Source organism: Halomonas qaidamensis (genome assembly GCF_025917315.1).
In the GTDB taxonomy this organism is placed as follows: domain Bacteria; phylum Pseudomonadota; class Gammaproteobacteria; order Pseudomonadales; family Halomonadaceae; genus Vreelandella; species Vreelandella qaidamensis.
This window is the reverse complement of record NZ_CP080627.1, coordinates 403,700-634,385: the sequence shown is the minus strand read 5'-3', so window position 1 is coordinate 634,385 and position 230,686 is coordinate 403,700. Positions and strand designations below refer to the sequence as shown.

The 230,686-nt window shown below is 52.6% G+C and carries 208 protein-coding genes, 4 tRNA genes, 3 rRNA genes and 2 CRISPR repeat arrays (2 of these 217 cut by a window edge); of the genes, 96 read left to right on the top strand and 119 right to left on the bottom strand.

The window, feature by feature from the left end:
• The 5 genes from aceK to K1Y77_RS02995 form a co-directional block, all read right to left on the bottom strand.
• Positions 1-567, bottom strand: partial view of a bifunctional isocitrate dehydrogenase kinase/phosphatase gene (gene aceK / locus K1Y77_RS03015; RefSeq protein ID WP_030074864.1) — the 5' portion only. 1,200 nt of this gene lie to the left of the window's left edge; only the first 567 of its 1,767 coding nucleotides appear in the window; it begins with the start codon at positions 565-567; its stop codon lies beyond the left edge, outside the window.
• 43 nt (positions 568-610) lie between these two features.
• Positions 611-1,129, bottom strand: a complete 519-nt coding sequence (locus tag K1Y77_RS03010; protein WP_264430258.1) for a CIA30 family protein — start codon at positions 1,127-1,129, stop codon at positions 611-613.
• 119 nt (positions 1,130-1,248) lie between these two features.
• Positions 1,249-2,682 carry an ethanolamine permease gene (gene eat, locus K1Y77_RS03005; RefSeq protein WP_264430255.1) on the bottom strand — a complete coding sequence of 478 codons (1,434 nt, stop codon included), beginning with the start codon at positions 2,680-2,682 and terminating at the stop codon, positions 1,249-1,251.
• A gap of 147 nt (positions 2,683-2,829) precedes the next feature.
• A complete protein-coding gene (eutC, locus tag K1Y77_RS03000; protein ID WP_030074861.1) occupies positions 2,830-3,672 on the bottom strand; it encodes an ethanolamine ammonia-lyase subunit EutC in 843 nt (280 codons plus the stop codon).
• Positions 3,665-5,080 carry an ethanolamine ammonia-lyase subunit EutB gene (locus K1Y77_RS02995; RefSeq protein WP_264430252.1) on the bottom strand — a complete coding sequence of 472 codons (1,416 nt, stop codon included), beginning with the start codon at positions 5,078-5,080 and terminating at the stop codon, positions 3,665-3,667. Before K1Y77_RS02995 ends, eutC begins: the two co-directional genes overlap by 8 nt.
• 200 nt (positions 5,081-5,280) lie before the next feature.
• Here K1Y77_RS02995 and K1Y77_RS02990 point away from each other — a divergent pair, with 200 nt between their 5' ends.
• The 4 genes from K1Y77_RS02990 (at position 5,281) to zigA (ending at position 8,640) form a co-directional block, all read left to right on the top strand.
• Entirely contained in the window at positions 5,281-6,225 is a 945-nt protein-coding gene (locus K1Y77_RS02990; RefSeq protein WP_264430250.1) for a helix-turn-helix domain-containing protein, read from the top strand.
• 51 nt (positions 6,226-6,276) lie between these two features.
• Positions 6,277-6,891 carry a class I SAM-dependent methyltransferase gene (locus tag K1Y77_RS02985; RefSeq protein WP_030074858.1) on the top strand — a complete coding sequence of 205 codons (615 nt, stop codon included), beginning with the start codon at positions 6,277-6,279 and terminating at the stop codon, positions 6,889-6,891.
• Between the two features lie 135 nt (positions 6,892-7,026).
• Positions 7,027-7,302 carry a TIGR03643 family protein gene (locus tag K1Y77_RS02980; protein WP_030074857.1) on the top strand — a complete coding sequence of 92 codons (276 nt, stop codon included), beginning with the start codon at positions 7,027-7,029 and terminating at the stop codon, positions 7,300-7,302.
• 111 nt (positions 7,303-7,413) lie between these two features.
• Entirely contained in the window at positions 7,414-8,640 is a 1,227-nt protein-coding gene (gene zigA / locus K1Y77_RS02975) for a zinc metallochaperone GTPase ZigA (protein ID WP_030074856.1), read from the top strand.
• 3 nt (positions 8,641-8,643) lie between these two features.
• Here zigA and K1Y77_RS02970 read toward each other — a convergent pair whose 3' ends face one another.
• The 6 genes from K1Y77_RS02970 to K1Y77_RS02945 form a co-directional block, all read right to left on the bottom strand.
• Positions 8,644-10,665 (bottom strand): RecQ family ATP-dependent DNA helicase, encoded by a 2,022-nt coding sequence (locus K1Y77_RS02970; RefSeq protein ID WP_264430247.1) that lies wholly within the window; start codon positions 10,663-10,665, stop codon positions 8,644-8,646.
• Between the two features lie 111 nt (positions 10,666-10,776).
• Positions 10,777-12,516 carry a SulP family inorganic anion transporter gene (locus tag K1Y77_RS02965; RefSeq protein WP_264430246.1) on the bottom strand — a complete coding sequence of 580 codons (1,740 nt, stop codon included), beginning with the start codon at positions 12,514-12,516 and terminating at the stop codon, positions 10,777-10,779.
• 89 nt (positions 12,517-12,605) lie between these two features.
• On the bottom strand, positions 12,606-13,034 hold the full coding sequence (locus tag K1Y77_RS02960; protein WP_264430244.1) for a TIGR01244 family sulfur transferase: 429 nt from the start codon (positions 13,032-13,034) through the stop codon (positions 12,606-12,608).
• Positions 13,035-13,219: 185 nt separating this feature from the next.
• A complete protein-coding gene (locus K1Y77_RS02955) occupies positions 13,220-13,456 on the bottom strand; it encodes a DUF1653 domain-containing protein (RefSeq protein ID WP_030074849.1) in 237 nt (78 codons plus the stop codon).
• The gene (tcdA, locus tag K1Y77_RS02950; protein WP_264018834.1) at positions 13,453-14,277 is read right to left on the bottom strand and encodes a tRNA cyclic N6-threonylcarbamoyladenosine(37) synthase TcdA; all 825 of its coding nucleotides are present in this window, start codon (positions 14,275-14,277) and stop codon (positions 13,453-13,455) included. Before tcdA ends, K1Y77_RS02955 begins: the two co-directional genes overlap by 4 nt.
• Positions 14,278-14,342: 65 nt before the next feature.
• The gene (locus tag K1Y77_RS02945) at positions 14,343-15,116 is read right to left on the bottom strand and encodes a pseudouridine synthase (protein WP_264018835.1); all 774 of its coding nucleotides are present in this window, start codon (positions 15,114-15,116) and stop codon (positions 14,343-14,345) included.
• Between the two features lie 202 nt (positions 15,117-15,318).
• Here K1Y77_RS02945 and sodC point away from each other — a divergent pair, with 202 nt between their 5' ends.
• Positions 15,319-15,852 (top strand): superoxide dismutase [Cu-Zn] SodC, encoded by a 534-nt coding sequence (gene sodC / locus K1Y77_RS02940; protein ID WP_264430241.1) that lies wholly within the window; start codon positions 15,319-15,321, stop codon positions 15,850-15,852.
• Positions 15,853-16,003: 151 nt separating this feature from the next.
• On the opposite strand, the gene bfr is transcribed toward sodC, so the two are convergent.
• The 5 genes from bfr to lptF form a co-directional block, all read right to left on the bottom strand.
• Positions 16,004-16,489 (bottom strand): bacterioferritin, encoded by a 486-nt coding sequence (bfr, locus tag K1Y77_RS02935; protein ID WP_030074841.1) that lies wholly within the window; start codon positions 16,487-16,489, stop codon positions 16,004-16,006.
• Positions 16,490-16,643: 154 nt separating this feature from the next.
• Positions 16,644-16,850 carry a (2Fe-2S)-binding protein gene (locus K1Y77_RS02930; protein WP_083001105.1) on the bottom strand — a complete coding sequence of 69 codons (207 nt, stop codon included), beginning with the start codon at positions 16,848-16,850 and terminating at the stop codon, positions 16,644-16,646.
• 158 nt (positions 16,851-17,008) lie between these two features.
• Positions 17,009-17,485: an RDD family protein gene (locus K1Y77_RS02925; protein WP_030074839.1), complete on the bottom strand. Its 477-nt coding sequence runs from the start codon at positions 17,483-17,485 to the stop codon at positions 17,009-17,011.
• Between the two features lie 46 nt (positions 17,486-17,531).
• A complete protein-coding gene (lptG, locus tag K1Y77_RS02920; RefSeq protein WP_264430238.1) occupies positions 17,532-18,596 on the bottom strand; it encodes an LPS export ABC transporter permease LptG in 1,065 nt (354 codons plus the stop codon).
• Positions 18,597-18,611: 15 nt separating this feature from the next.
• On the bottom strand, positions 18,612-19,691 hold the full coding sequence (lptF, locus tag K1Y77_RS02915) for an LPS export ABC transporter permease LptF (RefSeq protein WP_030074835.1): 1,080 nt from the start codon (positions 19,689-19,691) through the stop codon (positions 18,612-18,614).
• Positions 19,692-19,841: 150 nt separating this feature from the next.
• On the opposite strand from lptF, the gene K1Y77_RS02910 reads away from it, so the two are divergent.
• From K1Y77_RS02910 to K1Y77_RS02870, 9 genes are all read left to right on the top strand, one after another.
• Complete coding sequence (locus K1Y77_RS02910; protein WP_264430236.1) at positions 19,842-21,362, top strand: leucyl aminopeptidase; 1,521 nt, start codon at positions 19,842-19,844, stop codon at positions 21,360-21,362.
• A 152-nt stretch (positions 21,363-21,514) separates the two neighbouring features.
• Positions 21,515-22,636 (top strand): branched-chain amino acid aminotransferase, encoded by a 1,122-nt coding sequence (locus K1Y77_RS02905; RefSeq protein ID WP_264430235.1) that lies wholly within the window; start codon positions 21,515-21,517, stop codon positions 22,634-22,636.
• 102 nt (positions 22,637-22,738) lie between these two features.
• Positions 22,739-23,170, top strand: coding sequence for a DNA polymerase III subunit chi (locus K1Y77_RS02900; protein ID WP_264018837.1), 432 nt, complete (start codon positions 22,739-22,741; stop codon positions 23,168-23,170).
• 81 nt (positions 23,171-23,251) lie between these two features.
• Positions 23,252-24,463 carry an MFS transporter gene (locus K1Y77_RS02895; protein WP_264430234.1) on the top strand — a complete coding sequence of 404 codons (1,212 nt, stop codon included), beginning with the start codon at positions 23,252-23,254 and terminating at the stop codon, positions 24,461-24,463.
• Positions 24,464-24,521: 58 nt separating this feature from the next.
• Positions 24,522-25,301 carry a SapC family protein gene (locus K1Y77_RS02890; RefSeq protein ID WP_030074824.1) on the top strand — a complete coding sequence of 260 codons (780 nt, stop codon included), beginning with the start codon at positions 24,522-24,524 and terminating at the stop codon, positions 25,299-25,301.
• 36 nt (positions 25,302-25,337) lie between these two features.
• The gene (locus K1Y77_RS02885; protein ID WP_264430231.1) at positions 25,338-26,792 is read left to right on the top strand and encodes a TolC family protein; all 1,455 of its coding nucleotides are present in this window, start codon (positions 25,338-25,340) and stop codon (positions 26,790-26,792) included.
• Positions 26,779-28,917 carry a type I secretion system permease/ATPase gene (locus K1Y77_RS02880; RefSeq protein WP_264430228.1) on the top strand — a complete coding sequence of 713 codons (2,139 nt, stop codon included), beginning with the start codon at positions 26,779-26,781 and terminating at the stop codon, positions 28,915-28,917. Before K1Y77_RS02885 ends, K1Y77_RS02880 begins: the two co-directional genes overlap by 14 nt.
• Positions 28,914-30,230 (top strand): HlyD family type I secretion periplasmic adaptor subunit, encoded by a 1,317-nt coding sequence (locus K1Y77_RS02875; protein ID WP_264430227.1) that lies wholly within the window; start codon positions 28,914-28,916, stop codon positions 30,228-30,230. The genes K1Y77_RS02880 and K1Y77_RS02875 overlap by 4 nt, the downstream gene beginning before the upstream one ends.
• Before the next feature lie 94 nt (positions 30,231-30,324).
• Positions 30,325-33,171, top strand: a complete 2,847-nt coding sequence (locus K1Y77_RS02870) for a valine--tRNA ligase (RefSeq protein ID WP_264430224.1) — start codon at positions 30,325-30,327, stop codon at positions 33,169-33,171.
• Between the two features lie 358 nt (positions 33,172-33,529).
• Here K1Y77_RS02870 and rpmE read toward each other — a convergent pair whose 3' ends face one another.
• Positions 33,530-33,745, bottom strand: a complete 216-nt coding sequence (gene rpmE, locus K1Y77_RS02865) for a 50S ribosomal protein L31 (RefSeq protein WP_009724828.1) — start codon at positions 33,743-33,745, stop codon at positions 33,530-33,532.
• A 19-nt stretch (positions 33,746-33,764) separates the two neighbouring features.
• Here rpmE and K1Y77_RS02860 point away from each other — a divergent pair, with 19 nt between their 5' ends.
• The 13 genes from K1Y77_RS02860 (at position 33,765) to tatC (ending at position 46,836) form a co-directional block, all read left to right on the top strand.
• Complete coding sequence (locus K1Y77_RS02860; protein WP_264430220.1) at positions 33,765-36,149, top strand: primosomal protein N'; 2,385 nt, start codon at positions 33,765-33,767, stop codon at positions 36,147-36,149.
• Between the two features lie 144 nt (positions 36,150-36,293).
• Complete coding sequence (gene argS, locus K1Y77_RS02855; protein ID WP_264018846.1) at positions 36,294-37,979, top strand: arginine--tRNA ligase; 1,686 nt, start codon at positions 36,294-36,296, stop codon at positions 37,977-37,979.
• A gap of 3 nt (positions 37,980-37,982) precedes the next feature.
• Positions 37,983-38,762 (top strand): SPOR domain-containing protein, encoded by a 780-nt coding sequence (locus K1Y77_RS02850; protein WP_264430218.1) that lies wholly within the window; start codon positions 37,983-37,985, stop codon positions 38,760-38,762.
• 267 nt (positions 38,763-39,029) lie between these two features.
• On the top strand, positions 39,030-39,563 hold the full coding sequence (hslV, locus tag K1Y77_RS02845; protein ID WP_030074808.1) for an ATP-dependent protease subunit HslV: 534 nt from the start codon (positions 39,030-39,032) through the stop codon (positions 39,561-39,563).
• An 11-nt stretch (positions 39,564-39,574) separates the two neighbouring features.
• A complete protein-coding gene (gene hslU, locus K1Y77_RS02840) occupies positions 39,575-40,897 on the top strand; it encodes an ATP-dependent protease ATPase subunit HslU (protein ID WP_030074806.1) in 1,323 nt (440 codons plus the stop codon).
• A gap of 237 nt (positions 40,898-41,134) precedes the next feature.
• Complete coding sequence (locus K1Y77_RS02835) at positions 41,135-41,536, top strand: gamma-butyrobetaine hydroxylase-like domain-containing protein (protein WP_030074804.1); 402 nt, start codon at positions 41,135-41,137, stop codon at positions 41,534-41,536.
• Positions 41,537-41,657: 121 nt separating this feature from the next.
• Positions 41,658-42,413, top strand: a complete 756-nt coding sequence (ubiE, locus tag K1Y77_RS02830) for a bifunctional demethylmenaquinone methyltransferase/2-methoxy-6-polyprenyl-1,4-benzoquinol methylase UbiE (RefSeq protein ID WP_030074801.1) — start codon at positions 41,658-41,660, stop codon at positions 42,411-42,413.
• Between the two features lie 22 nt (positions 42,414-42,435).
• A complete protein-coding gene (locus K1Y77_RS02825) occupies positions 42,436-43,113 on the top strand; it encodes a ubiquinone biosynthesis accessory factor UbiJ (RefSeq protein ID WP_030074799.1) in 678 nt (225 codons plus the stop codon).
• A complete protein-coding gene (ubiB, locus tag K1Y77_RS02820; RefSeq protein ID WP_030074797.1) occupies positions 43,113-44,735 on the top strand; it encodes a ubiquinone biosynthesis regulatory protein kinase UbiB in 1,623 nt (540 codons plus the stop codon). The genes K1Y77_RS02825 and ubiB overlap by 1 nt, the downstream gene beginning before the upstream one ends.
• 69 nt (positions 44,736-44,804) lie before the next feature.
• Complete coding sequence (locus K1Y77_RS02815; RefSeq protein ID WP_030074795.1) at positions 44,805-45,161, top strand: phosphoribosyl-ATP diphosphatase; 357 nt, start codon at positions 44,805-44,807, stop codon at positions 45,159-45,161.
• Positions 45,162-45,184: 23 nt separating this feature from the next.
• Positions 45,185-45,469: a Sec-independent protein translocase subunit TatA gene (tatA, locus tag K1Y77_RS02810; protein ID WP_030074794.1), complete on the top strand. Its 285-nt coding sequence runs from the start codon at positions 45,185-45,187 to the stop codon at positions 45,467-45,469.
• A 3-nt stretch (positions 45,470-45,472) separates the two neighbouring features.
• A complete protein-coding gene (gene tatB, locus K1Y77_RS02805) occupies positions 45,473-46,057 on the top strand; it encodes a Sec-independent protein translocase protein TatB (RefSeq protein WP_030074791.1) in 585 nt (194 codons plus the stop codon).
• Positions 46,054-46,836 (top strand): twin-arginine translocase subunit TatC, encoded by a 783-nt coding sequence (gene tatC / locus K1Y77_RS02800; RefSeq protein ID WP_030074790.1) that lies wholly within the window; start codon positions 46,054-46,056, stop codon positions 46,834-46,836. The genes tatB and tatC overlap by 4 nt, the downstream gene beginning before the upstream one ends.
• Before the next feature lie 124 nt (positions 46,837-46,960).
• Here the strand turns inward: tatC and elbB are convergent, their stop codons facing one another.
• On the bottom strand, positions 46,961-47,620 hold the full coding sequence (elbB, locus tag K1Y77_RS02795; RefSeq protein ID WP_030074788.1) for an isoprenoid biosynthesis glyoxalase ElbB: 660 nt from the start codon (positions 47,618-47,620) through the stop codon (positions 46,961-46,963).
• A gap of 196 nt (positions 47,621-47,816) precedes the next feature.
• On the opposite strand from elbB, the gene hemB reads away from it, so the two are divergent.
• Together hemB and ppk1 are read left to right on the top strand one after the other, a co-directional pair.
• The gene (hemB, locus tag K1Y77_RS02790) at positions 47,817-48,824 is read left to right on the top strand and encodes a porphobilinogen synthase (protein ID WP_030074786.1); all 1,008 of its coding nucleotides are present in this window, start codon (positions 47,817-47,819) and stop codon (positions 48,822-48,824) included.
• A gap of 149 nt (positions 48,825-48,973) precedes the next feature.
• Positions 48,974-51,166 (top strand): polyphosphate kinase 1, encoded by a 2,193-nt coding sequence (ppk1, locus tag K1Y77_RS02785; RefSeq protein ID WP_264018848.1) that lies wholly within the window; start codon positions 48,974-48,976, stop codon positions 51,164-51,166.
• Between the two features lie 156 nt (positions 51,167-51,322).
• Here the strand turns inward: ppk1 and metE are convergent, their stop codons facing one another.
• Positions 51,323-53,620 (bottom strand): 5-methyltetrahydropteroyltriglutamate--homocysteine S-methyltransferase, encoded by a 2,298-nt coding sequence (gene metE / locus K1Y77_RS02780; protein ID WP_264430212.1) that lies wholly within the window; start codon positions 53,618-53,620, stop codon positions 51,323-51,325.
• A gap of 99 nt (positions 53,621-53,719) precedes the next feature.
• On the opposite strand from metE, the gene K1Y77_RS02775 reads away from it, so the two are divergent.
• Positions 53,720-54,658, top strand: a complete 939-nt coding sequence (locus K1Y77_RS02775) for a LysR family transcriptional regulator (protein ID WP_030074781.1) — start codon at positions 53,720-53,722, stop codon at positions 54,656-54,658.
• Here K1Y77_RS02775 and K1Y77_RS02770 read toward each other — a convergent pair.
• The gene (locus K1Y77_RS02770; RefSeq protein ID WP_030074779.1) at positions 54,621-56,216 is read right to left on the bottom strand and encodes an ATP-binding protein; all 1,596 of its coding nucleotides are present in this window, start codon (positions 56,214-56,216) and stop codon (positions 54,621-54,623) included. The genes K1Y77_RS02775 and K1Y77_RS02770 overlap by 38 nt on opposite strands.
• A gap of 22 nt (positions 56,217-56,238) precedes the next feature.
• Complete coding sequence (locus tag K1Y77_RS02765; protein ID WP_264018850.1) at positions 56,239-56,997, bottom strand: winged helix-turn-helix domain-containing protein; 759 nt, start codon at positions 56,995-56,997, stop codon at positions 56,239-56,241.
• 228 nt (positions 56,998-57,225) lie between these two features.
• Here K1Y77_RS02765 and K1Y77_RS02760 point away from each other — a divergent pair, with 228 nt between their 5' ends.
• Positions 57,226-57,348: a hypothetical protein gene (locus K1Y77_RS02760; RefSeq protein WP_264018851.1), complete on the top strand. Its 123-nt coding sequence runs from the start codon at positions 57,226-57,228 to the stop codon at positions 57,346-57,348.
• Between the two features lie 118 nt (positions 57,349-57,466).
• Here K1Y77_RS02760 and K1Y77_RS02755 read toward each other — a convergent pair whose 3' ends face one another.
• The 4 genes from K1Y77_RS02755 to K1Y77_RS02740 all read right to left on the bottom strand — a co-directional run bounded on the left by K1Y77_RS02755 (position 57,467) and on the right by K1Y77_RS02740 (position 61,607).
• On the bottom strand, positions 57,467-57,646 hold the full coding sequence (locus tag K1Y77_RS02755; RefSeq protein ID WP_030074777.1) for a PLDc N-terminal domain-containing protein: 180 nt from the start codon (positions 57,644-57,646) through the stop codon (positions 57,467-57,469).
• Between the two features lie 72 nt (positions 57,647-57,718).
• Positions 57,719-58,234: a retropepsin-like aspartic protease family protein gene (locus K1Y77_RS02750; RefSeq protein ID WP_030074775.1), complete on the bottom strand. Its 516-nt coding sequence runs from the start codon at positions 58,232-58,234 to the stop codon at positions 57,719-57,721.
• A gap of 14 nt (positions 58,235-58,248) precedes the next feature.
• Positions 58,249-59,598 (bottom strand): MFS transporter, encoded by a 1,350-nt coding sequence (locus K1Y77_RS02745; RefSeq protein ID WP_264430209.1) that lies wholly within the window; start codon positions 59,596-59,598, stop codon positions 58,249-58,251.
• A 383-nt stretch (positions 59,599-59,981) separates the two neighbouring features.
• A complete protein-coding gene (locus tag K1Y77_RS02740; protein ID WP_264018852.1) occupies positions 59,982-61,607 on the bottom strand; it encodes a BCCT family transporter in 1,626 nt (541 codons plus the stop codon).
• Between the two features lie 240 nt (positions 61,608-61,847).
• Between K1Y77_RS02740 and K1Y77_RS02735 the strand changes: the two genes are divergently transcribed.
• Positions 61,848-62,204, top strand: a complete 357-nt coding sequence (locus K1Y77_RS02735) for a hypothetical protein (protein WP_030074770.1) — start codon at positions 61,848-61,850, stop codon at positions 62,202-62,204.
• 23 nt (positions 62,205-62,227) lie between these two features.
• Here K1Y77_RS02735 and K1Y77_RS02730 read toward each other — a convergent pair whose 3' ends face one another.
• The 6 genes from K1Y77_RS02730 to trmB all read right to left on the bottom strand — a co-directional run bounded on the left by K1Y77_RS02730 (position 62,228) and on the right by trmB (position 69,239).
• Positions 62,228-63,121, bottom strand: a complete 894-nt coding sequence (locus K1Y77_RS02730; protein WP_030074768.1) for an AEC family transporter — start codon at positions 63,119-63,121, stop codon at positions 62,228-62,230.
• A 118-nt stretch (positions 63,122-63,239) separates the two neighbouring features.
• Positions 63,240-66,239: a bifunctional [glutamate--ammonia ligase]-adenylyl-L-tyrosine phosphorylase/[glutamate--ammonia-ligase] adenylyltransferase gene (glnE, locus tag K1Y77_RS02725; protein ID WP_264430205.1), complete on the bottom strand. Its 3,000-nt coding sequence runs from the start codon at positions 66,237-66,239 to the stop codon at positions 63,240-63,242.
• 73 nt (positions 66,240-66,312) lie between these two features.
• Entirely contained in the window at positions 66,313-66,684 is a 372-nt protein-coding gene (locus K1Y77_RS02720; RefSeq protein WP_030074764.1) for a diacylglycerol kinase, read from the bottom strand.
• A gap of 28 nt (positions 66,685-66,712) precedes the next feature.
• Positions 66,713-68,206: a D-alanyl-D-alanine carboxypeptidase/D-alanyl-D-alanine endopeptidase gene (gene dacB / locus K1Y77_RS02715; protein ID WP_264430203.1), complete on the bottom strand. Its 1,494-nt coding sequence runs from the start codon at positions 68,204-68,206 to the stop codon at positions 66,713-66,715.
• Between the two features lie 41 nt (positions 68,207-68,247).
• Positions 68,248-68,577, bottom strand: a complete 330-nt coding sequence (locus K1Y77_RS02710) for a DMT family transporter (protein ID WP_030074760.1) — start codon at positions 68,575-68,577, stop codon at positions 68,248-68,250.
• Complete coding sequence (trmB, locus tag K1Y77_RS02705; RefSeq protein WP_030074758.1) at positions 68,574-69,239, bottom strand: tRNA (guanine(46)-N(7))-methyltransferase TrmB; 666 nt, start codon at positions 69,237-69,239, stop codon at positions 68,574-68,576. Before trmB ends, K1Y77_RS02710 begins: the two co-directional genes overlap by 4 nt.
• Positions 69,240-69,448: 209 nt before the next feature.
• Here trmB and K1Y77_RS02700 point away from each other — a divergent pair, with 209 nt between their 5' ends.
• From K1Y77_RS02700 to K1Y77_RS02670, 7 genes are all read left to right on the top strand, one after another.
• A complete protein-coding gene (locus K1Y77_RS02700; RefSeq protein WP_035537023.1) occupies positions 69,449-71,335 on the top strand; it encodes a beta-ketoacyl synthase in 1,887 nt (628 codons plus the stop codon).
• Positions 71,332-71,826 carry a pantetheine-phosphate adenylyltransferase gene (gene coaD, locus K1Y77_RS02695; RefSeq protein WP_030074754.1) on the top strand — a complete coding sequence of 165 codons (495 nt, stop codon included), beginning with the start codon at positions 71,332-71,334 and terminating at the stop codon, positions 71,824-71,826. Before K1Y77_RS02700 ends, coaD begins: the two co-directional genes overlap by 4 nt.
• 72 nt (positions 71,827-71,898) lie before the next feature.
• Positions 71,899-72,147, top strand: coding sequence for a YfhL family 4Fe-4S dicluster ferredoxin (locus K1Y77_RS02690; protein WP_030074752.1), 249 nt, complete (start codon positions 71,899-71,901; stop codon positions 72,145-72,147).
• A gap of 11 nt (positions 72,148-72,158) precedes the next feature.
• Positions 72,159-73,457: an MATE family efflux transporter gene (locus K1Y77_RS02685; RefSeq protein WP_030074750.1), complete on the top strand. Its 1,299-nt coding sequence runs from the start codon at positions 72,159-72,161 to the stop codon at positions 73,455-73,457.
• A gap of 230 nt (positions 73,458-73,687) precedes the next feature.
• A complete protein-coding gene (locus K1Y77_RS02680; RefSeq protein WP_030074748.1) occupies positions 73,688-74,998 on the top strand; it encodes a short-chain fatty acid transporter in 1,311 nt (436 codons plus the stop codon).
• 101 nt (positions 74,999-75,099) lie between these two features.
• Complete coding sequence (locus K1Y77_RS02675) at positions 75,100-75,624, top strand: acyl-CoA thioesterase (protein WP_264018856.1); 525 nt, start codon at positions 75,100-75,102, stop codon at positions 75,622-75,624.
• A gap of 32 nt (positions 75,625-75,656) precedes the next feature.
• On the top strand, positions 75,657-76,661 hold the full coding sequence (locus K1Y77_RS02670) for a hypothetical protein (RefSeq protein ID WP_030074745.1): 1,005 nt from the start codon (positions 75,657-75,659) through the stop codon (positions 76,659-76,661).
• 49 nt (positions 76,662-76,710) lie between these two features.
• Here K1Y77_RS02670 and K1Y77_RS02665 read toward each other — a convergent pair whose 3' ends face one another.
• The gene (locus K1Y77_RS02665) at positions 76,711-78,105 is read right to left on the bottom strand and encodes an aminotransferase-like domain-containing protein (protein WP_264430196.1); all 1,395 of its coding nucleotides are present in this window, start codon (positions 78,103-78,105) and stop codon (positions 76,711-76,713) included.
• 95 nt (positions 78,106-78,200) lie between these two features.
• On the opposite strand from K1Y77_RS02665, the gene K1Y77_RS02660 reads away from it, so the two are divergent.
• On the top strand, positions 78,201-78,806 hold the full coding sequence (locus K1Y77_RS02660) for a LysE family translocator (RefSeq protein ID WP_264430194.1): 606 nt from the start codon (positions 78,201-78,203) through the stop codon (positions 78,804-78,806).
• Here K1Y77_RS02660 and K1Y77_RS02655 read toward each other — a convergent pair.
• Both K1Y77_RS02655 and K1Y77_RS02650 read right to left on the bottom strand, forming a co-directional pair.
• Positions 78,803-79,171, bottom strand: a complete 369-nt coding sequence (locus tag K1Y77_RS02655) for an I78 family peptidase inhibitor (RefSeq protein ID WP_030074740.1) — start codon at positions 79,169-79,171, stop codon at positions 78,803-78,805. The genes K1Y77_RS02660 and K1Y77_RS02655 overlap by 4 nt on opposite strands.
• A 106-nt stretch (positions 79,172-79,277) precedes the next feature.
• Positions 79,278-79,409: an entericidin A/B family lipoprotein gene (locus K1Y77_RS02650; RefSeq protein ID WP_030074738.1), complete on the bottom strand. Its 132-nt coding sequence runs from the start codon at positions 79,407-79,409 to the stop codon at positions 79,278-79,280.
• 190 nt (positions 79,410-79,599) lie between these two features.
• Here K1Y77_RS02650 and K1Y77_RS02645 point away from each other — a divergent pair, with 190 nt between their 5' ends.
• Complete coding sequence (locus K1Y77_RS02645) at positions 79,600-80,019, top strand: HIT family protein (protein ID WP_030074736.1); 420 nt, start codon at positions 79,600-79,602, stop codon at positions 80,017-80,019.
• 15 nt (positions 80,020-80,034) lie between these two features.
• On the opposite strand, the gene K1Y77_RS02640 is transcribed toward K1Y77_RS02645, so the two are convergent.
• The 4 genes from K1Y77_RS02640 to K1Y77_RS02625 form a co-directional block, all read right to left on the bottom strand.
• Entirely contained in the window at positions 80,035-81,021 is a 987-nt protein-coding gene (locus K1Y77_RS02640; RefSeq protein WP_264430191.1) for a nickel/cobalt transporter, read from the bottom strand.
• A gap of 75 nt (positions 81,022-81,096) precedes the next feature.
• Positions 81,097-81,732 carry a DUF1007 family protein gene (locus K1Y77_RS02635; RefSeq protein WP_264431409.1) on the bottom strand — a complete coding sequence of 212 codons (636 nt, stop codon included), beginning with the start codon at positions 81,730-81,732 and terminating at the stop codon, positions 81,097-81,099.
• 56 nt (positions 81,733-81,788) lie between these two features.
• The gene (locus K1Y77_RS02630) at positions 81,789-82,166 is read right to left on the bottom strand and encodes a hypothetical protein (protein WP_030074730.1); all 378 of its coding nucleotides are present in this window, start codon (positions 82,164-82,166) and stop codon (positions 81,789-81,791) included.
• Positions 82,163-82,741, bottom strand: coding sequence for a hypothetical protein (locus tag K1Y77_RS02625; protein WP_030074728.1), 579 nt, complete (start codon positions 82,739-82,741; stop codon positions 82,163-82,165). Before K1Y77_RS02625 ends, K1Y77_RS02630 begins: the two co-directional genes overlap by 4 nt.
• A gap of 130 nt (positions 82,742-82,871) precedes the next feature.
• Here K1Y77_RS02625 and K1Y77_RS02620 point away from each other — a divergent pair, with 130 nt between their 5' ends.
• Positions 82,872-84,002, top strand: coding sequence for a glycerate kinase (locus K1Y77_RS02620; protein WP_264430189.1), 1,131 nt, complete (start codon positions 82,872-82,874; stop codon positions 84,000-84,002).
• A 276-nt stretch (positions 84,003-84,278) separates the two neighbouring features.
• On the top strand, positions 84,279-84,755 hold the full coding sequence (locus K1Y77_RS02615; RefSeq protein ID WP_009724882.1) for a Dps family protein: 477 nt from the start codon (positions 84,279-84,281) through the stop codon (positions 84,753-84,755).
• 95 nt (positions 84,756-84,850) lie between these two features.
• On the opposite strand, the gene K1Y77_RS02610 is transcribed toward K1Y77_RS02615, so the two are convergent.
• Positions 84,851-86,314: an aminoacyl-histidine dipeptidase gene (locus K1Y77_RS02610; protein WP_264018867.1), complete on the bottom strand. Its 1,464-nt coding sequence runs from the start codon at positions 86,312-86,314 to the stop codon at positions 84,851-84,853.
• Between the two features lie 32 nt (positions 86,315-86,346).
• On the bottom strand, positions 86,347-88,548 hold the full coding sequence (locus K1Y77_RS02605) for a tRNA(Met) cytidine acetyltransferase TmcA (protein ID WP_264430187.1): 2,202 nt from the start codon (positions 88,546-88,548) through the stop codon (positions 86,347-86,349).
• A gap of 332 nt (positions 88,549-88,880) precedes the next feature.
• On the opposite strand from K1Y77_RS02605, the gene dctP reads away from it, so the two are divergent.
• The 4 genes from dctP (at position 88,881) to K1Y77_RS02585 (ending at position 93,744) form a co-directional block, all read left to right on the top strand.
• Entirely contained in the window at positions 88,881-89,984 is a 1,104-nt protein-coding gene (gene dctP, locus K1Y77_RS02600; protein ID WP_030074720.1) for a TRAP transporter substrate-binding protein DctP, read from the top strand.
• A 61-nt stretch (positions 89,985-90,045) separates the two neighbouring features.
• Positions 90,046-90,549, top strand: a complete 504-nt coding sequence (locus K1Y77_RS02595; protein WP_009724886.1) for a TRAP transporter small permease subunit — start codon at positions 90,046-90,048, stop codon at positions 90,547-90,549.
• Entirely contained in the window at positions 90,546-91,877 is a 1,332-nt protein-coding gene (locus tag K1Y77_RS02590; RefSeq protein ID WP_198023743.1) for a TRAP transporter large permease, read from the top strand. Before K1Y77_RS02595 ends, K1Y77_RS02590 begins: the two co-directional genes overlap by 4 nt.
• Before the next feature lie 166 nt (positions 91,878-92,043).
• On the top strand, positions 92,044-93,744 hold the full coding sequence (locus K1Y77_RS02585) for an ABC transporter permease (protein ID WP_030074716.1): 1,701 nt from the start codon (positions 92,044-92,046) through the stop codon (positions 93,742-93,744).
• 46 nt (positions 93,745-93,790) lie between these two features.
• Here the strand turns inward: K1Y77_RS02585 and K1Y77_RS02580 are convergent, their stop codons facing one another.
• Positions 93,791-94,888: an ABC transporter ATP-binding protein gene (locus K1Y77_RS02580; RefSeq protein WP_264430183.1), complete on the bottom strand. Its 1,098-nt coding sequence runs from the start codon at positions 94,886-94,888 to the stop codon at positions 93,791-93,793.
• A 224-nt stretch (positions 94,889-95,112) separates the two neighbouring features.
• On the opposite strand from K1Y77_RS02580, the gene K1Y77_RS02575 reads away from it, so the two are divergent.
• Positions 95,113-96,138 carry a Fe(3+) ABC transporter substrate-binding protein gene (locus K1Y77_RS02575; protein WP_030074712.1) on the top strand — a complete coding sequence of 342 codons (1,026 nt, stop codon included), beginning with the start codon at positions 95,113-95,115 and terminating at the stop codon, positions 96,136-96,138.
• Positions 96,139-96,267: 129 nt separating this feature from the next.
• Here the strand turns inward: K1Y77_RS02575 and polA are convergent, their stop codons facing one another.
• Entirely contained in the window at positions 96,268-99,042 is a 2,775-nt protein-coding gene (polA, locus tag K1Y77_RS02570) for a DNA polymerase I (protein ID WP_264430182.1), read from the bottom strand.
• 174 nt (positions 99,043-99,216) lie between these two features.
• On the opposite strand from polA, the gene K1Y77_RS02565 reads away from it, so the two are divergent.
• On the top strand, positions 99,217-100,173 hold the full coding sequence (locus K1Y77_RS02565; protein ID WP_030074708.1) for a homoserine kinase: 957 nt from the start codon (positions 99,217-99,219) through the stop codon (positions 100,171-100,173).
• On the top strand, positions 100,173-102,092 hold the full coding sequence (gene speA / locus K1Y77_RS02560) for a biosynthetic arginine decarboxylase (RefSeq protein ID WP_264430181.1): 1,920 nt from the start codon (positions 100,173-100,175) through the stop codon (positions 102,090-102,092). The genes K1Y77_RS02565 and speA overlap by 1 nt, the downstream gene beginning before the upstream one ends.
• 114 nt (positions 102,093-102,206) lie before the next feature.
• Here the strand turns inward: speA and K1Y77_RS02555 are convergent, their stop codons facing one another.
• From K1Y77_RS02555 to K1Y77_RS02535, 5 genes are all read right to left on the bottom strand, one after another.
• Positions 102,207-102,872, bottom strand: a complete 666-nt coding sequence (locus K1Y77_RS02555; protein WP_030074704.1) for a fumarylacetoacetate hydrolase family protein — start codon at positions 102,870-102,872, stop codon at positions 102,207-102,209.
• Positions 102,873-103,001: 129 nt separating this feature from the next.
• Complete coding sequence (thpD, locus tag K1Y77_RS02550) at positions 103,002-103,985, bottom strand: ectoine hydroxylase (protein WP_264430180.1); 984 nt, start codon at positions 103,983-103,985, stop codon at positions 103,002-103,004.
• A 209-nt stretch (positions 103,986-104,194) separates the two neighbouring features.
• On the bottom strand, positions 104,195-104,992 hold the full coding sequence (locus K1Y77_RS02545; RefSeq protein WP_264430178.1) for a Crp/Fnr family transcriptional regulator: 798 nt from the start codon (positions 104,990-104,992) through the stop codon (positions 104,195-104,197).
• A gap of 1,208 nt (positions 104,993-106,200) precedes the next feature.
• A complete protein-coding gene (locus tag K1Y77_RS02540; protein ID WP_264430176.1) occupies positions 106,201-106,635 on the bottom strand; it encodes a ferritin-like domain-containing protein in 435 nt (144 codons plus the stop codon).
• A 37-nt stretch (positions 106,636-106,672) separates the two neighbouring features.
• The gene (locus tag K1Y77_RS02535) at positions 106,673-107,509 is read right to left on the bottom strand and encodes a manganese catalase family protein (RefSeq protein ID WP_030074698.1); all 837 of its coding nucleotides are present in this window, start codon (positions 107,507-107,509) and stop codon (positions 106,673-106,675) included.
• A 340-nt stretch (positions 107,510-107,849) separates the two neighbouring features.
• Here K1Y77_RS02535 and K1Y77_RS02530 point away from each other — a divergent pair, with 340 nt between their 5' ends.
• On the top strand, positions 107,850-108,299 hold the full coding sequence (locus tag K1Y77_RS02530) for an META domain-containing protein (protein ID WP_051690214.1): 450 nt from the start codon (positions 107,850-107,852) through the stop codon (positions 108,297-108,299).
• 124 nt (positions 108,300-108,423) lie between these two features.
• Here the strand turns inward: K1Y77_RS02530 and K1Y77_RS02525 are convergent.
• The 7 genes from K1Y77_RS02525 to K1Y77_RS02495 form a co-directional block, all read right to left on the bottom strand.
• Positions 108,424-108,499, bottom strand: a tRNA-Thr gene (locus K1Y77_RS02525).
• Between the two features lie 72 nt (positions 108,500-108,571).
• Positions 108,572-108,646 (bottom strand) — tRNA-Gln (locus K1Y77_RS02520).
• Positions 108,647-108,651: 5 nt separating this feature from the next.
• Positions 108,652-108,727: transfer RNA gene (locus K1Y77_RS02515), tRNA-Phe, on the bottom strand.
• A 174-nt stretch (positions 108,728-108,901) separates the two neighbouring features.
• The gene (locus tag K1Y77_RS02510; protein ID WP_264430172.1) at positions 108,902-109,177 is read right to left on the bottom strand and encodes an oxidative damage protection protein; all 276 of its coding nucleotides are present in this window, start codon (positions 109,175-109,177) and stop codon (positions 108,902-108,904) included.
• Positions 109,178-109,232: 55 nt separating this feature from the next.
• Positions 109,233-110,330, bottom strand: coding sequence for an A/G-specific adenine glycosylase (mutY, locus tag K1Y77_RS02505; RefSeq protein ID WP_264430171.1), 1,098 nt, complete (start codon positions 110,328-110,330; stop codon positions 109,233-109,235).
• Positions 110,331-110,472: 142 nt separating this feature from the next.
• Positions 110,473-112,806 carry an AsmA family protein gene (locus tag K1Y77_RS02500; protein WP_264430169.1) on the bottom strand — a complete coding sequence of 778 codons (2,334 nt, stop codon included), beginning with the start codon at positions 112,804-112,806 and terminating at the stop codon, positions 110,473-110,475.
• Positions 112,806-113,288, bottom strand: a complete 483-nt coding sequence (locus K1Y77_RS02495) for a GNAT family N-acetyltransferase (RefSeq protein WP_264018884.1) — start codon at positions 113,286-113,288, stop codon at positions 112,806-112,808. The genes K1Y77_RS02500 and K1Y77_RS02495 overlap by 1 nt, the downstream gene beginning before the upstream one ends.
• Positions 113,289-113,493: 205 nt before the next feature.
• On the opposite strand from K1Y77_RS02495, the gene hisB reads away from it, so the two are divergent.
• From hisB to K1Y77_RS02470, 5 genes are read left to right on the top strand one after another with little or no spacing between them, the layout of a single operon-like run.
• Complete coding sequence (hisB, locus tag K1Y77_RS02490; RefSeq protein ID WP_030074661.1) at positions 113,494-114,087, top strand: imidazoleglycerol-phosphate dehydratase HisB; 594 nt, start codon at positions 113,494-113,496, stop codon at positions 114,085-114,087.
• Positions 114,088-114,139: 52 nt separating this feature from the next.
• Positions 114,140-114,781, top strand: coding sequence for an imidazole glycerol phosphate synthase subunit HisH (gene hisH / locus K1Y77_RS02485; RefSeq protein ID WP_030074659.1), 642 nt, complete (start codon positions 114,140-114,142; stop codon positions 114,779-114,781).
• A gap of 11 nt (positions 114,782-114,792) precedes the next feature.
• A complete protein-coding gene (gene hisA, locus K1Y77_RS02480; RefSeq protein ID WP_030074657.1) occupies positions 114,793-115,539 on the top strand; it encodes a 1-(5-phosphoribosyl)-5-[(5-phosphoribosylamino)methylideneamino]imidazole-4-carboxamide isomerase in 747 nt (248 codons plus the stop codon).
• Entirely contained in the window at positions 115,536-116,309 is a 774-nt protein-coding gene (hisF, locus tag K1Y77_RS02475) for an imidazole glycerol phosphate synthase subunit HisF (protein WP_030074655.1), read from the top strand. The genes hisA and hisF overlap by 4 nt, the downstream gene beginning before the upstream one ends.
• A gap of 40 nt (positions 116,310-116,349) precedes the next feature.
• Positions 116,350-116,856: a hypothetical protein gene (locus tag K1Y77_RS02470; protein WP_264018885.1), complete on the top strand. Its 507-nt coding sequence runs from the start codon at positions 116,350-116,352 to the stop codon at positions 116,854-116,856.
• Between the two features lie 13 nt (positions 116,857-116,869).
• Here the strand turns inward: K1Y77_RS02470 and K1Y77_RS02465 are convergent, their stop codons facing one another.
• Positions 116,870-117,472, bottom strand: coding sequence for a YjaG family protein (locus K1Y77_RS02465; RefSeq protein ID WP_264018886.1), 603 nt, complete (start codon positions 117,470-117,472; stop codon positions 116,870-116,872).
• 112 nt (positions 117,473-117,584) lie between these two features.
• Between K1Y77_RS02465 and K1Y77_RS02460 the strand changes: the two genes are divergently transcribed.
• A complete protein-coding gene (locus K1Y77_RS02460) occupies positions 117,585-118,277 on the top strand; it encodes a type 1 glutamine amidotransferase (RefSeq protein WP_030074652.1) in 693 nt (230 codons plus the stop codon).
• A 39-nt stretch (positions 118,278-118,316) separates the two neighbouring features.
• Here the strand turns inward: K1Y77_RS02460 and mnmH are convergent, their stop codons facing one another.
• From mnmH to K1Y77_RS02440, 4 genes are all read right to left on the bottom strand, one after another.
• Positions 118,317-119,405 (bottom strand): tRNA 2-selenouridine(34) synthase MnmH, encoded by a 1,089-nt coding sequence (gene mnmH, locus K1Y77_RS02455; protein WP_264430166.1) that lies wholly within the window; start codon positions 119,403-119,405, stop codon positions 118,317-118,319.
• Positions 119,402-120,439 (bottom strand): selenide, water dikinase SelD, encoded by a 1,038-nt coding sequence (selD, locus tag K1Y77_RS02450; RefSeq protein ID WP_030074650.1) that lies wholly within the window; start codon positions 120,437-120,439, stop codon positions 119,402-119,404. Before selD ends, mnmH begins: the two co-directional genes overlap by 4 nt.
• A 45-nt stretch (positions 120,440-120,484) precedes the next feature.
• A complete protein-coding gene (gene radA, locus K1Y77_RS02445) occupies positions 120,485-121,855 on the bottom strand; it encodes a DNA repair protein RadA (RefSeq protein ID WP_030074648.1) in 1,371 nt (456 codons plus the stop codon).
• 113 nt (positions 121,856-121,968) lie between these two features.
• Positions 121,969-122,418 (bottom strand): copper resistance protein NlpE N-terminal domain-containing protein, encoded by a 450-nt coding sequence (locus K1Y77_RS02440; protein WP_030074646.1) that lies wholly within the window; start codon positions 122,416-122,418, stop codon positions 121,969-121,971.
• 173 nt (positions 122,419-122,591) lie between these two features.
• Between K1Y77_RS02440 and hisC the strand changes: the two genes are divergently transcribed.
• Complete coding sequence (gene hisC / locus K1Y77_RS02435; RefSeq protein ID WP_030074643.1) at positions 122,592-123,653, top strand: histidinol-phosphate transaminase; 1,062 nt, start codon at positions 122,592-122,594, stop codon at positions 123,651-123,653.
• 301 nt (positions 123,654-123,954) lie between these two features.
• On the opposite strand, the gene rrf is transcribed toward hisC, so the two are convergent.
• From rrf to ilvC, 5 genes are all read right to left on the bottom strand, one after another.
• Positions 123,955-124,070: ribosomal RNA gene (gene rrf, locus K1Y77_RS02430) — 5S ribosomal RNA — on the bottom strand.
• A 157-nt stretch (positions 124,071-124,227) separates the two neighbouring features.
• A 23S ribosomal RNA gene (locus tag K1Y77_RS02425) occupies positions 124,228-127,120 on the bottom strand.
• Between the two features lie 349 nt (positions 127,121-127,469).
• Positions 127,470-129,002 (bottom strand): 16S ribosomal RNA (locus K1Y77_RS02420).
• The 16S, 23S and 5S rRNA genes sit together here, the layout of an rRNA operon.
• Positions 129,003-129,498: 496 nt before the next feature.
• On the bottom strand, positions 129,499-130,431 hold the full coding sequence (pssA, locus tag K1Y77_RS02415; protein WP_030074337.1) for a CDP-diacylglycerol--serine O-phosphatidyltransferase: 933 nt from the start codon (positions 130,429-130,431) through the stop codon (positions 129,499-129,501).
• Positions 130,432-130,594: 163 nt separating this feature from the next.
• On the bottom strand, positions 130,595-131,611 hold the full coding sequence (gene ilvC, locus K1Y77_RS02410) for a ketol-acid reductoisomerase (RefSeq protein WP_016916053.1): 1,017 nt from the start codon (positions 131,609-131,611) through the stop codon (positions 130,595-130,597).
• 217 nt (positions 131,612-131,828) lie between these two features.
• On the opposite strand from ilvC, the gene ilvY reads away from it, so the two are divergent.
• Complete coding sequence (ilvY, locus tag K1Y77_RS02405) at positions 131,829-132,716, top strand: HTH-type transcriptional activator IlvY (RefSeq protein ID WP_030074338.1); 888 nt, start codon at positions 131,829-131,831, stop codon at positions 132,714-132,716.
• A gap of 94 nt (positions 132,717-132,810) precedes the next feature.
• Here the strand turns inward: ilvY and ilvN are convergent, their stop codons facing one another.
• The 5 genes from ilvN to rluD all read right to left on the bottom strand — a co-directional run bounded on the left by ilvN (position 132,811) and on the right by rluD (position 139,988).
• Positions 132,811-133,302 carry an acetolactate synthase small subunit gene (gene ilvN / locus K1Y77_RS02400; RefSeq protein ID WP_030074339.1) on the bottom strand — a complete coding sequence of 164 codons (492 nt, stop codon included), beginning with the start codon at positions 133,300-133,302 and terminating at the stop codon, positions 132,811-132,813.
• Positions 133,302-135,026, bottom strand: a complete 1,725-nt coding sequence (locus K1Y77_RS02395) for an acetolactate synthase 3 large subunit (RefSeq protein ID WP_030074340.1) — start codon at positions 135,024-135,026, stop codon at positions 133,302-133,304. Before K1Y77_RS02395 ends, ilvN begins: the two co-directional genes overlap by 1 nt.
• A 515-nt stretch (positions 135,027-135,541) precedes the next feature.
• Entirely contained in the window at positions 135,542-138,121 is a 2,580-nt protein-coding gene (clpB, locus tag K1Y77_RS02390; protein ID WP_030074341.1) for an ATP-dependent chaperone ClpB, read from the bottom strand.
• Between the two features lie 155 nt (positions 138,122-138,276).
• Positions 138,277-139,032, bottom strand: coding sequence for a peptidoglycan editing factor PgeF (gene pgeF / locus K1Y77_RS02385; RefSeq protein ID WP_030074342.1), 756 nt, complete (start codon positions 139,030-139,032; stop codon positions 138,277-138,279).
• Positions 139,029-139,988, bottom strand: a complete 960-nt coding sequence (rluD, locus tag K1Y77_RS02380) for a 23S rRNA pseudouridine(1911/1915/1917) synthase RluD (RefSeq protein ID WP_030074343.1) — start codon at positions 139,986-139,988, stop codon at positions 139,029-139,031. Before rluD ends, pgeF begins: the two co-directional genes overlap by 4 nt.
• A 217-nt stretch (positions 139,989-140,205) precedes the next feature.
• Here rluD and K1Y77_RS02375 point away from each other — a divergent pair, with 217 nt between their 5' ends.
• Positions 140,206-141,021, top strand: coding sequence for an outer membrane protein assembly factor BamD (locus K1Y77_RS02375; RefSeq protein ID WP_030074344.1), 816 nt, complete (start codon positions 140,206-140,208; stop codon positions 141,019-141,021).
• Positions 141,022-141,237: 216 nt separating this feature from the next.
• Positions 141,238-142,947 (top strand): methyl-accepting chemotaxis protein, encoded by a 1,710-nt coding sequence (locus K1Y77_RS02370; RefSeq protein WP_264430155.1) that lies wholly within the window; start codon positions 141,238-141,240, stop codon positions 142,945-142,947.
• Positions 142,948-142,971: 24 nt separating this feature from the next.
• On the opposite strand, the gene K1Y77_RS02365 is transcribed toward K1Y77_RS02370, so the two are convergent.
• On the bottom strand, positions 142,972-144,606 hold the full coding sequence (locus K1Y77_RS02365) for an NAD+ synthase (RefSeq protein WP_030074346.1): 1,635 nt from the start codon (positions 144,604-144,606) through the stop codon (positions 142,972-142,974).
• A gap of 145 nt (positions 144,607-144,751) precedes the next feature.
• Here K1Y77_RS02365 and K1Y77_RS02360 point away from each other — a divergent pair, with 145 nt between their 5' ends.
• Positions 144,752-145,027, top strand: a complete 276-nt coding sequence (locus tag K1Y77_RS02360; RefSeq protein ID WP_264018892.1) for a PP0621 family protein — start codon at positions 144,752-144,754, stop codon at positions 145,025-145,027.
• A 28-nt stretch (positions 145,028-145,055) separates the two neighbouring features.
• Here K1Y77_RS02360 and thiO read toward each other — a convergent pair whose 3' ends face one another.
• A complete protein-coding gene (gene thiO / locus K1Y77_RS02355; RefSeq protein ID WP_264430151.1) occupies positions 145,056-146,159 on the bottom strand; it encodes a glycine oxidase ThiO in 1,104 nt (367 codons plus the stop codon).
• A gap of 76 nt (positions 146,160-146,235) precedes the next feature.
• Here thiO and K1Y77_RS02350 point away from each other — a divergent pair, with 76 nt between their 5' ends.
• The gene (locus tag K1Y77_RS02350; RefSeq protein ID WP_030074349.1) at positions 146,236-146,760 is read left to right on the top strand and encodes a GspH/FimT family pseudopilin; all 525 of its coding nucleotides are present in this window, start codon (positions 146,236-146,238) and stop codon (positions 146,758-146,760) included.
• A gap of 89 nt (positions 146,761-146,849) precedes the next feature.
• Here the strand turns inward: K1Y77_RS02350 and trxB are convergent, their stop codons facing one another.
• Entirely contained in the window at positions 146,850-147,800 is a 951-nt protein-coding gene (gene trxB, locus K1Y77_RS02345; protein WP_264430150.1) for a thioredoxin-disulfide reductase, read from the bottom strand.
• A 273-nt stretch (positions 147,801-148,073) separates the two neighbouring features.
• Here trxB and acnA point away from each other — a divergent pair, with 273 nt between their 5' ends.
• Entirely contained in the window at positions 148,074-150,806 is a 2,733-nt protein-coding gene (acnA, locus tag K1Y77_RS02340; RefSeq protein ID WP_264430148.1) for an aconitate hydratase AcnA, read from the top strand.
• A 79-nt stretch (positions 150,807-150,885) separates the two neighbouring features.
• Here the strand turns inward: acnA and K1Y77_RS02335 are convergent, their stop codons facing one another.
• The gene (locus K1Y77_RS02335) at positions 150,886-152,565 is read right to left on the bottom strand and encodes an NAD-dependent malic enzyme (RefSeq protein WP_264018894.1); all 1,680 of its coding nucleotides are present in this window, start codon (positions 152,563-152,565) and stop codon (positions 150,886-150,888) included.
• A gap of 179 nt (positions 152,566-152,744) precedes the next feature.
• Positions 152,745-153,956 carry a YeeE/YedE family protein gene (locus K1Y77_RS02330; protein WP_264430147.1) on the bottom strand — a complete coding sequence of 404 codons (1,212 nt, stop codon included), beginning with the start codon at positions 153,954-153,956 and terminating at the stop codon, positions 152,745-152,747.
• A 269-nt stretch (positions 153,957-154,225) separates the two neighbouring features.
• Between K1Y77_RS02330 and K1Y77_RS02325 the strand changes: the two genes are divergently transcribed.
• Positions 154,226-154,654, top strand: a complete 429-nt coding sequence (locus tag K1Y77_RS02325; RefSeq protein ID WP_264430146.1) for a hypothetical protein — start codon at positions 154,226-154,228, stop codon at positions 154,652-154,654.
• Here the strand turns inward: K1Y77_RS02325 and K1Y77_RS02320 are convergent.
• From K1Y77_RS02320 to radC, 6 genes are all read right to left on the bottom strand, one after another.
• On the bottom strand, positions 154,627-155,061 hold the full coding sequence (locus K1Y77_RS02320) for an acyl-CoA thioesterase (RefSeq protein WP_030074355.1): 435 nt from the start codon (positions 155,059-155,061) through the stop codon (positions 154,627-154,629). The genes K1Y77_RS02325 and K1Y77_RS02320 overlap by 28 nt on opposite strands.
• 73 nt (positions 155,062-155,134) lie before the next feature.
• Positions 155,135-156,325, bottom strand: a complete 1,191-nt coding sequence (locus K1Y77_RS02315; protein WP_030074356.1) for a class I SAM-dependent rRNA methyltransferase — start codon at positions 156,323-156,325, stop codon at positions 155,135-155,137.
• Between the two features lie 98 nt (positions 156,326-156,423).
• On the bottom strand, positions 156,424-157,251 hold the full coding sequence (gene mutM, locus K1Y77_RS02310) for a bifunctional DNA-formamidopyrimidine glycosylase/DNA-(apurinic or apyrimidinic site) lyase (RefSeq protein WP_030074357.1): 828 nt from the start codon (positions 157,249-157,251) through the stop codon (positions 156,424-156,426).
• Between the two features lie 187 nt (positions 157,252-157,438).
• Complete coding sequence (gene rpmG / locus K1Y77_RS02305; RefSeq protein ID WP_009098622.1) at positions 157,439-157,594, bottom strand: 50S ribosomal protein L33; 156 nt, start codon at positions 157,592-157,594, stop codon at positions 157,439-157,441.
• 25 nt (positions 157,595-157,619) lie between these two features.
• Positions 157,620-157,856, bottom strand: a complete 237-nt coding sequence (rpmB, locus tag K1Y77_RS02300) for a 50S ribosomal protein L28 (protein ID WP_009724126.1) — start codon at positions 157,854-157,856, stop codon at positions 157,620-157,622.
• Between the two features lie 250 nt (positions 157,857-158,106).
• A complete protein-coding gene (radC, locus tag K1Y77_RS02295) occupies positions 158,107-158,781 on the bottom strand; it encodes a RadC family protein (RefSeq protein WP_030074358.1) in 675 nt (224 codons plus the stop codon).
• 150 nt (positions 158,782-158,931) lie between these two features.
• Here radC and coaBC point away from each other — a divergent pair, with 150 nt between their 5' ends.
• The 5 genes from coaBC to slmA all read left to right on the top strand — a co-directional run bounded on the left by coaBC (position 158,932) and on the right by slmA (position 163,840).
• Positions 158,932-160,272: a bifunctional phosphopantothenoylcysteine decarboxylase/phosphopantothenate--cysteine ligase CoaBC gene (gene coaBC, locus K1Y77_RS02290; RefSeq protein WP_264018900.1), complete on the top strand. Its 1,341-nt coding sequence runs from the start codon at positions 158,932-158,934 to the stop codon at positions 160,270-160,272.
• On the top strand, positions 160,269-160,730 hold the full coding sequence (gene dut / locus K1Y77_RS02285; protein WP_030074362.1) for a dUTP diphosphatase: 462 nt from the start codon (positions 160,269-160,271) through the stop codon (positions 160,728-160,730). Before coaBC ends, dut begins: the two co-directional genes overlap by 4 nt.
• A gap of 35 nt (positions 160,731-160,765) precedes the next feature.
• Positions 160,766-162,154, top strand: a complete 1,389-nt coding sequence (locus tag K1Y77_RS02280; RefSeq protein ID WP_264430136.1) for a phosphomannomutase/phosphoglucomutase — start codon at positions 160,766-160,768, stop codon at positions 162,152-162,154.
• Positions 162,155-162,310: 156 nt separating this feature from the next.
• Complete coding sequence (gene argB / locus K1Y77_RS02275; RefSeq protein ID WP_030074366.1) at positions 162,311-163,210, top strand: acetylglutamate kinase; 900 nt, start codon at positions 162,311-162,313, stop codon at positions 163,208-163,210.
• Positions 163,211-163,231: 21 nt separating this feature from the next.
• Positions 163,232-163,840, top strand: coding sequence for a nucleoid occlusion factor SlmA (gene slmA / locus K1Y77_RS02270; protein ID WP_264430133.1), 609 nt, complete (start codon positions 163,232-163,234; stop codon positions 163,838-163,840).
• 106 nt (positions 163,841-163,946) lie between these two features.
• On the opposite strand, the gene rpoH is transcribed toward slmA, so the two are convergent.
• From rpoH to ftsY, 4 genes are all read right to left on the bottom strand, one after another.
• On the bottom strand, positions 163,947-164,813 hold the full coding sequence (gene rpoH, locus K1Y77_RS02265; protein ID WP_030074371.1) for an RNA polymerase sigma factor RpoH: 867 nt from the start codon (positions 164,811-164,813) through the stop codon (positions 163,947-163,949).
• Positions 164,814-164,966: 153 nt separating this feature from the next.
• Complete coding sequence (gene ftsX, locus K1Y77_RS02260) at positions 164,967-166,007, bottom strand: permease-like cell division protein FtsX (protein ID WP_264018903.1); 1,041 nt, start codon at positions 166,005-166,007, stop codon at positions 164,967-164,969.
• Entirely contained in the window at positions 166,004-166,672 is a 669-nt protein-coding gene (gene ftsE / locus K1Y77_RS02255) for a cell division ATP-binding protein FtsE (RefSeq protein WP_009724117.1), read from the bottom strand. Before ftsE ends, ftsX begins: the two co-directional genes overlap by 4 nt.
• Positions 166,669-168,003, bottom strand: coding sequence for a signal recognition particle-docking protein FtsY (gene ftsY, locus K1Y77_RS02250; protein WP_264430130.1), 1,335 nt, complete (start codon positions 168,001-168,003; stop codon positions 166,669-166,671). The genes ftsE and ftsY overlap by 4 nt, the downstream gene beginning before the upstream one ends.
• Positions 168,004-168,093: 90 nt before the next feature.
• Here ftsY and rsmD point away from each other — a divergent pair, with 90 nt between their 5' ends.
• Positions 168,094-168,735, top strand: coding sequence for a 16S rRNA (guanine(966)-N(2))-methyltransferase RsmD (rsmD, locus tag K1Y77_RS02245; protein ID WP_264430127.1), 642 nt, complete (start codon positions 168,094-168,096; stop codon positions 168,733-168,735).
• A gap of 107 nt (positions 168,736-168,842) precedes the next feature.
• Positions 168,843-169,037, top strand: a complete 195-nt coding sequence (gene zapB / locus K1Y77_RS02240) for a cell division protein ZapB (RefSeq protein WP_264018906.1) — start codon at positions 168,843-168,845, stop codon at positions 169,035-169,037.
• Here zapB and rimI read toward each other — a convergent pair.
• The 5 genes from rimI to K1Y77_RS02215 all read right to left on the bottom strand — a co-directional run bounded on the left by rimI (position 169,034) and on the right by K1Y77_RS02215 (position 172,657).
• Positions 169,034-169,477, bottom strand: a complete 444-nt coding sequence (gene rimI, locus K1Y77_RS02235; protein ID WP_030074381.1) for a ribosomal protein S18-alanine N-acetyltransferase — start codon at positions 169,475-169,477, stop codon at positions 169,034-169,036. The genes zapB and rimI overlap by 4 nt on opposite strands.
• Positions 169,477-170,391, bottom strand: a complete 915-nt coding sequence (locus tag K1Y77_RS02230) for a hypothetical protein (protein WP_264430123.1) — start codon at positions 170,389-170,391, stop codon at positions 169,477-169,479. The genes rimI and K1Y77_RS02230 overlap by 1 nt, the downstream gene beginning before the upstream one ends.
• 35 nt (positions 170,392-170,426) lie before the next feature.
• Positions 170,427-170,735, bottom strand: a complete 309-nt coding sequence (locus K1Y77_RS02225; RefSeq protein WP_030074384.1) for a BolA family protein — start codon at positions 170,733-170,735, stop codon at positions 170,427-170,429.
• Positions 170,736-170,778: 43 nt separating this feature from the next.
• Positions 170,779-172,182 (bottom strand): MFS transporter, encoded by a 1,404-nt coding sequence (locus tag K1Y77_RS02220; RefSeq protein ID WP_264430122.1) that lies wholly within the window; start codon positions 172,180-172,182, stop codon positions 170,779-170,781.
• 88 nt (positions 172,183-172,270) lie between these two features.
• Positions 172,271-172,657 carry a hypothetical protein gene (locus tag K1Y77_RS02215; protein WP_030074387.1) on the bottom strand — a complete coding sequence of 129 codons (387 nt, stop codon included), beginning with the start codon at positions 172,655-172,657 and terminating at the stop codon, positions 172,271-172,273.
• Positions 172,658-172,841: 184 nt separating this feature from the next.
• On the opposite strand from K1Y77_RS02215, the gene K1Y77_RS02210 reads away from it, so the two are divergent.
• The 7 genes from K1Y77_RS02210 (at position 172,842) to K1Y77_RS02180 (ending at position 178,241) form a co-directional block, all read left to right on the top strand.
• On the top strand, positions 172,842-173,249 hold the full coding sequence (locus K1Y77_RS02210; protein WP_030074389.1) for a DUF2170 family protein: 408 nt from the start codon (positions 172,842-172,844) through the stop codon (positions 173,247-173,249).
• 79 nt (positions 173,250-173,328) lie between these two features.
• Positions 173,329-174,024: a PspA/IM30 family protein gene (locus K1Y77_RS02205; RefSeq protein ID WP_030074391.1), complete on the top strand. Its 696-nt coding sequence runs from the start codon at positions 173,329-173,331 to the stop codon at positions 174,022-174,024.
• A gap of 46 nt (positions 174,025-174,070) precedes the next feature.
• Entirely contained in the window at positions 174,071-175,117 is a 1,047-nt protein-coding gene (locus K1Y77_RS02200; RefSeq protein ID WP_030074392.1) for an ion channel, read from the top strand.
• Between the two features lie 30 nt (positions 175,118-175,147).
• Positions 175,148-175,891, top strand: coding sequence for a YjfK family protein (locus K1Y77_RS02195; RefSeq protein WP_264430120.1), 744 nt, complete (start codon positions 175,148-175,150; stop codon positions 175,889-175,891).
• 59 nt (positions 175,892-175,950) lie between these two features.
• Positions 175,951-176,373: a DUF350 domain-containing protein gene (locus K1Y77_RS02190; RefSeq protein ID WP_030074396.1), complete on the top strand. Its 423-nt coding sequence runs from the start codon at positions 175,951-175,953 to the stop codon at positions 176,371-176,373.
• 12 nt (positions 176,374-176,385) lie between these two features.
• Positions 176,386-176,991 (top strand): DUF1190 domain-containing protein, encoded by a 606-nt coding sequence (locus tag K1Y77_RS02185; RefSeq protein ID WP_030074397.1) that lies wholly within the window; start codon positions 176,386-176,388, stop codon positions 176,989-176,991.
• A gap of 62 nt (positions 176,992-177,053) precedes the next feature.
• Positions 177,054-178,241 (top strand): glutathionylspermidine synthase family protein, encoded by a 1,188-nt coding sequence (locus K1Y77_RS02180; RefSeq protein ID WP_030074399.1) that lies wholly within the window; start codon positions 177,054-177,056, stop codon positions 178,239-178,241.
• Between the two features lie 28 nt (positions 178,242-178,269).
• Here K1Y77_RS02180 and lysS read toward each other — a convergent pair whose 3' ends face one another.
• The 3 genes from lysS to K1Y77_RS02165 form a co-directional block, all read right to left on the bottom strand.
• The gene (lysS, locus tag K1Y77_RS02175) at positions 178,270-179,784 is read right to left on the bottom strand and encodes a lysine--tRNA ligase (protein WP_264430116.1); all 1,515 of its coding nucleotides are present in this window, start codon (positions 179,782-179,784) and stop codon (positions 178,270-178,272) included.
• A gap of 178 nt (positions 179,785-179,962) precedes the next feature.
• Positions 179,963-181,061, bottom strand: a protein-coding gene (gene prfB / locus K1Y77_RS02170) for a peptide chain release factor 2 (RefSeq protein WP_406567248.1) whose coding sequence is annotated in 2 segments (ribosomal slippage) — positions 179,963-180,985 and positions 180,987-181,061 — 1,098 coding nt in all. Because the reading frame shifts where the segments join, the coding sequence is not laid out codon by codon here.
• Between the two features lie 243 nt (positions 181,062-181,304).
• Positions 181,305-182,651, bottom strand: coding sequence for an OmpP1/FadL family transporter (locus K1Y77_RS02165; RefSeq protein ID WP_264430114.1), 1,347 nt, complete (start codon positions 182,649-182,651; stop codon positions 181,305-181,307).
• Positions 182,652-182,925: 274 nt separating this feature from the next.
• Here K1Y77_RS02165 and K1Y77_RS02160 point away from each other — a divergent pair, with 274 nt between their 5' ends.
• Positions 182,926-183,369 (top strand): MerR family transcriptional regulator, encoded by a 444-nt coding sequence (locus tag K1Y77_RS02160; RefSeq protein ID WP_030074406.1) that lies wholly within the window; start codon positions 182,926-182,928, stop codon positions 183,367-183,369.
• The gene (locus K1Y77_RS02155; protein WP_264430110.1) at positions 183,336-185,954 is read left to right on the top strand and encodes a heavy metal translocating P-type ATPase; all 2,619 of its coding nucleotides are present in this window, start codon (positions 183,336-183,338) and stop codon (positions 185,952-185,954) included. The genes K1Y77_RS02160 and K1Y77_RS02155 overlap by 34 nt, the downstream gene beginning before the upstream one ends.
• Before the next feature lie 80 nt (positions 185,955-186,034).
• On the opposite strand, the gene K1Y77_RS02150 is transcribed toward K1Y77_RS02155, so the two are convergent.
• The 13 genes from K1Y77_RS02150 to ffh form a co-directional block, all read right to left on the bottom strand.
• Positions 186,035-187,501: a cytochrome P450 gene (locus K1Y77_RS02150; protein ID WP_264430107.1), complete on the bottom strand. Its 1,467-nt coding sequence runs from the start codon at positions 187,499-187,501 to the stop codon at positions 186,035-186,037.
• Positions 187,502-187,673: 172 nt separating this feature from the next.
• Positions 187,674-188,288 (bottom strand): YitT family protein, encoded by a 615-nt coding sequence (locus K1Y77_RS02145; protein ID WP_264018912.1) that lies wholly within the window; start codon positions 188,286-188,288, stop codon positions 187,674-187,676.
• Between the two features lie 123 nt (positions 188,289-188,411).
• Positions 188,412-189,644 carry a glycosyltransferase gene (locus K1Y77_RS02140; protein WP_264430105.1) on the bottom strand — a complete coding sequence of 411 codons (1,233 nt, stop codon included), beginning with the start codon at positions 189,642-189,644 and terminating at the stop codon, positions 188,412-188,414.
• A gap of 73 nt (positions 189,645-189,717) precedes the next feature.
• Positions 189,718-191,517 carry a single-stranded-DNA-specific exonuclease RecJ gene (locus K1Y77_RS02135; RefSeq protein ID WP_264430103.1) on the bottom strand — a complete coding sequence of 600 codons (1,800 nt, stop codon included), beginning with the start codon at positions 191,515-191,517 and terminating at the stop codon, positions 189,718-189,720.
• Between the two features lie 6 nt (positions 191,518-191,523).
• Complete coding sequence (gene thrC / locus K1Y77_RS02130) at positions 191,524-192,912, bottom strand: threonine synthase (protein WP_030074418.1); 1,389 nt, start codon at positions 192,910-192,912, stop codon at positions 191,524-191,526.
• Positions 192,913-192,915: 3 nt separating this feature from the next.
• Complete coding sequence (locus K1Y77_RS02125) at positions 192,916-194,232, bottom strand: homoserine dehydrogenase (RefSeq protein WP_030074419.1); 1,317 nt, start codon at positions 194,230-194,232, stop codon at positions 192,916-192,918.
• A gap of 84 nt (positions 194,233-194,316) precedes the next feature.
• Positions 194,317-195,108 (bottom strand): DsbC family protein, encoded by a 792-nt coding sequence (locus K1Y77_RS02120; RefSeq protein WP_264430101.1) that lies wholly within the window; start codon positions 195,106-195,108, stop codon positions 194,317-194,319.
• A complete protein-coding gene (gene xerD, locus K1Y77_RS02115; RefSeq protein ID WP_030074423.1) occupies positions 195,083-195,964 on the bottom strand; it encodes a site-specific tyrosine recombinase XerD in 882 nt (293 codons plus the stop codon). Before xerD ends, K1Y77_RS02120 begins: the two co-directional genes overlap by 26 nt.
• Before the next feature lie 126 nt (positions 195,965-196,090).
• Positions 196,091-196,447 (bottom strand): 50S ribosomal protein L19, encoded by a 357-nt coding sequence (gene rplS / locus K1Y77_RS02110; RefSeq protein ID WP_009724084.1) that lies wholly within the window; start codon positions 196,445-196,447, stop codon positions 196,091-196,093.
• Between the two features lie 194 nt (positions 196,448-196,641).
• Positions 196,642-197,403, bottom strand: coding sequence for a tRNA (guanosine(37)-N1)-methyltransferase TrmD (gene trmD, locus K1Y77_RS02105; protein ID WP_030074425.1), 762 nt, complete (start codon positions 197,401-197,403; stop codon positions 196,642-196,644).
• Between the two features lie 101 nt (positions 197,404-197,504).
• The gene (gene rimM, locus K1Y77_RS02100; RefSeq protein ID WP_030074426.1) at positions 197,505-198,050 is read right to left on the bottom strand and encodes a ribosome maturation factor RimM; all 546 of its coding nucleotides are present in this window, start codon (positions 198,048-198,050) and stop codon (positions 197,505-197,507) included.
• Between the two features lie 73 nt (positions 198,051-198,123).
• Positions 198,124-198,372: a 30S ribosomal protein S16 gene (gene rpsP, locus K1Y77_RS02095; RefSeq protein ID WP_009724081.1), complete on the bottom strand. Its 249-nt coding sequence runs from the start codon at positions 198,370-198,372 to the stop codon at positions 198,124-198,126.
• 290 nt (positions 198,373-198,662) lie between these two features.
• Positions 198,663-200,081 carry a signal recognition particle protein gene (gene ffh / locus K1Y77_RS02090; protein ID WP_030074429.1) on the bottom strand — a complete coding sequence of 473 codons (1,419 nt, stop codon included), beginning with the start codon at positions 200,079-200,081 and terminating at the stop codon, positions 198,663-198,665.
• Positions 200,082-200,342: 261 nt separating this feature from the next.
• On the opposite strand from ffh, the gene K1Y77_RS02085 reads away from it, so the two are divergent.
• Both K1Y77_RS02085 and K1Y77_RS02080 read left to right on the top strand, forming a co-directional pair.
• Positions 200,343-201,140: a cytochrome C assembly family protein gene (locus K1Y77_RS02085; RefSeq protein WP_030074430.1), complete on the top strand. Its 798-nt coding sequence runs from the start codon at positions 200,343-200,345 to the stop codon at positions 201,138-201,140.
• A 118-nt stretch (positions 201,141-201,258) separates the two neighbouring features.
• Positions 201,259-202,533, top strand: a complete 1,275-nt coding sequence (locus tag K1Y77_RS02080; protein ID WP_030074432.1) for an HlyC/CorC family transporter — start codon at positions 201,259-201,261, stop codon at positions 202,531-202,533.
• A gap of 63 nt (positions 202,534-202,596) precedes the next feature.
• Here the strand turns inward: K1Y77_RS02080 and K1Y77_RS02075 are convergent, their stop codons facing one another.
• On the bottom strand, positions 202,597-203,241 hold the full coding sequence (locus K1Y77_RS02075) for a 1-acyl-sn-glycerol-3-phosphate acyltransferase (protein ID WP_406567281.1): 645 nt from the start codon (positions 203,239-203,241) through the stop codon (positions 202,597-202,599).
• 14 nt (positions 203,242-203,255) lie between these two features.
• Positions 203,256-203,870 (bottom strand): TetR/AcrR family transcriptional regulator, encoded by a 615-nt coding sequence (locus tag K1Y77_RS02070; RefSeq protein ID WP_030074436.1) that lies wholly within the window; start codon positions 203,868-203,870, stop codon positions 203,256-203,258.
• Between the two features lie 186 nt (positions 203,871-204,056).
• Here K1Y77_RS02070 and K1Y77_RS02065 point away from each other — a divergent pair, with 186 nt between their 5' ends.
• Positions 204,057-204,734 carry an SOS response-associated peptidase gene (locus K1Y77_RS02065; protein ID WP_030074438.1) on the top strand — a complete coding sequence of 226 codons (678 nt, stop codon included), beginning with the start codon at positions 204,057-204,059 and terminating at the stop codon, positions 204,732-204,734.
• A gap of 8 nt (positions 204,735-204,742) precedes the next feature.
• Entirely contained in the window at positions 204,743-207,607 is a 2,865-nt protein-coding gene (locus K1Y77_RS02060) for an insulinase family protein (protein WP_264430097.1), read from the top strand.
• Between the two features lie 31 nt (positions 207,608-207,638).
• On the opposite strand, the gene sbcB is transcribed toward K1Y77_RS02060, so the two are convergent.
• From sbcB to minC, 4 genes are all read right to left on the bottom strand, one after another.
• Entirely contained in the window at positions 207,639-209,132 is a 1,494-nt protein-coding gene (gene sbcB, locus K1Y77_RS02055; protein ID WP_264430095.1) for an exodeoxyribonuclease I, read from the bottom strand.
• A 153-nt stretch (positions 209,133-209,285) separates the two neighbouring features.
• Positions 209,286-209,537, bottom strand: coding sequence for a cell division topological specificity factor MinE (minE, locus tag K1Y77_RS02050; protein ID WP_016915987.1), 252 nt, complete (start codon positions 209,535-209,537; stop codon positions 209,286-209,288).
• The gene (minD, locus tag K1Y77_RS02045) at positions 209,534-210,352 is read right to left on the bottom strand and encodes a septum site-determining protein MinD (protein WP_030074442.1); all 819 of its coding nucleotides are present in this window, start codon (positions 210,350-210,352) and stop codon (positions 209,534-209,536) included. The genes minE and minD overlap by 4 nt, the downstream gene beginning before the upstream one ends.
• A 155-nt stretch (positions 210,353-210,507) precedes the next feature.
• On the bottom strand, positions 210,508-211,263 hold the full coding sequence (minC, locus tag K1Y77_RS02040; protein WP_030074444.1) for a septum site-determining protein MinC: 756 nt from the start codon (positions 211,261-211,263) through the stop codon (positions 210,508-210,510).
• A gap of 182 nt (positions 211,264-211,445) precedes the next feature.
• On the opposite strand from minC, the gene K1Y77_RS02035 reads away from it, so the two are divergent.
• Entirely contained in the window at positions 211,446-214,253 is a 2,808-nt protein-coding gene (locus K1Y77_RS02035; RefSeq protein WP_264430086.1) for a DUF349 domain-containing protein, read from the top strand.
• A 93-nt stretch (positions 214,254-214,346) separates the two neighbouring features.
• Here K1Y77_RS02035 and phbB read toward each other — a convergent pair whose 3' ends face one another.
• Entirely contained in the window at positions 214,347-215,093 is a 747-nt protein-coding gene (gene phbB, locus K1Y77_RS02030) for an acetoacetyl-CoA reductase (protein ID WP_030074446.1), read from the bottom strand.
• Between the two features lie 276 nt (positions 215,094-215,369).
• Here phbB and K1Y77_RS02025 point away from each other — a divergent pair.
• Positions 215,370-215,446, top strand: a tRNA-Met gene (locus tag K1Y77_RS02025).
• Positions 215,447-216,004: 558 nt separating this feature from the next.
• On the top strand, positions 216,005-216,295 hold the full coding sequence (locus K1Y77_RS02020; RefSeq protein WP_264430084.1) for a lysozyme inhibitor LprI family protein: 291 nt from the start codon (positions 216,005-216,007) through the stop codon (positions 216,293-216,295).
• 89 nt (positions 216,296-216,384) lie between these two features.
• Here K1Y77_RS02020 and csm6 read toward each other — a convergent pair whose 3' ends face one another.
• Positions 216,385-217,602: a CRISPR-associated ring nuclease Csm6 gene (csm6, locus tag K1Y77_RS02015; protein WP_264430083.1), complete on the bottom strand. Its 1,218-nt coding sequence runs from the start codon at positions 217,600-217,602 to the stop codon at positions 216,385-216,387.
• A gap of 205 nt (positions 217,603-217,807) precedes the next feature.
• Between csm6 and cas1 the strand changes: the two genes are divergently transcribed.
• Together cas1 and cas2 are read left to right on the top strand one after the other, a co-directional pair.
• Positions 217,808-218,602 carry a CRISPR-associated endonuclease Cas1 gene (cas1, locus tag K1Y77_RS02010; RefSeq protein ID WP_264430082.1) on the top strand — a complete coding sequence of 265 codons (795 nt, stop codon included), beginning with the start codon at positions 217,808-217,810 and terminating at the stop codon, positions 218,600-218,602.
• Positions 218,599-218,931 (top strand): CRISPR-associated endonuclease Cas2, encoded by a 333-nt coding sequence (cas2, locus tag K1Y77_RS02005; RefSeq protein WP_264430080.1) that lies wholly within the window; start codon positions 218,599-218,601, stop codon positions 218,929-218,931. Before cas1 ends, cas2 begins: the two co-directional genes overlap by 4 nt.
• 109 nt (positions 218,932-219,040) lie before the next feature.
• A CRISPR array of direct repeats spans positions 219,041-219,759; the repeat unit is 36 nt; unit sequence GTCCGAACACTTCCCTGACTTCCAAGGGATTAAGAC.
• Positions 219,760-219,961: 202 nt separating this feature from the next.
• Here cas2 and K1Y77_RS02000 read toward each other — a convergent pair.
• The 5 genes from K1Y77_RS02000 to K1Y77_RS01980 all read right to left on the bottom strand — a co-directional run bounded on the left by K1Y77_RS02000 (position 219,962) and on the right by K1Y77_RS01980 (position 223,002).
• Positions 219,962-220,855, bottom strand: coding sequence for a hypothetical protein (locus tag K1Y77_RS02000; protein WP_264430078.1), 894 nt, complete (start codon positions 220,853-220,855; stop codon positions 219,962-219,964).
• Between the two features lie 197 nt (positions 220,856-221,052).
• Complete coding sequence (locus K1Y77_RS01995) at positions 221,053-221,766, bottom strand: macro domain-containing protein (protein ID WP_264430075.1); 714 nt, start codon at positions 221,764-221,766, stop codon at positions 221,053-221,055.
• Positions 221,767-221,778: 12 nt separating this feature from the next.
• On the bottom strand, positions 221,779-222,402 hold the full coding sequence (locus K1Y77_RS01990; RefSeq protein WP_264430073.1) for a DUF4433 domain-containing protein: 624 nt from the start codon (positions 222,400-222,402) through the stop codon (positions 221,779-221,781).
• An 89-nt stretch (positions 222,403-222,491) separates the two neighbouring features.
• On the bottom strand, positions 222,492-222,854 hold the full coding sequence (cas6, locus tag K1Y77_RS01985; RefSeq protein WP_264430072.1) for a CRISPR system precrRNA processing endoribonuclease RAMP protein Cas6: 363 nt from the start codon (positions 222,852-222,854) through the stop codon (positions 222,492-222,494).
• Positions 222,829-223,002 (bottom strand): hypothetical protein, encoded by a 174-nt coding sequence (locus K1Y77_RS01980; protein ID WP_264430071.1) that lies wholly within the window; start codon positions 223,000-223,002, stop codon positions 222,829-222,831. Before K1Y77_RS01980 ends, cas6 (K1Y77_RS01985) begins: the two co-directional genes overlap by 26 nt.
• 165 nt (positions 223,003-223,167) lie before the next feature.
• Between K1Y77_RS01980 and K1Y77_RS01975 the strand changes: the two genes are divergently transcribed.
• The 6 genes from K1Y77_RS01975 to K1Y77_RS01950 all read left to right on the top strand — a co-directional run bounded on the left by K1Y77_RS01975 (position 223,168) and on the right by K1Y77_RS01950 (position 229,485).
• Positions 223,168-224,139, top strand: a complete 972-nt coding sequence (locus tag K1Y77_RS01975; protein ID WP_264430070.1) for a hypothetical protein — start codon at positions 223,168-223,170, stop codon at positions 224,137-224,139.
• 773 nt (positions 224,140-224,912) lie between these two features.
• The gene (gene csx16 / locus K1Y77_RS01970; RefSeq protein WP_264430068.1) at positions 224,913-225,203 is read left to right on the top strand and encodes a CRISPR-associated protein Csx16; all 291 of its coding nucleotides are present in this window, start codon (positions 224,913-224,915) and stop codon (positions 225,201-225,203) included.
• A gap of 89 nt (positions 225,204-225,292) precedes the next feature.
• A complete protein-coding gene (locus K1Y77_RS01965) occupies positions 225,293-226,549 on the top strand; it encodes a Card1-like endonuclease domain-containing protein (protein WP_264430066.1) in 1,257 nt (418 codons plus the stop codon).
• Positions 226,550-226,609: 60 nt separating this feature from the next.
• Positions 226,610-227,761 carry a hypothetical protein gene (locus K1Y77_RS01960; protein ID WP_264430064.1) on the top strand — a complete coding sequence of 384 codons (1,152 nt, stop codon included), beginning with the start codon at positions 226,610-226,612 and terminating at the stop codon, positions 227,759-227,761.
• Between the two features lie 36 nt (positions 227,762-227,797).
• Positions 227,798-228,523 (top strand): SDR family NAD(P)-dependent oxidoreductase, encoded by a 726-nt coding sequence (locus K1Y77_RS01955; RefSeq protein ID WP_264430063.1) that lies wholly within the window; start codon positions 227,798-227,800, stop codon positions 228,521-228,523.
• A complete protein-coding gene (locus K1Y77_RS01950; RefSeq protein WP_264430062.1) occupies positions 228,523-229,485 on the top strand; it encodes a Gfo/Idh/MocA family protein in 963 nt (320 codons plus the stop codon). Before K1Y77_RS01955 ends, K1Y77_RS01950 begins: the two co-directional genes overlap by 1 nt.
• Positions 229,486-229,717: 232 nt before the next feature.
• Positions 229,718-230,028: a CRISPR direct-repeat array (repeat unit 36 nt; unit sequence GTCCGAACGCTTCCCTGACTTCCAAGGGATTAAGAC).
• A 193-nt stretch (positions 230,029-230,221) separates the two neighbouring features.
• Here K1Y77_RS01950 and cas6 (K1Y77_RS01945) read toward each other — a convergent pair.
• Positions 230,222-230,686, bottom strand: partial view of a CRISPR system precrRNA processing endoribonuclease RAMP protein Cas6 gene (cas6, locus tag K1Y77_RS01945; RefSeq protein WP_264430061.1) — the 3' end only. Its footprint extends 507 nt past the window's final position; only the last 465 of its 972 coding nucleotides appear in the window; its start codon lies beyond the right edge, outside the window; it ends in the stop codon at positions 230,222-230,224.

Genomic DNA, 230,686 nt, shown 5'->3' with positions numbered 1-230,686 from the left:
CAAAATGGCCGCTGGCAGTTGAGTTTCCAGCAAGCCTGCGCCTAACCTAATATCGCGCTCCAGGTCAGCAAAGGCGTTATCAAAAGGCGCTTCTTCAAGCGCCCAAGCAAGCGCTTGGGGCCAGTTACCATTAACGCAATGCCGACGACACAGCTCAATGCCCGAATGATGCGCAGCATCTTCCCGGGAGCTGTATACAAACATCCAGTCGTTGCGGATATGACGGTGGTGAAAAACTGAGCAGAACAGTGAGTTAAAAAACGTCTCGGCCAACTCGTAATCCAACCGCTGGCTAATCAGCTGTGCATAATGCTCACGCGCTTCCCGCCACGTTTCACAGTACGTTAGTGCTTCATGGGCAAACGTACGCTGCAAACGCGCCAGCGTATCGTTTACTTTCTCTTCGTAAAGATTGATCCGCGCGGCTGAAGCTTGCTGGGCCTCCCGCCAGGCTGCCTCTCGAAAACGACGGCTGGCATCAAAGGTTATCTGCTTAAAGCGAGCACGATAGCCATCAAACCCATGCAGTATAGTGGCCGCTAAGCGATACGCTGGAGAGTGCTTCATGGCGGTGTGCTCTTATTGGAAAATTACTTTGCAAAATAGGCCACTAAAGCGCTGCAATGGATGCAATGTCGAGTCGAAATGGCCCAGCGGTTCGGTCAGCAATTAAAAAACCAAGTTGATAAATACTATCAGCGGTAAGTGGCGGCGCATCGTTAAGAAGTGTGCCACGCCGCACAGCTTCAAACCTATCCCAAGTAAACGTCATCGTTTCCCATTGGCCTTGTGGCGGTGTGAACGTTACTCGATAGGCGCTGGCATCGTCTAACGCTGTACTTTTCAAACGCAATTGATAAGCACGGCCGTCGCCCCGTACGCACAGCGTAACGCCGTTACTTTTAGCAAGCGATTGCTCAAAGTGGTCTGGCTCACGGCGTATCGAGGCAAAGCCACCACCATTATCGAGTGAAAGCTCACCAATAAAACAGCCCTCCCCCGCTTCAATACGAAATGTGCTGTGAGACACGCCACCCATCACACCGTCATTCACTGCAAACCAGCGCTGCGCTTCGCGCTGTTGATCGAAATTGGGGGCGTTCGCACTGGGCACAAAGGTTAATGTCATGTTGGCTCCTGTCGTAGTGACGTTTTGCTACTTATCGCTAAAGATACTAAAAAAGCCTCTGGGCCGTTGGGCACAGAGGCTTCATCTGCCTAGTCAGCCTAGGCGATGGGCAGCAAACATTACAGCTTGGCAGCAACAGGTATCGGCTCGCTAGTATCGACCTCTTCTGGTGCAGCCGTCACCAGTGCAAACTCCTCTTCTGCGGTCTTCGCCACCAGCCTTTTCTTGCTGTAGAAGAAGTAGTACGCCGCACCGGCAATGAACAGCACAATAGTGTAATTAAACGCACGCGGGTCGAAGGCATAAACGCCCGTCAGCGCCACGAGTGCCAACACCAGCGCAATCGATGAAGTCACAATGCCGCCTGGGGTTTTATAAGGACGTGGCAAGTCGGGTTGCTGTACGCGTAGTAGAATATGGCTCAGTGCCATCAGTGCATACGAGATCGTTGCGCCGACGACCGCCATTGCTAACATCAGATCACCTTCACCGCTTAATGAGGCCAGAAAGCCAAAAACGCCCGGTACAATCAGCACGAGATAAGGCACTTTTCGCTCGCTGGTCAGCGATAGTTGCTTGGGCAGATAGCCCGCCCGCGAGAGCGCAAAGATCAACCGACTATAGCCATAAATAATAGAGAAAAAAGAAGCAATGAGTCCTGCCAAGCCCAACACATTAACCAAGGTCGCCAAGGTTGGGTTGCCCGTCGCATTCAACGCATCCACCAGCGGCACACCGCTTTGACCAATCATTTCAGCGCCCGCCGCACCTGCCAGTAACACCACAACCAATAAGGCGGTAAACAGCAGAAATAGCATCGCACCAATAATCCCTTTAGGCATATCTCGCGCGGGGTCTTTGGCCTCTTCTGCGGCTAGCGGCACACCCTCAACCGCTAAAAATAGCCACATACCAAACGGCAGCGCGGCCCAAATACCGTACCAGCCATAGGGCATAAAGGTGCTCGCACCGGCGGCATCAGTGGGCGCAATATCAAATAGGTTCGCTGAGTCGAAATTGCCAATCAGCGCCACTGCCGTTGCCAAAATCGCAAACACCGCCAGGCCGCTAATCACCATCATGACTTTTAGCGCTTCACCCACGCCTGCTAAGTGAATACCGATAAACACCGCGTAGAACAGCAGGTAAACCAACGGTCCATTAATGCCCAACAGCGCTTCAACTGCCGAGCCGATAAAAATCACAATCGCGGCTGGCGCAAGGGCATACTCAATCAACACCGCGAGTCCCGTTAGGTAGCCCCCCGTTGGCCCCATTGCTTGGCGGGCAAAGCTATAGCCTCCACCCGCGGCTGGAATCGCCGCCGACATTTCCGCCAGTGACAGCACCAGCGCAAGATACATCAGCGCCATTAGGCAGGCAGCAATGGCAAAGCCGCCCCAGCCCGCCTCGGCAATACCGAAGTTCCAGCCAGCAAAATCACCGGAAATAACATAGGAAACCCCAAGCCCTGCCAGTAATAGCCAGCCAGCGGTTCCTTTTCTAAGCTGGCGCTTGGCCAGATACGCTTGATCAACAGAAGGTTGTGTCATGGTCTTGCCCTTTTTGGTGTGGAACGCAATCGTTGTCAGCGGCGTGCTGAATCAGAGTGTTGGTTCCCTATTGTTGTTAGGAGCGTTGTTAGGAGTATTGCTATTAGGGTTGTTATTGATGGGTTGCTCGTAGCGCGTAAGCCCTCGTTAATCGGCCACCAGGAAGTTTTGAGTTGTCTCACCTGTTGTGCCTTCTAATACGTTGTCCTCGCTACGATCTTTCAGTTGAACACCAGACAGCTTCCGCTGGCGGGCCTCGGTCAATAGCAGCAGCAGTCGCCGCGCAGCCTCTTCCGGTTTCAGCCCTGCTGGGCGAACGTTTGAAATACAGTTTCGGCGGTCATCTTTTAAGCCAACTTCGGGTGCCCAGGTCATATACAGCCCGAGGCTATCGGGGGAGCTTAAGCCTGGGCGTTCGCCAATCATCACTAGCACGGCATCGGCATTAAGCAGCGCGCCGACTTCATCGCCAATCGCCACGCGGCCCTGCTCTACAAGGGTTAAGGGGGCGAGCTGCCACGCTTGCTGATCACTCTCAAAAGCGCGATACAGCGCCGTAAGAAACGGCACGCTGTTCTGCTGCACCGCCAGTGCGGAAAGTCCATCGACAATTACCACCGCCAAATCGAAGCGCTGCCCACCTTGCCCCGCTTGCTGCAGCGTCTCTCGCGAAGCGTCGTTCAGACGCCTGCCATAATCTGGACGCTGCAGATACATGGCACGATCTACGGCGTGGCTATGCACATGAATAGGCGTCTGGCTCAGGCCCAGCGCTGCGGTTAACTCGCTGGCCAGCGTGTCGCACTCGAGAGCGCAGTGAACGGCATCCTGGGCCTGGGCATGAGCCAGCTGAAACGCCAATAGTTGATGCGTGGGCAGGCTGATACCCGCACGGCCAAGCCCAATGCGCGCATCGGTAAATGCTCTTAACCGCTCCCATGGGTTCGCGATCACAATCGGCGGCGCTTCTTTCGGTTGATGATCAGACATCGCGGGCAGCCTCGTTTGGCAGGTGGCGTAGGCTATTGGCGAACGCGGCCGGTAGTTGATCGTTGAGCCGGTAGGAAGACACGTCTTGGAAGATATGCATCTTCGCCAGCCACTGCTCGAACTCCGGTGCTGCCTTCAACCCAAGCACTCGCCGTGCGTAAAGGGCATCGTGAAAGGAAGTAGTTTGGTAGTTGAGCATGATGTCGTCAGAGCCGGGGATGCCCATCACAAAATTACAGCCCGCCACGCCTAACAGCGTCAGCAGGTTGTCCATATCGTTTTGATCAGCTTCAGCGTGGTTGGTGTAGCACACGTCACAGCCCATGGGCACGCCTAACAACTTGCCACAGAAGTGATCTTCCAGCCCCGCGCGCGTAATCTCTTTGCCGTCGTACAGGTATTCAGGGCCGATAAACCCCACCACCGTATTCACCAGCAACGGGTTGAACTTACGTGCCACCGCGTAGGCGCGGGCTTCACAGGTTTGCTGATCCAAACCATGATGAGCGTCTGCGGAAAGCGAACTGCCCTGGCCAGTTTCGAAATACATCACATTGCGCCCGACCGTACCGCGGTTCAGGGTCTGAGCGGCTGCCTCAGCTTCCGCCAGCGTACTCAAATCAAAGCCAAAGCTGCGGTTGGTGGCTTCGGTACCGCCAATGGATTGAAAGACAAGATCCACCGGCGCGCCCTGCTCAATCGCTTCGAGCGTGTTGGTCACATGGGTTAGCACGCAGGATTGGGTGGGGATTTCGTACTTCTGAATGACGTCATCCATCAGGCGCATTAGCTTGATGCTCTGGGCAACGTTATCAGTAGCAGGATTGATACCAATGACCGCATCGCCACTGCCATATAACAGGCCATCCAGAATACTGGCGGCAATCCCGGTCACGTCATCAGTAGGATGGTTGGGCTGCAAACGCGTGGATAACCGTCCCGGCAAACCAATCGTATTGCGAAACGCGGTCGTCACTTGGCACTTCTTGGCAACCAGCATCAAGTCTTGATTGCGCATCAACTTGCTAACAGCCGCGGCCATTTCAGGGGTAATGCCAGGGCGAGCCGCGGCTAACACATCGCTGGTGGCATGGTCGGACAGCAGCCAATTGCGAAAATCACCCACGGTTAAATGCGTCAGCGGCGCAAACGCAGCGGCATCGTGCTCATCGATGATTAATCGAGTAATTTCATCGTGCTCATAAGGGATCAGCACCTCATTCAAAAACGTGGTCAGCGGCAGTTCTGCCAGTACCATTTGCGCCACTACCCGCTCTTCTGCTGATTCTGCAATAACACCTGCTAAGCGGTCACCGGAGCGTGGTGGCGTGGCCTTGGCCATTAATTCCGCCAGGCCATTAAAGCGATAGCGGCGGCTTCCGACAGTGGTGTGATAGGTCTGCGCCATAGGACCTTCCTTTTTTATAGTTAAACGACAACGACACCGTATACGCGTTTGGGAACAGAATTTGCTTGTTTCCACAATAGCGCTATCACTTAATGGAGAGTATCGAGTTTTGGCAAACATGCCCTACTGATAAGAAAACAAAATAAATACAATGAATTAGCGACGTGATAGCGCTTTTATTGCGTTCAAAGGAGTTGCAAGTGACCTTGACAAGCCAAGGCGTCGCACCAAAAAAGTGCATACAAGAAGCGTTTGATGCCGACGAACATGCCCAGAATTTGACCCGCTGGCAGCAGCAATACGACCAACTAAGTCCTGGTCGCTTTTATGGTCGGCTGGATGAAATTGAGCTATCCGCCATGCAGGTATTCAAAGAACATACAGGGCAAGCCCTACGCCAAGACTGCCGCGTGTGGGCTGACTCGCTATGGCTAGGCATACCCACGCGGGCGACAGGTTCACGAATCAACGGGCAGATGTTGGAAAAGCATGAAGTGATGTGCCACCCCGGCGGTCACGATTTTGAACTGGTGACGCCAGAAGCATTTGATATTTATGGACTGGTGATACGCATGCCGATCTTACAGGCTGCCGCCCATCGGCAAGGCGTGATACTCGATAATGAGTGGCAAGGGTCTCCACGCCGCCGGGTTGCACCCGACACGCTGCACGCGGTGTCGTTTTTACTTGAACGCTTACTCTCACATCAGCAGGGCACCATCGCTGAAAATGTGCATCAAGATATTTTACTAACGGGGCTACTGGAAGTACTGCAAGCCAATCCAGTAAGCCATGAACTGCCACCCAGCTACGCCCACAGAAAAGCCGTAGTTGACCGGGTCAAGTACTATGTTGATGAACACTTAGAAGGTCCAGTGACCATGGATACGCTATGCGAGCTAACCCATGTCAGCCGGCGTACGCTGCAATACAGTTTTACGTCTATCCTAGGTATTAGCCCGCTGCAGTTTTTACGTTTAACGCGGCTTAACAGAGTGCGACGCGCCCTGCGTAAGGCAGCGCCTCACCAAACGGTAACTGACATTGCCACCCACTGGGGCTTTTGGCATTTGGGACAATTCTCTCATGACTATAAGCAGCAATTTGGTGAAAGCCCTTCGCAGACGTTGAACAAGATTGACTGAGTGCGCGGCAGCCCTTTCGGGGTGGCAATCCTATGAAGAGGTAGTAACCCTATGGTGAACACCACCGCATGGAACCGCTTGCGTTACAGCCTTTACGCGCCAATCTACGACCTAGTAGCGACTAAAACGTTTTGCAAACCACGTAGAAACGCACTTGGCCAAGTGGATTGGGAACCCGGCATGCGCGTGCTATTGGTGGGAGCAGGCACCGGATTAGACCTGCCATATTTACCTCGCGAGTTGGAGATTCATTTAACCGACCTTACCCCCGCTATGGTAACGCGCGCACGTGAACGCGCCGAACACGCTCAGCGTGATGTGGAGTGTCGTGTGATGGATGCCGCAGCGCTAGACTACCCAGATGAGCACTTTGATGTGGTTGTCATGCATTTGATTTTGGCGGTGATGCCCAAACCAGAACAGGGACTAACCGAAGCCTACCGGGTACTGAAAAACGATGGTCAACTATGTGTCATGGATAAATTCCAACCCGACTCCCATGCTGCCGGACCAAGCCGGCGAGCGTTGAACGCCATCACTTCATTGATTGCGACCGACATTACCCGCCAAGCAACACCACTGTTGCAACAGGCAGGCTTTACTATTCGCCGTGATGAGCCGGTGTTAATGAATGGCCTTTTTCGCGCACTGTTAGCGATAAAGTAATTGACTCGGCCTGTTCCCTTTTTCACACATTATTGCAAAATAAATCTACAGAAACGACACTGCCGTCTAATATCAGTATAATTAAAAGCCGTATCGTTAATGCTTACTCGCCTCATCCATACTGTAAGGTGCCTAATGCCTAAAGCTGCCGTAAAGCGCTTTCGTCGCTTGCCTGAAGAGGAACAGTCCCGTGTCATTGAAATGGCCTGGGAGGACCGCACCCCGTTTGAAGCGATCGATACCCTGTTTGGCCTAGGGGAGCCGGACGTCATCGAGGTAATGCGCCACCAGCTTAAGCCAGCCTCGTTCCGGCTATGGCGCAAGCGAGTTACTGGCCGTACCACGAAACATACTGCTTTGCGATCGCCGGATGTTTTACGCGGCTATTGCCCAACCCAATATAAGCGTTAATTCACTTATCCAACGATAATAGAACACCGCCATTTTCAAAACGGATCTTTCTAGCCGCCGCCTTTATGTTATATTATCACATAACATGAAACCCGTTTAGAGGTGCTCGCAATGACCGCGTTCTCTCCCCTGCCCGTGACCGTGCTCTCGGGCTTTCTTGGTGCCGGTAAAACGACCGTACTCAACCATATTCTTGCTAACCGTGAGGGCCGTCGCGTTGCGGTGATTGTCAATGACATGAGCGAGGTCAATATTGACGGTGCCTTAGTGCGTGGCGGCCCAGGCGAGTCCACGCTGGATGGCGAGGTGGCGCTGAACCGCTCTGAAGAGCGCTTGGTAGAAATGAGCAACGGCTGCATTTGCTGCACGCTGCGTGAAGACTTGCTGGAAGAAGTTAGCCAACTGGCCAGGGAAGGTAAATTCGATTATCTGGTGATTGAGTCTACGGGTATTTCCGAGCCGCTACCGGTGGCGGAAACCTTCACTTTTGAAGATGAAAGTGGCCAAAGCCTTTCCCACGTTGCGCGACTGGATACGCTGGTCACGGTTGTTGATGGGGCTAACTTCCTAGCCCAGTATCGCGAAGCGCAAAGCCTCGCGGAAGCGGGCGAAAGCTTGGGTGAAGACGACGAACGTAATGTCGCCGACCTGCTGGTCGACCAAATCGAGTTTTGTGATGTGCTGTTGATCAGCAAAACCGATCTGATCAATAAAAAAGAGCTTGATGCGCTAAAGGCGATACTGCGCTCACTGAACCCTGATGCGGAGCTGGTGCCCATCACCCAAGGCAGCGTGCCGCTAGAAAAAGTGCTTAATACCGGCAAGTTCAACTTTGAGCGCGCCCAGCAAGCACCCGGCTGGCTAAAAGAGATGCGTGGCGAGCATGTGCCGGAAACCGAAGAGTACGGTATCGGCAGCTTTGCCTACCACGCCCGCCGCCCCTTCCACCCGCAGAAATTCCACGACCTATTGAATCAGGAGTGGTTTGGTGAGGGGCTGCTGCGCTCGAAAGGCTTTTTCTGGCTTGCCACACGGCCACGCTATGCAGGCCAATGGAGCCAAGCAGGCGGCATTGCCCACCACGGCCCGGCGGGGGTGTTCTGGAAAGCGATCCCCGAAGCTAACTGGCCGGAAGATCCTGAAACTCGCCAGTTCATCATGGAAAAGTGGCAGGAGCCGTTTGGTGATATGCGCCAAGAGCTGGTGTTTATCGGCCAGAACTTGGACCAAGCCAAGATGCGTGACGCCCTAGACGCCTGCCTGCTAAGCGAAGCTGAGCTATTACAAGGTATGGAAGCTTGGAAGCAGCTACCCGATCCTTTCCCTGTCTGGGAATAGCGATTAGCTGCCTGAGCTAGCTAAACACCGCTCTGCCCATTGCCTCACGTCAGGGTAGGCACGCTGCTCAAAGACCGCGAAGCCGTTAAGGCCCCGGGCTTTGAGTGGGATAAAGATCGGCATGGTTAAGCCACACAGAAAATGCGCCAGTCGCTGGGCACTGGGTGGCTGACCAAATATTTCGGTGTGGCGTTTAATCAGTGGCGTGGCATAACGGGCAAACTCATTTTCAGTCAGCGAGGGTAGCGGCGGCGCTGTCGGCAACTGAACCGGATTGCCATAACAAACCGAGCAGTGCCCACAGCGGCCCTGCTCGGTTTGAGGTAATGCATCGTTTGGCCCATCGAACGTAGTATCCCCAAAATACTCGGCTAACCGACGTGTTAAGCAGCTTTTTGACTCAAACAGCGCCAGCATAGAATGCAGCCGCTCAATTTCGATTTGCTCCCGCTTCAGACACTCATTAAACAACTCGCTCGCAAGCTGCTCGATCAAAAAATCTGGCTGGCAAACGTCATACACGTCGGTCATGCGTTTACCTTCCAGGGTCAGCCAGCCTTTATCCTGGAAGTACTCAAGCGCGGTAATCACGCGGGCACGAGACGCATCAATTTGCTGCGCCTGACCAGCGTGATGCAGTCGCTCAAAATCTACTGTTCCCCAGGTGCGAGCAATAGCAATATTGTCGATCAACAAACGTACAAAGGCCGCCCGCTCTCCTTCAAAACGCCCCACCAAGGTAGTAGGCTCAATGTGGTAGCGCAAACGATACTCGGCTAAGAACGCAAAGCGCGGCGCAATAATGCCGTGCATTTCTAACCGCACCAGCAGCGTTTTGAGCGGCAGCAAGCGGATATTGGTATCTCGGGAAAGCGTAGTAAGCAGCACTTCCCACTGGCGATCTGGCGCCTGACCAGCTGATGAGATTTCTTCCAGTAAGCGCAAAATCCCCGCGTATTCAGGTGTGTCGCCGTAAACGAAGTTCTCCAGCACCCGCAGCCCATCGCGTCCGGCAATTGTTAAACAGGTGGAAGGCAACCCGTCGCGCCCCGCTCGGCCAATTTCCTGGCTGTAGTTCTCAATCGATTTAGGCAGATCAACGTGCACAACGTTACGGATATTGCCTTTATCAATGCCCATGCCAAAGGCAATGGTAGCCACAATGCAGGGGGATTCGCCGCTCATGAATTGGCGCTGAATGTTGTCACGGCGGGCTGAATCTAAACCCGCGTGGTACGCCTGGGCGGCAATTCCCTGGGCTGCCAACGCACTTGCCACCTGCTCGGCAGTTTGCTGCAAAGTGACATAAATAATCGTCGGGGCTTCGTTGCCAGGCGGCATTTGTGGTTTAAGCCAATCAATCAACTGCTGCTGGCGATTTTCCATCGCGGGCGCTACCAGCAGTTCCAAATTGGGGCGGTAAAAACCGGTGGTAACGACATTTTCCGGCGCAATGGCAAACTTCTCGCGCATATCAGCGATAACGGCGGGCGTGGCCGTGGCTGTCAGTAGCAACACCTGGGGAATAGCGAAATCGCGCTGATAGTCGGGTAGCTTGAGGTAATCGGGGCGGAAGTTATGTCCCCACTCAGAAAGACAGTGTGCTTCATCAACTACCAGCAGCGATATTTGTACTTGGCGTAGAAAGTGCCGAAAACGCTCGTTCTTCAGCCGCTCCACCGACACCATGAGGATTTTTAGCTCACCGCTTTTGGCCCGCTCCATCACATCACGGGTCGTATCACGGTCTTGGGTCGAATCAATACTGGCCGCTGGAACACCATGGCGCGCCAAAAAAGCAAGTTGATCCTGCATCAGCGCCAGCAGCGGCGAGACCACCAACGTTAGGTGAGGAAGATGCAGTGCAGGCAGCTGATAACAGAGCGACTTTCCCGCGCCGGTAGCAAATATCGCCGCGCTAGAATGCCCGGCTAATACTCTGGACACCACCGCTTGTTGGCCGCCGCGAAATTCATCGAATCCAAATACTGCCTTCAGCGTTTGCTGCGGTGATAGCGAGGTCATAGCCGTTCCTTGGAAAGTCATCAATACGAAAGGGCTAAGCTAACGCGTTCACATCGTTTTCACCAATGCGTCATTTTCACCCGTTGGTCGCTTTTTCAATTAACGGCACCATTAAGTGCAGGGCTGCGGCTTTTCGTTCTGGCTGGGAAGCGCCAGCGCCTGCCAGGCATCAAAGGTGGTAAAAAACACCTGCCCCGTTAGCTCGCGGTAAAGCGCGGTGTTCGTTAATCGGTCCATCACGGGCCCTTTCACTTCAGCCAAATGCAGCGCTGCGCCCGCATCTTTTAGCCGCCCGTTAATGGCTTCTAAGCTTTCAAGAGCAGATGCATCAATCACATTCACCGCTTGGCAGGTGAGGACAATATGTTTTAACGAAGGCGAACGAGCAGCTAGCGCCATCACGGTATCTTCTAGGTAGCGAGCGTTAGCAAAGTAAAGGCTTTCATCAATGCGTAGCATGGCAACGTGCTCATCAGTTTCAACCTCATGGCGCTTCACATTACGGAAATGTTCGGTGCCCGGCACACGCCCCACCACCGCACTGTGAGGCTGACTGGTACGGTAAAGATGCAGCCCCAGCGAGAGCACCACGCCGCTGATAATGCCAACTTCTACGCTGTGTAGCAGGGTCAGCAGCAAGGTCGCCACCATCGCCACGCCGTCGCTGCGGGAGTATTGCCAAGTACGTTTTACTGCGGGCAGGTCAATCAGCGTTCCTACGGCCACAATAATCGTCGCGGCCAGCGTTGCTGTGGGTAGAAATGCCAGTAGATCAGTGAGCAACAACGTGGCAAGCACGATACCTAAAGCGGTAAATGCACCAGCCAACGGCGTTGCCGCGCCCGCTTCAAAATTGACGACCGAGCGTGAAAAGCCACCTGAAACCGGTGACCCACCACTGACCCCAGCCCCTAAATTGGCCATTCCTAAAGCAATTAGCTCTTGGTTAGGGTCGATACGCTGACGGCGCTTAGCGGCCAGCGTTTGTGCCACGGAGACTGACTCCACAAAGCCTACTAAGCTTATTAGTAACGCCGCAGGCAGCAGGCCAAACCACAACGACTGGTCTAGGCTAGGCAGCGCAATGGCGGGCAAGCCACTAGGCACAAAGCCGACCAAATCCACACCGCGCTGATCCAAATTAAGCTGCCAGGCCAGTAGCGTGGTGACAATCACTGCCGAAATCGGTGCGGCTTTAACCATTAAGCCAGCAACGCTAGCCGAGATACCCATGGCCGTCAGCCAGGTGTTCAAGCGTTTGCGACACACTAGCAGATAACCCCATACCCCCAAGCCAATCATCAATGTAATGAGGTTAACCTGCTGCCACTGACTGAACAGTGCACTCAGCAGGTCAAAAACATTATGCCCAGCAGCCTCAACGCCCAGAATATGTTTGAGCTGGCTAATGGCGATCAAAATACCCGAGGCAGTGATAAATCCTGAAATCACTGGATGGCTTAAAAAATTAACCAAGAAACCCAACCGTAGAACGCCCATGGCAATCAATATCAACCCTGAAAGCGCCGCCAACACAAGAGCAGCGCCAATGTATTCAGGGCTGCCGGGGGTAGCAAAGCTGCTTAACGCAGAGGCTGTCATTAGCGCTGCTACGGCTACCGGCCCCACTGCCAAGCTGGCACTGGTACCAAAAATGGCATAAAGCACCAGCGGTAGCATGCTTGCATAAAGCCCCATCTCTGGCGGCAACCCCGCCAGTAAGGCATAGGCCAGCGCCTGGGGCACCAGCATTAGCGTCACAATGACTGCTGCCAGCGCATCCCGTGAGAATAGCGCGCGGTTATAGCTTTTTAGCCACCCCACTAGCGGCACCCAACGCTCAATCATCATTCGGACTACTCGCTATCACAGTGAAACTAAACACGTTCGGTCACAGCTCATTTCGTCTGCGGCCATCAATAGCGACGCAATAGTGACGGTTATACGCTTTGATTTTCGAGCCCCTGGCGGTGCTCTTCCAAATCGAAACCGGCTGCTTTTGCGGCGCAAAACAGTTCCGCCAAATCGCACTTTTCAGTGTGGCGCTTGGCGTAGGCCCAAAGGTGGGTAGCGCGCTTACCCGACCGGCAAAATGCCAATATTGGCCGAGGTAACTGCTGCAACGCTTCAGCAAAAGCAGCCACATCCGCTTGGCTATACTCGCCAGGCGTTACTGGAATGTGTACCCAATGAAGCCCAATTTCTTCTGCTTTACGGCGGTACGCACTTTCACCTGGAAACTCGGTGCTTTCGCCGGGCTTGCAGTTACAGATCACCGTGTTAAAGCCCTGTGCTTTTACTTGCTCAAGCTCCTCGACTGTAAGCTGTGAGGTGATCTCGACGCCCTTTTCTAACGGCTGTGTTTGCATATTTTCTCCTCGCCCAAGCTCGTTAACATTAATTGTTATAAGAATAGCTTATTGTGGAATATAAACAATAGCGCACTAAAAAAACACCCGAGCCCTGAGCAAGAAAAGGCCCGAATGGAGCATAAAGAGTGAAGGAAAAAAGCGGGGCGAAGAGGAAAACGTAATGCTACTGAGCGCTGTCGCCACTAGGACAGACTTGGCTCACTAAACGCCTTCTCTAAAGCAAAGCGCGGCTGTGGCTGGCCGTCTTTGGTAACGCTTTCGGTGAACATCTCAAGCGGGCGCACCCACAGGCCGTAGTCGCCGTAAAGCGCACGATAAACCACTAGCGCTTCTTCACTTTCACTATGCTGAGCAGTGCCCAGCACTTCGTAAAGACTGCCTTTATAGTGACGATAAATACCAGGAATAGGCGCGGTCATTCACTTTCCTCTTGTTTAGTCGTTAATGGCATGGACTTAGCGGCTTTTTTAGCCAGTCGTTCGAGCACTTTTGAGGCAGCGACAAAACCAAATGCACCGGTGACAAAAGTGGCTGCGCCAAAGCCTGAAGCGCAGTCTAGACGGGTAGCGTCACCGTTGCCGGGTTTTTGCAGGCAAACTTCGCCGTCAGCGCTGGGATACACTAATTGCTCATCAGAATAGACGCACTCAACGGAAAAGCGCCGCTTTGGATTACGCGAAAAACCATAATCCCTGCGCAGTCGTGAACGCACTTTAGAAAGCAGAGGGTCGTGTTCAGTGCGCGTTAAATCCGCCACCTGAATACGCGTGGGGTCTGTCTGACCGCCTGCGGCTCCCGTCACGGTAATCGGCAGTTTATGCCGTTTGCACCAAGCGATTAGCGCCGCCTTAGCGATCACACTATCAATAGCGTCCACTACATGGTCGGCATCATCAGGAATACGTTCAGCGAGGTTGGTTGGCGTAACAAACGCACTATCAGCTACGACCTCTATTTCAGGGGCAATTAGGCGGCAGCGCTCGGCCAGCACCTCAACCTTGGGAGCGCCAATCGTACCGTCTAGCGCATGAAGCTGACGGTTCACATTGGATACGCAGACATCATCCAGGTCGATCAGCGTAAGCTTGCCGATTCCCGAGCGCGCCAGAGCTTCTACCGTCCAACTGCCAACGCCGCCTACGCCAACAACGACCACGTGGGCATGGCGAAATGCCTCAGCGGCACGCTGACCATACAAACGGCTAATACCGCCAAAGCGAACGTCATAATCCGAAGACATGGCAGGCTCTCTCTAATAAAAACATGATGCGCTTTCCAGCGGTGCTACATTGGCGCTATAAAGCGCTATCTTTCCTGAAGCGCGGCTGGCGTGGCAGTGGGCGGGGTACGCACGCTATCGAGCGGTAAGTGGCCACTCCATCCGAACTGCTCGAACACGCGTTTCATGGTCTCATCGAGAGCGCAGCCTAATTGAATGCGCTTTTCGATGAAGGGGTGATTAAAGGCTAAATAGGTAGCCGCCAGTAGTAAACGGGGAGCATCCAACTGATCCGCAAAAAAGCGGTTGTGAATACTTTTACCATGCTTGGCATCGCCAATAATGGGGTAACCACGCCGTGAAAGGTGGCGGCGAATCTGATGCCGCCGGCCAGTGAGGGGCTGCGCTTCCACCAACGAATAGCGTGCCACCGGATAGCGGTCTACCTGTATCGGCAGCTCAACACTGTCCAGGCGACGAATATCAGTCATCGCGGGCATAGCAGGCATCTCCGCTTTGGGCCGTGTGCCATCCTCTTCCCGAAGCGGGTAGTCCAAACGTTCGCTCTCAGGCGCTTTACCGCGCACCACCGCTAGGTAACGCTTTTCCACCTGCCGTTCGCTGAAGGCTTCACTCAATAAAGCCGCCATCTCAGATGACAAACCAAACACCATCACGCCGGAAGTGGGCCTGTCTAAGCGATGCACTGGATAAACCCGCTTGCCAATTTGGTCACGCAGGCGTTGAAGCAAAAATTCTGTTTCGCCACGCGCCAACGCCGAGCGATGCACTAAAAGCCCTGACGGCTTATGCACTGCAACGAGATACTCATCCTGATAGAGGATGTTGAGTGGCGTCATAACGCTCCCCAGTAAAAAACTAACCAACGAAACAGGGAGCTATTGTCGCGGCTTGACAGCGAGATGTCATCCATTGCTAACGTTATCCAGTAGGCAAACCTCACCTTTACGCAATCCATTGGCGGAGTTATCTAGGGGCAGCTACCTTGAAGTAGCAACTCGTTATACGAGCTTCCATGGATAAGGACAGGAGAATTGCACTATGCGTTACTCACTACCGTTAACAGGCATGGCCGTGGGTTTGTTGCTGGCATCCACCGTTCAGGCCAATGAAACGCTCGACGTTGACATGCACAAGGTCAGCGCTGAAGGAACTGAAGAGTCTATAGGGACTATCGCTATTGAGCACACTGAGCACGGCGTGTTGCTTACGCCGTCGTTGACTGACCTAGAACCTGGCGTATACGGTTTTCATGTCCACCAAAATGCCAGCTGCGAGCCTGCCGAGAACGATAGCGGCGAAATGAGAGCAGCGCTGTCTGCAGGAGGTCATTACGACCCTGAAGAAACTGGCACCCACCAAGGTCCCTACGGCGATGGCCATCTAGGCGACCTACCAGTTCTCACGGTGAATGAAGACGGCGAGGCCAACTTGCCGGTGCTGGCACCACGCTTGAGCATGGAAGATATGCCGGGACGCAGCCTGATGATTCATGCTGGCGGCGATACGTACTCGGATGAACCTCACCTAGGCGGTGGCGGTGCACGCATGGCCTGTGGCGTGGTTGAATCGTAATGCTGTAAAGCTAAAAAAAGCTGAAGCAAAACGACATCTTATTATGATTGGTAACGAAAAACGGGCAGCCATAGGGCTGCCCGGTGCTGCTTTGATTAAACCCCAGTGCTGCTTTAATTAAACAGTATCGCTTTAATTAAATAACCAGAAGTTACTCTTCGTCAGTCGCCAACTGCATATGTTTTTGCAGGTAGTTTTGGATACCAACCTTATCGATCAAGCCAAGCTGCGTTTCAATGTGGTCAATATGACCCTCTTCATCGGCAAGCAGATCACGCAGTAGATCACGGGTTACGTAATCTTTGACGCTTTCACAGTAGGTGATTGCTTCAATATAGTCTTTACGACCGTCGTGCTCGATTTTTAGATCACTTTCGAGCATTTCTTTAACGTTTTCGCCGATATGCAGCTTGCCTAGATCCTGAAGGTTAGGAATACCTTCAAGGAACAGAATACGTTCAATCAGCTTGTCGGCGTGCTGCATCTCTTCGATGGATTCATCGTATTCCCACTTGGCAAGCTCTTTAAAGCCCCAATCCTTATACATTTTGGCATGCAAAAAATACTGGTTGATCGCTACCAGTTCGTTGCCGAGGGCGATATTGAGATGCTGAATGACCTTGGGATCACCTTTCATGACGTCACCTTTCTTAGTGTGCAATTACGCTAACTAGAGAGTATAGGCCATAAACAGGCTTACTCCCAACGATGTTGGGAGTATATAGGAAGTAACTAAAAACTCAAAAAAATCATATGTTTGCTAACGAAAACCCTAACAATAGTGATTCGCGTCATACAGCGTAAGCGAGACTCATATCCGCCTCGCAGCGCGCCTCTTGGACCGCCTCGCGGGTAAGCGATTTAGCAAAACAGGCGCATTTACCACACTGGGTTCCACAGCCTGTAGCTTCACGTACTTCTCGCCAGCTGCGCGCTCCGTCGCTGACGTGCTGGCGAATCTGATGGTCGGTTACTCCCTTGCACACGCAAACGTACATGGCGACACCTCATAAAAGTCATGAGATGAATGTAAATGATTCGCATACATCTTTTCAAGTAGAAATGGATGCTTTTTGGTAGCCATTCGTCTTAATAAAAATGAGCTATAGGATAACGCCTTGTCACAGCACAATTTTCGCCAAAACAGGCGATGATATTATTTTTTTGGTAGCACCACGGTTTGCGTATTAGAGGCGATATCTGGCCAGCTTCTGCGCTGCGGATCAAACAGTACCCACCAGTACCCAATACCAAGTGCTGCCAAGGAAAGCCAAGCTGTCACACAACGAATCAAACTTTGCTTGAGTGTAATCGCATGTCCATCGATGGTTTGCACCCGCAGTCGCCAAGCCTGCATACCTAATGTCATACCCCCACGCCGCCAGGAATAGACAAAAAATAGCGTGACAAAGAACAACAGCATTAATCTCAGGCTCCAAATATCGAAAGGGGTCGTACCAATCTCTTCAGCCTGCTGCCCTAACACAAACCGAAAAAAAGCCAGATGCGCCACCGTCACTGCGATCCAAATGGCTGTCACTAAAAATCCGTCATACAGCATTGCGCCCAAGCGGCGACCTAAACCCGCAGGCCATACGCTATCTAATTGGGTAAAGCGTCGGGATTTGGTCATATTGCTCGTCACCTGGCTAATCCTCTTTTAAGTACCAAAGCCCCAACTAGCCGTTGCGGCGCAAGAAATAAATACCTACCACCGCACAAGCCAAGGTTGGCACTAATACCGCCCACACTGGTGAAAAACCAAAAATAGTGGATGCAGGTGCCAGCAGATCTTGTACATATTTAAAGATGAGGCCGGTCACCACGCCATAAAACACGCGCGTACCTGCAGCCACCGTACGCAATGGACCAAACACAAAGGAAGCAGCGATTAATACCAGCGACCCCATTGTTAGCGGCATCAATACCTTTTGCCAGAAGTAGAGCAGCGGCTGATCCTCTTGGAGGTTTTGGCTTTTCAAAAAATTGGCGTACGCCCACAGTTCACTAGGCGCCTGGCTCTCGATATCACGCAGCAAACGTTCCAATTGGGTGGGCGTTAACGCCGTCTCCCAAGCTGCATGTTGCTGATACTCCGATTCAGTATGGTCATCAAAAATACGCGTCGTGGTCACTCCCTCAAGCTGCCACGCGCCCTCTTCCCAGCGCGCACGGTTAGCGTGGGTGGCCTCAATTAGCCGACGCTCATCAAAACGATAGCGTGTTAAATCCAGCACCACGTTATCCGCACGAATAGCACCAAAGCGATAGACACTCTCTCCTTCGAACTGCCAGCCACTCCGGCTAGTTAGCTGCGCCCCTTCTCCTTGACGCTGTTCTAAACGCCATGCCTCGGCAAACTGCTCAGTGCGCGGAGATACAAATTCAGCAACCAGCAGTACCACAACCACCACTAACAACACCGGTTTCATGACGCCCCAGACAATCCGTGCAAGGGACCGGCCGGCAGCGCGCATGACGGTTAATTCATTGCTGGACGCCATGCTCCCTAGGCCAATTAGCGCACCAATCAATACCGCCACCGGGGCATATTGATAAAATCGCCAAGGCAGTCGCATCCCCAGATAAATCAACACATCTAACGCGGTATAGTTGCCCTGGGTGTCGCCTAAATCACCGATATAGGCAATGGTAATATCCAGGCCAAGTAAAACGAACTGAACAACAATGATGGCCGCCAATACGTTGCGGGCAATATAGCGGTCAAGACGATCAGCAAGCATGAGTTAGCCCCTTCATTAGCGCATTCCTTTACGTTGCGAGTGCCATAGCAGCAGGCAGCCAAGCGCCAAAAACAGCCCGTGTACCGGCCAAACCCCAAGCGCAACTGCCAGCGCGCCGCTGCCAATGGCATCCACCGCCGCCAATAGCAGGCTTAAATAAGCGACATAAAGAAAAACAGCAGGCAACAGTTTTGCAAACCGACCCTGGCGAGGGTTTACTCTGGAAAGCGGCTGAGCTAGCAATGCCAATATAAACACCATTAGCGGCAAACCTACACGCCACTGAAACTGCGCTTGGGCACGAGGAGTGGGGTCGTTCCATAGCTCAGCCGTGGTCGCGTACTCTAATGAATCCAGCTCTTGTCTATTTCGGCTTAAGCCCAGGCGCAGCGTGTAACGTTCAAAGGTTAACCGCTCGGCAGCCTGCTTTCCCGGTGTTACGCCATAGCGCTCGCCATCCTCCAGCACTAGAAAACGGCTACCAGTTTCCACGCTGGTTTCCTGATAGCCAGAGCCTGCACGGGTCACATAGCTATGGGTCTTTTCCGCACCAGAAACAGGCTGCTCATGAACCAGCACCTCCTGCATTTCAGTGCCATCACTGCTGAAATCGCTGATGTAAGCGGTACGCCCTCCACCGAAATCTTGGAAACGCCCTGGCGCCAGTACTGACACATCCAATCGGCTGCGCTGCTCTTCAAGCGCGGCCTCAGTTTGTAGTGCACCCGCAGGTGTTAGCCACAAACTACACAGTCCTACCAGCACCGCCACGACCGAAGCAGGTAATAGTGTTACTCGCAACAACCGCATAGGACTCATACCACAAGCCACCATCACGGTAATTTCGCTGTTCATATATAGCTGACCATAGGCCAGCAATATTCCCAGGAAAAAAGATAGCGGTAAAATCAGCTCCATAAATCCAGGCAGGTGAAAAACCATGAGGCTGCCTAAGATAGTGACCGGAATGTCGCCCTCTGCCGCATCAGAAAAATAGCGAATAAAGCGGCTGCCCATGATCACCAGTAATAAAATGCCAGCCACCGCCGACATCGTCAGTAACACTTCGCGAGTTAAGTACCGAAATAAAATCAACGCACTCTCCGGCTAGTAGCGCAGGTTGCAATGCAATGCGCCCATGGCTTGGGTACACTAATCAAACTGTTATTAAAAAACCTGTTATCAAAAACCTAGGTAACGGGGCATTATCCCGAATCACTCGATGCTTGTCTTGTTGGAGACGTCATGGAATTTTCCGTTCAGACCGCAAACCCAGCCAAAGCCGAAACGGCTTGCCTCGTTTTGCCTGTCTTTAAAGGTAGCGACTTACTGCCCGCCGTCGCCAAGTTAGATGACGCAAGCGAGCGGCTCATTGGTCAGTTACTTGATCGTGGCGACTTTGATGCCGCGCTGGGCAATGTACAGATTGTCCCCTTCGCACCGGGCTTGGGCGCTGAACGTTTGTTGCTCGTTGGCCTAGGCGAACGGGCCAAATGTCAGGAAGCAGCATTTATTAAAGCCTTAGATGCTGCCATGGCAGCGTTGACCAAGCTGCCAATTGATGAAGCTAGCGCTACGTTTACCGACGTTCCCCTCGAAGATCGCGATACTGCTTGGAAAGCTCGTAAAACACTCGAAGCAGCTGAACGCGCTATTTACCGCTTTGACCAGTTCAAATCATCTCCCGCAAAAGCCCCTAGCCTAACCAAGCTGAGCCTTATTGTCAGCGATGCCGACGAGGCCCCCATGGCCAAGCAGGGCGCTGCATTGGGTGTCGCCATTGGCCAGGGCATTAACCTTACCCGCACGCTGGGCAACCTTCCCGGCAATGTTTGTACGCCCCGCTACCTTGCAGGGCAAGCCGAGCAGCTTGGGCGCGATTCCCAAGGCGCGCTTGAGGTTGATATTTTAGATGAGGAGGCGCTGGAAGCGTTGGGAGCAGGCTCACTGCTTTCTGTTGGACGCGGCAGTCAAGAACCGACACGCCTTATCGTGATGAAGTACCAGGGTGCGGAAAATCCTGAAGAAGCGCCCCATGTGCTCGTGGGCAAAGGCATCACCTTCGACACCGGTGGTATTTCGCTGAAGCCCGGCGAAGGCATGGATGAAATGAAGTTCGACATGGGCGGTGCGGCTAGCGTATTCGGCACCGTCAAAGCAGTGCTCGCCATTAAGCCCAAGCTAAACGTGGTGTTTATTGTTGCCGCCGCTGAAAACATGCCTGACGGTGCGGCCACTAAACCCGGCGATATTATCAAAACCCTGAAAGGGTTGACGGTTGAAGTACTGAACACCGATGCCGAAGGCCGCTTGGTACTGTGCGATGCGCTGACCTACGCTGAGCGTTTTACCCCGGCCAGCGTGATTGATATTGCCACCCTGACCGGTGCTGTCATTATTGGCCTTGGCCACCACGCAACGGGCCTGCTTTCCAACGACGATGACCTGGCGCTCGATTTGCTCGACGCTGGCGAAGCAGCCTGGGATCGCGCTTGGCATCTGCCGCTATGGGATGAGTATCAGGAACAACTAGAGTCCAATTTCGCCGACTTAGCCAATATTGGTGGCCGCCCGGCCGGTACCATTACAGCAGCGTGTTTCCTATCGCGCTTTGCCGATCACTTCCCATGGGCGCATCTGGATATCGCCGGCACCGCTTGGCACTCCGGCAAACAAAAAGGCGCCACTGGCCGCCCAGTAGGGCTATTAACCCAGTATTTGCTTGATCGTGAGACCGATGCCCAAGTAGAAAATAGCGACAGCTAACATCACAATCAGGCGATCAACGGTTGCCATTGGTTGACGTAAACGTTACATCTAAGGGCATTAGCGTGCGTGCTGTTCTCAGAGCGCACGCTACACCAAATAAACACTAACACTTGCCCTTCGGGGCCAGGCTATAGCGGAGAGAATACGCCGTGCCCACAGCTTCAGATACCCAGCTTGAGTCTCATTTTGAAACGCTGCCGTCTAATCAACCGATGGCTGATGAGATTCGTGACAACATTCTGCAAAACCCAGGTTTTGGCAAGCACTTCACTGACCATATGGCCCACGTCCGCTGGACAGTCGACGCCGACTGGCACGGCCATCAAGTGCGCCTCTATGGCCCACTAATCCTCGACCCAGCGGCCTCTGTGCTGCACTACGGTCAGGAAATTTTTGAAGGCATTAAAGCGTATCGCCATGCCGATGGCTCTATCTGGACATTCCGCCCAGAGAAAAACGCCGAGCGTTTTCGCCGCAGCGCCCGCCGTTTAGCGTTGCCGGAGCTTTCCGATGAAGATTTCATCGGTTCACTGAAAGCGCTGCTGGCCCAAGACCACACCTGGGTACCTACACCTTCCAGCGATGCCGACGAGTGCAGCCTCTACCTGCGTCCGTTTATGATCGCCTCCGAAGCCTTCCTAGGCGTACGTCCGGCTCATGAAGTCGACTACTACGTGATTGCCTCACCGGCGGCGGCTTACTTCAAGGGCGGCATAGAGCCGGTGTCTATCTGGCTCTCTTCCCACTACAAGCGCGCAGCCCCTGGCGGCACCGGCTTTGCCAAGTGTGGCGGTAACTATGCAGCCTCCCTGGCAGCCCAGAAAGAAGCCGCCGCAAACGGCTGCAGCCAAGTAGCGTTCTTAGACGCCGCTGAAAACAAGTGGATTGAAGAACTAGGCGGTATGAACCTGTTCTTCGTTTATAAAGATGGTCGTTTAGTGACGCCCCGCCTCACCGACACCATCCTGGAGGGCGTTACCCGCAACTCCGTGCTTACCCTGGCAAAAGATGCGGGCCTCACACCGGAAGAGCGTCCCATCAGCATCGATGAATGGCGCGAAGGCGCTGCGTCTGGCGAGATTACCGAAGTGTTCGCCTGCGGCACAGCAGCGGTAATTACCCCGGTCGGCGAACTGGTCACTGAAAACGAGCGTATTCGTTTACAAGGCAATGGCAACAACGAAATTGCCAAGCGCATCCGTAAAACGCTGCTCGACCTACAATATGGCCGCAGTGAAGATAAATACGGCTGGCTCACCCGATTGGTATAAATCAGTTGGTATAAATCAACGGGTATAAACCGACACCCTACCGCCGCTAGCCGCGGTGGTAGGGACGGGTTTTGAAAAAAGCGGGAACCGCTGGAGCCTTTGATGGCACGTATCGATTTTTATATCCTTCCTGACACCACCCTGGAAGCGCGCCTGCAGTTTGCTTGCAAGCTAGCAGAAACCATCCACCGCAAAGGCTATCGATTGCACCTGCACTGCGAAGATAAAGCCCTGGCCGAACAGGCTGACGAGGCCCTTTGGCAGTTCCGTGAAGATGCCTACCTCCCCCACGCGCTGGAAGACAGCGACATGGCCGCCAGCGTGCCGATAACGCTAGGCTGGCAGCAACTCCCGGTGCCAACGCAAGAAACCGCTCTACTGAACTTACACCCCGACATTCCCGAAGGCGTGGAACGCTACGTCCGCATTGCCGAAATTATCAACCAGCACCAGCAAGTTCTGGTCGCCAAACGCGCCTGCTGGCAGCGCTATAAAGAAATGGGCCATGAAGTGGTGCCGCATAAGTTGGGGTAACCTTTCTACCATCTGGCCACGGATGCATAACCACTTACACTAGCGCCATACATAACAATAACTCAGAGGAAGAGTCACTCAATGCGCTTTTATACTCGGCTTGCATCCACCCTGCCTTCCCATGCTTTTTTAGCGCGCGCCCCGCTCGCCACGATTGTCATTGCCCAGCTGTTTGGCACTTCACTGTGGTTCAGCGTTAACGGCGTAGGGCTTGCGCTTCAACAGGCCGTTGGTTTGAGTGAAAGCGACCTGGGGCTGCTCACCATTGCGGTGCAAGCAGGTTTTATTACCGGTACGCTGCTCATTGCTACCACCGGCCTTGCCGATCGCGTACGCGCCAGCCACTTGTTTGCTATCTCAGCAGTAGCAGGCGCGCTGATTAATGCCGCGTTTATTGGCGTCGCCGACAGCGTCAGCTTAGCGGTAGCAGCACGCTTTTTGGTCGGGCTGTGTCTTGCAGGTATTTATCCACTCGGTATGAAATTGGTAGTGAGCTGGACACCCAGCAACGCAGGCTCGGCACTGGGCTGGTTGGTCGGCATGCTGACTCTGGGCATTGCCTCGCCCCACTTACTGCGCGGGCTAACGCTGCACTTGCCATGGCAGTGGCCGCTGTTGCTGGCTTCTGCCCTGGCACTGCTCGCCGCACTAATGATTTTTAAACTAGGCGTGGGGCCACACCTGCCCGCCAAAGCCAGCGGCGGACGCCCCTGGGCGGGGCTGTCTGCCTTCAGGCAAAAGCACTTCCGCGCCGCGGCACTTGGCTACTTTGGCCACTGCTGGGAGCTATACGCCCTGTGGGCGCTGGTGCCCTTTTTAGTTACTAGAGAGCTGGAACGTCTAAGCGCAGCGCCGGGCCTTCAGCCATGGCTAAGTTTTGCGGTGATTGCGTTGGGCCTACCTGGCTGCGTTTGGGCTGGCCGCTGGAGCCGCCGTGTGGGCAGCGCGCGAGTGGCCGTTGTGGCGCTAGCAACCTCCGGCATGCTTTGTTTGCTCTATCCACTGTTAGGTGGCACATCGCCCTGGCTACTGCTAACTCTGCTAGGGATTTGGGGCGTTAGCGTAATTGCCGATTCCGCGCAATTTTCCGCGCTGGCGGCAGCCACCGCGCCACCTGAGCGCCTCGGCGCAGCGCTGGCGATGATGAATGCCATTGGCTTTGGGCTAACGATTCCGTCTATCGCCCTAGTCACTGCCCTATGGGTAAGCCAAGGCCCCTGGGTGATATGGTGGCTACTACCTGGCCCAGTGCTTGGATTAATCGCCATGCGTGGGCTCTCTTCAAGTAAATGATTAGCGCGTGTTCTTGGTAAGGTAGCCGCCTTATTATCACCACCACAAAGGTTTTCCTATGGCCCACGCTGCCCACTGGGTGCCGCTTGACGTTAAGCGCCACAGCGGTTTGATGTGGCAACGTTTTACTGCCTACCATTTTGCTCAGCACATTACCCAGGCAAGCCTAGCAGAGGCCGAATTACGCCATGCGGCCGCTAGTTTTCCAATTGGGTTCACCCAGACAGCACTAGGCTGGCAGGCCGTCGCACTGCTGGGGCTGCGCGATGAACAAAATCTCATCGTCGATAGCCAAGGGCGCTGGCGCGCGGCGTATGTGCCCGCCGCCCTGCGCAGCCACCCCTTCGGACTGCATGCTGAATATCCTGAAAAGCTATGCATCGACCAGCACTCACCCTTTGTGGTGGCGCACCTGGATGCCGAACCTTTCTTTAATCAACACGGCGAGCTAGCCAGCTTCCCCCAACACGTACTGGCTTTTCTCCAACAGCGGGAAGCGGGTTGCCAGCGAGTTGCACAGCAGCTTGATGCATTGGCCAATGCCAAGCTGCTCACGCCTTGGCAGCCAGAAGGCTATCAAGGCAGCACGCCGTTATATCAAATTGATGAACCCGCCTGGAAGGCACTATCCGCTGAACAAATGGGGCTTTTCTGGCAATTGGGTGCCGTCCCTTTAGTGTACGCTCAGCTCATATCCCAACAGCAGCTTGGCGTTCTTCGCAGCCTCCTTCAACGGCCAACGACACCGCTGCCAGAAGCAAGCGCTTCCCGCCCCCTTTCCGAGTGGCAAGAAGCGTTCAGCAGCGAAGAGCGCTATCAATGGCCGGATCCCTCTTAATTGGGTGCCAAGCACCGACGTTATTCAGGAACGTGAATGTCTTTTAATGTTGATACGCGGACACGCAAACGGCTATTACTGAGCAGCGTGGCCGCTGCGCTTTTGCTGGTAAACCCACTGTTGGCGGCTCAAACGGCGTTTGATGAACCGATTCCCGAGGCTACGCCTTTACCCGCTTCATCGCTGGAGGGCCCGGCATTTTCACCGGAACTGACGCAACTGCTAACGCGCTTTCGCTGGCAAGCAGGTCAACCAATGGAAGCCTCTCCTGCGCTAGAGGCGCTACGCCAAAAAATCCAGCACGCCTTAGAGCAACAGCCTCGCATTCTGGCCCAGCGCTCTCTTGAGCGTGAGTCGGTGCTGCAAATTGATGAAGTGCGCGCCGTGCGTCGCCCTCAGGTGAACGCTGGGCTTGAGTACCGTAACGACTTGCAGCGCACTGAATCTCTGCCTGACCGCGGCTCACGCGTTGACGCGGTCGTTACGCTCAGCCAGCTGTTGGTGGATTTTGGCGCCAGCGGTGAGCGCATACGCGCGGCCGATCTTAGCGCTGAAGCGGCGTACTGGCAGTCCCAGGCAAGTGTCGAAGAAGAAGTTCTCTACGCCCTGAATGCCTACCTGGATGTTGCCCGTGTTACCGCTCAGCGCCACCTAGCTGAGCACAATCTGCAGCAGCATCAGCGCATTTTTGAAGACGTTCAACTTCGCCGCGAGGCAGGCGCCGGTTCGCGAGCCGATGTACTGCGTGCCCAGAGCCGCTTAAGCGACGCCAACTCACGGCTAATCTCCTTAGAGGGTGAGTTAGCCCGGGCGATTAACGTCTATCAAGAAGCGTTCTTTACCCCGCCCGACGTGCTGGCCTTGCCTCAAGGCGGAGCGTTGCTAAGCGAGACCAGCGCCGACCAACTGCTGGATAACGCCCTTGCCCGTAACGCCTCGCTGCGTAGCCAAACCCTTACCAGTGAGGCCAGCGAAGCCGAAGCGCAAGCTACTCGTAACGCCCGCTTGCCTAGCCTGAGCGTGGCCGTGGAAGGTCGCCAATTCGATGTAAATGAGTTCAACGAATCGGATAATGACGTGGCACTGCTGTTTAACCTTGATTACACGCCCTATAGCGGCGGCGCAACCTCATCGCGCATTGCCCAGGCGGTTGAACGTCAGCAGCAGAGTCAATTTGAACGCCAAGCCTTGCATCGCGAGCTGGAGCGGGAAGTGCGCTCTGCCTATACCGATACACGCACCCGCCTAGCGGAGCTTGAAGCGCAAACCGCCACGCTTGCCGCTGAAGAAGAAGCGCTACTGGCCTACCGCGATCAGTTCGCCGTAGGGAGAAGCAATATTAACGATTTGCTGGACGCCCAGCGGGATCTGTTCCAAACCGCGCTAGAGCTAATCAATCGCCGTGTGCGCTGGGAGCAAGCTAGCTTTCAGCAACTTGCGGTAACCGGGCAGCTACTCGATGTGATGGAGATTCACCTTGAACGCCGCTAATCCGCCCACAGATGCCCTTGAGCAATGCCTGACCTTTGTGGCGGCTCGGCTTGAACTACCGGTCTCAGAAGCGGCTGTGCGCGCCCAACGGGTAGGCGCACACACCCCGCTCACTCCCGACGGCTTTATTGATGCTGCCGAGCGTCACGGCATGGTCGCTGCGCTGGGCGAACATGCCCTGGCAACTCTGGGGAACTCGCTGCTGCCAGCGGTCGCGCTGCTAAAAAACGGGCGCGCCGTGGTCATCATTGAGCGCATTGATGATGAGCGTTTTGCACTGTTTGACCCGGCATTAGGCAAACAGCCGGTCGAAACCGCGTTAAGTGCCCTGCAAGCAGAGTACATTGGCCACCTGATTGCAGTGCGCGCCCGCTACCGGCCGGTAGCCCTGAATAGCGAGCCAGCCATACAAGGCGGCCACTGGTTTTGGAGCGCCCTCTCGTCTAATCGTTGGGTGTACACCCAAGTGGTGATTGCCGCTGCGCTAACCAACTTCCTTGGGCTAGCCACCTCACTGTTTATTATGGTGGTTTACGACCGCGTATTGCCCAACGAGGCCATTGAATCGCTCGTCGCGCTAACCGTGGGTGTGAGTATCGCATTGCTGTTTGATTTTGCGGTAAAAACGTTGCGCCAACTGTTTATTGAACGGGCGGGACAAGAAGCTGACCTGCGCATGGGCAGGCGCATTTTTGACCATGTGCTCAACCTACAAATGAGTGCCAAGCGGGGCTCTACCGGTGGGTTTGCCAACACCCTGCGGGAATTTGAGTCGCTGCGCGATTTCTTCGCCTCAGCATCGCTGGTAGCCCTCGTCGATTTGCCGTTTATCTTCCTGTTTATCGGCGTGATTTATCTGATTGGGGGGCCGCTTTTTATGGTGCCGCTGATTGCCGTGCCGTTGGTACTGCTGATTGGCCTGGCGGTGCAGCCCTTTCTTAAACGCCTGTCCGGCCAAGCGTTTGAAGAGAGCCGTTCCAAGCAGGGCGTGCTGATTGAAGCGGTAGCAGGGCTGGAAACCATTAAAGCCAGTGGCGCTGCGCCAATGATTCGCCAACGCTGGGAAGAGAGCGTTCAGCAGCAATCTAACGTGGGTCGTAAAGGCCGCGCAATTCAACAGTTTGCTCTGAATGCCACCGCGTTCGCCCAGCAAGCCGCTCAGGTGAGCATTGTGGTGTATGGGGTGTTTTTAGTCGGTGACGGGGTGATTTCCATGGGTGCAATGATTGCCTGTGTGATTCTCACCGGTCGTGCACTCGCGCCGCTGGCGCAGCTGGCTCAAACCATGACCCGCATTAACCAAGCCCGCACCTCTTACCGCGCGCTTGACCAGCTAATGAATATGCCTTCCGAGCGCCCCGCTGGCCGTCACTACTTAAGCCGCCCTTCTCTGGAAGGCAAAATCAGCCTGCAAGATGTGAGCTTCCGCTACCCAGAGCAAACCACTGCAGCATTGGCCAATATCAATCTGACGATCGAGCCTGGAGAAAAGGTTGCGCTACTGGGCCGCGTGGGTTCCGGTAAAAGTACCCTGGCGCGGCTACTGCTCGGCATTTACCCGCCCGAAAAAGGCGCGGTACTAGTAGACGACACCGATATTCGCCAAATTGACCCTGCGGATTTACGTCACAACATTGGTAGCGTGTTGCAGGAAGCGTGGCTGTTTTCTGGCACTGTTCGCCAGAATATTGCGATTGGTGCCCACCACCCTACCGATGAACAAATTCTCCAGGCCGCCAAACTGGCCGGTGCCCACGACTTTATCGCCCGCCACCCCCAGGGCTACGACATGCCCATTGGTGAGCGCGGCGAAGGGCTTTCCGGTGGCCAGCGGCAGCTCATCTGCCTTGCCCGCGCGCTGCTGGGAGCCCCACCGATGTTGCTGATGGATGAGCCAACCAGTGCAATGGATATTCAAACCGAAAAAGAGGTGATCTCACGGCTAAAAGCCGCTAGCCAGTCGCAAACCCTGGTCGTCGTGACGCACCGCACCAGTCTGTTAGCGCTGGTTGATCGGGTGATTATTGTTGATCAAGGCCAGATTATTGCCGATGGCCCCAAGGCCCAGGTGATGCGCCCCGTTGAAGCAGCGCCCCACCGCACGCGTGAAGGAACAGCATTGTGAGCCGCCCGACGTCCCAGCTTGATTTTGAACACTTTGTACGCCATGGCCGCAACAAGCGGCCAATTGCTAGCAGCCTACTCCTGCTCACCATTATTGGCTTTTTACTGATTGGCTTCTTGTGGGCTTATCTCACGGAGGTGGACGAAGTGACCCGAGGGCAAGGCAAAGTCGTGCCCTCGCGCAGCCTGCAAGTAGTAGAAAGCCTGGAAGGCGGCGTGGTAACCGAGATTAACGTACGCCGTGGGGATACGGTCGAACAAGGCGACACGCTGATGGTGCTTAGTGGCGGCACGCTGGAAGGCGACTACGAAGAGAGCCTACAGCGCCTACGTTCCCTGCAACTACGCTTGCAACGCCTGGAAGCCGAAATCAACCAAACGCCGCTGGCACTCGATGATGCACTCAGCCAAAGCGCACCTAGTGTGGCTGCGAGCGAAACCCGCCTGTTTCATGGGCGGCAGTTGGAGCTAAGCGCCGAACTTCAAGTATTAGAACAGCAGGGCTATCAGCGCCGTCAGGAAAAAGCGGAGCTCGAAGCCGCGTTAAGCACCGCCCGTTCCGGCGTGCAGCTGGCCGAACGAGAGCTGGCCATCATTCAGCCACTGGCTCAGCGCGGCATTGAGCCAGAGACCTCGCTGCTGCGAGTACGTCAATCGCTCAACGAACTGCGCGGCGAGGTAGCCCGCCAACAAAGTGCTGTTGCCCGCGCAGAATCTTCCATCGCTGAAATTGAAGACCGCAAAGCAGCCGCTCGCAATGCTTTTGAAGCCGATGCGCTCGCCCAACTGGCCGAAGCGACCTCACAGGCCGCAGAGCTACAAAAGACGCTTCCCGGCCGAGCGGATCAGGTGGCACGCACCACCATCCGCTCGCCAGTCGCAGGGGTCGTGAATCAAGTGCATATTAGCACCGTAGGTGGCGTAGCAGGCTCTGGTGAGCCGCTCGTGGAGGTCGTCCCAGCCGATGACGCCTTGGTCGTAGAAGCGCATATTCGCCCCTCGGATATCGCCTTCCTCTACCCCGGCCAGCCGGTGAAGGTAAAACTAACGGCCTACGACTTTGCCCGTTACGGCGGCCTGGATGGCGAGCTGGTCACTATTGCCGCCGACGCCGTTCAAATGCCAGAAAGCGGTGAGTTGATGTACCCCGTTGAGGTGCGCACCGACGGCTATCTCTTCGACGCTGACAATGAACCGCTGACCATTATTCCTGGCATGGTGGCGGAAATCGATATTCTCAACGGTAAGCGCAGCGTACTGGACTACCTCATGGAACCCGTGGTGAAAGTACGCGACCGCGCCCTACGCGATTAACCGCTGTGCGGTTTCATCAACGCCCCTGACGCCAGGGGGTCGTTCGCGGTATACTTGCCACCATTTTTTTTTGCAAGCCGTGAGCCGACTCCCCATGGAAAAGACCTACCAACCCGAACAGATCGAAACCCGCTGGTACGAACGCTGGGAAGCCGACAACCGCTTCGCCCCAACAGGCCGCGGTAAGCCGTTTTCGATCATGATTCCACCGCCTAACGTGACCGGCAGCCTGCACATGGGCCACGCGTTCCAGGACACCATTATGGATACCCTGACGCGTTGGAAGCGGATGCAGGGCAACAACACCCTGTGGCAGGTAGGCACCGACCACGCCGGAATCGCCACGCAAATGCTGGTTGAGCGTAAAATTGCCGCGGAAGAAGGCAAAACCCGCCACGACCTGGGCCGCGATGCGTTTATCGACAAGGTATGGGAGTGGAAAGAGGAGTCCGGCGGCCACATCACCCGCCAGCTGCGCCGCATGGGCGCCAGCGTTGATTGGTCCCGCGAGCGCTTCACGATGGATGACGGCTTCTATAAAGCCGTGCAAGAAGTGTTCGTGCGCTTGCACGAAGAAAAGTTGATCTACCGTGGCAAACGCCTGGTTAACTGGGACCCTACCCTACACACCGCGATTTCCGACCTGGAAGTGGAAAACAAAGAGCAGCAGGGCAGCTTCTGGCACTTCCGCTACCCGCTGGCCGATGGCGTCAAAACCACCGATGGTAACGATTACCTGGTCGTGGCAACCACTCGCCCTGAAACCTTGCTAGGCGATACGGGTGTCGCGGTTAACCCCGATGATGCTCGCTATGCTTCGCTGGTCGGCAAATTTATCGAATTGCCGCTGGTCGGCCGCCGCATTCCTATCGTTGCCGACGAGCACGCCGATATGGAAAAAGGCTCCGGCTGCGTAAAGATCACCCCGGCCCACGACTTCAATGACTACGAAGTCGGCAAGCGCCAGAACCACCTGCTGATCAATGTGTTCACCAAGGATGCCACCATCCTTGAGCGCGCTGAAATCTTCGACCTAAAAGGCACTCCCCAGCCCGACGAAGACGCCACCCTGCCCGCCAAATACGCAGGGTTGGACCGTTTTGAAGCGCGTAAGCAAATTGTTGCCGATATGGACGCTCTGGGCCTTTTGGAACAGGTAGAAGCCGTCAACAACACCCTGCCCTATGGCGACCGTTCCGGCGATGTGATCGAACCGCTGCTCACTGATCAATGGTTTGTTGCGGTAGAAACGTTGGCCAAGCCCGCCATTGAAGCGGTAGAAAACGGCGACATCCAGTTCGTACCGAAGAACTACGAAAACATGTACTTCGCTTGGATGCGCGACCTGCAAGACTGGTGTATCTCCCGCCAGCTGTGGTGGGGCCACCGCATTCCTGCCTGGTACGACGCGGAAGGCAATGTCTACGTTGCCCGTAGCGAAGAGGAAGCCCGCGAGAAGCACGGCCTTTCGGCAGACGTCACCCTGACCCAAGACGAAGACGTCCTCGACACCTGGTTCAGCTCGGGCCTGTGGACGTTTGGCACCCTAGGCTGGCCAGAAAAAACCCCAGAACTGGAAACCTTCCACCCCTCCAGCGTGCTGGTGACCGGTTTTGACATTATCTTCTTCTGGGTCGCCCGGATGATCATGATGACCCTCAAGTTCACTGGCGAAGTCCCGTTCAAAACCGTTTATGTGCACGGTTTGGTACGCGACGGTCAGGGTCAGAAAATGTCCAAATCCAAAGGCAACGTACTGGACCCCATCGACCTGATTGACGGCATCACGCTAGATGCGCTGCTGGAAAAGCGCACCGGCAATATGATGCAGCCGAGACAGGCCAAGGCCATCGCCAAAGCAACCAAGGACGAATTTAAAGACGGCATTGAAGCCCACGGCACCGATGCCCTGCGCTTTACGTTCCTTTCCCAGGCAACCACCGGGCGCGATATTAAGTTTGATATGAACCGCCTGGATGGCTATCGCAACTTCTGCAACAAGCTGTGGAACGCTTCACGCTACGTGCTTATGAATGCCGAAGGTGAAGATTGCGGAACAGAGGGTGGCGACGTTGAGCTTTCACTGGCCGACCGCTGGATTATTTCCCAGCTGCAGAAAACCGAAACCCAGGTCACCAAAGCGATGGACGAGTACCGCTTTGACCACGCTTCCCAAGCGCTGTATGAGTTTGTCTGGAACGAGTACTGCGACTGGTACTTGGAGCTTTCCAAGCCTGTTTTATGGGACGAAAACGCCAGTGCGGAAGCCAAACGTGGCACCCGCCGTACGCTGGTCCGCGTACTGGAAACTATTCTGCGCCTCGCTCACCCGATGATGCCCTATATCTCAGAAGAGATCTGGCAGCGCGTTGCACCACTGGCCGGCACCTTCGTCGGTGATGGCGCGTCGATCATGCTCCAAGCCTGGCCGGAAGCCGACGAAAGCAAAATCGACGAACAGGCCACTCGGGATATCGAATGGTTGAAAGGCGTGATTATCGCAGTGCGTAACATCCGCGCCGAGATGAACATTGCCCCTGGCAAACCGCTGGACGTACTGCTCACCAAAGGCAAGCCGGAAGACGCCCAGCGCTTGGAAAGCAACCGCCACTTCCTAGCCAAGCTGGCCAAGCTAGAAAGCGCCACCTGGCTGTCCAACCCAGACGACGCACCGCTCTGCGCAACGCAGCTAGTGGGCGATATGGAAGTGCTGGTGCCGATGGCGGATCTCATCGACAAAGACGCCGAACTCAAACGCCTGGCTAAAGAAATTGACAAGCAGGACAAGTTGATCGGCGGTATCGAGAAGAAGCTCGGCAACGAAGGCTTTATCGCCAAAGCCCCAGAAGCCGTGGTGGAAAAAGAGCGTGGCAAACTCGCTGAATTCCAAGCTGCCAAAAAGCTGCTGGAAGAGCAACAAGTGAAGATCGCGGCGCTGTAGAGTGAACGATTAGCTAGACTGATTAGCTAGACTGATTAGCTAGACTAAAGGCGACACCTCGAGGTGGAATGCTTGTCAGTTAAGCTTGCGATAAGTGGGCTTAGAAGGAGACCGTATCGGATACCGACCCGGTCTCCTTTTTACTGAAGTCATCCGAGGTGAAATCCTGAAGAGCTTCCAGTGCCTGGCTTAAGAACATAAAAAAACCCGTAGTCAGTAAACCTGACTATGGGTTTTGAAGGCTCCGAAAAAATCGGTCAGCCGATCATATTAATTTTCTTAACTGATCGGCATTACGCCATGGCGTGATTTTTTGCAAAACACATTGTGTGTATGCAATAGCGCAAATCCGTTAGGATTAGCCGCGCTTAACAGCAGCGCCAAAACGCTTGTTAAAGCGTTCTACACGGCCACCAGTGGTCGCTTGCTTCTGCTTACCAGTGTAGAACGGGTGGCAGTTGGAGCACACGTCCAGAGAGAAGTCCTGACCAGAGGTAGAACCAACCTGGAAGCTTGCACCGCAAGAACAGCTAGCGGTGACCGTGTTGTAATTCGGGTGGATACCTTGTTTCATCTTGAGCCTCATGAGCTGTATGCCGCCACCTGATCCGTTGCCAGGCACCGCATACGGGTTTGAAAAAACTGCTAACCGGTTAACCGCTCCATCCTATAGATTCAGAGCGGCCGCGCATTCTAGCAAACTAAACGCCGGAGGCCAATTGTCCGACTCTGTTTCTACCCAGGCACGCCCTCAAGACGCGACGTCATCACCTTTTCAAGTATTAAAGGTCGCACTGCCATCGCCGCTGCGACGATTATTTGACTATTTGCCAACACGCCAGCCTCCCGCGTGCGGCTGGGTGGTGGGTCTTAGAGTGCGCGTACCCTTTGGCCGCAGAGAAGTAGTCGGCGTGGTGGCAGAGCTTGCCAACGGCAGTGAATTGCCTCGCACAAAGCTACGTGCTATCAGCGAGGTGCTAGACGACGCCCCACTGCCCAACGACTGGCAGTGGCTATGCCATTTTGCCGCCCGCTATTACCAGCACAGTTTAGGCGACACGATGCAGCTAGCCATGCCCGCCCGGTTGCGCCAGGGCCATCCCATGGGGGGAAGAATGCAGACGCTGTGGCTCCCGCTGTCACGGGGTGATGAACTATCGCTTCAGCGAGCACCCAAGCAAGCCGAGCTGTATGCCCTGCTGTGCCAGCACCCACACGGGCTGGCTAGCCGGGCAGTCACTGCCCATGGTTTTACCCGAGAGCAACTTCTAGCTTTGCAGAAAAAGGGCTTCGCCCAACCCCAAGAAACCACATTAGCCGCAACACCGCCCGCTGGCGGCAACTTGCTGGCCTCGCCATCGCTTCCGCTGAATAGAGAACAAGCCTCGGCACTTGCTGTATTGCATGAAAAACTCGAAAACTACCATCCTTGCTTACTTGAAGGCGTGACTGGAAGCGGTAAAACTGAAATTTACCTTCAGCTAATTGAAGCCCTCGCCGCTAAGGGCAAACAGTCACTGGTACTGGTGCCTGAAATAGGCCTCACGCCGCAAACCCTAGCGCGTTTCAAGAGCCGCTTTAGGGTACCGGTCATGGCGCTGCATTCTGGGCTTACCGACTTGGAGCGACTGGATGTATGGGAAGCCGCTGCCAATGGCCGCGCACTCGTCATTATTGGCACCCGCTCAGCTATTTTTACTCCGCTCAAAAACCCAGGCGCCATTATCGTTGACGAAGAGCATGATGGCTCTTATAAACAGCACGATGGGCTTCGCTACAACGCTCGAGATTTAGCCGTTGCCAGGGCTCACTACCACAATATTCCCCTGCTATTAGGCAGTGCCACGCCCTCCTTCGAAAGCTTGCAGCAGGCGCTTTCAGGAACGTATCGTCATCTGCGGCTTACCCAGCGCCCTAGCCGTCACCCGCCTGCCAAGCTTGAATTGATTGACCTACGCCACCAGCGGCGCCAAGGCGGGCTTCTGCCTGGCGCTATCACCGCCATCAAAAACACCTTAAAGGCAGGCAAGCAGGCACTGGTGTTTATCAACCGGCGGGGGTTTGCACCAACGCTTGCCTGCCATAGCTGTGGCTGGATAGCCGAGTGCGGGCAATGCGATTCACGCATGACGCTGCACCGGCAGCCGCCACTTCTAGCCTGCCACCATTGTGATAGTCGGCGCGCGCTGCCAGACGCTTGCCCCGAGTGTGGCAGCGGTGACCTGCGCGCTCTGGGCAGCGGCACCGAACGCACCGAAGAAACGCTTCAAGGCTTGTTCCCAAACGTTACTGTGCACCGTATTGACCGCGACAGTACACGTAAAAAAGAGAGTTTTGAGCAGATACTCAAGGAGATTCAGCGGGGCGAGCCTTGCTTGCTTGTTGGCACCCAAATGCTCGCTAAAGGCCACCACCTGCCCCATGTCACGCTGGTGGTGGTGGTCAATGCCGATGGCGGCCTCTATGCTGCTGACTTTCGCGCCATGGAACACAGCGCGCAGTTGCTCGAACAAGTCGCCGGACGCGCTGGGCGCGCAGCTCATCCAGGACGGGTTTTGGTACAAACCCTACACCCCGATGACCCGCACCTGGGCCAGCTTGCTGAGCATGGTTATGGCGCACTCGCACGCAGCTTATTAGAAGAGCGCCGTATCGCAAAACTGCCGCCTTTTTGCTTTATGGCCCTGCTACGCTTTGAAAGCCCTAACGAAGAAGCTGCTATCTCTTTGGCTCAGCAAGCTGCTCTGGCTCTAAGGGAATGGTTAACAATGGTAAATCTAGCGGTTCGCTGCTTAGGCCCTGTTCCTGCACCCATGGAGCGCCGCCAAAACCGTTATCATATACACATCATGCTGGCAGCGGATAAACGTAGCCAGCGTCACACGGCAGCTAACTGGCTGGTACAGTGGTTAGAGGCAAACCGAGACGCTCGCAAAGTACGTTGGTCTATCGATATTGACCCGCAAACTCTTGCATAAAGATAGGCGTATTAGAGGCAACCAGCTCACCCTGTAACGGAATACGGCTTTGAAACTGCGCGCCAATTGCCGATAATGACCACTTTGCCGCTACTTGATATGAGCGCACGCACACGCCGCCACCGACGACATCCGGATATTTAAATGAAAGACACCATTATTACTTTGCTAGAAGGCGCAATTGACGCGCTTAAGCACCAAGGCGTGCTGCCCGACGATCTACAGCCGACGATTAAAGTTGATCCGACCAAAGATAAAGCCCACGGCGACTACGCCACCAACCTAGCCCTTATGCTGGCAAAGCCTGCAGCAAAGAAACCTCGCGAGCTTGCCGACCTATTGGTTGCCGCCCTACCCGCCAGCGATGCCATTCAAAAAACCGAGATTGCAGGCCCTGGTTTTATTAATTTTTTTGCCGCTACTGATGCAGCCGCGCAAATTGTTGCTCAAGTGCTCGATAGCGGCGATGCCTTTGGACGCAGCCTGATTGGCAAAGGTGAGAAGGTTCAGGTGGAGTTTGTTTCTGCCAACCCGACAGGGCCACTGCACGTTGGTCATGGTCGAGGCGCAGCAATAGGCGACTGTATTTGCCGCCTATTGGAAGCCACGGGCTACGATGTGACTCGCGAATTTTATTACAACGATGCCGGCGCTCAGATCAAAAACCTAGCGCTGTCTGTCCAGGCTCGCGCCAAGGGCCTTGGGCCCGATGACCCAAGCTGGCCAGCAGACGGCTATCGTGGTGAGTACATTGTTGATGTGGCTAATGATTATATGGCTGGCAAAATGGTGACAGCCGATGATCGTGAAGTCACTGCGAAAGCAGATGCTAATGACCTTGATGCCATTCAAGCCTTTGCTGTGGCTTGGCTGCGCCGTGAACAAGACTTAGACCTGAAAGCATTTGGCGTTGAATTTGATGTCTACTTCCTTGAGTCATCGTTGTATCAAGATGGCAAAGTCGAAGCGACCGTCGAAAAGCTCGTTGCTAATGGCCATACCTACGAAGAAGATGGCGCTATGTGGCTGCGCACGACTGCCTTTGGCGATGACAAAGACCGAGTAATGCGTAAACGGGAAGGAGGCTATACCTATTTCTTGCCGGATGTGGCCTACCACCTGAATAAGTGGCAGCGCGGCTTTAAAACCGTGATTAATGAGCAGGGAGCTGACCACCACTCCACGGTTACTCGTGTTCGTGCAGGCTTGCAGGCACTGGAAGTTGGCATTCCAAAAGGCTGGCCCGACTATGTCCTCCACCAAATGGTCATGGTGACCCGCTCAGGCGTAGAGGTAAAACTGTCCAAACGTGCTGGCAGCTATGTCACCGTGCGCGACCTGATTGATGAAGTTGGCCGTGATGCTACCCGCTTCTTCCTGGCGGCCCGCCGAGCGGATTCACAGCTCACGTTTGATATTGACCTGGCTCGCTCGCAATCGAACGATAACCCGGTTTACTACATCCAATACGCCCATGCACGGGTATCTAGCATGCTGCGTAAAGCCGAAGATGCAGGCCAGCCCTTCAACCACGGTGTTGCTCTAGCTAATCTTGCGTTGCTTGATAGCGACCAGGAAAAGGCCGTGCTTAACCGCTTGGCACGCTACCCAGAAGTGGTTGAGAATGCTGCCAAAAATCGCGAACCGCAGCAGGTTGCTCAGTACTTATTGGATCTTTCAGGGGATTTCCACACCTGCTACAACGCCGTTAAGGTCATGGTCGAAGATGACACTCTGCGCAACACACGCTTAGCCCTTGGTTTAGCAACCAAGCAGGTGCTACGCAATGGGCTGGACCTTATGGGGGTTAGCGCCCCAGAGGAGATGTAAGCGATGGCGAGCCCTAAAGAAAAGCCTACCCGCCGAGGTGCAACCACTCAGCGTAAAGCCAGCAAACGCTCAGGGGGTGGCGGTTTCAAAATTCCCGGCTGGCTTTGGGGGATAGCAGGCGTAGCAGCAGGCTTTTTTCTGGCACAGCATCAACATGGCACGGCCCCCTGGCAAGCGCAGGAAGACACACCCCAAGCAACGGTGTTACCCAAGCCTGCCGATAGCGATGAACGTAGTGCAGCGCGCCAAACAGAGAGCGTTACCGAACCGGCTATGCCCACGTTTGAGTTTTACACGCTGCTGCCAGATACGGAGGTTATTGCTCCAGGTGTGTCGCTACCATCAACTGTAAACCGTCCTGAAGCGGCAGCACAGCAGGCTCAAACGGCCTCAAGTAATGACGACACGGCAACCAGCGAAACAACGACTAGCAACGCCAGCGCGCGTCAAAACGATGATCCTATCGCACAGGTTATTGCCGCTAACATGCGCCCTGAAGAGCAAGTGGCTGCGGCTCAGCAAGCAACGGCCAGCCCCTCTAGCACACCTAACCGCTATATGCTGCAGGCTGCCTCATTTCGGGAATTAAGCGATGCCGAGCAGCTGCGCAGTCGTCTACGCAATTTAAGTCTGCTTGCCCAGGTTAGCGAAGTGAAGGCCAACGGCGATACCTGGCACCGCGTTCAAGTAGGCCCTTATGAAGACACCCGTGAGTTAAATCGCGCCCAGGATTTGATGAGTACACAAGGTATTGAGCCTCTACTGATCCAATTACAGAACTAGCCAATCCAAAGAACTAGCCTATCCACAGAGCTGCGTTAGCTACCTGTAACGCTAAACAAATAACGACAGGCAACTCTAAACAACGGCTAGGCGGGCTTTTATTTTCATAAACACCGTTTAAAAAACACTTTATCTGAAGGCTTTACTTAGCGGGCGGTTGATTTTTTATCAGCCGCCCGCATTTTGTTGTGAATCGCCTTTTTTGCGGTCGCGTGACGTGACCGATCAGTCATCGGGAGCTTATGCCTCCCCCAAGGAGTTATCTCCATGACCACTATTGTATCCGTACGCCGTGGTAACCACGTTGTTCTGGCAGGCGACGGCCAAGTATCGCTGGGCAACACCGTAATGAAAGGAAATGCCAGCAAAGTACGTCGTCTTTACCGTGGCAAGGTGCTAGCAGGCTTTGCTGGCGGCACCGCCGACGCCTTCACGCTATTTGAGCGATTTGAAGCGCAGCTCGAAAAATACCAAGGGCACTTAACCAAAGCCGCCGTTGAGTTGGCAAAAGACTGGCGTACCGACCGAGCGTTACGCCGCCTGGAAGCACTACTGGCCGTAGCTGACCACAGCGCCTCACTGATTATTACCGGTAACGGTGATGTGGTTGAGCCTGAGCGCGGCATTATTGCGATTGGCTCTGGCGGCAACTTTGCCCAGGCAAGCGCCCGTGCGTTGCTGGAAAACACTGAGCTTTCTGCGCGTGAAATTACTGAAAAGTCACTCGAAATCGCCGGCGACATCTGCGTGTTTACCAATCACCACGTGACGCTCGAAGAGCTGAACATCAACGACCGTTGAGGCCCCTTTTTATGACCCAGATGACCCCCCGCGAAATCGTCCATGCCCTGGATCAATACATTATTGGCCAGCAGGATGCCAAACGCGCCGTCGCTATTGCCCTGCGCAACCGTTGGCGCCGCATGCAGTTAAACGATGAGCTACGCCCGGAAGTGACGCCAAAAAATATTCTGATGATTGGCCCTACCGGCGTGGGTAAAACGGAAATTGCTCGTCGCCTTGCCAAACTGGCCAGAGCACCCTTCATCAAGGTCGAAGCCACTAAATTTACTGAAGTGGGCTATGTGGGCCGCGATGTTGAGTCGATTATTCGCGATTTGATGGAAGCTGCGATCAAAATGGTTCGCGAGCACGCTAAGGAAGAAGTTGGCCATCGCGCTGAGGATGCCGCTGAAGACCGCGTTCTAGATGCATTACTCCCGCCGCCCCGTGGCCAGGAAGATAAGCCTCGGGAAGATAGTGGTACGCGTCAAACCTTCCGTAAGAAGCTGCGAGAAGGCCAGCTGGATGATAAAGAGATCGACATTGAAGTCTCTTCACATGGGCAAGGCATCGACATAATGACGCCGCCTGGCATGGAAGAGATGACCAGCCAACTACAGAGTCTGTTCTCTAACATGGGTCAACAAAAGCGTGAGCAGCGCCGCGTGACCGTTAAAGAAGCGCTGGTGTTACTACGCGACGAAGAAGCTAGCAAACTGGTCAATGAAGAAGAGATCAAAGCTCGTGCTGTCGAAGCCGTCGAGCAGCACGGCATTGTGTTCTTGGATGAGATCGATAAAGTTGCCAAGGGTAGCGGTCAGTCCAGTGGCGGTGAAGTCTCTCGTGAAGGCGTGCAGCGTGACCTGCTGCCGCTGATCGAAGGTTCTACCGTCTCGACCAAATACGGCATGGTCAAAACAGACCATATTCTATTTATCGCTTCCGGTGCCTTCCACCTGTCGCGTCCCTCGGACCTTATTCCTGAACTACAGGGACGCTTGCCGATCCGTGTAGAGCTAGACGCGCTGACACCTGGCGACTTCAAGCGCATCCTCACTGAGCCATCAGCGTCACTTACAAAACAGTATCAAGCGCTGCTGGCCACTGAAGGACTAGATATTGAGTTCACCCCTGACGGTATCGAGCGCATTGCCGAAATTTCCTGGCAGGTGAACGAAGGCACTGAGAATATTGGTGCTCGCCGTCTACACACCGTGCTGGAACGGTTGCTAGAAGAGGCCTCGTTTAAAGGTGGCGATATGGATAGCCCGCTGGTCATTGATGCCGATTACGTCAATGCCCAACTGGGTGAGCTAGCAGTAGACGAAGACCTATCGCGCTATATTTTGTAAACGCGCTTATATCGGTATAGTCCGCAGCAGCTTGCCCGCTTTTTACACACGCAAATGCTGCTGTTCAGGCTACGCTGCGGCTAACGTTGCGCACGAGAACAACACCCCTGTTGCTCGTGCTTGATCGACGTCCTGTCGATCAAACGTTAGCCGTGGCGCTTGCCTTCACGCATTCGCTAAAGCGTAAATAGTCGGTCAACCCGTTTTAGCTCAATATCGTAAAAGGTGACGTCATCAATGAACGCTCCTATTTCTACGAATGCCCCCACCCCAACGCGGGTTCACTACCATAAACAGGCTCGCGAGCTAGAGCTTGGCTACGCAAACGGCGAAAGCTTTCGGCTGCCGGTTGAGTTTTTGCGAGTTTACTCACCATCAGCGGAAGTACGTGGCCATGGTGGCGACACCGCCGTATTGCAGGTAGGTAAAAAAGATGTCGGCCTGCAAAACATTACCCAAGCCGGTAATTATGCGCTGAAGCTGCATTTTGACGATGGCCATGATAGCGGCCTGTATAGCTGGAACTATCTGTACGATTTAGCCCAGCACCAATCAGACTACTGGCAAAACTACCTGCAACGTTTAGAAGAGGCAGGGGCTTCCCGCGAGCCCGCCAGTATTCAATTCAAACAGCTGTGACCCTGCGACTCAGGTGAAGCGCAGACAAATCAGGGGTGAGAAGGCTACAATGTCGCTAACCATTTATTGCGACGACCTTTTGGTCGATTATTACCGCCTCGAACTCGGGAGCTAAAGCCCCATGAGCCCCACAGAAAAACGCACCACCCATTTTGGCTATCAAGAAGTGTCAGTTGACGAAAAAGCCTCTCGCGTCGCTGATGTGTTTCATTCGGTAGCTGCCCGCTACGACATCATGAACGACTTGATGTCGATGGGTATTCACCGTGTTTGGAAACGCCTTGCTATTGAGCGCGCAGGCGTTCGCCCTGGCCACCATGTCCTCGATATTGCTGGCGGCACCGGCGATTTAACGCTCAAGTTCTCCCGCCTCGTCGGCCCTCGGGGCAAAGTCGTGTTGGCCGATATTAATGCCTCCATGCTCAGAGTAGGCCGCGACAAGCTGATGGACAATGGCGTTGGGGGCAACGTTGAGTATGTGCAAGCCAACGCGGAATGCCTGCCATTTCCCGATAATAGTTTTGATTGCATCACCATTGCTTTCGGCCTGCGTAACGTCACCGATAAAGATGCTGCTCTGCGCTCAATGACACGGGTACTAAAACCGGGCGGGCGCTTACTGGTACTTGAATTTTCCAAGCCCAACAATGCGTTACTATCGAAAGCTTACGATGAGTACTCATTCCGCTTGCTACCCAAAATGGGCGAGCTAGTGGCTGGCGATGGTGAGAGCTACCGCTATCTTGCCGAGTCGATTCGCATGCACCCCGATCAGGAAACCTTGAAGGCCATGATGGAGAGTGCCGGCCTGGACCGAGTGGAGTACACCAATCTGACCGGCGGTATTGTTGCCCTTCATCGTGGCATTAAATTATGACGTCAATGACTAAGAGGTCAGCATGCTAGTCACCCCGACCTTATTGCTGGCCGGATGTGAACGCACGTTGAATGCCCTGCTTGCCCGCGACCCAGCTGCGCCTGGGCGACTTGCGGCGTTAGCGGGTAGTCGACTATTGGTCAGGCTAGAAAAGCCTCATCTCCAGTTGGTGCTCCACTATCATCACGCTGGCATTGATCTGCTACGCGGTGATGATCTAGACGAAACCGATGTTGATGCTATCGTTGAGCTTACCCCAGAAACACTCTCCGAATGGCTCAGCGGTGCTTCTGTCGAGCGGCTGATGTTTGATGGCAAGCTTTCCGTACGCGGTCGCATCCATCTACTGGAAGCCACCCGAGACCTGCTATTTGACTTGGATATTGACTGGGAAAGCGAGCTAGCGCGCTGGCTAGGCGATATGCCCGCCCATTCACTGGCCGAAGGCATCCGCCGCGCCGCTCGTTGGGGGCTAAGAGCAAAAGACGAACTGCTGCAAGACGTTTCTGAGTATGTCTTTGAAGAAGCGCGTTTGCTCCCTGGTCGTCAGCAGCGCGATGTGCTGCGTGACCATTTAACGGAGCTTGAGATCGCGACCGACCGTCTTGAAGCAAGACTTAACCGTCTGCATAAGCGCTTGACGCAGTTGACGGCCGACCCGTCACTAAATAAGCAGTTACACTCTGAGGAGCCGCACTGATGAGCCTGCGGTTATTGAAGATTTCTTGGATAGTGGCTCGCCATCGTTTAGATACGCTGATCCCCGCTGAACGGCTTCCGCTCTGGATGCGTATCTTAATGAACTTTTCACCTTTTAAGCTTTTTCCGGTGGGGCAGCGTAGTCGCGGCGAGCGATTGCGCCTAGCTTTAGAAGCGCTTGGGCCGATTTTTATTAAATTTGGCCAAATGCTCTCGACCCGTCGAGACCTATTGCCTGAAGACATCGCCGATGAATTAAAACGCCTGCAAGATCAAGTGCCGCCCTTCCCCGGCGAGTTAGCCGCCGCACGGGTTGAAAAGGAACTTGAAATGTCACTCGCCGAGGCGTTTGCCGCCTTTGATCGCACCCCCCTCGCCTCTGCATCGATTGCCCAGGTGCATGCAGCCACGTTACATAGCGGTGAAGACGTGGTCGTCAAAATTATTCGCCCAGGCATTGACCGCATTATGCGACAGGATATGGCGCTGATGTATCAAATTGCCAAGCTGCTGGGTAAAGTACCGGACGCCAAACGCCTACGCCCGGTTGAGGTCATCCGCGATTACGAAGCCACTTTGTTTGACGAACTTGATCTCTATAAAGAAGCGGCCAATACATCGCAGCTCAAGCGTAATTTCAAAGAGTCACCACTACTGTTCGTACCAACGATTTACTGGCCTTACACTCGTCGCCACGTCATGGTACAAGAACGCATTCGCGGCGTGCCTGTGGCCGACCTAGACACGCTTATTGCCCGAGGCACCAACCTCAAAAAGCTAGCTGAACGCGGCGTTGAAATCTTCTTCACTCAGGTCTTCCGCGACAACTTTTTCCATGCCGACATGCACCCCGGTAACATCTTTGTTAACTGCGATGACCCTGAAGACCCACAGTACATTGCGATTGATTGCGGTATTGTGGGCAGCCTTACCCGCGAAGATCAGGACTACCTGGCGCGTAACTTGCTGGCGTTCTTCCATCAGGATTATTACGAAGTAGCCGCGCTGCATATCGAGTCTGGCTGGGTCGGTGAAAACACTCGTGCCAACGAGTTTGCAGCCGCAATCCGTACTGTGTGCGAGCCAATACTTGAAAAGCCGCTTAAAGATATTTCGTTTGGGCAGGTGCTGTTAGGGCTGTTTCAAACCGCACGGCGATTCAATATGGAAGTACAGCCACAGCTAGTTTTATTGCAAAAAACGCTGCTTAACATCGAAGGGCTGGGCCGCCAACTTTACCCCGACCTAGACTTGTGGAGTACTGCTAAGCCCTATCTTGAAAAGTGGATGAAAGAGCGCGCAGGTATTGGTGGCTTGTGGGAGTCGCTTAAACGCCAAGCACCAGAGCTTTCTCACCAGTTGCCTGAACTGCCGGTATTAGCCCATCAGGCTCTGAGCCGTATGGAACACGAGCACCGTCAGCGCCATCAACAGGTAAGCTCTATTAGCGCGGTTCAACAGCAATTGACGCGCCAACAAAAACGTCATTACCGTTTACGCCTCGGCTTGATTTTGATTGCCATTGCCCTGGCTTGGCAGCCGCTTATCGGATGGGCAGCGACTCAAGAGTGGCCCGTATTAGCGGCGGCGGGCGTAGGCTTACTGTTGTTATTGTGGCAATAACAAAGGCTTAGCGATAATGATAAACATCATAGCGCCGAAAATGCTGTGCCAATTGATAAAAGGATGTTTATGACTGATCCTACCCAAAGCACATATGTGCTAGATGCACTCGCCGAGGTCTTAAAGCAGCGCCGCCATGCTGATGCAGAAGATTCTTATGTTGCCTCCTTGCATCACAAGGGTTTGAACAAGATACTCGAAAAGGTTGGCGAAGAAGCAACCGAAACGGTGCTGGCTGCTAAAGATGCCGAACACGGTAATGATCAACAGCGTCAAGCGTTGATCGCTGAAACCGCCGACCTGTGGTTTCATAGCTTGGTGATGCTGTCGCACCTTGATCTTGATCATCAATGCGTTTTAGATGAGCTAGCACGGCGGTTTGGTATTTCTGGCCATGATGAAAAAGCGTCCCGTACACAACGTTAACCTGTCCCAATGAGGAAATGCATATGTTAGGTGGTATCAGTATTTGGCAGTTGCTGATTGTTCTGGGCATTATCATCCTGATTTTCGGCACCAAGAAACTGCGTAATGTGGGCACCGACTTAGGTGGTGCAGTCAAAGGCTTTAAAAAAGCAATCAACGAAGAAGAGAAAGATGCTGACAAAAAAGATGCCGACCAACCTCAGGCAAAGGTAAGCCACGAAGAGGCTGGTAACACCTACGATGTTCAAGCAGAAGAGAAACGTGCAGCCGAAGGGCGACCCACAGAACGTAACGAAGAGCGCAAATAACCCATGCTGGATATCGGCTTTCTTGAACTAATGCTGATTGGAATCGTCGGGCTTCTGGTGCTTGGCCCGGAACGCCTGCCAAGAGCCGCTCGCACAGCAGGCATGTGGATCGGTAAAATCAAGCGAACGGTATCCGGCATGCAGCGCGAAATTAGCGCCCAGCTGGAAGCAGAAGAGTTACGTCAAAAACTCAACGAGCAGCAAAAAAAGCTCGATGACAGCCTGAAGAAAGCCAAACAGGATGTTGAGGGCATTGTCGAACCGTCCGCTTCTGCTGCAAAACCTTCTTCACACTCTACGTCGTCTGACAGCCAAAATGATACCGAACAGCGGGTTGCTAACGCCAGCGCACGTCTAGACGATGCTTTGCAGACGGTACGTGAAGAAGCGCCAGCCGCGTCTACATCGACATCTTCATCACCCGCCACCTCAACGCCCCACCAAGCTACTTCCGATGAGCTACGTGCGGTCAATGCGAGTAACGAAGCGTCTAGCCAGGCTAATTTCCAGGCGGATGTTAACAAGACAGATAGTAAAAACACAGATTGTAAAAAGGCAGATATTAAAAAGGATAGTAATCACCAATGAGCATGTCTGGCGATTCACATGAACCGCGTAATGAACAAGCCCAAGCGCCTCTTATTGAGCACTTAATCGAACTACGTACGCGGCTAATGAAAGCAGTCGTAGTCATATTAGTCGTGTTCCTTGGTCTTTACGCCTTTGCCAATGATATCTATAGCTTTGTGGCTGAGCCCTTAATGGCACTTTTGCCGGAAGGCTCACAGATGATCGCTACCGAGGTAGCCTCGCCTTTCTTGGCACCCTTTAAGCTCACCTTGGTAGTGGCCGTCTTTATCGCTATTCCCTTTGTGCTACATCAGGCATGGGCCTTTGTGGCACCAGGGCTGTACGATAACGAGAAAGCACTGGCGATTCCTATTTTAGTTTCAAGCATAGCGCTGTTTTACGCAGGTGCGGCCTTTGCTTATTATGTGGTCTTTCCGCTGTTATTTGAGTTTTTCACCCAGACCGGGCCGGAAGACGTTGCCGTAATGACCGACATTAACCAGTACCTTAACTTTGTACTGAAGCTGTTTTTCGCCTTTGGCGTTGCCTTTGAAATCCCCATCGCAACGTTTCTGCTGATACTGTCTGGCGCGACCACGGTCGAAAGCCTTTCCAAAAAGCGCCCCTACATTATTTTAGGTTGTTTCGTGGTGGGCATGCTGCTTACCCCTCCCGATATTATTTCTCAAAGTCTGTTAGCCATACCGATGTATCTACTTTATGAAGTGGGCCTACTGTTTGGCAGATTGGTACGCCGTAAGGCAAAGGCAGATGACGCTGAGGAACAAGAGACCTAAAAGCACTATTAAAGATACACTGCTCAAAAAAAGCCTCTGCCATTGAAAAATGACAGAGGCTTTTTGCTCTTCATACGAGAGGCTTTTTGCCCTTCATACGCATAGTTCGGTTACCTAGAGAGCACTAGCCCATCATTTCATCCATGCGGTCTACCAACTTAAAAATACCTGTGGCGGCCTCGCTGATACGGGTGGCAAGCATATAAGCAGGCGTTGTGACTACCCGGTGCTCATGATCCACCACGATCTCTTCAACGCCGCAGCTACGATGCAGGCCACCCATCGCACTAATAGCACCTGAGACACCCGGATCATGGCCAACAGTAACGGCCACACCCTCGCCCAAAAGGCGTGGCACCAGAACCGGTGCAATACACATCAGACCAATGGGCTTTGCCTCTTCTTTAAAACCTATCAGTGCTTCTTTTACGCTCTCAAGTACCTGCATGTTGTCACCCTGATCGGCAAAATCAGACAGGTTTTTAGCGACACCAAACCCACCAGGCACAATAACCGCATCAAAGTCGTTAGCGTCTAGCTCAGTAATTGGACTAATATCACCACGAGCAAGGCGCGCTGACTCCTGCAGCACATTTCGCTGTTCACCATCTACAGGCTCTTGAGTTATATGGTTAATCACATGGTGCTGAGCGACATCCGGCGCAAAGCAACGATAGCCAATCCCCAACTGATCAAGGCGCAGCAGCGTTAACGTTGTTTCGTAGATTTCAGAGCCATCAAAAACGCCGCAGCCTGCTAATACGATTGCTACCTGTTTTGTCATACTTATCTCCTTATTGTAGCGCTTATTATCGCGGTTAAATCGTCGCCGCTTTGCGTCGCCGAGCAGCTCACTTTAGTCAGTCTATAAAGCCACTACAAGCCAGCTATCACAAGCTCGCTTTCGCTGTAGTACAAGACTGATATACTCACATTAAGCCTTTTAGGGCATCCACTTTGTGACTGTTTGGAGAACGCCGTTGAACACCTCTGCCCCCCGCCACTTCCCTGCTACACGACTACGCCGTATGCGACGTGACGATTTCTCCCGTCGCTTAATGCAAGAGTCAACATTAACGCCCAATGATTTGATTTTGCCGGTTTTCGTACTCGAAGGCGAAAATCAGCGTGAAGCGGTTGCCTCTATGCCTGGTGTTGAGCGTCTTTCCATCGATCTGTTGATTGAGCAAGCACGGGAAGCTTATGCGCTCGGCATTCCCGCTTTAGCTCTATTCCCTGTTATCGGTGCAGAGCAAAAAAGCGAGTTGGCAGAAGAGGCTTATAACTCCAGCGGCCTTGTACAGCGCAGCGTGCGGGCGCTAAAAGAAGCGCTCCCTGAGCTTGGCATTATTACCGATGTGGCTCTTGATCCGTATACCAGCCACGGCCAGGACGGCATTCTTGATGAGCATGGCTATGTGCAAAACGATCGTACGGTAGACACCCTGCTCAAACAGGCGCTCTCTCATGCCGAAGCAGGTGCCGATGTAGTAGCGCCTTCCGATATGATGGACGGTCGTATCGGTGCCATTCGCCAAGTGCTAGAGCAGGAACACCTGCATAATGTGCGCATTATGGCGTATAGCGCCAAGTATGCCTCTAAATATTATGGCCCCTTCCGCGACGCCGTGGGCTCTGCCGCCAACCTTGGCAAAGCGGATAAACGCACTTACCAAATGGATCCTGCCAATAGCGATGAAGCGCTGCATGAAGTCGCTATGGATATCGCCGAGGGTGCCGATATGGTGATGGTGAAACCCGGCATGCCTTACTTAGATATTGTACGTCGTGTAAAAAGCGAACTTCAGGTACCTACGTTCGCTTACCAAGTGAGCGGCGAATACGCAATGCATCGCGCCGCTTTCGATAATGGCTGGCTTGAGGCTGAACCAGTGATTCTTGAATCACTAATGTGCTTCAAACGAGCAGGAGCCGACGGCATCTTGACGTATTTTGCGTTAGAAGCTGCACGCTTGTTACAACGATAAAATAACGTCTTACGCTTTAAAGATGACAAACAGGTGACACCTATTTGTCATCTTTTCCCGGCATACTCCCATTAACAATAGTTATCAACGATAGTTATTAACAAGAGCTATCAGGCTATGATGGGTATGAACCACCACCGGGGGCAACCATGGACGATCAGTCAATAGATTCCACTCCAGCAGTTTCAAACGAGCCCACCAGTGGCGAAGGTGATATTTTACCATTGCGCATTAATCGTACGCCTACTGGCGTTCACGCCAGAGAATCGCACTCAGAAGCTGACTTGGATGACCCTCAGCTTTATTTCAATCGTGAACTGTCCCATCTGCAGTTCAATATTCGCGTACTTGAACAAGCACTTGATGATGCGCATCCGCTACTCAATCGGTTGATGTTTTTGCTGATATTTTCATCCAACATGGATGAGTTTTTTGAGATCAGGGTTGCTGGGCTTAAACACCAAATGGCACTAGGTGACGATACCACTGCCGCCGATGGTCGCTTGCCTAAAGCTTTACTAGCTGAAATTTCCGAAATCGCGCATCAGCAAATTGCACGTCAATACCAGATATTAAATGATATTTTGCTGCCTGCCTTAGAAGCGCAAGGCCTACGTTTCCGTCGTCGCGATCAGTGGACCGACGAACAAAAAGCCTGGGTACATGCGTTCTTTGATAATGAAATCATGCCGGTGATCAGCCCTATCGGCCTAGATCCTTCGCACCCATTCCCACGGCTAGTTAATAAAAGCCTCAACTTCATTGTTGAACTAGAAGGAAAGGATGCCTTTGGTCGCGCTGGTGGCATGGCAATCCTTCCTGCGCCTCGCTCGCTGCCTCGCTTAATGGCGTTACCAAAGGAGCTGTGCGCTGAAGGTTTTTCTGAGTATATTTTCTTATCGTCGATGATTCACGCCCATGCCGAGGAACTATTCCCCGGTATGCGTGTGCGCGGTTGTTATCAGTTCCGGCTGACCCGCAATGCCGATATGACCGTCGACCCCGAAGAAGTCTCAGATCTGGCATCTGCGTTACGTGGCGAACTATTGGCGCGTCGCTATGGTAGTGGCGTAAGGCTTGAGGTTGCCGACAATTGCCCAGATGACTTAACCAGCTTTTTATTACGTCAGTTTGAATTAGAAAATAGCGATTTATACCGTGTCCAAGGGCCGGTGAATTTGACTCGCATGATGGCTGTATTGGGCGATGTCGACCGCCCAGAGCTACTTTACCGCCCTTATTCGCCTAGCGTGCCAAAAGCACTGAAAGGCGGCAGCCTGTTTAGTGCGATTGCCAAAAGCGATATTTTGCTCCACCACCCGTTCCAGTCCTTTTCGCCTATCGAAGATTTACTGCGCGAAGCCGCCCGCGACCCCGACGTACTGGCCATCAAGCAGACGTTGTATCGCACTGGTGCTGATTCAACAATAGTCAGCGCGCTAGTCGATGCCGCTAGCCAAGGTAAAGAAGTTACCGTAGTTATTGAGCTACGGGCACGGTTTGATGAGGCGGATAATCTACAGCTAGCATCGCGCTTGCAAGAAGCTGGCGCCATTGTGATTTACGGCATTATGGCCTATAAAACCCACGCTAAAATGCTGCATATTGTGCGGCGTGAGAAAGGCGAACTGCGCCACTACGCACATTTAGGCACTGGCAACTACCACTCTAAGACCGCAAAACTGTATACCGATTACAGCCTACTGACCGCCAATAAAGCGCTATGCGCCGATGTACATAAAGTCTTCCAGCAGCTTTCTGGCATGGGCCGCGCGCGTAAGATTGATACGCTGTTGCACGCGCCCTTTACACTTCACGAGCGCTTAGTCGAAATGATTGATCGTGAAGCTCAGGTGGCGCTTAGGGGTAAGCGTGGGCATATTATTATTAAGTGCAATTCACTCACCGAACCCAAGCTTATCAAGGCGCTATATCGTGCATCTCAAGCAGGCGTCGAGTGTGACCTGATTATTCGTGGTATGTGTTGTTTGAAACCCGGTGTTGAGGGTATATCAGATAATATTCGCGTAAGGTCGATTATTGGTCGTTTTTTAGAACATACCCGCGTTTTCCACTTTCACAACGACGGCAAATCAGAGACCTGGTGCTCAAGCGCTGATTTTATGTCACGCAATATGTTTCATCGCGTAGAAACCTGCTTTCCGCTGCTGGATAAAAAGCTGGCCACGCGGGTGCGTAAAGACTTGGAGACCTATCTAGTCGATAACTGCCAAAGCTGGCTGCTTAAAAGCGATGGCAGTTATCAGCTACAAGACCCTGGCAATGGTGACGCGATTAGTGCCCAGGAAACGCTGCTCTATGCCTATGCCTCAAAAAGCTAGCCATCACCGCTAGATACACAATAAGCCCCGTTGCCTGTTGCAGCGGGGCTTAAATGCCAATTAGCTATGTAGTCAGAATTAGCTTTTGGCACCCATACTTACTTATCTAGCGGATGATCGGTTAATGCTGGTTCTACCACGTTACACTTATCGTCTTTACGCATAACGCTCACGCAGTTGATTTGCAGCTTCCACCATATTAGCCAATGCAGGCTCCACTTCTGTCCAGCCACGGGTTTTCAGACCACAATCAGGGTTTACCCATAGCCGCTCAGCAGGAATTTTTTCCAGCGCTTTTTCCATCAACGCCACCATCCATGCGACATCTGGAATATTGGGCGTATGGATATCATAAACTCCCGGCCCAATTTCGTTCGGGTAAGCAAAATCCTGGAAAGCGTCCAGCAGTTCCATATCGGAACGTGAGGTTTCAATGGTGATCACATCCGCATCTAGCGCGGCGATGGCCCCAATGATGTCGTTAAACTCCGAGTAGCACATATGCGTATGAATTTGGGTGCTGTCTGCAACGCCTGCAGCGCTTAGCTGGAAGCTTTCTACTGCCCAATCCAAATAGGATTGCCACTCGTTCTGCCGCAGCGGTAAGCCTTCACGTAGCGCGGGCTCGTCAATTTGAATGATCTGAATACCCGCTTTTTCCAAATCGACAACTTCGTCACGCAGTGCCAGCGCAATCTGACGGCAGGTGGTTGCGCGGGGCTGATCATTACGCACAAACGACCATTGTAAAATCGTCACAGGCCCTGTCAGCATGCCTTTCATGGGTTTTTCGGTGAGCGATTGAGCGTATTCACTCCAGCAAACGGTCATTGGTTTGGGGCGAGAAACGTCACCGAAAATAATCGGCGGTTTTACGCAGCGGGAACCATAGCTTTGCACCCAGCCAAAGCGCGTAAAAGCAAAGCCATCAAGTTGTTCACCAAAGTACTCCACCATGTCGTTGCGCTCGGCTTCACCGTGAACGGGCACATCTAGACCAAGCGCTTCCTGGCGCTCAACGACATATGCGATCTCTTCGCGCATACGCGCTTCGTAATCTGCCTGGCTCAGCTCACCGGCTTTAAATGCCCGACGGGCGGCGCGTATTTCACCTGTTTGCGGAAAAGAGCCAATGGTGGTGGTGGGAAACAGTGGCAGTGCAAGCGCTCGACGCTGAGACACGCTGCGCTGGGCATAAGGCGACTGACGCTGACTATCTTGAGCCGTTATCGCCGACAAACGGCCACTCACGGCAGGCTGATGAATGCGACGCGATTCCCGGCGCGTATCCAAGGCACGCGTTGCCTCACTCACCCGCTGTTCATCAACCGGTGTGGCTCGGTTATCAATCAGCCGGGTAAGAGTCACTACTTCATCCAGTTTTTGACGCGCAAATGCCAACCAGCTGGTTAGTTCACTATCCAGTTCAGTTTCTTGAACCAAGTCTACCGGCACATGCAACAATGAGCAGCTGGGTGCCAGCCATAGTCGCTGCCCTAAACGTACTTTTAGGGGCAGCAGACGCTCTCTTAGGGCCGCCAAATCAGCACGCCAAATATTGCGCCCATCCACCAAGCCAATCGAAAGCACTTGATGAGGGCTTAAACGATCAACCACGCTCTCTACCTGTTCGGCTCCACGCACAGCATCAATATGCAATCCCGCTACTGGCAGGCGTGTCGTAAGCGAAAGGTTATCACCTAACCCACCAAAGTAAGTGGCAACAAGCAATTTTAGCGGGGCTGATTGTAGGCGATGATAAGCACGTTCGTAAGCCTGTTGCCACGCTAAGGGCAGGTCTTGCACCAAAGCAGGCTCGTCTAGCTGCACCCACTCAATGCCTTGTGTCGCTAAGCGAGAAAGAACTTCGCTGTATACATCCAGCACACTATCCAACAAGCTCAGCCGATCGAACTCACCACCTTTGGCTTTACCCAACCACAGCCAAGTGAGCGGGCCAGTCAGCGTCACTTTCGGCGTAAAACCTGCCTGTAAGGCCTCATTAACTTCGTTGAATAAGCGGTCAGATGCTAAAGTAAACGCCTGCCCATCATGCAATTCAGGGACTAGGTAATGGTAATTAGTGTCAAAATACTTAGTCATTTCACAGGCGGCGGCAGGCTCACCGCTTGGGGCTCGGCCACGGGCCATACGAAAAGCGGTATCTAAATCAACGTTGCCTTCACTCACTTCGTGCTGCGCATTAAAACGTGCGGGGACCGCTCCCAGCATGACGGAAACATTAAGTACTTGGTCATAAAACGCAAAATCGCCAACGCTGACAAAGTCGAGGCCAGCGTTTTGCTGGGTCTGCCAGTGAGAGAGCCTCAATGCCTGCCCTGTTGTTTCAAGCTCGTCCCGTGAGATGTCTCCTTTCCAATAGGCTTCGGTGGCTTTTTTAAGTTCGCGCTGAGCGCCAATCCGGGGATAGCCGAGAATATGAGAAACTGTCATGATGGAACCTTTAAACATGAATGATTTCGCACAGTCTGCTTATCTTAAAATCATGAATCAAACTAAAGTTTTTAATACAAAACATGAAAAATACTCACAATGATTGAATTACGCCATTTGCGCACGCTGCTCGCCCTGCGGGAAACCGGTTCTTTAGTGGAGGCTGCTGAGCGGGTTCACCTAACCCAGTCGGCGCTTTCCCATCAGTTAAAAGATTTGGAAGGCCGCGTTGACAGCGCACTGTTTGTACGTAAAACACGCCCAGTGGAATTCACTAGAGCGGGGCTTCGCCTGTTGGCACTGGCAGATGAGATTTTGCCTGAAGTACGTAAGGCTGAGCGTGACTTAGCGCGCTTGGCAGGTACGGAGCAGGGTCGGCTGCATATGGCCATCGAGTGCCACAGCTGTTTCCAATGGCTGATGCCAACCGTGGATTACTTTCGCGATCACTGGCCAGAGGTCGAAATTGATATACCCAGTGGCCACCACTTCGACCCGCTGCCTGCCCTTGCTAGAGAGCAGTTAGACCTGGTGATCACCGCCGATCCTCAGCCATTGGAAGGAGTACACTACGCGCCGCTGTTTCGTTATGAAGGTCTGCTAGCGGTTGCTCGACAGCACTCTTTTGCAGGCCGTCCGTTTATCGAACCAAAAGCATTAGCCGAGGAAACACTAATCACCTATCCGGTCGAACACGCTCGGCTGGATGTGTTTACCCAATTTTTGGCTCCCGCCAATGTTCGACCAAAAGAAATCCGCACTGCAGAGCTCACCATCATGATGATGCAGCTCGTTGCCAGCGGTCGAGGCGTCTGTGCACTGCCCAACTGGGCACTCACCGAGTATTTAGAGCGGGATTATGTTAGCGCCGTAAAACTGGGCGAGAACGGCATTTGGAGCACGCTTTATGCCGCTATTCGAGAGGAGAATTTAGAAGCGCCTTGGATGCAGGACTTTTTGCGCACCGCTAAAGAGACCTCATTTGCAGTGCTATCAGGCATTAAGCCGGCGACTCGCGACGAGGAATCAGCAACGTAAAACGCGCGCCACCAAGTGTAGGGCTGGTATCAACAGTGACGCTACCCCCGTGGCCTGCCATAATTTTTTGCACAATGGACAGACCCAATCCATAACCACCAGAACTACGTGCGCGGCTATTATCGAGTCGAGCAAACGGCTTAAAAATATCACCGCGGGCCTCAGGCGGTATGCCGGGCCCATCATCTTCAATATCGATACGCACCAGGTGAGGTTCGTCACACAAACGAATCACGACGTGGGACTTGGCATGGCGGCAAGCATTGCTGACTAGGTTTTGCAGTGCGCGCTGTAAATAACGTGGCTCTGCGTAAAGTTCAACCTCTGAGTTGCTTTCTAACGTTAATGATAAACTTTGGTGAAGCGGTGACAGCGTATCAATAACGCGCTCGGCCATTGCCCGACACTCAACCAGCGCCATTTCCAACTCTACGCCATTAATGGATTCCCCTCCTAAACGCGCGTAGGTGAGAATTTCATCAACCAACTCGTCTAGCTCGGCGATATCAGCATCAATTCCCTGAAGCTGACGACGAATCGCAGGCTGATCCGTCATATCTTCGACCATTTGTACTGCAAAGCGTATGCGAGCGACCGGCGTGCGTAATTCATGAGACACTGCACGAATCATCTCTTGTTGGCCTCTTAGCAAACTTTGGACCTGATTCGCCATGCCATTAAAGGCCATGCCTACTCGACCTAAAAAATCACCGCTCTCTACTTTTACACGGGTTTCCAAACGGCCACTGGCGATTCTGGTTGCCGCTAGCTCTAAACGCGCCATGCGCGCTTCGATACTGCGCATAATTAAGTAAATAATCAGGCTGAGCACCACCATCAACCCTACCAGTAAAGGAAGGTGCAAGTTGACCGGCAGCGTATCACCGCGAGAGGTTGGACCAGCCTGTAACCATTGGTTCTCGCCTGGCAGTTGATAAATTAGCAACAAGGAAAGCTTATCCGAAACCAAACGCGTCAGCACACCTCCTAACGCGAGCTGAAACTGCTGCTCTGAGGTGAGCCCGTGAGGGGCAGTAACAAGCAGTGAAAGCGGCCAGCTGCCAGTGTTCAGAGAAGCCAAAGCGTCAGCTCTTGCTTCAGGAGGCATACTGGCAAGCCAGTCTCCAATCAATACCATACTGCCTTGCCACTGTTGCTCACTCCACGCGGCAAACGTCGCTTCTAGCATCCACTCATCATTGGGTATGCGTTGCCGCAGCTTCCAAGGGTCTCCGGTCACTAAAACGGACCCCCGCTCGACACGCGATCGTTCAAAGTAATTCAGCTCTGCATCTTCAATTCGTTGAAGTGAGAGTTGCATGCCGAGCTGTTCTGAAAAGCGCGCAAGTGAGGCTTCTCTTTCAGCCACTTGGCTTGACGCTAGCTGCTGCGTCATTAACGACATAGGTAACGCGGCGAGTTGTTCACGATAATCTTCGCGACGAACCTGCTCAATAAAAGAGCGCCCACCCAGCGCAATAAAAAACACGACGCAAAGTGCCAAGCCCAGCAGAAGATAAAATCTCAAAAAAGAACCGTGGCCCAACACTCGCCGCATACGGTTAACCTCGCTCGATTAATTAACTATCTTTAACAAAAAGGTAACCTTTGCTGCGCACCGTTTTAATGCGGTGTGGCTGATTAGGATCATCGCCTACTTTGGGACGAATACGCGATACGCGAACATCGATCGAACGATCCTGTCCATCGTATTTGATACCACGCAGCTCATTGAAAATTTCTTCGCGCGTCAAGACTCGCCCCGCGTTGCTTGCCAATAGCCACAGTAGATCAAACTCGGCACTGGTAAGGTCAATGCGCTCGCCAGAAAGCCACGCTTCGCGGGTGGCGTTATCTATCTCTAGATTTTCGAAGCGCAAGCGCATTTCACCACCGGGTGCAGGCGCATCCGCGCGACGAAGTAACGCCCGCATACGCGCTAAAAGCACACGAGGTTGAACCGGTTTAGGCACATAGTCATCAGCCCCCATCTCCAAGCCCAGCACTTGATCAAGATCATCAGTACGGGCCGTTAACATCATAATAGGGCCGGCAAAATTAGGCCGTACACGACGACAAATAGCCAAGCCATCTTCACCCGGTAGCATTAAGTCAAGAATCACCAAGTCAGGCTGAAGCGTTAAAATACGATCAACGCCTTTAGCCCCATCCGCCTCCAGCGTCACTTGAAAGCCATTCGCTTCTAGGTAGTCGCGAGTAAGCTCTGCCAAACGCTGGTCATCTTCAATAATCAACACATGATCTTGATCGGGATAATCTGGTGTTACGGCGTCTTGAGCCCCAAGCGCCTGAAATTGCTGTTCCAAGTGGTCTACCATCCTGTATGTTCACTCCGCTTAGGCAGTTTGTGTTATCACCCGCTCACCCTTACATAACCGCAGGCTGTAATATTTCCCAGGATACCTCAAAACCACTCAAACGCCTGCCCCTTGGCTATTTCCTAATCGTATATTCAATGATTTGCCTGCTAGGTACCTTGATTCTGAAGCAACCAAGCGCTAATGTGAGTTGGCTAACTGTCGGCAATCTGACAGGAGGAGGATTTCATGGGAAACAGCAAAGCCAAAAGTATTATCAAACGTGTTTATGTACCCACCCAAGTGCGCGACTTGCCTAATGGGGAAAAGCTAACGATTCCTGGGCATTACAAGGCACCTCCACGCGGGTAAAACGATTGATGCGCTCATCCACGTTGCGCTTCATTAAGTAACCTAATAGTTGGGTTACTAAAAAGGCAGCCCACCATAGTGGACTGCCTTTTATTATTTAGAGATAGCGTGTTGCTCGCTACCCTTTGGGACCAAGTAGAAACCACGCGATCAGCCCAACCAGTGGAAAAAACAATAACGCCAAGATCCACAATAGCTTTGCAAGGCCACTGGCTGAACTCTTAGCGACTTTAACAATGGCCCATATAACGATAATCAGCCAAATAAGACCCAGTAATCCACCTACTTCAATACCCATAACGACTCCTTAGCGGGTTTACTTCCATGAATTTTCAGCTAAGCACATCGTGCCGATGCCGACAAGTAAGTTTCACTCTTTAGGCAGGCTTAGCAGCATTTCTCCACTACGTATCTCAATCGTTAATAAATTAAGAAAACTCATGCCCAGCAGCACAGTGTCGTTCTCCATACCGGGGCTTATAGAGCCTTGCACATCATTCATACGTATGTTGCCTAAAACCACTTCATTTAACTGTGTCAACGTTCCCTCTGCACGCCCATTTGCAGTGTTAAACCATGCACTGCGCCCTGGCGACAACCCCAGCTCGCTAGCTAAGTTGCCGGGTACTGCAACATAGGTAGCTCCAGTGTCCAACAAAAATGTAACCGGTTTACCATTAATTTTACCTGGCGCTTCAAAATGGCCTGCACGGTTGCGCGTTAAACTAACAGGCCCATCCTCGGGAGAGGCATACATTACATGGGCATTCGGGGTCATTACCTTTTCAAAACCCCCATCCAGCAGCCATGTACCCCCGGCCAATAGTAGCATCCAAAAGAGTAGCATTAGGGCGATACCACCACGCTGCATAGCGAGGATTTTCATATGCCACCTCCGAGCTAAACGCTCCTTTCCCAGGCGAGTGCAGCATCGCGCCCCCGTTGTTCATTAACCACAGCGCATATCAGCATCGCGATAACAAACAGTGCCACACATAGTAGGATAGACGCTTGCAGACCAATTAACGTTTGCAAAACGCCTAGCATGACAATTCCAAATACCCCTGCCAATTTATTAGCAAGCCCCCAAAAGCCGAAAAACTCGGCGGACTTCTCCAGTGGCGAAAACAAGCCTACCAGCGCCCTGCTGGCTGACTGGCTAGACCCCAGGCTAAGACCTGCCAAACAGCCAACTACCAGGAAAACGTGCTGTGCCTGCCACTCTACGGCATAACGGCTATTCACCCAGTCGGTTAGCTCTGGCGTCGCCCATATTGCGATAATAGCGATGACCCAAAGTGCCAAGGTCATTTGATATGTGCGTTTAGCACCCAGCTTATCCTGTAGAAACCCGAACCCCAACGCGCCTGCCGCTGCCGTTACTTGCACAATAATAAACATAATATTGCGCACACCCTCTTCCCAACCAATTACTTGAGCGCCATAAATAAAGGCAAACGCAATAATGATGTAGACACCTGCCATCGAGAATAGCAGCGAGACTAAGAAGATGGTTAAGTCTTTAAAATAGCGCAGCTCGGCAAACGTTGAACGCACACGCTGCATCGCAATACGTCGATAGGAAACACCATGGGGCTGAGGAACACCACGCTCTTTCATCCACAGAAAAGTGGGTATAGCCGCCACCAAGAAAAAACCTGCAGCAAAGGGCCCCACCCAACGTATGCGCTCAAAGTTGTCGGCGGTGGCCTCCCCCAGCACCATCAGTGTAAAACCAGCAGCAAAAAGGCCTCCAATATAGCCAAGCGCCCAACCAAATCCTGAAATTTTACCTAGCGCATCAGGCGGCCCTAACTCTGGCAAAAAAGCGGCAATAAACGACTCACCCATCGAATAAGCGTAGTTTGACAGTATGATTAACAGCAGCCCCACCACCACATAGCCAGGCTCGACAAAGTACAGCATGGCAGTAGTTGCCACGGTAGCGAGGTAACTAATTAATAAAAAGCGCTTTTTTTCTGCTCGATAATCCATCACCGCGCCGCATAGCGGGGCAGTTAATACGACCATGAGATAGCTCAATGCCAACGCGAGACTCCACAAAAAATTCGCTAGGCGAAAGCCATCTCCTCGATCGCCTACAATGACCGTTGTGAAAAGCTCTCCAAACACAACGGTGATAATCAGCAAGGTGTAAGCTTGGTTGGCAAAATCAAACATTGCCCAGCCAAATATTTCACGTCGCGATGCGTAGGCGGGAGCAACCTTGGCGGGGTTAGCAGGCAGCATGCAGGCTCTCTCAAAAAGTGTGTAGTAGCGTCATCACCATATTAACGGCAGTTAGTTCATGACGATAAGATGGCATGTGTTTATTCAGAAAAGCGGCTTAACCGCGGTCGGGGCCTTAAAAACAAACGCTCGGCATAGCCGAGCGTAACGCGCTGATCGTTGTTGCTGAACCATCCATGGCAATCCAATTCATAGCAACCAGTGGGCTGCCACGGCCGCAGTACCCACCACCATCGCTGTGACCACAGCAACGGTGACAATGCGATCCAGCCAGCGATCAAAAACCACTCTTTTGGGCTTTTTCCTCGTGGCACCGTGGTGTCCTTGCCGGGCCATTAGCACGCCTTGTCCATGTGTGCGTTCCCTGTAAATAAGCGAATGATTTAGCTATTAATACGCCGATTGACGACGCTTGGAGCACGGCGTAGGCGCTCTTCTTCACCCAACTGCTCCGCTTCAAACGCATCGGCACCCACTGGCGTTTCCCCATGGCGACGATATAACTGCGTCAGCATCGCTTTGCGGTCAGCCCTTAGCTCGCGAACTAACACTACAATCATCATATACAAAATAAAGGTAAACGGTAATGCTGAAAGCACTGCTGCCGACTGGAGACCAGAAAGCCCCCCCGCCACTATTAACGTTAAGCAAATCGCCGCGATCAAAACTCCCCAAATAATGCGCTTGTATAGAGGTGGATTGATAGAACCGTTATCGGTCATTTGCGCCACGATATAAGACGCAGAGTCAGCTGACGTTACCAGGAAAATAAAGATAAGCATCATAGCTACTACCGACAATACCCCGGTGAAAGGCATCAGCTCGAACATCTCGAATAACGCTACGGTAATATTGGCTTCAGTAGCGGCCGCCAACCCTACATCACTGCCCGACATTTCCAAATTAAGCGCAGCACCGCCAAATACGCCAATCCATAAACAGGCCAATAGCGGCGGCACAAACAGTACGCCAAAGACATACTCCTTAATCGTACGACCTCGAGAAACCCGTGCCACAAAGGTACCGACAAAGGGAGACCAGGCAATCACCCATGCCCAATAGAAGATAGTCCAGCTGCTCGCCCACTCGTTATCGCTATAAGGGGAAATCCGCAGACTCATACCGATAAAATTTTGTAAGTAATCACCAATACCTAAGGTAATAGTCTCTAAAATAGCAACGGTAGGGCCGGTAATTAACACATATAGCATCAAGCCAATACATAAAATCATGTTTAGGTTTGATAATCGCTTAATCCCTTTATCCAAGCCTGACCAGGTCGATGCCATATAAGCACAGAACATGACAAACAGAATAACAAACTGCCAAAAGCCATTTTCCGGCAAACCGAACACCGCATTAAGGCCACCATTCATTTGCAACACACCTAAACCAAGCGAAGTGGCAACCCCCATAACGGTGGCAACCACGGCAAAAATATCCAACCATGATGCGTAAGGGCGAACGCGGGGATGTTTAGCCGTCACCGAAGAGAGTACAGAAGACACCAGCCCGGCTTGCCCTTTCCGAAATTGAAAGTAGGCAATAATCAAGCCCACAACAGAAAACGCCGCCCACTGGTGGATGCCCCAGTTAAAGTAGCTGTATTGGATGGCATAGCGTGCGGCAGCATCCGTTTCGGCAGGAACATCGCCATAAGGGGGATTAATATAGTGAGTCATTGGCTCAGCCATCCCATAGAACACCAGCCCGACGCCAAAACCGGCAGCCAGCAACATGCTAATCCAAGAGAAAAAACTGTAGCTAGGCGTGCTATCTTGAGGGCCAAGACGCACTTTTCCGTACTTACTCAGTGCAAGTCCGATCAAAAAAACCACAAAACCAAATACTGAAAATAAGTAAAACCAGCCAAACAGCTCAGTAATTGATGTAAGCGCTGCTTGGGCTGCATTACCAAAGCCTTCTGGAAATGCAGCGCCAATAATAACTAAGCCGAATATAATGATCGCTGATGCGACAAAAACCGACTTACCGCCATGATTTGCCATATAACCATCCTGTTAGATGAGCGTTGTGTACCATAATGCAAACGGTACAGATAAATGCTGGCATTATGAAATACCGAATGTATACCAGTTACTTAACATCAAACGTACCAAGTTAGGCCATTAACCTAACATAGGCATATAACGGGTTGCCGCCCCCAAAATAAAGAAATGTTAACCCAGGCCAGGAACTTGACACCCCGTCTGTGTTCCAACAAATGCATACGAACGATGGAGGCTTTCATGCCGCAAATGAATCGCGATCAACGCAATGCCGCGTGGCAAGCTGCTAACCAGTGGCGTGCACGGGCAGCCCAAACCCAGCCAACTGGTCTAATGGGTAGCTTTAAACTGCTACTAACATGGCTAGCGTTTGGAGCGCTGATGATCGTTGGTGTCGTGCTCGGACTTTTTTTCCTGCTTATCGGATGGGCAATGATGCCTTTTGTCCGCCATAAAATGAAAAAACGCATGGAGCAAATGCGCGCTGACCATGCTCAGGATATCGGTGGTGGTTACGCTCACAGTGATGCATCTAAGGGCCAGTACGATGCACTAGAAGGTAGTTACGAAGTTAAAGACGAACACCGCCGTTCTTAATCAACCGTTGAATATCGCCGCTGTTAAGGCGGCGCTTGTATCCAGGCAAATGCCGCTGCTAATGTCAGCGGCATAACGATTAAGCTACCTAAATTGCCGATCAGCACCAATGAAGCCACTTTTTGTGGGGCGAGTTTATACTGCTCTGCCACTAAGTAATTCAGAACTGCAGGTGGCAGTGCAGCAAACACCAGTAGCACGGCCGTTTGTAGCGGATTTAACGGCAGTAACCACATGAGTGGAAGTGCGATCACTATGCCAGAAAGCGGACACAGCACCGCGCCTAACAGGCCAGTCCGCCAGTCACTAAAGTCAATTTCTAGTAGCCGAACGCCCAGCGCGAACAGCATCAGTGGAATACAGATACCACCAAGCATATGCATTGCTTCCAACAACCAGCTCGGCAGCGGCACGCTTCCCACATTAACTACCAACCCTGCTAGGCTTGCAGCAACAATGGGCATGCGTAACAGTCGCCAAAGTGACGTGCGTGGGTCCAACATATAAAGACCCACTGAGAAGTGCAGTAGCATCTCGACAATAAACACGACCACTGCGGCTGGCAGCACCTCTGGCCCAAAGGCAAGCACCAATAGTGGCACCCCCATATTGCCAGAGTTATTAAACATCATTGGCGGCAAAAACACTTTTGTATCCAGCGACAGCCATTTAGCTACCGGCCAAAGCACCAAACCAGACCCAAGCACTACGGCCACCGCCGCAATGGCAAGCCACGCATAATCTGCTAAAGGGGCTTGGCGATCTGCCAGCACAGCAAATACCAGCAGTGGAACAAATAGCTCCATATTGAGCGTATTGAGACTACGAATATCAGGGTTACGGTAACGCCCATAGACCGCACCACAGCCAGCAATTAAGAACACCGGTAACAAAGTGGCAAGAATATGACCGATCATGCGCCCTCCGCCGATCGGAGGGCGTAAAGACGAACTGTAGCTGGCATAGGGAGTACATCCTTATTGTTATCAGGCTATCTTCCCTATCGATGCTACTGAAAAACACTCACCTCGCCAATCAAGGTTCAAGAAAACGCTGCCAAAGTGCGATAACCACATCACGATGGGCTTTGAATGCCTGTGCATCAACGATGGTTTTTTCCCCAGTTAACGCCGCACGATGGGTATGGCTACGATAAGCGAGATACGCTTCCCGAAGCTGCTCCGCTTCTGACTCGGTGAGATGCCCACTCTGCGCGAGAGTTTCTAAAATGCGGATATTATCGCTATACGTTATTAATGCAGGTGTGTCGTGAGCGAGTGATAACACTGCGTACTGGCAGAGAAATTCGATATCGACCATGCCTCCCGCATCATGCTTCAGGCTAAACACTTCCCCTTCTGCATTATCTGGCTGTCCTTTTGAACCCTGACCTTTTGAACCCTGCCCTTTTGAACCAAGGTGATCACGCATTTTATGGCGCATGTTAACAACATCGTCTCTCAGAGCGTGTGGGTCACGCTCACGACACAACATTTCACCACGGATTGCATCAAATTTTTCCGCAAGCTTAGTATTTCCTGCTACGACGCGAGCGCGTACTAACGCCTGATGTTCCCAGGTCCAGGCGTTTTGGCGCTGATACTCTGCAAAGGCATCTAATGAGGTAACCAACAAACCTGCGTTGCCCGAGGGGCGCAGGCGCATATCCACTTCGTAGAGACTACCCGCCGGAGTTATGGCCGTTAATAGATGAATAATGCGCTGGCCTAATCGCGTAAAAAAGACTGGCGTATCAATAGGCCTAGCGCCATCGGTGACTCCCTTCCCATCACTATCATGAAGAAAAACCAAGTCCAGATCAGAGCCATAACCAAGCTCAATGCCCCCCAGCTTGCCATACCCTACAATCAGAAACGCTGGCTCCTGTGTATTGAGACCTTCTGGCACACCATGTTTACGCGTGACATGTTTCCATGCCATCGCTAGCACGGCATCCAAAATAACTTCAGCGATATACGTTAAGTAGTCGCTCACCTTCATCAAATGGCGTGTTCCGGCGATATCCGAGGCAGCAACGTGAAGCATCTGCGCATGCTTAAACACGCGAAGTGCTTCCAGCTGCGCCTCATCATCATCTTCTGGCAAGCGGCTCAACGTTTGGCGTAGCTCGTCTGCCAAACGTGACTTGTCAGCGGGGGTGTAGAGCGTGTCCGGCGTTAGTAGCTCATCAAGCAGGATGGGGTAGCGCGCCAGCTGTTCAGCAATCCAGTGACTGGACGAGCACAGTTTCATTAGGTGTTCAAGCGCTTGGGGATTTTCACGCAGCAGTGCAAGGTAGGCGGTACGCCTTAACACTGATTCGATCAACGGTTGAACGCCGCTAAGCGCGTTATCCGGTAAGTCACTTTCCGCAACCGCAACCAGCAGTAGTGGCATAAGCGCATCAAGCCGTTCAAAGCCAATACGCTGCATACTTTGTACCTGGCGGGAGTGGTAAAGACCATGCAGTCGTTTAAGCGCTTTCGCAGGTTCAAGAAAACCGGCATCAGTCAACAATGCTAACGCTTCTTCTTGCTCTAGCTCGCCGCGCCACAGTAACCGCCACTGCGACAGGCCAAGATTGTCGTCGCTGCTTTCTGAATCGCTATCCTCTTCTGGATCCGCGATCACTGCATCAAAGTGCTGACGGACGCGTTCGCGCACTTCATCCAACTGCGCGATGAGCCCAGGCCAGTCTTCATGCCCCAAGGCAAAAGCGACCCGTTCACGGTCTTCATCATCAACGGGGAGCGTTTGGGTTTGGCGGTCTTCTAGCGCCTGAATAGCGTGCTCCACATCACGAAGATACGCATAATCCGGCAGCAGATCGTCAACGACCGTTTGGGGTAATAGCCCCAGCTCGGGCAGCCGGTTCAGGGCAGTCTTAAGCGACGTCACTTGAAGCTCGGTATCGCGCCCACCGCGAATCAACTGAAACGCCTGTACCACAAACTCAACTTCTCGGATTCCACCAGGGCCTAGCTTGATATTACTTTGCATACCCTTGCGCTTTACCTCGCGATTGATCATCGCCTTGAGTTCACGTAGCGACTCAATTGCACCAAAATCCAGGTAGCGGCGGTAAACAAACGGTCTGAGACTAGCGAGCAGCTCATGCCCCCCGTCAATATCTCCTGCGACGGGGCGAGCCTTGAGCATGGCATAGCGCTCCCACTCACGGCCCTGGTCTTGATAGTAACTGGAAAGCATCGAAAAACTGCCCACCAGTGGGCCACCGTCTCCCAGTGGGCGTAGGCGCATATCGACTCGAAAGACAAAACCGTCGGCCGTCATGGCATCTAAAGCAGCAATCAGCTTCTGGCCAAGCTTGGTGAAATACTCCTGGTGTTCAAGAGGCTTACGCCCCCCTTCGGTCTCGCCTTTTTCAGGAAAGGCGAAGATCAGGTCGATATCAGATGAGAGATTGAGCTCTCCCGCGCCGAGCTTACCCATGCCTAGTACGACAAGCCGCTGATCCGAGCCGTCCGCGCGCGTCGTAGGCACCCCCCAGCGAGGGGCATAAAAACGCTCAAGCCAGCTTAGCGCAGCTTCAATACAAATTTCCGCCAGCCACGAGACCGCCTGAGCGGTGTCCCACATGGTGTAACCGTCAGGGCGATTCAGGTCACGCCATACAATGCCAAGCATGCGGGCACGACGAAAACGGCGGATAGCACGATGCATAGCCTCTTCTTCATCGGCATTCTCCAGCGCATCATCCAACCAGCTTGCTTGCATTTCTTTACTTGCCGTCGCATCCAGCTCACCAGCCACATCCAAATCAATTAGCCAGTGGGGAAAGCGCGCTAAGGTATCTAGGGCAAAGCTTGAGATAGAAACGACTTTCGCTAACGCTTCACGGCGCGTGTTGGAAAGTGCCTCCCAACTGCTAGAAGGCAACGGTTGCTTGGTCATTGAGGCAATATTATCAGCTTGGCTAAGCGCTTCACTTAACCGCTGCCATGCACGCTGTGCAGAAGGCCTAAGCGCTATTGGCAACTCATCCTGGGGTAAAAACGCGTCGTTTAACTGCATAACCACCTCTCCGCCAAGCATCTATTATGTTTGTTAATGGAGCTAACCACTGTATGAGTTGCGTGGCAGCAAATTAGCCCATCAGTTTTTGCCAGCCTAACAGCCCCCAGGTTAAGCCTGCCATGATCAACGACAGCATAACCGCCGCCGAGCCAATATCTTTAGCACGCCCTGAAAGTACGTGATGCTCGGTGCCAATGCGGTCAACAACATTCTCGATGGCACTATTAAGCAGCTCCACAATTAGCACAAGAAACAGGCTGCCAACCAGCAGCAGCCAGCTAATAGGCCCTTCTCCAATCCACCAAGCCAGCGGCAGCAATACCGCTGCAATAACCACTTCTTGTCGAAACGCAGCTTCATTTCTGAAAGCGGCTTTTAGCCCTTTCCATGAATAGCGCGTTGAGTGCAGTAAATGGGTTAATCCCGTATGTCCTGGCTTCATGCCCGTTGCCTCGGCGGTAAAGTTAAGATTAATTAGCCAATATCATCGCATCTAAATCCAGCGACAGCGGATCTAACACCTCGGGCCAACTAAGATAAGGGGTGCTGCCGCTACCGTTAACTAGCACACTAAACACGCCCCAACGCCCCTGAGAAGTACGGAAATAGCCCGCGACAGCACGAACAGCAAACGGCTGATTGAGCGTACCTGTTTTCAACATGACGTTATTCTGGAAGGTCGGTGAACCACGGCGAATAAAGCGCATAACCCCATTGGCGGGCGATTGAAAGGAAGCAACAAAGCTAGGGAACAAGGCACTTTGGTGAAACATGTCCTCCAACATCACATTGACACCATGAGCGGAGGTACGGTTATCCGTCGTCAACCCACTACCGCTATGTAACGTCAGCGGCCCGTGGCCAGACAAGCTCTGCGCATAGGCTTCTATCGCCTGTCCTGCCTGGCGCAGTTGCGCCTGGGGTGTTTCCACCAGATTCAGCGCCAGCACATCAGCCATGTAATTATTAGAGTAGTTCATGGTACGTAGCAGCAGCTCCTGGAGCGGTTTACTATCCACTGCCGCTAAACGCTGTGCACTGCTAGGTGGTTGTGTTGAACTAACCCGCCATGGGTCACGCACGCTGACACCTGCCTGATTTAGCATGCTCAACAATACTTGTGCCGTTTTCTCTGCTGCATCGCCGGCGCCACGGTAAACATCACGGGCGGAAGCATTGGTTGAAATCTGCCCAGTGAGGCGCAGGACATCACCACGCTCGTCGGTAATGCGCTCTGCACTGATGTCAGTGCCGCTATTTGCCGGGCGCGTGATAACTTGGTTATCAATCGCAACTAGCGGCGCCTGACTATCGCATAATCCCACGCGTGCAGGCTCTCCCGCTGCTGCCGCAGGGGCTATATTGGCGCACCAGCTACCAAAGTTGACACCTGCCGAGGTGAGCGGCGCACTGTAAGCGTTGGTGACACGGGTACGTGCATTACAACGGTCTGTGGTAATACACTCCACAGGACCAAAGCGCCACTGACTAACAATCAACGCGCCATCCACTTCGCGCACACCGGCCAGCTGCAGGCGCTGAACTAACCGCCAAAGGTCTTCAGTAGTCAGTCCTGGATCCCCCCCACCTTCGAATACCAAGTCGCCGCGCAACACGCCATTTTCCACGTTGCCTGTGCTGACGAGTTGGCTGGTAAAGCGATGCTGGGGCCCAAAACGATTGAGTGCCGCAGCAGACAGATAGGCTTTAGTGACCGAAGCTGGCGACAGCTGACGATCAGGGTTTAGGCTACCCAATAATGCATTACTGCCGGTATCCGCATCGAGTAAGCGCGCTTCAGCGCTAATAGAGAAACCTTTGCTTTCTAGCTGACCAAGGCGGCTGAAGTCGGCATACAGTGCTGGGCTTGCACACAATACAGTGCTGGCTACACCAATGACTAACGCCCGACGCCAGCGGCATATGGATGATTTAACCAAATGATTAACCGCTGAAAACTTCATATCCGAGCACTTAATATCTGAGCACGTCACGCTTACCTTCCTCAATGCACGTTCATTTTTGAAAAGACTTGAAGTACGACTACTCCAGCCACGATCAAACTAATGCCAATAACGGCGGGTAAATCAGGTTTTTCGCCGAAAACCACAATACCAACCAGCGTGACCAATACGATGCCCAAACCTGCCCAAATGGCGTAGGCAATACCCACAGGCAAGGTCCGTAACACGAGGCTCAACAAATAAAACGCTACGCCGTAACCAACAACAACCATGACGCTTGGAAGCGGTCGCGTGAACCCCATTGAAGACTTGAGAGCACTAGTAGCGATAACTTCGGCAACAATAGCCAGCACTAGATATACAAACGTCATGTCCGCTCCAATTCAATCTGCAACTGCCAAAGCGCTTGCCCGCTTTGATCATACTTTGCTTCAAATGGCGTTAAATAGCTGCCGTTAGGAGCCAACGAGGCAATCAATGCCTGCTTACCCGTTACCAGAGCGGTCGCCAGAGCAAACTCTTCCACATATAACTGCCAGTTGGTTCGCACTTCTAAATGCCCACCAAGGGCTAGCAGTGTGGGGAAAACAGGATGTCCATGCCAGCGCATTTTTAAATGCGCTGCTTTTGGGTAAGGGTTGGGGTAAAGCAGATAGTGGCGCTCGGGCGCCCAGTTTGCTTGTTCAGCTAGACGCCAGAAATCGACAAGGTCAGCCCGCACCAACAGCGCGTTAGTAGGCAGCTCACCATGATCTCGACGTAGCCGATCCTCGCTGCGGTCGATGCCGATCACCGCATGCGCTGGAAACCTCTCTGCTAAGCGGCGGGTCGAAAGACCCACGCCGCAACCAGCGTCTAAAATCAACGGCGCTTGCTGATTTATTAACCACGTTTGGGCGTATTGAAACGCTTGTTGCGTATGCGCAGCGATTGGCTTCCGCAGCGGGTTTTCCAAGGCACGTGCCACCCGGCGTGCCACATCTTGATGCGGGCCTGGCTGATTGGAAACCACGGGTCGTGATGTATGCTGCATGCCATCCCCTGCTTAAAAAAAACGTGATTCTACCAGTCTACCGCGCACGCGGCATGACGCCGTTGTATGCCCGGTGCTATGATCACGCCCAAGCGTATTATTAAGCTCAGATGAGCAGCACTTTTTTGCTACGCCTCTGACAATAACTGTTACTAAAACCACCGCACCACGAGGAACCCGGCTTGTCACACTTACCGGTGATTGTCGGCATGGGCGGCATCAATCCCGCCGGCAGAACCTCGGGCCATCAGGCCTTCCGCCGCACCGTGCTTGATGCTCTTCCAGCTGACCAACAGCGCCAAACACTGGCAAGCTTGGCAGCGCTAATGCGCCTTGCCGAGCATTACGATAACGGCGGGCATGATAGTGCTGGCCAGGCCATTGCCCCTGCCGCTCAAACCCTGCGCGATCATGTGCTTAATCACACATTGATTCGGCGCAACGAAGACCCGCGCTTTCTCGCTCCCGGCTTGCCAGCCAACCGACGGGCAGAAATGACGCTAACCGAGCCGATGCGCTTTACCTTGCGCCGCCGCCAGCTTCCCGAACAGTTACCTGAAGGATGGCAGGTAGAGGACCTTGATGCGAAGGAAGTCGCTGTCACCGTGCCTGCGGGAAACTTTAGTGCCCTACTGCCTGACGCCTTAGAACCAAAGGTGCGTGCGGCTGCCCAACTGCCCAGTGGCTTCGACCCCGCCAGCCTTTACCGCAGCGTGCATCATCCACGCGGGCTGTCTATGGCAATATTTGCTGCTAGTGACTGCCTAGGTGCTAGCGGGCTCGCTTGGGAATCGATTCGCCAACGGCTAGACCCTGACCATATTGCGGTATACGCGGGCAACTCCATCGGCCAGTTGGATGAGCAAGGATGGGGGGGGTTGCTCAAGAGCTTGGTTAGCGGTCAGCGCGCTACCTCTAAGCAAATGCCGCTAGGCTATGGGCAAATGCCTGCCGACTTCCTCAATGCCTATGTATTAGGCAGCGTGGGTAGTACTGGTGCAGCCTTAGGTGCCTGCGCCAGCTTTTTATATAATCTGCGCCTGGGTATTGATGACATCCGTGCCGGACGATGCCGGGTCGTTATGGTAGGCACCGCCGATGCGCCAATCACCCCCGAAATCATCGAAGGCTTTCGTGCCATGGGCGCATTGGCCGATGATGCCAGTCTGAAAGCACTGGATTCTTTAGAGCTGCTTACCAACGCCGACTACCAGCGCGCATGTCGCCCATTCGCGCGTAACTGTGGCTTCACCATGGCGGAAGCGAGCCAGTTCGTGCTGTTAATGGACGATGCGTTAGCGCTTGAATTAGGGGCGGATATTTTAGGTGCGGTGCCCGATGTATTCGTTAACGCCGACGGTTTTAAGCGCTCTATTTCCGCCCCCGGCATTGGCAACTACATCACCTTAGGTAAAGCCGCCGCTTTAGTAAAAGATATGCTGGGCGAAAAAGCGCTCAAAGAGCGTACCTTCCTGCATGCCCATGGCACCAGCACCCCTAAAAACCGTACTACCGAATCCCATGTTTTCGATGAAATTGCCCGCGCAAATGGTATCGAGAACTGGCCAGTGGTCGCCATTAAAGCATTTATCGGCCACTCCCAAGGGTCTGCAGCAGGCGACCAACTGGTAAGTGCACTGGGTAGCTTTGCCCATGGGCTGCTGCCCGGCATTCCCACCTTGGATGCAGTCGCGGATGATGTATTCGCTAAGCGGCTTCGCTTTTCTACCACCCCAGTGGCGTTTGACGCCGATGCCGCTTTTATTAATGCCAAAGGGTTTGGCGGCAATAATGCCACCGGCGTAGTGCTCTCTCCCCAGGTCACCGAGCGCTTGCTCATCAAACGTCATGGTAGTGCAGCTATCAACGCTTGGAAAACACGCCGAGAAGCTGTTCGAGCAAATGCTGAGGCTTATTTAGAAAGTGCTGACCGTGGGCACTATGCGCCTCGCTATCAGTTCGGTGAGGCGGTACTCGAAGGCCCAGAGCTTGAGATTCATGCCGACCGTATTCATATTCCAGGTTATGAACACGCCGTTTCGCTCACGGCGGACAACCCTTTCGGTCAGCTTGACGAACAGGAGACACCAAAATGAGCGATCAACGTGTAAACATTGCTGTTTACCCTGGCACTTTTGACCCTATCACCAACGGCCACTTTGACCTTATTGAGCGCGGTGCGCGGATGTTCGATAAGGTAGTTATTGCGGTCGCAGCCAGCCCCGGCAAGCGGCCTAGCCTTGAGCTAGAAACTCGCATCGCGCTGGCCAAAACAGTGTGTGCTTCGCTACCTAACGTAGAGGTCATCGGCTTTTCAACACTGTTGACTACCATGATGCATGAACAGGGAGCCACCATTATTCTACGTGGCCTACGGGCTGTCTCGGATTTCGAATACGAACTACAGCTAGCCAATATGAATCGTGCGCAAAACCCTGAACTTGAGAGCGTATTTCTCACCCCAGCGGTGGAAAACTCCTATATTTCGTCCACTATTGTGCGTGAAATCGCCAAGCTGGGCGGCGATATTTCACCGCTTGTTCATCCGCAGGTCGCAGAGGCACTGCGTAAGCACTACACTATCTAGCTATCGATAATGTTGAGTAAAACGCTCAGGTATATCACTACCTGGGCGTTAAGCCATTCGTGAGGTATGCCCATGGCCCTAATGATCACCGACGAATGCATTAACTGCGACGTCTGCGAACCTGAATGCCCCAATGACGCCATCTCTCCTGGTGATGAGATTTACGTTATTGATCCCAATTTATGCACAGAATGTGTAGGGCACTTTGATGAGCCCCAGTGCCAACAAGTGTGTCCAGTGGACTGTATTCCTCTCGACCCAGAGCGTCCCGAAAGCCACGAGAAGCTCATGGAGAAATACCGCATTATTACTGCGGCCTAGAGCCCTAAGACGTGCGTATTTGGACCCTTGCTTGGCCCATTATTCTTTCGAATATAACCGTTCCCTTATTGGGCCTGGTTGATACGGCGGTCGTCGGGCATCTGCCCGACTCTCGCTATTTGGCTGCCGTGACCCTCGGTGCAACGCTATTTAGCTTCCTCTACTGGGGATTTGGTTTTCTACGCATGGGCACCACCGGCCTAGTGGCCCAGGCAATTGGGCGCGAAGCGCATAGCGATGTGCGCAACTTGCTAGGTCAGTCACTCATTATGGCGTTCGTTATTGGCGCACTGCTGATTATCTTTGGCTCGCCGCTGATTTCGCTCGGCCTATGGCTGTTAGATGGCAGCGAAGCGGCGACGCCACTGGCACGTGAGTATGCTGAAATACGGCTTTGGTCAGCCCCGGCAGTGCTTGCGAACTACGCCATCCTCGGTTGGTTTTTGGGCCAACAGAATGCCCGCGTCACGCTAATGATTTTAGTGCTGACCAACAGCGTCAATATCGTGCTCGATCTTTGGTTTGTGGTGGGGCTAGGAATGACCAGCGGCGGCGTTGCCCTGGCCAGCGTAATTGCCGACTATAGCGCGCTCACCTTTGGTGGCTATTTAGTCCTACGCCAGCTTGGCCATCTGGAAGGCTGCTTTCAACGGCAGCGTCTTTTGGTGCTGTCAGCCTATTCAGCGCTATTTAGTGTTAACGCCAATTTGTTTGTGCGCACCTTAGGGCTGCTGTTTGCCATGGCCTTTTTTACCGCTCAAGGAGCGCGCCAGGGCGACACTGTATTAGCCGCTAATGCCGTGCTGTTGCAATTTATTATGCTGACTAGCTATGCACTCGATGGCTTCGCCCACGCGGCGGAATCGCTGGTGGGGCGCGCCTATGGGCGCCGAGACTGGGGTGAATTTGCCGCAACCGTTCGAGCGGCTGCGCGTTTCTCGTTATGGACAGCCACGGCAGCCACCCTTGCCTTCGCATTAGGCGGAAATTACTTAGTCGCCCTGCTGACAGGGCTAGCAGAAGTTCGTGCTACCGCCGCGAGCTACCTGCCGTGGATGATAGTGATGCCATTGATTGCCGTATGGAGCTATTTACTCGACGGCGTCTTTATTGGCACTACCGCCGTGCGCGAAATGCGCAACAGCATTTTTACCGGTTTAGCAGTTTACTTACCTGCTTGGTGGCTTTTTCAAGGGCTTGGCAACCATGGTTTGTGGCTAGCCTTTTCGCTCTTTATGCTCACACGCTCAGCGGTACTGATTGCCTACTATTACCACTATCGCCAACGCCATTGGTGCCCTCAAAATTAAAGCTTCCTATCGTGAAACCTACAACGCTAATCGCATGGCTCCGTTCCACCGTTGAAGCCCATCACGCTTAGTAGTTGCCAACTGGGCTACCGTAATAGGGTGTATCTAAGCAAGCGCCTAAATAAGCATCGGCATAAGTACCAGAGCAAGCACCTGACAATGGATGAAAAAATCGCTGTACCGCCGTATATTAGCCACGCACTTCCTAATAACGAATAAAGAGAGCACTCATGCTAAAACTCATATCAAAACCAGCCGTTAAGCTGGTTGAGCGCTACTTGCCAGATCCCTATATCTTTGTTCTGCTCCTTACGTTAATTGCCTCCATTGCTGCCATCGCCGTTGAGCGCCAAACGCCGTTGGCCGTACTGCGTATGTGGGGTGATGGTTTCTGGGGACTACTTACCTTCTCCATGCAGATGTTACTGGTGCTCGTCACTGGCTTTATGCTGGCAAGCTCGCCACCGGTAAAACGCATTCTGCAGAAAATCGCTAGCACCGCGAAAAGCCCTGGTGGCGCGATTATTTTAGTAACGCTCGTTTCGCTTGCTGCCAGTTGGATTAACTGGGGATTTGGGCTGGTTGTTGGGGCACTATTTGCCAAGGAACTCGCCCGTTTGATACGGGTTGACTACCGTCTTCTAGTTGCCAGCGCTTACTCTGGTTTCGTTGTATGGCATGGTGGCCTTGCGGGTTCAATTCCGCTAACCATTGCAACGGAAGGCCACTTCTCCGCTGACCAAATAGGCGTTATTGGTACCGGCTCGACTATTTTTGCCTTCTTTAACTTAGCAATTGTGATTTGTCTGTTTATCGCCGTACCGCTGGTTAACCGCTTGATGCTGCCAGATGAAAAAGACAGCGTGTATGTAGATGCCAAGCTGCTAGACGATGAACCTGAAGTTCAGGGCCGTATTACCCGCCCAGCGGAAAAGCTCGAGAATAGCATGCCGCTAGCCCTTTTAGTGGGCGTACCAGGGCTTCTGTTCCTGCTTGACCACTTTCTACTGCGTAGCGGTGGCTTAAACCTCAACGTCGTCAATTTCCTGTTTTTATTCTTGGCTATTGTGCTGCATCGTACCCCACGCAACCTGCTCAATAGCTTAAATGAAGCTATTAAAGGCGGCGCAGGTATTGTCATTCAATTCCCCTTCTACGCAGGCATTATGGCCATCATGGTGCAGTCGGGATTGGCCCAAAGCATGTCGGAGTGGTTAGTCTCTTTCGCCACCGCGACTTCACTGCCTTTCTGGTCATTTCTAAGCGCGGGCATCGTAAACCTGTTCGTACCTTCCGGCGGAGGCCAATGGGCCGTTCAAGCGCCTGTTATGCTACCTGCCGCAGAAGCGCTGGGTGCTGACATTTCTCGTGTGGCTATGGCAGTCGCCTGGGGCGATGCCTGGACTAACTTATTACAGCCCTTCTGGGCACTGCCAGTATTGGCTATCGCAGGTCTGAAAGCGAAAGACATCATGGGCTTCTGCCTCATCCAACTGTTTATCACCGGCATTATCATTTCTGTTGGCCTAGTATGGTTTTAAGAAGTGATAGCCACTAACGTCGTGATAGTTTTAGAACACTAACTGTCTGTTTAGCGCCCGCCCCTTGGGGCGGGCATTTTTCTCTATGTAGGTTTTTATGTATGTCAGACGCCCACGTTGAACATAGCGCCCTACCCGGCCAGCATGAACTCTCCATGACCGTGTTAATGACACCCGACATGGCCAATTTCAGTGGCAAAGTACACGGCGGTGCTATTCTTAAAAAACTCGATGAGGTGGCCTACGCTTGCGCAAGCCGCTATTCGGGTCACTATGTTGTCACGCTTTCCGTCGATCAGGTGTTGTTTAAACAGCCGATTCATGTCGGCGAATTGGTGACTTTCTTAGCTAGCGTTAACCACGTAGGGCGCTCTTCTATGGAGATCGGGGTTAAGGTAGTGGCCGAAGATATTCGTGAAAAGCTGATTCGTCACACCAATAGCTGCTATCTCACCATGGTGGCGGTAGATTCAAATGGCAAGCCCGCGCTAGTGCCACCACTCGCCCTTAAAACCTCGCTACAGAAACTACGATTTGAAAAAGCAGCACTGCGTAAAAAACTACGTAAGCAAGCAGAGCAAGAAGAGTTGCTTACCCATCAACACCACCATCAACACCACTCTTAACGCTAAAACACACCGCAGAGCAAGGAGCCCTCATGCCCGTCAGGGAGCGCTACCCACACCTACCTAAAACCGTTGAGTATGCGCATATCGGTTGGGATTTTTTTATTCTCGCTGCGGTTATTATCAACCTTAGCCTGCTACTGTTTGACTCGCTGTTTCTGATTGGGCCAATTAACGATGCTATTGCCAGCCTTACACCCAGTTTCCACGCGTTTTACGATTCAGTAGTTCACAGCCGCTTTATTACTATTGATTTGTTTTTTGTCGGTATCTTTATAGCGGATGTACTGCTGGGATGGGCGGTAGCGATTGCCGAACGCCGTTATCACCGCTGGTTTTTCTACCCGTTTGTCCACTGGTATGACGTACTGGGCTGCATTCCACTCAGCGGGTTCCGCTTATTGCGCGTGCTGCGCGTGGTATCGCTATTAAATCGGCTGCATCGACTGCGCTTGATTGATGTAACAAGTTGGGACAGCTACCGCTTTTTTGCCAAGTATTACGATATCCTGCTAGAAGAGCTTTCCGACCGCATTGCACTGCGCTTACTAGGTAATGTACAAGAGCAAATTGTGGCTAGCGATTCACTAACAGAGCGGGTCATTGATCGCGTTATCCTCCCTCGCAAGGCCCAGCTAATTCATGAAATTGCTCAGCGATTAGAAACAACTGTGGGGCAAGCCTATCAACAAAACCGTACCACTATCATGGCGGCGATTGATGACTTAGTTAGCCGAACACTACGGGAAAGCCCAGAAATTCAAAAACTACACCGCCTCCCCATGGGAAACACAGCCTCAAACGCTATGCAGGCCTCTCTTAGTGGGGTTGCTCAGCGGCTAGTGGATGAACTCGCCCAGGGCATTCACTCAGCTGAGTTTCGCCAACTGGTTGAGCGTACGGCTGAAACGGGCTTCAACAGTTGGCTAACCGTGGATGAAACAAGCGCGCATGTCACCGAACAAGTGCTTTACGACATTCTCGAAATGCTCAAAGAGCAGGTACGCCACCAAGGATGGAAAGACCGTTATAAATAGCTTGTTATGAGTAGCTTGTTTATCAACAACAGGGCTATTAATAGCCCTGTTATACGGTAATAGTTGCCAACGGCGGCTGAGCCAAGCACTGCTTAATAACATTCAGTGCCTGGGTTAATGTCTGCCTGTCTGCAGCAGCCCCAATACAAATCCTAATTGCCTGGGGCGCTGGCGTACTTCCCACACAAAAAGGCTCCGCACTTGAAACTTTAACGCCTTGCAGCTGCAAGCGTTCACACAGCTCAATGGCACGACTTCCCTCCGGCAACGTAAGCCAGACATTGCTGCCGTTATGACTTCGGCCCAGCGTGTAACCGAAAAATATCTCTGTCACTATTTGCTGTCGCGCGGCTAGCTCCTCGGTTTGCCACGTAAGCAGTGAAGCCGCCTCGGGCTGAGCGATCCAATAACAGGCAATATCAACCATCAGTGGCGGCACCATCCAACTTTGTGCCCTTAATCCGGCGGCAAGGCGTTCAAGCAGTTTATTAGGCGCCCGCAAGACACCAATACGCAGCCCACCCGCTAGTACCTTTGCGGTACTGAAGACAAACAGCGTTCGCTCTGGCGCTAACTGATACAGCGGTGTGCCGCGCTGCTCAGCAGGCAAATACTGCACACCATCTTCCAGTAGCCAACTGTCATAACGTCTGGCAAGCGCCACTAATTGCTCTCGCCGAGCCTCGCTAAGACAAGCGCCGGTAGGATTATTCTGATCAGGTGTCACATAGATTAACCTGGGTGCCTGGCGGGCGCACTGAGCCTCCAGCGCCTCCATACACATTCCCGATTCATCAAAGGCAATGCCCACCATTTTTAGGTGTGCTTGCTGGGCAGCGCTAATTGCACCTGGATAGGTCAAGGCATCGGTCGCTATCAGTTCACCAGGGCGCAGCAACGTGCTAAGCACAAGACTAATGCCATGCTGCCCTCCCTGAGTAATCAGCAGCTCATCTGCGTTCAGCGACATACCTAACTGCGCTAGCCATTCTGCCAACCTCTCGCGGTGACCTTCGGCTCCCCTCGCATCAAGATAGGAGACTCCTCGCGTTACTGCAGAAGGCGATTCGCTCATTGCCTTTAAAGCAGCACTGAACGCCTGCAAACGAAGTGGGTGAGGCGGCGGCAAACTTAAGCTTAAATCGATGACATCACTGTCATCACCCGTCCGCCATGCCATATCAAAAACGGTTTTTGGCGCAGGTTGCTTGACGAAGGTTCCACTGCCTACTCGAGCGGTTACCCAGCCATGGTGCTCTGCCTCAGCATACCCCCGGGTAACGGTGCCTACGGTCACCCCCAATGCATCCGCTAAGCGCCGCTGAGGTGGCAAGCGTTCGCCTGGGGCAAGCTCGCCGGCCGAGATGGCTGCGCCAATGGACTGGGCAATAGCGCGATAGCGTGGCCCAGAAAAACACTCAAGTGAAGGCACCCAAATTGTCATGGTGACAATAAAACCTTTGACGTAGATTTACCCGCCATTATGCTTACAAAAGCGATCAAAAAACAATCTAAACCACAAAATTGTATGGATACAAAATGAACAACGAATGGCTACTGCTTGGCCCGGCTGCGCTTTATATGATGTCGATGACGCTTACCCCTGGGCCAAACAATATTATGCTGACCGCCTCTGGGGCGAATTTTGGTTTTCGCAGAACTATGCCTCATATGTGGGGCATTTTAGGCGGCTGTTTTCTGCTGTTTTCCGGTATCGCGCTGGGGCTTGGCGTCTTGTTTGAACGCTTTCCTATGGTGCAAATGACACTCCGCTGGGTGGGTAGCGCCTATCTGCTGTATTTAGCTTGGAAGATAGCCACTGCACCGCCGCCGAATCTCAAAGGAACTCAACACGGCGTGCCGCTAACTTTTTTGCAAGCCGCAATGTTTCAATTCGCTAATCCTAAAGCTTGGGTAATGGGGCTGGCGTTGATGGCAGGATTTCTCCCCGAAAACGGGCAGCCAGTAGTAAATGCGCTAGTGTTAGCTGGTTTTGCAGAATTGGTCGCGCTGCCGTGTATTGCTTTATGGGCAGCGTTTGGCAGCGCTATTGGGCAGTGGATAAAAAGTGATAAAGCTTGGCGGCTGTTTAATATCACCATGGGGTTATTAACGGCCGCCTGTGTTGTACTGATCTTACGCTAGCCGCAGCGCAACGCTTCAATCATGTCGTTACTTTCAAGCAAAATATTTAAGCGATCTTCTCGGTAGTCTAAGGTAGCGGCACTGTTAGGCCTGAGTACTCGTACCTGCTGAGCGCCGCTCTCATTTTGTAGAGTGGGTACATTGGCTTCATCAAAAGGAGCGCCAATAGCGTACTGAACTGCTTCAGCATCGCACCTAGTGTTCATCTCAGCAGAAGGCTGACCTACAGTAGGTGGCTTTGGGGCAGGGACATTCTCGGGAGAACCAGCACATGCCACCAACAAGACCGAGACTGGTAATACCGATGCGAGTAATACCGTAAGGCTACCCAATTTTTTCTTAGCGTAGCGTAATGGGTGATTCATGATGATTCTTCCTTGTTTGGCTAATAACTACCCACAATGCAAAACGGGTTAGACAACTATGCCTAACCCGTTCATTCACGCCAAGACGTGCCAATAATAAATAGCCTTAACTTGCCGCATCTTGTACTGCTTGACCGCCCTCTTCAACATCCTGTCCTGCACCTGAAATAGTGTTGCAGCCCGCTAGAGCGCCCGCCGTCATTAAAAGAATAAAGCTAATACCCATGAGTTTTTTCATCTGTGTTCTCCTTAACAAAGTATTCAACAATCGGGAAGCTCCGACGGTAGCCTTACCGTCTGGGAGTGCTTTTAGCGTAACAGATTTTAATAATTTTGCCTGTTTCGGTACCGACTTAGCCGTTATTGGCAAGAGGCAGAGGAACTGAGCAGCTGCTATGCTAGCTTTTATTATGTAAAGGAGTACTTAATTGAAAACGTTTGAACTTGATCCGCGACTAGAAGCGGATACATTGCCGCTTGCCGACCTTCCTCTATGTCGTGCGCTGTTAATGAACGATGCACGCTACCCTTGGGTAATTCTGGTACCTAAGCGCGATTCAATTAGCGAAGTGTTTGAACTTAGCCACGAGGACCAGACACAGCTATGGCGGGAAGCCACGCTGCTAGGAGCTGCGATGAAGGAGGCTTTTCACGGTGATAAGCTCAATATTGCCACCTTAGGCAATGTTGTCAGCCAGCTGCATATTCACTTGGTAGTGCGCTATAAAGATGATGCCAGCTGGCCTGCACCGGTATGGGGAAACGGCAGCCCTGAGCCTTATGAGCTAGCCCTTCAAGGCAGCCGACGTGAACAGTTGCTTGCCCAGATTGAGGGGTTGAAGTTTTAACAAACAAAGCATTGCTTAATTCCCTAGCAATGGTCCCTGCCTTGATGGTGGCTCGCTGAGCAATGGGCCACTAGCAGGCTGGGCAGCGCCAGCCATGGAAAGCGATACGCCTAGCGCAACAATGAGCGCACCGCCAGTAAGCGCTGCCCAGCCTGCCGCTTTTTCAACCACCTGTCGGCTGCTCTGTTGACGCAACCGCTTAGCCGCCCAACCGCGAGCCACTATGCTTGCCAGCGCCAGCACAGAAACGGTAATACCGGTACCCAGCGACATGGCTAACACCGAAGCGACTCCCACATAAAACTGCCCCAGCAGGCTAGCAGCCCCCAACATCAACACTGCCCCAGTACAGGGTCTCATACCGATCGCACCGACGGTCATCAATGCGGTGCGCCAGTCGAGCGCTTGCTGAGGTTCAATATGATGAGCGCCTCCGCAGCAGTGGGAATGATCATGGCTATGACTGTGTTCAGCAGCATGGCTAGCGTGTGCGGAATAAGCGTGGCGCAATTGTTTAATGGCGCGCCAGCATAACCAGCCACCTAACAGTGCTACTAACATAAAACTGGCTTGTTCCACCCACGCTACGCTACCCATTGCCTGACGGGTCAGCCAGCCAAGGCCATGTACGAGTACAGCCACCATGGCAATCGCTGTAATCCCTTGTAGCAAGGCTGCCGCAAAGGAAAGCCCCAAGGCGCGCCGGGTGGCACCACCGTGAGATGCTAAATACGTCGCTAATACCGCTTTACCATGCCCAGGCCCTGCAGCATGAAAAACGCCATAAGCAAAACTTACCCCTAGTAGCGTCAGCCACGTAGTGGCAGAAGGCGTGCGGGAAAGCTCGGTAATAGCAAGTGTCAGAGTACGGTGTAAATCTCGCTGCCAAGCCAGCAGTTGAAGACTAACCCCCTGCAAATTAGCCTGTACGATGACGACCAACAGCAGCGCCCCAAACACGGTCAGCGCTCCCCATAGCAGTTGTTGCCGCGTTAAAGGCATTGCCCCTCCACTGAAAAGTTATAAAGTAACACTGCTGTCAAGTAACACTTTATACACGACCTTTCAGGTTTTCCGCTAGTCGCATTCAACCCGCCCCGTTTCTGCAAAATGGCGGCCCAATCCTGGCTCACCTTCTTCGTCCACATCTAACAGCGCGGCTTGCATAACCAGTTCCGGATCAGGGTCAGCAGGTAACACGCTTAAACGACAGTCAGGTTCACCATTAAGAATCAGTGCCTGCTCAGAGGGTGCCCCTTCCTCTTCTTCGTGCACCACTTCGATATAGTAGGTTGGATCAAAGACCTGGTACTCCAGCATTCGTCCGGCCAATGGCTGAGGCGTTGCTAACGGCAGAATAAACATAAAGGTTAAGCGGCCATCACGCTCCAACGCCGTGTATTCAGACACCTCACCCAGCGCTTGTGGTTCGCCATCTACACGAATCTCCGTAAAGTAGTGCTGCTGCGACAAGTTGTCGCGGATGTCGCTGCCTAGCTGGTCAAGGCCTTCTTGCAGATTGCTGCCTTGAACCTGCTGTAACTCTTCGAACACCACCAAACTGTAAAAAGGGTCCATTCGCCACGTTTGATGAAGCCCTGTTGCAATCCCCTCATTGTTTGTTATCACCCGCACACTGAGATCGACCCAGCCATGGGGGTGAGCCATCACCGGACTGCTGCTTAACGCGCCGCTAACACCTACTGCCAACACTACCCAGTAACCGCGGAGTTTATTCAGCAAATTTCCATGCGCGGGCAATACGCCTATCACGGCAATTCTCCTAATTTATGTTGCAGCTCAACCAACCAAGGATCTAATACACGCGGTGGCAGTGGCTGATTCCCACGCAACGCCGATAAGCTGACATAGCTACCACCAGCCACCTCACTTACCTGTAGTTGCAGGCGATACTCAGGCCAGCGGGCTAGCGTTGCCTCTGCGCGCCCTAGCGCTAAATCAGCGTGCCGCACGATATAGCCCTGCTCCATCATTAACTCAATGGCTTCGCGGAACGTTTGCTCTGGGGAAGCGTTGTAACGTAGCTCTCGCGGCTCTAGTGGCTGTGTCGTTGCACAGCCTGCCAGCGTAATAGTCATGAGTAGCGCGGTGGCCGTTAAAAAGAAGTGCTTACGTAGTGGTTTCATAACGCCCCCGGGGTAGCTGCTGCTTGCTTAAACGCAGTTTGGAAACGCTGACAAAAATCATCATTGCTCGCGCTGTAAGATTCACGCAGATCCCCTAAGTGGTCAAAGCGACGAATATCTCGTGAAAGCCGGATATAGCCATCGCGAGCCAGTAGCGACACTCGCTCTACTTCGACGGGTTGGTGCCGGAAACCAGCTCCAAACCCACCACCAATCCCCAGCCCAATGCTTGAACCACCGCGCCCCAAACCGAAGCCACCAAATACCCGCATGTTTCGCCCATACCCAAAGTCGTTATCATAAGGGTCATAGTAACCAATTAAATCTCGCTGCCGACTAGCGGTCACAAGCCCTAGATCGGTGTCAGTAGTTTCAAGCTCAAAACCCCATGTTTCCAATACGCCAATACTTTGTGTCAGCACCTCCAACGATGGAGTCTTTTGACTAGGCTGATCGCTTGGAAAATAGCAGGCTGCCGAAGGGGCTGGCTCCGCTTGAGGAAGGCGCTCAGGCACTGTTTGGCAGCCTGTCACTAGTAACAAGCACGTCATGCTAATCGGTAGTATTGCCTTCATGAGTGATCCTCTCGCCCCAGTGGCGGCTGGTGTGTCATCGAACGCCGCGCTAAGCTCGCTGGCAACCATTAAGATAAATGATAAAAAACTACGACAAATAGTTATGACAACGCATTAAGGAGGCTGTGCGATGAATGTTCTGCTTTGCCCCGATAGTTTTAAAGATGCGCTTAGCGCTGAACAAGCGGCAAGCGCCATGGCAAGCGGTATTCAGCGGGCTGCGCCAACCGCCACGATTAACCTTTGCCCGCTGGCCGATGGCGGCGAAGGCAGCTTGGAAGCGCTTATTGCCGCCACCAACGCCGAACGCCGTCAGCTAACCGTACAAGATGCCTTGGGGCGGCCGCGACAAGCATCTTGGGGCTGGCTAAGCGAGCAGCGTACCGCGTTTATCGAGCTGGCAGAAGCCAGTGGGCTGCAGCACCTAACCACTCACCAACGTAATGCCCTGCATACCACCACTTACGGCGTCGGAGAATTGTTTCTCGCAGCGCTGGACGCTGGTGCCACGAGGGCGCTGCTTTTTTTAGGTGGTAGTGCTACCAATGACGCAGGAGCAGGCATGCTCCAAGCACTGGGAGCCAAATTAGTAGATAAGAACGGCGATTCGCTTCCTCCCGGTGGCGCAGCACTCCAGCAGCTTGCAACGCTCGACCTTTCCACGCTAGATCCGCGTTTAAACAACCTAGAGGTTGAAGCCGCCGTGGATGTCGATAACCCCCTATTAGGGCCTCGTGGGGCGAGCGCTGTCTTTGGCCCGCAAAAAGGCGCATCACCTGACGATGTCGACACCCTTGACCGCGCAATTGGCCATTTTGCTGACCTAAGCGCCCAAGTGTTGGGTCGCGATGAGAAAGAATTAGCAGGTGCAGGAGCGGCGGGTGGTATGGGGTTTGCTGCTCGCTGCTTTCTTAACGCCACCCTTACGCCAGGCATTGAGATGATTATGCAGCAGGCCAAGCTTCCCAGCCTGCTTCCTAACGTTGACCTAATCATTACTGGAGAAGGTCGTCTCGATGGCCAAAGCCTTTCGGGTAAAACGCCCATTGGCGTTGCGCGGCTTGCCAAGCGCCATGGCAAGCCCGTCATTGTGCTGGCCGGTAGCCTAGGTGATGGCTGGCAGGCGTGTTTAGAAGAGGGTGTTACTGCCGCATTTGCCCTTGCCGATGGTCCAATGGCGCTTGAAGACGCCCTACCACGTACTGCAGAGTTGCTTGCTGACCGCTGTGAGAGTATTACAAGACTTTGGCTTGCTCGGTAAGCCAGCCGCCCCTTGAAAATACATCTCCCCTTGAAAAACTAACTTAGCGCCTATATCTCTTTTATTAGACGCACATTCAGCGGCATATCAGTACTGTACTACGTTGCGTCAGCGATGAGTCAGCCGTCGCCAGCTCACCGCCAAGGTAATGTTATGACGCTATTGACGCGATGCAGAAAACTTGTTTTGCAACGCCCACTAAGCGTCTTAAGCTAAATCAAACGATTTGATAACCGTACTGTTTTTAGCGCGGCTACCACCATGGAGGAGCACGATATGAGTGATACAAATAGCATCGGCTTACACGAAGGCAGTGCAAGCCAGTTGGCTGAAAAATTGAATCACCTGCTGGCCAATTACCAGATTTTCTATATGAACGTTCGTGGCTACCATTGGAACGTTAGAGGCAGCGATTTTTTTGAGCTACATGCCAAGTTCGAAGAGTTTTATACGGATCTGCTGACTAAAGTCGACGAAGTGGCGGAGCGAATTTTAACGCTCGGCCACAAGCCCATTCATGCGTATAGCGACTATGTAAAAATTTCGCGTATTGAAGAAGATAAAGACGTTCATGATGGCCAAACCTGCGTAAAAGGCGTACTCACCGGTTATCAAACACTGATTGAATTACAGCGGGAACTGCTAGCAATTGCGTCGGACGCTGACGATGAAGGCACCGCTGCGCAAGCTGGTGACTACATTCGCGAGCAGGAAAAAACCGTATGGATGCTCAACGCTTACCTAAGCAAATAATGCGATGTTTACCTTGCTGACGGCTGACGTGAGCATCAGGTAAGCACTATCAAAAACGGCACCCATAGCGGTGCCGTTTTTTTGTGGCGATTTGTCTAACGAGACTTCGCCAACGTTTCAATGAAATCGCGCAACATCTCCCAGAACTCTGCTACCGATTCAATTTCTACTCGCTCGTCTGGCGAATGCGCGCCGCGAATCAGAGGGCCAAACGAAATCATGTCTAAATGTGGGTATTTACTTCCTAAAATGCCACACTCAAGGCCTGCATGAATCACCTTAACCTCGGGTTCGCGGCCCATTAATGCAGCATGCCGAGTGTTAAAAATAGCAAGCAAGGGGCTTTGTGGATTGGGTGCCCAGCCGGGGTAGCCATTTTCCACTTTTACTCTAGCGCCCATCAGGCCAAACAGCGCCTGAAAACGACTCGACATCGCGTCAGTGGCACTGTCATGCAATGAACGCACCAGTGCACAAAGATGGAAACGACCGTTTTCCACGCTTAATACACCCAAATTGTTCGAGGTTTCCACTACCCCCGGCACATCCGCACTCATGCGCTCAACCCCACAAGGGGCTGCATGCAGCGCAGCCAGCAGCATCGCACTGGCGTCCCGCGTTAACGGTTCAGCGTCAGCCAGCTCCACTCGCTCCGCAATGAGCGCCATATTGCTATCGCCACTGCCCAATTCAGTTTTCAGTGTATCGGCAAGCGCTTCCACCATCCCCAACGCCGCGTTAACCTCATCAGCAGGCAGAGCAACTTGTGCAAACGCCTCACGGGGGATGGCATTACGCAGCGTGCCCCCCTGGTAACTAATCAGCCGCGCACCAAAGGTTTCCAATGCCCACAGCACGCGGACTAGCAAACGGTTCGCGTTACCCAGAGGCTTATCAATATCCATCCCTGAGTGCCCGCCTTTCAAGCCGGTCAGCGCCAGCGAGATCACTTGTTCATCTTCTTGTAGGACGGTAGTGGGAAGTTGCGCATTCACCACTACATCAGCACCACCCGCACAACCAATATACACTTGGCCGCGATCTTCGCTGTCTAAATTGAGTAGCAACGACCCTTCCAGCCAGTTCTCGGCGAGATTGAGCGCGCCGCCCATAGAAGTCTCTTCCTCTAGCGTAAACAGCGCTTCTAAAGGGCCATGAGTAAGCTCTGGATCTTCTAAAACAGCGAGTATGGCTGCCACCCCAAGGCCATTATCAGCCCCTAGTGTGGTGCCATCAGCAAATAACCAACCCTCTTTTTCATACGTCTGAATAGGGTCACGGGTAAAATCGTGGTCATGCCCAGCGTTAGCTTGCGCCACCATATCTAGATGGCCCTGCAACACGATGCCTGGCGCGCTTTCACAGCCGGACGTGGCGGGCTTACAAATGCGCAGGTTGCCAAAAGCATCCCGGTCGTGGGATAGCCCCTGGGAATCAGCCCAGGCCTCTAGCGTCGCCACTAGCGCGGCTTCATGGCCAGAGGGGCGTGGCGTATTACATAGTGTGCGAAAGTGCTGCCACACTAAACGTGGCTCGAGGGCTTCTAGATGTGCGTTCATGGAAACTCTTCATTATCGATAACCAGTTTACTTTACCCGCCTGAGCTACTGGGGAAAAGCGTGCGCTGTTCAATAATTTGTTGAGTCGCACGACGAATTAGCCGCACTGACTCGCCGTGTGCTTTCGCTAACGGCTGGTTTTGAAAGGCCCAGGCAATCAGCTGTTGGTGGGCTATTTGCACCTCTTGTCCTAATAACCAATGGCTAGCCTCTCTGGCCAGCGCCTGAAGCGACGTTCTTGCCAATGCAGGGTCACGGTGCCCATACGCCACATCTTCTACTGCCTGAGTATCAGTGCTGCTAAGCGGTAAACGAGGCAAGGACGGCAACAGTAACGCGACGATCGGTGCGGGCAGTGTCGCTAACTCAAAGGCTAATAGCGTTATCAACGAGGCCGCAAAAGAGTCATGCAGAGACGTCAGCACTGCTTGCCCTTCGCTTGTCAGCGCTCGCGCCACCATAATGGCGTACTCGCCGGTCGCCGCTTCTCGGGTGATACCTAAGCGAACAGGTACGAAACCGAGCGCCAACCAAAAGCGAAGCAACGAGGCTTCGGCACCAAAGGTAGCCCCGTAAAGCGCGACCCCTTGCTGGCTAGCATCGGCTATATCGTCTTCTAACAACCAACGCCCTAATCCTTCACGGCGCCGCTCTGGATGAGTAGCAATGCGCGCTACCCGCCGCCAGCGAGAGGTTAACGCCTCACGACTGCCACTGTGAGCCGCTAACGACTGGGCCAGTAGATGACCTTGAGGACGCCGCTCACCACGAGCCACCTGCTCAGCAAGTGCAGCATTAAAGTCACCTTCTTCCCGAGTCACCAAAACGGCCTGAGGCTCTTTTGATGCGATGATTGTGCGAATAGCGGTGCCAGGGCCATCCAACAGTTGGCGTAAGTCACTGGGCGTGGTGCGATAGTGGGACTGCACTAGCAAGCCAAACAGTTTTGCTAAGCACTCAGGCTGCTTGGCTAACTGAGCCTGAGCAAGTGCAATAGAGACGGTCTGACACTCCGTACCAGCGTGTGACTCAGGTAACTGAGCCTCAGGTAGCGGAGCATTGAGCAGCAACAACGTTTGAATAGTCGCTTCTAAAGGGTCGCCCGCTGACCAGCGAATAGGAGCTTCAAGAGCTAGCTCACGCCACTGGGGTGCTTTGCTATTTAGCACCTCGCGAAAACGTAGTGCAAAGCCTCGCCCAGAACCTTCATAACCATGCACGGTGGTGGCAAACGCGATACGGGGGAATGCAACCAACCACTGGGCTAGCAAGGCCGCAGGAATAGCTGCCGCTTCATCGACAAGTAAATAGCTGCCACTGCCGCCGAGCGCTGCTTGGTGAACTTGTTCGTTTAGCGCATCAGGAGGAAGAAAACACAGCGAGCTACCATTCGGCAGTTCAAACCGCGCGTGGCTGAGACGCTGGCCTTCCGGGCATAACGCTACCACTCGCGCAAATAGGCTTTCCACTGAACTAAGACGAGGTGCCGTCACTACCAGTTGCGTAATGCTTTTCTTCAATAAGCGAGCACAAGCAATCCCCAGTGCAGCGCTTTTACCCCGCCCTCGATCGGCAGTAATAACCAATGGTCGGCGACGCTTTAGTTTTACTAGTGCATTTACCGCATGAGCCTGGTCGGCAGTTAAACAGTCTGTGTCATCAAACGGAGCCGCACGCGATTCACGAATAGCTAGTTTGGGCAGCGTGAGGTGACCGTCAACTTCCCAGCGAACAATAGTGCTCTCACCCGTCAGTTGAAGCGCTAACCGCTTAAGGTAATGAGCGCTCAATGAAGCCCAGCGCCACGGGTAATCGGCAAAGCGGGCATAGTCAGGATCAGGCTGTTCACCCCAGCGGCTTGGCGTAATGATCACCAATAACCCACCAGCACTCACGGTGCCTGCCAAGGCTCCAAGCGCATCTGGATCTAATCCCTGGCTACCACTAGCATCTAGGACAACTAGCTGATGTTCCGCACCGAGCCGTGTACGCGCTTTACTGGCTGGTAAACAGGGCGACAACGTCGTCTCTTGCTCAGCCCCCACCCATAATGGCGCCTGCCACATTCGCACGTCCCATAGCCGTTGCGCCTGGTGGCGGGCCTTTTCAGGTGGCCCGTAGAGCCATACCAGTGTCCGCCAGCGCCGGCGCTGCAGACGGACGGCATGATGATCCAAGGCCGATACTTGCTTCATGACCGTCATTGGTTTTTCAACGCGGCAGCCCACGCGCATAGCATCTCCTTAGAATGTCTTTTGCTTACAACTTTGGTTGTAGATTGGCGTGATTTTCAACGCTTTTAGAACTAACCATATGGTCAAAAAAGGCATCAAAAAGTATACAAATAACTGTTTTTAATGATTTTAATTTTTCAAAGAAGCTTCGTGTAGGACGTTAAACTCTTTGGATTACTGATATTGCGCTGCAGTAGGTGGAGTGTGCTAGCTTAGCGATGCAGTCTAGCGGTATTTACTTTACGTAAACGTAAGCCATACCCGCTGCACTTTCCTGCTTTCAGGTAATGAACACTAATAACGCCAACCGCCAAAGTACCAGGAAACTCGCAATGAAAAAGATGACTAAATTTGCCTTAACTAGCCTCGCCGCTGGTGTCGCATTCGCCGCACTCACCTCTACTGCTCAAGCGCAAGAACAGTGGACAATGACCACTACCTGGCCAGAAAACCTCGACCTGATTAAGATTGATCAGCACTGGGCAGAGCTTGTAAACCAGCTGGCAGGCGACGAGGTACAGATTAATTTCCGCGCTGGGGGCACGCTAATGCCCGGCACTGAAGTCTTCGATGCTACCGAAACCGGTGCTATTCAAGCTGCTGGTGATTGGCCGGGCTACTGGGCAGGTTTGAACCCGGCATTTTCTCCACTTGCCACCACTACTAGCTTATTTAATGGCGTTGATTACTTGAACTGGATTCAGCAGTGGGGCGGTTTTGAGCTCTACCAAGAGATCTACGGTCAATACAATATGGTGTATTTGCCTTACGGCATTACCAACAATGAATCTGGCTTCATGGGCCGTACGCCAATCGAAAGTATCGCAGACCTTGAGGGTAAGCGCTTGCGCCTATCTGGACGTGACCAGGGCCGAGTTCTCGAAGAGCTAGGTGGCTCGCAGGTTACGCTAGCCGGTGGCGAAGTGTACCAAGCGATTGAACGCGGCGTGATCGACGCCGGTGAGTTCTCTACTCCAGGCGTTGACTTTAACGCAGGCTTTGCCGAAGTTGCCGACTACTGGGCGACACCTGGTTGGCACCAGTCGGCGAGCGTTTTCGGCGTTATGATCAACAAAGATTCCTGGGACGCCCTGTCTGAAGAGACCCAAGCGAAGCTAAGAACTGCCGCTGAAGCCACCATGGCATGGTCACTTTCCTGGTCAGAGCGTGAGTCTACTGAGGCTACGCGGAAGTTTATTGATGCGGGCGTCACCATTAACCAGTTCTCTGAAGAAGATCTGGCGCGCATTCAAGAAATTACCAATGAAGTGATCGTTCGCGGTGCTTGTGAGCACCCAGATCATGCAAAAGTTTACCACTCCATGATTAGCTACCTAGAAGACTACGCAGCATGGCGGGATGTTACCGCGCCATTCAACATGAGCCGCACCATGGATAACCTGCCTTCACTGGAAGAGATCGAAGCCTGCCTATAAGGCGTTCAAGTACTGCCCCAGCAAGGCTGGGGCGGTTGGTGCTTAGCTGCGGAGACCTTCCATGAATGCGATTGCCAAGGCGATCGATGCAATTAACGAGCTGCTGGGCCGCATCATCGCACCGTTAATTGCCATCATTACTCTGATAGTGCTTTACGACATCGTGTCGCGCTTCTTCTTTGGCCGCCCTAGCGACTGGGCGTTTGATGTCACCAAAATGCTGTTTGGCGCGCACTTTATGCTAATGGCCGCTTATGGGTTACGTCACCATGCCCACGTGGAAGTCGACGTTATTAAGCGTCTGCTATCACGCAAAAAGCAGGCCGTACTAGACCTGCTCGGCTATTTAATCTTCTTTGTGCCGTTCATCTGGCTGCTGCTGACCTATGGCTGGCGGTTTTTTGAGCGTTCGTTTAGCCGTGGCGAAACGACCTACGGTATGGTCTCAATCCCGGTGTACCCAGTGAAAGGCGTTATCGTGGTCGCTGCTGTGCTTATTTTGTTGCAGGCGGTTGCTATCGTTCTGCGCGCCATTATGCAACTGCGTGAGGAGAAATCCGCATGAGTGCAGAACTACTGACGCTGGTGATGTTTGGTGGGCTTTTAGTTGGCTTGTTTATGGGTCATCCGCTTGCTTTTGTACTGGGTGGCATGGCAGTCATCGGCGCATATTTAGGGCCTGGCATCAACACCCTGGGGATCATCATTAACAACGTCTATGGCAACGCTATGGACAACTATGTATTAGTGGCTATCCCGCTGTTTATTTTGATGGCGCGCTTTCTTAATGATTCGGGCGTCACCGAAAAAATGTTTGATGCGATGCGGCTACTGCTAGCGAACCTTCGCGGTGGACTAGCCCTTACCGTGGTCGTTGTATCTGTATTACTTGCAGCTACCACCGGTATTGTTGGCGCGTCGATTGCCGTTATGGGCATGATTGCCCTGGTGCCAATGCTGAAATATGGCTATAACAAAGAGTTAAGCGCAGGCGTTATCATGGCCAGCGGCTGCTTGGGCATTTTGATTCCCCCCAGCATTATGCTGATTTTGATGGCGAGCTATTCGCCTGTCTCCGTGGGTGCACTCTTTGCTGGTGCGTTGATTCCCGGCCTGATGCTGGGAGTGATGTATGCACTATACGTGCTGGTGATTTGCTGGCTAAAACCCAGCTATGGCCCTAAAGTGCCTGCGGCAGAACGGGCAGAAGTCAGCACAAAACAGCTGCTGATCATGCTGGGTAAGTACGTTGTTCCACCCATGTCGTTAATTCTCGGCGTACTGGGGGCTCTGTTTACCGGTGTAGCAACGGCCACTGAAGCATCTGCTATTGGTGTGTTTATCGCCTTCCTGCTGTTTTTAATCTTCGGCGATCGCAAGGTGTCTACCTGTTACAACACACTGATCGAAGCTGGTAAAACGACAACCATGGTAATGCTAGTGCTCGTCGGGGCCACAGCGTTTACCGGGGTGTTCTCGATTGGCGGCGGCATGACGGTGATTAGTGACTTTGTACTAGCCGTTCCAGGCGGAACTGTTGGTGCCCTACTGTTGATGCTGTTCCTGGTATTTATCCTCGGTATGTTCCTCGATTGGACCGGCATCGTGCTGCTAAGCTTCCCCATTATGCTGCCCATCATTGCACAAATGGATGTGGATGTGCTGTGGTTCGTCGTCATGGTAGCGGTAGTGCTGCAAACCTCCTTCCTAACGCCACCCTTTGGCTATGCACTGTTCTATTTAAAGGGTGTAGCACCACCAGGAGTAGAAATTGTTGATCTCTACAAAGCAGTCGTACCCTTTGTAATCATAATTCTCTTCGCTTGCATACTGATGGCGCTTTTCCCTAGCTTGATTACGGGACTACCAAGCATGTTAGTGGGTTATTCGTAACCACACGCTATTAGCGCTAAACGCCCAACATCCCCCCGCCTAGCGGGGGGATTTTTTTGTTAGCAGTAATGTTGGCTGCAGCCGCCTAACGCAAGTGATACTATTTGCAGCTGCTATTTCTTCGCATTGACGAGCCAAGCTGCCCCTCATCCAAGGAGACAACGACGTGTCTACGCCAGCTCGCCGCTCACCATCGGCCCTGTTTTCAGGTTTTGCCTCACGCTTTTCGCTGTCGCTTAACCCTTGGTCAATCGCCCTATTTTTGATCGCCCTCGTTGTCGCACTGCCCATTATTGTGGTTCTTAGCCATATTTTTGTGCCGACAGAAGGCGTTTGGCAGCACCTAGCAAGCACTGTATTGCCACGCTATCTCTCTAATACGTTTTGGCTGGTGCTATGGGTTGGCATTGGCACTCTAATTTTGGGGGCTGGTACCGCGTGGCTGGTCGTTATGTGCCGTTTTCCAGGCAAGCGTCTATTTGAATGGGCACTGTTGTTGCCACTAGCGGTACCGACGTATGTCATTGCCTACGCTTATACAGATTTTTTCCAGGTAGCGGGGCCGTTACAAAGCGCGCTACGCGAGTGGCTTGGCTGGCAAGTGGGCGACTACTATTTCCCTAATGTGCGCTCATTGGGCGGTGCAGCAACCCTGATTACATTTGTGCTTTACCCATATGTGTACCTGTTAGCTAGGGCTTCTTTTCTTGAGCAATCGGTCTGCGTGTTAGATGTAGGTCGCACATTAGGGCGTGGCCCTTGGCGCTTATTTGCTAGCGTAGCGCTGCCTCTTGCCCGGCCAGCGTTAGTGGGAGGTGTTTCACTGGTTCTAATGGAAACGCTTAATGAATTTGGGGCAGTGCAGTTTTTTGGCGTAGATACCTTCACCACCGGCATCTATCGCACGTGGTTTGGCTTAGGTGAGCCTGTGGCCGCCGCTCAGCTAGCGGCCTGCTTGCTAACCTTTGTCATAGTGCTGGTTCTTTTAGAGCGCTATTCGCGGGGTAAGCGGCGCTACTTCCATACCACCAACCGGTATCAGCAGCTACCAGAATATCGTCTGCATGGATGGCATGCACTAGGGGCTACTCTTGCGTGTTTGCTGCCCATTGTTATTGGCTTTTTACTACCCAGCGGCATTTTGCTCAATATGGCGATTAAAACAGGCGATAGCCTGTTCGGCACGCGGTTTATTGGCTTTGCCGTGAATAGCCTTAGCCTTGCGACCATTGCCGCATTAATCGCAGTAGGGTTAGCCGTGTTATTGAGCTATGGGGTAAGGCTCAACAATTCACCAAGCGCACGATTTTTCACGCGTATCGCCGCGATGGGTTATGCCATTCCCGGTTCGGTGGTAGCTGTTGGCATCCTGATTCCATTTGCCTGGCTAGATAACTCGCTGAACATGTGGCTACACGAACACTATGGAAAAATCATTGGTCTGGTATTTAGCGGCTCAGCGTTTATTTTGATTTACGCCTATGTGGTGCGCTTTTTAGCTGTCTCGTTTAATGCGGTAGAAGCGAGCCTTGGCAAGGTAACGCCTAGCATGGACGCTGCCTCTCGCACATTAGGCCAAACCGCTGGCGGCACGCTACGCCGGATTCATACGCCGCTGATGCGGAGCAGTCTGCTAGCAGCCGGGATTTTGGTATTTGTCGATGTGATGAAAGAGTTACCCGCCACGATCATCTTGCGGCCTTTCAACTTTGACACCTTAGCAGTGCGTGCCCACAGCTTAGCCTCAGATGAACGCCTAGCAGAGGCATCCACTGCTTCGCTGACGATAGTGGTGGTTGGCATTTTACCAGTGATTTTACTCAGCTTGGCAATGCGCCGGGCACGTCCTGGTAGCCAGGCCGAGTAATGAAAGCGGCTAGCCGTTGAAACCGCCAGCCGCCAAAAACGATAGATTAAGCCGGAAAGATAAACACCTGGGAGTGGTCTAAGTCGATATCAATCGGCTGCCCCTCCTGGGGTAAGAATACCCCAGGCACACGGGCGTGAAGGTGGGCTTCTTGTCCGTCGTTACCATGGGCACATAAGTGAATGAGGCTTGAGCGCCCCAGCAGCTTAGCCATAACCACGTGGCTATGATTATGCGGTTCCGCAGGCACATCACGCTCTCTAATACGTAATGCTTCGGGACGAATCATCACCTGAGCATGGCTACCTTCTGGCAGCCAGCTGGCATCCACCGGACCGACGGGCGTAGCCACAAAGCCCCCCTTAACGACACCGCTTAATTCATTCACTTCGCCAAAAAACGTGACGACAAAGGGGTCTACAGGCGCGCAATAAAGCTCGCGTGGGGTCCCTGTCTGGACGATTTTACCATCCCGCATCAGTGCAATGCGATCTGCCATAAACATGGCTTCTTCAGGGTCATGAGTCACTAGCAGAGTTGCTGAGCCGAGCTTTTTCAACACGTGCAGCGTATCGTCTCGGATACGATCCCGTAGCCGCGCATCCAGGCTAGAAAATGGCTCATCCAGCAACATCAATTTAGGTGTAGGAGCTAGGGCACGCGCCAGTGCCACACGCTGCTGCTGCCCACCTGACAACATATGCGGATAACTTTCTGCATAGTCGGCCATGCCTAGTTGAGCTAGCAGCTCAAGTGCACGCTCCTGGCGCTGACTTGAAGGCAAACTTTTCAGACCGAAGGTAACGTTTTCGAGCACGCTAAGGTGTGGAAATAGGGCAGAGTCTTGGAAGGCAAGGCCTACATTACGCTTTTCCGGCGGAACATGACGCTTACCCGGTGCCGCAATAGAAAGACCATCAAGACTCACCGATCCTTCCTGCACAACCTCTAACCCCGCAGCAATCCTAAGCAGTGTGGTTTTGCCACAGCCAGAAGGGCCAAGCAAGCACACTACTTCGCCTGGAGCGATATCAAGATCAATGCCTTTTACCACTTTATTCGCCGCAAACGTGTGCTGAACACCACGAAGCGACAATGCTGATGCAGGAGCCGACACATCGAAAAGTGACACAGTTGCCGTCATTATTTCACCATTGTCTCGTCCACCCGCGACATGATAAACGCATGCCGCTGCGAACACGGTTGAAAGTTATTTGCATTCTATTTTCTATTGAGCAGAGATGCACGCTTCTTACTAAATAGAGGATGCGTTTCATTAGCATTTAACTTGACGCCAACCGAGAGAAGCGTTTCAATACGCGATGTCGCTAATGCAACTTATTATCATAAACATTCAGGGTGTTTGTTATGAAAAAAGCACGTCTCACGGCTACCGTAGCTGCCATCATGGCAGGTTCTGCTTTTGCAGGTAGCGCGCTCGCCAACGAAGTCAACATTTACTCCGCTCGCCATTACGATTCTGACGAGATTCTCTACAAAGCGTTCACAGAAGAGACCGGGATCGAGGTTAACGTACTAGAGGGCGATTCCGACCAGTTGATGGAGCGCATGCAGCGTGAAGGCATTGCGAGTCCTGCTGACGTAATGCTCACCGTTGACGCGGGTCGCCTATGGCGCGCCGAGCAGGATGGCCTTTTTCAAAGCGTAGACTCGGACGTGCTTAACGAGCGCCTGCCAGAATCAATGCGTCACCCTGAAGGTTTGTGGTTTGGCTTTAGCCAGCGTGCACGGGTTATTTTCTACAACCGCGAGAACTTTGACCCTAGCCAAATTGCTACTTACGAAGATCTGGCCGACCCGCAGTTTGAAGGCCAAGTATGTATCCGTTCTTCCAACAACATTTACAACCAGTCGCTGCTCGCCTCAATGATTGAGCATCACGGCGAAGAAGGCGCGCAAGAGTGGGCTGAAGGCGTTGTGAGCAACATGGCACGCGATCCAGAAGGCGGTGATACCGACCAGATTCTTGGCGTTGCAAGCGGCGAGTGTGACTTGGCAGTTGCGAACCACTACTACTACGTTCGTCTGCTACATTCTGATGACGACGCTGACCGCGAAGCGGCACGCAAAGTAGGGATGATTTTCCCCAATCAGGATGATCGTGGCACCCACGTTAACGTTGGCGGTGCAGGCTTGGTGGCTAACGCACAGAACCCAGAAAACGGCATTCGCTTCCTGGAGTTCTTAGCCTCTGACGAAGCTCAGGAAGTACTGGCTGATCGCAACTACGAGTTCCCTGTTGTTGAAGGCATCAAGAAAAATCCGGTGCTCGAATCTTGGGGTGATTTCACCAAAGACGATATCAACATCAGCATCTTGGGCGAGAACAACCCAGAAGCGATCCGTATTTTTGATCGCGTAAGCTGGCGTTAAGCGCTGTGGCCCTTTGGGCCACAAGCCTGTACTAAAAAACACCTGCAGCTTAGCTGCAGGTGTTTTGTGTTAGATTATCGATTACGAGCCCGTAACGTTTAAGCCTTACTTAGCCTAGCGGGCTTAATACTAGTGGGCTTCATCCCAGTTAGCACCGCTTTCCGCTTCAACAATCAGTGGCACGTTTAGGGTCGCGGCGGCTTGCATTCGTGTTTGGACCTGCTCGATAAACGCCTCAACTTGCGCGTCGGCCACTTCAAACACTAGCTCATCGTGTACCTGCATGACCATGAGTGCATCGAAATCGCCTTCAGCAAGCCAAGCATCAACATCAATCATCGCCTGCTTAATAATGTCTGCTGCCGTGCCCTGCATGGGCGCATTAATCGCAGTGCGCTCAGCGCCCTGACGGCGGTTGCGGTTTTGCGAGTGGATCTCGGGTAGGTACAAACGCCGCCCTAGCACGGTTTCTACAAAGCCATCTTCCGCGGCCTGGGTGCGAATACGATCCATATAGCGAGCAACGCCAGGATAACGGTCAAAATAGCGGTCGATATAAGTTTGCGCCTGGTTGCGGTCAATATGCAGCTGGCGTGACAAGCCCCAGGCACTCATGCCGTAAATCAGGCCAAAGTTGATGGCTTTGGCGCTGCGCCGCTGATCGGCAGAAACCTTTTCAAGCGCGGTACCGAACACTTCAGCGGCAGTTGCGGTGTGGATATCTCGCCCTTCTGCAAAAGCACTTAACAAGCCTTTATCTTCAGACAGGTGCGCCATAATGCGCAGCTCAATTTGCGAGTAGTCGGCCGCCACAATGCGATAGCCTGGACGCGCCACAAACGCTTGGCGGATTTTGCGCCCCTCTTCTGTACGAATCGGTATGTTTTGCAAGTTAGGGTCAGATGACGAGAGACGCCCTGTCGCTGTTACCGCTTGGTGATAGCTGGTATGCACCCGCCCCGTCGTTTTATTGAGCAGGCGCGGTAGCTTATCGGTATAGGTAGATTTCAGCTTTGCCAACCCACGGTGCTGCATAATCACCTTGGGCAACGGATAATCTAGCGCCAGCTCTTCTAGCACTGCTTCGGCGGTTGAGGGCGCGCCTTTGGGGGTTTTCTTGATCACCGGAATCTTCTGCTCTTCGAACAGAATCTGCCCCAACTGCTTGGGTGAACCAAGGTTAAACTCACGACCTGCTAGCTCAAACGCTTCACTCTCAAGCTCGCGAATACGTCGCTCTAGTTGCTGGCTCTGTTCGTGGAGGCGCTCGGCATCCAACGCCACGCCATTGCGCTCAATCCGCGACAGCACGTTAATCAGTGGTAATTCAAGGTGATCCAGCACCTCTGCTAAACGCCCTTCCCTTTCAACCTGGGGACGCAGTATGTCTTGCAGCCGCAACGTGATATCCACATCTTCACAGGCATAAGGAACCGCTTGCTCTAAGGCAATCTGGTTAAACGTGAGCTGCTTCGCCCCTTTTCCTGCGATCTCTTCGAAGGAGATGGTTTTTTCGCCCAGATACTTCAGCGCCAGCGAATCCATGTCGTGGCGAGTGGCGGTGGAGTTCAGTACGTAAGAAGCGAGCATGGTGTCGGCCAGCGGGCCCACCACACCAATATCATAGTTTGCTAGCACGGAAATATCGTACTTAAGGTTCTGGCCGATCTTGGTTTTTTTAGGATCTTCCAGTAGCGGCTTCAACGCCTGTAGTACCTGTTGGCGATCAAGCTGCGCGGGCGCATCCAGGTAGTCGTGGGCCAGGGGGATATAGGCGGCTTCACCGGCTTCAAGTGCCAAACCAACGCCTACAATATCGGCGTCCATATAATTCAAGCTAGTGGTTTCTAAATCGAAGCAAAAACGCTCGGCTTTCTTCAGACGCGCTAACCACACCTCAAACTCAGCTTGCTCTACAATGATATGGTCATCGCGCTGGCTAGCGGTCGCGGTATTATCGGCCGTATCAATATCGGCATTATTAGGCGCGGGCTCGCCACCCTTAACGTCATCAACACCCTCGTCGTTGCCTGCCAGCAGCTCAGCCAACCACTGCTTAAACTCCATCTCTTTATAGAGTTCCACCAGCGCTTCGCGGTCTGGATGCGCAATATCCAAGTCATCCAGCCCCACGGGCAGGTCACAGTCGGTCTTAATGGTTGCTAGCTGATAAGAGAGAAAGGCCTGCTCACGGTGCTCTTCAAGCTTCTTCGGTAACGTTTTCGCGCCACGGAAACTAAGCGTTTTGACGCGTTCCAGATCACCATAAATTGTCTCTAAACCACCTTCCATGCCTTGTAATAGACCAATGGCAGTCTTTTCGCCCACCCCCGGCACGCCGGGAATGTTATCAACCTTGTCACCCATCAGGGCCAAGAAATCAATAATCAGCGCTGGAGGGAGACCAAATTTTTCTTTAACACCCGCTTCGTCGAGCGTTTCCTCTTTCATGGTATTAACCAACGTAATATGGGCGTTTACTAACTGCGCCATATCTTTATCGCCGGTCGAGATCACCGCATCACGGCCAGCCTGGGTGGCATGGTGAGCCAGCGTGCCAATCACATCATCGGCTTCCACCCCTTCAATACACAGAAGCGGTAAGCCTAGTGCTTTTACACAGGCATGTAGCGGTTTAATTTGGCTGCGCAAATCGTCCGGCATGGGCGGCCGGTGGGCTTTATAGTCGCTATACATCTCATCGCGAAAGGTTTTTCCTGGCGCATCAAACACCACAGCCATTGGGCTTTCGGGATAATCTTTGATCAGACGCTTGAGCATATTCAAGACGCCTTTCACAGCTCCTGTGGGCTGGCCGCTAGAGGTCGTTAACGGTGGTAGCGCGTGAAAGGCGCGATATAGGTACGAGGAGCCATCGACAAGCACGATAGGGGCACGGGCCATAACCAATTCCATTGTTAGCAACACAGTAAGAAAGTCTATTGGCTATGATACGCGTTCACGTCACTGGCTGCAGAAACAACCGCTACGAATAACGCATTTCAACCTCACACAACGCTGCCAACTGACCCTGCAAGCCGCTACAATAAAGGGCTTAGCAACCTGGGCGAGATTCTCATGGCTGTATTTACTCCGCTGAGCGACGTTCAGGTCGCCGCGTTTTTAGAAAAATTTGATGTAGGCAGCTTCGTTTCGCTACAAGGCGTAGCTGGCGGTACAGAAAACTCAACGTTTTTTGTAACCACCGATCGTCGTGAGCTGGTGCTAACCCTGTTTGAGCAGGGCGAGCATGAGGAGTTGCCGTTTTTCGTCGATTTGTTGGATTATTTGGACGAACACCGTTTACCGGTGCCCGGTACCATTCATGACCGTGAAGGTATCGCGCTACACAGTCTGGCGGGCAAACCTGCGCTGCTATTTCCGCGCTTGCCTGGCAAGCACCCTAGTGCGCCTAACCTTGCCCAATGCCAAGCGCTGGGCAATACGCTGGGGCACTTGCATGTTGTCTCCCAACGTTTTCCTGGCCATCGACCCAATCCGCGCGATCTTCACTGGCTGCGAGCAGTGCATCACAAGGTGCTAACGTATATTAGCCCTGATGATCAGACGCTGATGAAAGATGAGGTTGATGACTTCGAAAGTGCGTTTAGCCAGCACGGCGAGCTACCTCAAGGAGCGCTTCACGGCGATTTGTTCCGTGATAACACGCTGTTTGAAGGCGACCAGCTAGGCGGCATTATCGATTTTTACAATGGTTGCACAGGTGATTTGCTGTTTGATCTGGCTATTGTCATTAACGATTGGGCAACTAATGAGGATGGCACCTTAAACGCTGATCGTTATGAGGCCATTCTTAGCGCTTACCAGGCGCGTCGCCCTCTCACAGCAGATGAACGTGCGCTATGGCCGATCATGCTGCGCATGACCGCGCTGCGGTATTGGCTATCGCGCCTGCTGGTCGTTTATGTTGATCCACCTGCCCATGACCTAACGCCTCATGACCCTGAGCGTTTCCGGACCATTTTAAAAGCGCGCATCGCATTTGGCGCACTTCCGCTCCCAGAGGTTCCTTGATGATTGAATCGGTGACCACCAGCACCCCGGCCTTGCGCGCCCGACGCACATGGAATATCGACCAATGGGGTAGCGGCTACTTTGACGTGGATGACCACGGACACGCGTTGGTTCGTCCGCTAGGCAGTGACGCTGAAGGGCCAGCCCTACCGCTTAGTGGGCTTGTGCGCCAGCTGCAAGCTGCAGGGCTGCGGTTGCCAGTGTTAGTCAGATTTAGCGATATTCTGCACGACCGAGTAGAGCAACTGTGCGGTGCATTTGATATCGCGATGCAGGATATCGACTACCAGGGCGGCTATACGGCGGTTTATCCAATTAAGGTCAATCAGCAGCGCCGCGTGGTGGAAGAAATACTCGCTACCTCCGAACGTGGCAATGGCCGTGTAGGATTGGAAGCCGGTAGTAAGCCAGAACTATTGGCAGTATTGGCGCTGTCTGATGGCGGCTCCTCGCTCATCGTCTGTAATGGGTATAAAGACCGTGAATACGTGCGCCTAGCGCTGCTGGGTGAAAAGCTAGGGCACCGCGTTTACCTGGTGGTAGAGAAGCTTTCAGAGCTGGAGCTTATTTTAGAAGAGGCTCGTGAGCTGGATGTCACACCGCGCATTGGCTTGCGGGCACGGCTAGCTTCAGTGGGTAAGGGTAAATGGCAAAACACGGGTGGCGAGAAATCAAAGTTTGGTCTGACAGCCAGCCAAATCCTTGATGTAGTCGCGACCTTGCGCGATCAAAAAGCGCTAGAAAGTCTACAGCTGGTGCACTTCCACCTTGGCTCGCAAATTGCCAATATTCGCGACATTCAGCGCGGCCTTCGGGAATGCGCCCGTTTCTACCAAAACCTGATGAGCCTGGGTGCGCCGATTGATACCGTCGATGTTGGCGGTGGTTTAGGAATCGACTATGAAGGCACTCGTTCACGCAGCTACTGCTCGGCCAACTACTCTATGCAGGAGTATGCGCGTAACGTAGTTAGTGCCTTTGCACAGCTGTGTCAGGAAGCTGATCTTCCCCAGCCTCACCTGATTAGCGAATCAGGCCGCGCCCTAACAGCTCACCATGCGGTGTTGATCACTAACGTGATTGGTGAAGAGCGCGTAAATGCTTCGCCGCCAGAGCGCTCCTCCCAGGAAGACCCCCAGGTAGAAGCACTCTGGCGAGTTTTTGAGCAGTTAGCCGAGAGCCAAGAGCCTCGCGTTCTAGTGGAAGCTTGGCACGATCTTCTGCAAGCGGTAAGTGAGTTGCAAGACCGCTTCGTACTGGGATTAAGTAATATCAATGCCCGCGCCGAAGGCGAGCGGCTCTATATGGCTGCCTGTGCACGCTTACGCGGACAGCTCGACACCCGTAACCGCGCCCACCGGGAAATTATGGATGAGCTCGCTGAAAAGTTGGCCGATAAGCTGTTCGTCAACTTCTCACTCTTCCAGTCGGTGCCAGACGTTTGGGGAATCGAGCAGATTTTTCCTGTTCTGCCACTAAGCGGCCTAGACCAGCCCCCTACCCGCCGCGCAGTGATTCAGGACATCACCTGCGACTCCGATGGCCGTATCGATAGCTACGTGGATGGCCAGGGCGTGGAAAGCACGCTCCCTCTGCCTGAATGGGCAAGCGACGACGAACGTTGGTTAGGCTTCTTTTTGGTCGGTGCTTATCAGGAAATTCTCGGTGACTTGCATAACCTATTCGGCGATACCGATTCAGTCGATGCTGCACTAGGAAAGAATGGCGAGTGGGTACTTTCTAACTTACAGGCAGGCGATACCGTAGCCGATGTTTTAGCCTACGTGAATTTTGATGCACGAGTGCTAAAGCAAAAACTCACCGAGCAACTGATCACTAGCGGTTTTTCTACCCAAGAGCAGGCAACATTTGCCGCTAGCCTGAGCGAAGGCCTAGAGGGCTACACCTACTTAGAGTAGCACTAAGGCACCGAACGTTAACCACGGCAACGAAAAGGCCACCGACAATGTCAGTGGCCTTTTGCTTAATTGCTTGCGTTTAACTACTGACACTTAACTACTTAGCGCCATCACCTATTCTACAACGCTAGTGGTAATGTCTAACCCGCCGGTCAGCGTTAAGCGCAGCGAGGCACCACGCGGCAATTCACCAACACCCGCAGGCGTACCTGTCAAAATAACGTCGCCAGGTTCTAGTGTGAAGTGGCGACTCATCTCTGCTACCAGCGTTGGTATCGCAAAGATCATATCAGCCCCCTCCCCGTGTTGACGCTCTTCACCATCAATTTCAAGGGTGAAGGCTAACGCATTCCAATTGGGTATACGGGTTAGCGGCAAAAATGATGATAGCGGGCAAGCACCATCAAACGCCTTTGCAATTTCCCAGGGGTGGCCTTTCTCTTTTAGCTTGGTTTGTACATCACGAAGTGTTAAATCCATCGCCAAACCGATGCCTGCAATAGCACGCTCAGCTTCATCTTGGGTAGCGTGGGTTAGGGTCTCTCCGACTAACAGCGCGAGTTCGACTTCATAATGCACATCCCCCCTGGAAAACGGCGGATTAAGGGGTTTGCTCAAATCCACCACGCTCGTGGCGGGTTTCATAAATAACAGAGGTTCACTGGGAACCGGGTTATCCAATTCCTTGGCATGGTCGGCATAATTGCGGCCGACGCAGACGACTTTGCCCAACGCGTGGGGAAACTCCTGGCCATCGGTAAACTGTGGAACAAAACGCATGGCGGGTCTTCTCCTTCTCATTATGCGTGCCGCATTCGCAACGACAGGCGCAACAGTCTACCCTAGCTATGCGTATGTTCCACAATCTCTTCCACAGCTTTTCATACATACCACTAGTGATACGTTAGATTATGCGTCGGGCGCCCAACGATCGTCAGGCCCATGCGCCAGAAAGCTAGGGCGCTGCTTCGGTGCAGCAAACGGAGCAACACAGCGATTATCAGGACGATTAAACACAAAGAACACATTGCTACGCGGGTCAGGCGACAAATTAGCGTTAGACGCATGCAGTGTATTGCAGTCAAACAGCAACAAGCCTCCTGCTTTACCTTTTGGCGCTTCAATGCCGTATTTTGACACCAACTGAGTTAACGCTTCAGGACTAGGAACGCCAACCTCTTGTGCTTTAAGCGAGCTTTTATGGTTATCTTCCGGCGTTTCCCCCAAGCAGGGCACAAATTCCAGATGAGAACCGGGAATCAGCATCAGTGGGCCGTTAAACTCATGATTGTCAGTTAAGATCAACGAGGCGCTAACGGCGTGCATGTTCGGCATACCGTCTTCTGCGTGCCACGTCTCAAAGTCAGAGTGCCAATTGAACCCTTTACCCGCAAAGCCTGGCTTATAATTAATCCGTGACTGATGCACGTAAGGATCATCACCAATAATTTGCCGGGCAGCACCTGCTAAACGCTCATCACTCGCCAGCTGGCCTAATCGTTCAGAAAGCTTATGCACGGCAAACAGCGAACGAATTTCGTGGCTTTCTGGCTCAGTAACACTGAATTCCTTTTCACGATAAGCATCGTTGTTCATCAGTGACTTCATTTCTTTACGAAGCGCTTCAAGCTCTTCACCCGAAATAAGGTTGGGAATAAACAAAAAACCTTTGCGCTCAAATTCATCAAGCTGTTCTTGAGACAACGGCCCTGACAGCTCACGCCCTTTCACCACAGCATCACGGCGCGGCTGGGTTAGTGAAGCTGGAGCTGAGGCTAAGCGAGTTGGGTAAGCATCTCGCACTGTTGAACGTTGTGCTGAGGGCATATCCGTCATTTCACTGTACTGCTTATGGGCAGTAATGGTAGTGAGGGGGTAATTGCTGACTGTCATCTAATCCACTCCTTGTATGATTAAATTTCAGATCATTGGAAAACAAATTCTATGTCTTCATCTTCATATAACGCAAACAGTAGGATAGCTAAAAGTTTACTTCTTGCAACCTATACAAGTCGATTTATAACGTGTGTTATGAAATCCAACCACCACCCTTAAAAACCACATAACACCTACAACAAAAAATCAACAGACTTTGATTATAGTTAATTCAAACACACACACCCATAAATAAAATCTCTATCAAATCCCGTGTTTCTAGCCATCTCTTCTGGCTCTAAAAGCTTAATACTATTACGCGTTTTTCGAATATACTTCTTTTGCTCAAGCGCTGTCATACAACGGCTAACATGAACACTTGTGATACCAAGCAGCTCACCCACCACCTCTTGCGTTATGGAAAAATCAAAAACATCACCTTCCAAAAGCCCTTTAAAATCAAACCTAAAATATATTTCAAGCAAAAAGTGCGCAACGCGCCCTTCAGAACGATGATGAGTACAGCTCCTTAAACGCTCCAACGTAATATTATCATTAATCATGACATAGGATATAATTGCATTCCTAATTTCATCATTATTTTTAAATAATTTATGTAACCCTTCAGCAGAAACTTTTAGAAACTCACAATCAGTCACCGAATGAATAACAACATCATGATTTTCAAAAAAACTTTCGCGCAGACCAATAACATCGCCAGGCATAAAAACATTACAAATATCTTGCCCTCTAGCACCTGCTGCATGGGAAAGACTAGCCCACCCCTCTCTTAAAACAAAAATATCAGCACGCCCCTCGCATACCGAGAAAAACTGTTGATTTTTCTTTAGCTCGACAGTTTTCTGCTTCAGCTGTGATAACTCTTCAAATGAAGAACTACCAACTTTCCCGTACAAATTTAAAATATCTGCCACATTTATGCTGTTACGGTGTCCGTTAATCACTCCGCCAATGTCACCATTACTCGTTAAAGGGGAGCAATCACTTACAGCCAATTTGTTCATCTCTACACTCCATTGTAGTTAGATAAAATTAGTTAGATAAATTTAGCTAAACAATTAGTTAGACAATAGCTATTCAAACCAACGAGACTGCACAACAATCCGTATAAAAAACACGTCGTCAGCGCTTAAAAAATATAGTCAACTATAAAATATTAAACAAGAATAACTCTTAACTTAAGCTATCAAAATAAATTATAAACATATAATTTAACTTTTGTTAAAACCAAACACCATACTTTAGTATACGAAATCTCATAAATATCAAAATAGCTTGATAAGCCATTAAAATTAAAAAAACAAAATATTCGTATGCAAGTTCAATAAATTTAAAATAATTAAAACACCTTAAAAACTTAAGGATACCGGTGAAAGCATCAACAATGTCTACAAATTAATTTAACTAATTTTATATAGCATAGAATATCAAACAAAGAAATTAAATATTTTTATATCATACTAAAAGAAAAGCAAAAAGTTGCATTTTTAAACCACTACCTGACTCTCGCCTCCCCAACGATGGGTTTACAGTCGCCCATTAGTGTGGGTATGTCGGCAGGTAAATAGTGCTCCTATGCAGCAACACCTGACTTACCTGGTGATCAACGCGAAGAGTGGACAACTGCTTACCTGTATGCGCCAACGGACAAAGCAACGACCAAGGGCGTTTTCGAATTAATGAAACGGGACTGACATTCACCGCAGTGCATGAGAGTACTATAGTAAGTGACGGATGACTTCACATCGGCACGTGCTGAAACCCTTACGGAAAGCCATTTCAAGCGTGATGACTGAGATACGGAAATTTATACTCATACTGCCTTCACGTGTAATGAAACACACTTTTACGTTCATGCACAGCTTGATGATTATGAAAACTCTTTTCGCGTTTTTTCTAAAAATTGATCTTCTAAAATACAGCGAGAACATCTATAAGGCACTTTCCTTTAATTCATAACCTCGTTACACGTTCCTTAAAGAGTGGGTAATTTCTCATACGTTTAAAAACCCCAGTAAACAATACCGGGGTTGGTAGAGGCTCAGAACTAAGGGATAGTTTAGCAAGGTAAAGGCGCTTTAAACATAAAGGCACTTTAAACAGCACCGGCCCCGTTAAACAACGGGGGCCGGTTCAATCAGATTTACTTCTTAGCTTGGACATTGTCATCATCGGCACGGGCTAAAAAAGAGCGGGTGGTTTCATCAAGATGCTACGCAAGCCAATCTGCCATCGCCTGCTCTTCTTGGAGAATATCTTTACATACCCGGACGACCTCCGGTTGAGAGGCTTGTTCAGCAGCTGCGATCAGCGCTTTATAGCTGGCAATTTCGAAGCATTCAAAGGCATAACTGGCGATACCCCCTTTTACCACTTCATCACCAGCCATCATTCCACCCAGCGCTTGACCAAAGGCAGAAAGCTTACCCCCCATGTCTTTAAGTGCTGACGTATCAATACCCAGTTCGGTCATTAAACGCTCAAGCTTGTCAGCTTGATGAGTGGTTTCTTCCAGATGCTGATCAATCCTAGCCCGCAGCGCTGGGTAATGCTCTAAGCGTTTAGCCTGTGATTTCAACATTTCTTCTGCTTGCTTTTCCATAGCATGAGCATCGCGTAACCAATTTTCTAAATACTTGGTTTCCATCGTGCAGCCTCCTTATTAACAAGCAGCATGGTAACGTTTATTTAGCGGGATCAATTTGCTCTTTTTGCGCGCCAGATTTCTCTTTTGCTTGGCCTAGGCTAGGTTCTTGGCCTTCCGGTGCAGGCTGGTTACGCACGCTGTATTCACTGCGTCCATCCAATGAAGGACCTTGCGACCAGCGCCCTTGTGGGGCTTCCTTATCCAGCAAAGTATTTAAGTAATAATAAGAGTGCTGCATCGCCTCATTGTCTTCTGGCGTCGAATTAGGAATTGGTAGCTGTTTCTCAATACCACCCAACTCTTCAATAACAGCCAACCACTGTTGCTGATGATAGGTATCACGAGCGATTAAGAAAGATAAAAAATCTTTCATGCCATGATCATCAGTCCAGTTATACAACCGTGATGCTAATACTCGGCCACCTGCCTCTGCTGTGACATTAGCCAGCATATCTGCAGCAATATTGCCGGTGGCGTACACATGGCTCATATCAAAAGGCACGCCATTTGAATTTACCGGCATCGCTGAAAGCCCGGACGACAAGAGATGACGAGGATTAGCTCCGCCTAAGATGGCATTCATAACGGGGTCTTTGGCAGTCGCCTCTTGATAAGAAACGGGCGCCCCTTCTAAGTTTAGCGCTACCGCATGCCCCAACATTTCGATATGCGAGAGCTCTTCCGTTGCCGTGGACATAAGCATGTCACGAATACGATCATCTCCACGCGCGCCCATTGCCTGAAAGAAATACTGCATGGCAACCCGTATTTCGCCTTCAATACCGCCAATTGCTTGTTGTAGCAACATAGCAAACTCAGGGTTAGGCTTATCGACTTTAACGGGATACTGTAGTTTTCCAGAGTGATGAAACATCGCGCTACTCTCCTTGGCTTATTACCACTCGACAAAAACTCATACTTATTAATAAGAGTCTTTTTCCTTGAGGAAACGGCAGATAGAACTCAGCATTTTACTTGCCATCATATTATCTTCGCATCATATGAAAGCTTTTATTGCTCAAGAAATTTTAGGTTAGTCAACTAAAAGGGGTAATCAAGCAGTGATGCATAAAGTGCGTAATTTTTAATATTTATAAAAACAAAAGTCAGACTTAATCAATATTTTATGAGCTATTAATTAATATAATTTAAAGTAGCGAAAACTTGGCGCCCTGTTTATCCTTTACGTAATGAAAAATCTAGAGAAATGCCTTATGAACAAAATGCCCCTCATCGCCTCTGTGATGATAATTCTGCTAGCCAGTGGATGCCAATCACACTCGGCAACTCACCAAACAACAAAGCCTAATGAAACGCTAACCAATACCTATTGGAAATTGGTCACGCTTGGCGATCAACCCGCCTCCACCACTGATAACTTCCGCGAGCCTCACCTTGTACTCCATGAAGAAAAATCTCGGCTAGCCGGATCAACTGGCTGCAACACTTTGCTTGGCACTTACCGTCTTAGCGGCAAACGGTTAGTGTTTGAACAAGTAGCTACCACAATGATGGCCTGCCCCGAGACGCAGATGCGTAACGAGCAGGTAATGCTCAATGTCCTGCAGCAAGTAAACGCGTGGCAAGTAGATGGTAGCGTGCTGTCACTCAAAAACGCCAATGGCAAACCAGTGGCAGTGTTTGAGGCAGTGCATCTTTATTAAAAGGTGGTATTTCGACAGCATCGTTTTATTACGGGGTAGACACTTTATAGACAAAAACGAAAAAGCCGCCCTTTCGGACGGCTTTATCTAATTCTCTAACGCTTTGCTTTTAAACCACTTTTAGTGGTGCCGACACCAGGAGTCGAACCCGGGACCTACTGATTACAAGTCAGTTGCTCTACCAACTGAGCTATGTCGGCGCTTCACGCTTTCTTGAGAACATGATTGCTTCGCTGCTAAGCTCTACAATCAACAAGAAATCTTGTTGGCAATGGCTGGGGTACCAGGATTCGAACCTGGGAATGCCGATACCAAAAACCGGTGCCTTACCACTTGGCGATACCCCAACGTTTGGTGGCCAGAGACGGAATCGAACCGCCGACACGGGGATTTTCAATCCCCTGCTCTACCAACTGAGCTATCTGGCCGCTGCCAACGGTGCGTATTAAACTAAAAACTCAGCATTTCGTCAACACTTTCGTGAAACTTTCTTGCGAGTCACGTGCTTAGGGAACTTATTGGCGTTGCCAAAAACGGCCACAAGCCGCGCCAGCTGTGAGATTGCGCTGCACTCATCCCTTCTCGCAATCTTCACTAATTGCTTACGCCTGGGTTGGCGGTACGTAACCTTCTGCTTGATCCGTAGCCTCATTATCTAGAAAACGCTGCATTTGATCCATCAGGTAGGCGCGTGCCTCGGGTTCTAACATGTTGAGATGCTTTTCGTTAATCAGGCGCGTTTGTAGTGCTTGCCACTCTTCCCAGGCCTGCTTAGACACTGTGGCTTGAATTTCTTGGCCCTGCTTACCCGGCAACGGCGGAAATGGCAGAGCCGTTAACTCTTGCTGGTACTTGCGGCAGAAAACGGTGTTGCTCATGGTGTACTCCTTTATGAATAACAGTACGCGAAAATAAGTAATAACGCGGAAGAGGTTAGTGTGACGGGCCTGGCGTTGGATCGAGGGTAAATGGCGCTAACTGGCTCAGCAGCGATTTAACCGGAGCTGCCAAGCCCAGCGCCGGGGGGTGGTCGATGTCATACCATACGCCGCCCTCTCTTACACCACTCAGCCTATCGCAACTAACCGGCTGAGGCGTAATCGATAGGCGAAAATGACTAAAGGTATGGGTAAAGCTGGGTAGGGGCGCATGGCGTTTAGGGGAAACGACATGATCGGCAAGCCAGTCGTTAAGCTCACCATGGCGTTCAAATTGAGGCAGGCTCCATAGCCCTCCCCACAGGCCGCTGGGTGGTCGTTGCTCTAACCACACCCGTCCTTGGCTGTCTTGCAACATCAGCATGATAGTGTCACGGGTCGGCAGGGCCTTTTTGGGCTTGGATTCTGGATAGCGTTGCGGCTCACCTTCGGCATAGGCGCGACATGCGTCGTTAAACGGGCAAATTGGGCAATCCGGCTTGCTGCGTTTACAGAGCGTGGCGCCGAAATCCATGATGGCCTGGGTATAGTCAGCAAGCCGGGTATCAGGCGTGTAATACTCGGCCAGTGCCCACAGTGAGCGTTCTATCGCTGGCTTACCTGGCCAGCCAGCGATGGCATGTAAGCGGGTCAGAGAGCGTTTTACATTGCCATCTAGAATCGCTGCCTGTTTATCAGCACTTTGCGCGATAATCGCGCCAGCAGTGGAACGCCCTATGCCTGGCAACGCCATCAACGTTTCTACGCTATCGGTGGGTAGTTCTTCCCCATAAGCTGCGAACGCCACTTGAGCCGCTTTGTGCAGGTTACGAGCACGGGCATAGTAACCAAGCCCGGTCCAAAGATGCAGCACATCATCTTGGGGAGCATTTGCCAGTGCTTCTAACGTAGGGAAACGCGTCATAAAACGCTTGAAATAGGGAATGACGGTAGTGACCTGGGTTTGTTGGAGCATAATTTCAGATACCCAAACCCGGTAGGCACTGCGAGGCGACTGCCAAGGCAGGTCGTGCCGACCATACTGATCGAACCAAGTAAGCAGGCGGCGTTGAAACTCTTCCGCCGTAAGACACGGCGTTGGCATGTCGGCCATAAAAACTCCTTAAAACAGTAAAACTGTTAACAGCCATTAGCAGGTAGGCAATCTTTTCACAGCGGTTACTAGCACCAAAAAAAGCGCCGGCGTTGGGACCGGCGCGACACTTATTGGTTGAATACAAAGCTTATCTGCATGCTTAATTAAATAGACGACGGATCCCTTCACGCAACTCCTGACCAGCGCCTTCTCCTAAACGTTCATCAATACGATCAAGCGAGTCGCCTAGCCGTTCTTCCAGCTCTTCCTCAACTCGGCTGCCAGCTTCATTACGCAGGAGGTCTACCACCGCAGCTTGGAAAGCAGAGCGATCAAAGCGGCACCATTGGGTTTTATCGTCGCCTACATGGCCTTCACAGCGTACCGGGAGCGGCAGCTGCTCTAAACGCGGGTTCACATTACAGGCAGCATCAGCGGTATCGACTAACCTCGCATTCGCTTCCGTGGTGAAGTTCAGCGTATTGAGATTGAACTCACCGTCCCCCTGCACATCAATGCCTGGAAGGGTAATCAGCAAATCATCGCTATTCACGACACCATTGCGTACTTGAAAGGTTGCGTCAAATCGCTCAAAGCGTGTGTCAGGCTCCCACTCTCGTAGGGTGCCTTCGCCCTCTAGCTGCGCCACTACCTCACACAATTGCTGGGAGATATTCGTTTGCAGAATAGCGCCATCGTTCAGCCGTGCACTTAGCTCTCCGTTAAGATTACTCGTGAGCACGTCACGGCGATTGCCTTGAGTTGTCAGCGCTCCTTCTAAGTTAAAGCGGCCTCGCAATGGTGACGCTTCCTCGCTAAACGTTTCGATGAGTGGTGCCACCTGAACATCACTGACACGTGGAGAAAGCTGCCATTCGAGCACGTCAGCAGTGGCATCAAGACGACCTGTCGAGCTAAGCTCGCCCCCATAGAAACGCGACTCAAAGGCCGTTAGTTGGTGGTTACCGTTCTCTCCACGTAAGCTTAGCGAGGTCTCATCGAACACTAATCCAGACAGGATAAGCTGATCAACGCTTAAGTCCCCCTCTAGCGATAGCGTACTCAGCCATGCCTGAGGTAATAGCGCCCCGTCGGTTTGAGCGAAGGCGTTGCGCAGTAAACCTCGGCTAGCTTGCTGCGCCGTTTCAGGACCAGGCAGGTAATGATCAATATTCAGTTGGTCGCCTTCTAGATTAAAGGTAAGCTGAGTTCCGTCTAGCGCAGCGGAAACGTTGCCTGTGAAGGTACTGTCATCAACCACTAAAGAGAGCCGCGGTAGTGCAACCTGCGCCGTGTCACCTTCAATCGGACTGGTCATTGCCACATCACTTAAGGCAGCTTCGCTAGCTGTTGTCAGCGTAACCCCTAACCGTGATAGCCACGGACGCAGTGTAAAGGGAGCTGCGGTTAGTTGGCCGCTATAGCGAGGAGCATCAAGTAGCTGCGCGATATTGAGGTGTCCACTGACTCTCAGCCCATCTGGTCCGGTTAATTGAGCATCTTTAAGTTGGGCGGTTTGAGCCGCAAAGTCGCTTTCTAAACCAAATGCCAACGATAGCGCGAGGCTACCCTGCCAGTTTTCTGGATGACGTAAACCCGCGTCTACGACACCCTCGCGAATCGTCAGTTGTTGCTCCCCCATCCGGGCAACGATTTCAGCTGCTTTCAAGCTGAGCTGCTGCGGATCACTTTCTCCAGCGCGTCGCGTACGGGTCGTCAACTGAGTGTTTTCAAAAACCAACTGCTCATCTTTTAAGCCTAAACGAAGACGGGTTTCGAGATTAACTTCGCTGGTCAGGTCGGGTGTGCGCTCCAGCACTTCTGCATCTAAGCGATTATGCTTAGTCAGTGTAAACATGGTTTTTAACGGAAAAGAACGCACAGGATTAACATTGGTGCCTGAAATATTGAGCGGCTGCACTCGCCAAAGCGCTTGGCTTTGCTCATCACGAAAGCGAATGTCAGCATTCTTCACTTCAACACTGGCGATGTTCAATACGACCGATAAATTACCAGCATCTGCGTTAGGGCCAGCACTTGCGGGCGCCAGAACAGTTTCCGCTGTTTCGTTGCCCTGTTCAGCAAGACGCTCTAGTAACGGCTGCCAATTCCCTTCCCCTTGCTCATTCTTTTCAAGGTTCAGACGCATACCGTCTAGGGTTAATCCATCGACAGCGATTTCGCCGCGCAATAAGGGGGCGAAAGCCACGCTAACTTCAGCCCGATTAATGGCAGCAAACGCACTGTCATCCTGAGATTGCTCAGGCAACCATGCTCTTGCCTGCTCAACACTAACCCCAATACGCGGATAAAATGACCATGTAATAGGGCCTTCCAACGCTAGGTTTAGGCCAGTTTGTTCTTCTACCACAGCGGTTAGCCGAGGCTTGAAGTCTTCCGGGTCAAGAAAGGTGGTGACATACACCACTGCGGCAACGGCGACGATCGCTAAAATACCTACCGCGGCCAGCAAAATACGGAGTAGCTGCTTCATTACCCTTTTCCTTGTGGGTCTAACTCAACAAAATCACTGGTGATGGGTGCATCCGTCTGCGCGGCTGATTCGTTAGCGATAGGGCGATAACCAAGCTTGGAAAGCAGTACACGATCAGCTAACGGTAGCGACGACGTTTCGATGCGCAGTACACGCCCTTCTTGTTTTGCCTGTTCGCCCAGAAGTGCCATTAATCGCGTGCCTACACCGCGCCGCCGGGTGGGTTTACGCACGCACAGTTCTGAGAGCCACCACGCGCGGTCGTCTGTTTCTTTTATTGCAACGGCACCAAGCAAGCGATCGTTAAAATGTGCACAGGCAAAAAAATGCTGCCCTTTCAAGTGCTGCTCAATAAAAGGAGTGACCGTTGGTGTGGGCATTCGCTCTTGGGGTGCATCTTCATAAATGCGTATTAGGTCAATACGCACTTGCTCTTCTGCTTCCCAACGAGCCTGGTCGACGTAGTGCAGTGTCACCGGCATGGTGAAATCCTCTTTGCCAAAGCAGCAAGGCTGCTATTCTACCGCCAGCAAAGGCGGCTACCTTTCGCGCATTGTAGCGGATGGGGGCACCGATTCACTATAATGGCCGCTTTGGTCATAAGTTATGCATTGATCCAGCGGTGATAACATTACCCAACGATCCACCATCCCCCTTCAGAGTGCGCATCAGCGCAGGAGATGTAACATGTCAGCGCGTATTGCCACGGTAAGCCGTGACACCAACGAAACGCAGATTACGGTCAGCGTCAACCTTGATGGTGAAGGCCGCCTCCGCAGCGACACCGGCGTTCCGTTTCTTGATCATATGCTTGATCAGGTGGCTCGTCATGGGATGGTGGATCTCGATATTGACGCAAAGGGCGACCTACATATCGATGATCACCATACGGTTGAAGACCTAGGCATTACGCTAGGCCAAGCGTTTCATCAAGCGATAGGCGATAAGCGCGGCATTTATCGCTATGGGCATGCCTACGTGCCGCTTGATGAGGCACTATCGCGAGTCGTCATCGATTTTTCTGGCCGCCCAGGTCTTTATATGAATGTCGACTTCACCCGCGATACCATTGGCCGTATGGATACCCAACTGTTTTGGGAGTTTTTCCAGGGCTTTGTCAACCATGCGCGTGTAACACTGCATATCGATAATATAAAAGGCTTTAATGCGCATCACCAGGCTGAAACTATTTTTAAAGCGTTTGGTCGCGCGCTGCGCATGGCAGTGGCAGAAGACCCACGTATGGCGGGGCAAATGCCGTCTACTAAAGGGAGCCTATAATGCCGAGCATTACGGCTAGCGATAGCTCGCTAACGATAACAAGGAGCGCTTTATGACCATCGCAGTAATTGATTATGGAATGGGCAACCTGCACTCTGTGGCAAAAGCGCTTGAGCACGTTACTCACGAAAATGTGATTATCACTCGCGACCCCCGGCGCATTTTAGGTGCAACACGCCTAGTGCTCCCCGGCCAAGGGGCTATTCGGGACTGTGTGGGCGAGCTGGAACGTACCGAACTACGCGGTTTAGTCGACGACATTCTTACCCGTCAAGCCAAACCACTATTGGGCATATGCGTGGGCCAGCAGATGCTGATGGAACGTAGCGAAGAGAACGGCGGCGTAGATTGCCTGGGCTTTTTCCATGGCAGCGTCGACCGTTTTCCGGCCAATATGCGTGATGATTATGAGCAGCGCCTGAAAGTACCGCACATGGGCTGGAATCTCGTGGCACAGCATCACGACCACCCGCTATGGGCAGGCATTGACGATCACGAACACTTCTATTTTGTGCACAGCTACTACGTCAATGCGGCTGAAGATGCCCAAGTGTTCGGCACCACCCAGTACGGCAAGGTTTGCGCTCATGTAGCGATTGGTCGCGATGCCACCTTCGCTGTGCAGTTCCATCCTGAAAAAAGCTCCCGCGCGGGCCTGCGCCTGCTAGAAAATTTTGTCACCTGGACGCCCTGAGAGGTTTCACTATGTTAGTAATTCCCGCGATTGATCTCAAAGACGGCCAGTGTGTTCGCTTGAAGCAAGGCCGCATGGAAGATGCAACCTCTTATGGTGATGATCCCGTTGCCATGGCTGCCCGCTGGGTAGAAGCGGGCGCTCGCCGCCTGCACTTAGTTGACCTAAACGGCGCCTTTGAAGGCAAGCCAGTAAATGGTGATGCTGTTACTGCGATTGCCCGTGCCTACCCTAACCTACCCATTCAAATTGGTGGCGGTATCCGCTCCGCGGAAACCATTGAGCATTATCTAAATGCCGGGGTGTCTTACGTTATTATTGGTACGAAAGCGGTCAAAGAACCCGACTTCGTCGGCGAAATGTGTCGTGCATTTCCAGGCCACATCATTGTTGGCTTAGATGCTAAAGATGGCTATGTAGCTACCGACGGCTGGGCGGAAGTATCCACGTTAAAAGCGACTGAACTTGCCAAGCGCTTTGCCAATGACGGCGTCTCAAGCATTGTCTATACCGACATTGCCCGCGACGGCATGATGCAAGGCGTCAATGTGGAAGCCACTGCTGCGCTAGCTCGTGAAGGCGGCTTACCGGTGATTGCTTCCGGCGGTGTCACCAATTTAGATGACATTCGTGCGCTGTGTGATGTCGCGGACAGTGGCATTTTAGGCGCCATTACCGGCCGCGCGATCTATGAAGGCAGCCTAGATGTAGCAGAAGCCCAGCGCTTAAGCGACCAGCTTAGCGGAGGCCAAAAATGAGCTTAGCGAAACGTATTATCCCTTGCTTAGATGTCGATGCTGGGCGCGTAGTGAAAGGCGTTAACTTTGTAGGAATCCGTGATGCTGGCGACCCGGTTGAGATCGCTCAGCGCTACAATCAACAAGGTGCCGATGAAATCACCTTCCTCGATATTACCGCCAGCCACGAAAACCGTGACACAACGGTCGATATGGTAGAGCGCATAGCTGGTGAAGTGTTTATTCCCCTCACGGTTGGGGGCGGCATCCGTAGCTGCGATGATATTCGTACCATGCTCAATGCTGGTGCTGATAAAGTCTCAATCAATACAGCGGCAGTGACCAACCCAGAATTTGTCCGCGAAGCGGCTGAGCGCTTTGGTAGCCAGTGTATTGTGGTGGCGATTGACGCTAAGAAGGTGTCTAAAGAAGGCGAAACGCCGCGCTGGGAAATTTTCACTCACGGTGGACGACGTCCGACGGGCCTAGATGCCGTCGAGTGGGCCAAAAAGATGGTGGAATTTGGTGCTGGCGAGTTACTGCTAACCAGTATGGATCGAGATGGTACTAAAGTGGGTTTCGACCTGGGGGTTACCCATGCTATTTCTGAAGCCGTCAGCGTGCCGGTGATTGCTTCTGGCGGTGTGGGAAACTTAGACCACCTAGTCGATGGTGTACTGAAAGGCGGTGCCGATGCGGTTCTGGCAGCAAGTATCTTCCACTTTGGTGAGTACACCATACCTGAAGCAAAACGCTATATGGCCGAGCGCGGCATTGAAATGCGCCTTTAATGAGGCACCTTAGCAACTCCCCCCTTCGCAGGAGCACTACATGCCTCGTTCTTATCAATGGTTGGGTGGGATAGCAGGAATATGGCTGAGCACCACTGTCTCAGCCTTTTCTTTGCCTGATTGGCCGCCAGTGTTGGCTCTCGATCACACGCTGGTACAAACCAGTTTACTCACACGCCACTTCGACCCTGACCCCGAGCACACCAATCAGCAGAGCTTGATCAGTATTGAGCTGCATAATCCTAACCGCTGGTTAACAGGGGCGGCATGGTTTAAAAACTCTTTTGATCAACCGACCTGGTACTTCTATACGGGTCGTGAGTTTCCTCTCTGGCAAGTTGCTGAAGGGCTCAACGTGCGCGCCAAGCTGACTGGCGGACTATTGCGTGGCTATAAAGGTGAATACCGCGACAAAATTCCCTTCAATCATTTAGGGGTAGCGCCTGCGCTTCTACCCAGTATTGGCGTGCAATGGGGGCGCGTAGAATCAGATCTGATTATCTTCGGCACCGCCGGCATGATGGTGACGGCGGGCCTGCGGTTTTAACCAGCGTTGCCAGTTACTCTTCGCCCTCGTCTAAGGTTAAACCTAGATTACTAATGCCGTTATTACGTCCTAGCTGACGAATTTCTTTGAGGGAAGCTTTATTAATTGGCTCACTCACGGCGTCCAAAACAGCGTCCTGGAAATCGTTTTCGTCGGCCATCAAGGGATGGTCGCGAATGATCAGCGCAAGCGCCTGGGCATCTTCCTCACCTTCGGTTAGCTCGATAAACGCGCGCACCCCCGCCCGCGAGGTGCGACTGACATCCAGCACAGCTTCAGGCGACTCACCTTGCAACGTATCTAACAGCGCGGATACAGAGACAACGGCATCTAACGCTCGGCGCGCGCCAAAGCTTTCATCATCTTCCGGAGGTTCGCACTCCGCCAGCTTTTCCGCCTGCCGAGCAAAGTCGATACTCGCGTTTGGAACACTTAATCGCTCCCATACCAAACTCAACACGGTACGCAGCGTATGCTCATCACCAAGGCCCGTGGTCTGTTGATAAAGCGCGTAGTTAGGTAGCAGACGCTCACAAAGGGCAGCCATAAACGCTTGCTGAGCGGGCAACGGCAACTGTTGAAGCCGCTGGTAAAATCCTAGGGGTTTAGCCACCATGCTGATTTCCTGGGTCACAATATTGGTGAAATGAACGCGATACGTTATCGTCGCACAAACGCGGCAGGAGATCCCTATCGCGCTATTAACATCGGCCGGCGAGGAGATTACCATGCATATCCATCTGCTACAGCACGGCCCTGACCATGGCCCCGCTCGTCTAACTGACTGGCTTGAAAGTATGGGCCATAGTTATACCGTGTTTCACCTTTACGCAGGCGAATTAACCCCGCGGCTCGGTGAGTGCGATGCATTAATTATACTGGATGGCCCCGAGCCTTTCGTGAATGATCCCCCCGATTGGTTTAAAGCTGAGCGAAAGCTAATTCATCGTTATCTCGATGGTCAAAAACCCGTATTAGGTATTGGTTTAGGCGCACTGTGGATAGCACAAGCGTTAGATGCGGTTATTGCACCGGGCACCTACCCTGAAATCGGCTGGCACCCAATAACATTGGCCCCAGAAAGCACTTTTGACCTGCCCGAACACTTCGAGGCATTTATGTGGCACCGCTTCGTATTTAGCTTACCGGAAAGTGCACTTCCGCTCGGAGGCAGTGCGGCTGCACCGCTACAAGGGTTTTCCTGGGACGCAGGGCGGGTGATCGGTTTGCTATGCCACTTTGAGACTACCCTCACCAGCGTGATTCCACTACTCCATACAAGTGAGCGACCACAGCCCAAAACGGCCGCGGCAGGGCGTTTTATACAAACCAATGAGCAGATTTTGGACGATGCTTCCCGCTTTCATCAGTTAGCGCCCCTACTAGACCGCGTGATGACCCAATGGCTGAAAGTTGCATAAGCTGCTGCATAAGCCAAGCCATTGGTGAATAAAACGCCGCTAGGTGCTCCATTGCTTAGCGGCTTCTAAACAACTTTCCCAATCGCCAACGTGCAACTGCATAGGGTGACTATCTCGATTTTTTTCAAGATGATAGCGATAAAGTGGGTCGTAATATTCTGTTAGTAGTGGCGCAAGCCATGCCTCATGGGCTTGGATATTGCCTCGCGCATGGGCATCAAAGGCCATGGCCTGCAACCGCTGTAGACGCTGCAAACGAGCATTTCCTAGCCGCTTAGCCAAACGCTCTAAGGCATTAGCCAGCTGGCGCTGCATACGCTGCCAGCCCTCTTGCTGGCCGTAACGGGCGATATAATTCCGTTCAAGTGCTTCGATATAGTCGCGTCGCAACTGCTCTAAGCGCCAATCTAGGGGCATCTCAATACGTATGCGCGGTGCACGTTGCATAGCTTGCCAGAAGGGAAGCGGGATATTGGCATTGCCGATTTGTCGCGACTCATCCTCTATCACCAATTTTCCTGACAGACCAATTAAACGCTTAGCCAAAGCATGCTCAAAATTAATTTGGGTCGTCGGCTCTTCTGGCTGTCGGCCAAAAGCCGATCCTTTATGATTGGCAAAAGCTTCCAAATCAATGCCGTTACTAAATTGATTAATAAGCATCGTTTTTGCGCAGCCGGTCAGCCCCGCCACCACTAACATCGGTTGGTTGGATGCTTCATCAATGCGCTGACATAGCCGTTGACGCAACGCTTTCCAACCACCGTCAATACGTGGCCTGCTTATACCTGACTCGGCTAGCCACTGCTGTGCAATTTGCGAACGTAGTCCTCCGCGAAAACAGTAGATAATAGCCTCTGGGTGGCTCACTACGTACGCCTGCCACGCAGCAACACGTGCTTGCTTAGTCTTACCGCTAACTAAACGCTCACCTAGGCCAATTGCCGCCTGCTGCCCCTGTTGTTTATAAGCAATGCCAACGTGATGACGCTCATCATCCACCATTAGCGGTAAGTTAACCGCGCCAGGCAACCCCCCTTGAATAAACTCAACTGGAGCACGCACATCGATTAGCGGCGTTTCTTTCGCGATTAAGTTTAACGAGGCCGGTACAGTGGCTAAGGTCATCCAATAACCTCTATCAAAACGTCGCCCTGAGAAATTTTCATAGTGCCAAACGGTACCAACGTAATGCCATGCTCTCGACCAATGCGCTCAACATCATCTTCCCAAGCAGGATCAACACTCACCAACAAACCACCTGACGTCTGAGGGTCGCACAGCCATTGCCAATGAGCATCGTCCATCACAGGTAGCGCTTTACCCAACGCATCGCGGTTACGCTGAGAACCTCCTGGAACAGCCCCCTGTCGACGGTAAGCTTCGGCTTCTGCTAAACGGGGTAAGCGGCGAAAATCGATCTGCGCCATCACACCGCTTGCGCTGCACATTTCAGCTAAGTGTCCAGCAAGGCCAAACCCTGTGACATCCGTCATGGCGTTAACGCCTTTCACCTTAGCTAACTCAACACCAATATGGTTGGACTTGAGCATCGTTTCGCGGGCAAGGCCGTGGTGCCCAGCTTCCAACAAACCACGTTTTTCGGCCGTAGTTAATAGCCCCACGCCAAGTGGCTTGGTTAGAAATAATAGGTCATCAGGCTTTGCTTGGCTGTTGAGCTTTAAATGCGCTAAATCGACCAAACCATTAACCGCTAAACCAAACATCGGCTCAGGGGCGTCGATTGAGTGTCCTCCCGCTAACGCCACACCTAGTTCACGACAGACAGCCTGGGCACCGGCAACAACATCGCCCGCTATTTCAGCACTGAGTTTATCTAGCGGCCAACCTAAAATCCCTAATGCCATGACAGGCGTGCCACCCATAGCATATACATCGCTAATCGCGTTAGTGGCAGCAATACGACCAAAATCAAAGGGATCATCGACAATCGGCATGAAGAAATCGGTGGTCGCAATCATGCCGCGACCATCACCCAAATCATATACCGCTGCGTCTTCGCGCCCTTGATTGCCAACAATGAGCCGCTTATGGCCCGCCGCAGGGCCCGCTTTAGCAAGAATTCCATCCAGCACGTCTGGGGCAATTTTGCAGCCACAACCCGCTCCGTGACTATATTGAGTTAACCGAATCGAGCTCATAACGTTTCTCCTTAACCATGGTGTTATTCCTTAGCGTAGCTTACGCTACAGCGCGTCCAGGGCATCACTCAGTTTATCGACGGGAATGACCTCCATGCCTTTTGGCGCCTGTTTAGGCGCATTTCCACGCGGCACAATTGCCCGTAAAAAACCGTGTTTAGCCGCTTCAGCAATGCGCTCTTGTCCACTTGGCACTGGTCGTATCTCTCCTGATAGCCCCACCTCGCCAAATACCACTAACTCTTTTGGTAGTGCGCGATTCTGTAAACTAGAAACCACCGCCAGCAGTACCGCCAGGTCGGCACTGGTTTCAAGCACTTTCACACCCCCAACCACGTTTAGGAAAACATCTTGATCACCAGTAAACAGACCACCATGGCGATTTAACACGGCTAGCAGCATAGCCAGTCGGTTTTGATCAACGCCAACGGCCACACGGCGAGGGTTACCCAGTGCAGACTCATCGACTAACGCCTGCACTTCTACCAAAATTGGTCGGGTTCCTTCCCACACCACCATAACCAAACTGCCAGGCGCCTGTTCTTCTTGGCGTGATAGGAAAATCGCGCTGGGGTTTTTAACTTCTTTTAAACCCTGCTCGAGCATTGCAAACACACCCAACTCATTCACCGCACCGAAGCGGTTTTTTTGACCACGTAATGTTCTAAAGCGCGAGTCAGCCCCACCTTCTAACAGCAATGAGGCATCAATCATATGCTCCAATACTTTAGGGCCAGCCAGCGTGCCATCTTTCGTCACGTGGCCTACCAGCAACAATACTGTGTTCGTTTGCTTAGCAAAGCGTGTCAGCGCTGCTGCAGACTCACGCACTTGGGCAACGCCGCCCGGCGCTGAGCTAATATCTTCAAGATGCATGGTCTGTATAGAATCGATCACTAGAATTTCGGGTTTTTCTCGTTCGGCCACCGCTAGAATTGTTTCAACACTGGTTTCCGCTAACATCTTTAACCCATTAGTAGGCAGCTGTAAGCGGTGGGCACGCATTGCCACTTGAGAAAGCGACTCCTCCCCGGTGACATAGAGAATACGCCGCTGTTGGGCAAGCTTGCAGGCGGTTTGTAACAGTAAAGTGGACTTACCAGCACCTGGATTCCCCCCTAGCAATACGGCAGACCCTGGTACTAGGCCGCCGCCTAACACACGATCAAACTCAGCAAAAGTCGACGTCAGGCGGGGGACCTCACTTAGATCCACATTACCAAGATCTACCACTTCACGTGATAAGTCCCCTGCATACCCTGTTCTTCCCGTTGCAGCTCCATTGCCAGGACGCGCACTGGCCAAACGAATCTCGCTCAGCGTGTTCCATTCCTGACAGCTGGAGCACTGGCCTTGCCACTTTCGATACTCTGCACCACATTCGGTACATACAAAGGCACTTTTTGCTTTCGCCACCGCCTTATTGCTCCTGTTGTGATCGCCCTTTATATCGCCACTGAACGTCATACGCCAAATGGCTAGAAATGCAAAAGGCGGCCAATGGCCGCCTTTGAGCGTCGCTTCATACTTTATTGACGCTGTAACTGCAGCATCTCACCATTTTCGAAACGACGACGCTCTGGGTCGATCAGCTCTAGCGTGCGCTCATTAATACGCTGGAAGTAGTAGATCTGACCATCGCCATTCGGGGTTAACTCATAGACGGTAGCATCTGGATCAGAGGGGGTGCCTGACAATACTTCCCAGTTCCCCTCATAGTTTTCGTCTGGCGGTGTTTGAGGATGATTACGGTAAGTGGCGTTTAAGGTGAACGTCCTTTCTTCAGGAGCACTCATTTCTTCGCCCATCATCGTTACATTCAGATCGATACCATCACAGTTGCGGCAAGGCAGCGTACCTTGGTAATTAGTCTGAGAAGCAGTCATCCCAGCGTCTTCACCCTGGTCCGTTGGGCCAGATGCACAGCCCGCCAGCAGTGCCAACATAGCCGAGCCGGCTAGCAAACTCCTAAATTGCATTGAGTGTCTCCTTATCGTGTTGGACATACATTTCTTTCGCGCGCTTATGACAGCATAACCGCTACAAGGTGCGACGCCCACCCCTCCCTAATTGAATGCTTGGTGAATGCTTGCGCTCCGGCAGCCATCAGGCGACCATGGAGGTATTCTGTCAGGACAATTAGGTTACCCACATGAGCCAATACTGGAGTCCAGCCGTTAGGGGACTTACCCCCTATGTGCCTGGTGAACAGCCCCGTGAACAGGTTACTAAACTCAACACCAATGAAAACCCTTACCCCCCAGCGCCAGGGGTAAGCGAGGCGCTACGCAATTATGCTACCGATCATTTGCGCCTCTATCCTGACCCAACTTCACACGCACTGCGTACAACGTTAGCAGAAAGCTATAATGTTAGCGTAGCAGAAACCTTCGTCGGTAATGGGTCTGATGAAGTACTCGCGTTTGCGTTTCAGGCTTTCTTCTGCCATGACGCACCGCTTGATGTTCCCTCAATTACCTATAGCTTTTATCCTGTTTATGCCAACCTTTATGGCATCACTCTTCGCAAGCATCCACTGAATGACCAGTGGGAAGTCGATGTTGATGCTCTAGCGAATGCCTCAGAGCGCAGTGGTGTTATTTTTGCTAACCCAAATGCGCCAACTGGCCATGCGCACTCACTCGATACCATTGAGTCGCTGCTTAAACGCGTGACGAACCGGGTTGTATTAATTGATGAGGCTTATGTTGATTTCGGCGCAGAAAGCGCTGTCTCCTTAATTAAGCGTTACCCTAACTTGCTAGTCACTGGGACGTTTTCTAAATCGCGCAGCTTAGCTGGTTTACGCTTAGGCTACGCGATTGGTTCACCGGAGCTTATTGATGGCCTTCAGCGGGTTAAAGACTCATTTAATTCCTATCCCGTCGATAGCTTGGCAAGTTTGGTAGGAATTGAAGCACTAAAAGATAAAGACCACTTTGATGCCTGCCGGAATAACGTCATCGCAACGCGCGAGCGCACACGTCAGCGACTTGAACAACTAGGCTTTGAGGTTTTACCTTCAAAAGCTAACTTCGTGCTTACTCAACATCCTGATTTTGAAGGCGCTCAGCTGTTTGCAGGCCTTCGCGAGCGGGGAATTTTGGTACGTCATTTTAATACTGACATGCTCAACAACTTCTTGCGCATCACCATCGGCACAGATGATGAAATGGATAGCTTAATAGAGGCGCTGGAAGCGATCTGCCGCTAATCCTTATATTTTCTAAACATAAAAACACCCCGAAGGTTAGATTATGTGTCCAACTCTCGGGGTGCAGTTCAAAGCCCTGGGGGACTTTTTCGAATAAGTCACTGACGATGACTTACCCCAGCCCTCCGAGCCGCTCTTGTCATTCCCGCAGGCCCTTGGCGGGAATCCATGTTGAGTTGGGGTTTTGGGCTTCAGCAAGCCAAGGTCAAGGTGGATTCCCGGTACCCCCACTCGGGAATGACGGTGTGGTAGGCACCAACAAAAAACCCAGCCGGGTGGCTGGGTTTCTTGTTTAATAAGTGCCTGACGATGACCTACTCTCGCATGGGGAGACCCCACACTACCATCGGCGCTAAGCGGTTTCACTGCTGAGTTCGGCATGGGATCAGGTGGTTCACGCTCGCTATGGTCGTCAGGCGTAACAGGTAATGCATATCATGCTGACAGTGTTTTGTGTCGTCTCTTTCGTCTTAAGCCTGTCGTGTATCACGGTGGGCTTAATCCGCGTATCCGGTTTTCTAAGTGTTGTCACACTCGTTTCGTTATCACTACGACCAGACCCCTTGGGTGTTATAGGGTCAAGCCTCACGGGCCATTAGTACACGTTAGCTCAACGCCTTGCAGCGCTTCCACACCGTGCCTATCAACCAGCTGGTCTCGCTGGGCCCTTCAGGAGGCTCTAGGCCTCAGGGATGTCTCATCTTGAAGGGGGCTTCCCGCTTAGATGCTTTCAGCGGTTATCCCGTCCGCACATAGCTACCCGGCAATGCCACTGGCGTGACAACCGGAACACCAGAGGTGCGTCCACTCCGGTCCTCTCGTACTAGGAGCAGCCCTTCTCAAACATCCAACGCCCACGGCAGATAGGGACCGAACTGTCTCACGACGTTCTAAACCCAGCTCGCGTACCACTTTAAATGGCGAACAGCCATACCCTTGGGACCGACTTCAGCCCCAGGATGTGATGAGCCGACATCGAGGTGCCAAACACCGCCGTCGATGTGAACTCTTGGGCGGTATCAGCCTGTTATCCCCGGAGTACCTTTTATCCGTTGAGCGATGGCCCTTCCATACAGAACCACCGGATCACTAGAACCTGCTTTCGCACCTGCTCGACGTGTCTGTCTCGCAGTCAAGCACCCTTATGCTCTTGCACTCACTGCACGATGTCCGACCGTGCTGAGGGTACCTTCGTGCTCCTCCGTTACTCTTTGGGAGGAGACCGCCCCAGTCAAACTACCCACCACACACTGTCCTCGATCCGGATAACGGACCTGAGTGAGAACGCCAATGATGCCAGGCTGGTATTTCAAGGTTGGCTCCGCTCGAACTGGCGTCCGAGGTTCAAAGCCTCCCAGCTATCCTACACAGGCAACATCAGCGTCCAGTGTGAAGCTATAGTAAAGGTTCACGGGGTCTTTCCGTCTAGCCGCGGGTACACCGCATCTTCACGGCGATTTCAATTTCACTGAGTCTCGGGTGGAGACAGCGTGGCCATCATTACGCCATTCGTGCAGGTCGGAACTTACCCGACAAGGAATTTCGCTACCTTAGGACCGTTATAGTTACGGCCGCCGTTTACCGGGGCTTCAATCAAGAGCTTCGGCCGAAGCCTAACACCATCATTTAACCTTCCGGCACCGGGCAGGCGTCACACCCTATACGTCCGCTTGCGCGTTAGCAGAGTGCTGTGTTTTTACTAAACAGTTGCAGCCACCTGGTATCTTCGACCGGTTCGGGCTTGGAGAGCAAGTCTCGTCACCCTACGCCGGCGTGCCTTCTCCCGAAGTTACGGCACCATTTTGCCTAGTTCCTTCACCCGAGTTCTCTCAAGCGCCTTGGGATTCTCACCCTGACCACCTGTGTCGGTTTGGGGTACGGTCGCACATGATCTGAAGCTTAGAGGCTTTTCCTGGAAGCGTGGCATCAATGACTTCCTGACCGTAGTCAGTTCGTTTCGTGTCTCGGCCTTAGAGCATCCCGGATTTACCTAGGACACCAGCCTACTCACTTTCACCAGGACAACCAACGCCTGGCTCACCTAGCCTTCTCCGTCCCCCCATCGCAATCATGTCCGGTACGGGAATATTGACCCGTTTCCCATCGACTACGCCTTTCGGCCTCGCCTTAGGGGCCGACTCACTCTGCTCCGATTAGCGTCGAACAGAAACCCTTGGTCTTCCGGCGAGGGAGTTTTTCACTCCCTTTATCGTTACTCATGTCAGCATTCGCACTCGTGATACCTCCAGCGAACTTCTCAATTCACCTTCATTGGCTTACACGACGCTCCTCTACCGCTCATCCAGAGGATGAACCCGTAGCTTCGGTACCTGGTTTAGCCCCGTTACATCTTCCGCGCAGGCCGACTCGACTAGTGAGCTATTACGCTTTCTTTAAAGGATGGCTGCTTCTAAGCCAACCTCCTAGCTGTCTGAGCCTTCCCACATCGTTTCCCACTTAACCAGGATTTCGGGACCTTAGCTGACGGTCTGGGTTGTTTCCCTTTTCACGACGGACGTTAGCACCCGCCGTGTGTCTCCCACGCTTGCACTCGCCGGTATTCGGAGTTTGCCTCGGGTTGGTAAGTCGGGATGACCCCCTAGCCGAAACAGTGCTCTACCCCCGGTGGTGATACGTGAGGCGCTACCTAAATAGCTTTCGAGGAGAACCAGCTATCTCCGAGCTTGATTAGCCTTTCACTCCGATCCACAAGTCATCCAAATCTTTTTCAACAGATCCTGGTTCGGGCCTCCAGTTGATGTTACTCAACCTTCACCCTGCTCATGGATAGATCGCTCGGTTTCGGGTCTATATCCAGCGACTGTGTCGCCCAGTTAAGACTCGGTTTCCCTACGGCTCCCCTAAACGGTTAACCTCGCCACTGAATATAAGTCGCTGACCCATTATACAAAAGGTACGCAGTCACAGAACAAGTCTGCTCCTACTGCTTGTACGCACACGGTTTCAGGATCTATTTCACTCCCCTCTCCGGGGTTCTTTTCGCCTTTCCCTCACGGTACTGGTTCACTATCGGTCAGCCAGGAGTATTTAGCCTTGGAGGATGGTCCCCCCGTCTTCAGTCAAGGTTTCTCGTGCCCCGACCTACTCGATTTCACATGATCAGATTTTCGACTACGGGGCTATCACCCGCTGCGGCCGAGCTTCCCAGCTCGTTCGTCTAATCAGTCACATGCTTAAGGGCTGGTCCCCGTTCGCTCGCCGCTACTAGGGGAATCTCGGTTGATTTCTTTTCCTCAGGGTACTTAGATGTTTCAGTTCCCCTGGTTCGCCTCTTACGCCTATATATTCAGCGTAAGATACTCATCTTATGATGAGTGGGTTTCCCCATTCAGAGATGCCCGGGTCACAGGTTGTTTGCCACCTCGCCGAGCCTTATCGCAGGCTACCACGTCTTTCATCGCCTCTGGCTGCCTAGGCATCCACCGTGTGCGCTTCATTGCTTGACCCTATAACCCGAAGGAGTCTGGGGTTCGCAATGATAACGATTGCCGGATACGCTTGAGACGTATCACAAAACAATTACGTATAAACACTTCAAAGAAGCGTTTATGTCAGCATGATATACATTGTTAAAGAGCGACTGCTATGCGCAGTGATAAGCGGCTGCTTTTTTCACGTTAAAAAAAAGAAGGGTCTTTAAAACAAAGCTCTTTAAAAGAACTCTTTAAAAGAACTCTTTAAAAAAAGATCTTTTCTCTTTTTTCAATAGGAAGAAAACGCTTATCACTGCGTATCAACAGCATTCTGATCAGGTAATTCATTGTGAGCGCTTACCGCGAGGGATGATGCATCGTTTAAGGAGGTGATCCAGCCGCAGGTTCCCCTACGGCTACCTTGTTACGACTTCACCCCAGTCATGAACCACACCGTGGTGATCGCCCTCTTGCGTTAGGCTAACCACTTCTGGTGCAGTCCACTCCCATGGTGTGACGGGCGGTGTGTACAAGGCCCGGGAACGTATTCACCGTGACATTCTGATTCACGATTACTAGCGATTCCGACTTCACGGAGTCGAGTTGCAGACTCCGATCCGGACTGAGACCGGCTTTTCGGGATTAGCTGACTCTCGCGAGCTCGCAACCCTTTGTACCGGCCATTGTAGCACGTGTGTAGCCCTACTCGTAAGGGCCATGATGACTTGACGTCGTCCCCACCTTCCTCCGGTTTGTCACCGGCAGTCTCCTTAGAGTTCCCGGCATTACCCGCTGGCAAATAAGGACAAGGGTTGCGCTCGTTACGGGACTTAACCCAACATTTCACAACACGAGCTGACGACAGCCATGCAGCACCTGTCTCTGCGTTCCCGAAGGCACCAAGTGATCTCTCACAAGTTCGCAGGATGTCAAGAGTAGGTAAGGTTCTTCGCGTTGCATCGAATTAAACCACATGCTCCACCGCTTGTGCGGGCCCCCGTCAATTCATTTGAGTTTTAACCTTGCGGCCGTACTCCCCAGGCGGTCGACTTATCGCGTTAACTTCGCCACAAAGTGCGCTAGGCACCCAACGGCTGGTCGACATCGTTTACGGCGTGGACTACCAGGGTATCTAATCCTGTTTGCTACCCACGCTTTCGCACCTCAGTGTCAGTGTCAGTCCAGAAGGCCGCCTTCGCCACTGGTATTCCTCCCGATCTCTACGCATTTCACCGCTACACCGGGAATTCTACCTTCCTCTCCTGCACTCTAGCTTGACAGTTCCGGATGCCGTTCCCAGGTTGAGCCCGGGGCTTTCACAACCGGCTTATCAAGCCACCTACGCGCGCTTTACGCCCAGTAATTCCGATTAACGCTTGCACCCTCCGTATTACCGCGGCTGCTGGCACGGAGTTAGCCGGTGCTTCTTCTGCGAGTGATGTCTTTCCTAATGGGTATTAACCACTAGGCGTTCTTCCTCGCTGAAAGTGCTTTACAACCCGAAGGCCTTCTTCACACACGCGGCATGGCTGGATCAGGGTTCCCCCCATTGTCCAATATTCCCCACTGCTGCCTCCCGTAGGAGTTCGGGCCGTGTCTCAGTCCCGATGTGGCTGATCATCCTCTCAGACCAGCTACGGATCGTTGCCTTGGTGAGCCATTACCTCACCAACTAGCTAATCCGACATAGGCTCATCCGATAGCGGGAGCCGGAGCCCCCTTTCTCCCGTAGGACGTATGCGGTATTAGCCTGGGTTTCCCCAGGTTATCCCCCACTACCGGGTAGATTCCTATGCATTACTCACCCGTCCGCCGCTCGTCAGCATCTAGCAAGCTAGATCTGTTACCGCTCGACTTGCATGTGTTAGGCCTGCCGCCAGCGTTCAATCTGAGCCATGATCAAACTCTTCAGTTTAAAATCATTGTGATGCTTACTCGTCATCCAACAACATAATGTTGACGAACAACAAAAGCGCATCAAACTTGGCTCAAGGTTCAAACGAATTCATTTCAATTTACATTGTCATGACCGCTTGCCTTGATATTTGGTGATTTATCACCCTCATCGGCAAGCGCCCACATGAATTACCTGATCAAATTGTTAAAGAGCTGTTTCGCTGCGAGGCTGTCTTATCAGCCGGCTAACCGATGAACTGGTTTGCCTCAGCGAGGAAGGCGTATTCTACGCATTTCCTGGTGTTTGTCAATCACTGTTTTCAGTGAGTGAAGCGAGCGGGTTAAGAAAGCGAGATAACGATGCCTTCTCTTTTATTGCGCTAACTTCCTGACAAACCGAAGGTTTTCACCTTCCATCACCGCTGGTAACGCTGTGCGTCCCCGGCAGCGGATGCGTACTTTACGGATTCGCTGCCGTCTTGGCAAGTGGTTTTTTGAGAAAACGTGAATAAACTTTAACTTTTAGGTTTAGCTTTGCGCATAACAGCCAATACGGGGCCTGAGCACACGTAAGCACCAAAAAGCAGCAACAGCATCACAGAAGGCTCAACAGAGATCATTACGAACCCTAGTACCACCGCTAGAAGCACAACAAACGGGACAGGCTTTTTGAAATCGAGGTCTTTGAAGCTGTAATAACGAATATTGCTAACCATCAGCACACCCGCTGCCCCTACTACAAACAACATAAGCAGTTTAAAACCTACCGCATCTGCATCAAAGCTATGGAAGGTCCACACACTAGCGGCCACTAAAGCTGCAGCGGATGGACTTGGCAAACCGATAAACCACTTTTTATCAACACTACCAATCTGTACATTAAAGCGTGCCAATCGCAGTGCGGCACAAGCCACGTAAAGAAACGCCACGACCCAACCAGTTTTACCGATGTCTTGTAAAATCCAGGTGAAGGCCACCAATGCAGGTGCCATACCGAACGAGATCATATCGGCAAGGCTATCGTACTCTGCGCCAAACTCGCTTTGGGTATTGGTCATACGGGCAACACGGCCATCAAGCCCGTCAAGCACCATGGCGATAAAAATTGCCACTGCCGCCGAAGTGAATTCTCCGTTAATGCCAGCCACTACCGCAAAGAACCCTGAAAACAACGCAGATGTAGTAAACAAGTTAGGTAATAAGTAAATGCCTTTTCGGCGAATTTTCTTACCGTCCTCGACCGCTTCTTCAACGACTTCAGTTTCACGCAGAAAAACGCTAGCTAGATCTTCATTACTTACGTCGTCATGACTGGTGTAGCCATTATTTACCTTTTCGTGACTAGCGTCGTCTTGACCTCCAGCACTACTGCCTTCCGTTTTCTGGCCTTCTTGAGGCACTGACTGCGGGGACTGTTTACGCTCTTGATCGCGAGCATCCTGGGTCATAAATATCATCCGTTTGAAGTGAAGTCACAAGAACAGTGATCTCTTTTCATTCTACACGGTGAGGCTCACTCAGCCAGTCAATTACAGTATGCAACGCTAAACGCCTCGGGGCGCGACAGTGCGCGCCCCGAGGCTCTAACTAGCGTATTAACACGCTAACTGCTTAGTTTTTCGACTTATCAACCAACTGGTTGGCAGCGATCCACGGCATCATGCCGCGTAGCTTAGCGCCAACTTGCTCAATTTCGTGCTCAGCATTCAAGCGACGACGAGCTGTCATAGACGGGTAGTTAGTATTGCCTTCCTGAATGAACATTTTGGCATACTCACCCGTTTGGATGCGCTTGAGTGCGTTGCGCATTGCTGCACGAGACTCATCGTTAATCACTTCAGGGCCAGTCACATACTCACCGTACTCCGCATTGTTGGAGATAGAGTAGTTCATGTTGGCGATGCCGCCTTCGTACATCAGGTCAACAATCAGCTTAAGTTCATGCAGACACTCGAAGTAAGCCATCTCCGGCGCGTAGCCTGCTTCAGTCAGCGTTTCAAAGCCAGCTTTAACCAGCTCAACCGCGCCACCACACAAAACTGCTTGCTCGCCAAACAGGTCCGTTTCGGTCTCATCTTTAAAGGTAGTTTCGATAATGCCACTACGGCCACCACCGACGCCTGCCGCGTAGGAAAGCGCTAATTCTTTGGCATTACCAGACGCATCTTGGTGGATAGCGATCAGATCAGGAATACCGCCACCTTTAACGAACTCGGAGCGTACCGTGTGGCCCGGTGCTTTCGGCGCAATCATGATGACATCAAGATCTTTACGCGGCTCGATTTGGTTGTAGTGGATATTAAAGCCGTGGGCGAAGGCTAAGGTCGCACCTTCTTTCAAGTTCGGCTCTACTTCCTGCTCGTAGATCGCTTTTTGGTTTTCATCCGGCGCTAGAATCATGACAACGTCTGCGGTTTTACACGCTTCCGGTACGCTTGCCACTTTCAGACCTGCGGCTTCTGCTTTAGCTGCAGAAGAGGAACCCTTGCGCAGCGCAACAGTGACGTCGACGCCCGACTCTTTCAAGTTATTGGCATGGGCATGACCTTGCGAGCCATAACCAACAATCGTGACTTTCTTGGCTTGAATGAGGGACAGATCACAATCTTTATCGTAATAAACGTGCATAGCGAGACTCCAAAATCGAATTTGATTAAAACATGATCGTTATATAGGGATAATTTATAGATGTCGTATCAGCGTTGATGGCCACCCGTGCCGTCTTTTGCAGCACTGGGCTTTGGCGTTGAAGTCACTGTACGCCACTGACACCATTGCGTAAAACGCTATATTTGCAACATACTATTTCTAATTATGAAACATAAATCTTAACAGTGGGCTTACTATGGATTTTCGCTTACTAAAGCATGTGATAACACTAGCCGAGACACTGCACTTTGGCCGTGCTAGCGAGCTTTGTCATATCAGCCCATCCACCTTGAGCCGCTCAATTCAACAGGTTGAAGCCGAGCTAGGCACACGCCTGTTTGAGCGCGATAATCGCCATGTCACACTCACCCCCCAAGGCCTAGCGTTTCAGCACTATGCAAAAGAGACCTTAGAACAGTGGGAAATGCAGAAGCGGACACTGGCCGCCACGGCGGCACAACTACGCGGAGAAATAAGCATTTACTGCTCAGTAACTGCGAGCTATAGCTTTCTCTATGAGCTATTAAGCGATGTACGCACCCGCCACCCAGGCATCGAGCTAAAGCTGCATACCGGTGACCCCGCTGACGCCATGTCGCGGGTACTGGAAGGCGCCGACGACATGGCCATTACCCCCCGCCCGCGGATTCCACCCAGCGCCTTGGCCTTCAAATCACTTACTCGCTCGCCGCTACTGTTTATTGCACCTAGAGAAGCCCACGACTGGCTGCCAAACCAGCCAGAGAGCTCAACAGCTGAGCAATGGCGTGACGTACCGATGATTCTTTCAGAGGCAGGGCTTTCAAGGGAATATGCCAATACGTGGTTTAAAGCGATGGGTATAACGCCGCGTATTTATGCCCAAGTGGCCGGACACGAAGCCATTGTTAGCATGGTAGGGCTGGGGTTTGGCGTGGGCGTGGTACCAAAAATCGTGCTAGATAACAGCCCGCTGGCCGAACGCGTGCAGGTGCTCAACGTGAAACCGGAGCTACCCCACTACGATGTTGGAGTTTGCGTGCTTAATCGACGACTCAAAAACCCGATGATTGATGCCTTCTGGGCGACCGTGACGCCACGCTAACAAGCGTTAAATAACACCATAAAAAAAGCCGCCCTAGGTACGGACGGCTTTCTCAGTTGCTTTTTCAACGACTTACTCAGCTAGCATGCTTCGTTTACAGTGATAGCACTTTATCGCCGCGAGCAATACCAGATACCCCGGTACGCGCCACTTCGAGAATGCCTACCGGCGCCATGGCCTGCAGAAAGGCATCCAGCTTAGAGGCGTCACCGGTAATCTGAACGGTATAAAGGCTTGGCGTTACGTCGACAATCTGCGCCCGGAAAATATCTACCGTACGCTTCACTTCATCGCGGGCTGCGCCTAGCGCTTTTACTTTCACCAGCATCAATTCACGCTCAATGTGGTTACCTTCCGTCAGATCGACTAGCTTCACCACATCAATCAGTTTATTAAGATGCTTGGTGATTTGCTCAATGACCCGGTCATCACCCACGGTAGTCACCGTCAGACGTGAAAGCGACGGATCCTCAGTCGGCGCAACGTTCAGCGTTTCAATGTTGAAGTTACGCTGGGAGAACAGCCCGACTACACGTGACAGCGCACCCGGTTCGTTTTCCATCAGAATCGAGATGATATGACGCATCAGGTACGCTCCGTTTTAGACAGCAGCATGTCACGCATGGAACCTAATGGCACCTGCATCGGATAGACGTGCTCAAAAGGATCGACCTTCACATCCAGGAACACCAGTTCATGCTTGTTAGCAAAGGCGCGCTCTAGCGCCGGCTCCAATTCATCAAGGGTGTTCACGGTGATCGCGGTAAATCCGTAAGCCTCAATGAGCATATGGAAGTCCGGCAGCGACTCCATATAAGAGTGAGCATGACGGGATTTGTAGTTCAAATCCTGCCATTGGCGCACCATGCCAAGCGATGCATTGTTGAGGTTTACAATTTTGACGCCCACCCCGTACTGCTTACAGGTAGAAAGCTCCTGCATCATCATCTGGAAGCTGCCCTCTCCGGTAACGCATACCACGTCGTCGTCCGGGAAGTTTTGCTTGATGCCCATCGCGGCCGGGAAGCCAAAGCCCATTGTGCCTAGACCACCCGAGGTGATCAGTCGATTAGGCTTGTCGAACTTGTAATACTGAGCAGCAAACATCTGGTGCTGGCCAACATCCGTTGTTACATAGGCTTCACCACGCGTAACACGACACAGCGCCTCAACAACTTCCTGAGGCTTCAGCACTTCGCCTGGTTTAGAGGGCTCGTATAGCTTGCCTTCACGCTCGGCACGCCAGCCGTCAATTTTCTGCCACCATTCGGTCAGCGCTTCAGGCTGCGAAATTGTCTGGCCTTGAACCAAGCTGATCATTTCATTAATGACGCTAGCCGCAGGCCCCACAATAGGCACATCGGCACGCACGGTTTTAGACACCGAGCTTGGATCCACATCCACGTGAATAATTTTTGCCGTAGGGCAAAACTTCGACGTGTTATTAGTCACTCGGTCATCAAAACGCGCGCCAATCGCGATGATCAAATCCGCATGATGCATGGCCATATTGGACTCGTACGAGCCGTGCATACCCAACCAGCCCAGACACTGCCGGTCACTTTGCGGATAAGAACCAATGCCCATCAACGTTGTGGTAATGGGGAAGCCGAGCTGTTTGACCAAATCGGTCAAACCTTCGCTTGCCTTGCCAGTTACCACGCCACCGCCGGTATAGAACACCGGGCGCTTGGCTTTCAGCATCATCTCAACGGCTTTTTTAATTTGACCGGTATGCCCCCGAGTTACCGGGTTATAAGAGCGCATCTTGACCTTTTTCGGATAGATGTACTCATAACGCTCGGTCGGCGCGGTCATATCTTTAGGGATATCGACCACAACCGGGCCTGGGCGACCAGTTGCCGCAAGATAGAAGGCTTTTTTCAGCACTTCTGGAATCTCAGACGGATGCCGAATTGAGAAGCTGTGCTTCACGATAGGGCGAGTCACACCGATAATATCGGTTTCCTGGAAGGCGTCGTCACCGATCAGGTGGCTCATTACCTGCCCACACAGCACAACCATAGGAATGGAATCCATATAGGCCGTTGCAATGCCGGTAACCGCGTTGGTAGCACCGGGACCTGATGTAACAAGCACACACCCTGGTTTACCTGAAGCACGGGCATAGCCATCTGCAGCGTGAGTCGCCGCCTGTTCATGACGCACTAGAATGTGCTTCACTTTGTCCTGACGGAACAGCGCATCATAAATATGCAGTGCTGCACCACCGGGATAACCATAAATGTATTCAACGCCCTCATCTTGCAAGAAGCGGGCGATCATATCTGCGCCGGAAAGCAGTTCCACTGTGTTTCTCCCCTGGAGGTCTCGAGTGCGATCCGCAGGACATCCTGCGGTGTCGAGTGCGGCGGTATGCCGCTGCCGGCCCATGCCGGCACCTGATGCCAAACCCTGGCATATGGCCCGGTTAGGGCCTGCACTCTCATCGGAAGCACTGACATATTATGCAATACACCAGCGACTCCCTTACACGACGGTTTGCCGTGTCGGGGCGTTGGCCAGGTCGGGCGGTTAGCCCAAGCCCGGAAGTCCTTCGGCGGGTAAAGGCTGTCGCCTACCCTTCGCGCGGGGATTAGGGGTTGCCCGTTGGTTCCGCGCCCGCAAATCAGGAACCCACAAGATTCCATTAGCGCCCTCAACCTGTCAACCTCCGATCAAGACAAACGCAACAAACGTCGCAAGAAGCCATTAAAAAAGCCCCGCTAGCAGAGCTAACGGGGCTTTTGCCCTATTTCATTGCGCAAGCTTGTTGTTTGCGCAGCCGTACGGACGATACAAGCTTATTGATACTTGCTTGTTAATTACCCAAACACTAGCTTGCCTTCATTGGCGCTGATATGAATGGTATCGCCTGGCGCATACTTGCCCGCCAATAAGTCTTGTGCCAACGGATTCTCGATACGGCTCTGGATTGCCCGCTTCAGTGGCCTTGCACCATACACCGGGTCGAAACCGACGACTGCCAGTTGTGCCATCGCATCATCGCTGATATCCAAGCTCAAATCATGCTCAGCTAAGCGCACTTTCAAACGCGCTAACTGAATACCGGCAATCGCCTGAATTTGCTCTTGACCAAGGGCGTGGAACACCACCACTTCATCAATGCGGTTAATCAATTCAGGCCGGAAATGGTTACCCACCACCTCCATCACTGCACTTTTCATTGCTTCGTAGTCGTTATCATCTCCGCCCATGCGCTGAATAATGTCCGAGCCCATGTTAGAAGTCATTACGATCACTGTGTTGCGGAAATCGACCGTACGGCCTTGACCATCAGTTAAGCGACCATCTTCCAGCACTTGCAGCAGGATATTGAACACGTCCGGATGCGCTTTTTCCACTTCGTCCAGTAACAGCACCGAGTAAGGCTTACGACGTACCGCTTCAGTTAAGTAACCACCCTCTTCATAACCCACATAGCCTGGGGGCGCACCAATCAACCGAGCCACGGAGTGCTTCTCCATAAACTCTGACATATCGATACGCACCATCGCTTCTTCTGTATCAAACAAGAAGTTAGCTAGCGACTTACATAGCTCTGTTTTACCTACCCCAGTGGGGCCGAGGAACAGGAACGAGCCGTTAGGCCGATTCGGATCAGACAGCCCGGCACGTGAGCGACGCACCGCATTCGCCACGGCTTCTACCGCTTCATGCTGGCCAATCACCCGCTCGTGCAGTGCTTCTTCCATGCGCAGCAGCTTGTCCCGTTCGCCTTCCAACATCTTGGAGACCGGAATACCGGTCCAGCGGGAAACCACCTCGGCAATCTCTTCTTCGGTCACGTTTGAGCGCAGCAGCTGGTGGCTGGCTGTATCAGCCTCGCCTTCACCCGCTTCGCTAATTTTCTTCTCCAGCGCCGGAATTTTGCCGTACTGAATTTCCGACATACGCCCTAAATCGCCCTGGCGACGCGCTTGTTCAAGGTCAATACGCGCCTGCTCAAGCTCTGCTTTGAATTGGGCTGCACCCTGAATACTGGCTTTTTCAGCTTTCCAGATTTCATCCAAGTCAGCGTACTCACGCTCTAGCTCGTGAATCTGGTTATTCAGCGCTTCGAGGCGTTTCTTAGTGGCCTCATCGGTCTCTTTCTTAAGCGCTTCGCGCTCCATTTTCAGCTGGATTAGACGACGATCCAAACGATCCATCTCTTCAGGCTTAGAGTCCAGCTCCATGCGGATACGAGACGCCGCCTCGTCAATCAGGTCGATGGCTTTGTCGGGCAACTGCCGATCAGTGATATAGCGGGTAGAGAGTTTCGCCGCCGCAATAATCGCTGAATCGGTAATATCCACGCCGTGGTGGACTTCGTAACGCTCTTTTAAACCGCGCAGAATAGCCACCGTATCCTCTTCAGACGGCTCATCGACCAGCACTTTCTGGAAGCGGCGCTCCAGCGCGGCATCTTTTTCAATATATTTGCGATACTCATCCAGCGTTGTTGCGCCCACACAGTGCAACTCACCACGCGCCAACGCAGGTTTAAGCATATTACCTGCATCCATCGCACCTTCGGCTTTACCTGCGCCCACCATGGTGTGCAGCTCATCAATAAACAGGATGACCCGCCCCTCTTCCTGGGAGAGCTCTTTAAGCACCGCTTTTAGGCGCTCTTCAAACTCACCACGGAATTTAGCGCCTGCCAGCAGCGAGCCCATATCCAACGAAAGTACGCGTTTGTCTTTCAGGCCTTCGGGCACTTCGCCATTCACAATGCGCTGCGCTAAGCCTTCGACAATGGCGGTTTTCCCCACCCCTGGCTCACCGATCAGCACCGGGTTATTTTTGGTACGACGCTGCAGCACCTGAATGGTGCGGCGAATTTCATCGTCGCGGCCAATCACCGGATCCAGCTTGCCATCTAACGCACGCTGGGTAAGATCCATGGTGTATTTGTTAAGCGCTTCGCGCTGGTCTTCGGCATTGGGGTCATCGACCGTTGCACCACCGCGCAAGCTGTTGATTGCAGCTTCCAAGCCTTTCCGGTTCAGCCCCGCCTCTTTCATTAACTTGGTGACAGCACTGTTCATTTCCAGAGCTGCTAATAGCACTAATTCGCTGGCGATAAACTGGTCGCCACGCTTCTGTGCTTCTCGGTCAGTTAAGTTGAATAGCTTGATAAAGTCGCGGGATGGCTGTACATCTCCGTCGAACTGGCTGACTTTCGGCAAGTCATCAAGCTGCTGCTGCAAACCGTCGCGCAGACGTGAACTACTGCCCTCGGCTTTTTCGACCAGGGCTTTGATGCCAGTGTCTTTGGTATCGAGTAACGCAAGCAGTAAGTGCGCGGGATCAAGCTGATTATGGCCGTGCCCAACGGCAAGGGATTGCGCCTCAGAAATAGCGGCCTGTAATTTGGCAGTAAATTTATCGAATCGCATGGAATTCCTCCTGGGGGTGCCGTGCGTTTGGACCCACGGTGTTTCCCAATAACTTGTCTTTAATATGCTAAAAACGTTTAGCTTGACAAGTTAAATGGCGTCAGTTCCACGCATTTCAAGAGGCGCGCAACACAAGCTTGAAGGAATCGCGCTGCTTAATTGATCCAGATCACACTTGCCATGCGTCCCGTATTGCCATTGTCTCGGCGGTAGGAGTAAAAACGCGACTCGCAGGCAGTGCAGAAATGGCCACCGCTGATGTGATGGAGCCCTAATGCTTCTAAACGAAAGCGCGCCAAGCGGTAAAGATCCGCCATATAGTGGCCAAGACGATAGGGGCTGTGGTCAAACGCATCAGCCGTCTCAGGGTGTACCGCAACAAAGGCACCATACACCTCTGGCCCAACCTCAAACTGAGCATTCGAAATAGCCGGGCCCAGCCATACCAACACGTCATCAGGGTCGCAATTCATAGCAGCAACGGTCGCTTCCAATACACCACCCGCCAGCCCTCGCCAGCCTGCGTGCGCAACCGCGACTTGGGTGCCCTGGCGATTACAAAACAGCACCGGTAGGCAGTCTGCGGTTAACACCACACAGGCATAGTCGTTGCTGTTAGCAATCGCTGCGTCTGCTTCCGGTATATCGCTTTGATACGCCTGCTGGACCCGTGCGCCATGGGTTTGGTTCAGCCACAGTAGCGGTCGATCATCGCCGATTTCTTTGTGCAGCAAACGCCGACATAGCGCGACGTGATCTGCATTATCGCCTACATGGGTCGCTGGATTGAAGGCTGCAAAATCATCCTGGCTCGGCCCTGTTTCCCGAGTAGTCACAAACGCCCGCACATTGGCGGGGGCCGGCCAGTCAGGCAACAATAACGTGGGCTTTAGATCAATCGCATCGCTCATCTCATGGTCTCGCTATCTTCGCGCAGGTAGTCCAACAACATCAGTAGATCATCGGGCAAATCAGCATGAAAAGTAAGCGTTTCTCCACTCACCGGATGCACAAAACTGAGCTTCCGAGCATGCAGCGCCTGACGCGGAAATTCACGTAGAATCTCTTTTAACGGCGCAGCAGCGCCCGGCGGCAACTTTGCACGACCACTATAAAGCGGATCACCAATCAGCGGGTAGCGGGCATGGGCCATATGAACACGAATTTGATGGGTACGCCCGGTTTCAAGCGTGCAACGCACATGGGTATGTGCACGAAAACGCTCTACCACGCGAAAGTGCGTTACCGCCGGTTTTCCAGATGCCGTAACTGCTTGGCGCTTACGGTCTTTTGGGTGTCGACCAATCGGCGCATCAATGGTGCTACCCGACACTGGTTTACCAATCACTACCGCATCGTACTGGCGGGAGACACTACGTGCCTGCAACTGTTCAACCAACGCCGTTTGTGCGGGCAACGTTTTTGCCACCATCATCAGGCCAGTGGTGTCTTTATCCAGACGATGTACGATCCCAGCGCGCGGCACTTCCGCCAGCGCAGCATGATGATGAAGCAGTGCATTTAACAGCGTGCCATCAGGGTTGCCCGCAGCAGGATGTACCACCATTCCAGCGGCCTTATTGATAACCATCACCGCGTCATCTTCATACACGATATCAAGCGGAATATCCTGAGCTTCGAAACGCGTATCGTCTTCGATGGTCGCTTTTAGCGCTAATGTTTCATGGCCGTGCAGCTTGGCCTTCGGCTTTACTTTAGCGCCGTCAACAGTGAGCTCACCGGCGTTGATCCACGCTTTCAACCGTTCGCGGGAATAATCGCTGAACAACTCAGCTGCGGCTTGGTCTAAACGCGCGCCTGCTAATGTCGCGGGTACCCGCTGCGTGGCTTCAACAATACGAGACATGAATAACCTCTTTAAGACACAAACGGCTTTTTAGGACACCAACAGCGTTGTCGCTATTTGACACTGCTTAACTTTTCAAACGGCACTGACGTGTCGCTAAGCCTGCGTTTTGCGTCTAGGTGATTTATAGTGGGTGAACTGCGACCTATTCTACCATTTCTACTTATGGCCATCGTCGCTTTTCGGTGATTGAGGCTTGTTTGCAACGAGGATGATGATGCGCGCTTTTTCCGCTGCCAACCGCTTTGGCGCCCTAGCCTTAAGCCTTGCTCTTCTGGCAGGCTGTGCCAGTAATAACGCCACCCCTGAAGAAGACGATGAATTCGAGGGTGTGCAAGAACGTGAACTCTATGAACTTGCGCGCACAGCGCTGGATAGCAACCGTTTTCCTATTGCCATTGAGCGGCTTGAAGCGCTCGATACCCGCTATCCGTTTGGCCCCCACGCCGAACAAGCCCAGCTTGAGCTGATTTACGCCTACTACGAAAACAGCAACTGGGAAGAGGCTCGCGCTGCTGCTAGTCGCTTCATTCGCCTGCACCCTGATCACCCGCAGGTGGATTACGCCTACTATTTACGCGGCCTTTCTGCTTGGCAAGCGGGACGATTTAGCCTTGAGCGACTGCGCCTGATTGATATCTCCAAGCGCGACTTGGGCGCCTCACGGGACGCTTACAACGACTTCCGCGAATTAATCCAACGCTTTCCACAAAGCGAATACGCCCCTGATGCCCAACAGCGTATTGTCTATTTACGTGAATTGCTGGCCCGCCATGAACTACATGTCGCAGACTACTACCTGCGCCGTGGCGCCTTCTTAGCCGCCATTGAACGCGGCCGCTGGGTGATTGAAAACTATCCGGAGTCCAACGCAACGCGTGATGCGTTGGCAACCATGGTAGAAGGTTATCAAGGGCTTGGTATGAAGGATCGCGCAGATGAAGTGCTTGTCGTTCTGCGAGAAAATGCACCAGACCATGAGCAGCTACGAGGCAATCGTTTTGTACCTAAACATGACAACGCTGATAATTAATAGACATCTCATACAGCGCTGATGCGTATAAAGCTATTTGACTTTTACTTTAAAACCACGTTTCGGCGTGGTTTTTTCTTGTTAGGAAATGCTTTTATTTAGACGTTATTCACACTCTGGCGCATCGTCAAAAGCTTAATAAATGTTGTACAAAAATTATGCAAAAGGTACATTACTCCTACCTTAATAACAAAGTGCCTGCTCGGAGCTAATGGAATGATCGCCTCCAAATCTCGATTATCAAAGACGACTATCAGCACACGCCTAGCCTTCGCCTTCTCTACCTTATTGATATTACTTGTTATTTTAACAGCAATAGGTATTTATCAGGTTAATCAAATTAACCGCGGGCTCACCTCTATTAATGATGTAAATGGCGCTAAGCAGCGTTTTGCAGTTGATATGCGAGGCAGCGTTCATGACCGCGCCATTGCGCTACGTGACATCGTTATGACGACGGATGCTAGCCGCTTAACAACACTTAATGAAGAGATGCGGCAACTGGCTGTTAATTACGATACAGCCATTGAAGGTATGCAACGAGTGATCAGTGATACAGATACAACGCCACAAGAGCAAAGTATCTTGTCTTCTATTAGCACCCAGGCCGATATAGTAGAAGCCCTTACTCAGCAAGTACTTGATGCCAGAACCTCTGATACTCTTACCCGTGCCCAAGCCATAACACTTGAGCAGGCTGGCCCTGCTTACGCTGAGTGGCTTAATCGGATTAATCAATTTATTAATTTACAAGAGCAAATTAATAACGCTTCAACGGCGGCGGCCCGCAGCACTGCCTCTGGTTTTCAAATGCAAATGCTTGGGTTAACACTATTTGCTGTCGTGATTGGGGGAGCCATTGCGCTGTTTTTATCACGCCAACTGCTGCGCGAACTCGGTGCAGAACCTTACGAAGTGAAGGCCTTTGCAGAAGCTATTGGTCGCGGTGAGCTGACCAATCAGCCAACTCTTAAAGCAGGCGACACTCGTAGCATCATGGCATCGCAGGTTGCCATGTCAAAACAGTTACAATCCATTGTGGCGCAAGTTCGCTCTTCAGCAGACGCCGTAGCTTCTAATAGCGAACAAATTGCCGAAGGGAATAACGATCTCTCTTCACGTACCGAGCAGCAAGCCAGTGCATTAGCAGAAACAGCATCAGCGATGGAGCAGCTCAATAGTACGGTCAAGCTCAACGCAGACAATTCACAACAAGCAAGCCAGGAAGCGGCCAGCGCTTCGAAAACAGCTACTGAAGGCGGCGAAGCTGTACGTCAGGTAGTGACGACCATGAACGAGCTAAATAAAAGCTCACAAGAAATTGCCGGCATTATATCCACCATCGATGCTATCGCTTTTCAAACCAACATTCTTGCGTTAAACGCGTCTGTAGAAGCTGCCCGTGCTGGCGAGCATGGCCGAGGGTTCGCAGTAGTGGCAGAAGAAGTACGGAATCTTGCTCAACGCAGCGCTGATGCCGCCCGTGAAATAAACGACCTGATTTCTAATAACTTAGAGCGTGTTAATAACGGTAACGCGCGGGCAGAGGAAGCCAGTCGATCAACTGAAAATATCGTAGCTGCTATTGGGCGAGTTACCAGAATTATGCAGGAAATTAGCCATGCCAGCGCCGAACAAAGCACCGGTGTTCAAGAGGTTGGCCAAGCGATCACTGAGATGGATCAAGTAACCCAGCAGAACGCTGCACTAGTAGAGGAGAGCGCTAATGCTGCGAATCATCTGCGCCAGAACGCTCATCAACTGCTAGACGCCATGAGCGTTTTCAAACTGCCCGCTGGTCAACAGCACACTTATATGCAAGCAGTGGTAAGCCGCGGTAGAACGCAAGACTCAACGGCGCATAACGCTCCTAATATACCCGTTTTGAAGCGCCAGACCGCCGAGTCTTCTTGGGACAGTTTTTAAGCAATTTGAGCAGAAACTGGCGCCTTAATCGCCTGGCTGCCAACCATTCACAATCGGGTAACGTCGGTCACGCCCAAACCCTCGGGGCGTGACCCGCACTCCAACAGGGGCTTGGCGGCGCTTATATTCACAGCGGTCAACCAGCTTCACCACTTTGTAAACATCTTCCTCATCAAACCCAGCGGCGATAATCGCTTCAGCACTCATATCACCTTCAATGTAGCTCACTAGAATGGCGTCTAGCACGTCGTAATCAGGCAAGGAGTCACTATCTTGCTGGTCGGGAGCCAGCTCTGCACTGGGTGGGCGCTCAATCACCCGTTCAGGAATAGCCAGAGACTGGGTGTTGCGCCAGCGAGCCAAACGGTACACCCAGGTTTTATAAACGTCTTTAATAGCATTATAACCACCCACCATATCGCCATAGAGCGTGGCGTAACCCACCGCCATTTCGCTTTTATTACCGGTGGTCAACACCATGAGACCTTTCTTGTTGGAAATCGCCATTAACAGAACACCGCGACAGCGCGACTGCAGATTCTCTTCGGTGGTGTCCCGCTCAGTGCCAGCAAAGCTTTCCGCTAACGTGCCCATAAACGCGTCGACCATCGGCTCGATGGGCATTACGTCATAATGAACGCCCAATATGTCAGCCTGTTCGGCAGCGTCCTGTTTCGAAATATCTGCCGTATAGTGGTAGGGCATCATCACCGCCTGAACCCGCTGCGGGCCGAGTGCATCAACGGCAATAGCCAGAGAAAGTGCCGAATCAATGCCTCCAGAAAGCCCCAGCACAACGCCTTTGAAACCGCTTTTGTTGACGTAATCCCGTAGTCCTGTGACTAGGGCGCAATACAGGCTCTCTTCCGGCGAAGTATCCGGCTCAATTTCACCCGCCTGAGGCTCCCAGGTATCAGCATTTTTTTGCAGTAACTGAACCGGCATTAAGCCTGCCTGCCAGTAAGGAGCCAGCACTTTGAGTTCGCCTTGGGCATCCACACAGCTAGAGCCGCCATCGAAAACCAGTTCATCCTGACCACCGATGGTGTTCACGTATACAATCGGGCGACTCACCTCCTGGGCGCGCAGCGCTAACAGGCGCAGACGCTCGTTGGGCTTATCCTGATGATAGGGAGAGGCGTTTAAGCTGATCAGCACTTCTGCGCCGGCTTCACGGGCAGCATTGACAGGCGCGCCTTCCCAGAGATCTTCACAAATCAGCAGCCCTAGCTTGGCGCCTTTGTGCTCATACACTAATGGCTGGGTGCCCGGCGTAAAGTAGCGCTGCTCGTCAAACACCTGATAATTAGGCAGCGCCTGCTTAGCGTACTCTGCTTCCCATTGGCCGTTGTACAGTACACCTGCTAGGTTGTAGCGCTCCCCTTCACGTACGCCGGGGTAGCCAATAATCACCAGCACATCCCGGGAGATTTTTTCTGCCATTTTAGCCCGCGCTTCACGTAAGCGAGCTTCCATCGACGGGCGAAGCAGCAAATCCTCCGGCGGGTAGCCTGACAAGAAAAGCTCTGGGAAGACAACAATATCCGCCCCATGTTCGATCCTCGCTTCGCGCACCGCTTCAATGGCGCGTGCAGCATTGCCGGGAATATCTCCCACTAGAGGGTCGAGTTGGGCCATTACCAGCGTTAAGTCTTGCATGGGCGTTAAAATCTCTTGAGAATCTTTGGAATACGTTGCCGTTTACCTAAATACATTGTCCCGCAAGGACTGCCAACAGGCAAAGGTTAGCCGGCACTCATGCTATTCTAGCGATTATTACATCCCACCATGGGAGTCATAGAGGATGAACCTTTTGATCATTCGGCTGATTATTTTTGCCGTGCTGTTCTATGTGGGCCTGAAGCTTTATGGCCTCTACCGAGAGCGCAGACTTACCCACCAAGAGAGCGAACCAAAACGCCATGAAGGCGGCCAGATGGTGCGCTGCCGTTGGTGCGACGTACATGTTCCAGAAGAGGAAGCCCTGCGCGAAAGCGAACAGTGGTTTTGTTCAAGCGCTCATCGCGATCGGTATTTGCAAGAGCAACAAGACAAGCAGAAACGTGATGAGCAACGCTAACCATAGACGATCTCCATCATTCACTATGCTAATACGTCATTAACCGGTCTGGTGTCGGCTGAAAGGGTGTTGGGTCGATAAGTGCCTCACGCCCTAATAGCTGATCAACCAAAACGTGGGTAGACGCTGGTGCAAGCACTAACCCATTGCGGTAGTGGCCTGCGTTCACGTAAATATTGAACCACTCCGGTAGCGCACCAATAAATGGAATACCGTCTGGCGAACCTGGACGCAATCCTGCCCAATGATAAGCGACTGGGTAATCTGACAGCGTAGGCACTATGCTTTCTGCGGTCTGTTTAAGTGACGCTAGCGCTTCACTGTCGGTCGCTTTATCAAAGCCCGCCTCTTCTAAGGTTGAACCTACCAGCAGCAAACCATCGCCACGTGGGATAATGTAACGGCCATCTTTTAACACTACGCGCTGCACCAACCCTAGCGGCGCTTGATAAGCAATCATTTGGCCTTTTACTGGGCGTACCGGTAGGCGAATCGTTAAGTTTTCTAACAGCTTGGCTGTCCAGGCTCCACCACACACAATTACTTTTTCTGCACGTTGCTCCCCTTGCGCCGTCTTAGCGCCCAGCACCTGTCGGTCACGTGTTATAAAACCACTTACCTCGCAGCCTTCATTAAGCACCACGTTAGACATAGCCAAAAGCCGAGCGCGCAGCGCTTGCCCTAGGCGAGGATTACGCACATTGCCTAGCGTTGGCATCCACAGTGCGCCATCCTGCGCCGAAACCACCTTAGGCTCCTTTTGATGAACAAAGTCAGCGCTGACACGCTCCAGTGGCTTGCCAAGCTGACGCGCCCACCCAAGTGCTGTTTCCGCATCGTCAACATTGAGATAGAGCAGTCCCTTTTGTCGATATTCAGGATCAATGCCAGTTTCTTCTAGCAAGCGCAGCGACAACGTGGGGTATACGCCTTCAGACCAGCGCGACAGCTGTGAGATCGGCGGCGCGTACCGCCATGGATAAAGTGGTGAGACAATCCCTCCGCCAGCCCAGGAAGACTCTTGTCCACAAATACCGCGCTCTACGATCGTGACGTGCTGTCCAGCATCTGCTAATTGCAGTGCCGTCATCATTCCGATCACGCCACCACCAATAATTAAGAAATTGCTCACAACGTTTGTCCGCTTTGGCTTACATAAAAAAAGAACAATGCGAGGTAGGCTGTAAAAAAACAAACTGGGAGCCACCATGCCACCTTCCCTTCATGGCGTACCTCTTACGCGCACCCAAGGTTTCACCCTTCTCGAACTGGTCATTACACTACTGCTTATTTCAGCATTAGCCGCTTGGGGAATTCCAAATTTTCAGGCACTTGGCCGCAATACAGCGGTAACAGCTGATATTAACAGATTGCAGACGGCCTTTTCTCTCGCACGCAACACAGCAATTACGCAGCGTATAACCACCACCATTTGCCCAGCAAACGCTGCTAAAAGCGCTTGCACACGCGATTGGAGCAATGCTCTATTGGTCGTTAAAGGAGATTCCATTAATCACATCCGCAGCAATGACATTGTGCGGGTATTTCCAGCACAGGCAACGACAGCCATATCGTATAGCCGCGGCACACGCCGAGTAAGCTACAGCACCCTTGGTCACACAAACGGTTTTAACGGCAGTTTTAATCTTTGCGCGGAAAACACCCGAGGGAGAAAGCTTGTGCTGAGCCGACTAGGTCGGCTGCGTATTGATGAAACGCCCATCGATTGTTGATCTAATAGCGTGATCTAGTTAGACAAAACTCGATGGGCGGTAGTGAATAGTGATAATTGTTAATGCCAACTACTAACAATGGCAGTCAATCAGGCAATGCCATCTAAATAGCGCTCAGCATCTAGCGCTGCCATGCAGCCACTGCCAGCAGAAGTAATTGCTTGGCGATAGATATGATCCATCACATCACCGCAGGCAAACACACCCGGCACGCTAGTAGCTGTTGCATTGCCCTCAAGGCCTGATTTCACCTTGATATAGCCACCGTTCATTTCCAGCTGGCCTTCAAAAATGCCCGTATTAGGGCTGTGGCCGATAGCGATGAACAACCCTGGCGCGTGAATCTCTTTACTGGAACCGTCTTTAGTCGACTTAACGCGTACGCCAGTGACCCCGGTGTTATCGCCTAACACCTCGTCCACTTCATAGAACCACTCAAGAACAATTTTTCCTGCTTCAACTTTTTCGAGCAGCTTATCCTGCAGGATTTTCTCGGCGCGTAAGGTATCGCGACGATGCACTAAGGTAACCTTTGAGGCGATATTTGAGAGATAAAGTGCCTCCTCAACAGCCGTATTACCGCCCCCCACCACGATCACTTCTTGATTGCGATAAAAGAAGCCATCGCAGGTGGCACAAGCAGACACCCCTTGCCCCATAAATTGCTGCTCGGTTGGCAAGCCCAGGTAGCGTGCGCTGGCACCGGTGGCAATAATCAGCGCATCACAGGTGTAAATTCCGCTATCCCCTTTCAAGGTGTACGGTTTTTCACCTAAGCTGACCTCATTGATATAGTCAAACAGTACTTCTGTATTAAAGCGCTCAGCGTGCTGCTTCATGCGCTCCATCAACTCCGGCCCCTGAACACCTTGAGCGTCGCCCGGCCAGTTATCGACATCGGTTGTGGTGGTCAGTTGGCCACCTGCCTGCAGGCCGGTAATGAGCAGCGGCTTTAAATTAGCACGGGCTGCATACACCGCTGCCGTATATCCTGCAGGGCCGGAACCAAGAATAATTAAACGTTCATGACGCGTTTCCATGACACCACCTTTGTCATAATTGAGCAGATATCGTTTGCAAGAGAGTCTGCCTGAAATGGCGTCAAGTACAAGCAATTACAAGGGTTAACCTTCGCTATTAGGTGAAGACGACTTGAAAGCCAAGGGTGAAACACCCATGTGCTATTAAGAAGATCAGCCATACTAAGGATACGCCACATTGAAAAAAAGCCGTGACCATCGCGCCAAGTGAGTCGCCATGAACACGCTGTCAACAGCAATTCGCTCAAGGCCAAGCAATTAGAGGAGAAAACAATGGGCAAGATACCCGATACGCTCACTACCCTAGACGTGGGCAACCACACGTATCATTACTACAGCCTACCAAAAGCCGCCGATGCGCTCGGTAATATCGATCGGCTACCCAAAACGCTCAAAATTCTACTCGAAAACCAGCTGCGCTTTGGTGACGACGAAAGTGTCGACCAAGAAGATATTCAGGCGTTAGTGGACTGGCAAAAAGAGGGCAAATCAAGCCGTGAGATCGGCTACCGCCCTGCTCGCGTACTCATGCAAGATTTCACCGGCGTGCCTGGGGTGGTTGATCTTGCCTCTATGCGCGCTGCGGTTGAAAAGTTGGGCGAAGATCCCGCGCGTATTAACCCACTTTCTCCGGTTGATCTTGTGATCGACCACTCGGTGATGGTCGATAAATTCGGCAACGCCGCGGCATTTCAAGAAAACGTCGATATCGAAATGCAGCGTAACGGCGAGCGCTATGAGTTTCTACGCTGGGGCCAGCAAGCGTTCGACAACTTTAGCGTTGTACCTCCCGGCACCGGCATTTGTCACCAGGTTAACCTAGAGTACCTGGGCCGAACTGTATGGACGAAAGAGGAAGATGGGCAGACGTTTGCCTATCCCGACACCTTAGTTGGCACCGACTCCCACACCACCATGATCAACGGCCTGGGCGTACTTGGCTGGGGCGTGGGCGGTATCGAAGCGGAAGCGGCGATGCTTGGTCAGCCGGTTTCGATGCTGATTCCTGAGGTTATTGGCTTCAAGCTAAACGGCAAGTTGCGTGAAGGCATTACCGCCACCGATCTTGTGCTCACGGTCACTGAAATGCTGCGCAAAAAAGGCGTGGTGGGTAAGTTTGTTGAATTCTATGGGGATGGCCTTAACGACTTACCCTTAGCTGACCGTGCCACTATCGCCAATATGGCACCGGAATATGGCGCGACCTGCGGCTTTTTCCCGGTAGACGACGAAACAATCAACTACATGCGCCTGACCGGCCGTGAAGATGAACAACTAGCTTTAGTAGAAGCATATAGTAAAGCCCAGGGCCTATGGCGCGAGCCAGGCGATGAACCGATCTTTACAGACTCTCTCAGTCTCGATATGGACGAGGTTGAAGCTAGCCTTGCTGGCCCAAAACGTCCTCAAGATCGTGTGGCGCTGAAAGACATGGCCGCTGCGTTCGACAAATTTATGAAAGAGGACACCACCGCCGACTCAACCGCAAAAGGGAAACTCTCTTCAGAAGGCGGACAAACGGCAGTCGGGGTTGAGCGCAGTTTTAAACATGACACCAGCCAAGACGTTAAGCTCAACGACCAAGACTTCAGCCTCGACCCAGGCGCGGTGGTAATCGCGGCCATTACCTCGTGTACCAATACGTCTAATCCCAGCGTCATGATGGCAGCCGGCCTGCTGGCCCGTAATGCTCGCCAAAAGGGGCTCACCACGAAGCCTTGGGTAAAAACCTCCCTTGCCCCAGGTTCGAAGGTAGTAACCGAGTACTTGGCAGCTGCTAACTTAAGCGATGACTTGAACGCGCTAGGCTTTAACCTAGTGGGTTATGGCTGCACGACCTGTATCGGCAACTCCGGTCCACTTCCCGACGAAATCGAAGAAGCAATCAATAGCGGCGACCTTGCCGTAGCATCGGTACTTTCAGGCAACCGCAACTTTGAAGGCCGTGTACACCCGCTGGTAAAAACGAACTGGCTCGCCTCACCGCCCTTGGTGGTCGCCTATGCGTTAGCCGGTAATGTGCAGTGCGACTTAACCACCGAGCCACTCGGCCAGGATAACGAAGGCAACCCGGTTTACCTCAAAGATATCTGGCCTTCTCAGGCAGATATCGCCAATGCCGTTGAGCAAGTCAACACCGAGATGTTCCGTAAAGAGTATGGCGCGGTATTTGAGGGCGACGATACCTGGAAAGCAATCAACGTCCCTGAAAGTAAGGTATACCAGTGGCCTGAATCAACTTACATCCAGCATCCGCCATTTTTTGAAGGCATGGAGCGCGAGCCAGACGCTATCGAAGATGTTAAAAACGCACGCGTGTTAGCCATGCTGGGCGATTCGGTGACCACCGACCATATCTCCCCAGCGGGCTCTATCAAGCCTGACAGCCCTGCTGGGCGCTATCTTCAGGAGCACGGCGTCAAGCCTGTTGATTTCAACTCCTATGGCTCTCGTCGGGGCAATCATGAAGTGATGATGCGCGGCACCTTTGCTAACGTGCGCATTAAAAACGAAATGCTGGACGGGGTTGTCGGTGGTGAAACCCGACATGTACCCAGCGGCGAGCAAATGGCGATTTACGATGCCGCCATGAAATATAAAGAGGAAGGAACTCCTCTAGTGGTGATTGCTGGTAAAGAGTATGGCACCGGCTCTTCACGGGATTGGGCAGCCAAAGGCACCCGCTTATTGGGTGTACGCGCGGTGATTGCCGAGTCCTATGAACGTATTCACCGTTCAAACCTAATTGGCATGGGCGTGGTACCGCTGCAGTTCCCTGAAGGTGAAAGCCGTGAAACGCTTGGATTGACAGGTGATGAAGAAATCTCAATTGCTGGCTTGAGCGATTTAAGCCCAGGTGGCACTGTGAAAATTGTCATCAAAAATGAAGATGGGGAGCGCACCGTTGATGCCAAGTGCCGAATTGATACCGTCAATGAGCTGGCTTACTACCGCCACGGTGGTATCCTTCACTACGTGCTGCGCAAGATGATCGGCGCAGCGTAGAAAGTAACACCTACCAATGCTTGCATCGCCCCCACTTCGGTGGGGGCTTTTTTTGCATGCTACTTTAGATTTTATTTAATTAGAAAGCTCTACGACGATAGGTGCGGTATTCTGGCGACCAACATGCTTTCTCGATACGCTCACGCAGTTCAGTGCCACTAGTTTTAAGCGCCACACCATTTTGCTGGGCCTGAGCAGCCACTTCAAAGGCAATTGATTTGCTGATATCACGAATTCGCGACAGCGGCGGTAACAGTGCACCTTTGCCCTCTTTGACCAAAGGCGCTTCGCGGGCTAAAGCCCGAGAAGCACTCATCAGCATTTCATCAGTGACACGATTAGCACCCGCCGCAATCACACCCAAGCCAATACCAGGGAAGATATAGGCGTTATTGCACTGAGCAATCGGGTAAGTGCGTCCGTTATATACCACAGGGGCGAAAGGACTGCCTGTGGCGACCAGCGCTTGGCCATCGGTCCAACGAATCACATCTTCAGGAACCGCTTCTGCCTGAGAGGTAGGGTTGGAAAGAGGCATAATCACTGGATGCTCGCACCCAGCGTGCATCGTACGCACCACTTGTTCGGTAAAAATACCGCGCTTACCGCATACACCAATGAGAATTGTCGGTTTGATCTGGGCAATCGTGTCTTCAAGCCCCTGGCTATTCCAGCTAGCGACCAGCTCAGGCGAGTGTGCCAAGCGGCGTTGAAAGTCTCGTTGCCAGGGCTGATCAGTAGTCATCAACCCATCTCGATCGACAACGAATATCCGCGCTCGAGCTTCGCTTTCAGTCAGCCCCTCTGCCTGCATAGACACAACTACCTGCTCAGCAATGCCGCAACCCGCCGAACCGCCACCTACAAACACCACACGCTGCTGAGCGATGGTTTCTTGACGAGCCTGACATGCCGCCATCAAGGTGCCGACCACCACCGAGGCAGTACCTTGCACATCGTCATTAAAGCAGCACAAGTCATCTCGGTAGCGTTCTAACAGCGGCACTGCGTTCGCTTGGGCAAAGTCTTCAAACTGAAGCAATACGTTCGGCCAACGACGTTTTACAGCAGTAATAAATTCCGCCATAAACGCATCATACTCTTCTTGACTAACCCGTTCATGACGCCACCCCATGTACATTGGGTCGTCCAGCAATGCCTGATTGTTAGTACCCACATCAATCATAATCGGCAGCGTATAGGCGGGGCTAATACCTCCACAAGCGGTGTAAAGTGCTAATTTACCAATAGGAATACCCATTCCACCGATGCCTTGGTCACCCAAGCCTAGAATCCGCTCCCCATCAGTGACAACAATGACTTTCACGTTATCTTTGGTGGCACTGCGCAGGATATCGTCCATGTGCTCGCGATCTGGATAGCTGATAAACAGCCCCCGGTGATTGCGATAAATATTAGAGAACTCCTGACACGCCTGCCCGACCGTAGGGGTGTAAATAATCGGTAGCATCTCTTCCAGATGCTGGGAAACTAAACGGAAGTAAAGCGTTTCATTATCGTCTTGAATAGCACGCAGATGGATATGCTTTTCAAGATCACTATGACACTGCTGATACTGGCGATATGCCCTCGACAGCTGTTCATCAATAGACTCAACTTTTTGTGGCAATAAACCGATCAAGTTAAAGGCTAGCCGCTCCTCTTGAGTAAACGCGCTGCCTTTGTTCAATAGCGGCATTTCAAGCAAAGAAGGACCGGCATAAGGAATGTATAAGGGGCGTTTACTCATCGTGGACATAGGCACTCTCTTTTTATGTCGATTGCTATTGCAATGCAGCAACGCAGGGCGTTGGCGGCGTTTGTGCGTAATGTAACATGCTAGTACGACAAAGGTGGGAGGGACATAACTAAAGACAACAAAAAAGCGCCTTGGTGACTACCAAGGCGCCTACAAAAAGCATCGTATCTGATCAACCTCTAACAGGTTTTGGCAACCGGTCTCCGCCCTTCAACACCATCAAAAAAGAACGGGCGCAGTTTTACGCCCACCATGTTGCCGGCAAACGCCGCCACCATCCAAACCCAGCCATGCAAGCTGCCAGAGGCAATACCACTGAAGTAAGCGCCAATGTTGCAACCAAACGCCAAGCGCGCACCGTAGCCCAGCATCAGACCACCAATCACCGCCGCCAGAACAGATTTAAGTGGAATACGGAAATTAGGCGCAAAACGACCCGCTAAACTCGCAGCGGCCAGTGCTCCTAACATAATGCCAACGTTCATCACCGTCGTAATATCGCTCCACACGCTGGCCTCTAACGCTGCTGCATTACCGGGTGCTTGCCAGTAGCCCCATTGGCTAACATCACCACCAACGAGTTCAAACCCTTTCGCACCCCACAACGCGAACGCAGAGGTAATGCCCCAGGGGCGACCAGCCAAAGCTAATGTCGCGAAATTGAGTAGCGCTAGCGCCACTGCACCAGCGATCAACGGCCATGGGCCAGTTAACCAGCGCTGACTACCAGGCTTATCGACTAATGGCGCTTGCTCTAGGTGACCATGACGACGCTTTTCCATGACCACGGTAAACGCCGCAATCGCTGCAAATAGCACCAAGCTAATCGCGATTCCACCGCCAGCACCTGCCACCTTTACCAACGAAACAGGCTGAAACGCTGGCAAGCTCTGCCACCATGTAAAATGCGCCGAACCAATCACCGACCCAACAATAAAGAACAGTAGCGTGATCAACATCCGTGCATTACCGCCCCCCGCAGTAAACAGCGTGCCCGATGCACAACCGCCACCCAGCTGCATGCCAACACCGAATATAAAGGCCCCAAAAAGCACCGAGATACCAATCGGTGACACAAAGCCTCGCACCTCAGTACCAAACAGCGTGCCCGCCCCTAATGCAGGAAAAAACAGCACGACAGCGATCGCTAACATCACCATTTGGGCGCGCAAACCACGGCCTCGCCGCTCAGTAATAAACACCCGCCAAGCAGCCGTAAAGCCAAATGCCGCGTGATACAGCACCAGTCCCAACAACCCTCCAACAATCATCAACAGGCCGACATTGGCACCAAATACCACACCGATGATCACCGCGCCCAGCACGATGGCTGCTGTTGAAAATAATGGCACGCGGTAGTTTGCCGGTGCTCCTGCAGAAATCATGGACATAGCTCACCTTCTAGCAACGCCAAAAGCGCCTGTTAAAAACAGGCGCTTGCTTGGCCAACATGAATAATGGTGTTAAGCCTAACGCTGGCGGTAGACCGCTGGAAATTCTTTATTCAGCAGTGCATATGCTTTTTAAGAATATTGTTCTGCATTCGGATATTTTTCTCGCCATGAGTAGCTTGCCAATATGCAATGATCTTAGCTACCTAGTCGCTAGAAGATAATTCGACCCAGGGCGATTTCCAGGTTGGGGCTGGGATGCTTTGGCCATGCGCTGCCCCGTTAAGGGCCGGTGGCTTGCCGAACTGTCTGGCACTCGGTGTGGCGGTGAGCGTGTGCTGCCATTGCTAGTCTTTCTAGACGCTGCGATGTTGAATCAGCTCGATGCCGGTGAGCCGCTGACTGCTGTCGCCGTCGGGTTGGGTTGGGTTGGGTTGGGTTGGGTTGGGTTGGGTTGGGTTGGGTTGGGTTGGGTTGGGTTGACCTTTATGCGAACCATGGCGCTCGGGAAGGGAGTTAGGCTTAAACACGATAAATCACGTCGAAAAGAAGTCACCACGTCGGATTTAGACACATGCACGACACAGATAGCCTTGGGTAGTCGCTACTGCCTACAATGCCCAGAGAGCGGTAATCAACGAATGCCGCGTCACAAGCGTGATGGTACAGCCTACTCTGCCACCACCGCTGCCCCGTAAATACGCTGGTACTCATCGGGTAACCGTGTAGGCCGCCCATTTGAGAGAGCCACACACGCAAACCGGGTGCGTGCGTTTAGCAGCGTTTTACCGCTCTCCACACGTTTAAGCTGAAACCGACGAGTGAGGCTAAAACGCCCATCGCAAGCCACAATCCACGTCGCCAACTGCAGTTTGTCATCGACAAACGCGGGAGCCAGGTAGTCTAACTCATGGCGATGAACCACCATGGCACGATCTAGCAACTGATAATCATCAAGGGATAGCCCCAGAGCTTCAGAGTGAGCCCAACTGACCTGCTCTACCCAGCGCAAATACTCGCTGTTGTTGACGTGCTGGTAGGCATCAATGGCCTCCGGCGTCACCTTAAGCTCAATCACAAAGGGATTCGGCAATGCCCACTCCATAGTGCTGCTCCTTGTGGTTACTCCTTGATGTTATCGATTATTTTTCACACGCTCGCTAAGAAGTGTCTTCGACTTAATCGCGGAATACCCGCACACCCAACGCCTTCAAATACGATGTTTCCGGGATCGCTGGATGGACGGGATGATCGGGCCCCTGGTGGCCCTGAAAAATCACCTGGCCGTGGCGGTCTTGGTGGCGAACGGCGCCACGAACCACATCAATCAAACGCTCAGGTGCAAGGTGCATGGAGCACGAGGCCGATAACAGCAAGCCATCACGGCCCAGCAGACGCATCGCTTCACGATTCAGGCGTGAGTAAGCGCGTTCCCCATTGGGAATATCCTTACGCTTTTTGATAAACGCCGGTGGATCAAGAATGACAACGTCAAACTGTTCGCCATCGGCTTTCAGTGCCGCTAGCGCTTCAAAAGCATCACCTTCTGCTACCGCAACTTGTTCTTGCACACCATTTAGCTCGGCATTGCGAGCTACCTGATCCAGTGCAGGGGCAGAAGCATCGACACATAGTACTTCCGAGGCACCGCTAGCAGCCGCCTGCACACCCCAGCCGCCCACGTAGCTGAATACATCTAGCACACGCTTACCAGCCACTTGGCTATTCAGCCACGCGCGATTAACGCGATGATCAAAGAACCAACCTGTCTTCTGACCATTCAACACAGGTACCGCAAAAGTGACCCCGTTTTCTTCCAACAGAACCTCATCAGGAAGGATGCCCTTTACTACTTCAACGTGAGCTTCCAGGCCTTCTTGGCGACGACCGCCAGTATCATTGCGGAATACAATGGCGCTGGGCTTTACAACTTTCTCCAACGCATCGACAATCTCTTCCGCTAACGCCTGCATACCTGCGGTATTCAGCTGCACCACCAGCACATCGCCAAAACGGTCAATAACCAGCCCTGGTAGCAAGTCGCCCTCACCGTGGATCAAACGGTAGAACGGCTTATCAAACAGACGCTGACGCAGCGCCAACGCCTGATTGAAACGGTGCACGAACAGCGATCGATCCAGGCGCATTTCTGGGTCACGCGACATTACTCGACCACAAATCAGTGAATGCGGGTTAATGTAGGCTACCCCAAGGACTTTGCCGTTTGAGGCTTCGACCAGCGCAGACTCACCCGCAACAAAGTTTTTCAACGGCGTTTCTTTAATATCTACTTCATTGGAGTAGATCCACAGATGGCCCGCTTTCAGACGGCGATCGGCATTTTTATTCAGGCGCAGGCGTTGAGTCACAACAATCTCCAAAAGAGCAATCTTACAAAGCCCATAGACTCTGAAAGCCCATAGACTCTGAAAACATAGGCAAAACAGTTAACATCAAAGAGTAGCTACTACCGCTGGCATCCAGGGCAAAATACACTGGCCCGCTGACCAAGCGTGATACGTCGCAGCTCAACGCCACAGCGCAGGCAGGGTTGCCCATGGCGTCCATAAACGTTCAGTTGCTGGGCAAAGTAGCCTGGCTCGCCCTGGCCACTGACAAAATCTCGCAGCGTGGTACCGCCCTGAGTAATCGCCGCCGACAGCACCTCTTTTACCGCAATGGCCAGCTGCTGATAACGGGCTAGGGAAATTTTCCCGGCGGCGCGACGCGGGTCGATACCTGCCATAAACAGCGCTTCAGCAGCGTAAATATTACCCGCACCCACCACCACGCGGTTATCCATTAAAAAAGGCTTTACCGCAACGCGTTTATTACGGGAGGCGTTATAGAGCCAACGCCCGTTAAACGCATCATCTAACGGCTCAGGACCAAGGTGCGCTAGGCGCGTATCCAAACTACCATCGCCCTGCTGCCAGTCAACAAAACCAAATCGCCGCGGGTCGTGATACCTCAGCACATGGCCATTGGCCGTCACCACATCAACATGGTCATGTTTTTTGGGCAAATCACCAACCTTGGCAATCCGCAGGCTACCCGACATGCCTAAGTGCCACAGCAACGTGGCCTCACGCTCAGACCGCATCACGGGAATTTGCAGGTACTTAGCACGGCGCTTTAATACGCCAATCCGCGCGCCTATTAGTCGATCGGCTAGATCCTCGGGCACTGGTACGCGCAAACGAGAGTGCCTTACCAACACCTCGGTAATTTCTTGCCCTTCGATATAAGGGGCAACGCCACGCCGCGTTGTTTCAACTTCAGGCAATTCGGGCATGATGAAAGCCTATGATGACAGCACAGTGACAACCACACTGTCGCCAGTGCAGTGCTGGGGTATAGGGGCATGTGTAACCAATCATACACAATAAGTGGCTAACTATCAGACATGCAAAAACCCGGCTGAGGGCCGGGTTTTTCAACAGGCACTCGCCTGCGGTGAAAGCCGATCATTGTAATCGCGATTACTTGATCTTGGCTTCCTTGTAGATAACGTGCTTACGGACGACCGGGTCGTATTTCTTAAATTCGAACTTATCCGGTGTGTTCCGCTTGTTCTTATCAGTGGTGTAGAAGTGGCCTGTACCGGCACTAGACACCAGCTTGATCTTATCGCGCATGGTTTAACTCTCCCAAAATGCTAGCTTAGATGGCGTCGCCGCGCTTGCGGATATCAGCCAGAACCGTTTCGATACCTTTCTTGTCAATAATACGCATTCCTTTAGAGGAAACGCGCAGCTTGACGAAGCGGTTTTCAGCTTCAACCCAAAAACGATGGGTGTGCAGGTTCGGCAAGAAACGACGACGTGTCTTACGCTGGGAGTGAGAAACGTTATTACCAGTTACCGGACGCTTGCCGGTAACCTGACATACTTTGGACATGAGAGCCTCCAACCGCTTGGCGAGTTGTTCAAAACTGTCGGGCAAACCGGAGCAGGGAGGGAGTCGACGCAGTTAACCGCCTAGCTGTACCCAAATCCGTTATTCAACCCAAGTTTAAAGGTGGCACTTTATACCAGAGCACCCGGCTACCAGCAAGCAAAAACGCCTAAAAATGCCAAAAAAGGCACTTTTCGGACAATTTACTTAGATAAACAGCGAGAATTTGACGTCGCACTATTTTCATTAATTGCTATAGCCAGCCGCGCTCGGCAAACGAAACCACGTCACCGTCCCCCACCACAAAATGATCAAGTACCCGCACATCAAAAAGCGCGAGGGCATCTTTTAGGCGTTCAGTGATACGTCGATCAGCATCGCTTGGCTCAGCAACACCCGACGGGTGATTGTGTGCCAGGATGACAGCACCAGCGTGTAGTTCGAGCGCACGCTTGGCAACTTCGCGGGGGTAAACGGATGCGCTGTCTAGGGTACCGCGAAATAGGGATTCATAGCGAATAATTCGATGCTGTGTATCCAAAAAAAGCACCGCAAACTCTTCATGACCCAAATGACGCAGCTGAGAGCTTAGGTAATGACGCACCAACGCCGGAGAGGTGAGCGCATTGCCGCGGGCAAGCTGGCTCGCCATGTGCCGCCTGGAAAGCTCAAGGGTCGCCTGAAGCTGAGCGAATTTGGCACTTCCAAGCCCCCTGGCTGCACAAAATTGATCCTGATCTGCTTCCAAAAGCTGCCTTAACCCACCAAAGCTGGCCAGCAGGTCCCGGGCCAAATCGACTGCCGAGCGCCCTTGAACGCCGACGCGTAAAAAAATGGCCAGAAGCTCAGCGTCTGAGAGCGCCTGCACACCCATGTTCAACAGCTTCTCTCGTGGCCGCTCACCCTCTGGCCAGTGATTGATCCCCATCGCCGCCTCCCTGCCCATGCTGACAGCACCGCCCGCGCTTGCCACTGCGCACTCTTGTTGACTTTTCCAACGTCTGGCTGAGCATGCCAAAATAACCGGCCAAATGGTATGGTACACACCTTTAACAAACGCTACATGGGACTGCCCATCATGGCCTTATTATCGCCAAGTCCATCAACATCGCTGATTGGCAAACGCCTGCTGCTCGGTGTTAGCGCCGGTATTGCGGCCTACAAAAGCGCGCTGATTGTTCGGTTACTAAAGCAGGCGGGCTGTGAGGTTCGCGTGGTGATGACCGAGGGTGCCCAAGCGTTTATCACGCCGTTAACGCTTCAAGCACTGTCAGGGGAGCCCGTACGCACCTCGCTACTTGATCCTGAGGCGGAAGCAGGCATGGGCCATATCGAGCTAGCCCGCTGGGCAGATGCGATTCTGATCGCCCCAGCCACAGCCGACTTAATCGCACGCTTGGTGCATGGCATGGCAGACGATCTGCTGACCACTCTGTGTCTGGCCTCGGAAGCCCCCAAGCTGATCGCCCCAGCCATGAATCAGGCCATGTGGCGTCACCCTGCAACCCAGCGCAACGTGAATCAGTTAGCCACCGACGGCTGGCAACTCATTGGTCCCGCTGCAGGCGACCAAGCCTGTGGCGACGTAGGCCCCGGACGAATGAGCGAACCAGACGCTATTGTTGATTTCTTAGCTCAGCACTTTGCTTCTGCTGCAAAATCACCAGCGCCAACTTCTGCGCCACACGTCGTCATCACCGCAGGTCCTACCCGCGAAGCGCTAGATCCTGTGCGCTATCTCTCCAATCACAGCTCGGGGAAGATGGGGTATGCGCTAGCCGCGCAAGCAGCAAACCAGGGGGCACGGGTGACGCTGATAAGCGGTCCGGTTACTCTACCCACCCCCAATGGCGTTGAGCGGATTGATGTGGAAACCGCCGTGCAAATGCACCATGAAGCGTTAACACTAGCGCCTCATGCAGCCCTATTTATTGGCTGTGCTGCGGTCGCCGACTACCGCGCCGCCAGCGCGGCCGAGCACAAAATCAAAAAAACTGACGACAGCGATACGCTAACGCTGACGCTGGTCAAAAACCCGGACATTATTGCCGATGTGGCCGCGCTGCCTACTGACCAACGCCCCTTGGTAGTGGGGTTTGCTGCTGAAACCCAGGAGGTCGCGCACTACGCAGAAGATAAGCTAACCCGCAAAGGGCTGGATATGATCGTAGCCAACGATGTTTCCCGGCAGGGTCTTGGCTTTGGTAGCGATAACAATGCGGCGTTACTGCTGTGGCGCACAGCGACGGGCACCAACCAACTGGACGCCCCACCGCAGCCTAAAACGCAGCTAGCCGCGCTAATTATTCGTCACGCCCTATCACTGCTGCCTTCTCAACGACTATCCCAGCTTCAATCTCAACGACTATCTCAACCACCTTCTCAACCACCTTCTCAATCCTCCGGAGAATTATCATGAGCGGTTCTCGCCCACGCTTGCAGTGCAAAGTTTTGGATGAACGCCTGCACGACTACCTCCCCTCTTACGCAACAACAGGCTCAGCGGGGATGGATTTGCGAGCACTGCTAGATGAACCACTGGTACTTGCTCCCGGCGACTGTCAGCTCGTGCGGACAGGCCTTGCCATTTACATAGAAGATCCTGGCTTAGCAGGCATGATCTTGCCTCGCTCCGGGCTAGGCCATAAGCACGGCATCGTACTGGGTAATCTTGTTGGACTGATCGACTCTGATTACCAGGGCGAACTAATGGTATCGGTTTGGAACCGTGGGCAAAGCAGCTTTACGCTATCGCCCTTTGAGCGCCTTGCTCAATATGTGCTTGTCCCGGTCGTGCAGGCGGAGCTTGCCATTGTCGATGCCTTTGACGACTCCACCCGCGGCAGCGGAGGTTTTGGTAGCACAGGTCGCCAGTAAACCAAGGCTGTTTTACCGTCAATCTAGGAGCAACAATGAACGTACCTGCGTCGATATTTCGTGCTTACGACATTCGCGGTATTGTGGACGATACGCTGAGTGAGACCACCACTGAACTCATTGGCCGGGCTATTGGCTCTGAAGCCGCCGCTCGTGGTGAGCAAACGGTCATTGTTGCGCGTGATGGACGACTCTCCGGGCCACATTTGCAAGCAGCGCTGATTCGCGGCTTAACAGCCTCTGGGCGGGATGTTATTGATATCGGCATGGTGCCAACACCTGTGCTTTATTTCGCCACCCACACACTGCCTGAAAGCTCCTCCGGGGTAATGCTAACCGGCAGTCACAACCCACCTGACTACAACGGCTTTAAAATCGTCTTAGCGGGTGAAACGCTCTCCGGCGATGCTATCACCGCCCTCTATGAGCGAATTCAAGCAAGCGACCTAACCAGCGGCCAAGGCAGTGTTCGCCAGCACGACCTACGCGCAGCGTATCTTGAAAGAATTATTAGCGATATTCACATTGAGCGCCCACTGAGTGCCGTGGTGGATTGTGGCAATGGGGTTGCCGGAGAGCTTGGCCCACAGCTTATCGAGCGCCTGGGGGTAAAAACTACCCCATTATTTGCCGAGATTGATGGCCACTTCCCGAACCACCACCCCGACCCAGGCAAACCTGAAAACCTACGCGACTTGATCCACAGCGTTAATGAAACAGGTGCCGATATTGGCTTGGCTTTTGACGGAGACGGCGACCGCTTAGGGGTTGTCACGCCAAGTGGCCGCATGATCTACCCTGATCACCTACTGATGGTGTTCGCAGCAGATATGTTGTCACGCAACCCAGGCGCTAAGGTGATCTTCGACATTAAGTGCACCGGGAACTTAGCGCGTGCCATTAGCCAGGCTGGCGGCGAACCAGAGATGTGGCGAACTGGCCATTCACTCATCAAAGCGCGTATGCGCGAAACCGGTGCTGCGCTGGGCGGTGAAATGAGTGGGCATATTTTTTTCAAAGAGCGCTGGTACGGGTTTGACGACGGCCTCTACGCGGCGGCTCGCCTGCTTGAAATTCTCGCCCGCCACCCCGGCAGTGCTGATGAATTATTTGAGCAGTTTCCACAAGATATCAGTACACCTGAAATTAATATCGCGGTCGCTGATGAAGAAAAATTTGCGCTTATCAAGAAGCTTGCTAGAGAGGGCGACTTCGGCGAAGGTATCAAAACCACGATTGATGGCATTCGCGTGGACTATGCCGATGGCTGGGGACTGTGCCGAGCCTCCAACACCACACCTGCACTAGTACTGCGCTTTGAGGGTAGCGATGCCGCGGCACTTAGCCGAATAAAAGCGCGGTTTGCCAATGCGCTGGCGGAGATTTCACCAGCACTGACGATCCCTGAAACCCCAGCAGGGTAAGTACACATAACAGGGTGGATAAACAGCAAGATGAACACGACATAAGTAAAACGAGATAAAACGCAAAACAACACGCCGCATGGAAAAGCCAATGCTCGCGCTGTAATAACGGTCGCGATAAACGTAGCGACGGAAAAAAGCAAAAGGGACAACGTCATGAGTTCAACTAGCCGCGACCCCCAGGTCGTTGTGGAGGTTTTGTCAGAAGCCCTCCCCTACATCCAACAGTTTTCGGGCAAAACGGTCGTCGTTAAATATGGCGGCAACGCCATGACCGAAGACACGTTGATCGATTCATTCGCGCGTAACATCGTGCTTATGAAAGAAGTCGGCATTAACCCAGTCGTGGTACATGGCGGTGGGCCACAAATTGGCAGCCTGCTGGAAAAATTGAATATCGAATCGCGCTTTGTGAACGGCATGCGTGTGACCGACTCCCAAACCATGGACGTTGTGGAGATGGTGCTGGGAGGCTTGGTCAATAAAAGCATTGTTAACCTGATCAACCAAAGCGGCGGCAAAGCAATTGGCTTAACCGGCAAAGATGGCGCACAAATTCGCGCCCGCCAGTTGAAAGTAGAGCATCAAAGCCCAGAGATGACCGCGCCGGAAATCATCGACATCGGGCACGTGGGTGAAGTGGAGTCTATCTCCACCGACCTTATCGAGATGCTCGCTGCCCGAGACTTTATTCCGGTAATCGCGCCTATCGGCGTTGACGGTGAAGGTAATAGCTACAACATTAACGCCGATTTAGTAGCAGGCAAGCTAGCCGAAGCGCTGAACGCTGAAAAGCTAATGCTGCTAACCAACGTCGCAGGCTTAATGAATAGCGAGGGGGAAGTCTTGACTGGTCTTTCAACCACTCAAGTCGATAGCCTAATCGCTGACGGCACTATTTACGGCGGCATGCTGCCGAAAATTCGCTGCGCGCTGGACGCGGTGAAAGGCGGCGTTAACAGCGCCCATATCATTGATGGTCGCGTTCCCCATGCCGTACTCCTGGAAATCTTTACCAATGCTGGGGTAGGCACCCTGATTACTGACGCAGGTTAACCGCGACGGAGGGATAACGTCATGAGTGACGAACAAAAACCTCGCCGCCGCGAGCAAATCCTGCAAGCCTTAGCCGTTATGTTGGAAGAGGATAGCGGTAAACGCATCACAACCGCTGCACTTGCCCGCCAGGTAGGCGTCTCCGAAGCAGCGCTGTATCGCCACTTCCCCAGTAAAGCGCGTATGTTTGAGGGTCTAATCGACTTTATTGAGGAGAGCATTTTTGCGCGCATTACCCGCATCCTGGAAGATATCCCCGATGCTACATCGCGCTGCAGCACGATTTTGACCTTACTACTGGGCTTTGCCGAGAAAAACCCTGGGCTTGCCAGGGTATTGGGTGGCGATGTTCTTACCGGCGAAACGGCGCGGCTACGCCAGCGGGTACACCAGCTTTTCGAGCGCCTGGAAACTCAACTAAAACAGGTGCTACGGGAGGCTGAACTGCGTGAAGGCTTGCGCACAAGCATTCCTGCATCCGCCGCAGCTAACCTGCTGATCGCTCAGGCAGAAGGACGTGTTTCTCAATATGTGCGTAGTGACTTCAAACGCTTACCAACAGAGTATTGGGAAGATCAGTGGGCACTTCTATCTAGCCAACTGTTACGAGAAACCGTGCAACCGGCTTAGCAAGCGTTGACATATCAAGCCCGCCAGCCAACCAATAAAAACGCCCCGAAAGCGCTCTGCCTTCGGGGCGTTTATCTAGCCTACTTACCCAATATATATACTTAAATTAAGCGGCGATAGCGTCGCCCATTTTCTGACGCAACTTTTTCATAGCGTTCTTTTCGAGCTGACGAATGCGTTCAGCGCTAACGCCATACACATCAGCTAAGTCGTGCAGTGTCGCTTTATTATCGGTCAGCCAGCGACGCTGCAAAATATCCCGCGAACGCTCATCAAGCCCCTTCAAAGCTAGCTGCAAGCGACGCGTTGAATCCTCTTCAAAGTTGCTGTCTTCTAACAGCGTTGCCGGATCGGCTGAAGCATCATCTAAAAAGTACGCCGGTGCTTGATAGGTGCTCTCTTCGTCGTCGCTAGGAGAGGCATCAAAGCCCGCATCGTAAGCCGACAAACGTCCTTCCATATCGCGCACTATTTCTGGCTTCACATCGAGATCTTTTGCAATCGCATTGACCTCATCATTATTCAGCCAGGCTAAGCGTTTTTTGGCGCTACGCAGATTAAAAAACAACTTGCGCTGCGCTTTGGTAGTGGCAATTTTGACGATTCGCCAGTTGCGAAGCACAAACTCGTGAATTTCCGCTTTGATCCAATGCACGGCAAAAGACACCAAGCGAACCCCTTGATTGGGGTCGAAGCGCTTAACGGCTTTCATCAGACCAACGTTACCTTCTTGAATCAAGTCAGCCTGTGGCAAACCGTAACCTGAATAACTACGAGCAATATGCACAACAAAACGCAGGTGCGAAAGCACCAGACGACGCGCAGCTTCCAGATCACCTTCATCGTGGAGGCGGAATGCAAGCTCACGCTCTTCATCAATGCTTAGTACGGGAATTCCGTTAACCGCCTTGATGTAGCCACCCAGATCGTGACCTGGAGAGAGCTGACCCACCGGTAGAAGACTAGTGCTCATGTGCAGGTGGTCTCCCTTAAAACCTATCGTGGTTGGTGTACTGTTAACTCTAAGACCTTAGCCTAAGCATAAGGTTCATACGACCGATGCATTCACTGCATAAGACACAAAACGGGGTAGAAATTCCCGTTAATGACCGCATAACAAACACAATTAACGCGGGCGTATGCTAGAGAGATGGCGTGTAACTGCCAGCCACGCTCCCAGCCAGCCCAGTAGTGTACTGCAAGATAGCAGAATTGTAGAGCCTGTCACGTCTAACTGCGGCAATACGAAGCTCGCGCCGTAGCTTGCAGCCAAGGCCGCCACAGGCAACGACAGCCAGTGGTTACCAAGCCCCAACAAACCCAACGCCAAAAGACCGCCACCCACACCGTACCAGGCCCCGCTGTAAAGAAAGGGTCTGCGCACAAACGCATGAGTTGCGCCTATCAGCATCACCACTTCAATTTCCCGCCGCCGACTCTCAACTGCTAGGCGAATCGTGTTGCCCACTACTAGCAGCACTCCACAGCCAAACAGCACACCAAGCGCGAGCGCTACCCGTCGCCCAAGGTCTGCTAAATGACGTAAACGCTCTACCCATGCGAGGTCTACACGCACCTCGTCTACCCCAGAGAACGCTTCCAACCGCTGTGCCAATTGCGCCATAGCCGCAGGCTCAACGCTCTGCGGGTAGATGACAATACTGGCAGGCAAGGGATTATCGTCAAGGCCCGCTAAGGTATCTTCAATCCCTAGCGACTGCTGAAACTCAGCCATCCCTTGTGCTGCACTAATAAGGCGCGTCGTTGCGACGCCCTCATCTGCCCTAACGGCTTCGTCAATACGCGCAGATTGCGCAGCGTCTACGGTCGTTTCCAGATAAACCGTGAGGGTTGCACTCTCATCCAGCTCTGCGTCTAGCAGTTTGGCGCTATCTAAGGTTAACCAAAGTGCCGCGGGTAAGACTAACGCAATAGCAATGGCCAGCATGGTGAGCAGATTGCCCACAGGGTAACGTATCAGGCGATAAAGGCTATCCATCGCCATGGCACGATGATGGCGCCCCCAGGCGCGTAAGCGGCTGCTAAAGCGTGTTTGATGTGAACGCGCCCCACGCCGCTCGGCGGATGGCTCACTGGAGGTTCTGGCCGCTTGTCGCTTACCCTTGGGCGCTACACCTGTAGAACGGGGTGTCGCAGCACGTTTCATACGGCGCCCTCATCTGCCACCAAACGCCCATCGCGCAGGCGTAAAATACGGTGGCGCAGCCGTGCGATTAACGCTAGGTCGTGACTGGCAATCATCACAGTAGTTCCAATACGATTGAAGTCTTCAAACAGCGCCATAATGTCGGCAGAAAGCTGTGGGTCAAGGTTACCGGTAGGTTCATCAGCAAGAAGCAGAGCTGGCTTATTAACCACTGCGCGCGCAATTCCCACTCGCTGCTGCTCACCGCCGGAAAGCTCTACCGGTAACGCTTTTTCACGGTGTAAAAGCCCGACTTTATCCAAGGCTGCACGAACGCGCCGCGCTGCTTCACGTGGCTCTACTCCTTGGATTTCCAGCGGCAGAGATACATTGCGAAACACGCTGCGATCAAACAGCAGTTGATGATCTTGAAACACTACACCAATCTGCCGACGATAAAACGGCACTTGGCTGGCATGAAGCTCGGCAATATCATGCCCAGCCACCACTACACGACCACGGCTAGGCTTTTCGAGACGCATAATTAGTCGCAACAGCGAGCTTTTACCAGCACCAGAATGCCCCGTCAGGAACACCATTTCGCCTCTTGCAACGCGAAAGTTTAGGTGTGCCAGCGCCTCAAAGCGCCCTCCATAGCGCTTACCCACATGTTCAAAAGCGATCATGCGCGGCCATCATCCCCTTGCCGGTCAAACAGCGCGTTAACAAAGTCATCTGCCTCAAAGGGGCGAAGATCATCAAGCCCTTCGCCCACGCCAATAAAGCGAATCGGTGTTTTTAGCTGCTTCGCCAATGCAAAAATAATCCCACCTTTAGCGGTACCGTCCAGCTTGGTCAGAGTAATACCACTGATCGGCACGGCGTCGTTAAATGTACTGGCCTGAGAAATGGCATTTTGCCCAGTGCCCGCATCCAGCACTAACATCACCTCATGGGGAGCGGTGCTATCCAGTTTCTGCATGACCCGATGCACTTTTTTTAGTTCTTCCATCAGATGGCTCTTGTTGTGCAGCCGCCCTGCTGTATCGGCAATCAGCACATCCACGCCACGTGCTTTGGCAGCTGCAACCGCATCGTAGATCACTGACGCGCTATCAGCACCAGTATGCTGCGCAATTACCGGCGCGTTGTTACGCTCACCCCACACCTTAAGCTGTTCAACCGCCGCTGCCCGGAAAGTGTCACCGGCAGCGAGCATGACGCTTTTACCTTCACGTTGAAAACGTTGGGTCAGCTTGCCGATTGTCGTCGTTTTACCTACGCCGTTAACACCTACCACGAGGATGACAAAAGGCCCATCGCTCTGTTTTTCAAAATTTAGCGGTGTCGCTACCGGCGCTAGCATTGTTGCCAGCTCCTCCTGCAAACCACGATATAGCGCTTCAGGATTATTCAGTTCTTTACGCGAAACGCGCGCCTCAAGGCGCTCAATAATCTCGCTAGTGGCTTCAATGCCGACATCCGCCATAAGCAGTTGGGTCTCAAGATCTTCCAACAGCTCATCATCAATCTGCTTTTTGCCTAAAAACAGATCTGCAATGCCATCCGTTAGATTGGCGCGGGTTTTGCCTAGCCCTGATTTAATACGAGCGAACCAGCCTTTCTTTTCCCCTTTTTCTGCCACTGGCTTCTCTTCAAGAGCCGGTTTAGGTGCAGGCATTGCGGCGGGTTCTGGTTCTGGTTCTGGTTCTGGTTCTGGTTCTGGTTCTGGTTCTGGCTCTGGCTCTGAAACAGCCTCTACTGCAGGCTCAGGCTCTTGCACCTGCTCTCTAGCAGATGCTTTTTCAGCCTCTTCTTCGACAGTCGTCGCGAGCTCAGCGGCTGATGTTGCTGAAGCAACGGCTTCCTCCGTTGGCGTGCCCTGCTCTGTTTTATGCTCTAGCTTAGACTCTTTAGTAGGCTCTGCGTCACCATGCGCCTCTTGTGAAAGCGCTTGCTGATCTTGCTGCTCCTGCGGGGAGTCGTGCTTTTTCTTACGTTTGAAAAAACCGAACATAGGTGTCATCCGACTTAATAGGTGAACATTGCGATTATCCTACCATCGCAGACCAAGACTTTGGATAAGTAGCCCGCTACAATCCATGTTATGAAACGACAACGCTCTTCTCGCTCCTCTACTTCTTCTCGTTCCGCTACTTCTCGCTCTTCAGCAGCGCGGCGTGGGCCTGTCAAGCCGCCAGGTAAGCTACGCATTATCGGCGGTGATTTTCGTCGTCGCCAACTGCCAGTGCTTGACCACCCGGGGCTACGCCCAACCCCTGATCGCGTGCGTGAAACGCTGTTTAACTGGCTTGGCCAACACTTGTTTAACAAACGTGTGTTAGATCTCTTTGCAGGCACGGGAGCACTCGGCTTTGAAGCCCTCTCCCGAGGCGCTAATCACGTTACGTTTATCGAGCGTGATGCTCGGGTAGCCGCGCTAATTGGTGAAAATATTATCACTCTTGGAGCTAGCAATGGCCGGGTGGTCAATTCCGATGCTCTGATATTTCTTGATCAACCTAGTCAACCTAGTGACGTGATTTTTCTTGATCCGCCCTTCTATCAAGGCTTGGCAGCGTCCTGCTGCGCTATGTTAGAAGCAAATAACTGGCTGACCGACGAAGCCATGATCTACCTAGAAACTGAAAATTCGCTCTCTCCGGAGGTGCCTGCTAATTGGCAGCTGTACCGAGAAACTCAAGCTGGGGAAAGCGCTGCCCGGCTCTACGTTCGTAAACCCGTGTAAACTGCGCTTGCCGCCATCTTGCAGCGGCGTTACGCTCGCCCAACTGAATTACGATTTCATCCCCGTTATGACAGGCAATGTGCCTGTCGACATTGCTGGAGGTAGGCATGAGCCTTGAGTTATTTAACCAGTTGGAACAGAAAGTCACCGACACCGTAGAGGCGTTGGAATTGATGAAGCTTGAAAATGAAGAGCTGCGTAGCGAAAACGCCCAGCTTAAACAGGAGCGTGAGGAGTGGGAGCGTCGGCTACAGGGCGTGCTCAGCAAGTTTGAAAACATGGACAGCGATAGCATTTCTTAAAGCAACAGCGACATCAATAACGCATCTTCTCGCCCGGCCTCGCCCTGTGCAGCCGGGTAGTAGTTTCGGCGACGTCCATCTTCATGAAACCCATAATGTCGATAGAGCTTTATTGCGCGCTGATTACTTACCCGCACTTCCAGCAATAAGCGCTCGCTTTGCCACTGCCTTGCGCAGGCAACCACTTCACTAAGCAGTTTATAGCCGACTCTCTGGCCTTGCTCCTGGGGAAGCACCCCAATCGCTTGAAGCTCTGCTTCAAACGGCAAACGAGCCACCATGGCATAGCCAATCAATGGTTCTTGCTGCCAGTAACCAATTACCTGTGAATTCGCGTCTGCTAACGCATTGCGAAGATGTGGCAAGCCTATACCACTGTTAGCTTGTGCTTCTAATGCCTGTAGCTCAGCGCTGTCAGCAATACTTAATTGGCGTATCACTAGCAGTTGGCCTCACTACGCCACTGTTTGCCAAGCGAGGCAAGCTCAGGCCAAAGCTCACGTTTGGTACTCCCATGCTGGGCAATTGTATTCAGAGCAGGACCTTGCCACACGGGCAGCGACAACGTTTGGCTATGCTGCTGGCTAACCGCCATAACCCGCACCAGGGGTGAATCGTCGGGTAATTCGTCAGCGCCCCACCATAGCAGGCGCTCCAACTGCCACCCTTGCCTGCCTGCAGCACCTGCAATAAAGGCAGCCATCCCGTCCTGTGCTTCTTCCAATGGCTCTTCTGGTGTAAAGGCATTCGCCATCGGTGGCCATTTAAAGTATGTCACCACAGGCATCTCGCCGCTCAACACTCCCGCCGCTCGTAGCATATTGGCCAGTAGCTGCTGCTCAACAGGCGTTATTTCACCCTCATGGAGACTTAACCAGCGCCCGCCCACACAAACACAAGAAAGACCGAATGTTAACGGTTTAGCTTTGCTAACAGCCTGTTCTTGCTGCGTAGAACTCCCCTGCACAGAATTTATCTGTAAAGAACTTTCCTGTGTAGAACCTTCCTGCACAGAACCTTCCTGCCCAGAACTTTCCTGCACAGACCTTTCAGCCGTAAAATTTTCCTGTGTCGAAGTAACCGTGGCTACGGCTGGCTTGCTGTCAGGTACAGGCGGTTGACCAAGCAGCGCGCGCACTGCCGCAGGGGCCGAAGAGGAGCCAGTACTAGCCGCTCTGGAAGCGCTATTGATAACCGGTGACTGGCTACGCGGGCGCGGTGCAGGTGCATCGTCCAATAGCGCGTGAAGCCGCTCTCGTGGTGGAGTGGCAACCGGCGCATCCTCCCACTCGCACGCCTCTGTGGGGCACGCATGGGGTAGCTGATATTTGGATGCCCAGACAGTGATGCCCATCGCCTCCAAATATTGTCTGCGAACAGCCTCTGGTGTCACTGCCCACCGCCACGGCAGTTAGGCGAGTTAGGGCGTTCGCCACCACGTGCCTGCCACTCTTTTGGGGTGTACAGATGTAGCGCCAACGCATGTACTGGGCCAGACAGCTCATCGGCGAGCAGTGCATAAATTTGCTGATGCCGCTTTACCGGCATCATGCCATCAAAGTTGTCGCTGACTAGCGTCACTTTAAAGTGCGTCTCAGAATTAGCCGGCACGTTATGCATGTGGCTTTCGTTTTCTACGTGCAGCACGTCGGGCGTTAACGCCGCTAACTTCTGCTCAATCTGTGTCTGCATCGCCATGAGTACTCTCTCCTTCAGTCAGCCATTGCCTTATTGTACGCCGTTACTTGCTAACAGACGATGCCCGCCGCTCATTGAGAGCACGCTGAGCTAACGCCACTCGAGAAAGGCTGGCTACCAGCGCTAGCAGCGTGGTGCCCGCCCCTAACCATAGGGTAACTTGCATTGGAGAACCCAACGCCAGTGCTGCCCCCACCAATGCCACGCCAAACGATTGGCCAACGGTACGAGTGGTGCTCATCACGCCAGAGACATTAGCGCTACGCTCAGGCGGCAAGCTACCCATCATTTCGCGGTTATTCGGTGGCTGAAATAGACCAAACCCAATACCACATAAAGCGGTGCGCCACAGACTGCCTGCTACTCCAGTGGATTCATCCACCAGCGCGAGCGCCACTAATCCCATCATCAGCAGCATTAAGCCTGCGCTTGAAAGCACACTGGGATTGACCCGGTCAGCTAAGCGGCCTGCCAGGGGGCCGACCACCATAATCGCTAGTGGCCAAGGGGTGAACAACCACGCCGTTTCCAGCGGCGAGAACCCCATCTGCTCCTGGTAAAAAAATGACAGCGCAACAAACGTTAACCCTTGGCCGATAAACGCTAAGCCCGAGGCTGAAACGGCTAATGTAAAGCGCCTTTCAGCAAAGATGCTCAGCGGCAGCAGCGGATAAGATGCGTAGCGCTGGCGTTGAATAAACAGCGCACAAGCCAGCACAGCTACCACTGCCCAGCCACTGCTTTGCCATAGCGGTGCAGCGTGGCCCACCGCATCCATGGCGAGAAAGAAGCTCGCTAGCATCAGCATAGAGAGCAACGCACCCAGCACATCAAAGCTGCCCTGGCGCGGTTTATCGCGGGGCAATGCGCGACAGGCAAGCCATAAGGAACACACGCCAAGGGGAACATTAAGTGCGAACAACCAAGGCCAGTCGGCAAACGAGAGGATAACGCCGCTTAATGTTGGCCCTGCCGCGTAGCCACCGGCCACCACTAACGCGCTGAGCCCCAGCGCGCTGCCCAACAAGCGTGACGGAAAAATTGCCCGATACAGCGACGGGCCAATGGACAGCGTGGCCGCCGCCCCTAACCCCTGTAAAGCTCGAAATACCAGTAGCGTTTCTAAATTACGCGACAGCGCCGCCCCTAACGCCGCGAAAACAAAAGTAGCCAAACCGAACAAATAGAGCCGCCTGCGGGTAATCAGCTCACTTATGCCTGCAAACACTAATAAGAACGCCGCGCAGACCACTTGGAATAAATTAGTGATCCATACCGCTCTGGAGGCAGGCACATTAAGATCAGCGGCTATCGTCGGGAGAGCTAGGTTGATCATGGTGGTATCAACCACCGCCATCAACGTGCCTGTGACTAGCGCCAGCACGGCTAGCGCACGCGCAGGCCCTGGCAAACCATCGTCACCGGCACGAGTTTCAAACAATCTCATGGTGGACAGTTCCTAAACAGCACCATTAAAAACAGCAAAACCGGCCGGAGCCGGTTCTACAATGCGCATATATCAAGACGCCAATACGCTAGTCTTGCTCGTTATCGAGCAGCAGTGCGTCATCAACGTCAGAAATCTCAAGTGCGGTTTCATCGTCAAGATCAATCGCAAGATAGCTATGCTCAATGCGAACAAATGCTTGAAACAGTGACCAGTCGAGCTTTTCCGGCCATTGGCGCTCATCCTCTTCCCAAGCACGCAGCTCGGTCTCCAGGATTTCTGCGTAGCGCTCACGCACGAACGTCTCAAGCGCTTCTGGGGTATCCATCTCGGGGATAAGGTACACCGTGCTTTCACGTTCGACGTCGTCCAGGGTCAGGTCGTCGTCTCCCATGGTGGGTTCGAGCGCATTGATCCAGTCCACGAAGGTCTGGGTCGGCCTGACGCTCAGGGCAGAGCGATTTAGCAGTTTCATGGGATTCTCCTCGCCGTCGAAACGTTGATCATTATGGGTGCTAACGGATTAGTTTGCCATCGGTGCAGACGCAATATCGTTTCAATGCGTAAAATGAGGCAGTATTTAGGTTTAACGACTTACTGTTACTTAGCAACACAGGCCGTTACAAGCCTGTGTTGGAAAGCAAATTAGGATACGCTCAATGAACACTCAAACACGACTCGAAGCGATTAAACTCAGCGTGGAACAGAATGAGCTGAATTGGCCTAACGCTGATATCGCACTCGACCAAGACAATGACTCACTGGTGTTTACGCTCAAGGACTACGGTGACTTACCTGTTACCCTAACGTATTCCGACGAAGAGTGGCTGGTAATGAGCGAAGTGGCCCCTACCAGCGCTGTTGAAGATATCAACACCTTCAATGATGCTTTGCTACGTTTGGGCATGGCCTTACCACTGGTCAGTGTTGGCATTCACACCCTTGGTGACGAAGATTACTACGTGGTTTATGGCCAACTATTTGCAGATTGCAAGCTCGAAGCGATCAGTGCGGAAGTTGAAGCCTGTGCTCAGGCCGCACTGGAAATTGCCGATTTAATCGACTGATTGCTCATGTGATTCAGTATCAACCGGTTGTTCGTCCTGCGTGCAAGCGTCGGATTGGTTCGTCTTAAGGAGTTACCCAATGTTACTACGCAAAATGTTTACCGCCCTACGCGGCAAAGCCACTGAAACCGGCGAAGCGATTGTCGATAGTCAGGGGATTCGTATCATGGAACAAGAACTACGTGACGCTAAAACGGCAATGAATCGAGCTAATGAAGAGCTTACTACCATCATGGCCAGACGCAATCTTGCTGCAAAAGAAGTCGATGCACTGTCCGATAAAATGGCTGAGTATGAAAAAAGCGCTATGGCTGCACTTGAGAAAGGTGAACAGAGCCTAGCTGAGGAAGTTGCCGGCGAAATTGCCCGCTTGGAAAGTGAGCGCGAAATCGCTCAGGCCAATGTCACCCAGTACGATGGCACCATCGAAGCATTAAAGTCGACTATTGCTAAATCGAAGGGTGAAATCCGCCGCGTTGAGCAGCAGATGTCTCACGTTAAGGCGACTGAAGCTGCACAAAAGGCGCAGGCTGCCGTGGCATCTCAACACGCTGGTCAAAATGCCAGCATGAGCAGCGCTGTTGCCTCTCTGGAGCGCATTAAAGAGCGCCAGGCACTGCAGGCTGAAAAGCTCAAAATTGGCGAATCACTGCAAGCCCAGGAGTCTGGGGCCGACTTGGAAGCGCGTCTTTCTCAAGCGGGTATCGGCAAACAGCAAACCTCAGGAAGCGATGTGCTTGCTCGCCTAAAAGCCAAGCAAAATGCTGGAAACTGAGTGCCAGCGTTAACACTACCGCCTGAACACAAGGAAGAGTGACGCCATGCCAGTGCTACAACGGCTACTGAAAGTTTTAAAAGCCTCTACTATTAACGTCAGTTGGACGTTTCTGCTGCTGTTGGCGCTGGCTCATATGACAACCTCGTGGCTGCTCATGGGGCTCACCGGCGAAGAGGTCACGGGTTCACTGTCGTTGTGGCTGTATTTTTACGTCGTTACAGCGTCTACCGTGGGCTATGGGGATTTCTCACCAAGCTCAACTGCTGGGCAGCTGATCGCTGTGTTTTACCTAATTCCGGGCGGCATTTCACTATTTGCTGCCCTGATCGGTAAGGCAACCGTTACGGTGGGCAACTTTTGGAGGCAGCAAATGCAAGGAAAAGGCGATTACAGCGATCTTACTGGTCACACGGTAGTGCTCGGCTGGCATGGAGAAACCACTGAAAAGATCATTGATATTCTCAAAGCTGATCGGCAGCTACCCGATGAAATCGTGCTGTGTGTCACCAAAGACATCAACAACCCACGCCCGGGCGATCTAAAATTCGTCAAGGGTGATAGCTTCGCCAATATGGCGCTGCTCAAACGCGCCGGTGTTGAAAATGCTAGCCGTATTATTATCTATGATGGCAGCGATGAACGCGTGGCCACCGTAGCGCTTTCCGCTTATAGCCTGAAATCTCCTGGTTGCCACATCGTTGCCCACTGCGAAAACCCTAATACCGCAGCGATGTTGCGGCGCACGCTACCTGGCATCGAATGCACTGAAGCCATGGCGCTAGAAATGCTGGTGCGATCAGCCACCGATGCTGGCATTAGCCGCGTCGTTAATGAGCTGCTCGCCGTGAACCATGGGGCCACTCAGTACCAAACGCAGCTGCAAGACATTCCCAAAGGCAGCACGTTTGGCCAATTATTCGCCTTAGCCAAGGAAGCGCATAATGCCACCTTGCTTGGCGTCACCTCCATTAGTGACGAAGCGAATATGCTCAACCCACCGTCTTCCCGTGAGCTGAGTGACGGCGATGTGCTGTATTACATGGCCTATGAGCGTCTGACGTCGGCCCACTTTTCATCTTTGCTGTCATGACACCCAGCCGCTTTATGGAGATTCATCACCATGCTTGGTTCACTTAAATCGTTATTTCGTGCCAACAGTAAAAGCGTGCAACAAAAACACACCAGCGAAACTGCCCAGCGTTCTAGCGGCCTGCCAGCAGGCATGACCCCAGACGATTTTAACGGCCTGCGGCTTGGTGGCATGGTGTCGCTCAATATGCTGTCGCTGAAAGCGTTTGATAGCCTGAATTTTGATGCCAGCTGGAGCGGTGAGACCCAAGAAATAGCCGCGGTCGGCGTCGTCGAACTCGGCCAAGGTGAACAACTCGCGCGCTTTTATCTGGAAAATGACACCTGGATTCAGGCCTCCATTGCCAATGGCAAGGTGTTTGAATACAAACTGTTCGACTTCTTGTCGTCGCAACACGTTTCTAACCTTGAGTTTGATGGTTTGATCAATCAACCGGATAGCCAGACGCCGTCTCATCCACTCGGCCAACAGCGCTTTACGCTGGAAACCGACAGTGAGACTCAAGACGACCTGAAACGCTATCAGCGCGTCTGGGGCGCTGAAAATAGCGAATGGTCAGCACCGGTAGTGCTTGAAGAAACGGTGACCCGCGCCGATGGCAGCGGTATATCCCACGTCATGCACCACTGCATGCTTTATGAGCGCCATGATCAGGCCTCAGAGCGCTTTGAATATATCCTACTAAGCGCTGAAGCCGATGAGTTGGAAGGCAGCTATCAGTTAGTCACTAGCCTGGGCATTGATATCAGTGCGCTGATTATCGAAGCACACTGATTGCGATCCACGGCGTACGATTTACCACCTACGATTGACGACTAAAAAAGGAAACGATAATGGGCAATATCGGTATGTACTTGGCAGGCCTACCAGCGTTTTTCGCCTACTTGATCACTGCGGCCATCCTGCTGGTAGCGTTCATGGTCGCATACAGCAAGATTACCCCTCATCACGAATGGAAGTTGATTCAAGAAGGCAACGCCGCTGCAGCAACTGCCTTTGGTGGCGCCACACTAGGCTTTACCATACCGCTCTACAGCGCTATGGCGAACAGCGTGAGCTTCATTGATTTTATCGCCTGGGGCATCATCGCCTTTATCGTACAAATCGTTACCTTCTTTGCTATCAAGCTGGTACTGAAAAGCAAAGGTCAGAGCCTTTCCGGACATATTACCGATGGCCATATGGCATACGGCATTTTCGCGGCGACCGTCGCTATCGCGGTTGGCCTGCTCAACGCAGCGTCCATGATCTGGTAACGGGAGGTTTCAATGCAATCATCTAACCAGCCACCTCGCCGCAAACGCAGTTCTCGGCTGACCCTGGCTTTAATGGGCGCGGCCGGCACAGCCGCGTTAGCCGGCTGCGGGCAGTCATCCGCGCCGCAAGACACGCTGTCGGACGTCAACTTCTCCGAACCCAAGGCCTACCAGAACGTAGATGAGTGCGTAGCAGACGAGCTTTACACGCGTACCGCTTGTGAGGCGGCGTTTACCGCAGCCGTTGAAGCGGTTCCGCGCTTTGATTCCTTAGAAGCTTGCGAACAGGTACATGGCGAAGGGGCCTGTGAGCCACCACCTCAATCGGCTCAGCAGGGCCAAGGTGGCAGTTGGTTTGGCCCCGCGCTGATGGGCTATATGGTTGGCAACATGATGGCTAACCGCAATGGCGCACGGGTACAAAGCCTGTATCAAGAGCCGGTCTACCGCACCCGCCAGAATCGCGGCGACTGGAACGCTGCATCGTCTTCCGCTTCGTCACGGGTGGAACAACGTAATCAGGCTTTCCGATCATCGACAATGCAGTCCAATCAGCGAGCGACTCAACGCTCTGGGTTCGGCTCGCGCTCCAGCGCACGGGGTGGATTTGGCTCCTAAGCTAACCTTAGTTCGCTTAACCTCTTCCGTCGCCCTCACCTGTGCTAGCAAGGAGCCGCTTTATGTTGCGCGTTGCCATCCCTGAACGCCCTCAATGGCGCGAGCTAGCGCACCAGTTAGGGTTTCACTTCCATACGATTGAAGGGGAGCCCTACTGGACCGAGGATGCCTATTACCAGTTCACGCTGGAACAGATTGAACAAGACATCGAAGACCCCACCGAAGCGCTACACGAGATGTGTATGGATGCCGTGGACAGGGTTTGTCAGTCCGATGCTCTTCTCCATCAGCTGAACATTCCTGAAAGGATGTGGGGTGTTATTCGTGACTCCTGGCGCAGTGGACAACCTCACCTGTATGGGCGTATGGACTTTGCCTACAGCGGTAATGGGCCTGCCAAACTGCTAGAGCTTAACTACGATACGCCCACCAGCATTTACGAGGCTGGCTTCTTTCAGTGGCTGTGGCTTGAGCAGGTGATCGAACAACGCCTGCTGCCTGCTCATGCCGATCAATTCAACTCGATTCAAGAGCGTCTGATTGCAGCCTTCGCCCACATTGGGCAGCGCCTTGAGCGGGACACATCGGCACCTCCGTCACTACACTTCGCTTCTATCAAAGCCCATGAAGAAGATCGCGCTACAGTTGCCTATTTGCAAGACTGTGCTTTACAGGCAGGTCTTAACGCTCCTTTTGTTCATATCGAAGATATCGGCTATCAACCCGACACAGATCACCGCTGTTTTGTAGACTTGGAAAATCGGCCCATCCGTGCGCTGTTTAAGCTCTACCCTTGGGAAGAAATGAGTGATGACGCTTTTGGTGAGCTGCTACCCAAAATGAAAACCCACTGGTTCGAACCACCGTGGAAAGCGATCCTCAGCAATAAGGGTATTCTGCCGTTGCTCTGGCAATGGAATGAGGGCCACCCTAATCTGCTACCGGCGTATTTTGACACCAGTGATGGCACGTCGCTGGCTCCCGGCTGGGTGCGCAAACCATTTTTCTCTCGGGAAGGGAGCAATATTGAGCTGATAACCACGAGTGGACAGTACGAAGCCGTTGATGGCCCCTATACCGACAACCCGCGTATTCTGCAGGCCTACCACCCACTACCGCGCTTTGGCGAACGGCATGCCCTGATCGGCAGTTGGGTAGTGGGTGACAGGGCGTGCGGCATTGGTATTCGTGAAGACGTTGGCAGAATTACCAAGGACTCGAGCTGCTTTGTGCCGCACGCCATTGTCTAAAGGCGTCTTTCGGTAGACTGCGAAGCCGTTACTCGCTGACTTCGGGACGCATCGCTGGGAACAGCAGTACGTCTCGAATAGAGGGGCTATCGGTAAACAGCATCACCAAGCGATCAATACCAATTCCCTCTCCCGCCGTTGGCGGTAAGCCATACTCCAACGCGCGCACGTAGTCAGCGTCAAAATACATTGCTTCCAGATCACCGGCATCTTTCTCGGCTGCCTGCTCACGGAAGCGCTCAGCCTGATCTTCGGCGTCATTAAGCTCCGAGAAGCCATTAGCAATTTCTCGGCCACCAACAAAGAACTCAAACCGATCGGTAACAAATGGGTTGGCGTCATTACGGCGCGCCAGCGGGCTTACTTCTGCTGGGTATTCGGTGATGAACGTCGGCTGGTCCAGCTTGTGCTCAGCCACTTCTTCGAAGATCTCGGTCTGAATTTTGCCCAGCCCCCAGCTCGGCTTTACTTTAATACCCAGCGTTGCTGCAACGGCTTGTGCGGCTTCCAGCGACTCCAGATCTTCATCGGTGATGCCGTCGCCATGATCCAAAATCGCTTGGCGTAGCGTCAGGCGATGGAAAGGCTGGCCGAAGTCGTAGCTAGCGCCTTGATACACAATAGTGGTGGTGCCCAGCACTTCTTGGGCCGCAGTGCGCAGCATGGCTTCAGTCATATCGAGCAGATCGCGATAATCCGCGTAGGCCCAATAGAATTCGACCATGGTAAACTCAGGGTTATGCCGCGTAGATAGCCCTTCGTTACGGAAATTACGGTTTATTTCAAACACTTTCTCGAAACCACCCACCACTAGGCGCTTGAGGTAAAGCTCAGGCGCAATGCGCAGATACATATCAATATCCAGCGCATTATGGTGGGTAATAAACGGCCGTGCCGCCGCGCCGCCTGGGATTGGCTGCAGCATCGGCGTTTCAACCTCCATAAAGCCGCGGGCTTCAAAGAAACGACGCATGGAGCTAATCACCGCCGCGCGGGTCTCAAACACCTTACGTGACTGCGGGTTCATGATCAGGTCAACGTAGCGCTGACGATAGCGCGCTTCCTGGTCAGTCAGGCCGTGAAACTTATCCGGCAGCGGGCGTAGGCTCTTGGTCAGCAGCTGCGCCTCTCTCATCATCACGTACAAATCGCCCTTACCCGACTTATGCACAGGGCCACGTGCGGCGACGATGTCACCGATATCCCATCCCTTGATGTCCTCAAGCAGGTCGGCAGGCAGCCCCTTCTTGTCCACATACAGCTGGATCTGGCCGGCCACGTCTTGAATCACGATAAATGGGCCACGCTGACGCATGACGCGCCCAGCCACCGACGCTTGATGATCAAGCGCTTCAAGCTCCGCTTTATCCTTTTCGCCTAGCAGGTTGTGTAGCTCAACCGTGAGACTGTCACGGCGAAAATCGTTCGGGAAAGCGCTCTTACCCTGCTCAGCGGCGCGCTCACGGCGAGCTGCGAGCTTGGCACGGCGCTCAGCGATTAGGTGGTTTTCGTTATCGAGAGAAGACGCGTCTTGGTTAGCCATTGGGCACCCTGTTCATGTTCAAACGCTAAAAAGATGACGAACCCCCTGATTAACTATTGCGCTTGACCATACTGCGTTAAAAATCGCCTCAAAATGCTCATTTACAACCCGTAAACTGCGCTTTTTCGTTGATTTTTGCCTTGTCTGGTCTGCGCTCATCACATTAATCAGAGGCTTCTTACAAACCCTGCTTTAGGCTGGCGACGATAAACTGATCTAAATCGCCGTCGAGCACTTTGTCGCAGTTGCTGGACTGAACGCCGGTGCGCAGGTCTTTGATGCGTTGATCGTCCAGTACATATGAGCGAATTTGGCTACCCCAACCGATATCAGCTTTAGAGTCTTCCGCTTCCTGCTTAGCCGCATTGCGCTTTTGCATTTCATGTTCCCACAGCTTCGCTTTTAACTGCTTCATAGCGAAGTCGCGGTTGGCGTGCTGGCTGCGCTGATTCTGACACGCCACCACAATGCCGCTCGGCTCGTGGGTAATCCTCACTGCTGAGTCGGTGGTGTTAACGTGCTGACCACCCGCACCACTGGAGCGGTAGGTATCTACCCGAAGATCCGAGGGATTAATATCAACCTCAAAGCTATCGTCGATTTCCGGCGACAGAAATACCGATGCAAATGAGGTGTGACGACGGCCGCCCGAATCAAACGGACTCTTACGCACTAAACGGTGAACACCGGTTTCAGTGCGCAGCCAGCCGAAGGCGTAGTCGCCTTGGATATGCAGCGACGCTGATTTGATACCCGCCACTTCACCTGCGGAAATTTCGATAATCTCTGCTTTGAAACCGTGGCTCTCAGCCCAGCGTAAGTACATACGCAATAGGATATTCGCCCAATCTTGAGCTTCGGTGCCGCCCGACCCGGACTGAATATCGAGGTAAGCGTTGTTAGCATCCATTTCACCTGAAAACATGCGGCGAAATTCGAGCTTTTCCAGTGCTACTTGCAGGCCATCAAGCTCTTTGCGCACCTCATCAACGGTGCCTTCGTCATCTTCCATCTCAGCAAGTTCAAGCAGGTCGCGGCTGTCAGCCAAGCCCTGGTCAAGCTCATCGATGGTGGCCACAATGGCTTCTAATGATGCACGCTCTTTACCCAGCTTTTGGGCGTAGTCTGGGTCGTTCCAAACGTTGGGATCTTCAAGCTCGCGGGAGACTTCTTCTAACCGATCTTTACGTTCGGCATAGTCAAAGATACCCCCTAAGAACGTCTGTCCGCTCAGACAGGTCCTTGATCTGGTTATGAATCGGATTAGTTTCCAACATGGATCGCCTAGCCTTGGTCAGTATCGCACGGTTCAAAAGAGACAGGCGCCGCTGGGACAGCTAGACGCCCAGGCTTAAAAAATGCCAACGCCAGCCGCCCCAGCGGCGGAATTCTGAGACGCATTGTAACGAAAGCCAACGCTTACCGCACCCATCCCGAAAAAGCTCGCCACGCAAAAAACCCGGCTTACGCCGGGCTAGTCACTCTTAACGATCTACAAAATAGCGCTAACGCACCGTCTATCAGAAGCGATAAGTAAGCTGAGCACCGAAACCATGGGCTTCGTTTTTATAGTCTGCTGAGTAGTTGGAGGTAATCGGTGGCGTTTGCTGACCGGCCACGGTGAAGCTGTCAGTTTTGCTTTGATCAATCTGGGTGCTGCGCTCGGTAAGGTACGAGTAGGCAACGTCCAAGGTTAGATCAGGCGTGGGGCTCCAGCCTGCACCAATCGAGAAAATCCGACGGTCGTCAGAGGGAATACGCACACTGCGAGTTTCATCCTGGGTGGGCGTAAAGTCTAGCGCCACCCCAGCGCGTAGTGCCAGCGTCGGCGTTAACTGGTACTCACCACCGGTGGAAAATGCCCACGCATTGGAGTAGTTCTGCTGCTCGTTAGTAATCTCACCACGCTCGGTGCCAGTAACCAAAATCTGGTCAAAGCGGCTCCAACGTGCCCAAGAGGCCCCAAACATCAGTTTGAGGTTGTCGCTCATTTGCTGGGTAAGCGAGAAGTTGATAGTTTCCGGCGTGGTTAAATCCAGCGCCGCGGTATCCGTCACTGTGCCTATGCCTAATTGATCCAGCACGGGGGAGTTCGCCGTAAAGCTACCATCAAGATTGAAATCTACTTTAGAGCGGTACGTTAAACCAAATGTTGTTTCAGGTGCAGGTTGGTAGATAACACCCAAGTTATAACCCCAGGCCTCATCATCGCCTTCCACACGTGAATCCACTTCAGAAAGGCCCAGCGGTGTTGCCACGGGCACCTGACGGCGAAGTTCACCCTCTACTCGGTTATAGGTAAGGCCAGCCCCCACAGACCACTGTTCGTTGAAGCGATAAGACACCGTTGGCTGAGCCGTCATCACTTTCACTTCGGTGTAATTACCCTGGTTACGGCCTTGGAAACCATCTTCATAGTCAGTTTTCGAGCCGAAGGGTGCATATACCCCAAAACCAAACGCTAGCTGTTCGTTAACAGGATGGGCATAAAAGGCAAAGGGGATTAGCGTACCTGGCACCATATCGCCGTCGTTAGAACCTGCCACTGGCAACGTATCTGTTGCGCCTCCTGTTGCTTGCAGGAAAGCAGGGCTACTCTGTGAAGCACGTACATTAGAGATGTCACTATTTACGTTGAGGAACGTGCCACCTGCAGTGATTTGGGCCCGGTCTAAAAACGACATACCCGCCGGGTTACCGTACACAATGGTTGCATCATGTACATTTGAGCTACGCCCAGCATGGCCATAGCCTTGGCCACTAACGCTCTGCTCGTTGATTTGATATCCACCTGCCTGCGCCTGACTGGCAAAAGCGACGGATGCGACTGCGGCCGCCAAGGTAAGCTTTTTAAATTTATTATGCATAGTGGGCCTCTCTTCCCAATGATCCGATGGATACATCCATCCACCTTCTTTGTTTTACCACGTCAGTTTTCGCCCAATGACCGCTTGGGATCAAGGGCAAACGAGCGTTTTATTTCGGTTTTGTCTTATACATTAGTCGAACGAGTGTTTTAAATCAGTGTTTTAGTCATTCCGACTGATGGTCCCGATACTGCTTGACCTATGTGTTACCCATAGGTTTTACACTAAAAAACATTCCTACTCCCACGCAGAGGACGTTATGCAGTCTGGAGCGATGAAGGTCGGCGAGCTTGCCAAACGCGGCAGCGTTACCGCTGAAACGGTTCGTCATTACACCCGCGAGGGGTTGCTGGCGCCAACCCGGCACCCTGATAACGGCTACCAGCTATTTTCAGCGACTGACTTAGAGCGTCTGAACTTTATCCAACGGGCGCGTAAGCTTGGCTTTAGCGTGGCAGAGATTCGCGACATCCTGGCTCACGCTGATCAGGGTGACTCACCTTGCCCACTGGTGCGCGATTTACTCTCTCACCGGCTACCGCAAATTCGTGAGCGCATTGCTGAGCTAGAGGCGCTAGCCCAGCGAATGGAACAGGCACTCGAAAGTTGGCAGGACATGCCAGACGGTACCCCAGACGGACATAGCCTGTGCCGATTAATCGAAAGCTTTCCCGAGGAGGCACCATGCAGTCACACGACTTGCAACCACAAACGCTGATTCGTACCGTGCCAGGCATGAACTGCCAGGGTTGTGTAAAACGCATGCGCGAAGCGATCCAGGCCAAGGACCCTAATGCAGAGGTAGTCGGCATCCCCGCTGACAAGCGCTTGGAAGTCGTCAGCACGCTAACGGATGAAACGCTTAACAGCGCGCTACACGACGCAGGTTACCCGCCTGGCGACGTGTCATTGGAAAAAGCGGCAGATGAAAACAGCGTCTCACCTAGCGAAGCTGACACCGCTGTTGACAGCGACACTCGCGTTGATGCTGATAGTCGCCAGGGAGCGACAGAGACATCACGCAGTGGCTCAGGTAACCAGCAGATTCGTCTAGCCATCAGCGGCATGTCCTGCGCCAGCTGTGTCAAAAGCGTGCAGAAAGCACTGGAAAACACCCCAGGGGTTGAAACCGCCAGCGTCAACTTCGGCACTCATACCGCCCAGGTATTTGGCCAGGCAGATTCACAGGCGTTGGTTGATGCGGTGGATTCCATCGGGTATAGCGCTGAGCCGATTGTCGATATGCGCGAAGCGGAAAAAACCCGCGCCGAACAGGAAGCCAAGCAGTATAAGCAACGCCTGAAAGGCAGCGCTTATGCCCTGGCACTGGCTCTGCCCCTGATGCTCAGCATGTTTGTCTACCACCCTCACCCTGTCGGTGGTGGGCGGCTTTTCTGGCTGGTGATCGGGCTTCTTACCCTCGCGGTCATGGCCTTTCCTGGTCGTCACTTTTTTGTTAACGCCTGGAAAAATTTCAAGCATCACCAGGCCAATATGGACACTTTAGTCGCCATGGGTACCGGCACCGCTTGGCTGTATTCTATGGCCGTGGTTGCCTTTGCACCCTGGCTGCCAGAGGTCGCTCACGGCATCTACTTTGAAGCTTCAGCCATGGTGATTGGCCTGATTCTGCTGGGCAACGCCATGGAGCTGAAAGCCCGTGGCCGCACCAGCGATGCGTTGAAGCGCCTTCTGGATCTACAAAGCCGTACCGCCCGGGTGATCCGCGACGGTGAGGAGCAGGAAATCGAGATTGACGCCGTACGCAGCGGTGACCATATCCGTGTGCGCCCTGGCGAGCGCCTGCCGGTGGATGGCGAGGTGCTCGAAGGCACCAGCCATATTGATGAATCCATGTTGACCGGCGAGCCGGTACCAGTGAAAAAAGCAGCCGGAGATGAGGTCAGTGCAGGCACTGTCAACGGCAAGGGCGGGCTTGTTTATCAGGCTACCCGAGTGGGTGCTGACACTCGGCTTGGGCAGATCACCGAGCAGGTGGCCAACGCTCAGAACTCACGCCCGCCGATTGGTGAACTGGCCGACAAGGTATCGAGTATTTTCGTTCCCTCGGTGATGATTATCGCCGTGCTGACGGCGTTGGTATGGTTTAACTTTGGTGCCGAGCCACGGGTAATTCATATGCTGGTCACCGCCACCACAGTACTGATTATCGCCTGCCCCTGTGCGCTGGGTCTGGCCACACCTATCTCAACCATGATCGGGGTCGGCAAGGCCGCTGAGCACGGCGTGCTGGTGCGCAATGGCGAAGCCCTGCAAACCGCCAGCAAGCTGACCACGCTGGTGGTCGACAAGACCGGCACGCTGACTGAAGGCAAGCCCAGCGTCACCGAGGCGCATACCCTTCAGGGCGATGAAGAGACCGCGCTTGGCTATGTGATGGCGCTGGAGCGTGGCTCGGAGCACCCGCTGGCAGCGGCGCTCACCGCCCATGGCGAAGACGCCAACGCAAAAGCAGCTGAGATCCGCAACTTCGACAGCGTCACCGGCGGTGGCGTCAAGGCCGAAACATCCGACGGCAAGGCCTTACTGCTAGGCAATGCACGCCTGCTGGAGAATGCGGGCATCGACCTGACCGGTGGAAAGGACACTGCTCGAGAACTCGAAGATAAGGCACGCACTCTGGTCTATCTGGCGGTTGACGGCCAGCTAACGGCGCTGTTCGGCATCAGCGACCCGCTGCGCGACGACACCAAGGCGGCCATCAAACGGCTGCAAAACGATGGCCTCAAAGTCGTGATGCTGACCGGTGATAATCAGCACACGGCTGCTGCGATTGCCCGCGAGGTGGGCATCGACGACTACCGCGCCGGCCTTTTGCCTGAAGACAAACATTCAGAGATTGAGCGCCTGCAGAAAGAAGGAGAAATAGTTGGCATGGTCGGCGACGGCATCAACGACGCCCCTGCCCTGGCACGTGCCAACGTTGGTTTTGCCATCGGCCAAGGCACCGATGTGGCGATTGAAAGTGCCGGTATGACGCTGATGCGCGGTTCGCTGCATGGGGTGGCAGATGCCATTGAGATCAGCCAGGCCACTCTGCGCAACATCAAGCAGAACCTAGTCGGCGCCTTTGGCTACAACGTGCTGTGCATCCCGATTGCCGCCGGGGTTTTCTACCCGCTGACCGGCATGCTGCTCTCGCCGATGATTGCTGGGGCGGCCATGTCGCTGTCCTCGATTACCGTGGTCAGCAACGCCAACCGCCTTCGGCTGTGGAAAACCCAGCGCAAAAGCGCTGCCAGCCACTCGGACACCTCTGCAACACAGGAGCAAAGCGTATGAGTATTCTGGTTAACTTGGCTGGCTTTGGCCTGATCGCTGCCATCGTCTGGTGGTTCTGGCTTAACGCTTGATAAGCAATATCACCGTGGTTGTAGCATCATGGGTAGGCCGCCTTGTGGGCGTAATGTCAGCCGACATTCAATGCTCACTTGGTGGCCTGAAACTAGTTTTGGCGTGAAGTGCTGTGCCAATGTCGCTAAGCAGAGAACCCCCTCATAAAGTCCGAAGCGTTTTCCGAGACAAACCCGAGGGCCTACGCTAAAGGGTAGATAGGCGAATTTGTCTGGACGTGGAGACTCTGGAAGAAAACGCTCTGGCACAAAATGATCGGGTGCTTCCCATAATTTACGATGCCGGTGCAACAACCAAGGAGACACCAACAAAACGGTGCCTTGACGCACATTTCGATTGCGCACCTTATCGTCTCCCCGCGCTTGTCGGCTTAGCATAGGTACAGGCGGATATAGCCGCATGGCTTCTTCAAATACCGCCATGGTGTAGGGCAGATTAGCGACATCTTCGTAGCACGGTGTTCTACCATCGAGCACTTCATCAAGTTCATGCTGCAGGCGCGCCATAGCATGAGGGTCATAATCGAGTAAATACCAACACCATGCTAGTGCATTGGCGGTTGTTTCATGTCCTGCCATAAACATGACAATCGCTTCATTACGCACTGCTTTTCGGCCCATCGGGCAGCTATTATCTCCACCATCCTTCATAGACGTCATAAAGCTCTCAATCAGGCTATGCTGTCCTTGCCCTGATCTATACGTATGACGATCAATGATGCGGTCAATAATTTCATGCACTTGTTTTGCCGAATAACGCGTACGTGCTCTTCGTAGTGGATTACCTAGCAAACTTAAAAATGGCAATCCCAGCATATTGGCCATATCTAAGTGCTCAGAATGACGCTGGTATTCGGTAAAACCAGCCACCACCTGCTCAGCTTCTTCGTCTGTGGTGTCATCCCCAAAAATCGTTCGGCCAATGATACGCGCGGTCAAATGAGCCATCTCAGTCAGCATATCAATGGGCGCGTCCGATGGATGTTGGGCCCAGCGCTTGGCAGTCTCCTCCGCCGAGGCGGTCATGGTGGTACAGAAACCGGGCAACAGGCCATTCGTTAGCGATGGCGCACACTGGCGTCGACGCTGGCGCCACAAATCGCCATCGCTGACAAACAACCCATCATCAAGTAGCGGTTCCAGAGCACGACGCATTTGCGGACTTTTACGATCATAGTTGTCATGTTGTTCAAGGAAAACACGACGAACCGTATCGGGGCTATTACACAAGACATAGTCTTGCTTCATCAACGACATGCGCGAAGTACGTATTGAGTAATCTTCTTCCCGCCAGACAGAAAGTAAATTGTGCTGCGCCAAACGCAGCCGATGCACGATGCCTTTGCTGGCTGAAACAGGCGTTACCTTGACCGGAGGTTCCAAACACTTAGCACTGTTCAATGCCTCAGAAAGCCCCTGGTGGCCATTCGAGTTGTTTGTTGTTATCGCTTTGGATAAAACACTATCGTGGTGCATTGTCCCCTGCCCTACTATTTATATGTTTGGAAATCGACTCTTATTCGCGGGACATACTTTTTAACTAAATTTAACGACGCCTACTTTAACAGGAATAGGCGGTTTGAGGCATCGGAGGCTATCTACCCTGTTTTGCAAAAACTCTTCAGCGGCTTACTATCATTGGTTCTGTTTAACTAACTCCGATGTACCGTCCTGGTTTGTGGTTCAAGGCAATAATCAAATTCAGCGTCAGAGCCCCCAACACAGAGTAACCCACGCGGTCTAACGGAAGTTGGGTTAGTGCCACCAGCAGAATTAGTCCGTCGATGCCCAACTGCACATAGCCTGCTCGCAGGCCGTGCTTTTCTTGCAGGTAGAGCGCGAGAATATTAATTCCCCCTAGGCTGGTTCGATGCCGGAACAGCATCAACATGCCTATGCCCATTAAAGCGCCCCCCATCAACGCAGCGTACAGCGATGGAACATTGGCGAACTGTACCCAGCCTTGGGTGAGTTCAGAAAACAGCGACACCAAGCCAATCGCCGCAAACGTGCGCAGCGTAAAACTCCACCCCATACGCTTAATCGCCAAATAGTAAAACGGCAAATTAATGGCAAAAAACCAGAAGCCAAATCCCCAACCAGTCACGTAATTCAGCAGTAATGCCAGCCCCGCGGTGCTGCCAGTAATCAATACTGAATGGGTGTAAAATGCCACTCCTAAAGCAACAAACAGCGTGCCAAGTAGCATGGCCATCATATCTTCATAGTATTTATGCGGATCTTTAGGAAGATCGTCCCGCATGAGGGTGTCCTTTTGTAGAATTGTTCGAGCACTGATTCCAAGAGACTCTGCAACGTCAGTGGCCTTAAAAGGCATCACCGGTAAGGGAGAACGTATTTCCGACGCTCAATGGCTCTTATCTCATCAACCTCCCATAACACTCTCTAGTACATTGGCGGCATTGGCTGCCCCATTTGCGTTCTGTACGGCGCTTGAAAAGCGTTGAGCAGATTGACGAAATACAGGTTCATGCATTAATCGCTCTAGTTGTCGCACCAATTTATTGGGATTAATTCTACGCACTGACATCTGCAAGCCGAATTTTTGGCGCACGCCAATTTGAGCATTGAGACGCTGCTCATAGTGGGCGGGCAGCGCCAGCATTGGCACACCAGCCGCTAATGACTGATACATACTGCCATTCCCACCGTGATATAGCATTGCTCGGGCATGAGCCAAAAGCTGCGAGCCAGGCGCATAGCGCGTAAAACGGAAATTACTCGGGGCAGCGTTCATCACCTCTTCGCTCACCTGACCACCGGTGGTCACCATAAAACGATAGGGCAGCGCTCCCAACGTGGGGTAAGTGCTACACAGGAAGTGCTCCAACAATCCTGTTGAACCCATGGTGATATAAACATTGGGCGTACCATCTTGGAGTTCATCAAACCAGTCAGGTAACGGCGCCGCTAGGTCAGGTGAGATCGGCCCCACCATATGATAGTCGCGAAACCGTTTAGGCAAGCTGTAGAGCCCTGGTAAATCAGGCGAAATCATTGGCATGTTATAGAGCATGTCAAAGGCATTTTGGTCTGGCCGCTGATACCTCTGATAAAGTCGCCGTCGGATACCAGACAATAAGTAGCGGTCTAAGCCTTTAGCAGCATAGTAGGTCGGCGTTGGCGGCGTTAGCAGTCTCGCGGCATAGCCATTCATGACACCAGCACACGGTACGCCGGCAATGTACGCAGCGGTACTGGCACTTACCGTGGCATCACCCACCACTAGATCAGGTTTGACCTTTTCGATAGCCTGCAGCTGGGACTCAACAATCTTGCTCAGAGGCGCCCAATAGCGTAGGTGCACCATATCCCAAAAGGAGGCTTTCCAACCAAGACGCTGAAAGCGTGACCATATGTCGGGAAGATTCGGCTCCCGAGCATAGAGAAGAGGGAACCCCGCGTCTTGAACAAGGCCCAAGCGAGAACTGGAATGGTTAGGGTCATCACCGGCGAAAAACACCTCGTGCCCGCGCTGACGCAGCACGTTGGCTATCTCGATACAACGCACAGTATGCGCAAGCACCCAACCCAAGGGAAAAAACAGGATACGTGACGGTTTGGCAGCCACATTGCCACCACTAAGTAAGCCTGACATACCAAGTTTCCTGTCTTATTCAACCATCAAATGATGTTGCCCACTGACTAAAACCCGCGAATAGCAAAGAAGATTAGACAGGGCTGGCGTGTTCGACCATCAACTGCAACGACTCTCGACCTCGCCAGCGGTTGCGATTGAGTTTGTAAGCGCAGTGCAACGTATCGCCCACGCCAAACGAGGGCAGCTCTCCTGGCGTTAACGCGCGAAACCAGATCGCTTTACTGGTCACCGCGCCCATGGAAAGCTCCATCATCAGATGCGAACCTTCAGCGCCGACGGGGCGTAGCGCCTCAACAATAAAGCGCCCTTCAAACAGGGGCGGGTCAAACTCGCGCCCGTAAGGGCCAAGCGCTTCAACTTCAGTTAGCGTTAACAACGAAAGCTGAGCGGTAGAAAGCTCGCCATCTGTCCACAGCCGCGGGTAAAGCGGCGTATCGCCCAGCTGCTCGCCAACTGCCTGTAAAAAGGCGGCTTTAAAGACTTCCAACTGTTCTCTTGGCACGCCGACACCGGCCGCCCCACTGTGGCCGCCAAAGCGTGGCAAGGCCTCGGGGGCTAGCTCAAAGGTGCGTTGCAACGCATCGCGCAGATGCAGACCATCAATCGAGCGGCCAGAGCCGGTCAACATATTGGGCGCCGCCGCGCGAGTCAGCACCAATGCAGGGCGGCCATAGGCCTGCACCAGCCGTGAAGCGACAATCCCCTGCACGCCAGGGTGGCCGTCTTCCAGCAGTACCACCACCGCAGGCTCATTGGCTTCCAGCGCAGAAGCAGCCAGGGTACGCGCCTCTTCTGCCATGTCCGCCTCGATCGCCTTGCGGGACTGATTGTCTTGATCGAGCACCTCTAGCTGGCGATTGGCGACACTGTCGCTCTCCGCCAGCATAAAGTGCAGCGCCGCGTAGGGGTCATCCAGCCGTGAGCGTGCGTTAATTCTTGGCCCCATTTGGAACGCCAGCGTTTCAGCGTTAAACGGCACACTATCGGCGCCAAGCCGCGCTGCCATGGCACGCCAACAGGCAGCATCCATGCGGTTAATCAGCGTTAACCCATGACTCACCACAGCACGGTTGGCGGGGCTGCCGCCCAGAGAAACACAGTCCGCCACGGTTCCCAGCGCGACATAAGAGAGCCATGGCGATAGCTTGGGCGTCGCATCAGGCAGCGCCCCCCATTCAATCAATACACCGCGGGCAAGCGACATCAAAAGCCATGCCACCATGCACCCAGCGATGGTTTTATCGGGATAGTCACAATCACTGCGTGTTGGGTTAACACAGGCGTAGGCGGAAGGCGGTGGACCTTCCAGCGGTAGAGCGTGGTGGTCGCTGACCACCACATCAATACCGGCGGCTTTGAGCCGTGCAATCCGCGGCTCATCTGAGCTACCGCAGTCGGCGGTAATCACCAGCGTGGGCAGCGGCTTTAAACCAAGCGTGCGTTCCACCAGCGGCAAGCTAATGCCATAGCCATCGTGGATACGGTGCCCAATCAAACTATGTAGTTTGTGTTCGGGTACGCCAAACAGCTCCACTAACGTGCGCCGAATCACCACGTGGGAGGTAATACCATCCACGTCGTAATCGGTGAGAATGCCGATGGACTCCCCTTCTGCCACTGCTTGGGCGATCCGTTCAGCGGCGCGGCGGCCATCGGCTAACTTTTCGGGGTGCGCTAAGTAACGCAGGCTTGGCGCCACCAACGGTGCAAGCTCTCCCGTGTAACCCGGTAGGCGTGAGGCCAATAGCCGTGCCTGTAGCTCGCTTAAGCCTTCCGCCTGGGCACGTACATACACGGCCTCGTCCAGTGGACGAGGCTCTAAGCGTGGCTGATTGGCGTTCTGCTGCGCGAGTGCTGGTTCGTCGGCCATGACTCCTCAGCGCCGATTATCAGCGACAAACTGCTGCACGGCGCTTAGCTCAGCGGGCAACACTGTGTAACGCTCTTCGCGCTCCAGCAGGTCGTCCATATGAGTGGGCAACGGCACGCCCTGGAAGCCTGCTTTGACCACGGCTTCAGCAAACTTCGCTGGATGCGCGGTCGCCAGTGTAATCACCGGCGTCGTGTTATCTACTCGTGCGCGCTCTGCAGCGCGGTAGCCAGTCGCCGTATGGGGGTCAAGAATTTCCCCAGTACGGTGGTGAGCTTCACGAATGACTTCAAGAATGGTCGCATCATCCACACTGTGGCTGGCAAACTTTTCACGCAGCTTGGCCAGCGGTGCATCGGCAAGCGCCGTAGGCTCTTGCTGGAAACGCTCTAGCAGCGCTGCCACAGCGGCACCGTCACGGTCGTAAGCATCGAACAGTAAACGCTCAAAATTTGACGAGACAACAATATCCATCGAAGGCGCAAGCGTCGCTGCCAACTCTTTTTTGGAAAAGTCGTTGGCCGTCAGCGTACGATGCAGAATGTCGTTGGAGTTAGTGGCGATAATGAACTGCTTAACCGGCAAGCCCATTTTATAGGCCATATAACCGGCAAACACGTTACCGAAATTAGCCGACGGAACGCAGAAGCTAACTTCCCTCTGGGGTGCACCCAATGCAACGCCAGCAGCAATGTAGTAAACGATCTGCGCCATAATGCGCGCCCAGTTGATCGAGTTCACAGCCACTAAGCGCGTGCCATTCAGGAAGTCCTGGTTGGCAAAGCTGGCCTTGACCATTGCCTGGGCGTCATCGAAGTTACCTTCAATGGCGATATTAAACACGTTATCAGCCAGCACCGAGGTCATCTGGCGGCGCTGAACTTCTGATACACGGTTATGTGGATGAAGAATAAAAATGTCGAGGTTATCGCAGTGGCGACAGCCTTCAATGGCCGCTGATCCCGTGTCTCCAGAGGTCGCGCCCATAATTACGGCACGCTCGTCACGCTTTTTCAAAAAGTGGTCTAGCAGCCGCCCAAGCAGCTGCAACGCAACGTCCTTAAACGCAAGCGTCGGGCCGTGGAACTGCTCTAGCAGAAAGTGACCAGCATCTAGCTGCTTAAGCGGCACGACGGCGTCATGGTTGAACGTGGCATAGGCTTCTGTCACTAAGCGACGGAACGTCTCATCGTCAATTTCGCCATTTACAAACGGCTTCATCACCCGAAACGCAATCTCGGCGTAGGAAAGACCGGCCATGCTGGCCAGCTCTTCCTTGGAAAACTCGGGCAGTGTTTCCGGCACGTAAAGCCCGCCGTCGCTGGCCATACCCGTCAATACTACTTCTTCAAAGGAGAGCGCGGGCGCTTGGCCGCGCGTACTGATATAACGCATGGGTTACTCTCCTTCGTCCAGACTTTCAACGCGGATACGGGTCACCGGGCCAGCAATATCCGCCATGGACTCGATCTCACGAATCGCTTCGTTCATCTGCTTTTCTTTGGTGCGGTGCGTCAGCAGAATGATCGGCACCAGTTCACCTTCGGTCGCTTCTTTCTGGATCAGCGCCTCAATAGAGATGCCCTGCTCAGCCAGGATGGTGGCGACACGTGCCAATACACCGGGACGATCCACCGCCAGCAGACGCAGATAATACGCCGTGGTGATGTCTTCCATCGGCATAATAGGCAGTTGGCTCACATCTTCATCAATGCCGCTAAAGGCCAGATATGGCACCCGGTAGTGGTGATCGGTAGTGATGTCACGCGCCACGTCTAGCAGGTCAGCGACCACCGCAGAAGCCGTTGGCTCAGCGCCAGCCCCAGCGCCATAATAAAGCGTTGGGCCAACTGCATCGCCCATCACAGCAATCGCATTTTTAACGCCGTGCACATTGGCCAGCAAGCGCTCTTTAGGAATCAGCGTCGGGTGAACCCGCAGTTCCAGCCCTTGATCAGTTCGCTTAGAAATACCCAGGTGTTTAATCACGTAGCCCAGGTTATCGGCCTGCTCAACGTCTTCGGCAGTAATGCGGGAAATCCCCTCGGTAAAGGCTTTTTCAAACTGCAGCGGCACGCCATAGGCAATGGATGCCAGAATGGTCAACTTATGGGCAGCGTCGATACCCTCCACATCAAAGGTGGGATCAGATTCGGCATAACCTAACGCCTGCGCTTCAGCCAACACATCTTCAAACGCGCGGCCTTCATCACGCATGTGCGTGAGGATGTAGTTGCCGGTGCCATTAATGATGCCCGCTACCCACTCGATGCGGTTAGCACCCAGGCCTTCGCGTAACGATTTGATGACCGGAATACCGCCCGCAACGGCTGCTTCAAAGGCAACAATAACGCCTTTCTCATGAGCGGCGCGGAAAATTTCGTTACCGTGAACCGCAATCAAGGCCTTGTTGGCAGTCACGACGTGTTTGCCGTTCTCAATAGCGGTCAGTACCAATTCACGGGCGATGTCATAACCGCCGATTAACTCTACCAGCACATCCACATTGGGGTTGTTAGCCACCTCAAACACGTCAGAGGTCGCATTAATGCCGGTAATATCGCAGTCAGGATGAATACTGCGGTGGGCAACCTGCTCAATCACAATCGGGCGGCCTGCACGACGGCTAATGTCATCAGCGTTACGTGTTAATACGTTGAATGTACCGCCACCGACCGTACCTAACCCACAAATGCCTACTCTTACCGGTTTCAAAATACTTCCCCTTTCGTGATGGGCACCCCAGGTGCCGCCTCTTAAATCAGTGTCTCAGCGCTATCGTTCGTCACTTAAGTGACGTTATTCGTCGTTCAAGCCTAACATGCTAACGAGCCGGTCGGGGGGTACAAACCCAGGTACCATTTGCCCGTTAGGCAACACAATGGCGGGCGTACCCTGCACCCCCAGCACTTTACCTAATTCGTACTGTTCGGCAACGGGGTTATCGCAGTTAGCCGAAGCTGCTAACGTTTGGTCTTGTTTGGCTTGCGTCATAGCCTCGCTGCGATTTTCTGAACACCATACTTGCTCAAGCGTCGTCGCGGCACCACTGCCCATACCTGCACGCGGGAACGCCATATAGTGTACAGCGATACCACGTTCGTTAAGCTCTGGAATCGCCTCATGCAGACGCACGCAGTAAGGACAGGTTGGATCAGTAAATACAATAACCGTGGCTTTAGGCTCATTTACGCCTTGGAAAACGACTCGCTCGCTCGCTGGAATAGAAGCAAGCACCTCCGCTCTTTCCTGGTTTTGCGCCTGCTCGGTTAAGTTAATCAACCCATTATCCGCATTTTGGTAGAGGTCCCCTACCAAAAAGTGGCTGCCATCAGCATTGGAGTAGAAAGACTCCCCACTATCAAGAATAACGTGGTACACCCCATCCATCGGCGTTGCGTTTACTTGCTCCACCGGCATTGATTGGCCATTAACTTGTAAATTTTCCGCCAAACGTTCTGCAACGGCGTCGGCACTGGCCACAACGGGCAGTAACAAGCCCGTCAACGCCAGCCAGGGAACACAGGATTTAGCAACTAAAGACCTACGTTGATGCATTGTATCTTCAACCTCGCGGATGGTGTTCGGCATGCAGCTGCTCCAAGCGCGCCTGGGCAACATGCGTATAAATTTGCGTTGTCGATAGATCGCTATGACCTAACAACAGCTGTACGACCCGCAAATTAGCCCCATGATTCAATAAATGGGTCGCAAACGCATGGCGCAACGTATGCGGCGACAGAGGACGGGTAATTCCTGCAGTTATCGCATGAACTTTAATACGGTGCCAAAACGTTTGCCGGGTCATGGCTTTATCTGCTCGGCCAGGGAATAGCGCCGGCCGCGTAGGATCTTGCATCAATGCAGGGCGCGCCGTCTTCAAATAACGCTCGATCCACTCGGCTGCTTCTTCTCCCATCGGGACCAGCCGGTCTTTATCGCCCTTGCCTCTTACGCGGACAACCCCTTGGCGAAGGTTGATCGCATCGCCCGTCAATCCCACCAATTCCGACACACGCAGCCCACAGGCATACAGCAGTTCAAGCATGGTGCGATCACGTATCCCAAGCAAAGTATTGGTATCAGGAGCAAGCAAGAGACGTTCCACTTCCTCCTCTTCCAAGGTATTCGGCAGGCTGGGGCGCACTGGCGGTAGCGCTACATTAGCTAATGGGTCGTTGGCAATATGCCCATAAAGCCGCGCCCAACGATAAAAGCTGCGCAGCGACGAAAGCAGCCGTGCATTGCTGCGTAGTTGATAACCTTGCTCTCGGCGCGCTTCCAACCATTCACTGAAACGCTCAGGCGAGGGGGTTAACAGTGTTTCCCCAGCGCTTTCGAGCTGTTGCTGCCAAGCGGTTAAATCATGACGATAAGCCGCTAACGTATGGTCGCTTGCCCCCTGTTCTAACCATAAGGCATCCAGATAGGCATCAATCACGCTCATAGGCTAACGGCCTCTTGACGGTGGCACCACACAAACAGAAACCCCGCCCCGCAAAGCGGTGACGGGGTTTTAGTATCCGAGCACAACGCCTGTCAAAAACAGCGTGCGCCCGTGAAAAAGTGGCCGTTAAGCCAGCTTTTCCTTGATACGCGCCGACTTGCCGCTGCGCTCGCGCAGGTAGTACAGCTTGGCTTGACGAACGTCGCCGCGACGCTTGACTTCAATAGAGTCAACCAGCGGGCTGTAGGTCTGGAAGGTACGCTCAACACCAACACCGTGTGAAATTTTACGTACGGTGAACGCGGAGTTCAGGCCACGGTTACGCTTACCGATGACCACACCTTCAAACGCCTGCAGACGCTCACGGGTACCTTCCTTTACTTTAACCTGAACGACAATGGTGTCGCCCGGTGCAAAGGCCGGAATCTCTTTACCCATTTGCTCGGATTCGATCGCCTGGATCACCTTGTTCTTGCTGCTCATTTTCATACTCCTGAATAACGTAATGGCTTGCCACGCAGTTGTGGGAGGGGCAAACCGTGATCCCGGCGCTCGAAGCGAGCCACGCGGGAGTCGTTATGGGTGACGCAGGTACGTAGGCTGACTGTCTCTATCTAGTAGATGATCTGCCTTATTCGCCCTGCACCGCCGCTCTGTCTTGATTAGCTGACAAACAGCTACTTCGCTGACAAAGCGTGTTCCTCGATAAACTCGTCTAGAAGCCGTTGCTGCTCGGCATCAAGCGTGCGTCCTGCTAACAGATCAGGACGGCGTTGCCATGTACGGCCTAATGACTGTTTTAACCGCCAGCGCTTGATAGCCGCATGATTACCGCTTAACAGCACATCAGGCACTTGTCGCCCGTCGATCGTTTCAGGACGGGTATAGTGCGGACAGTCTAACAAACCGTCATTGAACGAGTCTTCGATAGCGGAATCCTGGTGGCCCAATACACCGGGTACCAGCCGTGCCGCCGCGTCAATTAGCACCATTGCAGGCAACTCACCGCCGCTCAGCACATAGTCACCAATTGACCATTCTTCATCAATGTCACTCTCTACCACGCGCTCATCAATGCCTTCATAACGACCAGCGACCACAACTAAGGGGCCTGCTGAGGCGAGCGCTTGAACACCCTGCTGATCCAGCTTACGCCCTTGGGGCGAGAGATAGATCACGGTGGGCGATTGTCCCGTCGCTTGCTCTGCTCGTTGCCGAGCATCAAAGATAGCCGCACGTAGCGTGTCTACCTTCATCAGCATACCGGGGCCGCCGCCGTAAGGGCGATCGTCCACGCTGCGGTGGCGATCAGTGGCGTAGTCGCGCGGATTCCAAAACTCCAGGGCAATACGCTGTTTCTCTACCGCTCGACCGACCACACCTTGCTGAGTAATCGCATCGAACATTTCTGGAAACAGCGACACCACGCCAATCCACATCGCGGGAGCATCCGTCTGGCTGCTTTCTTCGCCGTCTGCTGCAGTAACGGTTGAATCAGTTACTGTGAGCTCGCTCAACAACTGCTTACTCAGGCCTGTTTTCAAAACTCAGGGTCCCAATTAACGACCATACGGCCATCGTCGAGGCTGATTTCAACAATCACATCGTCGGGTAAGAAAGGTAACAGTCGCTCACGCTTGTCGATTGCGTCGTTATCACCGCGCACCACCATGACATCGTTTGCGCCGGTTTCAAACAGGTAACTAACCTGCCCTAGCCGATCGCCTGACTGAGTAAAGACGGTTAAGCCTTCAAGCTCATGCCAGTAATACTCATCATCGGAAAGCGTAGGCAATGCTTCTTTCGGCATCACGATGTCCGTTTGCGCCAGCGCTTCGGCTGCCGTTCGGTCATCAATACCTTTTAGCTGCACCACAAGACCTTTGCCTTGCCGACGACCCTGAATAACGGTCATGCGCGTAAGGGTTTCACCTTGGCGCACCCACCACTCGGGGTATTCCATGATGCTGTCTATGGGATTGGTATAGGAGTAGACCTTAAGCCAACCTTTAATCCCGTGAGGGCTAGTTAGCTTACCAAGCACCACATGTGCGTCGTCTGTATGGCTAGTTTCAAAACGCGTCATCGACGACCGCTCCAACAAATTACAACGACAACATCACCTACTATCACTTACTGACAGCCACGCACTAAAAGGCTTAAGCCTGTTTACGCGCTTCTTTAACCAGCTCAGCAACGCGACCAGACAGCTGTGCGCCTTGGCTCTGCCAGTGAGTAACACGCTCAAGATCAACGCGCAGACGCTCTTCTTGACCACGGGCAACCGGGTTGAAGAAACCGATACGCTCGATGAAACGACCGTCACGGGCGTTGCGTGAATCAGTAACAGTCAGGTGATAAAAGGGACGCTTTTTGGCGCCACCACGTGCCAAACGAATGGTAACCATACGATAACTATCCTTCGGTTGAGGTTACGAGAGTGTGAAATAGCGCAGATCGCTAACAGAACACTCGTCATACTATTTTCTCGGTACCGCAGATCAAAATCAGTGATTTGCTGCGTACCATCAGGATCTTCACTGGCAGATAGTAAGCCGATGCTTGCGCATTTTTGCCAACACCCACGCATGAAGAGGCCGCATTCTACGCAAATGCGCTCGGCTTGGAAAGCCTGACAGCCAGAAAACTCATAAGCCGTCAACCTTGCCAAGCACGTTGCGACATTGCCAACAGTGACTTAACGCCAAGGAAGGCCGCCAGGGCCACCCATACCGCCCATGCCACCGGGACCACCTGGTCCACCCGGCCCGCCGCCGCCCATCATGCCGGACATACCGCGCATCATTTTCTGCATGCCGCCTTTTTTGCCCGCTTTTTTCATCATTTTCTGCATCTGCTTATGCTGTTTTAGCAGACGATTTAGATCCGGCACTTGCAGGCCAGCACCCGCAGCAATACGACGTTTGCGCGAACCATTGATAATATCCGGCTTGCGGCGCTCTTTTGGCGTCATAGAGTTAATCAACGCTTCCAGCTTGCCCAGCTCTTTTTCCGGGCCGGGGCCTTGGGCCATTTCTGCCATTTGCCCCATGCCGGGTAACTTACCAAGCAGGCCGCCCATGCCACCCATTTTCTTGAGCTGCTGTAACTGATCACGAAAATCTTCCAGATCAAAGCCATCGCCCTTTTTGACCTTACTGGCCAGTTTAGCGGCTTTATCTTTATCTACCGTGCGTTCGGCTTCTTCGATCAGCGACAGCATGTCGCCCATACCCAGAATCCGTGATGCCACGCGATCCGGGTGGAAAGGCTCAAGGGCGTCTACCTTCTCACCAACCCCCATGAACTTAATCGGCTTGCCAGTAATATGGCGAACCGAAAGCGCCGCACCACCACGGGCGTCACCGTCAGCCTTGGTAAGAATCACCCCGGTCAGCGGCAGAGCATCGTGAAATGCTTTCGCTGTATTCACCGCATCCTGGCCGGTCATGGCATCAACCACAAACAGCGTTTCGTCCGGTGAAATGGCCTTATGCAGGGCCTGAATTTCAGCCATCATCGCTTCATCGATGGCTAGCCGCCCGGCGGTATCGACTAGGACAACATCATGAAACTGAATTTTGGCGTGCTTGATCGCCGCCGTGGCAATATCCACCGGTTTTTGATCGGAACGAGAGGGGAAGAAATCCACCTGAACTTCTTTTGCCAGCGTCTCAAGCTGATCGATGGCCGCTGGGCGGTAGACATCGGCAGAGACTACCAGCACTTTTTTCTTTTCGCGCTCGCGCAGGTAACGCGCCAGCTTGGCAACAGAGGTGGTTTTACCCGCCCCCTGCAGGCCGGCCATCAACACAACCGCAGGCGAACTTTTTAGGGATAAGCCTTCATTGGCTTCGCCCATAATCGCTTCCAGCTCTTGCTGGACGATTTTGACAAATTGTTGGCCTGGCGAAAGGCTCTTCGAGACTTCCTGACCAACAGCACGTTCGCGTACACGCTCAATAAATGCTTTCACCACCGGCAAGGCAACATCGGCCTCTAACAGGGCTTTACGCACCTCGCGCAGGGTGTCTTTAATGTTGTCGTCAGTTAGCCGCGCTTGGCCTTTGATCGACTTCAACGTCTGGGAAAGACGCTCACTCAGATTCTGAAACATGGGGCCTCTGCCTCCGTCGTTGTCGCCGGGCGGTCTCACCGGACGAATGTGTAGGCGATTATACGCGCTCGCCGCGCGAGTCTCCATGGTCGTCAACGTTGGTTATCGATGGCTGTGCGACGCCGCTATGATTGGTTATAGTAGGCAGACTGTTCTAGATTGAACGGTTTCGCATTGCTGATTTTCACAATGCTGGTTTTTATAGCCTTGTCTTTACAACATTGATCTCAACAACGCGCTGCAAGGCGCACGGATAGCATCATGCAGGCGCTCCCTTTCGCCACGATCGCTTTTATTCTTTATGTTGCCGCTGCTATTTGGCAGGGCATGACTTTATTTCGCCGCGTACCACCCCGCCAGGGTATGGTGCGCTTACTCGGTGCACTGGGACTTTTGCTGCATATCCCAGTGGTCGTAGAACTTGTTAGTGCAGCCCCGGGGCTACTTCCCGGCTTCACTACCAGCGCTACGCTTTTGATGGCTGTGGCTGTTAATGTGGTGTTGGTCGCCAGCTTGTTTAAGCCTGTGCTTAACGCTGGCATTGTGCTATTCCCTCTCGCGGGTATCGCGCTTATTGTTGCCACTTGGCTTCCTAGCCAGGGCAGTCACAGCGGCTTAACACCCGGCATTTTACTACACGCCGTCAGCTCTGCTCTGGCCTTTGCCGTTTTGGCGATTGCAGCGATTCAAGCGGTATTAGTCGGCTTGCAGAACCAAGCACTGCGCCATCACCATATTCGCGGCATTGTGCAATCGTTACCACCGCTGACGACCATGGAAAGAGTACTGTTTGAACTGGTATGGTCGGGCATTCTGTTGCTAACACTCTCGATCATCAGCGGGCTCATTTTCCTCGACAATATGTTTGCTCAGCATTTGGTACATAAAACGGTACTTTCGCTGGGCGCCTGGATTATTTTTACCACGCTTTTAGTGGGTCGATATCGTTTTGGCTGGCGCGGCATGCGTGCTGTGCGCTGGACGCTAGGTGGGTGCGTACTGTTACTGCTTGCTTACTTTGGCAGTAAGTTTGTACTGGAAATATTGCTCAATCGCTAAACACATGCTTATCGCATTATCAGCACTGACTTAGCTTGGCGTTGATAACAGTGGTCTTGACAGGCCACTTCCATACTTCTACAAATCGAGCCTAATACGCCACAAAGGAACTTTCGACTTGAGCGACGACTTCCCCCTGGGGTTACTGTTCGGCCTGCTAGCCATACTGATACTGCTGTCTGCCTTTTTCTCCAGTTCTGAAACAGGCATGATGTCGATAAACCGCTATCGACTTAGCCACCAAGCGAACAGCGGTGATCGCCGCGCCAAACGTGTTATGCGCTTGTTAACACGCCCCGACCGATTGATTGGTGTCATCCTAATTGGCAATAACTTCGTCAATAATTTAGCCGCCTCGATTGCTACCATCATCGCTATTCACTTCTTTGGTGATGTTTCAGGCCCCGCTATTTCTACTGCACTGCTGACGATTACGATTCTTATTTTTGCCGAAGTCACGCCTAAAACCTACGCGGCCATCAAACCTGAGCGAATCGCTTACCCCACCTCGCTAGGTCTGGAGCCACTGCTCAAACTACTTTATCCCTTGGTGTGGCTAGTCAACGTTATCTCTAATGGCCTGTTGCGCCTGATGGGCGTTAAAAGCGTTGAGAACGGTGGTGACAGCCTAACCCGCGATGAACTACGCACCGTCGTCCATGAAGCAGGCACACTTATTCCCTATCGTCACCGTGCTATGCTGCTGTCGATTCTTGACCTTGAGAATGTCACGGTTAACGACATCATGGTGCCAAGGCACGAAGTGCTGGGCATCGACCTCGACGACACGCTGGAAGATATCCTGACCCAGATCCGTACCAGTCAGCACACTCGATTACCCGTATACAAAGGCGATATCAACAATATTATTGGCATGTTGCACCTACGCAACGCAGCGCGTTTTTTATCGCGCAGCGAAGTCACCAAAGCGGCAATTGTCCAAGAGGCGCGGGAACCGTATTTCATTCCAGAATCCACGCCGTTGCATACCCAACTGCTGAACTTCCAAAAACAGAAGCGCCGCATTGGCATCGTGGTAGATGAATACGGCGACGTAGAAGGCTTGGTAACGCTCGAAGATATTCTTGAGGAAATTGTCGGGGAATTTACTACCGACGTCTCAGAGGATGAAGAGATCCATCAGCAAGATGATGGCAGCCATGTGATTGAAGGCACGGCCAACATCCGAGAAATCAACAAAATGCTGGGCTGGCAACTGCCTACCGACGGCCCTAAGACCCTGAATGGCTTAATTCTTGAGCACCTGGAAGCATTTCCGGAAGGGCCTGCCTGTTTACAGATCGGCAATACGCGGATGGAGATTTTAGAAATCCGCGACAACCTAATCACCTCGGCACGCTGCTGGCAAAAGCTGCGCCTTGCACGTCGCTAATCTATTATTGCGGCAGACGGTGCGGCTTTGTGGCTGAGACAGAGGTGATATAGCAGATATCGTTTAACGGTGGGCGATTTCGCTATCGCCTGCCGCCTTCAGCGCCCTCACCCGGGTTTCTAAATAGCGACGCAACGCAACACCTTCTACCTCATGAATTGAGACAGGTGGGCCAAAGTGAAGACTGACCGGAGCACGAAAACGCGATGGCCATTTTTTGAGCGCTTTGCCACCGTAGTGTGACGTCCAAGACCCCCACAGTCCCGCTAAACCAGCGGGAATTACCGGCACATTATCGCGGGCAAGAATAGTTTCGAGTCCGCGCCGAAAGTTATGAATTTCGCCGTCAGGGGTTATCCGCCCTTCAGGGAAGACCATCACAACGTCACCTGCCCGCAACGCTTGGCTTACTTCATCCAGCGTCCGACGCAACGCCCCAGGGCTGTGCCGCTCTGACTCAATCGGAATCGCGCCCACCAGCTGAAACCACCACTTTAGCCAGCGAGACTCAAAAATAGGCTGATCCATCACAAACCGCAGCGGCCTGGGGCTACCGCCGCCAAGCACCAACGCGTCCATAAAACTGACATGATTACACACCACTAACGCCGCGCCGTTTTTAGGCAGATAGTCTTGCCCATGAACAGAGAAGCGGTAGCATATCCGCATAACCACATAGATAACGCGACGCAGTAAGCAGCGAATCATTTTCAACCACCACGTCACGTCCCTGCCTCCCGGTGGCGAAGGCCAGCCAGCACTGTGCTCATTAGCTGATCCAGTAGTTCATCCACCTTTAGCTGCTGCCCTTGCCAATAACCTAGGCGCTCATTTAGCCCAAGTTGTACCAAGCCATGCACACTTCCCCAAAGAGTACGACCAAGGCGTCGTGCCTCCAGGTCGTCTAATGCTGGCTGATACTGTTTTAGCGATGTTTCTACTTGAGTGAACAGCGCTTCAATCAGGTCGCTCTGGCGCTGGTCCAATTCACCTTCTTGGGCGAGAGGATAATCAAATAACAGTTGCCAGCGATAGCAACCCTGTTCAGCGAAACGCCAATAAGCAAGTGCTAACGAGCGCAGCCATGGCTCCGGATCATCTTCTGCCAGGCTAGTAATGGTATGCTGTAAGCGTGCCAGCGTTTCAACGTTGACGTACTGCAATAAGTTATTAAAGCTGCCATATAATTTCAGCAGCGTACTTGGCGCGCAACCCACTTCTCTGGCCAGGGCACGCAGTGATAAACCATGGACTGGCTGCTTAGCCAACCACTCATCACAAGCGTGCATGACCTGCGCGTGAAGGGCATCGGGCGCATGCTGTCTAGGACGGGCCATGGCGATCTCTTAAGGTCAGCGGCAAACAGGAGGAGGCCTCATCGCGCTTTAGCGTGAGCAAGGGATACGCTAGGATACCTTACATCGAACACTGTTTTCGACACTAAAACACGACATTTAACCTAATGTTGTGCCACCCCGCCATTTTGCACCATCACTCCCCCTATTTCGCATAAGGAGACAGGCATGACGGGACGCCTTCACGTACAGCGCCTCGCGCTATCACGCCTTGTACCCTCGCTTACTAATGCTGAACCACTGATCGAATCGCCTAACCTAGCACCCCGCCAGCCTGTCTCGGCAATACGCCTTGAACAGGGCCGCCACCAGCTTCAGCCATTATTCTGGGGGCTTACCCCTCCTTGGCTAAAAGTACTCGACCACGCCCCCCATTGCGCCAGAGCAGAAACCCTTAACCAACGTGCCATGTTTAGCGAAGCGTTTAGCGCTCGACGCTGCGTCATTCCCGTTAGCGGATTTTATATCTGGAAAATACAAGCACACAGCAAACAACCCTACTTAGTCACCCACGTTAATCGGGGGCCACTCTTATTGGGCGCGTTATGGTGCCGCTACCACACAACGCTCACCGCCTTTACTGACTCGACGGCGCTAATCAGCGTGCCAGCCAACGCTTGCCTTTCTTCACTTACAGACCGCTTACCCGTTGTCATCCCCCCAGACGCCCTAACGCGCTGGCTGGATCCAACAACCCCTGCTGAATCACTCAATTCATTATTAATGCCCGCGCCATTGGAACTGTTAGGCGCTTTTCCGGTATCAAAACATGTTAATAACCCTGCCTATCAGTCATTGTCTTGCGCCCATCCGGTGGGTCCAATGCTGCGCTGGGCTGTGTCATAGGAGCCGTAATGTTGCGATCTAATGAACCTCTGCCCAACCACTACGCTGCACGGCAGGCCCTTATCGGCGTTGTCATAGGCGTTGCTTGGTACGTGCCCTCTTTCGCCTTTGCTGAAAATACGGCACTTACTCCAGACACCCCTGTAAAAGACGCCATTACCCCTATCGTCAGCCCTTTTGATGAACGCGACTACCGCGTGCTGACGCTAGAAAATGGCCTTCAAGCGTTACTTGTGAGCGACCCAGACGCCGATAAAGCCGCTGCCTCGATGAACGTTCGCGTTGGCAGCGCTCAAGACCCTGACGACCTGCAAGGGCTAGCCCACTTCTTAGAGCATATGCTGTTTTTGGGCACTGAACCGTACCCTCAGTCTGATGCCTATCAGCGCTATATTTCGGATAATGCAGGCTCCCACAACGCGTTTACCGCCCAGCAAGATACCAACTATTTTTTTGATATTGAGCCTTCAGCGCTGCCGGGCGCATTGGATCGTTTTAGCGAATTTTTCCTTTCACCGCTGTTTAACGCCGACCAGTTGGAAAGCGAACGGAATATTGTTCACTCTGAGTACATGGCTCGCATTCGCGATGAATCCCGCCGTGAAAACGATGTACTGAACCAGTTACTCAACCCAGATAATGCCACCACGGGCTTTGCAGTTGGCAGCCGTGACACGCTGGCAAGCCCACCGGAAGGTGAGGCCACCCTGCGCGAGCGAGTGATTGATTTTTATCATCGCTACTATGATGCCAACGTAATGAACTTGGCTATTGTTGCCCCTCAGCCGCTTGATACCCTTGAAGCACTGGTAGTGGAACGCTTTGCCAGCCTTCCAGATAACGACCTAAGCGTTCCAACCATTGACGCACCGCTGGTCGATCCAGACACGCTGCCTCGCTACATTGAACGTCAGTCATTACAGGATCGCCGTCAGCTACGCTTCTATTTCCCGATTCCTGATCCTACCGACGACTACCGTACCAAACCAACTCAGCTAATTTCCCATCTGCTTGGCGATGAAGGTGACGGCAGTTTATTGGCAGCGCTACGCAAAGAGGGACTTGCAGATGCACTTTCGGCGGGAGTGGGCCGAGGAGACGGCAATGAAGCTCTGTTTACTGTTTCCATTAGCTTAACGCCTGCTGGTGCACAGCGGCTGGACGATATCGAGGCCACGCTGTTTGCTGCCATTGAGCAAATACGTAAGGAAGGATTGGCTGAATGGCGTTACGAAGAACAACAAAACCTAAATGAACAAGCATTTCGTTTTCAGCAGCATGGCGCACCGCAGCAGGAAGCCACTCGCTTAGCCATGAGTCTTTCTCGCTATCCAGTGGATGATGTGCAGTATGCGCCTTATAGGATGGATGGCATGGATAGTGAGCGCCAGCAGGTGTATCTCGATGCGCTGACACCAGACAACATGCTGCGCTTCTACTCGGCGCCGGATGTAGAAAGTGACACCATCTCCCCCTGGTTCAACACCCAGTGGAAAGAACTCCCCCCCAACCAGCCAGGCCAAACACTTGGCGGTTTAGCGCTACCTGAACCCAACCCTTTTATCGCCAGCGACCTCACCCTCAAGGCGGGGCAAGACGAGCGCCCTGAGACGTTGATTGATGTGCCTTCGTTTACCGCATGGCACATGCAAGATAGCCGCTTTAACACCCCAAGCGTTGAGTGGCGAGTAAGCCTTCAACACCCCAGCGCCAGCTACTCACCAGAAGAAGCGGTCCTTACCCGCCTCTTAGCGGGTTGGTTAAATGACAGTCTAAACGAGTCGTTATATCCAGCCTGGTTGGCTGGCCAATCGTTCAGTGCCTATGCTCACGGACGTGGTATGACGCTGTCGTTTTCAGGCTGGCGGGATGGCCAAACGCCACTGATAGAGCAGGCGATTGAGCAGCTTAAGCACGCCGATATTTCCCCCAGCGCTTTTGAACGTGTGCGTTATCAATTTCAGCGCGAGTGGCGCAATGCTCCCCAAGCATCACTTTATGGCCAAGCAAGCCGTGCACTGGGCGAAGCATTATTGACCCCTCAGTGGTCAACGGCTGAATTACTTGACGCCAGCCAGCGATTAGAGCGTCACCATTTGGAAAACTTCCGAAAACGGTTTTTAGATGCGCTATACATTGACGCAATGGCCGTTGGTAATCTGGACCAAGATCTAGCGCGTAAGCAAGCTAATGTAATACGCGGAGCGTTAACGCCGCGCCTCACTCGTGAAGACATTCCAACGCTTGAACCGCTCCAGGTAAGCAATGAGTCTGCCGTGCTCCACCCGCACAGCACCCGTGAAGAGTCACTTGTGCTGCGTTATTTGCAGGGCCGCGACAAGACCGCTGAAGAGCAGGCACGCCTTAGCGTGTTGGCTCAGTGGTTGGATACACCCTTTTATCAGCAACTGCGTACCGAGGAGCAGCTTGGCTATATTGTTAATGCGGGCTATTCCCCCCTGCTAGAAGCGCCGGGTATTGCCTTGGTAGTGCAGTCGCCGGATGTTGAAAGCGGTGTGATCGCCGAGCGCATGGACGCCTTTATGGCGGCAGCGGGTGAGCGCCTGAACACACTAACCGAGGAAGCGTTAGCACCACATCGTCAAGCCGTTCATTCTCGTTTGACCCAACGAGACACGAGCTTACAGGGCATGGCAAACCGCTACTGGCAAGCCACAGCACTGGAGGACGTGCGCTTTGATCGCCGTGAACAACTTGCCACACTAGCGTTGGATGTTAGCGTGCGAGAACTGCAAGCACTGTGGCCTACTCTTCAATCACACCAGTTAGATATTCGCTATAACCCTGGCGATTCGCCCAGTGATATCACTCCCTACCGAGAAGCACGCGTGCCGTTTACCGACCCACGCTAAGTACTGATTTAGCTAAACCAAACCCACCAGCTCAGGCATCAAATGCCTGAGCTGGCATCATCGCCTCAACGTACATCACCACCTCTTCCAACACCTGGCGCTCATGATCTGACAAGGACTGCTGGTTATAACGCTCTATTTCACGCGCAAATGCTTTCAGCGTAAAGCCTGACAAGGCCGGATCATTAATACGCATCCAGCGAAACGCCTCCCACTGCTCACGCTCTTCTCCCTCAAGCGTTTCAGGGTAGCTGCGCGCACGGTAGCGAAATAGCATTTCTTCTAGGCGCGGGTCTTGAAAAGCAAAGCGTTGACCGACTAAATCCCAAGGATCCATCGCCAGAGCTCGCTCCATCTGCTGGCGGTCAGCGGCAGAGAAAAAGCTACCGGAATAAAGCATTAAGTCAGGGTCTTGAGGCTCATCTTCGTATCCCGCGTTAAACACCTCAGCGACTTTTTGAGCCACGCCGCTGGCCTCACGCAGTATTTTCCAATGCGCGCGGCAGGCATCAATATCAATCGCTAACCGCTCAACAATCGTGCCGTAGCCGCCTTTGTGTGGGCCATCCGCATCTTTTAATGCTGTCGCCGGAAAGATTACCGGGCAGCGATTAATGTGGATGACTTTCAGCGGTATACGCACCTCTCCCTCGGAAAGATCCTGCTGACTGACAAAGACACGCTCCCGGATTTGTTCAGCACTCATGGCTAGCAGATCACTAGGATCAACGCTTAAATCGTAAACAATAACCCCATTAGGGTTGGTGGGATGCTCGGCCAACGGCATCACCAACGCGCTGCAACCACGGCTAGCTGGGTAGCGACGAGAAATATGTAAAAGTGGTTTAGCGCTGGGCAAATCCAGCTGTTTAGCTACTGCACGTTTGCCGCGCAACCCCAGCAGATAGTCAAAAAGCCGTGGATTTCGAGCTTTCAACAAGCGCGCCAGGGCAATCGTAGCACGTACATCTGCCACCGCATCATGAGCGCCTTCATGGGCAATATTATTGGCCGCTGTTAAGTGTTCAAGTTTAAAGCTAGGCGCACCATCTTCCCGCTGCGGCCACTCAATGCCGTCCGGCCGCAGGGCATAAAACGCGCGCACAACATCAATCAAGTCCCAACGGGAATTGCCGTTCTGCCACTCACGGGAATAAGGATCAAGAAGATTGCGATAAAATAGATGGCGGGAAACTTCATCGTCAAAGCGAAGGCTGTTATAGCCCACCACACAGGTGCCTGGCTCACTCATAAAGCCTTGAACTTGGCGGGCAAACTCCCCCTCAGGCAAGCCTTTCCGCTGCGCTTTTTGCGGTGTTATACCCGTAATCAGGCAAGCAGCAGGATGCGGCAGGTAGTCATCGGCAGGTTTGCAGTAGAGCTCTATAGGCTCACCGATTTCATTTAGCTCGGCGTCAGTGCGTAATGCGGCAAATTGAGCGGGCCGATCGCGACGCGGATCGGCACCAAATGTCTCATAGTCATGCCAGAGAAAACTGACAGGGGCGGCATTAGGTGGCGCCATGGATGGATACTCCCTTGAGCGTGATTTCCTACCGACAAGCGACCAACCACTTGCCAGATGGGGGTACAAAAACCCAAGCCTAGCATACCCACAGTGCCTCTCGCCGCTCCTCTTAGAGTATCGCCTATGCTGTCGCGTCTGACGGGATTGCGATCAGCTTTTCGGCAGCGTTACGTTTAGCTCCAACACTGAGCAATTATCTTCACTATCAAGCGAAATTTGAATTGCGTCGTCATCAACATGGACATAACGACGAATAACTTCTAGCAGTTCGCGCTCAAGCAGCGGCATATAGTCAGGCTGACCACGCTGACTACGCTGATGCGCCACGATGATTTGTAATCGTTCTTTGGCCACCGAGGCGGATTTCTTGCGCTCACGCTTCAAGAACTCCAGCAGTTTCATCGACGACTACCCCCAAACATGCGGCTTAGCAAGCCTTTACGCTGCATTTCATGGAAACGTAATGGCATTTCCTCCCCTAACAATCGCGAGACAGTATCGAGATATGCTTGCCCAGCATCGCTCGAATCATCATGGGTCACGGGCACCCCCTGATTCGATGCACGCAGTACCGCTTCGGATTCAGGAATCAGTCCGAGCAAGTCAATGGCAAGAATTTCACGAATATCATCAAGCGTTAACATATCCCCCGAGGTAACACGGGAAGGGTTATAACGGGTAATAAGCAGATGTTCTTTAACAGGGTCCAAACTTTGTTCAGCGCGCCGCGTCTTGGAACCAAGCAATCCTAAAATACGGTCAGAGTCACGTACTGAGGAAACCTCAGGATTGGTCACCACAATCGCCTCATCGGCAAAATACATGGCGAGCTGCGCGCCTCGCTCAATACCCGCCGGGGAGTCGCACAAGATAAAGTCAAAATCTTGCTTGAGCTGTTCCAGTATTCGCTCAACACCGTCTTGTGTTAGTGCGTCTTTATCACGGGTCTGCGAGGCGGGCAGAATAAATAGGTTTTCAACGCGTTTATCGCGTATCAGTGCCTGATTAAGACCGGCTTCGCCCTGAATGACATTCACCAAGTCATAAACAACGCGGCGCTCGCACCCCATGATCAGATCAAGATTTCGCAAACCGACATCGAAATCAATAACCACGGTTTTTTTACCACGCAGGGCAAGTCCTGTTGAAATGGCAGCAGCACTGGTGGTTTTACCAACCCCCCCTTTGCCGGAGGTCACTACAATAATTTTGGCCAAGAGTCACTTCCTTCTTGAAGTCGTTCATCGCGAGCGCGTTTCAAGGGTCGCTTCACGCACAACGGAAACATCAATGTCAACAACACAACACTGTAACGTATAGCGCTTGCGACGTCGCTAGGCATGAAGCATCAATCCACACTCATGCGTTCGGGCTATCCCAGCGGCTTGATTTCCAACTGCTCTTTAGCAAAATGCACTTCAACCGCACGACCAAGTAACTGAGAGTCGATGTCTTCTAAGCGTTTATAGTTACCTGCTACAGAAAGAAGCTCTGCTTCTAGCTCTCGGCAATAGATGCCCGCGTGGGTATTGCCGTGGATACCCGCTAAAGCACGGCCACGGAGCGCACCATAAACGTGAATACTACCGGCCGCCAATACTTCAGCTCCCGCATTGACTGCGCCGATCACCACCAGATCCCCCTCTGACGCACTTACTTGCTGGCCAGAGCGAACTGTTCCACGAAATAAGCGTGTTGCTATCGCCCCGCTGGCATCTTGCTCAACAGACGGCGCTTTTTTTCCTACTGAGGCACTGGGGTCTGCTGAAGAACCAACGCTCTCCAACACCCTATTTCGCCCCTCTTCAACGGGGGCAAACCAACCAAGCCCTAATGCCCAAGCAGATTGACGTACTGGCTCCGCACCGCCCCGTACCGCAACGGGAAGCAATTTGTGATCGCGACACACCGCACAAATGCGCTCAAGCGCTAAGTGAGGTTCATCGAGTTTTTCCACGCTTAGCACAACCGGTGTATGCTGAAAGAAGGCGGGAGATTGTGACAACTTGCCAGCTAGCTGACACCGTATATGCTCTGGGTCAGCGCTGCTCAATTCCATGACGGTCATTGGCAGCATGCCACCTTTAAAGGTGAAGGCAATGTCGGCACTATTGGCGTTGAGGCTCATGGCCGAACTCCATGTCATGTTCAGGTAAGATAAAGGTAGCGCAATCTCGCGCTAGGCGCTGTGAAGAAGTATTAACCATCACAGTGCCTACAGCAAAGCTAAGCGACAGCGCCGATGACTGCAACTATCTGTCATCGGCAGTTCATTTTTTTCACGTTACGCGCCTCTCTGCAGGATGATCCATGCACGGACTGTTAAGACGCCTGTTCGCTCCTCGGTGGCAACACCCAGATCCCGAGGTGCGTCTCAAGGCACTCGACCAGCTTGACCCGCAACAACCAGAACAGCAACTCGCGCTAAAACAACTAGCGCAGGATAACGACAGCACTATCCAACTTGCTGCCCTACTGGCCCTTGATGACTTAACGGAGCTCGTCAACGCGCTGCCGAAGCATCATCAAGATGAGGCTTGGTTTAATGCTATTTGCCAGCGCCTATGCGGCACTCAGGGACACACCGATCTGCAAAAACGGCAGGCCATCGTGGCAGAACTATCGGAGCCACGCCTGCTTAACGCAATAGCGCTTCAGGGAGATAATCTCAATCTGCGGCTCACCGCATTAGAACAATTAACCGATGAGAACGACCTTGTTCATCAAGCCTGCCATAATGGCGTGGCCGCAGTGCGCCATCAAGCGGCCCAACGTATAGAAAGTGAGGAGAGCCTCAAAAAACTGCTAAAGGAAGCACGGCGTGACCGTCAAGTCATTCGTCACGCACGAGAAAAGCTCACCCAGTTGCGCAATGATGCGGAGTGGCTAGCGGAACAGCAGGCACAGCGAGAACATCTGCTCGCCCAGCTTGAGCAGCACGCCAGGGCACCTTGGGAACCCTTGTATGGCGGCCGTTTCCGTCATTTAGAGCGGGAATGGCAGCGTCTTTCTCATCCACCTAGCGTGGATCAGGAGCAGCGCTTCCATCAAGCATTACTCAGCTGTCGAAAAACACTGCACCATCATGAGACACAAGAACAAGCGCGCCTACAGAGTATTGCTCATCGTGAAGAGATCGAGCGTACCCGTGACCAATTGCTAGAAGGCATTGAAGAAACGTTAGAAGGACTAACCCATGCAGAGCAACTCACGGTTCAAGATATCGATAGTTTGCGGGCGCAGCGCCAACTATTAAGCCAACGCTGGCAATCCCTATCAGACCAACACCCACCAGGCGACACCACCCAGCAACGCTATAGTAACGCACTGAAACGCTACGAAGCGTGCATGGAAGCATGGCAGCGCTGGCAGGCCGTTAGCTCAGACATAGAAACAGCCATTGCCAATCAAGATAATGCAGCCGTTGCCAAGTACGTCAAGCAGTGCGCTTGGCCTAAGCACTTAACGCCGCCGGCACTACTGACACATGCAAAAGCATTAAAAGTTGCTGACGACGCTAGCAAGCCCAGTCCAGCCGCGACACTTAATGCGCTCAGCGCCGACGTGGACAATTTTGAGCACTTGCTAGAACGCGGCGCCTTCAAGAGCGCCAGCCGCCTCTATCAACGTCTCAAGCCATCGGTTGAGGAACTAACGGGTGAAGAAGCCAAGCCGCTAAAAGCACGCGTGAAACAGCTAAGCGCACGGTTAGCAGAACTGCGTGATTGGCGCGGCTTTGTGGCCGGCCCTAAACGCGAGCAGCTCTGCGCGAGTATTGAAGCACTGGCTGACGATCACCACATGGCGGAAGCTGCTTTAGATCGCCATCATCGCCAGTTGGTAAAAGAGTGGAAATCCCTCGGCGACGCCGCTGCTAACCGCGAACAGTCGGCACGCTTTCGCGCAGCCTCTGACCGCATTCATGAACGACTGGCTTCCTGGCGAGAACAGCTGAATCAAGAGCGTGACGCCAACCTTAAAGGCCGTGAAGCGCTGTGCGAACAGCTTGAAACACTGCTTGATCAGCCCGCAGAAGATGCCGACCCTGACATATTGCGCGAAATCCGAGACAAAGCCCGCCATCAGTGGCGCCACTACTCCCCGGTGCCGCGAGATCAGTCAGAAACCGTTGGCCGTCGCTTTGGCGCCATTCGTCATCGTCTTCAAGCGCTGATTGACCAGCGAGCGGAACAGATCGCTAGCCAAAAGCGCCTGCTTATCGAACAAGCGAAACGCTTACTAGACGACACCGAGCAGCCCTTGGCTGCCCGCATTACGCATACAAAACAGCTACAGCAGCAGTGGCGTGCACTAGGCCGCGCCCCTAAAGGCGAAGAACAAGCTCTATGGAAAGCCTTCCGTCATACCTGCGACCAGTTATTTGCTCAGCGTGACGCCCACAAGCATGAGCAGGCAGCGCGACAGCAGCAAACACTTGATCAACTGCAAATACTGATTGACGAAATGGATAGCTGGCAGCCGACCCAAGCTAAAGAGTCTGCGACCCTTGACACCTACCTCAACAGCATTAGCCAGCTTGAACCGTTGCCGCGTAACCGGCGCAGTGACGGCATGCAGCGCCGTCTCAGCGGTATTATAAGAGCCAAGCGTGAACGTTTAAGCCGTCTGGAAATTGCCCATACCGTGCAACAATGGCAAACCGCGTTACCGCTGATAAATGCCCATCTTGCTGCTGATCAACAAGCGCTGGCTGGCGAACAGCCACACGCAATTGATGCCAAAGAAGTATTGAGCGAGGGGCTGCCCACTATATTTACGGAGGCACATCAACAGCGCAATCATGCACGGCTAACCACCTCAATCCCCCTATCGGCCGAAAAACATGCCGAATTGGAAGATAGCCTGGCGCGTTTAAGAGTGCACTTGTCACTGCTGGCACTTGGCAGTGTCAAACAGCGTGATGAACCACTCAGGTTGGCTATTCAAGTAGAGCGGTTAAATGAGGGAATCAATAACGAACGCAACCGCTCGGATGAGATTATCGATATATTAGCGTCACTAATGGCATTAGGCCCGATGCCTGACCCACTGTGGCGTAAAGAAGCAGAGGAGTTTAATCACCTGTTTAATCACCTCGCAAGGGTGCCTCACCCATAGCTTCTTATCACCCAAAGACGTTAACGGGAGGCGATCAGCCTCCCCTTTAGACACAACTCTTGTGAAGAAAACAGCGTCATAGCCCAGGGCGGTTTAGCCCATGAATTGACCACCGTTAATGTCAATATTCGCGCCGGTAATAAAGCCAGACTCTTTATCTGCCAGGAACGTTACCAGCCGACCGATTTCCTCTGGCGTGCCATAACGCTTCACTGGAATGGTTTCACGAATGGCTTCACGCACCTGCTCAGGAATTTTCATAATCATATCGGTCGCAATATAACCAGGCGATACCGTATTGACGGTAATGCCTTTGGTTGCAGTTTCTTGCGCCAACGACATGGTTAACCCATGCATGCCCGCTTTAGCAGCTGCATAGTTCACCTGCCCAAACTGACCTTTACGCCCATTGATAGAAGAAATATTGATGATGCGCCCATAACCTTGCTCCAGCATCATCTCAATCACACTGCGGCATGTATTGAAGACGCTATTAAGGTTGGTATCAATTACTTGATGCCACTGCTCATAGGACATCTTCTTCATAGTGCCATCACGAGTAATACCAGCACAGTTGACCAACACACTGATCGGCCCATGCTTTTCATGAATTTCGCGGGCACCTTCCAAGCAGGCATTATGGTCGGAAAGATCAACACCCGATAACGCAATGTTGTCATAACCGGCGGCTTTCTGAGCTTCCAGCCAGGTTTTGGCTTTTTCGGGATTATGATATCCCGCCACCACCAAATAACCCGCATCCGCCAACGAATGACAAATTGACGTTCCGATTCCACCAGTTCCACCGGTTACCCAGGCGACGGGGACTTGATTAGCCATTGACTACCTCCCTGACATGACGAAAAGCTTGGACACTGAGCACTAGCGTGGTGTCACAAACCCTTCTAAATAAGCGCCGTAGCGCTTTAGTATTCACAGCGCATCGTATTGTTAATATGACGACACACTGACAGTAAGCTTTTTTTTATCCCTATTGGAAGCATAGCTTTACTATGACAATGTTGCAGCACGATGAAAGTCGCAAGCAAGCATAGAAGCGTTTTATGCATGGGGTTGACTTCGCGCCAAATATGCGTAGAATACGCAACACGTTGATGCGGGGTGGAGCAGTCTGGTAGCTCGTCGGGCTCATAACCCGAAGGTCATCGGTTCAAATCCGGTCCCCGCTACCAATATTTTGAAAGGCAGATCAGTTACTTACTGATCTGCCTTTTTTGTGTTTGTTTGTTGACTAATTCCCCGCGACACATTTGTGACGAGCATGCAATACATTAGCTTTCTCTATTTTATGAACAATTTCTTCTAACGACCGTCAGGCGATTTATTCCCCACCCCATTTTATTCCCCACCCCATTCATTTTTCTTTTTTGCCCTAAAGCTGCGCCGATGGCGTGCCTGTTGATCACTAAACTATGCACCAGCCTCAAAATAACTATGTACCAGCCTCAGAATAATTGGCTATTTTAATAATAGAAGCTGTGGGATTAATCCAGCCGACGCCTTTCACTGAACCGTCGTCCGCAGCAAAGCGCTGAGCCTTTCATTCCTCAAGCGTCTTGTGGCTGTTAAAGATAACGCTCTCTTCTAGCCATAAACACACTCCATCATCAAAAGAGATAAATAGTGCTATGCAATGTCCAGACATCCGTCGCCCCCTACTCATCGCGACACTACTACTAGTGAGCACTGTCGCAGTCAGTAACGAAAAATCGCACTCGTATGAGGTGTGTATGCAGCAAGCCATTAGCACGCTCGATATGGTCACCTGCATATCGAACGAATATGAGCATCAAGATCAGAGGCTCAATGATAACTACCAGCAGCTTCGTCACCAGTTGAGCAGTGAACGGCGCGACCAGTTGCTCACCGCCCAACGGGCATGGATTACATACAAAGAAGCTAATTGTGGTTTCTATGCCGACCCAGAAGGAGGAACAATGGCACGCATCAGCGCCAATTCATGCTTGCTCAACGAAACCACCCAACGAGCGGATGAACTGGAAAATTTGATGCGCCCCTAACAAGCCAGACTAGCCGCCGTCAAAGCTCTTTACCGAAAGCCCGCGCCACCTTTCGCCTTGGTAACCGTCAATAAACAGAGCAGGCCGAGTTAACAGAGTAAAACCTGCTCCGGCATTATATTCAAAGCGTACCCGCCTCCCTTGCGTGTGCGTGAGTGCTTTTGACCTGCATCGTCAAAATACAATCCTGGAGAAATACGCGAGGCAATACCCTCAGGCAGCTCCGCCTTTAAGCGCCGTTTGATGCGGTTAGTCGCTTGGCTAACATCTAACCCACGCAACATATTCGCAGAGAAATCAGACGGACGTATGCGAGCGCCCTCTAACACTGCTTCATGATGCTTTAACCACTCCTCCACCTGCGGTCGCAGATCACGCTCCGCATCGTAAGGCAGTCCCAAATGCACCGCCAGCCGTGCCATCACCGCATGCCCTAAATAAGCACTATTCTCTTCGCCTTCTGGCGTATGACGACGCAGCGCGCCATCCTCTTCTTGAGTAGCGCGAGCCACGGTTTCATACCAGCACCAGTCAAACAGCCCGCTGAAGGTTAATGAATGGATATACTGACCATCAGCAAGAATGTTTAGCGTTTGCTCGGAGCCGTTCAAACGAATACTCAAACGATGCGGCTGAGCACCTAAGTTAATTAAATCAACTAAGTGACGAAAACTCATGGGTTCGCCACGCTGCTGGAGCATATTAGGCAATTGATCACGCTGTCGGATAAAGGGAATATCCGCAAGGCTGACAATGGCTTCTGCCATATCCAGCGGCTGCCCATCACGGCCTACAATCATTTGAGACGTACGTGTTGGAAAAAAGAAGTCAGGGTGACTTTCGTAGCCAGCCCCCACCAACACATGCGACATCCTGTCTTCAGGCCGCCCAAACAGGCTCATTGCGTAGCCCAAATAAAACGTCATGGTCTTACGTCCACCCGCAATCGACGCATGCAACGTGGTCTTTTCATCGGCAGTCAGCTCGCGCACGATCTGCATAATGAAATCCGCTAGCGCCTCATGATCGGCGAGTGTACGAGCATCGTCTACCGGCTTACCGTCAGCATCCGGCACCACATTAATCACAACTTGCCCAGGGGTATACCGTGGCATTTCAAGCTCATCACACAGAGCGTTCAGCTTGCCTTCTTCAAATAGGCTGCGCGATAGCACTCCCTCACCTACTCGCGTGGTGATGATATGCAGCTTTTCAGGCCATGGACTGCGCTGACGATGCAGGCCAAAAAGTGTCTCAGTGATGACTTGCGGAGTCATACCAGTAACCGCGAGCAGGGTAAGCGCCATAAACACTCCTGTATTACATTCAGCGAGAATTAAGTAAACGTTATAGGTTTGGCTAGTTTAACGCTTAATCCCACCAACACCGACCGCAAAAATTTTCACCCTACCGCCAGAAAATTTTTATAGCTCGCGCTCGTGCTTCTAAGTTGCCACATTGCCATTGATCGTAATGCATGAGGGGAAAGCGTATGTTCAGGCGGCAATTAAGATGCACTTAACCGCATGGTTAGTAGCTTATGACATTCATGATTTCATTGTGGTCAACGAGCGCTATGCCGACCGCGGGTTTTCTCTCTATGCAGATCACCTTCAGCAAGCTCATCGCCGCAGCGTGCAATACCACTGGCAATCAACTAGCGTCAGCCGCCTTTCCTGGTCGCGTCATGTCGTTAGCCATAAATTAAAGGTGGCGATTTCACTGTTACGCGGACGAGGTCAAGCGGCAGATGCGCTGGCTGTTTCCATGGCAAACAGCGCAAGACAAGCGCTAACCGCACCTAACGAAGCAATGCTGCGTGGCTGTGAAGGTGGTGCGCAAAAAGCACTGTTTAACTATTGGCGCCAACAGCTTTCGCCCTCTCTCGGATTTACTCAACGTAAACGTCGACCGCCGCCTGACCCTGTCAATGCCATGCTGTCACTCAGCTACATGCTGGCTTACGAAGAGAGCGTGAGACAACTCAAACAGGTAGGTTTAGACCCCTCTTTAGGTTGCTACCACCGCTTGGTTAGCGGGCGAAAATCACTTGCTTGCGACTTAATGGAGCCGCTACGACCGCGTATTGAAGCATGGGTTATCACACTGTTTGCCGAAGGCACCCTCAACGGGCGCCACTTTTCCCCACCGGACGAGCGAGGCTGCTGGCTAGGCAAGGAAGGGCGTAAACTTTATTACGCGCATTTGGATGGCGCCCAACGGCAGTGGCGCCGCTACCTAGCGGGCTATGCTCGTGTACTAGCCCGCACAGTGGACCAACATACACTGCCGGAGGAACCCGCATGAGCCAACCACAGTGGCAATTGGTAGTGTACGATATTCGTCATGAAAAACGTCTACGCCGAGTACACCAGCTGCTTCAACGCTGTGCGTTTGCGCTGCAGGCATCCGTATTTGCCTGGCATGGTGATTATCGCCAACTGCAGTGTCTTAAAAAAGAGCTGGCTAGGCTCATCGACCCGAAAGAAGACGACGTTCGCGGCTATCCGCTACTTTCGGATCACGGCATTATCTGGTGGGGCAAAACACCGCTGCCCGAAGGGTTACATGTGGAGGGGTTTCCAACGCTTGAGCATCGTAAACATTTCGGGCAAGATGATGGCTTGGCCCATTAAAAAAATGCCTAGCACATTACAACCTAACAAGCAAACTTTTTATGTTCAAAACAGTCGTTATTTTTTGCCTGCAAGCAACTGATATAAAAGGACTATTTTTGAGCCTACTGTCCGAACACTTCCCTGACTTCCAAGGGATTAAGACGGATCGTGGGTTTGCATCTCCTGAGGATGTATGTCCGAACACTTCCCTGACTTCCAAGGGATTAAGACGCCGACGCTGCGCCTTGTCATGCACCGCCTTCGCGTCCGAACACTTCCCTGACTTCCAAGGGATTAAGACGCAATGCCCGCGATAGTGTAACCCGCTATTTGTCCGAACACTTCCCTGACTTCCAAGGGATTAAGACTCCTCGGAAACTCTCTCCGAGAATGCGAAGACAGTCCGAACACTTCCCTGACTTCCAAGGGATTAAGACTTTAAAAAGTCGTTAGACTTACTAATCTGTTCAGTCCGAACACTTCCCTGACTTCCAAGGGATTAAGACGCCAATCTTCTAACGTGGCAGTACCGTAATATGTCCGAACACTTCCCTGACTTCCAAGGGATTAAGACACTATGCCGCATACCGTTGCGCTGCCGTGCTGAGTCCGAACACTTCCCTGACTTCCAAGGGATTAAGACATCCAACGCTGTTGGCGTTGTTGTTGGGATCGGTCCGAACACTTCCCTGACTTCCAAGGGATTAAGACCCTATTGCAGCGCCTATTGTGAGAGCGTTTAAGTCCGAACACTTCCCTGACTTCCAAGGGATTAAGACGGATGCTTGATTGCTGACGACTTCGATCACAGTCCGAACACTTCCCTGACCTCCAAGGGATTAAGACGCACCAGTAGCCAGGTAAGCGCCAGTTACGGGCCGAACACTTCCCTATCTTACAAAGACTTATTGGAAGACGTGTTTGCTGTAGACAGGATGACTAGCCGGTTCGAGAGTGGCGATATTGATCGTGCTAACAGGATGTCCAAGGGTAGTTATGGAAAAAATAAAAAAGGTGGCCCCTGCGTGGGGCCACTTTTTTTATGTGTTTACTTTCGAGTAACGAAAAGCTCGGCGGTACCGCGCTCTAAAATAAGCGGGGGATTGGCTTCACCGCCTTTCATATAAATATAAAACCAGCTAGGCATATTGCTAGAAAATAGGGCTAATAGTGCTAACCTTTTGGCTTCTGCTTGCTCACTTCCAAGCATTTCTTTTGCGTTATCTGAAAGGCCCACAGTAACTAATAGCGACTCGATATGGTTGCCAGCTAAATATGGATAGCTATATTGACTTGTCGCATTTGCTGCCAACGGTGTAGCACGTAAACTTCTGGCTTTATGGGGTGTTAACAAACCAAATACGCACACATCTTTGCCGCGATGTTGTTCTGTTGGCATAGGGCAGCCTAATTCTTCATTCACTAAATAAATAGCTGATATGTTGCGCTGGCGAGAGAACCGAACATTTTTTTCACCTTCGTTGTAATGCATCGAAAACTCACTGTTGTCAGCAACGTTTTGTACTGCATCGTAGAAGTAGCCACGAATTACTTCTGTTGCATTTTCGGGGCTTGTTGCTTCGCTTGAGGGCACGAACGCAAACGCGCTGTCACGCTGCATCATCCCTGGCCCAGAGAACAGCGCCGACGCCAGCCCTAGCCCCAAGGAAGCGCCACCAGACAAGCCAATACCAGCAGAGCTTGAAAGTGATAAGGCGGTACCCGCACCGCTTGATAGGTCGCTCATCATCGAGCTGTAGTCGTCCTCCCCCAGCTTGGTATCCCGTGCTTCGCGCAGGCCACCCGCCATCGCTAGGTTGTAGGCGCGACTGTTGCTTTCGCTATAGCTTCGATCCCCTACTGGCACGCTGGGCGCGCCAGCACAGCCCGCTAAAAAGGTGAGCGCGCTAAATGAAGCGGCCAAGGTCAGCATTGCTCTCATTTCTTAATTCCCTTTATTAGTAAATATTGCGTATACCGCACCATGGTATCCCACATGCTCGAAAGCCAACATTTAATCAACCAGCGTGAGTGAAATTTAACCGCTGCCTGAGCGACTGAGCTGGTCTTGAGCGCTTCGTTGAAATGATGTGCCCGCGCCTAAATAGGCAGGTGCAGAAGGACAATGACATAAGCTGATTAGGGAGCGCTTGAGAAGCCTGACATAAACAGATCTGGCGCATCAGCAGTGGGCGACTGCACATAATGAAATGCCTTTTCCAAGGTGACTAAGCCAATCCCTTTCACCTGTAGCATTTGATTCAACTGACAAATACTCTCTTGCTCAAGAGCATTGCGCAGCTTATCTAATGCCGAGGCTTTTAAGCCGCTGGCACTGATAATTTTTTCGCTAGAGTCACTCAACAACCGTATTTTGAACGTTTCAAACAGGTCATCTTTTGCGGCTGGGTCGTAGCGATACACAGCAACATCTAGGTCGTCACACCCTACGCCGAGATACTCACGAATCAGCGCCAAACTTACCTCTGGGTCGATGCCCCCCCGGTCAGCCCCTAGCAGCGGCATAGCAATAGAATAAATTCCCTTCTGTGCGTAGCTAGCTGCCAGTTTCTCTAGCCCTTGGCGCAAGTAAGCCTCTTTAGAGGGGTAGCGCCAATGCTTTTTCGTGGGAAAATTGAGCACCCAGCGTCCAGGTGTCCTAACCAGCCATAGCTTTCCGATATCGAGCTGGCCTTTTTTACATATCTCGACATAGCGGCGATACATGTCTGGATAACGCAGCCGGAATTCCAGTGCGATTCCTGCTCCCATCACACCCACACAATTCACCGTATTCACCAACGTTTGCTGCTCGGTAGTGAAAATATTGCCCTCAATGACACGAAACCCCATGCCTTATTCTCCTCAAAAAAACAGCGTGGGTGAATGAACTGCGTCAATACCCTGCAACCGAAGCCAACCGCACGTTTCCGCAGTGGCCGTATGCACGCGGTGCACCAAGCTCGCCGGCACATGGTGGGGCACCAACACTTCGGCACAACGCTTGCGCTTGCCATCGGGCACATTGCTCCAGTAAACCGCATCGAGCGCTTGCCAATCGAGAAAGCGCAGATCCGAAAAGTGGTCGTAAAACTGCGTACTCCCAGAGGCTGCATTCCCATCGCTGAACACCACGCCACCCAACAAACAGACACGCGTATCTATTTCCAGCAAGCAGAGCGAGGCATTACGGTTACGTCGGCAAAACAGCATTGGGTTGCGAGCGCGAAAATACAACGGCACGTGATCGTGCAGGGTTAATCCGTTGCGGGTACCTTTCGCCACTCGGTGGTCTTGTACCGTTGCTTCAGAAATATCCACCAATGGCACCTGCCTTTGCAGTACGCGGTGGCGGCTCATCAAGCCGTTGCTCACAATAGCCGCTACATTTTCGCGGCTGGTGATATGCCATAACGAGGGAATACCATAGCGTTGCGCTAGCGCTTCTAATTCGGTGACAGCGTTAATGGCTTGTTGACCTACCGGCATACGCAATTCCTTAACAGCGGATATTGCGTCACACGGTAGCGTCAGCGTTTATCTAGCACTGACGACAAAAATTTTTGCTACTAAAAAGCTCAATCAAGCACCGAAAGATGATGTTGCCCCACACCAAAGCTAGTGTTTTTACCCACGTGCGTGTACTGACCCAGCCAAAGCCATGGCCACCACGCCTCTAGCCTGCCGTGAAGCGTTAGCTCCCCGGTTACCCCATCAAGCCGCATGGCTTTCTGCTGGCGATTTGAATGTCGCGCCCAACGTTGACGTGTTAACGAGTGAGAGTGAAGCAGGATACCTTCAGTAGTAGGCGGCACGGTCAGCTCAGGCCTATGCGCTACAAGACGTGGCAGGGCTGACCCTAACCTTCCTCCCACACTCGCTTGCCAAACGCTTTGCCATACGGAAGGCGCTTGTTCATGCGCAACCAAGAGCAGTGTCATTGGCGCGTTTTGCTCGCCAAGCCCCACGCAACATAGCGCCTGGGTAGCCCGTTAACCGAAAAGGCGTATCGGCACGCAACGTAAAGCGATAGCGACTAATAGGCACACGAGGTATTGCTGGCACCGCCTGTGGCAAATCCGTTGACATTTAAACAGGCACTCCCTGGCGAACGGATGCGGAAAAACTAACAACAACCGCAAAAATTTTGGTGGCAAGTGCCATCAAGATTACCTCTTTATGATTCCGCTTTCATTGGCTTAGCTCAACAACAGAGCAACAGCACACGCAATTTGCGAACAGGAAAGGCGTTATATGAAAGCTTCGTTTGCCTATATCAAGATTACTCACAGCACGCCAAACGAATTGGCAACACTGAAAATTGCTAATCAAGGCATTAGCTTTTTCATTCCGCCTGTAGCGTCCTACAGCCAGTTTGCATGCCTGTCCCGTGATGCGATGCAGTGGGAGCTCTCATTTTTCCAAATGTCATCTTCTAGCGTGCGTGTTCGCGTCTTATTTACGTCCTGCCCGCTACCTCAACATGAAGCAATACACTGCCAAGCATTAGCGCGAGTAGGCTGGTGGGAGCAACCTCTTGGCAGCGATATACACGCTACCGACAGGCGTGCTGTGTCGCATTTTCTGCGTGGCTCCAATGCGTTACCCGATAGCGCATTCACTCCCTTAGGCGAGCGCTGCCAAATGGCTTGCGACCGCAATGGGCTCGCGTTGGTCGGCACTACCTACCAACAATTCCAACGTATTGTTATCTGCCAAGCCCTTGCCGCAGCGTATCACTACGTAATGACAACCAACATGTTGACGCTTACCCAACATTTAAAGCATCAGCGCTTTGATGCATTGGCAACCCTGCATGAAAAAGTCTTAGCATTTAATGCCAGCGATTTTTTTGCTCAGCCCATCGATATTTCTCGTCAACAGCTTAATCAAGCCTGGTCACACCTCGCCGCACACTGGCAATTGAGTGAAACCAATCGTCAGCTAACGTCACAGCTGAACGATATCTCGAACCTGTTGCTTACCAAACGTGAGCGACAAAACCAAACGCTGCGGGAACTGCGCTACCAGCAAGCAGAAAATGAGCAGCAACGCCAGGAAGCTGAACGTATTGCCAAGCAAGAAGCACAGGCACGGCGTGCATTCCGCATCAATATAACGCTAAGCTTAATCGGCTTATTGTCGGTACTATCGGTCGTGCAAATTACACCCAGTGATATTAGCCAGTTTCTGGGTGCATGGGCGGATCTTTTATTCTCTATCTAGCGCCGCTAGCGCGAGTCCTGCTGCAGGGGGCTTGTCATGGAAAGGCGCACTGGAATATCCGCTGTCAGCGCTCAACCTACCTCGCCCAAACCGATAAAAAGTGTGTTCGCAAGCTCTGCCAATAAGGCATGAAGAACAGCCACTCAGAGAGCCAAACCTCGCTCCTCACGTTTCACTAAACCCTTGCACTTCGGTATTGTAGCCAGTGCATTACTAGGGCAATATTACTAAGCAAAGCAAGCAAAAACTACACATCATAAAATCATGAAAATAGCAAACTTTTTATGTCAAAAACAGTCGTAAAAATGCGCTTCCAAGCAACTGATATACAACGCTTATTTCAAAGCCTGCTGTCCGAACACTTCCCTGACTTCCAAGGGATTAAGACACCTACAGGTGTAGTCTGTAAACGTGTATCTGTACGTCCGAACACTTCCCTGACTTCCAAGGGATTAAGACTTACCAAGGAGGCCTTTCACCTTGCTTACTTCGGTCCGAACACTTCCCTGACTTCCAAGGGATTAAGACCCCCTTACAGTCTTGGCAAAGATCGGCTTTGAGTCCGAACACTTCCCTGACTTCCAAGGGATTAACGCCAAGTTCGTAAACCACTCTTTATGCATCACCTCATTATTGCCACCAGTGCAAAACGCATTTTATCTGCCGTTTCAGCCCTTCGCGCTGGCGGCCTTACAAATTTTTGGCACGCCTCTTGACCGTAATTTCACCTTATACTGATGGCCATCGTACCCATCTGATAGGAAAAGCCATCTATGGCCTGTCACTTCGTCAGCCGCCACCCCGGTGCCATAGAATGGCTGGCTAGGCAGCAGATCAAGGTAGATCATTATCATCACCATTTAGACATCACTGCAGTGGCGGCAGGCGACCGTGTCATCGGTACTTTGCCTGTCCAGCTTGTCGCTGACGTGTGCGAACGCCACGCCGAATACTGGCACCTGAGCATCGAGATGCCGCCAGCGCTACGTGGCCACGAGCTTGATGCTGACCAGTTGGAATGCTTGGGTGCCAAGCTGTGCCCGTTCGTGGTACACAAGCGTTAATATCGGTCTATGTAAATTTAATTACCTTGAGCTATTTGGCTCTTAAACTCTTTTTGTCGTTCTAACGCTAAGAATAGGAAAAAACCGCTATGTCCCGCTTACATGTCACGCTGGTGACAGGCCGTGCCGAAGCCAATCTGATCCCCATTTTGCAGCTCAAACCCGAAAAGGTGTGCCTGGTAGCTAGCCAACGCATGCTCGAACCGGGCAAACGGCTGGAAAAGCTGATGGAAGAGCTGCTGCCCGATACCTGTGTCGAGCTGCGCCAAGGCCTGCCCGACACCGACCCCAAAGCCATCGGAAACTTCGCCATCGAGCTGGCGGACGAGCTATTGGCCTGGCATGAGTCTGCCCCGGGACGAGCGATTACCTATGATATGACCGGCGGCAGTAAGCTGATGGGGCTGCTCTTTCAGGAAGCCATGCGCACAAGCGGCGCCGAACTTCTATATACCGATTCTGAGGCGGGAGCACTCTACCAATTAGGCACAGACCTTGATCCTAAAACATTCCATACGCTGCCTATCGAGTCGGTTCTAAATACCGGCCTTTACCTCAGGCTTAACGGTAAGCGTCTTTGCCAGTCACTTTCTGATGATCAGGAGTGGCGCGACAGGGTTCAACAGCGCAAGGCGCTGACCAAGCACTTAGGGCGAAACGCAGAAGCGTTAGCTTCGCTGTTTGGCGCACTTAACTACCTGATTCACGTATCGGATAAACATAAGCAGCCGGTGGTTCTCAAAGGCGATCGCCGTACAAAAAACACGCTGAACCCAGAGGGTTGGGAGCAATCGCTAAGCAAGCCCCCTGCCAAACCTTGGCGTGAAGCTCTTGAGATGATGGCCGAAGCTGAGATGGTCGAGTGGTCGCCCAGCGCTCCTCGTATGCTGAGGTTCAACACGCTGGAGAGCGCTGAGTACCTGAGCGGTGGCTGGCTTGAAGAGTATGCCTGGCACTGTGCAAGAGATGCTGGCCTGGCCGACGTTTATTGCGGCGCGGAAGTAACCGACCTGTCGGCTCGCAAAGACGACATTCGCAACGAATTCGATCTAGTGGGGGTTCACCGTAACCGCATGCTGCTTATAGAGTGCAAGACCGGACGTATGGACGAACAAGGGCAAGACCAACAGGTGTTACACAAATTGCATAGTCTCTCTGAGCAGTCATCAGGGTTATTCGGCACTAAAGTGCTGCTATCGGCCCAGTCGTTTGGCAATGCCGAAAATCACAAACGTAACGTTAAACGCGCTGCCAGCATGCAGGTTCAGGTGATGGATGGCGCTGCTTTAAAAGCGTTGCCGGAAAAAATCAGCACATGGATCAAGGAAGGTAACTGGCCGCGATGAAGTCGCGCCAAGCTAGTTTCGTGCTAAGTTAGCTTCACTTTATTGATTAAGGACACTGCCATGAGGGCAAGTGATTGGCGTTTGCTGGCGCTGCACGACTACCACCTACAAGCTCTGGTACATGGTCACGATCATGAAGCTGTGCGCTGGGTCAACGACGAAAACGGCCCGCCGGCACTGCGCGACTGGCTGGCGTGGCAATTACTGCTACCCCTGACTCATGCCCAGCGTGAAACACTGCCTATTGCACACCACAAAGCGTGGCTTGGGTGGCGCCACTACTATAGCGGCCACTTTCCCGCGGCTGCCGAGTGTTTGCATGATGCATGTTTAAACCTAGATGACTCGCCTGAAAGCCAGCACCTTTTATGCACCGCGGCCTTAGGCTTGGGAAAGGTATATACCCGCACAGGCCACTGGCAAGCAGCCCGCGCGTGGTTACTGCTTGCTTTAAACACGGCGCGTAAAGCAGACCGGCCATTTGATATATTGCGGGGCTACGGTGCGCTTGGGGAGCTGTTATTACGCAACGGACACACGAAAGAAGCCCATGCGTGCATCAGCGCTTCCTACCACTTATTGCCTCCTGGAAAAGGGCAACAGGCCAAGCAGCTCAACTACCTGGCTACCGCGTTAATGCGCAGTAAAGAACATCTGCGTGCAGAATCGCTGTTGATGAGTGCACGGTTTATGGCACGCGATAGCCACGACCACGCCAGCAGACTCCACGCTCTGGCACGTTTACAGTTTTTACGCTGGGATAAACAGGGTGCCGACAACGGGCATATTCTTGATGAACTTTCAGAAACGCTCCCCGACTCTCCTACTCCGGTAGCGGCTGGCTTTATTTATCTTGGGCAAGCGTTACGCGGGTGGCAAGCAGGCATCTCATCATCTCGCGCGACCGTGCGCTTTGCGCTGCAGCAAGCTAGCGAATATTTTGGCCCATCGCTCCCCATGGAGCATGCTTGGGCGAACCAATTACTCCATCAGTTAGATGATCGACCCCTAACGCCTTCTGCAGCGGTGAGCGACTGCCTCGCGCTAATACCTTATTTACCCCCTCCAAGCACGGCCGTACTAGACCGCACTTGGCAGCAGTTACCCATCAGCAATGACAATGGTTTTGCTTGGCTTGGGCATGCTCAGGGTTATCACGCCTCTTGTGGTATTGAGGATAGGCAGCGACAGCGCCAATGCTTTTTTATCTGATTTTTCCGGTTAACGTATCGACTAGGAACACACGCAATGGAAGCACTTACTACCAGTATCGTCACCGGCGCTGCAGGCGGCATGGGGCGTGCTGTTTGCCAAACGCTTGCCGTCAGTGGGTGGCAGGTGTTGGCTATAGATCATAACGAAACACGGCTAGCAACCTTAGCGGCCAGCCACGCGGCTATTACGGCGTTGCCAATAGCACTGGATTCCCCCGCGCTAGAGGAACGCATTCAGCAAGCGCTTGAAGAAATGCCAACGGTGGCCGGGTTGGTCAACCTAGTGGGTGTCTCGCGTGGCAAGCCTATTGATGTGCTTGAGGATAGTGATTGGCACGCCTCTTTTGCTATTAACGTGACACCGGCGATGCAGCTCACCCGGTTAGTCGCCCCACTTATGCGCGCAGCAGGCAAAGGCAGCATTGTAAATGTTGGGTCCCCGGTTGGGTTAGTGGGCGCCAATAAACCAAGTTACGCTGCCAGCAAAGCTGCTTTGCACGGCTTAACCATGAGCACCGCACGTAACCTCGGCCCTGATAACATTCGCGTTAATCTGTTGCTGCCTGGCCCAACCATTACAGAGATGACCAAGGATTGGCCCCAAGAGCGGCGTGACGCGATTGCGGCAGGCACCTTTCTAAACCGGCTCTGCCAACCTGAAGAGATTGCCAACATGATCCACTTTTTGCTGGGACCTTGCTCAAGCTATCTAACGGGCAGCACCATTGATATGACTGCTGGCAGTTTGTGGGGACACTGATGCAGACAAACACACCGCTACGCCTTGGGATCATTGGGCTGGGTAACCAGGGGCAGGAGCACTTAAGTGCGGCCAGCAAGAGCGATGCCGTTCAGTTTGTGGTGGGCATAGACCCCAGCACTGAAAGTCGCCGTAAAGCACAACGCTTGCAGCCAGCACTGGCTATTGCGGAAGATGCGCTCGCCTTAGCCGAGTATGCACTCGACGGGCTGGTCATTGCGCTGCCCCACCACTGCTATACGGATATCTGGGGCGATGTACTTACCCTTGGTTTGCCTATCCTTAAAGAAAAGCCCTTAGGCCGAAGCCTAGATGAGTCGCTTCAGCTATTAACCCAGGCACAGCAGTCAGGCTGTTACGTGCAAACCGCTATTCAACGGCGCCATCATCCAAGTTATCAAGCGCTTAAACAGCAAATCAGTGCAAGCGGTGAACGCCCGCTAGAAGCGCATGCACATTTACACTTAGGGTTTGACACCTCTGTTGAAAACACCACCTGGCGGGGCGACCGAGCGACGGCAGGTGGTGGCGCTTTACTCGACTCCGGCTACCATTTGATTGACCTTCTGCACTACCTGATTGGCCCTTTCGACCTAGTTGCTGCTTCTTTATGGCAAGGAGACACGCCGGTAAACGAACAGCAAATCGACGACCAAGCTATGTTAGTAGGGCGCGGCGAGCGTTGCTGGGTAATGCTGGAGTCCTGCGTTGGAAAGCAGAAATCCGAAGAAGTGGTCATCAAAACCGCGACGAATATCTGGTCAGCGAACCGCGAAGGCGTATGGTGCAATGGCCACTTGATTAGCGAGCATACCCGCGGTTGGGAGCGGGCCATGTGCAGCCAGTTGGATACGTTTGCCCACAACCTTCGTTATGGCACCTGGAATAGCGACATGATTTGGGATCAGATTCCCGCTATGCGCCTAATTGACAGCGCTTATCGGTTGGCGTCGCGCTACTAACCCCCTTGCTTTCTTACCCAGAGGCTTAAGCCACTTATATGAGATATAACGTCACGGGCTGTTTTGATGCCTCACACACATTGCAACGTATACGAAATTGAGGCATTCTATTTTCAATGCTAAAAATTTATGGATCACAAATAAAAAATAAAAGCAAACTTTTTATGTCAAAAACAGTCATGAAATTTTACTTCCACGTTATTGATATAAAACGTATATTTTATGGCCTACTGTCCGAACGCTTCCCTGACTTCCAAGGGATTAAGACCGTCGGAAGGTAGCAGGTGCGTGACATCTTTGCGTCCGAACGCTTCCCTGACTTCCAAGGGATTAAGACGGCATCTGGCCCCCGCAAATTTCGGCGGTTTCCGTCCGAACGCTTCCCTGACTTCCAAGGGATTAAGACGGCCATCACTCGCGCAACAGCTGCAGGGTTGGGTCCGAACGCTTCCCTGACTTCCAAGGGATTAAGACAAACCATCGTTGTTGGCGTTACTGGCGAGTGTGGTCCGAACGCTTCCCTGACTTCCAAGGGATTAAGACTAAGGGCCGACTTTGGACAAAAGCTGGTTGGCTGCAACGCGAACAGGCGTTGCCACCTTTCATCGGCCCAATCGTTTGGCAATGCCGAGAACCACAGGCGTAGCGTCAAACGCTCAGCCAGCCAGCATGCATGTTCAAGTAATGGATGGGGCCGCCTTAAAAGCGTTGCCGGAAAAGTATGTAGGGAGCGGATTTAACTGTCGGTGGTAAGTAGTTGATATTGACCTAATCCATGGCTAACATTTTTGCCGATATGTGTGTACTGCCCAAGCCATAGCCAAGGCCACCAGTCCGCCAGACCAGAGCCGGCAAGTTCCATATTACCCAGCAGGCCGTCCAGACGAATATTACATCCCTGCCGGCTCGACTGCCTTTCCCATCGATACAGGCGCATATCAGTCTTTAAGGATAGCGATCTTGTATCAAACACGCCCCGCATCGGCATCGACTGTGGCGCAATTAGATGCTGAAGTCGTCGCTTCAGTGCACCGGCCACGATATCAACGCTCAGTTGGTTTGCCAGGCAGAGTCGTCCACGATGTTGCAGCCTGACTGGGCTTACAAACATTAGCGTCAGTGATTTCAATGTCTGGGGAGGATCAGGCGCTTCCAGAGAAGGGGCCGCCGAAGACCATTGGCCAGCACAAGGCTGGAAGAG

Bases quoted from the DNA above. Each gene is read 5' to 3' on its own strand.
- K1Y77_RS02540 (WP_264430176.1), bottom strand. From the start codon at position 106,635: ATGGAAACCAAGTATTTAGAAAATTGGTTACGCGATGCTCATGCTATG.
- ilvN (WP_030074339.1), bottom strand. From the start codon at position 133,302: ATGCGTCATATCATCTCGATTCTGATGGAAAACGAACCGGGTGCGCTG.
- K1Y77_RS01965 (WP_264430066.1), top strand. From the start codon at position 225,293: ATGTCCCGCTTACATGTCACGCTGGTGACAGGCCGTGCCGAAGCCAAT.
- K1Y77_RS02060 (WP_264430097.1), top strand. From the start codon at position 204,743: ATGTTGCGATCTAATGAACCTCTGCCCAACCACTACGCTGCACGGCAG.
- tatC (WP_030074790.1), top strand. From the start codon at position 46,054: ATGAGCATGTCTGGCGATTCACATGAACCGCGTAATGAACAAGCCCAA.
- K1Y77_RS01980 (WP_264430071.1), bottom strand. From the start codon at position 223,002: ATGTCAACGGATTTGCCACAGGCGGTGCCAGCAATACCTCGTGTGCCT.
- thrC (WP_030074418.1), bottom strand. From the start codon at position 192,912: ATGCGTTATATCAGTACGCGCGGCCAAGCGCCCGCGCTCTCCTTTGAA.
- zapB (WP_264018906.1), top strand. From the start codon at position 168,843: ATGAGCCTTGAGTTATTTAACCAGTTGGAACAGAAAGTCACCGACACC.
- K1Y77_RS01955 (WP_264430063.1), top strand. From the start codon at position 227,798: ATGGAAGCACTTACTACCAGTATCGTCACCGGCGCTGCAGGCGGCATG.
- K1Y77_RS02280 (WP_264430136.1), top strand. From the start codon at position 160,766: ATGAACGTACCTGCGTCGATATTTCGTGCTTACGACATTCGCGGTATT.
- K1Y77_RS02680 (WP_030074748.1), top strand. From the start codon at position 73,688: ATGCTAAAACTCATATCAAAACCAGCCGTTAAGCTGGTTGAGCGCTAC.
- hisB (WP_030074661.1), top strand. From the start codon at position 113,494: ATGTCAGCGCGTATTGCCACGGTAAGCCGTGACACCAACGAAACGCAG.
- dut (WP_030074362.1), top strand. From the start codon at position 160,269: ATGAGCGGTTCTCGCCCACGCTTGCAGTGCAAAGTTTTGGATGAACGC.
- hslU (WP_030074806.1), top strand. From the start codon at position 39,575: ATGACCCAGATGACCCCCCGCGAAATCGTCCATGCCCTGGATCAATAC.
- acnA (WP_264430148.1), top strand. From the start codon at position 148,074: ATGGGCAAGATACCCGATACGCTCACTACCCTAGACGTGGGCAACCAC.
- clpB (WP_030074341.1), bottom strand. From the start codon at position 138,121: ATGCGATTCGATAAATTTACTGCCAAATTACAGGCCGCTATTTCTGAG.
- radC (WP_030074358.1), bottom strand. From the start codon at position 158,781: ATGGGGATCAATCACTGGCCAGAGGGTGAGCGGCCACGAGAGAAGCTG.
- K1Y77_RS02350 (WP_030074349.1), top strand. From the start codon at position 146,236: ATGCCACCTTCCCTTCATGGCGTACCTCTTACGCGCACCCAAGGTTTC.
- K1Y77_RS02700 (WP_035537023.1), top strand. From the start codon at position 69,449: ATGGGCGGCATCAATCCCGCCGGCAGAACCTCGGGCCATCAGGCCTTC.
- K1Y77_RS02465 (WP_264018886.1), bottom strand. From the start codon at position 117,472: ATGGTGGCTAAACCCCTAGGATTTTACCAGCGGCTTCAACAGTTGCCG.
- K1Y77_RS02850 (WP_264430218.1), top strand. From the start codon at position 37,983: ATGGCGAGCCCTAAAGAAAAGCCTACCCGCCGAGGTGCAACCACTCAG.
- thpD (WP_264430180.1), bottom strand. From the start codon at position 103,985: ATGACAGTCAGCAATTACCCCCTCACTACCATTACTGCCCATAAGCAG.
- K1Y77_RS02160 (WP_030074406.1), top strand. From the start codon at position 182,926: ATGAAGGTCGGCGAGCTTGCCAAACGCGGCAGCGTTACCGCTGAAACG.
- zigA (WP_030074856.1), top strand. From the start codon at position 7,414: ATGACCGCGTTCTCTCCCCTGCCCGTGACCGTGCTCTCGGGCTTTCTT.
- K1Y77_RS02555 (WP_030074704.1), bottom strand. From the start codon at position 102,872: ATGCGTTTTGTTCCACAGTTTACCGATGGCCAGGAGTTTCCCCACGCG.
- coaD (WP_030074754.1), top strand. From the start codon at position 71,332: ATGAGCGATCAACGTGTAAACATTGCTGTTTACCCTGGCACTTTTGAC.
- K1Y77_RS02970 (WP_264430247.1), bottom strand. From the start codon at position 10,665: ATGACCTCGCTATCACCGCAGCAAACGCTGAAGGCAGTATTTGGATTC.
- mutY (WP_264430171.1), bottom strand. From the start codon at position 110,330: ATGGCCGACATGCCAACGCCGTGTCTTACGGCGGAAGAGTTTCAACGC.
- K1Y77_RS02605 (WP_264430187.1), bottom strand. From the start codon at position 88,548: ATGCGCGTGGGCTGCCGCGTTGAAAAACCAATGACGGTCATGAAGCAA.
- dacB (WP_264430203.1), bottom strand. From the start codon at position 68,206: ATGAAGTTTTCAGCGGTTAATCATTTGGTTAAATCATCCATATGCCGC.
- dctP (WP_030074720.1), top strand. From the start codon at position 88,881: ATGAAAAAGATGACTAAATTTGCCTTAACTAGCCTCGCCGCTGGTGTC.
- K1Y77_RS02595 (WP_009724886.1), top strand. From the start codon at position 90,046: ATGAATGCGATTGCCAAGGCGATCGATGCAATTAACGAGCTGCTGGGC.
- cas1 (WP_264430082.1), top strand. From the start codon at position 217,808: ATGCACTTAACCGCATGGTTAGTAGCTTATGACATTCATGATTTCATT.
- K1Y77_RS02155 (WP_264430110.1), top strand. From the start codon at position 183,336: ATGCAGTCACACGACTTGCAACCACAAACGCTGATTCGTACCGTGCCA.
- csm6 (WP_264430083.1), bottom strand. From the start codon at position 217,602: ATGGCGCTTACCCTGCTCGCGGTTACTGGTATGACTCCGCAAGTCATC.
- lptG (WP_264430238.1), bottom strand. From the start codon at position 18,596: ATGCTTGCTGATCGTCTTGACCGCTATATTGCCCGCAACGTATTGGCG.
- K1Y77_RS02165 (WP_264430114.1), bottom strand. From the start codon at position 182,651: ATGCATAATAAATTTAAAAAGCTTACCTTGGCGGCCGCAGTCGCATCC.
- rpmE (WP_009724828.1), bottom strand. From the start codon at position 33,745: ATGAAACAAGGTATCCACCCGAATTACAACACGGTCACCGCTAGCTGT.
- K1Y77_RS02180 (WP_030074399.1), top strand. From the start codon at position 177,054: ATGTTGCGCGTTGCCATCCCTGAACGCCCTCAATGGCGCGAGCTAGCG.
- K1Y77_RS02325 (WP_264430146.1), top strand. From the start codon at position 154,226: ATGCGCTGCCCCGTTAAGGGCCGGTGGCTTGCCGAACTGTCTGGCACT.
- K1Y77_RS02225 (WP_030074384.1), bottom strand. From the start codon at position 170,735: ATGGCGATGCAGACACAGATTGAGCAGAAGTTAGCGGCGTTAACGCCC.
- K1Y77_RS02955 (WP_030074849.1), bottom strand. From the start codon at position 13,456: ATGACCGCGCCTATTCCTGGTATTTATCGTCACTATAAAGGCAGTCTT.
- mutM (WP_030074357.1), bottom strand. From the start codon at position 157,251: ATGCCCGAATTGCCTGAAGTTGAAACAACGCGGCGTGGCGTTGCCCCT.
- K1Y77_RS02885 (WP_264430231.1), top strand. From the start codon at position 25,338: ATGTCTTTTAATGTTGATACGCGGACACGCAAACGGCTATTACTGAGC.
- tatB (WP_030074791.1), top strand. From the start codon at position 45,473: ATGCTGGATATCGGCTTTCTTGAACTAATGCTGATTGGAATCGTCGGG.
- K1Y77_RS02495 (WP_264018884.1), bottom strand. From the start codon at position 113,288: ATGCCGGTGACACTGCACTACGTCGACCAGGCTCGTTGGGAAGCAGAA.
- K1Y77_RS02640 (WP_264430191.1), bottom strand. From the start codon at position 81,021: ATGCCTTTAACGCGGCAACAACTGCTATGGGGAGCGCTGACCGTGTTT.
- K1Y77_RS02750 (WP_030074775.1), bottom strand. From the start codon at position 58,234: ATGAAAATCCTCGCTATGCAGCGTGGTGGTATCGCCCTAATGCTACTC.
- K1Y77_RS02925 (WP_030074839.1), bottom strand. From the start codon at position 17,485: ATGACCAAATCCCGACGCTTTACCCAATTAGATAGCGTATGGCCTGCG.
- bfr (WP_030074841.1), bottom strand. From the start codon at position 16,489: ATGAAAGGTGATCCCAAGGTCATTCAGCATCTCAATATCGCCCTCGGC.
- K1Y77_RS02735 (WP_030074770.1), top strand. From the start codon at position 61,848: ATGCCGCAAATGAATCGCGATCAACGCAATGCCGCGTGGCAAGCTGCT.
- K1Y77_RS01995 (WP_264430075.1), bottom strand. From the start codon at position 221,766: ATGGGGTTTCGTGTCATTGAGGGCAATATTTTCACTACCGAGCAGCAA.
- K1Y77_RS02860 (WP_264430220.1), top strand. From the start codon at position 33,765: ATGCCGCCACCTGATCCGTTGCCAGGCACCGCATACGGGTTTGAAAAA.
- K1Y77_RS02375 (WP_030074344.1), top strand. From the start codon at position 140,206: ATGCGCGCTTTTTCCGCTGCCAACCGCTTTGGCGCCCTAGCCTTAAGC.
- K1Y77_RS02720 (WP_030074764.1), bottom strand. From the start codon at position 66,684: ATGAAGCCAGGACATACGGGATTAACCCATTTACTGCACTCAACGCGC.
- K1Y77_RS02770 (WP_030074779.1), bottom strand. From the start codon at position 56,216: ATGCGGCGAGTGTTGGGCCACGGTTCTTTTTTGAGATTTTATCTTCTG.
- K1Y77_RS02470 (WP_264018885.1), top strand. From the start codon at position 116,350: ATGCCTCGTTCTTATCAATGGTTGGGTGGGATAGCAGGAATATGGCTG.
- K1Y77_RS02230 (WP_264430123.1), bottom strand. From the start codon at position 170,391: ATGGGCATCACTGTCTGGGCATCCAAATATCAGCTACCCCATGCGTGC.
- K1Y77_RS02895 (WP_264430234.1), top strand. From the start codon at position 23,252: ATGCGCTTTTATACTCGGCTTGCATCCACCCTGCCTTCCCATGCTTTT.
- xerD (WP_030074423.1), bottom strand. From the start codon at position 195,964: ATGAGCGTGATTGATGCCTATCTGGATGCCTTATGGTTAGAACAGGGG.
- sodC (WP_264430241.1), top strand. From the start codon at position 15,319: ATGCGTTACTCACTACCGTTAACAGGCATGGCCGTGGGTTTGTTGCTG.
- sbcB (WP_264430095.1), bottom strand. From the start codon at position 209,132: ATGGCGCCACCTAATGCCGCCCCTGTCAGTTTTCTCTGGCATGACTAT.
- K1Y77_RS02205 (WP_030074391.1), top strand. From the start codon at position 173,329: ATGTTACTACGCAAAATGTTTACCGCCCTACGCGGCAAAGCCACTGAA.
- K1Y77_RS01975 (WP_264430070.1), top strand. From the start codon at position 223,168: ATGAAAGCTTCGTTTGCCTATATCAAGATTACTCACAGCACGCCAAAC.
- elbB (WP_030074788.1), bottom strand. From the start codon at position 47,620: ATGACAAAACAGGTAGCAATCGTATTAGCAGGCTGCGGCGTTTTTGAT.
- ppk1 (WP_264018848.1), top strand. From the start codon at position 48,974: ATGGACGATCAGTCAATAGATTCCACTCCAGCAGTTTCAAACGAGCCC.
- hisC (WP_030074643.1), top strand. From the start codon at position 122,592: ATGAGCCAATACTGGAGTCCAGCCGTTAGGGGACTTACCCCCTATGTG.
- K1Y77_RS02755 (WP_030074777.1), bottom strand. From the start codon at position 57,646: ATGGGTATTGAAGTAGGTGGATTACTGGGTCTTATTTGGCTGATTATC.
- hisF (WP_030074655.1), top strand. From the start codon at position 115,536: ATGAGCTTAGCGAAACGTATTATCCCTTGCTTAGATGTCGATGCTGGG.
- K1Y77_RS03010 (WP_264430258.1), bottom strand. From the start codon at position 1,129: ATGACATTAACCTTTGTGCCCAGTGCGAACGCCCCCAATTTCGATCAA.
- minC (WP_030074444.1), bottom strand. From the start codon at position 211,263: ATGAGCCTCAACGCCAATAGTGCCGACATTGCCTTCACCTTTAAAGGT.
- K1Y77_RS02020 (WP_264430084.1), top strand. From the start codon at position 216,005: ATGCAGCAAGCCATTAGCACGCTCGATATGGTCACCTGCATATCGAAC.
- K1Y77_RS02365 (WP_030074346.1), bottom strand. From the start codon at position 144,606: ATGCAAGACTTAACGCTGGTAATGGCCCAACTCGACCCTCTAGTGGGA.
- K1Y77_RS02185 (WP_030074397.1), top strand. From the start codon at position 176,386: ATGCAATCATCTAACCAGCCACCTCGCCGCAAACGCAGTTCTCGGCTG.
- K1Y77_RS02150 (WP_264430107.1), bottom strand. From the start codon at position 187,501: ATGCACCACGATAGTGTTTTATCCAAAGCGATAACAACAAACAACTCG.
- K1Y77_RS02870 (WP_264430224.1), top strand. From the start codon at position 30,325: ATGGAAAAGACCTACCAACCCGAACAGATCGAAACCCGCTGGTACGAA.
- ftsE (WP_009724117.1), bottom strand. From the start codon at position 166,672: ATGATCGCTTTTGAACATGTGGGTAAGCGCTATGGAGGGCGCTTTGAG.
- K1Y77_RS02565 (WP_030074708.1), top strand. From the start codon at position 99,217: ATGGCTGTATTTACTCCGCTGAGCGACGTTCAGGTCGCCGCGTTTTTA.
- K1Y77_RS01990 (WP_264430073.1), bottom strand. From the start codon at position 222,402: ATGCCGGTAGGTCAACAAGCCATTAACGCTGTCACCGAATTAGAAGCG.
- K1Y77_RS02530 (WP_051690214.1), top strand. From the start codon at position 107,850: ATGAACAAAATGCCCCTCATCGCCTCTGTGATGATAATTCTGCTAGCC.
- metE (WP_264430212.1), bottom strand. From the start codon at position 53,620: ATGACAGTTTCTCATATTCTCGGCTATCCCCGGATTGGCGCTCAGCGC.
- K1Y77_RS02440 (WP_030074646.1), bottom strand. From the start codon at position 122,418: ATGCAATTTAGGAGTTTGCTAGCCGGCTCGGCTATGTTGGCACTGCTG.
- K1Y77_RS02675 (WP_264018856.1), top strand. From the start codon at position 75,100: ATGTCAGACGCCCACGTTGAACATAGCGCCCTACCCGGCCAGCATGAA.
- selD (WP_030074650.1), bottom strand. From the start codon at position 120,439: ATGAGCTCGATTCGGTTAACTCAATATAGTCACGGAGCGGGTTGTGGC.
- K1Y77_RS02120 (WP_264430101.1), bottom strand. From the start codon at position 195,108: ATGCCGAACACCATCCGCGAGGTTGAAGATACAATGCATCAACGTAGG.
- K1Y77_RS02650 (WP_030074738.1), bottom strand. From the start codon at position 79,409: ATGAAAAAACTCATGGGTATTAGCTTTATTCTTTTAATGACGGCGGGC.
- trxB (WP_264430150.1), bottom strand. From the start codon at position 147,800: ATGGAAACGCGTCATGAACGTTTAATTATTCTTGGTTCCGGCCCTGCA.
- rpoH (WP_030074371.1), bottom strand. From the start codon at position 164,813: ATGAGCACTAGTCTTCTACCGGTGGGTCAGCTCTCTCCAGGTCACGAT.
- K1Y77_RS02335 (WP_264018894.1), bottom strand. From the start codon at position 152,565: ATGTCCACGATGAGTAAACGCCCCTTATACATTCCTTATGCCGGTCCT.
- K1Y77_RS02580 (WP_264430183.1), bottom strand. From the start codon at position 94,888: ATGACGGCAACTGTGTCACTTTTCGATGTGTCGGCTCCTGCATCAGCA.
- K1Y77_RS02320 (WP_030074355.1), bottom strand. From the start codon at position 155,061: ATGGAGTGGGCATTGCCGAATCCCTTTGTGATTGAGCTTAAGGTGACG.
- eat (WP_264430255.1), bottom strand. From the start codon at position 2,682: ATGACACAACCTTCTGTTGATCAAGCGTATCTGGCCAAGCGCCAGCTT.
- phbB (WP_030074446.1), bottom strand. From the start codon at position 215,093: ATGGCTAATCAAGTCCCCGTCGCCTGGGTAACCGGTGGAACTGGTGGA.
- slmA (WP_264430133.1), top strand. From the start codon at position 163,232: ATGAGTGACGAACAAAAACCTCGCCGCCGCGAGCAAATCCTGCAAGCC.
- K1Y77_RS02615 (WP_009724882.1), top strand. From the start codon at position 84,279: ATGAGTGATACAAATAGCATCGGCTTACACGAAGGCAGTGCAAGCCAG.
- coaBC (WP_264018900.1), top strand. From the start codon at position 158,932: ATGGCCTTATTATCGCCAAGTCCATCAACATCGCTGATTGGCAAACGC.
- K1Y77_RS02460 (WP_030074652.1), top strand. From the start codon at position 117,585: ATGCATATCCATCTGCTACAGCACGGCCCTGACCATGGCCCCGCTCGT.
- hisH (WP_030074659.1), top strand. From the start codon at position 114,140: ATGACCATCGCAGTAATTGATTATGGAATGGGCAACCTGCACTCTGTG.
- K1Y77_RS02200 (WP_030074392.1), top strand. From the start codon at position 174,071: ATGCCAGTGCTACAACGGCTACTGAAAGTTTTAAAAGCCTCTACTATT.
- K1Y77_RS02145 (WP_264018912.1), bottom strand. From the start codon at position 188,288: ATGCGGGACGATCTTCCTAAAGATCCGCATAAATACTATGAAGATATG.
- K1Y77_RS02890 (WP_030074824.1), top strand. From the start codon at position 24,522: ATGGCCCACGCTGCCCACTGGGTGCCGCTTGACGTTAAGCGCCACAGC.
- K1Y77_RS02000 (WP_264430078.1), bottom strand. From the start codon at position 220,855: ATGAGAGCAATGCTGACCTTGGCCGCTTCATTTAGCGCGCTCACCTTT.
- K1Y77_RS02535 (WP_030074698.1), bottom strand. From the start codon at position 107,509: ATGTTTCATCACTCTGGAAAACTACAGTATCCCGTTAAAGTCGATAAG.
- K1Y77_RS02655 (WP_030074740.1), bottom strand. From the start codon at position 79,171: ATGAATCACCCATTACGCTACGCTAAGAAAAAATTGGGTAGCCTTACG.
- polA (WP_264430182.1), bottom strand. From the start codon at position 99,042: ATGGCCCGTGCCCCTATCGTGCTTGTCGATGGCTCCTCGTACCTATAT.
- K1Y77_RS02610 (WP_264018867.1), bottom strand. From the start codon at position 86,314: ATGAACGCACATCTAGAAGCCCTCGAGCCACGTTTAGTGTGGCAGCAC.
- ftsX (WP_264018903.1), bottom strand. From the start codon at position 166,007: ATGAAACGTGCTGCGACACCCCGTTCTACAGGTGTAGCGCCCAAGGGT.
- K1Y77_RS01950 (WP_264430062.1), top strand. From the start codon at position 228,523: ATGCAGACAAACACACCGCTACGCCTTGGGATCATTGGGCTGGGTAAC.
- K1Y77_RS02665 (WP_264430196.1), bottom strand. From the start codon at position 78,105: ATGACAATTTGGGTGCCTTCACTTGAGTGTTTTTCTGGGCCACGCTAT.
- csx16 (WP_264430068.1), top strand. From the start codon at position 224,913: ATGGCCTGTCACTTCGTCAGCCGCCACCCCGGTGCCATAGAATGGCTG.
- K1Y77_RS02730 (WP_030074768.1), bottom strand. From the start codon at position 63,121: ATGATCGGTCATATTCTTGCCACTTTGTTACCGGTGTTCTTAATTGCT.
- ubiB (WP_030074797.1), top strand. From the start codon at position 43,113: ATGAGCCTGCGGTTATTGAAGATTTCTTGGATAGTGGCTCGCCATCGT.
- K1Y77_RS02220 (WP_264430122.1), bottom strand. From the start codon at position 172,182: ATGAGATTGTTTGAAACTCGTGCCGGTGACGATGGTTTGCCAGGGCCT.
- K1Y77_RS02085 (WP_030074430.1), top strand. From the start codon at position 200,343: ATGCAGGCGCTCCCTTTCGCCACGATCGCTTTTATTCTTTATGTTGCC.
- rpsP (WP_009724081.1), bottom strand. From the start codon at position 198,372: ATGGTTACCATTCGTTTGGCACGTGGTGGCGCCAAAAAGCGTCCCTTT.
- K1Y77_RS02510 (WP_264430172.1), bottom strand. From the start codon at position 109,177: ATGAGCAACACCGTTTTCTGCCGCAAGTACCAGCAAGAGTTAACGGCT.
- K1Y77_RS02660 (WP_264430194.1), top strand. From the start codon at position 78,201: ATGAACAACGAATGGCTACTGCTTGGCCCGGCTGCGCTTTATATGATG.
- lysS (WP_264430116.1), bottom strand. From the start codon at position 179,784: ATGGCTAACCAAGACGCGTCTTCTCTCGATAACGAAAACCACCTAATC.
- ftsY (WP_264430130.1), bottom strand. From the start codon at position 168,003: ATGTTCGGTTTTTTCAAACGTAAGAAAAAGCACGACTCCCCGCAGGAG.
- rsmD (WP_264430127.1), top strand. From the start codon at position 168,094: ATGAAACGACAACGCTCTTCTCGCTCCTCTACTTCTTCTCGTTCCGCT.
- K1Y77_RS02765 (WP_264018850.1), bottom strand. From the start codon at position 56,997: ATGGTAGACCACTTGGAACAGCAATTTCAGGCGCTTGGGGCTCAAGAC.
- K1Y77_RS02330 (WP_264430147.1), bottom strand. From the start codon at position 153,956: ATGTCCATGATTTCTGCAGGAGCACCGGCAAACTACCGCGTGCCATTA.
- cas6 (WP_264430072.1), bottom strand. From the start codon at position 222,854: ATGACACTGCTCTTGGTTGCGCATGAACAAGCGCCTTCCGTATGGCAA.
- K1Y77_RS02775 (WP_030074781.1), top strand. From the start codon at position 53,720: ATGATTGAATTACGCCATTTGCGCACGCTGCTCGCCCTGCGGGAAACC.
- K1Y77_RS02985 (WP_030074858.1), top strand. From the start codon at position 6,277: ATGGTGAACACCACCGCATGGAACCGCTTGCGTTACAGCCTTTACGCG.
- K1Y77_RS02670 (WP_030074745.1), top strand. From the start codon at position 75,657: ATGCCCGTCAGGGAGCGCTACCCACACCTACCTAAAACCGTTGAGTAT.
- glnE (WP_264430205.1), bottom strand. From the start codon at position 66,239: ATGCAGTTAAACGACGCGTTTTTACCCCAGGATGAGTTGCCAATAGCG.
- trmB (WP_030074758.1), bottom strand. From the start codon at position 69,239: ATGCAGCATACATCACGACCCGTGGTTTCCAATCAGCCAGGCCCGCAT.
- K1Y77_RS02825 (WP_030074799.1), top strand. From the start codon at position 42,436: ATGCTAGTCACCCCGACCTTATTGCTGGCCGGATGTGAACGCACGTTG.
- rimM (WP_030074426.1), bottom strand. From the start codon at position 198,050: ATGACGCGTTTTGAAACTAGCCATACAGACGACGCACATGTGGTGCTT.
- eutC (WP_030074861.1), bottom strand. From the start codon at position 3,672: ATGTCTGATCATCAACCGAAAGAAGCGCCGCCGATTGTGATCGCGAAC.
- K1Y77_RS02930 (WP_083001105.1), bottom strand. From the start codon at position 16,850: ATGTACGTTTGCGTGTGCAAGGGAGTAACCGACCATCAGATTCGCCAG.
- K1Y77_RS02900 (WP_264018837.1), top strand. From the start codon at position 22,739: ATGGCACGTATCGATTTTTATATCCTTCCTGACACCACCCTGGAAGCG.
- rpmG (WP_009098622.1), bottom strand. From the start codon at position 157,594: ATGCGCGATAAGATCAAGCTGGTGTCTAGTGCCGGTACAGGCCACTTC.
- K1Y77_RS02625 (WP_030074728.1), bottom strand. From the start codon at position 82,741: ATGAAGGCAATACTACCGATTAGCATGACGTGCTTGTTACTAGTGACA.
- K1Y77_RS02215 (WP_030074387.1), bottom strand. From the start codon at position 172,657: ATGAAACTGCTAAATCGCTCTGCCCTGAGCGTCAGGCCGACCCAGACC.
- pssA (WP_030074337.1), bottom strand. From the start codon at position 130,431: ATGACCCAGGATGCTCGCGATCAAGAGCGTAAACAGTCCCCGCAGTCA.
- K1Y77_RS02075 (WP_406567281.1), bottom strand. From the start codon at position 203,241: ATGATTCGCTGCTTACTGCGTCGCGTTATCTATGTGGTTATGCGGATA.
- K1Y77_RS02690 (WP_030074752.1), top strand. From the start codon at position 71,899: ATGGCCCTAATGATCACCGACGAATGCATTAACTGCGACGTCTGCGAA.
- hisA (WP_030074657.1), top strand. From the start codon at position 114,793: ATGTTAGTAATTCCCGCGATTGATCTCAAAGACGGCCAGTGTGTTCGC.
- K1Y77_RS02210 (WP_030074389.1), top strand. From the start codon at position 172,842: ATGAACACTCAAACACGACTCGAAGCGATTAAACTCAGCGTGGAACAG.
- K1Y77_RS02745 (WP_264430209.1), bottom strand. From the start codon at position 59,598: ATGCTGCCTGCTAACCCCGCCAAGGTTGCTCCCGCCTACGCATCGCGA.
- K1Y77_RS02360 (WP_264018892.1), top strand. From the start codon at position 144,752: ATGAACCTTTTGATCATTCGGCTGATTATTTTTGCCGTGCTGTTCTAT.
- ilvY (WP_030074338.1), top strand. From the start codon at position 131,829: ATGGATTTTCGCTTACTAAAGCATGTGATAACACTAGCCGAGACACTG.
- argB (WP_030074366.1), top strand. From the start codon at position 162,311: ATGAGTTCAACTAGCCGCGACCCCCAGGTCGTTGTGGAGGTTTTGTCA.
- tatA (WP_030074794.1), top strand. From the start codon at position 45,185: ATGTTAGGTGGTATCAGTATTTGGCAGTTGCTGATTGTTCTGGGCATT.
- K1Y77_RS02140 (WP_264430105.1), bottom strand. From the start codon at position 189,644: ATGTCAGGCTTACTTAGTGGTGGCAATGTGGCTGCCAAACCGTCACGT.
- K1Y77_RS02070 (WP_030074436.1), bottom strand. From the start codon at position 203,870: ATGGCCCGTCCTAGACAGCATGCGCCCGATGCCCTTCACGCGCAGGTC.
- ubiE (WP_030074801.1), top strand. From the start codon at position 41,658: ATGAGCCCCACAGAAAAACGCACCACCCATTTTGGCTATCAAGAAGTG.
- minE (WP_016915987.1), bottom strand. From the start codon at position 209,537: ATGAAACTGCTGGAGTTCTTGAAGCGTGAGCGCAAGAAATCCGCCTCG.
- rpmB (WP_009724126.1), bottom strand. From the start codon at position 157,856: ATGTCCAAAGTATGTCAGGTTACCGGCAAGCGTCCGGTAACTGGTAAT.
- K1Y77_RS02035 (WP_264430086.1), top strand. From the start codon at position 211,446: ATGCACGGACTGTTAAGACGCCTGTTCGCTCCTCGGTGGCAACACCCA.
- K1Y77_RS02370 (WP_264430155.1), top strand. From the start codon at position 141,238: ATGATCGCCTCCAAATCTCGATTATCAAAGACGACTATCAGCACACGC.
- K1Y77_RS02575 (WP_030074712.1), top strand. From the start codon at position 95,113: ATGAAAAAAGCACGTCTCACGGCTACCGTAGCTGCCATCATGGCAGGT.
- K1Y77_RS02995 (WP_264430252.1), bottom strand. From the start codon at position 5,080: ATGGCGCAGACCTATCACACCACTGTCGGAAGCCGCCGCTATCGCTTT.
- ffh (WP_030074429.1), bottom strand. From the start codon at position 200,081: ATGTTTCAGAATCTGAGTGAGCGTCTTTCCCAGACGTTGAAGTCGATC.
- K1Y77_RS02835 (WP_030074804.1), top strand. From the start codon at position 41,135: ATGAACGCTCCTATTTCTACGAATGCCCCCACCCCAACGCGGGTTCAC.
- K1Y77_RS02965 (WP_264430246.1), bottom strand. From the start codon at position 12,516: ATGATGATTGAGCGTTGGGTGCCGCTAGTGGGGTGGCTAAAAAGCTAT.
- K1Y77_RS02065 (WP_030074438.1), top strand. From the start codon at position 204,057: ATGACGGGACGCCTTCACGTACAGCGCCTCGCGCTATCACGCCTTGTA.
- K1Y77_RS01960 (WP_264430064.1), top strand. From the start codon at position 226,610: ATGAGGGCAAGTGATTGGCGTTTGCTGGCGCTGCACGACTACCACCTA.
- argS (WP_264018846.1), top strand. From the start codon at position 36,294: ATGAAAGACACCATTATTACTTTGCTAGAAGGCGCAATTGACGCGCTT.
- trmD (WP_030074425.1), bottom strand. From the start codon at position 197,403: ATGTGGATTGGCGTGGTGTCGCTGTTTCCAGAAATGTTCGATGCGATT.
- K1Y77_RS02960 (WP_264430244.1), bottom strand. From the start codon at position 13,034: ATGCAAACACAGCCGTTAGAAAAGGGCGTCGAGATCACCTCACAGCTT.
- K1Y77_RS02620 (WP_264430189.1), top strand. From the start codon at position 82,872: ATGAATGTTCTGCTTTGCCCCGATAGTTTTAAAGATGCGCTTAGCGCT.
- K1Y77_RS02630 (WP_030074730.1), bottom strand. From the start codon at position 82,166: ATGAAACCACTACGTAAGCACTTCTTTTTAACGGCCACCGCGCTACTC.
- K1Y77_RS02500 (WP_264430169.1), bottom strand. From the start codon at position 112,806: ATGAAGCAGCTACTCCGTATTTTGCTGGCCGCGGTAGGTATTTTAGCG.
- ilvC (WP_016916053.1), bottom strand. From the start codon at position 131,611: ATGCACGTTTATTACGATAAAGATTGTGATCTGTCCCTCATTCAAGCC.
- K1Y77_RS02135 (WP_264430103.1), bottom strand. From the start codon at position 191,517: ATGGCCGACGAACCAGCACTCGCGCAGCAGAACGCCAATCAGCCACGC.
- hslV (WP_030074808.1), top strand. From the start codon at position 39,030: ATGACCACTATTGTATCCGTACGCCGTGGTAACCACGTTGTTCTGGCA.
- K1Y77_RS02910 (WP_264430236.1), top strand. From the start codon at position 19,842: ATGGAATTTTCCGTTCAGACCGCAAACCCAGCCAAAGCCGAAACGGCT.
- pgeF (WP_030074342.1), bottom strand. From the start codon at position 139,032: ATGAGCGATGCGATTGATCTAAAGCCCACGTTATTGTTGCCTGACTGG.
- K1Y77_RS02710 (WP_030074760.1), bottom strand. From the start codon at position 68,577: ATGACGTTTGTATATCTAGTGCTGGCTATTGTTGCCGAAGTTATCGCT.
- K1Y77_RS02945 (WP_264018835.1), bottom strand. From the start codon at position 15,116: ATGACGCCACTCAACATCCTCTATCAGGATGAGTATCTCGTTGCAGTG.
- cas2 (WP_264430080.1), top strand. From the start codon at position 218,599: ATGAGCCAACCACAGTGGCAATTGGTAGTGTACGATATTCGTCATGAA.
- speA (WP_264430181.1), top strand. From the start codon at position 100,173: ATGATTGAATCGGTGACCACCAGCACCCCGGCCTTGCGCGCCCGACGC.
- rluD (WP_030074343.1), bottom strand. From the start codon at position 139,988: ATGTCTCGTATTGTTGAAGCCACGCAGCGGGTACCCGCGACATTAGCA.
- K1Y77_RS02195 (WP_264430120.1), top strand. From the start codon at position 175,148: ATGCTTGGTTCACTTAAATCGTTATTTCGTGCCAACAGTAAAAGCGTG.
- rplS (WP_009724084.1), bottom strand. From the start codon at position 196,447: ATGAGCAGCAAGAACAAGGTGATCCAGGCGATCGAATCCGAGCAAATG.
- K1Y77_RS02740 (WP_264018852.1), bottom strand. From the start codon at position 61,607: ATGGCAAATCATGGCGGTAAGTCGGTTTTTGTCGCATCAGCGATCATT.
- K1Y77_RS02760 (WP_264018851.1), top strand. From the start codon at position 57,226: ATGGGAAACAGCAAAGCCAAAAGTATTATCAAACGTGTTTATGTACCC.
- mnmH (WP_264430166.1), bottom strand. From the start codon at position 119,405: ATGACCTTAGCCACTGTACCGGCCTCGTTAAACTTAATCGCGAAAGAA.
- K1Y77_RS02590 (WP_198023743.1), top strand. From the start codon at position 90,546: ATGAGTGCAGAACTACTGACGCTGGTGATGTTTGGTGGGCTTTTAGTT.
- K1Y77_RS02980 (WP_030074857.1), top strand. From the start codon at position 7,027: ATGCCTAAAGCTGCCGTAAAGCGCTTTCGTCGCTTGCCTGAAGAGGAA.
- K1Y77_RS02190 (WP_030074396.1), top strand. From the start codon at position 175,951: ATGGGCAATATCGGTATGTACTTGGCAGGCCTACCAGCGTTTTTCGCC.
- tcdA (WP_264018834.1), bottom strand. From the start codon at position 14,277: ATGTCTTCGGATTATGACGTTCGCTTTGGCGGTATTAGCCGTTTGTAT.
- K1Y77_RS02815 (WP_030074795.1), top strand. From the start codon at position 44,805: ATGACTGATCCTACCCAAAGCACATATGTGCTAGATGCACTCGCCGAG.
- K1Y77_RS02545 (WP_264430178.1), bottom strand. From the start codon at position 104,992: ATGAACAAATTGGCTGTAAGTGATTGCTCCCCTTTAACGAGTAATGGT.